Source organism: Pseudomonas brassicacearum subsp. brassicacearum (assembly GCF_008801605.1).
In the GTDB taxonomy this organism is placed as follows: Bacteria; Pseudomonadota; Gammaproteobacteria; order Pseudomonadales; family Pseudomonadaceae; genus Aquipseudomonas; species Aquipseudomonas brassicacearum.
On the sequence record NZ_VZPJ01000006.1, the window covers coordinates 1 to 230,686 of the forward strand.

Sequence of the window (230,686 nt, forward strand, 5' to 3'; positions counted from 1 at the left end):
CCGGGCTTCGATGAACTGAAGCCCAGCACCTTCGAAACCTACTTAACTCATTGAATCTCAAGGAGTTTTCCGTTTCGACTGCGCCGGAAGTGGGGCGAATTATAGACTTCCAGAATCTGCCGTCAACACCTATTTTCATAATTCTGTCACATCAGTCAAAAAGCCCCGTAAACACAGAGGCCGGCGCCCAAGGGCGCCGGCCTCTGTGTTTACCGGTTACAAGCTGGGGAAAGCGAACTGCGAAGCCTCATGGCTGGCACGCTGCGGCCAGCGCTGGGTAATGGCCTTGCGACGGGTATAGAAACGCACGCCGTCCGGGCCGTAGGCGTGCAGGTCACCGAACAGCGAGCGCTTCCAGCCACCAAAGCTGTGATAGGCAACCGGCACCGGCAATGGAACGTTGACGCCCACCATGCCGACTTCGATCTCATCGCAGAACAACCGCGCCGCCTCGCCATCACGAGTGAAGATGCAGGTGCCGTTGCCATACTCGTGATCGTTGATCAACTGCATCGCCTCTTCCAGGCTATTGACCCGGACGATGCACAGCACCGGCCCGAAGATCTCTTCCTTATAGATGCGCATCTCAGGTGTCACGCGATCAAACAGGCAGCCACCCAGGAAGAAACCTTCCTCATGCCCGGTCACACTCAAGCCACGGCCATCGACCACCAGCGAAGCACCCGCCGCCACACCGTCTTCTATATAGCCGCTGACCTTGTCGCGATGCTGCCCCGTCACCAACGGCCCCATGTCCAGCCCACAGGACGTACCTGCGCCAATCTTCAGCGCCTTGATCTGCGGCACCAGCTTGGCCACCAGCGCATCCGCCACCTGGTCGCCGACACACACCGCTACCGAAATCGCCATGCAGCGTTCACCGCACGAACCGTACGCCGCACCCATCAGTGCGCTGACGGCATTGTCCAGGTCCGCGTCCGGCATCAGCACCGCATGGTTCTTCGCCCCACCCAGTGCCTGGACGCGTTTGCCACGCCGCGTGCCCTCGGCATAGATGTATTCGGCAATCGGCGTCGAACCGACAAAACTCAGCGCCTTCACTTCCGGCGCCTCGATCAGCGCGTCCACCGCAGCCTTGTCGCCGTGCACCACGCTCAATACGCCCTTGGGCAAACCGGCTTCCAACAACAGCTGTGCGATCAGCAGCGTCGAACTCGGGTCACGCTCGGACGGCTTGAGGATGAAGCAGTTACCGCAGACGATCGCCAACGGATACATCCACAACGGCACCATCGCCGGAAAGTTGAACGGTGTGATACCGGCCACCACACCCAGAGGCTGGAAGTCTGACCATGCGTCGATGTTCGGTCCTACGTTACGGCTGTATTCGCCTTTCAGAATTTCTGGTGCCGCGCAGGCGAACTCGACGTTTTCGATGCCGCGCTTGAGCTCACCGGCCGCATCTTCCAACGTCTTGCCATGTTCTTCACTGATCAACTGCGCGATGCGCGACTCGTTCTGCTCCAGCAATTGCTTGAAACGAAACATCACCTGCGCGCGCTTGGCCGCCGGTGTATTGCGCCAGGCCGGGAAAGCCGCCTTCGCGGCGTCGATGGCCTGCTGGATGGTCGCGCGATCAGCCAACGGCACTTTATGGATGGCCTGGCCAGTAGACGGGTTGAACACATCGGCGGTGCGAGCGCTGTCGCTCAGCAGTTCGCCATTGATCAAATGCGGGATGAGGCTCATGGGGACTCCAGAATTTATCCACAGGCGCCCGTGACCGGACGCCCGTTATCGAAAGCTATATAGAAGGACGTATCAGTCGAGCTTGTTCAGCACTTCACCGACCGCATCGAACAGGCGATCCAGATCCTGCGGCTTGCTGTTGAACGTTGGACCGAACTGCAGGGTGTCGCCGCCAAACCGCACATAGAACCCGGCTTTCCACAACGCCATGCCGGCCTCGAATGGACGCACGATTGCGTCGCCGTCGCGCCCGGCGATCTGGATCGCGCCGGCCAGGCCATAGTTGCGAATGTCGATGACGTTTTTCGCGCCCTTCAAGCCGTGCAGTGCATTCTCGAAATGCGGGGCGATCTCGGCCACGCTCTGTACCAGGTTTTCCTTCTGCAGCAGGTCCAGCGCAGCCAGGCCAGCCGCGCAGGCTACCGGGTGCGCCGAGTAGGTGTAGCCGTGGGGAAACTCCACCGCGTACTCGGGCGTCGGCTGGTTCATGAACGTCTGGTAGATCTCGGAGCTGGCAATCACCGCACCCATGGGGATCGCGCCATTGGTGACTTGTTTGGCGATGCACATCAGGTCCGGCGTCACGCCAAAGCTGTCGGCACCGAACATCGAACCGGTGCGGCCGAAACCGGTGATCACTTCGTCGAACACCAGGAGAATGCTGTGCTGGTCGCAGATTTCCCGCAGGCGCTTGAGGTAACCCTCTGGCGGCACCAGCACGCCAGCCGACCCCGCCATCGGTTCGACGAATACCGCAGCGATGTTGGAAGCATCGTGCAGCTCGATCAACTTCAGCAGCTCATCGGCCAAGGCGATGCCACCCTCTTTCGGCATGCCACGGGAATAGGCATTGCTGGCCAGCAAGGTGTGAGGCAAGTGGTCGACGTCCATCATGGCTTGGCCGAACAGCTTGCGGTTGCCGTTGACACCGCCGAGGCTGGTGCCGGCGATGTTCACGCCGTGATAGCCACGGGCACGACCAATCATCTTGGTCTTGGTCGCCTGGCCCTTGAGACGCCAGTAGGCGCGGACCATCTTCACCGCGGTATCGGCGCACTCGGAGCCGGAGTCGGTAAAGAACACATGATTGAGATTGCCCGGGGTCAGACTGGTGATTTTTTCCGCCAGTTGGAACGACAGCGGATGGCCGTACTGGAACCCCGGCGAGTAATCGAGGGTGCCCAGTTGCTTGGCGACCGCTTCCTGGATTTCCTTGCGGGTGTGCCCGGCGCCACATGTCCACAGGCCCGACAGCGAGTCGTACACCTTGCGCCCCTTGTCATCCACCAGCCAACTGCCTTCGGCAGCGACGATCAGGCGCGGATCGCGCTGGAAATTGCGGTTGGCGGTGTAAGGCATCCAGTGGGCATCCAGCTTGAGCTGGCTGGCCAGGGAACCGGCAGCGTGTTCGGGCATGTTCATCGACAAAACCTCGCAGATCATAAGCGACAGGGAATCGAAAGCGTTCTTGCAGCTAAGTTGCCACGGCGATAAAGTCGGTGAAATCCAACTTTTGTAACCTTCAGTCTGTAGATCACTAAACTATGAGCGCTCGTCGTCCCGATCCACTGGCCCAGGTCAGCGACTTTGATATTCGCCTGCTGCGCATTTTCCGCAGCGTAGTGGAATGTGGTGGATTTTCCGCCGCAGAAACCGTGCTTGGCATCGGCCGCTCGGCCATCAGCCAGCAGATGAGCGATCTAGAGCAACGCCTCGGCCTGCGCCTGTGCCAGCGTGGGCGCGCGGGCTTTTCCCTGACCGAGGAAGGTCGCGAGGTGTATCAATCGGCGTTGCAGCTATTGAGCGCACTGGAAAGCTTTCGCACCGAGGTCAACGGCCTGCACCAGCATTTGCGCGGTGAATTGACCATCGGCCTGACCGACAACCTGGTCACCCTGCCCCACATGCGCATCACCCACGCCTTGGCGCAATTGAAAGAACGCGGGCCCGACGTGCAGATCCAGATCCGCATGATCGCCCCCAACGAAGTCGAGCAAGGCGTGCTCGACGGGCGCCTGCACGTCGGCGTAGTTCCCCAGGCCAGTGCCCTGTCCGGGCTGGAATATCAACCGCTGTACAGTGAACGATCACTGCTGTACTGCGCGGTCGGGCATCCGCTGTTTTATGTCGATGACCAGCAACTTGAGGACGCTCGCCTCAACAGCCAGGACGCCATCGCGCCAACCTTCCGCCTGCCTGCCGAAATACAGGCCCATTACCAGGCGCTCAATTGCACCGCGAGCGCATCGGACCGCGAAGGCATGGCGTTCCTGATCCTCACCGGACGCTACATCGGTTACCTGCCCGATCACTACGCCAGCCTCTGGGTCCAGCAAGGTCGGCTGCGGGCCCTGAAGCCCTCCGCACGTTTCTATGACCTGAGCCTGGCGTCGGTCACGCGCAAGGGGCGTCGGCCTCACCTGGTGCTGGAGAGTTTTCTCGAAAGCCTCGCAGCCACCCGTTAACCCTTTGCTCTTTGTGGGAGCGAGCTTGCTCGCTCCCACAGGTGTTTAGTCAGGCTTTTAGTGTGATGGCACTTGTCGGATCGATGCCGGTGCGCTATCAACGCACTTGCTTGCCCACAGACCCAGCCCGGAAACGCCCATGACCTTTGAAGTCCCTGCCCACGGTGGCAAGCCCACCAGTCGCATTCGTCAAAAGAACGAAGAGACGATTCTCAAGGCTGCCGAAGATGAATTCGCCCGTCACGGGTTCAAAGGCACCAGCATGAATGCCATCGCCCTGAAGGCCGGGCTGCCCAAGGCAAATCTGCATTATTACTTCACCAATAAACTCGGCTTGTACGTGGCGGTGCTGAGCAACATCATCGAATTGTGGGACAGCACCTTCAATACCCTCACAGCCGAGGATGATCCGGCCGAAGCCCTGACCCGCTATATCCGCGCCAAGATGGAGTTCTCTCGTCGCCAACCCCAGGCATCGCGATTGTTTGCCATGGAAGTGATCAGCGGCGGCGAATGCCTGACCGAGTATTTCAACCAGGATTATCGCGCCTGGTTCAATGGTCGGGCGGCCGTATTCCAGGCCTGGATCGATGCCGGCAAGATGGACCCGATCGACCCGGTTCACCTCATTTTCCTGTTATGGGGCAGCACCCAGCATTACGCCGACTTCGCCACCCAGATCTGTCGCGTGACCGGGCGCAGCAAGTTGACCAAGCAGGACATGGTCGAGGCTGGCGACAACCTGATCCGCATCATTCTCAAAGGCTGCGGCCTGACACCTGCCCTCTAAGATCGCCATGCCCTTTACCCTTGCCGGCTTTTGCGAACACCGCGAAGAAATTCGCAAAAGCCGCTTCATCACGTTCGCCGCGCCCATCACCAGCCCCGCCGACGCCCAGGCCTTTATCGACCAGCACAGCGACCTGAATGCCTCGCACAATTGCTGGGCCTGGAAACTCGGCGACCAATACCGCAGCTACGACGATGGCGAACCGGGAGGCACCGCCGGGCGGCCAATCCTGGCCGCGATCGAAGCACAAGCCTGCGATCAGGTCGCGGTGCTGGTGATTCGCTGGTACGGCGGGATTCAACTGGGCACGGGCGGGCTGGCCCGGGCTTATGGCGGCGGCGCGAACAAATGCCTGCAAAACGCCGAGAAAATCGAATTGATCAGTCGCGTGGCGCTGCGCTGTTCCTGCGGATTCGCCGAGCTGGCCCTGGTGAAACTGCGTGTCGCCGAATGCGCCGGGTTGGTCAATGAAGAGCGCTTTACAGCCAACGGCGTAGACCTTCAACTGGCCGTGGGCGAAGCGCAGATCGAAACATTGCAAACGCATCTGGCGGACCTGAGCCGTGGCCGGATTCTGCTGGCACGTTGAGATCAGCCTGCGACCTTTCAGGGCGCCTCGCAATCGTTCAACTTGCCCACATCCACTGTGTACCCGACTGTGGATAACCTGAGCACATCCCTCTGTAACCCTTCTGTCATGCGGGTTTCAGAGAGTTGCTCATTTTTCAGCCAAAGTCCCGTGGAACCGACAAATCCATCCATAAAACAAACGCTTGCGGCGGTTTATCACCTTTAGAAGAAAGCCCCGCAGTGCTTATGCCCGAGTTTCCCGCTTGCACACAATAACTGTGGAGCAACCTGTGGATAACCCGTTCATGGCTCCTGCCACCCCAAGAAGGGCATGGCTCGCAGCCGCTTGCTCAATTCTTAACCACCCATTTCAGGGCAAACCGATGCCTGCGCAAAACTTGCACGCTCCAAGCCGGTGCAGAATTTTCCTGCGGCAGATGCCCTGGCTACATGCAGAGAGCCTTGGCGACGCGGGCCGAGGCAATTTCCTGACCTGATGGCCAGGAAATTGCTTTATCCACAGGCATTCCTGTCCATCGGCCCGAGCCTGTCATGTCCAACCCCGATTCCATCGCGCGCCTGCAATTGCGCAACATCAGCAAACGCTACCCCGGTTGCCTGGCCAACGACGCCATCGACCTGAGCATCCAACCCGGGGAGATCCACGCCCTGCTCGGGGAAAACGGTGCGGGTAAAAGCACCCTGATGAAGATTATCTACGGCGTCACCCCTGCCGATTCGGGCGAGGTGATCTGGCAAGGCCAGCGCATCAACCTGCGCAACCCGGCCCAGGCCCGCGGCCTGGGAATCGGCATGGTGTTCCAGCATTTCTCGCTGTTCGAAACCCTCACCGTTGCGCAGAACATTGCCCTGGCAATGGGCGCGGCAGCCGGTACGCCGGCGCAGCTGGAACCCCGGATCCGCGAGGTTTCCCGGCGTTACGGCATGGCGCTGGAGCCGCAGCGGCTGGTCCACAGCCTGTCGATTGGCGAGCGGCAGCGGGTGGAGATCATTCGCTGCCTGATGCAGGACATTCGCCTGCTGATTCTCGACGAACCGACCTCGGTGCTCACGCCCGTGGAAGCCGAAGAACTGTTCGTGACCCTGCGCCGACTGGCGAGCGAGGGCTGCAGCATCCTGTTTATCAGCCACAAGCTCGGGGAAGTGCGAGCGTTGTGCCACAGCGCCACGGTGCTGCGCGGCGGACGGGTGTCGGGGCATTGCACGCCGGCGCAATGCTCGGACCGGGAGCTGGCGCAACTGATGGTTGGCGAAGCGGCCGGACTGATCACGGACTACACCAAGGTCAGCGCAGACAAAGTCTTCCTGCAAATCAACAAGCTGTCCTGGCACAACCCGGACCCGTTCGGCTGCTCGTTGCGGGAGATCGACCTGGAGGTGCGCAGCGGCGAAATCGTCGGCATCGCCGGGGTGGCGGGCAACGGTCAGGACGAATGGCTGGCGTTGCTCAGCGGAGAAACGCCGCTTGCCCGCCAGCAAGGCGAAACGATCCGATTCGACGGGCAACCCGTGGCTCATCTACGCCCCGACGCCCGTCGCCGGCTCGGGCTGGCCTTTGTCCCCGCCGAGCGCCTGGGCCACGGCGCCGTGCCGCAATTGAGCCTGGCGGATAACGCCTTGCTCAGTGCGTTCCAACAGGGCCTGGTCAGCCACGGACTGATTCGCCGCAGCAAGGTCGAACACCTGGCCGAGGAGATCATCCGCCGCTTTGGCGTGAAGACCCCCGACACCAGAACCCCGGCGCGCAGCCTCTCGGGAGGCAACCTGCAGAAATTCATTCTCGGCCGGGAAATCCTGCAACAGCCGAAGCTGCTGGTGGCCGCTCACCCGACCTGGGGCGTGGACGTCGGCGCGGCCGCGACCATCCATCGCGCACTGATTGCCCTGCGCGATGCAGGCGCGGCGATTCTGGTGATCTCCGAAGACCTCGACGAACTGTTCCAGATCAGCGACCGCCTCGGCGCCTTGTGCGGCGGGCGTCTGTCGGCCTTGAGACCCACCGTCGAGACCCGGCTCAGTGACGTCGGTGGCTGGATGGCCGGCCAGTTCGACGCCCCTCAATCCCCTGCCCCCGCACCGGTTTAAACGGAGTTCTACATGCTGCTTTCTCTCGAACCTCGCGGCCAGCAATCGCGCCTGATGCTCTGGTGCTCACCGCTACTGGCCGCCGTGTTGACCCTGGCCTGTGGCTCGCTGCTGTTCATCGCCCTGGGGCACGATCCGCTGCAAACGCTGTACACCCTGTTGATCGCCCCGATCAGCGATCTGTACGGCGTGTCCGAGTGGCTGGTCAAGACCCTGCCGATCCTGCTGTGTGCCCTCGGCCTGGCCGTGGCCTATCAGGCGCGAATCTGGAACATCGGCGCTGAAGGCCAACTGCTGCTCGGCGCCCTGGCCGGCAGCGCCTTGGCGGTGAACATCATCGACATGCAAAGCCGCTGGGCACTGGTGCTGATCCTGCTGACCGGCACCCTGGCCGGTGCCGCCTGGGCCGGGCTCACGGCGTGGCTGCGCACGCGCTTCAATGCCAATGAAATCCTCACCAGCATCATGCTCAATTACATCGCCCTGAACCTGTTGCTGTTTTGCGTTCACGGACCGTTGAAAGACCCGGCGGGTTTCAACTTCCCCGAGTCGGCGATGTTCGGCGAGGCCAGTCGCCTGCCGTTGCTGCTGGAGGACGGCCGGGTCCACGCCGGGCTGTATTTCGCCCTGCTGGCACTGGTGGCGGTGTGGGTTTTGCTGCAGAAAAGCTTCGTTGGCTTTCAGATCAAGGTACTGGGCCTCGATGCCCGCGCCGCCGGTTTCGCCGGTTTTCGCCAGAAACCGTTGGTGTGGCTGGCGTTGTTGATCAGCGGGGCACTGGCCGGGCTGGCCGGCGTCTGCGAAGTGACCGGGCCGATCGGTCAACTGGTGCCGCAGGTGTCGCCGGGCTACGGCTATGCGGCAATTACCGTGGCGTTCCTGGGGAGGCTCAATCCCATTGGCATTCTGTTTTCCAGCCTGTTGATGGCGTTGCTGTACATCGGCGGCGAGAGCGCGCAGATGTCGCTGAACCTTCCCCAGGCAATCACCCAACTGTTCCAGGGAATGATGCTGTTTTTCCTGTTGGCCTGCGACGTGCTGATTCTGTACCGGCCACGCCTCAACCTGCGCTGGGCCCGCCGCACCCGAACCACCGCCGTACAGGCAGGAGCGCTGTGATGGATATCGACCTGTTGAGCAATATTTTCTACGCCATGGTCCGCTGCGGTACGCCGTTGCTGCTGGTGGCCCTGGGTGAATTGGTCTGCGAAAAAAGCGGCGTCCTCAACCTGGGCCAGGAAGGCATGATGCAGTTCGGTGCGGTGATCGGTTTTATCGTCGCATTCAACAGCGGCAACCTGTGGCTCGGCGTGCTGCTGGCGATGGCTGCCGGCATGCTGTTGTCGGCGTTGTTCGCGCTGGTGGCGCTGGTATTCAACGCCAATCAGGTGGCCACCGGGCTGGCGCTGACGATTTTCGGTGTGGGCCTGTCGAGCTTTGTCGGAGCGGCCTGGGTCGGCAAACCGCTGGCGGGATTCGAGCCGCTGGCGATTCCTTACTTGAGTGACATTCCACTGATCGGGCGGATGCTGTTTGCCCAGGATCTGCTGGTTTACCTGTCCTTCGCCCTGTTTGCCCTGGTGGCGTGGATGATAGTGAAAAGCCGCGTCGGGTTGATCATCCAGGCCGTCGGGGAAAATCCCGATACCGCCAGTGCCATGGGCCTGCCGGTGTTGCGGGTGAGGACCCTGGCGGTACTGTTTGGCGGCGCCATGGCCGGGTTGGCCGGCGCCTATCTGTCGCTGGCCTACACGCCGATGTGGGCCGAGAACATGAGCGCCGGACGCGGCTGGATCGCCCTGGCGCTGGTGGTGTTCGCCAGTTGGCGGGTGTGGCGCCTGCTGCTGGGCGCCTACCTGTTCGGCCTCGCCAGCATCCTGCACCTGGTGGCCCAGGGGCTGGGCCTGGCGATTCCATCGAGTCTGCTGGCGATGCTGCCGTATGCCGCGACCATTGTGGTGCTGGTGCTGTTGTCCCGGGACGCCGTGCGCACCCGGCTGTATGCGCCGGTGTCCCTGGGGCAGCCTTGGCAGGCGGGGCACTGAGATAGACTGCGGCGCGCCTATCGCGGGCAAGCCTTGCTCCTACAGATTTTCAAGAGTCCCACAGATTTTCAGCGATCTGTGGGAGCAAAGGCTTGCCCGCGATGAGTCCCGAACAGGCAACACCTGAACCAAGCCCCACACCACCTCGAAAAACAGGAAAACCCACAACACCGCACTGGCCCCATGAAGCAGCGCATACAGCATCCAGGCCGAAAACAGAAACCGCCCCGTCGCGTCATAACGCCCGTACAGCGCCTGCGGATCCCGAATCCGCAGCACCGCCCACACGCAGACAATCGAGCCCATCAAATTCACCATCAACACATGCGCCGGCGCAAATGGCGGCAGGTCCCCAGGCAGGTCAAATAGCTGAGTCATGCTCACCAACACGCCATGCAGTGCCGCAAAGCTCCACGGCGTGACCAGCGCGGCCGACACGATCAGGTCGTACCAGGCGCTGCCAAGCACCACCCGGCGGTATTGCATCGAAGTCCACATACACTTTGCTCCAGATAATTGGGGAGCGAAAAGGCTAAAGCCTGGGGTATGCTCCAAGGTCAAGTCCTCTGGAGTTCCACAATGCGCATCGGTGAATTAGCCCAGGCCTGCGCCGTCAGTCGAGACACACTGCGCTTCTACGAGCAGCGGGGCCTGATCGCGGCGACGCGCAGCGCCAATGGCTATCGCGACTACCCCGCCGACGTGGTCCAACTGGTGCTCTATATCAAGACAGCCCAGCGCCTGGGCTTTACCCTGGGCGAGATCGGCGCCAGCGTCGCCGCCCTGTGGAACGCCCCCGACCCGGACTGCGCCGTGACGCAATTGCTGCAAGACAAACTGAACCTGATCGAAACCCGCATCACCGAACTCGACGCGTTGCGTCACGAGCTGAAACAACGGCTCGGACAACGCTGTCCATTAAATCCATGACCTTTTTCTTTCAAGGATGCCTCTCATGAATTCGGCAAGAAACGCATTGATCATCGGCGCCTCCCGGGGCCTGGGCCTCGGTCTGGTGAAGACGCTGCTCAGCGATGGCTGGAACGTGACCGCCACCGTGCGCAACCCGCAGAACGCAGAGGCTTTGAAGGCGCTGGGCCCGGTGCGGATCGAAAAACTCGACATGGACGATCAACAAGCGGTCATCGCCCTGAGCCAACAGCTCAAGGGCGAGACCTTCGATCTGTTGTTCGTCAATGCCGGCGTCAAGGGCCCGGACAACCAGAGCCCGGGCGGTGCGACGCTGGCCGAAGTCGGCCAGTTGTTCTTCACCAACGCGGTGGCGCCGATCAACCTGGCCCAACGCTTCGTTGGCCAGATCCGCGACGGCAGCGGCGTGCTCGCCTTCATGAGTTCGGTGCTGGGCAGCGTGACCATGCCCGACGCGCCGGAACTGGCGCTGTACAAGGCCAGCAAGGCGGCGCTCAACTCCATGACCAATAGCTTTGTCAGCCAACTGGGCGAGCAGTCACTGACCGTGCTGTCGCTGCACCCGGGCTGGGTGAAGACCGACATGGGCGGCGAAGGAGCGGACATCGATGTCGAGACCAGCACTCGCGGGCTGATCGACCAGGTCGATGCCTTTTCCGGCAAGGGTGGGCATCATTTCGTCAACTACCGGGGCGAAACAATCCCTTGGTAACTCCGCTAATCCCATGTGGGAGCGAGCTTGCTCGCGATGGCGGCAGGTCAGTCGACATCGATGTTGGATGTGAGGCTGCCATCGCGAGCAAGCTCACTCCCACCAAGCCCTCTCCTAATAGGAACCTGAGTTGGGCACTGGAAATGTGTCCGGCAACCTGAGTAAACTCCGACCCTCGCCCCCCACGGCGACCCTGGATCAGCAGACAGGGCATCACTGAGCTGGCTAACCTGAACCCACTTTCAGAGGAGCCGGCCACCATGCCTGCGACCCGTACCTGGTTAAAAAATCCCCTCGCCATTTTCACGGCCAACGACCTCGATGCCCGTGGCGGCCTCGTCCTGCAGGACGGTGTGATCGTCGAACTGCTAAGCGCCGGCCAGCAACCCGCCCAGCCCTGTGACGACATCTTCGATGCGCGCGAGCATGTGATCCTGCCGGGGTTGATCAATACCCACCATCATTTCTACCAGACCCTGACCCGTGCCTGGGCGCCAGTGGTGAACCAGCCGTTGTTTCCCTGGTTGACGACCCTCTACCCGGTGTGGGCGCGGCTGACCCCGGAAAAACTTGCCCTGGCCAGCAAAGTGGCCTTGGCCGAGTTGCTGCTGTCGGGCTGCACCACCGCGGCCGACCACCATTACCTGTTTCCCGAAGGCCTGGAAAACGCCATCGACGTGCAAGTGCAGAGTGTTCGTGAACTGGGCATGCGCGCGATGCTGACCCGCGGTTCCATGAGCCTGGGCGAGGCCGACGGTGGCTTGCCGCCGCAGCAGACCGTGCAGCAGGGCCAAGTGATTCTCGACGACAGCCAGCGCTTGATCGCCGAGTACCACGAGCGCGGCGACGGCGCGCAGATCCAGATTGCCCTGGCGCCCTGCTCACCGTTTTCGGTCACGCCGCAGATCATGAGCGCCAGCGCCGAGCTGGCGGAAAAACTCGACGTACGCCTGCACACGCACCTGGCCGAAACCCTCGATGAAGAAGCGTTTTGCCTGCAACGCTTCGGCCTGCGCACCGTGGATTACCTGGACAGCGTCGGCTGGCTTGGCCCGCGTACCTGGCTGGCCCACGGCATTCATTTCAACCCGGATGAAATCGCCCGTCTCGGCGCCGCCGGCACCGGCATCTGTCACTGCCCGAGTTCCAACATGCGCCTGGCCTCGGGCATTTGCCCGACCCTGGACCTGACCGCCGCCGGCGCTCCCGTGGGCCTGGGGGTAGACGGTTCGGCATCCAACGATGCCTCGAACATGATCCTCGAAACCCGCCAGGCGCTGTACATCCAGCGCCTGCGCTACGGCGCGCAAGCGATCACGCCGGAACGCGTGCTGGGCTGGGCGACCCGGGGCTCGGCGCAACTGCTCGGGCGCAGCGATATCGGTGAATTGGCGGAGGGCAAGCAGGCCGACCTGGCGCTGTTCAAGCTCGATGAACTGCGTTTCTCCGGCAGCCACGATCCGATTTCCGCACTGCTGCTGTGCGGCGCGGATCGGGCGGATCGGGTGATGATCGGTGGGCAATGGCGGGTCATCGACGGGCAAGTCGAGGGGTTGGACTTGAAGGGCTTGATTGCTGACCACAGCCAGGCGGCACGGGAGTTGATCGCCGGCATCTGATCGGACGCCATCGCGGGCAAGTCTCGCGGCAAGGCTGCCCTCATAAACACCCACCATTTACTGTGGGAGCAAGGCTTGCCCGCGATGCTCTTCTAGAGACCCAGCAAGGACAACATGATGAACGTCGCAAACAACACAAAATGGGTCATGCCTTCGATGGCATTGGTTTCGCCATCGTTGAGGTTGATCGCGCTGACGATCAGGGTGATGAAGATCATCACCGTCTGCACCGGGGTCATTGCCATCTGGAACGGCTGGCCGGTGTAGAGGGCCATGGCCTCCATCACCGGCACGGTCAGGATCACGGTGGACAGCGAAGCGCCCAGCGCGATGTTCACCACCGACTGCATGCGATTGGCGAGGGCCGCGCGCAGGGCGGTGAGGATTTCCGGTGCGGCGGAGATGGCGGCCACCAGGATTGCCGTGACCACCGGCGGCGCACCCGAGCCTTCCAATCCCAGGTCGAGGGCCTTGGACATGACTTCGGCCAGGGCGCCGATCACCACCACGCCAAACACCAGCGCGCCGATGGAAAGCGTCAGGCTGATGGGTTCCGGCTCGTTTTCCACCGGCTCTTTCTTGCGGCGTTTTTCCGGATAGCTGTAGCTGAAGAAGTAACTGTGAGGCCCGACCTGCATGCGCAGGAACAAGGTGTAAAGCACGATCATCGCGCCGATGGTAAAGGCCGAATACATTTTCCAGCTCTCGCGGGGAATGAACTCCGGCACCACCATCGATACCCCCATGGCGGTGAGAATCATCACGCTGTAAGTGCGCGCCGAATCGTCGTTGTAAGCCTGCTCGCCATGCTTGATCCCGCCCATCAGCGCCGCGAGCCCGAGGATGCCGTTGATGTCGAGCATCACCGCCGAGTAGATCGTGTCCCGCACCAACGTCGACGAAGCCTCGTTGCTCATCATGATCGCCAGGATCACCACCTCCACCAGTACCGCCGACAGCGTCAGGATCATGGTGCCGTAAGGATCACCGACCTTTTCCGCCAGCAGTTCGGCGTGATGGGCCACGCGCATGGACGCCGCGACGATGAAACCGATCAGGACCAGGCCGCCAGCCAACGCCACCACTTGCCCGCTGCCCAGCAGCCAGTGCTCCAGCGGATAGGCGATACACGCGGCGATCAGCGCCAGCAACAGCAGTTTTTCTTGCTTGAGCAAAGTGAGCATCGCGGGCCTGTCACCGTGGGCGGGGTCATGAGTTACTGACTATAGGAGGCGGTGAACGTTTCGTTCGGTGTGATGCACCAGGGGGTGGCGTCTGCAGGCAGGGTGCACCTTTATTGTTCTCATGAGCCTCATCGCGGGCAAGCCTTGCTCCCACAGGTATTGCGTCGCACTTGTGAAGCGAGCTTGCCCTCCCATGAGGTTGGGCTGCCCATCTGCTGGGGCAAGGCCTTATTCCACATTGTTTGACCTTGCACTTGTGGGAGCAAGGCTTGCCCGCGATGACGGCATCAAGGTGTCGCATATTTTGTTGTCTTGTTGGTCAGCATTTTGCATTGGTGCTGCACAGCCAACCTCACAACAAAATGGAGTTCGAGTTCATGCACAAACGCCCCTTGAAGAAGTTGCTTTGCGCCGTCGTCGCCGCCGTCGGCCTGGGCGCAGGCCTGAATGCCAGTGCCGCCGACCCGCTGAAGGTCGGCTTCGTCTACATCGGCCCGATCGGCGACCACGGCTGGACCTATCAGCATGAGCAAGGGCGCAAGGAGCTGGCGGCGAAATTCGGTGAGCAGATCACCACCAACTACGTGGAAAACGTGCCGGAGGGTGCCGACGCCGAGCGGGTGATCCGCAACATGGCCAAGGACAAGTACGACCTGATCTTCACCACCTCCTTCGGCTACATGAACCCGACGCTCAAGGTCGCCAAGCAATTTCCCAAGGTGATCTTCGAACACGCCACCGGCTACAAGCAGGACAAGAACCTGGGCACGTACCTGGCTCGCACCTACGAAGGTCGCTACGTCGGTGGTTTCCTCGCGGCCAAGATGACCAAGACCAAGAAGATCGGCTACGTCGCCTCCTTCCCGATCCCGGAAGTCATCCGCGACATCAACGCCATCCAATTGGCCCTGAACAAGTACAACCCCGGCAGCGAGATCAAAGTGGTGTGGGTCAACTCCTGGTTCGACCCGGGCAAGGAAGCCGACGCCGCCAACGCGCTGATCGACCAGGGCGTGGACGTGGTGTTCCAGCACACCGACAGCCCGGCGCCGATCCAGGCCGCCGAGCGACGCGGCGTCTATGCGGTGGGCTACGCTTCGGACATGGCCCACTTCGGCCCCAAGGCGGTGCTGACGTCCATCGTCAATGACTGGGGCCCGCATTACATCCAGGCGACCCAAAGCGTGCTCGACCACAGCTGGAAATCCCAGGACTACTGGGGTGGACTGAAGGAAGGCACGGTGAAACTGCCGATCAGCGACCTGGTGCCGGCAGCGGTCAAGGGCGAAGCCGAGCAGATCATCGCCGACATCGAGAGCGGCGCCTTCCACCCGTTCACCGGCCCGATCAAGGACCAGGCCGGCGTCGAGAAAATCCCGGCGGGCGTGAGCGCCACCAACGCGGAACTTGCGTCGATGAATTATTACGTCGAAGGCATGAAGGCTGAGATTCCCAAATAACCCAAGACCAACCCAAACCCCTGTGGGAGCGAGCTTGCTCGCGATTGCGGACTGACCTTCAATATCTATATTGGCTGACCCACCGCGATCGCGAGCAAGCTCGCTCCCACATGGGGTTCCTATCTCAAGTCAGGAAAGCAGTATGAACAGCCTTCCCATCATCGACATCAGCCCACTCTACGGCGATGACCCCGGCGCCTGGCAAACCGTCGCCAAGCAGATCGACCGCGCCTGCCGTCAATGGGGCTTTTTCTACATCAAGGGTCATCCCATCAGCCCGGCGCGCATCGCCGAGGTGCTGGACAGCGCCCACTGCTTCTTCGCCCTGCCCGTCGAAGAAAAACTCAAGATCGACATCACCCAGACCCGCCATCACCGCGGCTATGGCGCCGTCGCCACCGAACAATTGGACCCGACCAAGCCCAGCGACCTGAAAGAAACCTTCGACATGGGCCTGCACTTGCCGGCCGATCACCCCGACGTGCTGGCGGAAAAACCCCTGCGTGGCCCCAACCGCCACCCGGACCTGATTGGCTGGGAAAGCTTGATGGAGCAGCATTACCGAGACATGCAAGCGCTTGCGCAAACCCTGCTGCGGGCCATGACCCTTGCCCTGGGTATCGAACGGGACTTTTTCGACACGCGCTTCAACGAGCCGGTCAGCGTACTGCGCCTGATCCACTACCCGCCCCGCGACACCGCCAGTAGCGCCGAGCAGCAAGGTGCTGGCGCCCATACCGATTATGGTTGCATCACCCTGCTCTATCAGGACGCCGCCGGCGGCCTGCAAGTGCGCAACGTCGACGGCCAGTGGGTCGACGCGCCGCCCATCGACGGCACCTTCGTGGTCAACCTCGGTGACATGATGGCGCGCTGGAGCAACGACCGTTACCTGTCCACGCCGCATCGGGTGATCAGCCCGCTGGGAGTGGACCGGTACTCGATGCCGTTCTTTGCCGAGCCGCACCCCGACACGCTGATCCAATGCCTGCCCGGTTGCCAGGATGACGCCCACCCGCCAAAGTACCCAACGACTACCTGCGCCGAATTCCTGCTGTCGCGCTTCGCCGACACCTATGCTTACCGGCGTGAGTCGCTCGCCGTGTAGTGGATCAGCCGGTCAGGTTTTACCCGACAAGGCGGCCAGCGCCTGTAGAATGCCCGCCATCGATTCGCTGATGAGAAAAGACCATGTACGACTGGCTGAACGCCCTGCCCAAGGCTGAACTGCACCTGCACCTGGAAGGCTCGCTGGAGCCCGAGCTGCTGTTCGCCCTGGCCGAACGCAACAAAATTGCCCTGCCGTGGAGCGACGTCGACACCCTGCGCAAGGCCTATGCCTTCAACAACCTGCAGGAATTCCTCGACCTGTATTACCAGGGCGCCGATGTGCTGCGCACCTCCCAGGATTTCTACGACCTGACCTGGGCCTACCTGTTGCGTTGCAAGGCGCAGAACGTGATCCATACCGAACCGTTCTTCGACCCGCAGACCCACACCGACCGTGGCATCCCGTTCGAAGTGGTACTCAACGGCATCGCCGCCGCCCTCAAGGACGGTGAGCAGCAACTGGGCATCACCAGCGGCCTGATCCTGAGTTTCCTGCGCCACCTGAGCGAAGAACAAGCCGAGAAAACCCTCGACCAGGCGCTGCCGTTCCGCGAGGCCTTCGTGGCCGTGGGCCTGGACAGTTCGGAAATGGGCCATCCACCGAGCAAGTTCCAGCGCGTATTCGACCGTGCGCGCAACGAAGGCTTCCTGACCGTCGCCCACGCCGGTGAAGAAGGCCCGCCCGAGTACATCTGGGAAGCCCTGGACCTGCTGAAGATCCAGCGCATCGACCATGGTGTGCGAGCCATTGAAGATGAGCGCCTGATGCAGCGGATCATCGACGAGCAGATTCCGTTGACCGTGTGCCCGTTGTCCAACACCAAGCTGTGCGTGTTCGACGACATGTCGCAGCACAACATCCTCGACATGCTCGAGCGCGGCGTGAAAGTGACGGTGAACTCCGATGACCCGGCGTACTTCGGCGGCTACGTCACCGAGAACTTCCACGCGCTGTATACCCATCTGGGCATGACCCAGGACCAGGCCAAGCGCCTGGCCCAGAACAGCCTGGATGCGCGCCTGGTAAAACCTTAAGCCTCACCGAAATCCCTGTGGGAGCGAGCTTGCTCGCGAAGGCGGAGTGTCAGTCAACATCGATGTTGAATGTCGGACCGCTATCGCGAGCAAGCTCGCTCCCACAAGGGAGATGGTGTTAATCGGTGACGGTCGCTTCGCTCAACTCCTCCAACGTCTTGCCCCGCGTCTCCATCCCGAACAACCAGACCACCCCTGCCGCCACGGCGAAGCACAGCGCGCCCAGGGCGAACACGCCACCCTGGCCGGTGATGGGGAATACCAGCCCGGTTACCAGCGGGCCGAGCAACGAACCGACGCGTCCCACCGCCGAAGCAAAGCCCGAGCCCGTAGCCCGGGCCGAGGTGGGGTACAGCTCCGGCGTGTAGGTGTAGAGCACCGCCCACATGCCGAACAGGAAAAACTGCATCAGCAACCCGGTGCCGATCAACAGGCCGACGTTGCCGCCAAACACCGCGCTCTGCCCATACAGAAATGCCATCGCCCCGCCACCCAGCAGCGTGATGACGCACACCGGTTTACGCCCCCAGCGCTCCACCAGCCAGGCCGCCATCAAGAAGCCGGGAATCCCGCCCAGGGAAATCAGCACGGTGTAATACACCGACTGGGTCACCGCGAACCCCGACTGCTGCAACAACGCGCTGAGCCAGGAGGTCAGGCCGTAGAAACCGAGCAAGGCAAAGAACCAGACGCTCCAGATCATCATCGTGCGCTGGCGATACAGCGGTGACCAGATCTGCGCCAAGGCGGAAAAGAAACTGCCCGGCGTACTCTCAACCCTTGGCAAACGGATCGGCTCCGGCAGGTTCTGATGCCCCAGCGAGGTCCGGACCTTGTCTTCGATTCGCTTGAGCACCGCGTCCGCTTCGTCACCCCGACCGGCCTGTTCCAGCCAGCGCGGTGACTCGGGAATGAAGAAACGAATCGCCAGGACAAACACTGCCGGCACCGCCAGCACCAAAAAGATGTCGCGCCAGCCGACCACCGGCAGCAGGAAATACGACAGCCCCCCCGCCGCCACGAAACCCAGCGGCCAGAAGCCGTCCATCAAGGCGATGTAGCGGCCCCGACGTTTGGCCGGGATCAGTTCCGAAAGCATCGACTGGGCAATCGGAAACTCCATGCCCATGCCGATGCCCAGCAGGATGCGAAACAGCGTCAAGGTCTCGATGTCCTGGGCCGTGGAGCACAAGTAACTGGCAATGCCCCACAACACGATGCTCCACTGGAACACCGGCTTGCGCCCGAAACGATCGGCCAGCATGCCCGACAGCGACGCCCCCACCACCATGCCGAAGAAACTCGAGCTGGCGAGCAAACCGGCCTGGGCGGTGCTCAGGCCAAACTCGGCTTTGATCGACCCCAACAGGAACGTCATCATCGCCAGGTCCATGGAGTCAAAGAAAAACGCCAGGGCGATGATGATGAAGATGACCCGGTGGTAACCGCTGATGGGTAACCGTTCCAATCGTTCCGCCGCGCTGTAGCCGTGAGTGTCCATGCTGCCTCCCCCAATCCGATAATTCCCCGGACCGAGTGTGCGCGAACCTTGCAGGTGGCTATTGCTGAATACGACCTGCCGACAGCCCAGAGCGACGCGCCAGGAGCGTTTCCTAGATTGCCATCTCCACCGCGTCCTGCCGGGCGAACCGGTGGATTTCCTGCTGGCCGAGCATCGTCACCTGCAGGGCTCGCGAATCGTTGGGCAAGCTCAGCCAACCCGACTGCATGAACAGTTGCAGCAGGGCCGCCCCCAGCGCGCCCCCCAGGTGTGGACGACGCTCGCTCCAGTCCGGGCAGGCACAGGCAATGCGGGCGTTGCGATGGGCCAGGGCCTGGATGAACAGGCCACGTTCGGCCAACTGATTGGCGCCTTTGTGGGTGACGATCACCCGCGGCTCGAACTGCTCGATCCACCCGGCGTCCAGCAGGCGCTGATACAGGTCCGCCGCCAGGGTGCCCCCCAGGTGATCGTCGCAAAGCCTGGCCCGCATCAACGACGCGGGAGCCGACGGCGCTTTGGTCGGCATGACTCGGCGCTTGAAGATGTCCGGGATCTGCCGCGGCGTACTGACCAGCGTCGCGCTGGCCAGCGCTTCGACGGCAGCACCGATTTCAGGTGCTGCCAGGCGGAAAAACCGCTTGCGGCCCCGGGCTTCGACTTTCAACAGGCCTCCGGCGGACAGGCGTCCCAGATGCGCGTTGGCCGAGGACGGCGACAACCCGGCGAGCAACGCCAACTCCTCGGCCTGGCGGGCCGTGCCGTCCATCAAGGCCCACATCATTGCGCTGCGCTTGGGGTCAGCCAGCAGCGCGGCGATCTGGCTGATGCAAGGTGCATGTTCCATGTATTCACTCCCTGTTGAATCATTCGTCTACTGCTCTGGCGCAGGCGGTCGCTAGTATAAGCGGGGCGGTCGAGCTTTCCTGTCCTCCGGAAACCTTTGGAGGCGATTGTTCCTGAGGGAAAATTCTCTATTTGCCCGCGACTAATGGCCGGCCCCCGTCGAGAGTGGAAAACGAGCCGTCAACTCACCGCAGCGGGCCTGGAGCATGTCCCGCAAAAGGTTGATGGGTTTGCTCAATTGCATCCGATGGGCACACAGCAGATTGAGGGGCGCGCGTTCGCATTGCAGGTGCGGCAAGAGAATTTTCAAGCGCCCGGCCAGCACGTCGGTGGACACATCCAGCCACGATTTGTAGGCAATCCCGGCACCTGCCACCACCCAGCGTCGCACCACATCGGCGTCGTCACTGAAACGGTCGCCGCTGACGGTAAGGCTCACTTCCCGTTTACCGTCATGAAAACCCCATCGGTCATGGACCCGACTGCCAAGCATGTACAACAGGCAGTTGTGCTGGGCCAGTTGTTCCAACTGCTGGGGTTCACCCTGGCGAGCCAGATAGTCTGGCGATGCGCACAACACCCGGCGGTTATCCGCGGCAATGGGCAGGGCGACCAGGCTCGAATCTTCCGGCTCGCCATAACGCAAGGCGATGTCCACCGGCTGCTTGAACAGATCGGCCATGCGATCGCCCAGCAACAGCCGCACCGTCAGCCCGGGGTGCTCGCGCTGGAACGCATCCAGCCAGGGCAGCAGCAGGTTGCGTCCCAGGTCCGACGGCGCGGACAACTGCAACACCCCACTGACCTGATCCTGGCCGCTGGTCAACAACCGTCGGCCTTCGTCAAGGCTGCTCAATGCGGCACGGGCATATTCGAGAAAGCCCTCGCCTTCGGCTGTCAGGCGCAAGCTACGGGTGGAACGGGCCAACAGCCGCGCGCCGAGGTGCAGCTCGATCCGTTTCAACGCGGCACTGGCCACCGCCGCCGACAGGTCCATGCCCCTGGCCGCAGCCGAAAGACTGCCCAGGTCCGCCGCCCGGACAAACAACTGCAAGTCATCGAAGCGAAGCATGGCGACTCCATTATCAAAGAATTATTGAAAGAGCCTGTTCTTTTAGCCGGTTTTATCTCGACGATAAATAGCTAACCATGGCCGTCATCGAACTCACTTCACGGAGCCGCTTCATGAAAGCCATCGCCTACTACCACTCGTTGCCCATCACCGACCCGCAATCGCTCCAGGACATCGAGCTACCGGAACCGGTCGCCGGCCCCAGGGACCTGCTGGTGGAGGTCAAGGCCATCTCGGTCAACCCGGTGGACACCAAGGTCCGCCAGAACGTCCAGCCTGAAGACGGCGTAGCCAAGGTGCTGGGCTGGGACGTGGCCGGCGTGGTCAAGGCAGTGGGCAGCGAGGTCACGCTATTCAAGGCCGGGGACAAGGTGTTTTATGCCGGCTCCATTGCCCGGGCCGGCGGTAACAGCGAGCTGCACGTGGTGGATGAGCGCATCGTCGGCCACATGCCCAAGACCCTCGGTTTCGCCGAAGCGGCGGCGCTGCCGCTGACGGCCATTACCGCCTGGGAATTGTTGTTCGAGCGCCTGCAAATCCAGGAAGGCCAAAGCGACCTGGGCCAGAGCCTGTTGATCGTCGGCGCTGCGGGCGGCGTGGGTTCGATCCTGACGCAACTGGCCAGCCAGCTCACCGGGCTGAAGGTGATTGGCACCGCGTCCCGTGCGCAGACCCAGGACTGGGTGCGCAACCTGGGAGCCGACCAGGTGATCGACCACAGCCAGCCATTGAGCGAAGTGTTGAAAGAAGCAGGCCAGCCCCAAGTGACTCACGTCGCCAGCCTGACCCAGACCGACCAGCATCTGGACCAGTTGGTCGAAGCGCTCGCGCCCCAAGGCAAACTGGCGCTGATCGACGATCCCAAGGCGCTGGACGTGACCAAGCTCAAGCGCAAGAGCCTGTCGTTGCATTGGGAATTCATGTACACCCGCTCGCTGTTCGAGACGGCCGACATGCTTGAACAGCACAAACTGCTCAACCGCGTGGCCGCCCTGATCGACGCCGGCACCCTGAAGACCACGGTTGGCGAGCATTTCGGCACCATCAATGCCGAGAACCTGCGCCGGGCGCATGCTTTGCTGGAAAGCGGCAAGTCCAAGGGCAAGATTGTGCTCGAGGGTTTCTGACAGCACTGGGCAGTCGCCCTGCAAACAATCCTGTGGGAGCGAGCTTGCTCGCGATGGGGCCAGTTCAGGCAACATTGATGTCGGCGGGTCTACTGCTATCGCGAGCAAGCTCGCTCCCACAGGTGTTGCATCAATCTGGAACTGCACCGTCAGTCCGAGAATTGATCCTTGTCACAATTGCGATCGCATTCGGGTCTACACTCGAGGCCTTTGCAACGCAATCTTTTCGTGAGGAGGTCAGCAATGAAGATCCTGATAAAAGAAGTGGCAAAATCCCAATGGCAAGTGCGCCTTGACCAGCACGTCGTCACCTTCCGTACCGAGGCCGAAGCCCAGACCTTCGCCAACACCCTGCAAGCGCGGATCCTCGCGCCCCATCATTTCCCCGAACAACAGCAGCGCGCGGCCGGCTGAGTCAACCCTCGCGACTGGCCTGGGCCAGCGCCCGGGCATTTTGCAGGCGACGGGTCAGCATCGCTGCGCTCACCACCAACAGCCCGCAAAGGCTGATGACCAGCGCCATTGGCACGGCGGTGCCGTCATGCAGCGCCGCCACCAACGAGGCTGCCCCGGCGGCCACGGAAAACTGCAGGCATCCCAGCATCGCCGAAGCACTGCCGGCCCGGGCACCCTGCCCATTCATGGCGCAAGCCGAGGCGTTGGGAAGGATGCACCCCAGGCTGGCGATGCAGACAAACAGCGGAACCAACAGCGGCCACAACTGCGCAGGTTGCAATGAACTGACGGCCAGCAGGCTCAGCCCAGCGCCCAGGTAGACCCATACCGCGCGGCTCAGCAGGAACGCCGGGCCGCGCTTGGACAGCAGCCGGGCGTTGACCTGGGCAACCAGGATGAAGCCCGCCGCGTTGGTGCCGAACAGCCAACCGAAATGTTCGGCCGGTACCCCGTAGAGCTTGATGAAGACAAAAGGCGAACCGGCGATGTAGGCAAACATCCCAGCGATAGCGATGCCCCCCGTCAGCGCATGGCCGAGGAAGACAGCGTCGGTCAACAACCGGCCATATTGGCGCAACGCCCCCGACAACGGTTGCCGAGGCACATAGTCCGGCAAGCTTTCCGGCAGCCACAAGGCCACAGCCGTTGACGCCAATGCACTGAACACGGTCAGGGCAATGAAGATCGATTGCCAGCCATGCAGGTTCACCAGCAACCCGCCCAGCATCGGCGCGAGAATCGGCGCCAGGCCCATCACCAGCATCAACTGTGAAAACACCTTGGCCGAACCCACCGCGTCGCATTTGTCGCTGACCACCGCCCGCGAGATCACCATCCCGGCGCATCCACCCAGGGCCTGGACGAAGCGGGCGCCGATCAGCCATTCGAGGTTCGGCGCGTAGGCGCAGGCCAGGGACGCCAACGTGAACAAACCGACGCCGGTCAGCAATGGAATGCGCCGTCCGAAGCGATCCGCCACCGGCCCATAGGCCAGTTGCCCGATGGACAAGCCGAGGAAATAGGCCGCCAGGGTCAGCTGGATGTGTTTTTCGTCGGTGCCGAAGGCCGTGGCCATCGCCGGAAAGGCAGGCAGGTAGAAGTCGATCGCCAAGGGACCGAAAGCGCTCAAGGCGCCAAGAATCAGAATCGTACGGAGGTTCATCGGGCGTCCAGCTCAGGCGTCGTTCGACAGCCCGACAGTCTAGCCGTGCCGGACGCTCTTGAACATTCCGGTAGGTCGCTAACGATTAAAAAACTTCAAGCAGGGCTGGCCTCATAGCCCTCCTCCTTGATGGCCGCGAGCACGGCATCGGCCGGCAACGAACTCTGGACCTGGACAGTCTTGGCACCCAGGTCGACTTGCACGTCCGCCGCCGGGTCCTTGGCCTGGACAGCCTGGGTGATGGCCTTGACGCAGTGACCGCAGGACATGCCCTGTACATTGAAAGTTTGCATGAGATGACTCCTTGGGATTGAGGTTGCCAGCAGTCTCAAGCTTGCCATCATGGCAAGGTCAAGTTCTGACGAAAACTGCCGGGCTGGCAATCGGCATCGCGCTCAGCCAAGCTGCACACATCAAGGATTTAACACCGGAGGTTCAGCCATGCGCTGGTCAGCGTTCAGCCTGTTTTGCATGCTCGGTATTTCAGCGGTGGCGCCCCAGGCATCGGCCGCCGGCGAAGACTACGGCGTGTTGATCATTTCTCGCGAGCGCCTGGAAGTGGCGACCAGTTGCGAAATCGGCATCTACATCCAGGATCAGCTCTCGGCCAGGCTGTTCCAGGAGCAAAGCACCTCGTTCAACCTGCCGCCGGGCCAGTTTTCCTTGCGCCTGAAGTTGCTGCCAGGCCAGGCACCGGGGTGCAACCCGGGCATGCTCGCGCCAGGGTCGCAGAACATCACGCTCAGGGCTGGTGACATTCTGAAGTTCCGCATCGCCATGAATGAACAAGGCATGTACCTCAAGCAGGCCGGGCTCGGTTACTGACACACCTCTTGCCCCTGTGGGCAAGCTTTGTGGGAGCAAAGCTTGCTCGCGATCCAGGCGCCGCGGTCATTCAGAAAGCTGCGGTGCTTTCATCGCGGGCAAGCCTTGCTCCCACAGAGCCAGATCCCATATTAGGAGTCGACATCGCTTTTTGGATTGGCGCTTGACCTTGCCAACATGGCAAGGTTGATCCTGTAGTCATTCACTACAGGGAGCCTGACCGATGTCTGAATCCACCACGTTCGATCTACCGATTGCCGGCATGACCTGCGCCAGCTGCGCCGGGCGGGTTGAGCGGGCCTTGAGCAAAGTCACCGGCACCCGCGCCGTCAGTGTGAACCTGGCGACTGAACTGGCGCGCGTGCAGGCCCCCGAAGGCAGCCTGCCGGCCTTGATGCAGGCCGTCGAACAGGCCGGCTATAGCGTCCCCGTGCAAACCCTGGAGCTGAACATTGAAGGGATGACCTGCGCCTCCTGTGTCGGCCGGGTCGAACGCGCCCTGGGCAAGGTCGACGGTGTGAACAGCGTCAGCGTCAACCTTGCCAATGAGCGGGCCCACCTCGAACTGCTCGGCCAGGTGGATCCGCAATCCCTGATCGATGCGGTCAAGCGCGCCGGCTACGACGCCACAGTCTGGCAGACCGAACAACCCACTGACACGCAGGCCAACCGTCTGAACCGTGAACGCCTGATATTGGTGCTGGCGATTGCGCTGTCCGTGCCGCTGGTGCTGCCGATGCTGCTGCAGCCGTTCGGCGTGCACTGGATGCTCCCGGCCTGGGTGCAGTTCGCCCTGGCCACGCCGGTGCAATTCATCTTCGGTGCGCGGTTCTACGTCGCCGCCTTCAAGGCCGTGCGTGCCGGTGCCGGGAACATGGACCTGCTGGTGGCCCTGGGCACCAGCGCCGGCTACGGCTTGAGCCTTTATGAATGGGTGATCGCCCGCCCTGGCGGCATGCCGCACCTGTATTTCGAAGCCTCGGCCGTAGTGATTGCCCTGGTACTGCTCGGCAAATACCTGGAAAGCCGCGCCAAGCGACAAACCGCCAGCGCCATCCGCGCCCTCGAAGCCTTGCGCCCGGAACGGGCGATCCAGGTGATCGATGGCCAGGAGCGGGACGTCGCCATCAGCGCCTTGCGCTTGAATGACCTGGTGCTGGTCAAGCCCGGCGAACGCTTCCCGGTGGATGGCGAAGTACTGGAAGGCCAGAGCCATGCCGACGAAGCGCTGATCAGCGGCGAAAGCCTGCCGGTGCCCAAGCAGCCCGGCGACAAAGTCACTGGCGGCGCCATCAACGGCGAAGGCCGGCTGCTGGTACGCACGCTGGCCCTGGGTACCGAAACCGTCCTGGCGCGCATCATCCGCCTGGTAGAAGACGCCCAGGCCGCCAAGGCCCCGATCCAGAAACTGGTGGATAAAGTCAGCCAGGTCTTCGTACCGGTGGTGCTGGTGCTGGCCCTGGCGACGTTGATCGGCTGGTGGTTGTACGGCGCGCCGTTGGAAACCGCGCTGATCAACGCCGTCGCCGTGCTGGTGATTGCCTGTCCCTGCGCCCTGGGCCTGGCGACGCCCACGGCGATCATGGCCGGCACCGGCGTGGCCGCGCGCCATGGGATTCTGATCAAGGACGCCGAGGCCCTGGAGCGCGCCCATGAAGTCGACACCGTGGTGTTCGACAAGACTGGCACCCTGACCTCCGGCACGCCGCGTATCGCCCACTTGACGGCTCTGGAGGGAGATGAAGACGCGCTGCTGAAAATGGCCGGCGCCCTGCAACGCGGCAGTGAGCACCCTCTTGCCAAAGCCGTGTTGGACACCTGCGCCGAGCGCGGCCTGGACGTGGCGGATGTCAGCGACAGCCAGTCCCTGGCTGGACGCGGTATCGCCGGCAGCCTCGACGGGCGCCGCCTGGCCCTGGGCAATCGACGCCTGCTGGACGAACTGGGCCTGGAGCCCGGTTCGCTGGCCGAGTCGGCACTGGCTTGGGAAACCGAAGGCCGCACGTTGTCCTGGCTGATCGAACAAGGCGCGACGCCTCGGGTGCTGGGCCTGTTCGCCTTCGGTGACACGCTCAAGCCCGGCGCCCTCGCCGCCGTACAGGCCTTGAATGAACAGCACATCGCCAGCCACTTACTCACCGGCGACAACCAAGGCAGCGCCCGAGTGGTGGCCCAGGCGCTGGGGATCTCCAATGTCCATGCCGAGGTATTGCCAGCGGATAAATCCGCCATCGTCCAACAGTTGAAGCGCCATTCGGTGGTGGCGATGGTGGGCGACGGCATCAACGACGCCCCCGCCCTGGCCGCCGCCGATATCGGCATTGCCATGGGCGGCGGCACCGACGTGGCGATGCATGCCGCGGGCATCACCCTCATGCGCGGCGATCCGCGACTGGTGCCGGCGGCACTGGACATCAGCCGCAAGACCTACGCCAAGATCCGCCAGAACCTGTTCTGGGCGTTCGTCTATAACTTGATCGGCATCCCCCTGGCGGCGTTCGGTTTTCTCAACCCGGTGCTGGCCGGCGCGGCCATGGCACTATCGAGCGTCAGCGTGGTGAGCAATGCGTTACTGTTGAAGTTCTGGACACCCAAGCAGCTGGAGGACAAGCGATGAACATCGGCCAAGCGGCCCGCCAGAGCGGCCTGAGCGCGAAGATGATCCGCTATTACGAGTCCATCGGCCTGCTCAAGGCCGCCCATCGTACTGACAGCGGCTACCGGATCTACGGCGCCGATGACCTGCATACCCTGGCCTTTATCAAGCGCTCCCGCGACTTGGGGTTTTCCCTGGAAGAGGTCGGCAAACTGCTGACCCTCTGGCAAGACCGCCAACGCGCCAGCGCCGACGTCAAGGCCCTGGCCCGCCAGCACATCGAAGAACTGAACCAGAAAATCCGCGAACTGGCCGAGCTTCGCGACACCCTCCAGGATCTGGTGGAACACTGCCACGGCGACCACCGCCCGGACTGCCCGATCCTCAAGGAACTGGCGTCGGGGTGTTGCCAGCCGAAGTAAAACTGTGGGAGCGAGCCTGCTCGCGATGACGGCCGTACATTCAGCATCGATGCAAGCTGACCCACCGCTATCGCGAGCAGGCTCGCTCCCACAAGGGGTCAGCGATGGATATGGGATTTTGGAGTGCCCACAAAAAACCCGGCCTTGGCCGGGTTTCTGTTCAACCGATCATTGCATCCATGGCGGTGGTGGTTCTTCGGTCTTGCCGGGCGGGGCATCGTCGGCGGCGCGTACGGCCTGGCGGCGCTCCTCGTCCAGGCGCGCGGCTTCGATCTCGCGCATGATCCCGCCGACATCCGCCAGTTCTTCCGGCTCGTCGAACTCGCCGGTCAGCACGCTGGCCGGGTGCAAGGTGCCGGCTTCATACAGCGCCCACATTTCCTTCGCGTACTTGGTGCGCTTGAGCTCCGGAGCGAACCGGCCGAAGTAGGACGCCATGTTGCCCACGTCCCGCTCCAGCATGCTGAAGGCATGGTTGTTACCCGCAGCATCCACGGCCTGCGGCAGGTCGATGATCACCGGCCCGGTTGGCGTGAGCAGGACGTTGAACTCCGACAGGTCGCCGTGCACCAGACCGGTACACAGCATCAGCACGATCTGGGAAATCAGATAGGCGTGATATTCACGGGCCTGGTCCGGCTCCAGCACCACGTCGTTCAGACGCGGCGCTGCATCGCCATACTCGTCGGCCACCAGTTCCATCAGCAGCACGCCTTCAAGGAAGTCGTACGGCTTGGGCACGCGCACACCCGCGCCAGCCAAGCGGAACAACGCCGCCACTTCGGCATTCTGCCAGGCGTCCTCGGTTTCCTTGCGCCCGAACTTCGAGCCCTTGGCCATGGCCCGGGCCTGACGGCTGTTGCGGACCTTGCGGCCTTCCTGATATTCGGCCGCCTGACGAAAACTTCGCTTGTTCGCCTCCTTGTAGACCTTCGCGCAACGTAGCTCGTTACCGCAGCGCACCACATAAACAGCTGCTTCTTTACCACTCATGAGTGGGCGCAGCACCTCGTCGACCAGACCGTCCTCGATCAGGGGTTCAATGCGTTTTGGAGTCTTCATCAGCTTTTATTGTGGGTCCTTTATTACCAAACACGCGAATGACAGTCGTTATACGGCAATCCTTCCTCTACGGGGAGGGGTTGCCGACCTATGAACCTGTGATGCACACAATGTGCCGGATCAATCGACCGAGCCGAATCATAGCCGAGACCGAACCTGGCATTGGTAACTGAATGCCCGGGCATTTGCGACAAGAGCTGACAGTCATGTCTACCGTCGGCTGTAGGAGAGTGCGACGACTCAATGCTTGAACAGTTCCCCCGGCGTAAACCCGAACATCCCCTTGAACGCCGCAATGAACGCGGACGTTGAATCATATCCGCAGGACAACGCAGCGCTGGTGACGCTGTCGCCCTGCTCCAGCGAGCCCAGGGACGACAACAAGCGCATGCGCTGGCGCCAGGCGCGAAAGCTCAGGCCGGTCTCGCGCTGGAACAGGCGCATCAGGGTTTTTTCCGACGTGCCCAGGCGCTCAGCCCAGGCGTGCAAGGTAACGCTCTGCTCAGGCTGTTCGATCAACTCGTTACACAGCCCCAGCAGACGGGCATGTTGCGGCAGCGGCAGGGAGAATCCCACCTCCGGCAAAGTCGCCAACTGGTCCAGCAACACCTGCACCAACCGTTGCTCCTGAGTGTCGCCTTGCGGGTAATCGACCGGAAGTTGACAGAACACCTTGATCAACTCGCGGGCCAGTGGCGTGACTTCCAGCACCCGACAGCGTTCATCGGCCCAGGGGCAGGCGTGACGATGCACATACAAGCTGCGCATTTCCGCTCGGGTGGAGGTCACCACATGGTGTTCCAGATCGGCCGGGATCCAGATGCCCCGTTGTGGCGGGGCAAAGAAGCTACCCGCTGCGGTGTGTACGCCGAGAACGCCGCTGATGGCGTAGGAAAACTGCACCCAGTCATGACGATGGGCTTGCGTCCAGGAACCGGCGCTCAAACTTTCGACACGGGCGTACAGCGGCCTCGGCAATTGCGCCAGGTCGGGGATGCGGCGTTCGAGCTGTTGGTGTCCGTTAGGCGGCATTGATTGGCCTTATGTCGCAAGACGACTGGTAGGGACGACGTTAGGCTAAGTCGACTTTTCTTACAACTTGCGGTGCCCTATGCATATCCTCAGACACCTCAAACGCATGGTGACCGACTGGTTCCTGTGCGGCATGTTGCTCGCCACGCTGCTGGCGTACTTCTTTCCAACCTTTGGTGCCACGGGCGGTGCCATGCATGCCGAATGGGTGGTCAACATCGGCATCTTCGTGGTGTTCTTCCTGCACGGGGTCAACCTGTCCGGCGAACAGATCCGCCACGGTTTGAAGAACATCCGCCTGCACGTGATGGTGCAGGGTTTCACCTTTGGCGTGTTTCCGTTGCTCTGGCTGATCAGCCACTGGCTAGTCGGCAGCCACGTGCCGGCGCTGTTGATGCTGGGGTTCTTCTACCTGTGCGCCCTGCCCTCGACCATTTCTTCCTCGGTGGCGCTGACCGGCAGTGCCGGCGGTAACGTGCCGGCGGCGATTCTCAACGCGAGCCTGTCCAGCGTACTGGGGATTTTCCTGACACCGTTGCTGGTCAGTTTCGTGGTCGGCAGCGGCGCCGGTGGCATCGACCTGGGGTCCACCTTGCTCGACCTGTGCATGATGTTGCTGCTGCCACTGGTGCTGGGGCAGTTCCTGCGGCGTTGGTTGGCTGGCTTTTTCGGCAGGTACAAGCGCTACACCAGCATCATCGACAAACTGGTGATCCTGCTGCTGGTCTACGCCGCGTTCTGCAACTCGATGGTGTCCGGCATCTGGCAACAGCAAGGCCACGGCGTGCTATTGAGCGCAGTGCTTGGTAGTGCCGTGCTGCTGGCGATCATCTTGTGGGCGACCACCCGTACCGCCCGCGCCCTGCAATTGCGCAGCGCCGATGAAGTTGCCGCGGTGTTCTGTGCCAGCAAGAAATCCCTCGCCGCCGGGGTGCCCATGGCGGCGTTGATTTTTGGCAACCATCCCGGCCTGGGGCTGATCCTGCTGCCGATCATGATCTATCACCCGCTGCAGTTGATCGTCTGCTCGATCCTCGCCGAGCGCTACGCCAGCCATCACCGGGAACTGGCGTCCCGCCAGGACGGCGCCGTCCTCAGCGCTCGATAATCGCCGTCACCCCCTGGCCCGCTGCGGCGCAGATGGAAATCAAGCCGCGACCTCGCCCGGCGGCATCGAGCAACTTGGCGAGGTTGGCGACAATACGCCCGCCCGTGGCGGCAAACGGGTGCCCGGCGGCCAGGGAACTGCCCTTGACGTTCAACCGGCTGCGGTCGATGGACCCTAGCGGTGCGTCGAGCCCCAGGCGGGTCTTGCAGTAGTCCGGGTCTTCCCAGGCCTTCAATGTGCACAACACCTGGGCGGCGAACGCTTCATGGATCTCGTAGTAATCAAAGTCCTGCAAGGTCAAACCGTTGCGCGCCAGCAATCGCGGCACGGCGTAGACCGGGGCCATCAACAGCCCTTCGGCGCCATTGACGAAATCCACCGCCGCCGTTTCACCGTCGCGCAGGTACGCCAGAATCGGCAGGCCTCGGGCCTTGGCCCACTCTTCGCTGCCCAGCAGCACCAACGAAGCACCATCGGTCAGTGGCGTGGAATTACCCGCGGTCATCGTGCCCTTGGCGCTTTTTTCGAAGGCCGGCTTGAGGGAGGCGAGTTTTTCCGGGGTCAGGTCCGGGCGCAGGTTGTTGTCCCGGGTCAGGCCAAGGAACGGTGTCATCAAGTCGTTCTGCCAACCTTCGGCATAGGACGCGGCCATTTTCTGATGGCTTTCCAGGGCCAGTTGGTCTTGCGCCTCCCGGGGGATCTGCCAGGTCTGGGCCATCAACTCGCAATGCTCACCCATGTTCAGGCCGGTGCGCGGTTCGTTGATGCGCGGCAGGTCGGGGACCAGGTGCTGGGGGCGCAGCTGCAGGAAGGTCTTGATCTTGTCCGCGGTGGTCTTGGCGCGATTGGCTTGCAGCAGGATCCTGCGCAGCCCTTCATTGACCGCGATCGGCGCATCCGAGGTGGTGTCGACGCCGCCGGCAATGCCGCTGTCGATCTGCCCCAGGGCAATCTTGTTGGCCACCAGCAGCACTGTCTCCAATCCGGTGCCACAGGCCTGTTGTACGTCATAGGCCGGCGTCATCGGTGACAGCCGCGAGCCAAGCACGCATTCGCGGGTCATGTTCATATCGCGGGAGTGCTTGAGCACCGCACCGGCAGCCACTTCACCGATGTGCAAGCCATGCAGGTTGTAGCGTTCGATCAGCCCCTCGAGGGCTGCCGTCAACATCGCCTGGTTGCTGGCGGTGGCATAGGCCCCGTTGGAGCGGGCGAACGGAATGCGGTTACCACCGATGATCGCGACGCGGCGTAGTTGTGTCATGAAGAACTCCCCTGTAGGTCTAATGCACTAAGAACACTCAACCGCACCCTGTGGGAGCAAAGCTTGCTCGCGATGAACGATGACGCGACGTACCTGAAAAACGCGGTGTCTGCATCGCGAGCAAACTTTGCTCCCACAGGGGGGCGGTGCCCTGGAAAAAGCGCTCCCGCTCAAGCTTAGGCTTTATCTCGCCAATCGAACGACTGATTGCCAATCATGGTCCACACTTGGAACCTCATCAGCCGGAGTGTGTTCCATGTCTGACCGTTATATCGACTTTGCCAACTCGCCCATTGGCCGGCGCATGGTCGGGTCCCTCGGCCTGCCATCGCCGGTACGCCTGGAACGCTGGCAGGCCGGGCGCCTGCGGCCGATCGAAGGCGCATTGCTACTGGGCGGCGGGCCGTTGACCGAGCAGATCGGTACGTTTGCCAAGCGCCTGACCGATACCATCTTCATCTACGGCGGCGAGCCGACCCTGGCCACCGAGTGGATCCCTGGCCACGGCCCGAAAATCAAGGCGGTGGTGTACGACGCCAGCCATTTGGTGCAGGCCGACCAGTTCAAGCAGCTGCGGGAATTTTTCCAGCCGCTGATGAAAAACCTCGACCACAGCGCCCATGTCGTCATCCTCGGTCGCGCGCCGGAAAAACTTGCCGACCCGTTCGCCGCCAGTGCCCAGCGAGCGCTGGAGGGTTTCAGCCGTTCCCTGGCCAAAGAGCTGCGCCACGGCGGGACGCTGCAACTGCTGTACGTCGGCGACGGCGCCGAAGCCCAGCTGGAAGGTGCGCTGCGGTTTTTCCTGTCGCCCAAGAGCGCCTTCATCTCCGGGCAGGTCATTCGTCTCAACGCCTGTGACACCCAGGTCCAGGACTGGACCCGACCGCTCACGGGGCTCAAGGCGCTGGTCACTGGCGCAGCCCGCGGGATCGGCGCCTCCATCGCCGAAACCCTGGCCCGCGATGGCGCCGACGTGATCCTCCTGGACGTCCCGCAAGCCAAGACCGACCTCGACGCCCTGGCGGCACGCCTGAGCGGACGCAGCGTCACGCTGGATATCTGCGCCGAAGACGCCGCCGCACAGTTGATCGGGCACCTGCCCGACGGCGTCGACATCGTGGTGCATAACGCCGGCATCACCCGGGACAAGACCCTCGCCAACATGACCCCGGAGTTCTGGGACGCGGTACTGGCCGTCAACCTCAACGCCCCGCAAGTGCTGACCAAGGCCCTGCTCGACAGCGGCACCCTGCGCGACAATGGCCGGGTGATTCTGCTGGCGTCCATCAGCGGCATTGCCGGCAACCGTGGGCAGACCAACTATGCGGCGAGCAAGGCCGGACTGATCGGCCTGGCTCAGGCCTGGGCGCCGGTGCTGCAGCCACGCGGTATCAGCATCAACGCCGTGGCGCCGGGCTTCATTGAAACCCGCATGACCGCCGACATCCCCTTCGCCTTGCGCGAAGCCGGGCGGCGCATGAGCTCCCTGGGCCAGGGCGGCCTGCCCCAGGATGTCGCCGAAGCCGTGGCCTGGCTCGCGCAACCGGGCACGGGCGCCGTGACCGGGCAGGCGCTGCGGGTATGCGGGCAAAGCCTTCTGGGAGCGTGACCATGACGATCCAATGGCAGGAAGTCAGCAGCCCGTCCTCCATGTCCGGGCTTTACTGGAAAGCGGTGACACGACGCAAGGTCACCGGAACGACCCTGCCCGAGGAAGGACTGCGTCAAGTGCTTCAAGTCGACCCGCAACGCCTGGCGGCCTATCGCAAAGTCTGCGGTTTCGTCGATAACGGACTGCTGCCGTCGACCTATCCCCACGTCTTGGCGTTTGCCCTGCAAATGCAATTGCTCACCGCACGGAATTTTCCATTCCCACTGCTGGGGCTGATCCACTTGAGCAACCGCATTCGTGTATTGCGGCCCATGGGCGGGGTTGGCCAGGTGCGGGCCAGCGTCAATGTCGAGAATCTTCAAGCCCACCCCAAGGGCGCGGTATTCGACCTGGTGACCCGCCTCGATGATCAGTTGGGGCCGCTATGGGAGGCCCAGAGCCAGATGCTGTGCAAAGGCGTCCAGCTCGAAGGGGCACTCGTGGAGGACTCGCCGCAGGCCAGCCTGTCCTTGATTGAAGTCGCACGCTGGACCGCACCAACGGACATCGGCCGGCAATACGCCAAGGTGTCCGGCGACTACAACCCGATTCACCTGAGCGGCATCAGCGCCCGGTTGTTCGGCTTCCCCACCGCCATCGCCCATGGCCTGTGGAACAAGGCCCGGACCTTGGCGGCGCTGGATGACCACCTGCCCGAGGCCAACATCGAGATCGATGTGACCTTCAAGAAACCGGTGCGCCTGCCCAGTGAGGTGATACTGCTGTCGAGCGCGGCGGGGTCCAGTGGGCAACTGCAACTGGTAGGGGCTGGGGGTTTGGAGCATATGGTAGGAGAGTGGCGGCCGGTTGCCTGAGCAAGTCGATGGTGTTCACCGTAAATCCCTGTGGGAGCGGGCTTGCTCGCGAAAGCGGTGGGTCAGTCTGCATCAATGTTGACTGTTCGGCCGTCTTCGCGAGCAAGCTCGCTCCCACAGTTTGTTCCGGGGTGTTCACAGAACAGGTGTCCGCCACAAAATCCCTGTGGGAGCGAGCTTGCTCGCGATGGCGGTGGGTCAGCTCACATCCATCTTGAATACGTCGTGGTCAACGCGGCGGGTAGTTGGACAGGATCCGTCCCACCGTCTCGCGCACGGCCGTGTTGCGGTCAGTCGGGTTGGGGGAGTTGCTGAGCAGTTGTTCGTCACTGCCACGCCACACCAGCTTGCCGTCCTTGCCATCGAGCAGGTCGATCTGCACGGTGGCGACCTTGTAGCTGATGTTGCGGGTTTCGTTGTACATCGGTCCGCCCCAATAGCCATTCCAAGGGCCGCCCCAACCGCCGCCGCCGTAGTTGGTGGTGATCTGCTGCTGGCGGTCCTCGACGATCAAATAGGCCTGGACCAGTACATCGCCATGCCCGCCAGCCGCCGGACGCAGGCCGCGCTGGTCGAGTTGATCGGCAACCGCCTGGCGGATCCGCTGTTCGGTCAGGTCGCTCTTGATGCGAGGGTCATCGGGGCGATATTGCAGCGCCGGCTCTTTCCAGCTCCAACTGCGATACGCCGCGAAATCGCGGCTGGTGTCGAAGTCATGGTTGACCTGGTTAGAGGCACAAGCGCCCAGCAACAGGGTGAAGGCCAGTAGAGCAAGACGGCGAAACATGGTTTTTCTCCGTTGCGTAATCAACTTGGAGGATACGCCGACATGGCTTTTTCCACCGCCGCACGAATGGCATCGGTGCGCTCGCTCTGACTGCCCCGCTGGCCGGTCTCGGCGCTGGCGCTCCACACCGGTTGCCCCGTACGGGCATCGAACAGGTCTACCCGCACCACCACGACCTGCTCCTGATACGTGCGCACCATCGGCACCGGATGGTACATGCCATAACCCGGACCATAGCGGTCATAACGGTTATAGCCGCCGTAGTAGCCGGCATCGTAGTCATCCCGGACCTGGCGCACGCGGGTTTCCAGACGCAGGTCGGCGCTGACGAACAGGTCGGCGGGACGGTTGTCATGCAGCGGGCGCAGGCCACGCTGGTCCAGGGCATTGCTCACCGCTTCGGCCACCTGGGCCGAATCCGCCCAGGCGGTACCCGACGGCAGGCGCCCGTCGCGCCAGGCCCAACTGCGGTAGCGCCCGTAGTCACGGGGCGGCGCAGGATAAGCACTGCGGTCAAACACCGTGGTGGCCTCGGGCGGCGCCGGCGGCAGCGGATTGGACGTGGCGACATAGGGGTTGCTGCCCTGGCAAGCCGCCAGTCCCAGACACAGCATCAACAACCCTGAACGACCTTTCATTTCGCTCTCCGGTCACACTGGACGGCAGATCCAGTGCAGATAACGTCCCAACCCGGCAAACGCCGGATGGCGACGGTGGGCCAGTTCCATTTCCAGCAACTGCGCAAGCTCCACGCGGCCCTGGAACTCCACCGGCATGTAGTCATGGAAAACCCGCACACCACTCTGGTTTTCGACCTGCCACAGGCCTTCAAGTTGCGCCGCCAATTCTCGCGGATCAAGGGGTTGTTGCGGCGTCAGGCTCTGTTTTTCGCCGGCCATGTCGTTTTTGCGCAACTTGCGAAAATGCCCCTTGAGCAGGTTGCGATAGACCAGCGCGTCGCGGTTGTAGAACGCCAGGGACAGCCAGCCGCCCGGGACTGTGAGTTGATGCAGCACCGGCAGGATCGCATAGGGCTCAGCCAGCCATTCCAGCACCGCGTGACACAACACCAGGTCGTAAGGCTCGGTGAGCTGGCCGAGCAGGTCCTGCCACGGTGCCTGGATGAACGTGGCGCTCTGGCCCGCCTCGGCAAAGCGCTGGCGGGCGCCTTCGAGCATGGGCTCGGCCGGCTCGGCCAGGGTCACCTGGTGACCGCGCTCGGCCAGCCACAACGACATGTGGCCCAGGCCCGCGCCGATGTCCAGCACGCGCAACGGACGCTGTGGCAAGCTTTCCAGCAGATCGGCCTGAAGCACCGCCAGGCGGATCGCCCCCTTGGCCCCGCCGTAGATTTTTTCCGCAAAGCGCGTGGCGAGCTGATCGAAATGACGGTCGCTCATTGGCCGAACCGCCGTTCGCTGTCGGCGAGCTTGCTGCGCACCACGGCGTCCATGTCCAGGCCCAGTTCGCTGCAAAGCAGCAACAGGTACAACACGATGTCACCGACCTCCTGCCCGGCGTGGGCCAGTTTGTCCGCCGGCAACTGGCGCGACTGGTCCTCGGTCAGCCACTGGAAAATCTCCACCAGTTCGGCCATTTCCACACTGGCGGCCATGGCGAGGTTTTTCGGGCTGTGGAATTGCCGCCAATCGTTACGGTCACGAATGGCATGCAGGCGTTCGGTCAGTTCAACAAGGTTCATCGGGTTCTCCTGAATGCGCATAGCTTCAGGGGGATGACCAGCGAAGGCAAGAGTCTCGGTACGAAGCGACGGTTTGCCCCATAATCGAACCAACTCGGCCGCCACAGCTCCTACAATCAGGAGCCAACGGCTCAGCTCGGATCCCCTCCCATCAGGATGCACATATGCAGGTAGAAAGCTTTTTCGAATGGCTCGGCCAGGCGCTCGGTTCGGTGATCCGTTTCATCGTCGACCTGCTCAGCGGCTTGTTCAACACCCTGGCCAATGCTGGCGGCAACTTCGTCGATGGGCTATCACGCACCCTGGGCATGGACACCTCGATCATCAGCATCATCGCGCTGATCCTCGGGCTGATGCTGCTCTACTCGGCGATCCGCGCGTTCATGCGGGCCTCGATCGTCATGGGCATCATCTGGCTGGTGCTGGGGTTGTGGTTGTTGAGTTGGATCATTCACTAGGGCCCAGAGCACTGGGTGGGAGCAAAGCTTGCTCGCGATACAGGCGCCTCGGTTCCCTGAAAGACCGCGTCATCTTCATCGCGGGCAAGCCTTGTTCCCACAGATTTTCTTGAGATCGAACGCAGAGCGTCCCTAGGGGCATTCACACGCGGAGCGTGGGAAAGATCAATGCGAGAACCCGCTACAATCGCGCTCCATCAAGGAGCCCGCATGTCCAACCTGACCACCGACTGGCGCGACCGCCTTACCCATCGCCGGGTCTGGGCGCTGGCTGCGCCGATGATTCTCTCGAACATTTCCGTACCGCTGGTGGCCTTGGTGGACAGCACCGTCATCGGCCATTTGCCCCATGCTCATCAGTTGGGCGCCGTGGCGGTCGGGGCGAGTTTGTATACGGTACTGGCGTGGGCCATGGGCTTCTTGCGCATGGGCACCACCGGGTTCGCCGCCCAGGCCGCCGGACGTGGTGACGGGGCGGCGTTGCGACAAGTGTTGTTGCAAGGACTGCTGTTGGCGATGGGGTTGGCGGTACTGCTCGGTGCCGTCGGCGTGCCATTGAGCGACGTGGCGTTGCACTTCATGCAGCCGTCCGCCGAGCTCAACCAGTTGACCCGTGACTTCTTCCACACCCGACTCTTCGGCTTGCCGGCGGCGCTGGCCAGCTATGCGCTGGTAGGCTGGTTCCTCGGCGCCCAGAATGCCCGGGCCCCGCTGGCGATCCTGCTGGTAACCAACCTGGTCAACATCGCCCTGAACCTGTGGTTCGTGATCGGCCTGGACTGGGGCGTGACCGGCTCGGCCCGGGCGTCGGTAATCGCCGAGTGGACCGGCGCGCTGGTCGGCCTGGCCCTGGCCCGCAACACACTGCGCGCCTGGCCCGGGCAAATCGCCTGGGCCGCCCTGGGACTGTGGCACAGCTGGCGCCCGTTGCTGGCGGTGAACCGGGACATTTTCATCCGCAGCCTGGCGCTGCAAGCGGTGTTTTTCCTGATCACCGTGCAAGGCGCACGCCTGGGGGATGCGACCGTCGCGGCCAATGCCCTGCTGCTCAACGGCCTGTTGCTGACAGCCCATGCCCTGGACGGCCTGGCCCATGCCGTCGAAGCGCTGTGCGGCCATGCCATTGGCGCCCGCGACCGCCTGGCCCTGCGTCGCTCGCTGGTGGTGGCGTGCGGCTGGTCGTTGATTGCCAGCCTGGGCTTTGCACTGCTGTTCCTGCTCGCCGGCCACCTGTTCATCGACATGCAGACCAACATCCCCGACGTGCGCGCCACCGCTTATCACTACCTGCCATACCTGGCGGCCCTGCCACTGATTGCGGTCTGGAGTTACTTGCTCGACGGGCTGTTCATCGGCGCCACCCGTGCCCGGGAAATGCGCAACGGCATGCTACTGACCCTGCTGCTGGTGCTGCCCATCGCCTGGGCGCTGCAAGGGTTGGGCAACCATGGGCTGTGGATCACCTTCCTGCTGTTCATGGCCCTGCGCAGCCTGACCCTCGGTGCTTTCGCCTGGCACTTGCAGCGACACGATCGCTGGCTCGGTGCATCTGCCCACTAACGCTCAATCCTGGCGGCCCTGCCAGCGCCGACGCAGATGCTCGAACCGCTCGCGCTGCGAACCGCCCACCAGGCCAGATACTGGCCGCGCATCGGGGTATTGCAGGCGCAGCCACAGCCAGTCATCGAGCACCGCCCGCTCGGTAAACCCCAGCGCCAGGCCCTGCTGCAAATTCCCCCAGAGCCGCTGGTAATCACATCCGGTAGCACGGGACCATTGCCAGGCGTGACGCTCCAGCAGGCATCGTTGCAACTGGCCCTGTTGTCGGTCGCTGAGGCCGTGCTCCTTCTCCAGCGCCGCCACCGACAGCCCCGGGTTGGACAGTTGTTGCCAACCCTGGCTGCCGATCGCCCGGTCGGCCCAGGTGCCGCCAAACCAGCGCAACAAACTGATCGGCCCCAGCCAACAACTGAGCTCCCGAGGGTCGCAACCGTCGAAGAAGTAGCTGGCGATGTGCGGGTTGTAATAGCTCAACAACGCTTTGTGATGCAGGCCCAGGGTCACCGTCAGCATGCGCCGCAGATGCGCCAGCAATTGCGCAGCGGGCGATGGGCTGACCAACAACAGCCCCGGCCAGGAACGTGGGTCCAGATGACAGAGGCTGGCCAGCGCAGGCGAATGGCGCAAATCCACCAACAGCGGACCGTGCTCTCGCAGCCCATGCAGCTCGGTGTTTTCAAACAAGGCAAAGCACCCGGCCTTGGCGAACTGCGCGCGCACAAGCCGCCCAGCGCCAGGCGCACTCGGTACGTCGAGCAGCAACCATTGCGGCGTTGATCCAGGCAGGGCCGCGGCGTTCATCGAGCAATGCCCGCACCGCGCCGCATGAGCATACGGCAGGTGCACAGTGGCTGGGCGCAGGGGCTGAAAGGCCCGCCTTCGGGCAACAAGCACAACAAGACCAGCGGCTCGGCGTCCCGGATTGCAGACAACAGGCGCGGATCGGCAACCGACGGCCCATATGTTTCGCCTGTGGATGATTCATCCACAACCTCTACTGGGGCAGGCGCATTCAGAAATGCACTGATCAATGGCCGATCCGGATCGCCTTCGATAAAGCTCACCAGCACCTCGGTGCCATCACTCAAGGCGCCCGCCCCGCCCATGGCCAGTTCGGGCGCCAAAGGCAGCCAGCAATGACTGGGGCTGGAACCTTCGCCCTGGTAGACCCAGTCAAACTGCACCGCCACGCGCCCCGCTCCCAGCTCCGGCGGTTCATTCACCGCCACGACCCAGCCACGTTGCCGGCTCACCATGCGTGGTTTTGCAGGGACCTCGTCCGGCACGAACAGCACGCCCCGGGGAATCGCCTTGAAATGATTGCCGTACACCCCCGCCTGTGCGCGGTGCTCGACCTTCGTCAGCAGCCAGCGCCGGTTCCAGCCGGCAAACGGATGGGCCGTCAGCGTCAGCACCTGACCACTCTGCAGGTTCATCAAATCGCTGCGGCCCTGGGCGACCTGCTCCCCCGACACATCGGTTTGCACGCTGAAGGAGCGCACCGCGGCAATCGGATCGTCGTCCGCATAACCCGTCTTACCGGCAGGGGGAAAACTGTGCGGATTATCAGCGAACACCAGGCAATGCCCGTCCCGAGTGTGTTCGAAATGAAAGTGGATACCCGCCTGGGCGCATAGGCGCTGCAGGAACTGCAGGTCCGACTCTCGATACTGGGTACAGAAATCCTGCAGCGGATAATCGCCACTCAAGTCCAGGCACAGGCTGCGGCCACTGATGCCATGGGCCTTGAGCACCTGGCGAATGATCTGCGGCACCGAACGGGCGCTGAAGACCCGCTGGCTGAAACGCTGCGCCAGACAGGCCAGCTTCGGCCCGATACGCACCCGGCAGCCGGCGCCATGACGGTGTTGGACCAACTCATGAAGCTGCCCATGAATGCCTCGGCCTGGGGTCCCGAAACTCAACCAGACGCTGCGGTACAACAGGCCCGCCAGGTCCAGGTTCGCGTCGCGCAACAACAGTTGTGCTTCATAGACGAAGGGTTCGCTGATCGCTTCGCTACCCGTGAAGGCCACGACGTCAACAGGCTCGGGCAGACCGGCTATCTCCAGACGAAAGGCTGGTTCGCTGGCTGGATCGGACATCGGCGTTTCTCTACAGGAGGGGCGGTCGGGGATTCTCGCCGAGAGCCATGGCCGAGTAGAGGGGCCAAGTACAAGTTAGGAAAGGGACTACACGAAATAAGGACATCGCCGGTTAAATGCACCGACGTTCAGAAATAACGACGGCACAAATTAAAACGCCCTCCGGGACTGTCCGAAAAAACCCGCAGCGTGCGGTGCATTTTCTGACAGCCCGGGAGGGCATTGCCGATCAGTTAAATAAACCTGTGGCGAGGGAGCTTGCTCCCGCCACAGGGTTCTATCAGGAAGACAGGTAGGACGAACGCGTCAGCCCCAGGCGCAAGGCATCGAGGAACTGGGTACGTTCAGCGGCGCTGATGCGGGCGCTGGCGCACTTGTCGCGGTAGTGAGTCATCAACTCCTCCGGCGACAGGTGCACGTAGCGCAGCATGTCCTCGATGGTGTCGTGGGTTTCGATACCGGCGTGGTACACGCTGCCATCGGCGTTCTGGTAGATGTTCACCGAGTCGGTGTCACCGAACAGGTTGTGCATGTCACCGAGGATTTCCTGGTAGGCGCCCACCAGGAAGATGCCCAGCAGATAGTCTTCATCCGGCTTGAGTGCGTGAACCGGCAGGCTGGTCTCGATGCTCTGCTCGTCGACGTACTGCTTGATCTTGCCGTCGGAGTCACAGGTCAAGTCTTGCAGCACGGCGCGGCGCAGCGGCTCTTCGTCCAGGCGATGCAGCGGCAGGATCGGCAACACCTGGCCGATGGCCCAGGTGTCCGGCAGACTCTGGAACACCGAGAAGTTGCAGATGTATTTGTCGGCCAACTTGTCGTTGAGCTCATCCAGCACCTGGCGGTGCGAGCGCTGGCGCGCCTTCAACGAGTTGTGCAGGCGACGGCAGACCGCAAAGTAGCACTGCTCGGCCAAGGCTTTTTCGGCCAGGGTCAGCTTGCCGTCGGCATATTGGGTCGCCACGTCGCTCATGTAGTGGGTGGCGCGCCAGTAAGTCTCGGTGACCATCTCGATATCGGTCGGGCCCAGCAGGTCGACCAGCCATTGCACGGTTTCCGGCAGTTCCTGCTTGTTGTCGATCGCCGGCACGTCGTCGTTGTGTTTCTCGACGTCGGTCACCTGCACCACCAGCATGGCGTGGTGAGCGGTCAGCGAGCGGCCGCTTTCGGAGAAGATGTTCGGATGCGGCAGGCTCTGGGCATCGCAGAACTCCTTGAGCATGCCGACCACGACACCGGCGTAATCGTCCATGTCGTAGTTGATCGAACTGGCATTGCGCGAGTGCGTGCCGTCGTAGTCCACACCCAAGCCACCGCCGACGTCGATGTGATCCACCGGCAGACCGAGGTTGCGCAGCTCACCGTAGTAACGGATCGCTTCCTTGAAGCCGTGCTGGTAGTCCGCCAGGTTGGCGATCTGCGAGCCCATGTGGAAGTGCAGCAGGCGAATGCCCTGGTCCAGGCCGGCAGCGCGGAAGCGCTCGACCACCGACAGCAGTTGCGCGGCCGACAAGCCGAACTTGGACTTCTCGCCACCGGTATCGGCCCACTTGCTCGACGCCAGGGACGACAGGCGCACACGCAAGCCGACCTGCGGCTTGACCTTGAGCGTTGCCGCCTCTTCGATCACCAGGCCGACTTCGGACTCTTTCTCGATGACGATGAAGACGTTGTGACCGAGCTTCTGGCCCATCAGCGCCAGGCGGATGAATTCGCGGTCCTTGTAGCCGTTGCAGACGATGGTGCCGCCCTTCGGCGCCAGGGCCAGGACCGCCAGCAGCTCCGGCTTGGAACCGGCTTCCAGGCCGATGGAGACGTTCTGGGTGGCGATGATGTTCTCGATCACCGCTTCCTGCTGGTTGACCTTGATCGGATAGAGCGCGGTGTACTTGCTCTGGTATTCCAGGCGCGCGATGTTGCTGTCGAAGGCGCCGGTGAGCTGGCGCACACGGTCTTGCAGGATATCGGGGAAGCGCACCAGCAAGGGCAGCGACAGGCCGCTCTGGCGCAACTGGTCGACTTGCTCGAACAGGTCGATGGGCGAGCTGTCGGGACCGTTCGGACGGACTTCGACGCGACCGGCTTCATTGATCGCGAAATACCCGGCCCCCCAATGGCGAATCCCGTAAACACTGCGGCTGTCCGCAACTGTCCATTGGCTGCCATCGTCTTTGCGTGTGCGTCGTACGGACATCGAAGTCCCCTATAAAGAAGTCAAAATGCACCATCCGGTCGGAGGCTGGGGCAGTCTAGAGAGTGAAAATGACGAATTGCCTGTTAGCAAGGTAGACCCTGCTCCCAGCGATGAGTTTAGAAACCCGTTCAGAACAGGCTCTGTGAAAACCATGCGGGCGACCTCGAACGTTGAGTTCGGGTCAAGCCGAGGGTGGTTTTCACAGAGGCTGCTAGCCGCCGGATTTCTTTGCCTTGAAGCCGTGCTTGACCAGTTCCGCCAGCAGCAGCTCGACGTGATCGCCCTGGATCTCGATGATGCCGTCTTTCAACGCACCACCGGTGCCACAGCGCTTCTTCAACGTGGTGGCCAGCTCCTTGAGCGCGTCTTCGGCCAACGGCACGCCAGTGATCGTGGTCACCGTCTTGCCGCCGCGACCTTTGCTTTCACGGCGCACGCGCGCAATGCCGTCACCGGCAGGGATGGCGGTCTGTTTGCAGATGCAGGCATCCACCGGCTGACGGCAATCAGGACAATGACGACCGGCGTCGGTAGAAAATACCAGGCCGCCCAGGGCGGCGAAGGATGCGGCTTTTTTGGCCACCGGCAATCCTCTCGGGAGGACAAAGACTGGTCGAGGGGGAACATGCCTCGACCGCGAAACCCCACTCAGGCAGGGGCAGCGCTACTGGACCGCAGACACGGTTCAGCTTGAAAAGTCGCGCAGTGTAACGGCAAAAAGCCGACTTGCTAAGGGCCAATCAGCGCCAATTTATAGCTTCTTTGCGACGCCGCTGCCATGGACGCGCAAATAGCGTTCAAGCGCCGCCAGGGAGTCCGGGCAGTAAGGCTTGCGCTGGATTTCATCGAGCACCTGCTCGAGGGGCAGGAAACGCGCCTCGAGGACTTCTTCGGGCTGCAGGACCAACGGGCCGTCCCATACCGCCGAGAACGCCGAGCACCACAGGCGACTGCCAGGGTCTTCGAAATAGAAATGGTCGTGGGCGGTCAGTTCCACGCCGCTCACGCCCAGCTCTTCCGCCAACTCACGGGCAGCCGATTCGGCGTAGGTCTCATCGGCCTGCACCATGCCCCCCGCCGCCACGTCCCAGAAACCTGGGTAGATGGCCTTGCTCAGGGTGCGCCGATGTACACACAGCTCACCGGACGAATTGAACAGCATGATGTAGGTGCCGCGTCCGATCAGGCCACGCTCACGCAGCTCTGAGCGCACCACGCTGCCGAGCAGATTGTCGTGCTCATCGACCCACGCAATCAGCTCGGCATCCGAGGCCACTCGATGAGCGACCTCCCGGGGGCTTTCGCTCATGAATCAACCCTGGTTCAGCAGTTGCCGCAAGTCGATGACCGCTGCGTTGGCTCGGGAAATGTAGTTGGCCATGACCAGCGAGTGGTTCGCCAATACACCGAAGCCGCTGCCGTTGAGGATCATCGGGCTCCAGACCGGTTCCTGGGACGCTTCCAGCTCACGGATGATCTGCCGCACGCTGACCGTGGCGTTCTTTTTCGCCAGGACATCGGCGAAGTCCACTTCGATGGCGCGCAGCAGGTGCGACAACGCCCACGCCTGGCCACGAGCTTCATAGAACACGTTATCGATTTGCAGCCACGGGGTCTCGACTACCTCTTCATCCACCTGTGGTACCTGGCCCGGGGCCGGGACTTCGGTTTTCAGCGAGGTGTTGAGCTTGACCCGGCCAACGCTGGCCGACAGGCGCTGGGACAACGAACCCAGGCGAGTGCCGACATCCCCCAGCCAGTTGTTCAGGTTGTCGGCGCGGGCGTAGAACAGTGCGCTTTTCTGGCTCGGGTCGGACAGGCGCGCCTGGTAGCGACTCAGGGAATTGATGCCCTCCTGGTATTCAGACTCGCTGGAGGGCAGCACCCAACTGCGGTTGTCGAAGTTGAAGCGCGGCTCGGCCTTGGCCAGGTCGGCGTCCTCGGCGGACTGCGACTGGGAACGGGCGAAGTCCTTGCGCAGGGCGCGGCTCAGGTCGCGGACCTGCACCAGCACGCCGTATTCCCAGCTCGGCATGTTGTCCATCCACAGGCCAGGCGGGAAGCGGTCGTTGGAGATGTAGCCACCCGGCTTGCTCAGCAGGGTTCCGGCCACCGTCTTGAGCGTCTCGACCGTGGTGTAGCCCACCACCATCTGCCGGCCATCTTTCTCCGCTGCGGCCTGGGCGTTCTGCTGCACAGGGAACAGCGCGGGCTCCTGGCTCCAATACCAGCCGACGGCAATGGTCACCAGCAGGTAAAGGCCGATCAGCGTCGCCAGTGCGCGGCTGAAAAAAAGCCCACCCAGGTAGCTGCGGGTGTCCGATTTCGGCTCGGCGGCACGTTCAGGCGCGCTGCCCGCGCGATTTTTCCAGTCCAGCATGGTGATATCCCTTCAATCACTTGAGTTCTCGGTTCGACCACAACCCTACGCCATCGTGCCTGATTTGAAACGCGATAATGCGGCACCAATCATGCCGGGCGCGACAGGGTAATTGAACAGCACTATAAAGGAAGCGTTGCCATCGGCCTACGAGACTGGTCAGTCACAAACTGAATTTCGCGACTGGACAGAATATTGACGTATGACACTCATGCGAAGGAAAAGAGGTGCTAGCATAGAGCCACCAGTCGATCTCAGCATGCACCCTAACTAGTAGTCAGGATATGACCGAGCCAGAAGACCCCAGCCGTGAGCGCCTCAAGCACCACTTTGCCCAGCGGGTAATTCATCAGGCTCGTCAGATCCTGGAGATTTGGCAGCGCCTGCAACGCAGTGAGTGGACAAGCACCGACCTGTCGGAACTCAGCGAAGCCAATATGCGCCTGCTGCGCTTTGCCGAGCGCTTCGAACAGCCCGAGCACTCCCAACTGGCCCAAGGCATCAGCCAGTCGCTGCAAGCGGTGGACGCCAATCGCGGGCGCCTGAGCAGCCACCTGATCACCGAAATCAACCGCCTGATGCAGCGCTTGTCTCGTACTGGCCTGCGCCATGGCGACCAGCTCGAACAAACCTTCCTGCCGCCGCTGCGCAAACCCATCTACGTGTTGCTGCAGGACCATGACCGCGCCGAGCGCCTGGCCAAGCAGTTGGAGTTCTTCGGCCTCAGCGCCCAGGCGCTGAACAGTGTCGTGGCGTTCCGCGCCTCGATGGTCGAGCGCCTGCCGGCGGCGATCGTCATGGATGTGGATTTCAGCGGCCCCGGCGCCGGCCTGAAACTGGCCGCCGAAGCCCAGGAAGGCCTGGAGCAACCGCTGCCACTGTTGTTCTTCAGTTTGATGGAAACCGACACGCCGACACGCCTGGCCGCGGTGCGCGCCGGTGGGCAGGAATTTCTCACCGGCACCCTCGAAGCCTCGAGCCTGCTGGAAAAGATCGAAGTGCTGACCTGCGTTGCCCAGTACGATCCGTACAAAGTGCTGATCATCGATGACTCCCGTGCCCAGGCCATGCACACCGAACGCCTGCTCAACAGCGCCGGCATCATCACCCGCACACTGATTGAGCCGATCCAGGCCATGGCCGAACTGGCGGACTTCCAGCCCGACCTGATCATCCTCGACATGTATATGCCCGCCTGCACCGGCACGGAACTGGCCAAGGTGATACGCCACAACGACCGCTACGTCAGCGTGCCGATCATCTACCTGTCCGCCGAAGACGACCTGGACAAGCAACTCGACGCCATGAGCGAAGGTGGCGACGACTTCCTGACCAAACCGATCAAGCCCCGGCACCTGATCACCACGGTGCGCAACCGTGCCGCCCGGGCGCGCAACCTCAAGGCGCGGATGGTGCGCGACAGCCTCACCGGACTCTACAACCACACCCATATCCTGCAACTGCTCGAGGATTGCAGCTTCCGTGCTCGTCGCGAAGGCAAGCCCCTGAGCTTCGCCATGCTCGACATCGACCATTTCAAACGGGTCAATGACAGCCACGGCCACCCCATGGGGGACCGGGTGATCAAGAGCCTGGCGCTGTTTCTCAAGCAGCGCCTGCGCAAGACCGACTTCATCGGCCGTTACGGCGGCGAAGAGTTCGCCATCGTCATGCCCGACACCGACATCGACGCAGCCTGCAAAGTGCTGGATGAAATTCGCCAGCGCTTTGCCGAAATCCACTACCCGGCCCAGCCCCATGACTTGTGGTGCACCTTCAGCGCCGGCGTGGTGGAGATGAGCGATGACTCCGACAGCCTGATGATGGCCAGCCAGGCGGATGAAGCGCTGTACCGCGCCAAGCACGCCGGGCGCAACCGGGTACAGAGCGCCCGCCAATCAAAGCAAAGTGCCACCTTTTCATCGGAATCGACCGATTCGGTCATAAACCTGTAACGCAAACGCAATAACTTCAGGCACTTACGATTCTGCCCCTGGTAGACCTTTAATGCGCCTGAAGCTGCTGACCAATCTCAACACCCTTCTTTTAGTTGCCGTGTGCCTGGGCCTTGGAGCCACGCTGTGGTGGTCGCAGATCGCCCTGGAGCGACCCTATCTGCTGATGGAGCGCTACCTGGGATTGTCGCGGCAGTTCCAGGGCGAAGTAGCGCGCAATATCGAGGATTACCTGGCCAGCGGCGACGCCTTGCGCCTGAGTGCTGCCACCCAGGCCCTGGAGACCCTGCAAAAAGACCTCGATCAATTTCCCCCGGCACTGGCCAAGCCCCTGCGCCCGAGCCTGTCGAACCTCGATGGCTTCAGCAAGACCGATCTGCTGGCCGCCGGCAAACTGGCCGGCGATCCGCAGGCCTTGCTGCTGCAGGCCGAGCGTGAACTGAGTGCCAGCCTCGACCAACTGGCCCAATACGCCAATGGCGCCCCGGCCTACTTGCCCGCGCTGTTTGCCGCGTCACAGCACCTGGGCCGCCTATCCCTCACCCGGGACAAACTGGTCAGCAGTGGCCGTAGCGAATTGGCCGCCGACGTCGAGCGGGAACTGGCGAGCATCCGTGTGGAGGCCGAACGCCTCGACAGCCTGCCCCTGCTGGGCGTCACCGCCAGCAGCGAATCAGGCAGCGACGATTTCGCCGCGCTGATGGGTTTGGAAACCCAAGAAAAAACCGCCGCCGAAGATGCTGGCATCGCCCTCAAGCGCGAACTCAACAGCCTGCTCGGCCGCTACCCGGCAGAATTGGCCCGCACCCGTGAACTTATCCAGAAACGCACTGAACTGAGCAGCGCCACGCACCTGAAAATCGCCGACGTGCAACAGGCGATCGATGCCATGGAGCCGGCGGTACGTGCCCAGCATGGGCAGATCCAGGGAGAGGTTCGCTTGATCCAGGGGGTGATGATTGGCTTGATCCTGCTGATTGCGCTGCTCATCGACACCTTGCAGCGGCGCCTGGCCCGCACCTTGACGCACCTGGCTCCAGCCCTGTCGACCTGGGCCGAGGGCGACTTCAGCCGTGATATCCACGTGGGCGCCAGCAACCGCGAATTGCAAGACATCGAGGCTTCGCTCAATCGCCTGCGCGCTTACCTGGTGGACCTGGTGGGCACCATTCGAGTAAACGCCGAACAGGTCGCGGGTAGCAGCCGAACCCTGGCCGAACTGAGCGGCGAGCTGCACAGTGGCGCCGAGCATCAGGCTGGCGACACGGCGCTGATCCGCGACTCCCTCAGCGAACTGGAAGCGACAATCCAGCAAGTGGCCGGCGATGCCAGCCAGGCCGCAGACGCCAGCCGCAGCGCCGGGCAGGCGGTGGAGCAAGGACAGAAAGTCATCGGCCTGAGCCTTACAGGCTTGCATGCGTTAGTGGGAGAAGTACAAGGCAACGCGCAGATGATCGAACAACTGGCCGAGGAGTCCGCCACCATCGGCGGCGTGTTGACGGTGATTCGCTCGATTGCCGACCAGACCAACCTGCTGGCCCTCAACGCTGCCATCGAAGCCGCCCGCGCCGGGGAAATGGGCCGGGGCTTCGCGGTGGTGGCCGAGGAAGTCCGCTCCCTGGCCCAACGCACGGCCGGCGCCACCGCCGAAATCCAGACGCTGATCGCCCGCTTGCAACAGGCCGCGCGCCAATCGGTGGACGGCATGCGCGCCCAGGTCGAACACGCCGAAGCCACCGCCAACCAGGCGCAAGCGGCTGATGGCGCGCTGGATGAGATCGTCGGTGCCATCCAGACCATCTCCGATACGGCGGTACGCATCGCCGACGTCACCGCCCAACAAAGCGGCGCCGTCAGCGAAATCCGCGATCACAGCGAGCGGATTCACCAACTGGGCGGCGACAACCTGCTGCGCATCGGCCAGGGGCGCGAACAAGGCGACAACCTGTTGGTACTGGGCGGGCGGTTGCATACGGCAGTACAGGCGTTTCGGGTTTAGACCTCAGATCCAGTGTGGGAGCGAGCCTGCTCGCGATAGCGCTGGGTCAGCTTGCATTGATGTTGAATGGGCCGCCGTCATCGCGAGCAGGCTCGCTCCCACAGGGGTTCGGCTCCAACCGTATGACCGGATCAGGGACCTGGGTCACAAATTTCGCGCAAACATCGGTCATCGTGCTGGCTATTGCAGAGAACTGGACAGTCACAAAGGCTTTGCGGCATAGTCGCCAGGTTCTGATACCTGCTCACAGATAACAAGGAACAGCAGATGGCGACCCTATTGGTCCTGCACGGACCCAACCTGAACCTGCTGGGCACCCGCGAGCCGGGCGTCTACGGCGCCGTGACACTGGCGCAGATCAACCAGGACCTGGAGCAGCGGGCCCGCACCGCCGGCCATCATTTGCTCTATCTGCAAAGCAACGCCGAATATGAATTGATCGACCGTATCCATGCCGCACGTGGCGAAGGCGTGGATTTCATTTTGATCAATCCAGCAGCTTTTACACACACAAGCGTCGCATTACGTGACGCGCTGCTGGCGGTGAGCATCCCATTCATCGAAGTGCATTTGTCCAACGTGCACAAACGCGAACCTTTCCGCCATCACTCCTACTTCTCGGATGTAGCGGTGGGAGTGATCTGCGGCCTTGGCGCCAGCGGTTACCGGCTGGCCCTGGAGGCCGCCCTAGAGCAGCTTGAAAAACAGGCAACAGCTTGAACAACAAGCGTTAAACGCCCCTGACCGACCCTTGGGAGTTGATGATTCATGGATATCCGTAAAGTTAAGAAATTGATCGAATTGCTGGAAGAGTCCGGCATCGACGAGCTTGAGATCAAGGAAGGCGAAGAGTCCGTACGCATCAGCCGCCACAGCAAGACCCCGGCCCAGCAGTTCTATGCGCCGGCACCGATGCACGCTCCAGCCGCCGCGCCTGCTCCAGCAGCAGCCCCGGTTGCCGCAGCAGCGCCAGCCGCACCGGCTGCGCCAGCGCTCAACGGCACTGTCGCCCGTTCGCCAATGGTGGGCACGTTCTATCGCAAGTCTTCGCCATCCTCGCCGTCCTTCGTTGAAGTCGGCCAGACCGTGAAGAAAGGCGACACCCTGTGCATCGTCGAAGCCATGAAGATGATGAACCACATCGAAGCTGAAACCAGCGGTGTGATCGAGTCCATCCTCGTCGAAGACGGCCAGCCGGTTGAGTACGACCAACCGCTGTTCACCATCGTTTGAACCGCGGAGAGCCTTTGATGACTGCGAAGTTGGAAAAAGTTCTGATCGCTAACCGCGGTGAGATCGCCCTGCGGATTCTGCGTGCCTGCAAAGAGATGGGCATCAAGACCGTCGCCGTTTACTCCAAGGCCGACAAAGAACTGATGCACCTGGGCCTGGCGGACGAATCCGTCTGCATCGGTCCGGCGTCGGCTGCGCACTCCTACCTGCACATCCCGGCGATCATCGCCGCTGCCGAAGTGACCGGCGCTACCGCCATTCACCCTGGCTACGGCTTCCTGGCGGAAAACGCCGACTTCGCCGAACAGGTCGAAAATTCCGGTTTTGCCTTCATTGGCCCGAAAGCCGACACCATCCGCCTGATGGGCGACAAGGTCTCGGCCAAGCACGCCATGATCGCGGCGGGTGTGCCGACCGTTCCGGGTTCCGACGGCCCACTGCCTGAAGACGAAGAAACCGCTTTGCGCATCGGTCGCGAAGTCGGTTATCCGGTGATCATCAAGGCCGCTGGCGGCGGCGGTGGTCGCGGCATGCGCGTGGTACACAAGGAAGAAGACCTGATCTCCTCGGCGAAACTGACCCGCTCCGAAGCTGGCGCGGCGTTCGGCAACCCGATGGTCTACCTGGAAAAATTCCTGACCAACCCACGTCACGTCGAAGTCCAGGTACTGTCCGACGGCCAGGGCCACGCGATCCATCTGGGCGACCGCGATTGCTCGCTGCAACGTCGTCACCAGAAGGTCCTCGAAGAAGCGCCGGCACCGGGCATCGACGAGCAGGCTCGCGAGGAAGTCCTGGCGCGTTGCGTCAAGGCCTGCATCGACATCGGCTATCGCGGCGCCGGTACCTTCGAGTTCCTGTACGAGAACGGTCGTTTCTACTTCATCGAAATGAACACCCGTGTTCAGGTGGAGCACCCGGTTTCGGAAATGGTCACCGGTATCGACATCGTCAAGGAGATGCTCAGCATCGCCGCAGGCAACAAGCTGTCGTTCACCCAGGATGACGTGGTCATCCGCGGTCACGCGCTGGAATGCCGGATCAACGCCGAAGACCCGAAAACCTTCATGCCAAGCCCAGGCACGGTCAAGCATTTCCATGCCCCGGGCGGCAATGGCGTTCGTGTCGATTCGCACCTGTACAGCGGTTATGCCGTTCCACCGAACTACGATTCGTTGATCGGCAAGCTGATCACCTACGGGGCGACCCGTGACGAAGCCATGGCGCGCATGCGCAATGCGCTGGACGAAATCGTGGTCGACGGGATCAAGACCAACATCCCGCTGCACCGCGACCTCGTACGTGACGAAGGCTTCTGCAAAGGTGGCGTCAACATCCATTACCTGGAACACAAGCTGGGCAACCAGCACTGATGCTTCAAGTGATGTAAAAAGACCCCGGTCCATTGGCCGGGGTCTTTTTTTGCCTGTCGCTCACGATGCGGGCAACGGCATCAGCCCAGCATCACCGTAGAGAATTCCTGCAAGGCAAGTTGCGCCGCAGTCGCCGACCGGCCCTGATGGGTGCGAACGGCACCGTTGGCATTGGCCACCAACGGTTCGCTGCGCAAGCGCGTCATGAACCCGCGCGCACGTACCGATACCGGATCAGAACCCCGCTTCGCCCTCGCCAGCACGGGTACGTAGTAGCGTTCGACCTGACTCTGCGAGGTCTTGAACACAGAGGTGATACCACTGCGCAGATCCAGCGCAACACCATAGTTATTCCCGAAGCAGGAAGAATACGACCAGTGATCCCAGGTGGGTTGCAGACCCTGGCGCCTCATTACCAACCGGACCGGCTCGCCAATGTCAGCCCCCGTCAGCCAATCCCCACCCACCAGCGTGGCACGAATATCCTTGGGCGATCCCCCCAGGCGCCGCGTCACATCCCGGATGCTGCGCTCGATCAGCGCACGGATGTTGTGATCGAAATGAATGACCGCCCCCATCTTGGTGGCAGAGTTGTACAACGAAGCGATCACGCACGTTTGCGCATTCAGCGAGAACAGATAGTTGTCCGCCGCCTCGCTGAACCTTGCCACCACAGCCTCGCCCTGCAACGCGCCCCTGGTCGCGTCCGGGAAGACATGCCCGGGAAACGCCTCCCGCAGATCCCCTACTCTCCCAAGGTTGCGCACATGGTCATTGCCGCCTCTCAAGCCGACCTTGTTATGGGTCCACTTGCCATTCGCCAGCCTGCGGATGGGTAGTTTGTACAACGCGCCGGGACGCCTGGCATCCACCAGGCACAACCCGCCGAAGTAGGGATCCTCCATCACCTGGTAGTACCGCCCCCTGCTCCGTATGTAGTGGGCGCTTCGCGGTTGCGTTGCGCTGGGTGGGCTGCGATAGGTGCCAAAAAAAATCCCCTCTTCGGTCACCGGCTGCAAGTGCTCCGGTACTCTGCTGACCGCCTGCTGCGGCTTCAGGCGTATGGGCGGGATCACCGGCCCGGCTTCTTTGACGATGCCCGATGTCGCGCGCCTCAAGCGTTGAGCGGACAATGACAGGGGTTTCACCGCGAGCTTCAGGTTCCTGGCCGCACGCCCTAGCAGCCTGGCCATGCTTGCGGCACCGAGCGTGGCGAACAGCGTCCCCCAGGTCGCGGCCAGCCAGTGGCCAAGCGCGCCTTCCGTGTCGCCCTGCCCATGCGCCTCGACTGCCTGCCCGGCGCTGACAGCCACCAAGCCAATGTCCAGCAACAAGGCAAACGGGGGGTAGACCATGCACACAGGAGCCGCCGCGAAGATCAACCCTTTGAACACCTGATCCCTGATCATTTCGGCACGACTTGTGGTGATGTCCTCCACATCGGTGACAGCGCGCTCGATGCAGGCATCGAATTCAGCGCTGACGTCCATGACCCGATTGAATTCGCGCACTGTATCGACCCGCGCGCTCCCGCTCGCCAAAGCCACCAGCGAACGTCCTGCAGAGGCTCGCGCGCTCAGTGCGATCCGCTCCAGTACGTAATGATGCAGTTGCGCCGCAATGCTTCCGGAGAAGTCCAGGTACTTGCGAAACAGGATCCCGTCCGGAGCGTCGGGTGTATACAACCAGTAAAAAACCTTAGGGTCGAAGTAGGTGAAAACGTAGACCCCTTGCACGACATGACCGCCGACGGTCAACTTGATCACGCCTTCGCGCGTCACGGCGGCGCTGGGGTGCGTGGCGCTGCTCACCGGCCTCCCATCGCTTAGCAGCGTGACTTGCCGGGTGAGCCACTGGAATTCGTCGGTGTTCAACATCGACTTGCCATGGGCCACACGCAGGTCGCGATCCATCCGGGCCAACAGCATGTAGCGGCATGCCTCGCGGCGTTTCAGATACTCAGGGTCCTTGGCATCGAGAAAGGTGGCGCGGATGTGCTTGGCATATCGTTCCCCCAGGTAAGCCACGCGAATGTACGACGCCAATTCGGCGCTGCGAACCTGCTTCAAGTCCTGCCCGACAGAAGAACGCACGCCTTTTGCGGGGTCGTCGATATCCGAGCTGTGCTCGTATCCAAAAATGGCCAGGTCCAACAGGCTGGCGGTTTTTTTCTCGGTTGCCAGCCCGGTGCTGTAGTCGATGAGCACAGTGGCTGGATCGACCGCTTCAAGCACCCCCTTGCTGCGCAGGTACGGCGCAATCAAATGGGCGAAGGTGCGCTTGGCGAAGTCGATGAAGACTTCATAGTCGACCATCTGCTCATCGAACACCTGCCGCTGAACCAGAAACTCCTGGTTCAAGCCGCTGATGTTGCGCCGAGACTCAAGCGGCAGCGCCGAGTACCAGCGAGGCGACTCGTTCAGCTCCACCTGCATCAGGTTATTGGCCAGGCCGGTCAAGACCGCGTTGCGAAGACCAGCCCTGAAATCGCTGACCGCTCCCCTGAGGTCTCTGCCCAGGTCCCACGAGGCAGGTTTCTGCGCCACGCCGGCAAAGTATTCCCGGGCCCGCCCTTGATCGATCACAGAGAGTTGCTGCAGCAGATACTCGCGACCAGCTTCATGTTGGGTCCAGGCACCGACCTCCCCGCTCAACGCCCGAAGCGAGGTCAATTCGACCCACTCATGGCCATCGGGTTTGCCCGGGGCATACAGCAGCAGACCGCTGACGTCGTCGCCCACATCTTCGCGGTAGAACAGAAGAAGATCGGCACACTTCAAGCCATTGGGAAGCACAAGGTCGGCGACACGCCACACGCTGGCGGTTGGCGTCGCAACGTCGCTCTCCCATAGGGCACTGAGCGAGTCATGACCGGTCGCCGACAACTGGCCCGCGCAACGCGCGATAAATGCACTGTGCTGCAGCCGCGCCAAAAACCAATCGAACATGGCCTCTTTAAGGTCCGCTCGTTCATATCGGTCGGCCAGTGCTTGCAGGTACCCGGCAGGCGCATCGACGTCTGCCAACAATCGACCGATGAAGGCTGGCGAAAGGGACTGGTTACGCAGCATGCCGCCATTTTCCACCAGGAACACCGACACCGCGTCCGGTCGTACCGGGCCTACCGCCACCAGCTCACTCAGGCTGTAGGTGTGCACCGGCTGGCCCATCACCGTTCGCCACTGTAACTGCACGCGAATGCTGTCAGGCTCGACCAGCATGTCCAATTCATCCCTGACATAGTCCCTGGCCAATTGCAGAGCGAAGGCCCGCAGCGAACCCAGGCCATCGATCAGTTCATCGACTTGTGCCTGCGCCAGCACGGTCTGGTTTTCAAAAGCCCGCAGCCGTTCACGATCTGGATTGCTCAACCCCCGCAGCCAATGCGGCAACTGCAATCGCGCGACCGCTCCAAGATCCCGCCGCTCACGGGTTGTTGCCAACGCCGTCAAGCGACTCGTCTGGCGCCAGGCGTCCTGGAGTTCTTCGATCTGCTCTCGCAACTGATCGACGTCCAGGCCGGCCAGATGGTCAGGCTGAAAAAGCCCGTCGACCGCGACCCGATGCTCGTCAAGCTTTTGCCTGACCAGTGCTTCGAGCGAGACATCCTGCGACACCATTCGCCAATGCCGCCGCAGATAATCCTCGTAGTGACTGACAAACCTCGACGCCGCGCTTTCCACCGCCTGGGCAACGCACTCCCGGCGCTCGGGAGCAAACCCCAGGTCTACCCCCTCGGGCCAACGGTAGGGCACGTCCTGCGCTTCGTCATAAACCACAGGCGCCTGGTCGATCATGCGCTGCAACACCGTGTCGAGCAGGGTGTCGATGAAGTGCGGATCGATGTTGCCTTGGTGATAGTGGGTGCGCAGCTCGACCAGCAGGTACTCTTCCAGCACCTCCAGCAAACTCATCTGGGTTTGCAGTCGCGCGTCGATAGCCGCCTGCCAACGCGTCAATTTCTCCAGGGTCATTTGTGCAGTCGCCGCCTGCGGGGAAGAGACCGGCCCCGTGCGCGCCATGTTGCTTTGCCGTTCGGCAGTGATGTCCATTCACATTCCTCCCTGCTGTGTGGACCGGCACCTTATCCGCCCGGCGATACGCCCATGGCATACATATATATATCGAAACACCCACCCGGACGGCGCGAGACTCGCTTATCCACTTTGCCCGCGACCTGGCGTACACTGCGCGCCTTTGCAGCCCTGCGCTGCCCCCTGTAGATTTTTTTCCAAAGGTGCCCGCCATGCCTTGGCTGCAAGTACGTCTGGCCATCAGCCCGGAACAAGCCGAAACCTACGAAGACGCGTTTCTTGAAGTAGGCGCCGTATCGGTAACCTTCATGGACGCCGAAGACCAGCCGATCTTCGAGCCGGAGCTCAACACCACCCCGCTGTGGTCCCATACCCACCTGCTGGCCCTGTTCGAAGGCGGCACCGAGGCGGCCAGCGTACTGGCCCATCTCGAGCTGCTGACCGGCAGCCCGCTGCCCGAGCATCACAGCGAAGTGATCGAGGACCAGGACTGGGAACGCAGCTGGATGGACAATTTCCAGCCGATGCGTTTCGGCCAGCGCCTGTGGATTGTCCCGAGCTGGCACGCCGCGCCAGAGCCGGACGCGGTCAACCTGCTGCTGGACCCGGGCCTGGCGTTCGGCACCGGCACCCACCCGACCACCGCACTGTGCCTGGAATGGCTCGACGCCCAGGACCTGAAGGGCTGCAACGTACTCGACTTCGGCTGCGGCTCGGGGATCCTGGCGATTGCCGCGCTCCTGCTGGGCGCCCGGGAAGCCGTCGGCACCGACATCGACGTCCAGGCCCTGGAAGCTTCCCGCGACAACGCCGGGCGCAACAACATTGCCGAAGCCCTGTTCCCGCTGTACTTGCCGCAGGACTTGCCACAGGTCCAGGCCGACGTGCTGGTGGCCAACATCCTCGCCGGCCCGCTGGTGTCCCTGGCGCCGCAACTGTCGAGCCTGGTCAAGCCGGGCGGACGCCTGGCGCTGTCGGGCATCTTGGCCGAACAGGGTGAAGAAGTCGCCGCCGCTTATGCCGCGGATTTTGACCTGGACCCGATCGCCAATCGCGATGGCTGGGTGCGCATCACCGGACGTCGGCGCTAGAATGAGCGCCTGTATCCACCGGATTGCCGCATGACTGACAGTTTCGTCACCCAGTGCCCGCATTGCCATACCCGTTTTCGCGTCAGCCATGCTCAATTGAGCGTGGCCCGCGGGGTGGTTCGTTGCGGCTCGTGCCTGCAAGTGTTCAATGCCGCACGACAGTTGCTGGAACAACGCACTGCCAAGCAACCGGCGCCTGCCGTCGCGCCGACCGCCAAACCTGCGGTCGAAGCCCCGCCCCGGGCGATCAGCCAGAAACAATGGAGCGCGGCCGAGCTGGATCTGGATGACCTGGACAAGGAGCTGGCGCGCCTGGAGCGACGCGACAATCGCGCGCCAGGCAATACCGGCCGGCGCCGGGAAGACAACCTCAGCGCGCAACGCGACTCGCTCTCCAGCGAACAGCAAGCCTGGCCCGACAGCCTGTACAGCGAATCTTCCAGCGAGCGCGTCGAAGCCGTCCTCCAGGACCCCATCGAACCGTTCGAACCCCACGAACCGGCCCGGCCACCGCGCACCGAGCCGTCCCTGTCCCTGGCCCTTGAACCACTGGAACCGGACGACGAACCGGTCGCCCCGCTCCACCTGGCGCCGGACGACGAGCCCGACGAACACCTCGAGCGCCTGTCTGCCACCGACGACCACGACGACGAACCCGAGCAACTGGCGCCGTTGCGCAAGTCACGGGAACGCCAGGAGCCGGGGATACGCGCCGAAGCCCTCCACGACCTGGACGACGACCCGCTGCAACTGGACTGGCGCAAACGCCGCTCGCCCTGGGGCCGACGCTTGTTGTGGGGCCTGTTGATACTGCTCGCCAGCGCGGCCCTGGGCGGCCAGTACATCGCCTACCATTTCGAAGAACTGGCCCGCCAGGACCAGTACCGGCCGTGGTTCCTGCAAATCTGTCCGACCATCGGCTGCGAAGTACCGTCCAAGGTCGACATCGCCAAGATCAAGAGCAGCAACCTGGTGGTGCGCAGCCATCCGGAGTTCAGCGGAGCCCTGGTGGTGGACGCGATCATCTACAACCGTGCGCCCTTCTCCCAACCTTTTCCGTTGCTGGAGTTGCGCTTTGCCGACCTCAACGGACACCTGATCGCCAGCCGTCGCTTCAAGCCCGGCGAGTACCTGGGTGGCGACCTCGAGGACCGCGGCGAAATGCCGCCCCAGACGCCCATTCACATCGCGCTGGATATCCTGGACCCTGGCCCCAAAGCGGTAAACTACAGTCTGAGCTTCCATTCCCCCGAATGAAGCCGGCCAGGGTCGGCCAATTGACGGCAGCTTTCTGACTGACCCCACCCAGACCAAACCGCTGGCGATAACAAAATAGCTGTTCAGATTTTATCCAATTCGATCTTTATCCAGTCATCGAGAGCGGGTATCATGCCAACCCTTTTTCGAAGTCTCATGATCCGGCCCCACTTCAGGGAAGTCCTATGTCGGCGGTACGCATCGGCCCATATACATTGCAGAACGGCCTGATTCTCGCCCCTATGGCGGGGGTCACCGACCAGCCCTTTCGTCAGTTGTGCAAGCGACTGGGTGCAGGATTGGTGGTTTCGGAAATGGTCACCAGCGACATGAGTTTGTGGAACACCCGCAAATCGCGTCTGCGCATGATCCACGAAGGTGATCCCGAGCCCCGCTCGGTACAGATCGCCGGTGGCGACGCACAGATGCTGGCGGAGGCGGCCCGGGCGAATGTCGAGCTGGGGGCGCAGATCATCGACATCAACATGGGCTGCCCGGCGAAGAAGGTCTGCAACAAGGCCGCAGGCTCGGCGCTGTTGAAAGATGAAGCGCTGGTCACCGAGATCCTGCAGGCGGTCGTCGCCGCAGTGGATGTGCCGGTGACCCTGAAGATACGCACCGGCTGGGACCGGGAGAACAAGAATGGCCTGGTGGTGGCGAAGATCGCCGAACAGGCGGGCATCACGGCGCTGGCGGTCCATGGCCGCACCCGTGCCGACCTGTACACCGGCGAAGCCGAGTACGACACCATCGCCGCGATCAAGCAGGCGGTGTCGATTCCGGTGTTTGCCAATGGCGACGTCGATTCGCCCGAGAAGGCCCGGTACGTGCTGGACGCGACCGGGGCCGATGGCCTGTTGATTGGCCGGGCCGCACAGGGGCGGCCATGGATTTTTCGTGAGATCGAACACTTCCTGCGCACGGGCGAAAAGCTCGCGCCGCCGCAGTTGTCCGAGGTGGAACGTATTCTGCTAGAGCATCTGGCCGCGCTACATGCCTTCTACGGAGAAGTCATGGGTGTACGCATTGCTCGCAAGCATGTGGGCTGGTATCTCGCAACCCTGCCGGGCGCCAGGGAGTTTCGCGCCCGTTTCAATCGTTTGGATGGTACGCAAGCACAATGCGCCGACGTTCAGGCGTTCTTCGCTGAGCGTTACAAGAGCCTGACAGGGGACGAAGGGGTGGCCGCATGACGATGATGACCGAGACTTTAGTGAGTGGAACAACACCCGTGAGCGACAACGTGAATTTGAAACAGCACCTCAATACGCCCAGCGAAGAAGGCCAGACCCTTCGCGGGAGTGTCGAGAAGGCGCTGCACAATTATTTCGCCCACCTTGAGGGCGCTGCCGTCACGGATGTGTACAACCTGGTGCTTTCCGAAGTCGAGGCGCCTCTGCTCGAAAGCGTGATGAACTACGTCAAGGGCAACCAGACCAAAGCCAGTGAGCTGCTGGGCCTGAACCGCGGCACCCTGCGCAAGAAACTCAAGCAGTACGATCTGCTGTAAGCATTCAATCAAACCAGAAAGGCGCCCGCGTAAAAAACGGTCGCCTTTTTTGCTGACTTCCCTTGCTTTTGATGGAAATTGAAATGACCGACCAGACCACCCGCCTGCCGATCCGCCGCGCCTTGATCAGCGTCTCCGACAAGACCGGGATCCTCGAATTCGCCCGCGAGCTGCAACAGCTGGGTGTCGAGATTCTCTCCACCGGCGGGACCTTCAAGCTGCTGCAGGACAACGGCGTCGCCGCAGTGGAAGTCGCGGACTACACCGGTTTTGCAGAAATGATGGACGGTCGGGTCAAGACCCTGCACCCGAAAATCCACGGCGGGATCCTGGGCCGTCGCGGCATCGACGACGCCATCATGAACGAACACGGCATCAAGCCGATCGACCTGGTAGCGGTCAACCTCTACCCGTTCGAAGCCACCATCAACAAGCCCGGCTGCGACCTGCCGACCGCCATCGAGAACATCGACATCGGCGGCCCGACCATGGTCCGCTCGGCGGCCAAGAACCACAAGGACGTGACCATCGTGGTCAACGCCAGCGACTACGCCAGCGTATTGGAAAACCTCAAGGCCGGTGGCCTGACCTACGCCCAGCGTTTCGACCTGATGCTCAAGGCCTTCGAACACACCGCCGCCTACGACGGCATGATCGCCAACTACATGGGCACCGTGAACCAGGCCGCTGAAACCCTGTCGACCGAAGGCCGCAGCGAATTCCCGCGCACCTTCAACACCCAGTTCGTCAAGGCCCAGGAAATGCGCTACGGCGAGAACCCGCACCAGAGCGCGGCGTTCTACGTGGAAGCCAAGCCCGCCGAAGTCGGCATTGCCACCGCCACCCAGCTGCAAGGCAAGGAACTGTCGTTCAACAACGTGGCCGACACCGACGCCGCGCTGGAATGCGTGAAGAGCTTCGTCAAGCCCGCCTGCGTGATCGTCAAGCACGCCAACCCGTGTGGCGTGGCCGTGAGCCCGGACGCCGAGGGCGGTATCCGCCAGGCCTACGAACTGGCCTACGCCACCGATACCGAATCGGCTTTCGGCGGCATCATCGCCTTCAACCGTGAACTGGACGCCGAGACCGCCAAGGCCATCGTCGAGCGCCAGTTCGTCGAAGTGATCATCGCCCCTTCGGTCACCGAAGAAGCCCGCGCCATCGTTGCCGCCAAGGCCAACGTCCGCCTGCTGGCCTGCGGCCAATGGTCGGCCGACCGTGCGCCGGCCTGGGACTACAAGCGTGTCAACGGTGGCCTGCTGGTCCAGAGCCGCGACATTGGCATGATCGGCAGCGAAGACCTGAAAGTGGTGACCAAGCGCGCCCCGAGCGAGCAGGAAATCAACGACCTGATCTTCGCCTGGAAAGTCGCCAAGTACGTAAAATCCAACGCCATCGTCTACGCCAAGAACCGTCAGACCATCGGTGTCGGCGCCGGCCAGATGAGCCGTGTGAACTCGGCCCGCATCGCCGCCATCAAGGCTGAACACGCCGGTTTGCAGGTACAAGGCGCGGTCATGGCCTCCGATGCGTTCTTCCCGTTCCGCGACGGCATCGACAACGCAGCGAAGGTCGGCATCACCGCCGTGATCCAGCCGGGTGGTTCGATGCGTGACAATGAAGTGATTGCGGCTGCCGATGAGGCCGGCATCGCAATGGTCTTTACGGGCATGCGTCACTTCCGTCACTGATACACCGACCCACTGTGGGAGCTGGGTTGGTGTGGGAGCAAGGCTCTGTGGGAGCAAGGCTTGCCCGCGATGCAGGCAACTCGGTCCATCAGGCAAACCGAGGTGATGCTATCGCGGGCAAGCCTTGCTCCCACACAAGCCCAGCTCCCACACAAGCTCGCTCCCACAGAAAGGCAGCTTTAGCGCTGCATCCAGAATCAGCGTCATCCGAGGTTTTTGAAATGAATGTTTTGATCATTGGCAGCGGTGGCCGCGAACACGCCCTGGCCTGGAAAGTAGCCCAGGATCCACGTGTGCAGAAGGTTTTCGTGGCACCGGGCAATGCCGGCACCGCCATCGAAGCCAAATGCGAAAACGTCGCCATCGACGTGCTGGCCCTGGAGCAACTGGCCGACTTCGCCGAGAAGAACGTCTCGCTGACCATCGTCGGCCCGGAAGTGCCGCTGGTCGCCGGCGTGGTCGATCTGTTCCGCGCCCGTGGCCTGGACTGCTTCGGCCCGACTGCCGGTGCCGCGCAGCTGGAAGGCTCGAAAGCGTTCACCAAGGATTTCCTGGCGCGTCACAAGATCCCGACCGCCGACTACCAGAACTTCACCGAAATCGAACCGGCCCTGGCGTACCTGCGCGAGAAAGGCGCACCGATCGTGATCAAGGCCGACGGCCTCGCGGCCGGTAAAGGCGTGATCGTTGCCATGACCCTGGCCGAAGCCGAAGACGCCGTGCGCGACATGCTCGCCGGCAATGCCTTCGGTGACGCCGGTTCCCGCGTGGTGATCGAAGAGTTCCTCGACGGCGAGGAAGCCAGCTTCATCGTCATGGTCGATGGCAAGAACGTCCTGCCAATGGCCACCAGCCAGGACCACAAGCGTGTCGGCGACGGCGACAGCGGCCCGAACACCGGCGGCATGGGCGCCTACTCCCCGGCCCCGGTGGTGACTGCCCAAGTGCACCAGCGCGTCATGGACCTGGTGATCTGGCCGACCGTGCGTGGCATGGCCGAAGAAGGCAACGTCTACACCGGTTTCCTCTATGCCGGCCTGATGATCGACAAGGCTGGTAACCCAAAAGTCATCGAATTCAACTGCCGTTTCGGCGATCCTGAGACTCAGCCGGTAATGCTGCGCCTGCAATCGAGCCTGGTCCTGCTGGTCGAGGCCGCACTGGCCCAGGCACTGGACAAGGTCGAAGCCCAGTGGGATCCGCGCCCAAGCGTCGGTGTCGTATTGGCGGCTGGCGGTTACCCAGGCGACTACGCCAAAGGTAGCGCGATCCAGGGCCTGGACGCCGCAGCCCGCCTGGAAGGCAAGGTCTTCCATGCAGGCACGGCGTTGAAGGATGGGCAAGTGGTCACCGCCGGTGGTCGTGTGCTGTGCGCCACCGCCATGGGCGCCAGTGTCGACGAAGCTCAGCAGCAGGCCTACAAGCTTGCCGCCGAGATCGACTGGGAAGGTTGCTTCTACCGCAAGGACATTGGCTACCGCGCCATTGCCCGCGAGCGTGGCGAAAATCTGGAATAACCCAGCCATTCAGCCAGGCAAGGGTCTACGGCCCTTGCCTGACTGTTCCGGCGCCGCGCATAGTTATAATCTGGCATCAACCTACGAAGGGATTTCGCCGTGCGCTGGCTCAGGATTGCCATAGGCCTTACCGTCACCCTGCTGACGATGCTCTGCATGCTCCCGGCCCAGGCCGCGCCAGGCAGTGGCTGGGCGGTATTGCTCGACGAACAGGGCGACCTCACGCTGAGCGACATCCGTTCTGCCCGCTACACCAATCAATTCAGCCCCATCGACCTGGACCGCCTCAAGGCCGCCGAGCCCGGCGGGGCATTGTGGTTGCGTTTCCGCCTGGCCCCCGACCGGCATGAACAGATCCTGCGCATCTTCGCCCCCGACCTGTCACGCCTGAACCTCTATGTGCTGGACGGCGATGCCCTGGTTGACCAACAAATCAGCGGCAATGCCACGCCGCATACCGAACCGGTGGTACCCAGCAGCGATTTCATGCTGCCCCTTCCACGCAGCGACAAATCGCTGGACGTCTACCTGCGACTGTCCTCGCGCCATGAACTGCGCCCCTACATCACCTTGCAATCGGCAGTCGTGGCTGCGGCCGATCAGAACCAGACGCTGATCTACGGGTTGCTGTTCGGCTGCATCGCCATGCTGGTCCTGCACAACCTCACCCGCTATGCCTACACCCGTTCACGCAGTTGCCTGTGGCTGGCAGCCTGTGAAGGGTTGCTGATGCTCAGCCTGGCGCTGTTGCTGAACCTGGCCGGGCCCTGGCTGCCCGACTGGCCAGCCGTCCAGACGCCCGGGGCCTACCTGGCCTTGCTGCTGACGGCGCCCTGCGGCCTGATGTTCGCCTACCGTTTCTTTGCGCCCCTGGGGCCGCACCCGTTGAATCGGCTGCTGCTGGGGGACATCGTGCTCGTCATGCTGTGCAGCCTGTTGCTGTTGTTCGTCAACACGCTGCCGCTCAATATCATGACCTACGCCCTCGTGGCCCTGGCCGGCCTGAGCATGCTGCTCGTCAGCGCCTGGCACTGGCAAAAGGGCTACCGCCCGGCCCGGCTGTTCGTCGCGGCCATGGTGGTCTTCAACCTGGGCACGTTGATCATCCTTCCGGCACTGCAAGGGCTCACGGAGGTTCCTCCCCAAGGCCTGATCATCACCCTGCTGATCTTCATCTGCATCAGCGGCCTGTTGATGAGTGTCGCCCTGGGCGAGCGCCAGCGCTCGATCAACGAAAGCCGGTTCAGCATCAGCCGCGACCTGGCGGCGAGCAATGCCGAGATCAATGCCAAGGCCGAGTTCCTGGCCAAGATCAGCCACGAGATCCGCACCCCGATGAACGGCGTGCTGGGCATGACCGAGCTGCTGCTGGGTACGCCGCTGTCGGTCAAGCAACGCGACTACGTGCAGACGATCCACAGCGCCGGCAATGAGCTGCTGACCCTGATCAACGAGATCCTCGACATCTCCCGGCTCGAATCCGGGCAGATCGAACTGGACGACGTGCAGTTCGACCTCAATGCCCTGATCGAGGATTGCCTGAGTATCTTCCGTGCCAAGGCCGAACAGCAGAATGTCGAGCTGATCAGCTTCATCCAGCCCCAGGTGCCGCGCGTGATCAGCGGTGACCCTACGCGGCTGCGCCAGGCGCTGCTGAGCCTGCTGGAAAACGCCCTGAAGAAAACCGACGAGGGCGAAGTGCTGATCGTCGTCGCCCTCGACGAGCGCAGCAATCAGCCGCGCCTGCGCATCGCCGTGCAGGACAGCGGGACGCCGATGGACGCCGAAGAGCGCGACACGCTGATGCACGCCGAACTGCACAGCAAGAATTTCCTGTCGGCCACGCGCCTGGGGGGCAACCTGGGCCTGGTCATCGCCCGTCAGTTGATCATCCTGATGCACGGAGAATTCGGTATCAAAAGCGGTAGCAACCAGGGTAGTACCTTGTGGCTGACCTTGCCGCTGGACCCGGATCGCCTCGAACATCCAACTTCCGACCTCGATGGCCCGCTGCAAGGGGCGCGGGTATTGATCGTCGACGACAACGACACCTGCCGCAAAGTACTGGTGCAACAGTGCAGCGCCTGGGGCCTGAACGTCAGTGCGGTGCCATCGGGCAAGGAAGCCCTGGCGCTGCTGCGCACCAAGGCGCACCTGCGCGATTATTTCGACGTGGTGTTGCTGGACCAGAACATGCCGGGCATGACCGGCATGCAACTGGCGGCCAAGATCAAGGAAGACCCGAGCCTGAACCACGACATCCTGTTGATCATGCTCACCGGTATCAGCAACGCGCCGAGCAAGATCGTGGCGCGCAACAGCGGGGTCAAGCGCATCCTCGCCAAACCGGTGGCCGGTTATACCCTCAAGACCACCCTGGCGGACGAGCTGAACCAGCGCAACCGGGGCCAGGCAACGAATGTGCAGGTAAACGCCGGCCCTCCCATTCCGGTGAAGGTGCCGAGCGATTTCCGCATCCTGGTGGCCGAGGACAACAGCATCTCCACCAAGGTCATCCGCGGCATGCTCGGCAAGCTCAACCTGCAACCCGACACCGCCAGCAACGGCGAAGAAGCCCTCAAGGCCATGAAGGAGCAGCGTTACGACCTGGTCCTGATGGACTGCGAAATGCCGATCCTCGATGGGTTTTCCGCCACCCAGCAATTGCGTGCCTGGGAAATGGGTAACCAGCGCACCCGCACCCCCGTGGTGGCGCTCACCGCGCACATCCTGGCCGAGCACAAGGAACGCGCCCGCCAGGCCGGGATGGACGGTCACATGGCCAAGCCGGTGGAGCTGTCGCAGCTGCGTGAGCTGATCGAACACTGGGTGGCCCAGCGCGATCAGCAAAAACCGACTGCATCGACTTATTGAACCGATCCAAGCCTGCGAGCAAACACGCTTCAGAGTTCCAGGGCACTGAGGTAGGTGGACGCTTGGGACAGCACTGAACGTTTTACCTTTTCCCTGAAGGTGGCGTAGTACAGCGTATTGAAGTTGATGACGGTCATTTGCTCGACGCTGTTGCGCACCCAGTCGCCTCGCTCGATGAACAAGAATCGAGACGCCTGTCGACGCAGCTGGAACTGGCAGTGATAAACGCCCATTTCAATTCGATGGGTGCCGTTCGGCACACAGGGCATCATCTGGAAAATGCCTGTGTCGCGCGACAGGCTGGTTGATTCGAACAGCTCTAGCGCTTTGGGATTGCTCTCCAATGCCACCAACGCACCACTGGCCGGGGCGTGAAAAGCTTCGCCAAGACGAGCCTCGATATGTTGTGTCGCTCCCACCCCCATCGGACCTTCAATGGTCGACAGCGTCTGCGGGCGCGGTACGTCCCAGCCCAGGAATCTGAGCTGGCTGCAGAAATAGTCGAACCAGTGACCGGACAACCCGTCGCGATAGGCTGACCAGGTGGCCCGTTGCGCATACATCGTGCTCAAGTACACATCTTCCCGATGGGACGCAGGTAGACCGGCGGCGAACGAAACGACACTGCCGCCAACGACTGCGGCAGATGGAATCGGCCCCCTCATCTGCAGACCTCTTCGGCAGGAAGAACACCTGAATCATCGATAGCCTTGGTGATATCGACAATGTTGTCACCCACGGCAGCCGCGACCTTACGGGCGATAACCTCACGGGCAGGCGCGAACAATGTTTCGCTCAGTTGCGTGCGGAAATAACGTGCCGTCACACAACCGTCGATGTCTTTGCCATCAAAGCACTGCCTCCAAGGATTGGCCTCGATCACTTTCGCTGTGTTGAATTGCAAATAGACACCAGCCATCGAAACAGGGCTTTGCGCCACGATCACCAGCAAGCGCACGGGGCTGGAAGATGACGGGCTCTGTGCCGCGTCAGGCTCGTATTGTTTTTGCACATGCTTGCGCACAATCCCCATCGCAGGCAGCGAGCCGGGTAACGCTGCGATACGCTCCATCACCGCCATGATCCGCTGTTGCTGATCCACCTGATCATCCAAGGGGATGGCCGCCACCCACTCCAATGGCGAATGGGTATCTTCTTTTTGCGGCTGCAGATCCTTTCGCCTTTTGGCAGCTGATATCCAGGCGACACTCAAGACCTCCAAATAAGTGGCGTACCAATCAACCGCTGGTGCACGCAGCAGACTCTTATCAGCAACCAGTTGTGCGAGCAAGACCGAATTCATCAGGTCGTCAACTTCCGTGCGCCGTAGTGTGCAGGGCGCTAAAACAATCGCCGCAGCGTTAACAAAAACCGAATATTCCTTATCCATACCTGACTCCTTCTAAAAAAAGGCAACCGATAGTCGATTGCCTCATTGAAACAGAACTTAGATTTCGTACTCTTCGATCTTGCTTACGGCATGATTACCCAGCCGCCCAATAATGATATCTCGAGTTCGCTCGACAACACTTGGAACTTTTCGAAAAACCGACTCGCCTTTATATAACTTCACTTCGCGGCTATTCCAATCCGCAAACAAGACCTGGGTTGCGCTGTTGCGCCGGATAAAGCGCACGGTGCCAAGCATCATGCTGACTTCACCGTCAATTTCGACACAGGTACCCGCTGCCATTCCGCCTACCCCATGCTCCAGCAGGTTTCGCTCAAAAAGGGTCAGGGTCTCTTCCTTCTTCTGCAAGGCAGTGATTGCACTGTCGACGACCCTCAACAGCAACGCCGAAGTCGCGCTTCCGAGGGCAATACCCGACACTACGGAGGCGAGGATGTCCAACACCAGCTTGTCCATCCGCACGGTGTTACCGCCGACGCTCAGGTCATCATAGAAGCGCTGCGTAGCGACCCAACCGGCGTTCGTCATGACTTCAACAAACTTGTAGTACCACTCTCGTCCTTGGGATTCGAGAGGGTATTGCCTGTTGGCGACCAGGGAAGCAAAGAGAAAAGCATGCTGCGCATCCTCTTGATGCTGGGGAGAAAGACCACCGGCGAACGCCAGGATGCCTTCACCGACAACCGATCCCTTCGCCGGTGGCTCAACATCGCCCACATACAACGAACGAGGACTGACATCAGGGTAAATATCATAACTTTCCAACCGCGCCACACAGGCGGCTACAGCGCTATCACACATTTCAAAACTCATCACTTACTCCTTAAATTATTAAGCAAGCCACTCCATGACTTGCAGCCCCACATTAATCAACCGAACCAGACCCAACAACTCTCTACTTGTAACTTCAAAATAAAACCGCCCATTAACAGCCATCAAATAAAGTCAAAAAAACGCTCGAATAAAACACCACCCTTTCCACTTCAACCAATCAAATGCCGACAGTCGATTCAGAGGCTGATAGACTCCGGCGATGTCTTTCGCAATGAGTCTGAACCATGCTCCACGTGCTATTCAGCGTGTACCTCAAGATGCTGGTGCTCTATAGCCCCTTCTTCGTGCTGTCGTGTTTTATCGGGCTGACTCGCGGCTATTCGCGCAAGGAACAACGCCGCCTGGCCTGGAAAGTCGCGACCGCGACGCTGGTCTCCAGCGTGTTGCTCTATTTGTTCGGGCGGGTGATTTTCAGCGTGTTCGGCATCACCGTGGACGCCTTCCGTATCGGCGCCGGCAGTGTGCTGTTCATTTCGGCACTGGGCATGGCCCAGGGCAAGTCGGCCGTACAGACCGACAACGTGCAGCAGGACGTGACCATCGTCCCGCTGACCATTCCATTGACCGTCGGCCCCGGCACCATCGGTGCCCTGCTGGTGATGGGCGTGAGCCAGCCGCACTGGGACGACAAACTCATGGCCATCATCAGCATCGCCCTGGCGAGCTTCACCGTCGGCGTCGTGCTCTACCTGTCCAGCCGTATCGAACGGATCCTGGGCGACCAGGGCTTGCAGATCGTCAGCCGCCTGATGGGGTTGTTTGTCTGCGCCTTGGCGGCGCAGATCATTTTTACCGGGGTGAAGGGCTACCTGGTGCCCTGAAGGGGGACCACCTGGCCTTCGACCGGCGCCGGCGCCAGCAGCTCTTTCAGGGTTGCACTGCCAACCCCACCCAGGTCCCGTAGCCGTGCCACGAATGTCGACACCGGGCGGGCATGCGCAGCGTTGAAGCCCAGGCATATTTCACCGCGCAAGAGCGGGTCGGCGGAACACACATCACGCAGGATCAGGCAGTGTTCACTGTCCGGATCGACAATGACCAGATGCGCCTGGACGATCTCGAACACGAGTTTTCCAGGCTCATCGAATGCCCAGATCAATGTGCTTGCCATGGCGGGTGGTTCATCCAGGGCATGTCGACAGTCGACAATGACCGAGTCCAGTTTCAGCCACTCCTTCTTCGTCAAATGACACGTCACCGCGCCCTGGCCCAAGCGCAGAATCAACGTATTGACCTCATCGGGGATCAGCGGCAGGAGATCGCGGCCGACCTTCGCCCCTTCGACGACCAGCACCTGGGCGTTGCGCTGGACATAATCGAACGGCCCGATGCTGCGCTTGTCGGGATAGATGAGCACCCGCCCATCCTGATGCTTGTGCAGCAGCACGTTGACCTGAGCCTGAGTGCCGAGCAGGGTAAAGTTCCTGGGCAGGTTCTTGCCGGTCACCCGCAGCAGCCGGGCACTTTGCACGTCATACCATTGCAGGCTCCCAGGCTCGGATTCCACCGACACGAACTCGGTATGCTGCGCTTGCTCCAGCAACCGCTGGAGAGCTTCGATCAGGTGTTCGCCCTGGGCGCTCACCCAGTCGTGATTGACCCCAGTGATGGTCCCCGCTTCCTGATGACGCAGCGCCAGCGACAGGCCGTCCACGCTTATCCCGCGCAAGCCGCTGCCTTCGAGCGTGACATCGGCGAAGCGCCAGCTCGCCCACTCCCGCTGATACGTCGGCAGGCTGTCGCCCGCCAGCAATTGCGAGCCGGCGCCGAAAGCCTGGTCAAGCCGCTGCGGGTCGAAGAATGCCTGGCTCAATACTTCACCACTCGACCGATCGAACAGCCAGACCGACTGATTATCGGGCGTCATGCCGAGCAAGCGAACTTCCTTGTCGAGTCCCGGATCGCACAACAGCAAGCGGTTATTCACGTACCAGGCACACAGGTTGCCGTCACCAGCGACATTGCGCAGACCGGCAATGGCAAAATCCCTGCCCGGGTAACGCTTGGCCAACGGCTCAAGCGCCTGCCACCACCGACTACGCCCCTTGAGCCACTGTTCGCTCACGCCGGCAAACTGCAACGTTTCTTGCGCGCCCAGGTTGAAAAACAGCCCGTTTTCATCGAGCGCCACATACCCCCCGTCGACGGCCAGGATCTGCTTGAGCCCCTCCGGCTGCACCCATTGCCGGGTCCATTGCGCCTTGCCGTCGTTCACGTTGCGTTGCAGTCGGCAGAGCGTCTGGTTGGCGGTGACTCGCTGGTAAACGAAGAACACCTCGCTGTCGTCGGCCATGGGCAATAGCATCAGCCCGTCCAGGTTCTTGATCGAGTCATCCCAGCCACGGAAATGATGCCTGGCGGGTGGCGCCAGGATCAGACGTCGATCGCTGCGGCGTACCCATGCCAGGTCTCGGGAATCGGGCGCAATCGTCCAGCAGATCGAAACGTACGAAGCCGGCTGCCAATCGACGGTCGTCGCCCCGTTATGCGAAGGCCCGAGGGGCAGCCGCAGAAAGTCGCCCAGTACGGACGACCACCCGGCCAGGGTATCGCTGCTCAACAGCAGCGCCTGCAGTTGCGGCGCCGTGTCGTAGGTGACGGAACTCAACAGCAATTGGCTGTCATGAATCAGGTAGCGATATTGCCGGACGGTTTGGTTGTCGAGGACGTATTCCTGCACGACATGAATCACCCCTTGCGCATCCGCTTCCAGGCTGCGAATCGTGCTTTGCCCCTCTTGAAGCAGTAACAGGTAGCGACACTTGAGCAAACCCGTGGCGCAATCCGTCTGCCAGATCTGGAACCCGTCGGGATCGTAGAAATAGGCGGACTCACCCATGACGACCGACAGCTGCGGCTCACCGAGCACGGCCAGGTCGTCACGAATGTAGAGAAAGCGGTCCTCGCCCGCGTCATACCAGGCCGTGGTGTAGCGCGGTTGCCGGGGATCCTCGAACGGGATCAGATAGTGATGGACCGGCGTATACGGCAGCGCCAATCGATGCTCGCGCGCCAGGCCCTTGTAGTGGTCAAGCAGCGCCTGTTCATCGAGCCCTTCCGGCGCCGTCTGTTCGAGGATATCCAGCTGGCGTTTACCCTGGGGGACTCTGAACAGCTGGTCGGCCGTGCGAATCAGCACCTCCTGCTGGCCGACACGGCTCACATGAACGGTGCCGATGTACAGCTCGCCGGAAGGCTCGATCCGGATATCCCGGTCATTGGCCCAGGAGGCCTGCAACACCCAGCGGCAATACATGAGGTTCGGTGAGACAAGGCTGATATCGACCCCGGGATTGAGCGTCACGGTACAACGCGAGTCGGCCCCTCGGAGCCAATAGGACAACTTGCCTTGCCAGGCTTCCGGCATCACGGGAACCACCAGTGTCCGCTCTACTGCATCCAGGTACACCCGGATGACCGTTTCGCCGTACACCGGACTCAGGCGATTGAGAATGTAGTCGGACGGAAACGAATAGAACGAGAACAAAAACAGCCAGGTCCCGTCCGCTTGCCTTTTCTCCAGCCGCCGGGCCGTGTCGAAGCCGCGATCATGGCGCCAGCGGGCAAAGGGCAGCGCCTTGTATTCATAGCCGTAAGTGGTTTGCGGCGTGCAGGGCAGCACGATGGGTTGTCCTGCCGGCGGGACGAATCCGATCCGTCCAGGCAGCCCCAGTTCTCGACGGATGTCGATCGCCCGCGCCTCATCGGGATCGAAGCCCGGCACACCGAAATGATCATGCAGGGGATACAGCTTTGGACTGTCGAGCTGCAACGTCCCCTCCTCCAGGTCAATGCTTCTGACGATCAGTGAAGGCCGTGCCACCCACGCGGCCAGCGTGTGATCGTAGCAGTAGCCGTCACCACGATAGGCCTGCTCCAGCTCATCGAAAAACTGACCGACGTCCCGCGCCTGCTGCGCGATGCTGGCGAATCCCTGGGCCAGGGCGGCCACCCCGACCGCCACCCCACCAAGAATCACACCCGCACCGCCGAGCACCGCCGCGGCGGTCGACGCCCCGGCCAACCCCGCGCCAACACCGCCCGCCGTCAAGGCCAGGCTGGCAGAGTCGAATGTCAGCTGGGTACCGAACTGCGCTTTCTCGATGCCGGTTTGCGCCGTCTTCAGTTGATAGATATCAAAGCCGACATTGGCCAGCCCCAACACCGCGCCGACGCCCTCGTTAGCCGCATGCCCCAGCGCCTGGCCAACGACCGGCGCACACGTGCGGGCAATGAGCCGTTCTTCCGCCAGGGCGGTGCGGGCCAACTGCACCAACCCCGTCACGTCCATGACATTGCCGTGCACCAACTGCGCATAGTTGACGTAGGCATGCAGGCGCACGGCGGTGGTCAACGTTCGGTCATCCCCTTCGCGCCCGCGCAAGGCGTTCATCAAGGCCTGGATGGTGAAGCCAGCGTTTAGGGTATGGACGCTGCCGGCCTCGGTCGGATCCACGACACCACCGCTCTGCACAGGTTGGCGCGCCAGGGTCGAAAACTGTTCCGACAGCCAGTTCTTGATGCGTAACAGGCGATGATCGTCACTGAGCACCCAGACCTGCTGTTGCGGTTGCGCGGGATCGATCAGGCTCACTCGGTATTGGCCTTCGGGCGTGATCTCCAGCGTATCGAACAAGGGCACCAGCGGCGTCGGCGAGTCATTCAGCGCCTGCAAATCGACCGTTGCCTGGGCGATCTGCTGTCCCCACCAATGGCTGTCCAGCGCCAGCAAGCTACTGCCCAGGTGCGAATTGTCGACCAGGGACCTTCCGTAGGCACGGTTCAGGCGCTGGCGAATCGCAAGTGCCGGTTTTCCTGGCAAAGGATCGGGCTTGAGCAGGTGCTCCACCGTGAATCCGTCAGAAAGCTCCAAGGCCGAGATCTTGGCGCTGTGCAGGTCGATCAGATCGAATTGCGGTCGCGCTTCAGAACCATAGGCAGCGTAATAGCGGGCCATGCCCTCGGTCTGGAAAAAGTGCTCCAGCGCACGTTGCAGCCCGTCCGGATGGTCGAATTTGCACAGGCCAAAGTTCGGGTCGAAAAAATGATAGGTGGCGCGTTCCCCGCTGACGGTCTTGGCCACCAGCATCGAATGGTTGTCCGAGTTGAGCATCAGCGTACGGGGGGCGGCGTGTCTTTCGAGTGCGGCCGTGACCTGATCCAGGTCGGCCTGGCCAAGCCGCGTGCCAACGTCACCCAGCGACACGTCTCGCAGGGCTTCCAGGGTTTGCAGAAAGGCCTGGGAGTCGGCTTGCCCGGGTTCGAGCACCGTCAGGAAGAAACGCTCGCGCAACTGCCCGGAGGCTACATCGCCCTGGGCCAGCGCCGCGCTCATCGCCAGCGCCAACGGATAGCAACGCCCACCAATCGTCTCGCCATCGCTGCCGAGCAGCAAATCCTGGGGGACCATCTGGACGCCGTTGTGACCGAAGCCATCCAGCACCTGCGCGGAGCGTTCAACGATCTGGACACGATGTTCAAGGGTCGCCGCTTTCTGGATCCGTGCAACATGGCGGCCCCACTGGAACAGCGTTCGCGCCTCTTTCAAGGCCGCTTTCTTCAGGTCCAGCGTGCTGTCGGACGGCATCGGCGCATACGCCGGATCGCTCGACAGGCCGTCCATGAATCCGGCCGCCTTGCGCTTGAACAATTGCCGCTCGATGACTGCATAACGGCCGGACACGCCCTGCTCGGCAACGCTGTTGGCCAGGTTCTCCAGCTCACTGGTGGCCGCGTTGAAACGCTGGTTATCCAGCGCATCCAAGCCTAGCAGCAGGCCCAGCGACACCCTTTGCAAAGGGCTGGCTTCGATGAGACGGCGGGCGCCACTGGCGATATCGATCAGCACTTCATCGATCCCCAGGTTTTGCATCCTTGCATCGCTCAGGAATACCGGAACCAGCGCATCGGCAGCCTGATGCCGGATACGCTGGCGATCATCGAAACTCAGCGGCAGTGGTTTCTCGAAGCGGATTTCACCGTCATGCCCCTGGCTCATCGCCTCGATGAACGGCTCGCCGAGCCCCTCGACCAATTGCTCCAGCACATCGGTCAGCAGCACCGCTCGCCCTTCGATCAGCGGCCAGCCCTGTTGGAACTCGATGGTCGAGTGCTTGAGCAACTGCGCCATATCACCGCTGTAGCGCGTGGAGTACAGCCCCTCACGCCAACTCGTCTGTTCGTTGCTGACCCATTTCTCGTGATCGGTCTCATTTTCTTTCCAGGAGTGATCCTGCTCCTCTTCGGTGGCACCGTTCACCGTCCCATTGGGCGCAATGGCCGCCTCTTTGCTCAGGCTCTCGGCAATGGCGGCGCCCAAGTGCGCTTTCGCATAGTCGACCATGCCATCGCGCATGGCGCCGGGCCCCGTCAGGTAGATGGTGCCCTCGCTTTCGAACCGAATACCATCGCCAAAGTGGGTCGCGATGGCCGTAATCAGCGCTATCGCTCTCGGCACGTCTTCCATCGACAGTCCAGTCAGCGGTCCATTGGTTTTTTCGAACACTTCCTCCACCAGCCTCAACATGCCAGCAACATCACTCAACGCAATATCGCGCTGAGCGGCCAACCGGGTCGAAGCATCGATCAACGCGTAGTTGGCGCGCAAACGCTCGATCACACTGTTGAGAACCGCACAGCCCGGATGGGCCATCAGAAACGCATTGGATAACGATTGCTGCATGGCCAAGGCCCGCAGCGCGAAGGGACGCGCAAGCCGATCCGCCGGTTGCGCGAAGACCTCGCTCAGGCTTGGCCGGCTTTGCGCGAAGGCTTGCAGCGCTGGAAAATACTCGGCGCCAATGTGTGTGTAATGGCTGGAAGAGGCTTGGCGACCCGGCATCCATTCGGGGTTGTTGTTCAGCAGCAGTTGCAGGACTCCAAGGCGGGCATTACGGTCAAAACCGCTGATATCAACAGCGCCGAGGGTTTGCGACAACGGCGGAAGGTGGTCGACATCGGTATAGCTACCGCCTTCGGCATACAGGACCTCGGCGCGCACAACATCAGACGCCGCCGCCATATTGCCGCGCAAACACATCTCCCGCTCATAGACATCCTGCAACTGCAACGAAACGTCCCCTGTCGCGATGTCACGCAACTTGAAACCGTCCATATCCAAGACACTGCGACGATTGTCTTCCAACTGTTTGCGCAGTACTTGCACATCCTGGCCGTAGGCGCGGGACAATAAATCCATTCGGGCCTCGTCGGCTGACCCTCCGCCCACCACTGCCGCACTGATATGTGCATGCATCTGTTGTTTCAGAACAATGGTCCGCTCGTTGTATAAGCCGCCCAATTCAACTTCGGAGATACGCTCATCAACCCCTTGTAGAAAAACATCGGTCTTGGCGGCTTCGACAATCAACCTGTTGGTTTGCCAGGCCAGTAGCGCATCGCTGTCATACCAGAGATTCAGGCTATAACCCTGCCTGGCCAACACTTCTTTCCACACATTTAGATAGTCGCGCTGAATGTTGCCAAGCCCGCCGCCGAGCCAGACAAAGTGCAACGTCTTGGGCACCTCCGTTGGCACTCGCTTCATCTGTTCGGTGCTGAACTGAAGGCGTGCTTCATGACGTTCGACTTTGTCATAGATTCGCGGCAGATCCATCGCTGTCTCGCCAGGGCCGGACGTACGCCCCTCCAGGCTGCGCTTCACCCTGCGGCTGCCCAGGACCTGGGCGAGCGTCTGTTTCAAGAGCCCCAGCGGCTCGAGCAGCCTGTGGGAATCCGGCATACCGATACAGGCAAAGTAATAACGGATGACCGCGTCATATTGTTCATTGTTTTTGTAGGGCAGCAATGCCCTTTCGAGGTCGGCCAGTTTGAAAAGGCTGATGAATCCGAGCGCACCATCACGCGTCTGGACGTTTGCTTCCTGCATAAAAAAGACACTCCCGGCCTGTCCGCTAGAAAAAGAACAGGCATATAAAAGCATTGTCGCCAGAAGGTGCTCTGGCGAACGTTCATTCCATTGATATTTTTTAACTTGGCGACAACTAAAGCCTATGCCAAGCACTGACAAGCGCACACCGGAAACTTATCAGGCGCGCAAACTAACGCTTAGCACCCGGCAGTTCAAACGGGAAGGCTTTCAATGCATTACAAAGGAGGATCAAGACAACAAATTGCTCTTTCATTTAACAGGCGAAAAACAAGACGAAAGAAACGAAAACGGGGCCAGAGATTGCTCTCGCTGGGCTGCGAGCAGGAGCTGTGCAGGAGCTGTCGAGTGCAACGAGGCTGCGATCTTTCCCCAGCCACTTGAGTCTCAAGCGAAAGATCAAAAGATCGCAGCCTTCGGCAGCTCCTACGCCCAGCGGGAGCAAGCTCCCTCGCCACAATGGAACTGTGTTGCGACTCAGGCCGGCTTGAGCCCATACCAGCGTGGCGTATACACCCAGTTTCCACCCGATGCGCGCGGGAACACACAGGTCGTGGAGGAGCCGATCAGGACCATGGTGCGCATATCCACCTGCTCGGCCGTGAGTTGCCCCAACGTGGTGACACGCAGGGTCTGGCCCGGACGACCGATGTCACGCCCCAACACCACCGGCGTCTCCGGCGTGCGGTGCTGGCCGACGATCTCCAGCGCACGCCCCAATTGCCACGGCCGCGCACGGGAAATCGGGTTGTAGAAAGCCAACGCCAGGTCGGCTTCGGCCGCCAGATCCAGGCGCTTCTCGATGATCGACCATGGTTTGAGATTGTCCGACAGCGACATCACGCAGAAGTCATGCCCCAACGGCGCACCGGCCTGGGCGGCGGTGGCGAGGGAGGCGGACACACCGGGCAGGATCTCCAGGTCAACCTGATGCCAGGCCGGATCGCTGGACTCGTGCAACGCTTCAAGCACCGCCGCCGCCATGGCGAATACACCCGGGTCGCCGGACGATACCACGATCACCGAACGGCCTTGCGCAGCCAATTCAAAGGCGTGTCGCGCACGCTGCATTTCTTCGCGGTTGTCGGTGCAGTGCAGCACTTGATCGTCGCGAAACGGGCCGGCCATGCGCACATAGGTTTCGTAGCCGAGCACATCGGTGGCCCGCGCCAGTTCGGCTTTCACCGCCGGCACCATCAGTTCGGCCGCGCCCGGCCCCAGGCCGATCACCGCCAGGCGTCCGCGCGAGCGACCGATTTGGGCCACCTCCAAGGGTTGCGCGGCAACGGCGATGGCCAGGTTGTCAGTCGCCGAAAGGATGTTCACCGCCGGCACCGAACTGCGCGCCAAGGTGGCGGCATCGCCGGTCATCACCACAAAGCGCAGCGCCACCCCGAGTTCCAGCGCCGCTTCACGCAAGGCCACACTGGCCATCAGCGTATCCGCCGCCACCAGGCACGCCAGGCTCTGAAGCGCTACTTTCGCTTGCTGCAAAGCGGCACGAATGGCACCCGGCAGATCAGCCACCTCGGCGCTCACCACCACCGCGACACTGCGCGGATAAATCAACAGTTCGTGAGTGCTCGCGTCACGCTCCGCATGGCCGACGTGGATCGTGCGCCGCGCCTGCGGGTCTTGCGGCAACTGCGCCTGATCCAGCCACGGCGCCGCGCCTTCGATGCGCACCGGTTCACCGGCCAACAGGTCGGAGACGAAGCGCTTGCCCTGCTCCAGGTCGCCGAGGCTGTAGCCGCTTGGCGGATTGAGCAGGCAGGTGCCGAAACGCAATTCGCCGCTGGTGGTGATCGCCGGCGCCACTTGCAGCGTTACCGCGATGTCCCGGGCCATGACGTTGACCCCGCCCAGACCGCCCAGCAGCGGCACCACGGCGCTGCCATCCTCGGCCACCGCCAGTACCGGCGGCTCGGCGCCTTTTTCCAGCAACAGCGGCGCCAGGGTGCGGATGACGATGCCGGCCGCGCACAGGGCGATGATCGGTGTGTTCAGTTGGTAGAGCTCGCGCAACGTCGCGCCGAACTCGAGGTATTGGCGATCCACGCCCTCGACCCTTGCGGCCAGGCCGTGGATCAAGGCATCGGGATAGCGTTGCTGGATCCGCCGGGCCGTGGCGAGGCTGCCCGGGCCGAGGATGACGATGGCCGGCGCGGTAGAAGTCATCAACCCTGCCACCGTTCGCCCGGGACGATGATCAGCGAAAAGTACGGCGAAGACATCGGCTCGACTTCATCCAATGGCACGATTTTCTGGTTGGCCATGGTCGCCCGCTCGACGTACAGCGCCCGTGCGTCCATGCCCAATTCCTGCAGCACTTGGCGAACCTTGGGGAAATTGCGCCCCAGCTTCATGATCACCGCCGCATCGGCGTCGGCCAGGCGACGCTTGAGATCGTCGTGGGGCAAGACGCCGGAGAGCACCGACAGGCTCTGGTTGCGATAGACCAGCGGCGCACCGAGCACCGAGGCCCCGCCCAGCATCGAGCACACCCCGGGAATGACCTCGGCCTCATAGCGCTCGGCCAGGCGATCGTGCAGGTACATGTAGGAGCCGTAGAAAAACGGATCGCCCTCGCAGATCACCGCCACATCACGACCGGCATCCAGGTGCACGGCCAACTGTCCGGCGGCGGTGTCGTAGAAGTCGGCGATCACCTGTTCATAGGAAAGCGGCGCCGGCAGCGCTTCGGTGGTGACCGGGTAGACCAGCGGCAGTAAGGTTTGCGCATCCTGCAAATGGGCCTCGATGATGCCGAAGGCGTTGCCCTTCTTGCCCTTGGCCACGAAGTACGCCACCACCGGCGATTCGCGCAGCAGGCGCAGGGCCTTGACCGTAATCAGTTCCGGGTCACCGGGGCCCACGCCGAGGCCGATCAGACGTCCAGGCTGCTGCATCATTCAATCTCCGTAGCGAGGGCGTTGACGGCGGCGGCGGCCATGGCGCTACCGCCCAGGCGGCCTTGCATGATCACGAACGGCACGCCGCGGCTGTTGGCCGCCAGCATCGCCTTGGACTCGGCAGCACCGACGAAGCCCACCGGGAAACCGAGGATCAGTGCCGGTTTCGGCGCGCCGGCATCGAGCATCTCCAGCAGGTAGAACAGCGCGGTCGGCGCGTTGCCGATGACCACGACGCTGCCTTCCAGGTGCGGGCGCCACAGCTCCAGCGCCGCCGCCGAACGGGTGTTGCCCAGCTCCAGGGCCAACGCCGGCACGCTTTCGTCGCGCAAGGTGCAAATCACCGGATTGTTGGCTGGCAGGCGAGCCCGGGTCACGCCTTCGGAGACCATCCGCGCATCGCACAGGATCGGCGCCCCGGCGGCCAGCGCCTGGCGCCCGGCCGTGCCCGCGCCCTCGGAAAACTGCAAGCCATCGATGGCCTCGACCATGCCGCAGGCGTGGATCACCCGCACCGCGAGTTTTTCCAGGTCGGCCGGAATGCGCGCCAGGTTGGCTTCGGCGCGGATGATCGCGAAGGAGTTGCGATAGATCTCCTGACCGTCGCGGATGTAATCAAGCATCAAGGGGGCTCCGGGGGCGAGCGTCGAGCCAGTGGCCGAGCGCTTCAATAGTCAGATTGTGTGCCTGCAACGCGCCGAAACCCGGCAGCGTGGCATCGCGGAAATACAGGTCGTAACGACCGGGGGCGACCGCCAGCAGGGTGGCGGGCGCGATATGGGCTGCCGCGCAGGAACGCGGGCAGCCCGACAGATGGACTTTCAGGGTCTGGCCCTGGCGTTGCAGCAGCTCGGCCAGTTGGTGGGCGTCGGCCTTGGTGTCGGCCAGGGCTTTACCGCAGCCACTGGAGCCGGTGCAGGCAATGAGTTGTGCCAGGGGCTGATCGACAGAGCACAACAGGCCCAACCCCTCAAGCCGCGCCAGCACTTCGTCGGCGTCCTCGCTGCGCACGTTGGGCAGCAGCAGGCTTTGCCAAGGGGTGAAACGAAGGCTTGCGTCGCCCTTCTCCCGCGCCAATTGCGCCGCCCCCCGCAGCATGCGGGCGTCGAGTCGACCAAGAGGCGCCGCCGCGCCGACGTAGACGCGGTCGTCGTGCTGGGGATGAACGCCGATGTGCAGTCCGTCGATGGAGCCGTCCCGCTGCCAATCCAGGCAAGCTTGCAGCGGCACGCGGCGGGCCAATCGGCTCATGAATTCATCGGTGGGAATTTCAGCCAGCAAGTGGCGCATGCGGATCTGGTCCGGGCGCGCCAGGTCGAGGAACAGCTCCAGCACCGCCACCACCAAGGCATGCCCCTGGGCCAGGGGCACCCTGCCCGCCGGTTTATCCAATGGGGAACCGGCCAAGCCGAAGGCCAGCCAAGGCTCGCCATCACGGACCAGGGCCGACAGCCACAGGTCGTGGTGATGTTCGAGCATCGCCAACGCTTCGCCACCGTCCAGTTGCACGGCGAACTTGGCCGACAACTCAGGGAAGCGTTCGTGGGTTTGCAGGGTGAAGAGGATCTGCGCCGCCAACGGCCGGGTGTCGAACAACATCTGCCGATCGATCCCGGCCGCGGGGCTGAGCATCAGGTTGCGCACGTCATCGCCGGCCGGCTTGCGCGGGCCAAGCCCGGCGGCCAGCAATGGCTGGATCAGCGCGTCGTGCCCGGGACCGATCCCACGGATTTGCAGGTTGGCCCGGTTGGTCGCCTCGATCACGCCCCCGGCGAACCGCTCGGCCACCGACGCCACGACTTCGGCCTGATCCGCCTGGATGGCACCGCCATCGAGCTTGATCCGACAGATCCCACCGTCCAGCGCCTGGACGACACGCAGCAACCCCGGGCAACCGGAGGGGCGTACGACGCTGGAGGATGGACGTTCGTTCAAGGGAAAACCGACAAATAAGAAACGCCACATCGGCGAAGGACCGCCATTATGCCTGCTTTGCCGGGGGTCATGAAAAGCTTGCCGGTCGGATTGCTGACGGCGGACACACAATTTCCGAACGCCCCCATTCCAAACTGTGGGAGCGAGCTTGCTCGCGATAGCGGTCTGGCTGTGAAGATGATGTTGCGCCAGGCGCCTGATCCGCCGGGGCACGGTATGATGGCGACCCGGTTCGCGGGGAAACAGGCCCGCCGATCAAACAGATCTATTCGAGGAACAGAGATGACACCCTGGCTGACCGTAGTGGGCATCGGCGAAGAGGGCTTCAAGGGCCTGGGCAAGGTTGCTCGCCGCGCGCTGCTCGGTGCCTCGCGGATCGTTGGCGCGCAGCGTCAGTTGGATCTGCTGCCGCTGTGCATCCGCGGCCAACGGGAGCTGTGGCCCAGCCCGTTCTCCCTGGAACCGCTGCTTGCTCGGCAGGGTGAGCCGGTGTGCGTGCTGGCCAGCGGCGATCCGATGTTCTACGGCGTGGGTGCCAGCCTGGCGAAACAGGTGCCGAGTGATCAGATGCTGGTCATCCCCGCGCCCTCCTCCTGTTCGCTGGCGGCGGCACGCATGGGCTGGCCGTTGCAAGATGTGGTCACGCTGTCGTTGGTGGCCCGGCCCCTGGCGGCGCTCAATGTCCACCTATCCACCGGTGTCAGGCTGTTGCTGCTGAGCAACGATCGCCACAGTCCCGCCGCCGTGGCGACGTTATTGCGCGAGCGGGGATTCGGCCCGAGCACCATGACCGTGCTGGAGCATTTGGGCGGTGCGGCAGAACGTCGGATCGACGGTTGCGCCGCGCAATGGTCCGATGACACCGTCGCCGACCTGAACCTGATCGCCATCGAATGCCGGGCCGAACCGTCGACACCGCGCTTGTCACGCCTGGCCGGTTTGCCGGACACCGCTTTCGAGCATGACGGCCAGTTGACCAAACGCGACGTGCGCGCCATCACCCTCGCACGCCTCGCCCCGATGCCCGGCGAACTGCTCTGGGATGTCGGCGCCGGCAGCGGCTCCATCGGCATCGAATGGATGCGCGCCCACCCCAGTTGCCGGGCCCTGGCCATCGAAGCCGACGAAGGCCGCCAAGGCTTGATCGAGCGCAACCGCGACACCCTCGGCGTGCCCGGCCTGCAACTGATTCGCGGCAAAGCCCCCCAGGCGCTGGAGAACCTGGAGCGGCCGGACGCGGTGTTCATCGGCGGCGGCGTCACCCGCGAAGGCGTGCTCGAGGCCTGCTGGGCCCAACTCAAGCCCGGCGGCCGGCTCGTCGCCAACGCCGTGACCCTGCAAAGCGAAACGGCCCTGATGCACTGGCGCGAACGTCACGGCGGTGAACTGACCCGCATCCACATCGCCCAGGCCCAGCCCTTGGGCGAGTTCGACACCTGGCGCCAGGCCTTGCCGATCACCTTGCTCGACCTGGTCAAGCCTCTCGATGCGTGACGAAACCGCCGAACAACCCGCCCCCCTGCGCAGCGGCCTGACCACCGGCAGTTGCGCCACGGCCACCAGCCTGGCGGCCGCTCGATTACTGCTGCGCGGCACCGAAGCCGATGCCGTGGAAATCGTACTGCCCAAGGGCAAGCAAGTGCAGATGCGCCTGGAGTTCTGCCGGCTGACCGAACAAGGCGCCGAAGCCGGGACAATCAAGGACGCGGGCGATGACCCGGACGTAACCCACGGTGCCCTGTTGTTTTCCCAGGTGCGCTTGATCGCCGAGCCCGGTGTACGTTTCGTCGCGGGTCGCGGCGTCGGCACGGTGACGCGACCGGGGTTGGTGCTGAACGTCGGTGAACCGGCGATCAACCCGGTGCCGCGCAAAATGATCAACGACCACCTGGGTCGGCTTGCCGAGGAAAGCGGTTACGCCGGTGGTTTCGAAGTCACGGTCAACGTCGAGGGCGGCGAAGCCCTGGCGCTGAAAACCATGAATCCACGCCTGGGAATTCTTGGCGGCCTGTCGATCCTCGGCACCAGCGGTATCGTCCGGCCGTTCTCCTGCGCGGCCTACATTGCCTCGATCCACCAGGGTATCGACGTGGCAAAAACCAACGGTTACCTGCACATCGCCGCCTGCACCGGCAACGCCAGTGAAGACACCATGCGCCGGGTCTACAACCTGCCGGAAATCGCCCTGATCGAAATGGGCGACTTCGTCGGCGCCGTGCTCAAACATGTGCGCAAGGTCCCCGTGGAAAAGCTCAGCCTTTGCGGCGGCTTTGGCAAAATCAGCAAACTCGCCGCCGGCCACATGGACCTGCACAGCCGTCACTCGAGCATCGACCTGCCACAACTGGCCGAGTGGGCCGCTGCCATCGGTGCCGATGAGGCGTTGCAGCAAGGCATCCGCGCGGCCAACACCAGCCAGCAAGCCCTGGCAATGGCCAGCGCCGCCGGCATCGCCCTCGGCGACGCGGTGTGCGAGCACGCGTTGGCCTTCGCCCGCAGCGTGGTGCCGGCCCAGGTCCAGGTCGAAGTCTTCGCCATCGACCGCCAAGGCGGGATTGTCGGCCACGCGGGAGCCTTGTCATGAAGAGCCTTGAAATGAAACGCATCCTGCTGCTCGGCGGCGTCACCGAAGCCCTGGCCATCGCCCGCACCCTCGGGCCCCAGCACATCTACAGCCTGGCCGGCATCGGTCGCATTCCCATCGACCTGACCTGCCAGGTGCGCGTCGGCGGCTACGGCGGCGCCGAAGGGTTGGCGCAATTCATCCGCGCCGAGGGCATCGACCTGCTGCTGGACGCCACCCACCCCTACGCAGCACAAATCAGCCACAACGCCGCCCAGGCAGCCCGCGCCTGCGCTATCCCCTGCTGGGCCCTGCGCCGCCCGGCATGGCAGCCCCAGGCCGGCGATGACTGGCGCGAAGTGGCCGACTGGGCCGAACTGATCCAGGCCCTGCAACCCTTTCACCGCCCCCTCTTCACCCTAGGTCGCGAACCCCTGCAACATCTGCATGAAATTCCGCCCGAGCAATTCTGGACCTTGCGTGCCCTGGACGCTTACCCCGGTAATGAGCGCTGCGAAGTCATTGGAGCTCGTGGGCCGTTTCACATCGAGGGCGAGCGCGAGCTGTTCGAACGGCGACAGATCGATGTGCTGGTGAGCAAGAACAGCGGCAGCACGGCCACCGAGCCGAAACTGGAGGCGGCGCGGGAGCGGGGGGTGCCGGTGTTGGTGTTGAAGCGGCCGGTGTTGGCGGGGGTGGATCGGGAGTTTGGGACGGTGGATGAGGTGTTGCAGGGGCTGCGGCAGTTGATCTGACAGAAAACTGCACCGTCCTACAAGCCTGTCCTGTCAGAACTACGTCAGCAGGCTACATCACCTTGCGTCGCTGCCTACAACTACGCCAGAATCCGCCGGCTTGTGCGCCTTGGAGGCCCTCGGTAACTTGATTCCCGTCACTGCCCTTCAGTGATCGGGTTTAGTCGCCCGAGGTTTTCAGCGGGTTCACAAGCTTCGTCAGTCAGGTATTTCATCCCTGCACTTGATGGTGGTTGTGCGCAGGGCGCCTTCGGGCGCGCCGGTAATGCTGGACTCCCCGGTCGACTAACCTGCGCACAGCCGCCGCTCTGTGGCGAGGGAGCTTGCTCCCGCTGGGCTCTGTAGGAGCTGGCGAAGCCTGCGATCTTTTGATCTTTCCACTTGGGACTCAAGCGCCTGTGGAAAGATCGCAGCCTCGCTTCGCTCGACAGCTCCTACGCGCCCCAACGGGAGCAAGCTCCCTCACCACAAAAGCACTCACTTGAAGATCTGTTGCTACTGTTAACACCAGCCCTGCGACCCTATACCGCACGTGGCCTTTTTACTTCTCAACCCCGATCAGGCTAAATACCGCCACCTGATCGCCCATCGAGCGGATTGCCCCATGTCCCGACAACGGCTTGCATTTGCCTGGATCGCCTGCTTCGCAGTGCTGTTCAACATGCTTGCCATGCCGCTTTCCGGCAGCGGTGGCACGATGGCGAATGCGCAGGCCAATTCGCCAGCCGAGCAACTGCTGTGGGGCAGTTTCTGCTCCTCCAGCGGCACGAAGATGCTGGCGATTTCCCTGGGCAAACTCGAACAAAGCACGCAACAGAAAGACAATCACTCAACGATGCAGCATTGCTGGTGCTGCTCAGGCTCAGCGCCTTTGGTGGCGCTCGCCGGGCATGTTCCGCAGTTGTATCTGGATGCACAGCTGGCCCATCGCAGTGCAGTCCATTCGAAGCTCGACAGCCCCACGCCACGCCAGCAGTGGCCCAGCCTCAATCCCCGCGCCTCGCCTCTGGTCTGATTCTTCCCGCATAAAACTGCGCCCTGAATCGTTCCGGAGAATTGCCATGTTGAACAGACTTATCCTGCTGGCTGCCCTATTGCTTCCCGTCGGCTTCGCCCAGGCTCACCAGTACAAGGTGGGCGAGCTTGAGATCGCCCATCCGTGGTCCCAGGAGTTGCCGCCCAACGCACCGACCGTGGCCGCGTATTTCGTGATCCACAACGGCGGCACGACCGCCGACAAGCTGCTCAGCGTCGACTCGCCGATTGCCGGCAAGGCCGAGCTCCATGAGCATGTGATGCAAAACGACCTGATGAAGATGCAACCGGTGCCCGTCGTGGATATCGCCCCCGGTGCGACCGTCACCTTCGCGCCGATGGCGTATCACGTGATGCTGCTGGACCTGAAGGACCGCAGCCTGCTCAGCGATGGCAAACGCTTTGCCATGACCCTGCATTTCGAAAAAGCCGGGAATGTCACGGTCGACGTTGCGGTGCAGAAAAAAGCCCCCGACGGCACCAAGACACACATGCACGCCCAGTAGACGTAGCCGCCCGTGCAACCACTTCGCGCCAGGCCGTCCATGCCCCGCCGTCAGCCCATGAGCCTGACCCGCGGCAGTTGGATCAGCCTGTTCGCCATGCTGATGATCTTTATCGGCCCGCTGATTTCCCAGTCGATGCCGATGGGTCAGGGCATGTCCATGCCTGTGTCCATGGACATGAACATGGAGATGAGCATGGACATGTCGGCGCACGAAGCGCCGGCAGCCGAACACTGCCCGCCCCAGAGCGAGCACCATGCGTTGTGGGAAAAATGCGGCTATTGCAGCCTGCTGTTCAATTGCCCCGCACTGCCTGGCGGTCACACCTTCGCGGTCTTCGACACACCCCAGACCAACACCTACACCAGCCTTTCCCCACGCCTGGGCCATGCCCGGCCAGCGTCCTTCCCGGGTGCCCGCACCCGCGCACCGCCCCTCGACGCGTAAACCCGACACTTACCTCACCCCGGTCGTACAAGACAGCTTCATGCTGCCCGACCGTGTCGTCTACGTCTGTTCGATGGAATCATCATGTCCAGGTTTTCTGCTGACATCGCTTTGGGCGCTGCCCAGGTACGCTGCTCCCTGAACGAACCACGGGTTCGTTTACGCCAAACCATTGCCGCCCTGTGCGGCCTGCTGCTCACGCCCTACGTACTCGCTGATGAGCACGAGCATCACGACAATCAGGTTGAAGAACTGAGCCCGACGGTCATCACCGCCATCGCCCCCAGCTCACCCCTGACCGTCGTCACCAACCCCAAGGACCCGCGCCAACCGGTGCCGGCCAGTGACGGCGGCGACTACCTCAAGACCATTCCGGGCTTCGCCCTGGTACGCAACGGCGGCACCAATGGCGACCCGGTGTTGCGCGGCATGTTCGGCTCGCGGCTGAACATCCTCACCAACGGCAGCATGCTATTGGGTGCTTGCCCGGGTCGGATGGACGCACCGACGTCGTACATATCGCCAGAAACCTACGACAAGCTCACGGTTATCAAAGGCCCACAAACAGTGCTCTGGGGCCCCGGCGCATCGGCCGGGACCGTGCTGTTCGAGCGCGAGCCGGAACAGTTCGGCGAACTCGGCACCCGGGTCAACGCCAGTGTGCTGGCCGGCTCCAACGGCCGTTTCGACAAAGTGGTGGATGCTGCCGCCGGTGGGCCGCTGGGGTATGTACGGGTAATCGGCAACACCGCGCATTCGGACGATTACCGCGACGGCAATAACGACACTGTGCCGTCGCGCTATGACAAGTGGAATGGCGACGTCACCCTCGGCTGGACGCCGGACGCCGATACCCTGCTGGAGCTGACCGCCGGCAAGGGCGACGGTGAAGCACGCTACGCCGGGCGCGGCATGGACGGCTCGCAGTTCAAGCGTGAAAGCCTCGGGCTGCGTTTCGAGCGCTCGAACATCGGCGAGGTGCTGGACAAGGTCGAGGCCCAGGTCTACTACAACTACGCCGACCACGTGATGGACAACTACACGCTGCGCACGCCGTCCGGCACCGGGATGATGGCCGGGCCCATGGCCTCCAACGTCGACCGCCGCACCCTCGGCGCCCGCATCAAGGCCACCTGGCGCTGGGCCGATGTGCAGTTGATCAGCGGCCTGGACGCGCAGACCAACGAGCATCGCCAACGCAGCAGCATGGGCGTGGATACCTACAAGGACCTGCCGTACAGCAAGGACGCCGATTTCCACAATTACGGGGTGTTCGGCGAACTGACCTGGTACGCCGCCGACCGCGACAGGGTGATCACCGGCGCCCGGCTCGACCGTGCCTCGGCCAAGGACTACCGCCAGAGCATCGGTTCCGGCATGTCGGCCCGGCCCAACCCCACCGCCGATGACACCCGTGCCGACACGCTGCCCAGCGGTTTCGTCCGCTACGAACACGACCTGGACGACAGCCCCACCACCCTCTATGCAGGCGTGGGTCACGCACAACGCTTCCCGGACTACTGGGAGCTGTTCTCGGCGAACGTCGGCCCCAGCGGTTCACTGAATGCCTTCGACGCGATCAAGCCGGAGAAAACCACCCAGCTCGACTTCGGCCTGCAGTACAAGACCGAAACCCTCGAAGCCTGGGCATCGGGTTATGTCGGGCAGGTGCGCGACTACATCCTGTTCGATTACACCCCTGGGATGATGGGCACCACCTCGCGGGCCGAGAACATCGATGCACGGATCATGGGTGGTGAATTGGGTGCGGCCTACAAGCTGAGCGAGCGCTGGAAAGCCGACGCCACCCTGGCCTATGCCTGGGGCAAGAACAGCAGCGACGGCAGCGCCCTGGCGCAAATGCCGCCGCTGGACGCACGCTTGGGCCTGACCTACAGCGAAGATCGCTGGAGCGCCGGCGCCCTGTGGCGGGTGGTGGCGGCGCAGCACCGGGTCGACGAGAACAAGGGCAACGTGGTCGGCAAGGACTACGGCAAAAGCTCCGGCTTCGGCGTGTTCTCGCTCAACGGTGCCTACCGCATCAACAAGCACTGGAAGGTCAGCAGCGGCGTCGACAACCTGTTCGGCAAAGCCTACGCCGAGCACTTGAACCTGGCCGGCAACGCCGGGTTCGGCTACCCGGCGAGCGACCCGCAGGCCATCAACGAACCGGGGCGCACGCTCTGGACCAAGGTGGATATGAGTTTCTAAAAGCATCGCGGGCAAGCCTTGCTCCCACAGTATTTGTCATGGCTGCGGGACAAATTGTGCTCCCTCAGCAATGGGAATACCTGTGGGAGCAAGGCTTGCCCGCGATCGGTTGCGCAGCAACCGCCAAAAACATAACAACCCAATTTGCCCTGCGGAGCGCTTTCCGATGAGCCAACCGAAACCCAATTTCTACAACCTGGCCTGGCGCTGGCATTTTTATGCCGGGCTGTTCGTGGCGCCGTTCATGGTGATGCTGGCCCTGACCGGGATCATTTACCTGTTCAAGCCGCAACTCGATCCACTGATGTATGGCAGCCTGCTGAACGTGCCGGCCGGGCATCACACCCTGGCGGCGGACGACCTGCTCAAGCAAGTCCGCCAGGCCTACCCCCAAGGCCAGGTCAAACAGTACCTGCCACCGGTCAATGCCGAGCGCAGCGCGCAATTCGTGGTGATCGACCAGGGCCGGGAACTGAATGTGTTCATCGACCCGTACCACGGCGATGTCCTCGGCGAGCAGGATGCGAAGAACAACCTGCAAGCCATGGCCCGGGCCATTCACGGCGAACTGCTGATCGGCACCGTTGGTGACCGGTTGGTGGAAATGGCCGCTGGTTGGGGCGTGGTGCTGGTGGTGTCCGGGCTGTACCTGTGGTGGCCGCGCGGGCAATCATCAGCCGGAGTGCTGTGGCCGCGCTGGAGCGCGCGCGGTCGGCTGTTCTGGCGTGACTTGCATGTCGTCGTCGGTTTCTGGGGCGCGGCATTGCTGCTGGTAATGCTGCTCAGCGGCATGACCTGGACCGGCTTCTGGGGCAAACAATACGCCAACCTCTGGAACCGCTTCCCGGCGGCGATGTGGAATGACGTGCCCAAGTCCGACGTCGAGGCCGGCAGCCTCAACAACGCCCATCGTCAAACCGTGCCCTGGGCCGTGGAAAATACCCCGATGCCGATGTCCGGCGACCATGCCGAGCACATGGGCCACGGCGGCATGCACGAAGGCCCCGCCGCCCCGACCGTCAGCCTGCAAGCGGTGCAGGATATCGCCACCGAACGCCAGGTCACGCCCGGCTACAGCATCACCCTGCCGACCACGTCCACCGGCGTGTTCACCGTCGCCGTGTTTGCCGACGACCCGCGCAACGACGCCACCCTGCACGTGGACCAATACACCGGCAAGGTCCTGGCCGATGTGCGCTGGGAGCACTACGGCGTCGTGGCCCGCGCCACCGAAACCGGGGTAATGCTGCACGAAGGCAAGATGTTCGGCCCGCTGAACCAGATCATCGTGCTGCTGATTTGCCTGATGATCCTGCTCAGCGCCGTGAGTGGCATGGTGATTTGGTGGAAGCGCCGGCCAGCGGGCAAGTTCGGCGTACCGCCGCTGCGTCACGACCTGCCGACCTGGAAGGCCGGGGTGTTCATCATGCTGGCCCTGGCGGTGGTGTTTCCGTTGGTGGGGGCTTCGCTGGTGGTGGTGTGGTTGCTGGATCGCCTCGTCACCCGTTTCAATCGCCAGCCTGAGATTGCTTCATCTTCAAGCTGAAGACAGTGCGTTAACGGAAGGCGGTGCGAAACCTCTACAATCGCGACCGCTTTCCAAACCACGAACACAGTTCAAACTGTGGGAGCGGGCTTTGTGGGAGCAAAGCTTGCTCGCGATCCAGGCGCTGCGGTCCTCAAGAGACCGCGTCGTTTTCATCGCGGGCAAGCCTTGCTCCCACAAAGCCCGCTCCCACAATGAGACTGTGTTTCACACCAAATGCCGAGTAGCTGCATGACCTCCCTAACCCTCTCCCACCTCGCCTGGACGCCCCTGGGCCATGGCCACTGTCATCACCAGTTCCAGCTGCGTGACGTGACGTTGCAGGTGGCGGCCGGGGAGTTTGTCGGGTTGATCGGGCCCAACGGCAGTGGCAAGACCAGCCTGTTGCGCTGCGCCTATCGCTTCAGCCGGCCGGAACATGGCGAGGTGAAACTCGAGCATCACAACGTCTGGAAACAGTCCTCGCGCTGGTGCGCCCAACGCATCGCCGTGGTCCTGCAGGAGTTTCCCGACGCCTTCGGCCTGACGGTCGAGGAAGTGGTCGCCATGGGCCGCACGCCCCACAAAGGTCTGTTCGACGGCGACAATCACGACGACCGCCGGCTGGTGCGCCAGGCACTGGAATCGGCCGGGCTCGCAGGCTTTGGCGACCATGCATTCGCCACCCTCTCGGGCGGTGAGAAGCAACGGGTGATCCTCGCCCGGGCCCTGGCCCAGCAACCGCAGTTGCTGATCCTCGACGAGCCGACTAATCACCTCGACCCCCACTATCAATTGCAATTGCTGCAACTGATCAAGGGCCTGGGCATCGGCACCCTCGCCAGCCTCCACGACCTGAACCTGGCCGCCGCCTTCTGCGACCGCCTGTACGTGATCGAACACGGGCGCATCGTCGCCAGCGGCACGCCCAAGGACGTCCTCAGCGTCGAGCTGTTGCGCGAGGTGTTCGGCATCGAAGCCCTGGTGGATGAACACCCGCTGTCCGGCTACCCACGAATCACCTGGATAACCCAACCATGACCTTGCGTTCCCTGCTGTTGCTACCCCTGCTGCTGGGCAGTGCCCACGCCTTGGCCGAAGCCACCCACTACCCGTTGACGATCCAGAGCTGCAACCGCCAGGTGGTGTTCAACGAGGCACCTCGGCACGCTGTCAGCCATGACATCAACATGACCCAGATGATGCTTGCCCTGGGGCTCAAACCGCGCATGGTCGGCTACAGCGGCATCAGCGGCTGGAAATCGGTGACGCCCGAGATGGCCAGGATCCTTGATGGCCTGCCGGAACTGGCCGCCAAATATCCCTCGGTGGAAAACCTGCTCAATGCCAACGTCGATTTCTTCTTCGCCGGTTGGGACTACGGCATGCGGGTGGGCGGCGACCTGACCCCGCAGACTCTGGAACCGCTGAGCATCAATGTCTACGAACTGACCGAATCCTGCGCGTTCGTGATGAAGCGTCCGGCGGCCTCGCTTGAGGACACCTACAACGACCTGCGCAACCTCGGGAAGATCTTCGACGTGCAGGATCGCGCCAACGCGCTGATCGCCACGATGCAGGCCCAGGTGGCCGAAGTGCGCAAGCACCTGCCCACCCAGCAACCGCGGGTGTTCCTGTACGACAGCGGCGAAGACCGCGCCATGACCTCCGGGCGCCTGGGCATGCCCCAGGCCCTGATCGACGCAGCCGGTGGGCGCAACATCCTCGATGACGTGGAAACCAGTTGGACCCGGGTGAACTGGGAGAACGTGGTCGAGCGCAACCCGCAGGTCATCGTGATCGTCGACTACGGCGAAGTCAGCGCCGAGCAGAAACAGCAATTCCTGTTGAACAACCCGGCCCTGCAATCGGTGGAGGCGATCCAGCAACGGCGCTTCATTGTGATTCCCTACGTGCAGGCCACGCCGGGCATCGATAACGTGCTGGCGGTGCAAACCCTGGCGCGGGGTTTTCACGGCCAATGAACGGTCGTCGCTATGGCGCCCTGCTGATGGTCCTCGGCGCACTGCTGCTGGTGTCGTGTGTGGTGTCCCTGGGTTTCGGGCCGGCGCGGGTGCCGGTGGCCGTGGTCTGGGACATCCTGCTGAACAAGGCCTTCAGGGTGGGTGACGTCCATTGGACGCCCGGCCAGGAGCATATCGTCTGGCTGATCCGCGTCCCGCGGTTGCTGCTCGGTGCCTTGGTCGGCGCCGGGCTGGCGTTGATCGGTGCGGTGCTGCAAGCAGTCACGCGCAACCCGCTGGCTGACCCGCACCTGCTGGGCGTCACCTCTGGCGCGACTCTGGGAGCGGTCATCGTGGTGCTGCATGTCGGCGAGATTGTCGGCCTGCTGACCCTGCCGCTGGCGGCGTTCATCGGTGCGCTGCTGAGCATGCTGCTGGTGCTGACCATCGCTGCCCGCCAGGGCCGCCTGGAAAGTGATCGGCTGTTGTTGTGCGGCGTGGCGGTGTCCTTCGTGATGATGGCGGCGGCCAATCTGTTGTTGTTCCTCGGTGACCATCGCGCCAGTTCGGCAGTGATGTTCTGGATGCTCGGCGGCCTGGGCCTGGCCCGCTGGGAACTGCTGGCGGTGCCGGCGGCCAGTGTGGTGCTGGGACTGGTGTTGCTGCTGGGCATGGCCCGGCCGCTGAACGCGCTGATGGCCGGCGAACAGACCGCCGTGACCCTGGGCCTGAACGCGGCGAAGGTGCGATTGTGGATCTTCTTGATCGCCTCGCTGATGACCGGCGTGCTGGTGTCCATCAGCGGTTCGATTGGTTTTGTCGGGCTGATGGTCCCGCACATTGCCCGGCGCCTGGTGGGCGCCGAGCATCGTCGGTTGCTGCCGGCCTGCGTGCTGCTCGGCAGCCTGTTCCTGGTGTGGGTGGACGTGGCGGCGCGGACGTTGATCGCGCCGGAAGACTTGCCGATTGGGGTCGCGACAGCCGCTATCGGCGGATTGTTTTTCATCGGACTCATGCGGCGTCGCTGAGCGGCGTCTTTTCCTGATCACAAAAATCACCTGTGGGAGCGAGCTTGCTCGCGATGGCGATGGATCAGTCAAATTAGCGGTGACTGACACTCCCCTATCGCGAGCAAGCTCGCTCCCACAGGGGCATCGCAATTCTCTCGCCCCAATGTGGCGCACCTCTTCGCACCAGCCCCCGCAACGCGCTCACTCATGGTGCAACCGCTCGTGCACCTCCCACGCCAACCCCGCATTTCAAAGCCTTCCCCCGACCGGGCACACCCCTTGCAAAAGCGCTTGCAGCGTTTGCATCTGCCCTCAAAAAAATTCATAAGTCCATGGAGATCGCACAATGAAGCGTCGTAGCTTGATCAAGGTTTTTACACTCTCGGCAAGCATTGCCGCGATGGGCATGGCCTGGACCGTCCAGGCCGCCGAGACCATCAAGGTCGGCATCCTGCATTCGCTGTCCGGCACCATGGCGATCTCCGAGACGTCCCTCAAGGACATGGCGCTGATGACCATTGATGAGATCAACGCCAAGGGTGGTGTGAACGGCAAGAAGCTTGAAGCGGTGGTCGTGGACCCGGCGTCGAACTGGCCGCTGTTCGCCGAAAAGGGTCGGCAGTTGCTGACCCAGGACAAGGTCGCCGTGGTGTTCGGCTGCTGGACGTCGGTGTCGCGTAAATCCGTGCTGCCGGTGTTCGAAGAGCTCAATGGGCTGCTGTTCTACCCGGTGCAGTACGAAGGCGAAGAGATGTCGCCAAACGTGTTCTACACCGGCGCAGCGCCGAACCAGCAGGCGATTCCGGCGGTGGAATACCTGATGAGCGAAGAAGGCGGCAGTGCCAAGCGTTATTTCCTGCTGGGCACCGACTACGTCTACCCGCGCACCACCAACAAGATCCTGCGCTCGTTCCTGCATTCCAAAGGTGTGGCGGACAAGGACATCGAAGAGGTCTACACCCCGTTCGGCCACAGCGATTACCAGACCATCGTGGCCAACATCAAGAAGTTCTCGGCCGGTGGCAAGACCGCAGTCATTTCCACGGTCAACGGCGACTCCAACGTGCCGTTCTATAAAGAACTGGCGAACCAGGGCCTGAAAGCCACCGACGTACCGGTCGTGGCGTTCTCGGTGGGCGAAGAGGAACTGCGCGGCATCGACACCAAGCCACTGGTAGGCAACCTGGCGGCGTGGAACTACTTCGAATCCGTGGATAACCCGGCGAACAAGAAATTCGTTGATTCATGGAAAGCCTACGCCAAGGCCAAGAACCTGCCAGGCGCCGACAAAGCAGTGACCAACGACCCGATGGAAGCCACCTACGTCGGCATCCACATGTGGGCGCAAGCCGTGGAAAAAGCCAAGTCCACCGACGTCGACAAAGTCCGCGAAGCCCTGGCCGGCCAGACCTTCGCCGCACCGTCGGGCTACACCCTGACCATGGACAAGACCAACCATCACCTGCACAAGCCAGTGATGATCGGCGAGATCCAGGCCGACGGTCAGTTCAACGTGGTCTGGCAGACCGAAGGCCCGATCCGCGCGCAACCGTGGAGCCCGTTCATCGCCGGCAACGACAAGAAGCCTGACTATGCGGTGAAGAGCAACTGAGCCTGGGAGCAAGCCCCTAACTCTGTGGGAGCAAAGCTTGCTCGCGATCGCGGTCATCCAGACACACCGCCATCGCGAGCAAGCTTTGCTCCCACAGGGTCCGTCGTCGCCTTACAGGACGTAGCTATGTCCCTTTATCGTTTGTTCCTCCTAGCATGTTTGCTGCTACCAATGGCCGCCCACGCCGGGGAAGCCGAAGACTTCGTCGCCGCCAACCCGACCCAGCAGGCCAAACTCCTGGAAAGCTGGGCCGCGCAGCCGGAGCCTGAGCGCGTCGAACTGATCAATGCCCTGCAACAGGGCCAGTTGACCGTCGACGGCCAACCCAAGACCCTGCGCCTGAACAACCGCTTGCGCGGGCTGATCGAAACCGCCCTCGCCAGTCATCAACTGCTCGCCGTCGATGCCCGCGTACGCCTGGGCGCGGCGCAGCAACTGCAAAAAAGCGCGCGCCCGGCGCAACTGGCGTTTCTCGATCGGCAACTGGCCGGCGAGCAGGACGAAGATGTGCATGCTGCTCTGAGTCTGGCCCTGGCGAACCTGCAACTGGTGGATGCCAACCCGAGTGTGCGCCTGGCCGCCGTCCGGCTGCTGGGGGAAACCGGCGATCCGCTGGCCCGCACGCGCCTGGAAGGTTTGCTCGAACCCGGCGTCGAAACCGATGCCGCTGTGCGCACCGCGGCTGAAACCAGCCTCAGCCAGGTCAAACGCAAACTCCTGGTGGGCGAATTGCTGGGCCAAGCCTTCAGCGGCATGTCCCTGGGCTCGATCCTGCTGCTCGCCGCCCTCGGCCTGGCCATCACCTTCGGCCTGCTGGGGGTGATCAACATGGCCCACGGCGAGATGCTGATGCTGGGTGCCTACTCCACTTATGTGGTGCAGATGCTGTTCCAGCGCTTCGCCCCGAACGCCATCGAGTTCTATCCGCTGATCGCCCTGCCGGTGGCTTTTTTCATTACCGCCGCCATCGGCATGGCCCTGGAGCGCACGGTGATTCGCCACCTCTACGGGCGGCCGCTGGAAACCCTGCTCGCCACCTGGGGCATCAGCCTGATGCTGATCCAACTGGTGCGCCTGGTGTTCGGCGCGCAGAACGTCGAAGTTGCCAACCCAGCCTGGCTCTCTGGCGGAATTCAGGTATTGCCGAACCTGGTGCTGCCGTACAACCGCATCGTGATCATCGCCTTCGCACTGTTCGTGGTGGTGCTGACCTGGCTGCTGCTGAACAAGACACGCCTGGGCCTGAACGTGCGCGCGGTGACCCAGAACCGCAACATGGCCGCCTGCTGTGGCGTGCCCACCGGGCGGGTGGACATGCTCGCCTTCGGCCTCGGCTCGGGCATCGCCGGGCTCGGTGGCGTGGCCCTGAGCCAGATCGGCAACGTCGGTCCGGACCTGGGCCAGAGCTACATCATCGACTCGTTCCTGGTGGTGGTGCTCGGCGGCGTCGGCCAGTTGGCCGGTAGCGTGTTCGCTGCGTTCGGCCTCGGCATCGCCAACAAGATCCTCGAACCGCAGATCGGCGCCGTGCTCGGCAAGATCCTGATCCTCGCGCTGATCATTCTGTTCATCCAGAAGCGTCCGCAAGGCCTCTTCGCGCTCAAAGGACGGGTAATCGACTGATGAACCAGCCCCTGATGCTCACGGCCACGCAAAAGGCCGGTCCCAAAGTCACCCTCGTCGTCGGCATGCTGATCCTGGCCGTGCTGCTGAGCCTGCCGCTACTGTCGCTGCTGGCGGCTGACAATCCGCTGCACGTCTCGGCGTATACCCTGACCCTGGTGGGCAAGATTCTCTGCTACGCCATCGTCGCCCTGGCCCTGGACCTGGTCTGGGGCTACGCCGGCTTGCTCTCCCTGGGCCACGGCCTGTTCTTCGCCCTGGGCGGCTACGCCATGGGCATGTACCTGATGCGCCAGGCCGCCGGCGATGGCTTGCCGGCGTTCATGACCTTCTTGTCGTGGACCGAGTTGCCCTGGTACTGGGCCGGCACCGACAGTTTCCTCTGGGCGATGTGCCTGGTGGTGCTGGCGCCGGGTTTGCTGGCGCTGGTGTTCGGCTTTTTTGCCTTCCGCTCGCGGATCAAGGGCGTGTATTTCTCGATCATGACCCAGGCCCTGACCTTCGCCGGGATGCTGCTGTTTTTCCGCAACGAAACCGGGTTTGGCGGCAACAACGGCTTCACCAATTTCCGCTCGATCCTGGGCTTTGGCATCACCGAGCCGGGGACCCGGGCGGTGCTGTTTTTCGCCACGGTGTTGTTGCTGGTGGCAAGCCTGTTCATCGGCTGGCGCCTGGCCCGCAGCAAGTTTGGCCGGGTGCTGACCGCCCTGCGTGACGCGGAAAACCGCCTGATGTTCTGCGGCTACGATCCCCGTGGTTTCAAGCTGTTCGTCTGGGTGTTGAGCGCGGTGTTGTGCGGCCTGGCCGGGGCGTTGTACGTGCCGCAGGTGGGCATCATCAACCCCAGCGAAATGTCGCCGACCAACTCCATTGAGGCCGCCGTGTGGGTCGCCCTCGGCGGGCGTGGCACGCTGATCGGGCCGCTGCTGGGCGCCGGGGTGGTCAACGGCATGAAGAGCTGGTTCACCGTGGCGTTTCCTGAGTACTGGCTGTTTTTCCTCGGTGCGCTGTTCATCGTCGTGACCCTGTATCTGCCCAAGGGCGTGATCGGTCTGCTGAAGAAAAGAGGTGAACAATGAGAATCACAGCGAGTGCCGAATTCATGCTCGAACCCGCCTTCTTTCCACCGCAACCCAGCCAGGACGCCGGCAGCAGCCGCGACGCCATCGGCCTCGGCCAAGCAGCCGGCCAGGGCCTGAACACCCGCCACGGCACCATCCTGACCCTGGAAGACATCAGCGTCAGTTTCGACGGCTTCAAGGCCTTGAACGATTTGAACCTGTACATCGGCGTCGGCGAATTGCGCTGCATCATCGGCCCCAACGGCGCCGGCAAGACCACGCTGATGGACGTGATCACCGGCAAGACCCGTCCCAGCCATGGCAAGGCCTGGTTCGGCGAAACCCTGGACCTGACCAGCATGAGCGAAGTGGCGATCGCCCAGGCCGGCATCGGTCGCAAGTTCCAGAAGCCCACGGTGTTCGAAGCGTTGAGCGTGTTCGAGAACCTGGAGCTGGCGCTCAAGACCGACAAATCGGTGTGGGCCAGCCTGCGGGCGAAACTGAGCGGCGAGCAGCACGATCGCATCGGCGAAGTACTCGAGACCATTCGTCTCACGACCTCGGTCAACCGCGCTGCCGGGCTGCTGTCCCACGGGCAGAAGCAGTTCCTGGAGATCGGCATGCTGCTGGTACAAGACCCGCAATTGCTGCTGCTCGACGAGCCGGTGGCGGGCATGACCGACGCCGAGACCGAGTTCACCGCCGAGCTGTTCAAGTCCTTGGCGGGCAAGCATTCGCTGATGGTGGTGGAACACGACATGGGCTTCGTCGGCGCGATTGCCGACCACGTCACCGTGTTGCACCAGGGCAGCGTGCTGGCCGAAGGGTCGCTGGAACAGGTGCAGGAAAATGAGCGGGTGATCGAGGTGTATCTCGGTCGGTAGACCTGCAAACACTGTTCCCTGTGGGAGCAAGCTTTGCTCCCACAGAGGACTTGAGGGGAATTCAAGACATGCTGCAAGTCGACAAACTGCACCAGTACTACGGCGGTAGCCACATCCTGCGCGGCCTGTCGTTCGACGCCAAGGTCGGCGAGGTGACTTGCCTGTTGGGGCGTAACGGCGTGGGCAAGACCACCCTGCTCAAATGCCTGATGGGCCTGTTGCCGGCCAAGGAAGGCGCGGTGAATTGGGAAGGCAAAGCCATCACCACGTTCAAGCCACACCAACGAGTGCATGCCGGCATCGCCTACGTGCCCCAGGGCCGGGAGATTTTCGGGCGGCTGACGGTGGAAGAAAACCTGCTGATGGGCCTGTCGCGCTTTCCCGGCTCCGAAGCCAAGGAAGTGCCGGCATTCATCTACGAATTGTTCCCGGTGCTGCTGCAGATGAAACAACGCCGTGGCGGTGATTTGTCCGGCGGCCAGCAACAGCAGCTCGCCATTGGCCGGGCCCTGGCCAGCCGTCCACGCCTGCTGATTCTCGACGAGCCCACCGAAGGCATCCAGCCCTCGGTGATCAAGGAGATCGGAGCGGTGATCAAGAAACTGGCGGCCCGGGGCGACATGGCGATTTTGCTGGTGGAGCAGTTCTACGACTTCGCCGCCGAGCTGGCCGATCAGTACCTGGTGATGTCCCGGGGCGAGATCGTGCAGCAGGGGCGCGGAGAAAATATGGAAGCCGAGGGTGTGCGCGGGCTGGTTACGATCTAGTCTGTAGCGTCCTGAAGATAATCAGAAATCATGAATCTACCTGTCTGTTCATTGGCGCCTTCGGCCATCTTCACCCCCAGCTGGCATGCCGAGCTGGAACTGGGTTACGCCCGATTCGGCGATTGCACGCGTCCGGTACAGCGCCGTCATAAAGGCCCGCTGCGGGTGCAGAAGCACTTGTATGCCGAAGGCCCTGAGGTGTGCCAGCACATCATTGTCCACCCGCCCGGCGGGATTGCCGGCGGTGACCGACTGGACATCTCGGCCCACGTCGGCCCGGGCGCCTGGGCGCAGTTGACCAGCCCCGGCGCGGCCAAGTGGTATCGCGCCGCGGGTCCTGCGTATCAGCAATTGACCCTGAGCGTGGCTCCCGGCGCGACCCTGGAATGGCTGCCCCAGGAAACCATCGTCTTCAGCGCGGCCCAGGCCGAACTCAACACCTGCATCGACCTGCAGGGCGACGGGCGCCTGTTCTACTGGGACATGGTTGCCCTCGGCCGACCGGCCAGCGGCGAGCGGTTCGACCTGGGGCATTTCCAGTCACGGTTGGACATTCGCCGCGACGGCCAGTTGCTGTGGCACGAGCGCCAGCGCATTGTGGGCGGTGATGGGTTGCTCGACTCACCCATCGGGCTGGGCGGCGATCCAGTGTTTGCCACGTTATTGGTGACCGGCGAGATCGACAGCGAGCTGTTGGAGCAGTGCCGATCCCTGGGCCATGACGTACGTGGCGACCTGACCCAATTGCCCGGCCTGGTCGTGGCCCGCTGCCTGGCGAGCGAGGCGTTGCTGGCGCGCGGGTGGTTGATTGAGTTGTGGCGCTTGCTCAGGCCTGCATTGCTTGGAAGAGAGGCCGTGCCACCCCGGATCTGGAGCACATGAATCTGCTTTTCTGTGGAAGCAATGGAGTGGAAGCAATGAAACTCTGTGGGAGCAAAGCTTGCTCGCGATGAACGATAACGCGGTCCTTCTGATCGACCGAGGCGCTGCTATCGCGAGCAAGTTTTGCTCCCACAGAGTTTGCTCCCACAGGCTCGCTCCCACAGTGGAATGGGTTTACCGCGAAAATTTTTTATCTGCCTTTATGGATTGCACATGGACCTGACCCCACGCGAAAAAGACAAGCTGTTGATCTTCACCGCCGGCCTCGTCGCCGAACGACGGTTGGCCCGTGGCCTGAAGCTCAACTACCCGGAGGCCATGGCCTATATTTCCGCGGCCCTGCTCGAAGGCGCCCGTGACGGCCAGACCGTCGCCGAGCTGATGCACTACGGCACCACGCTGCTGAGTCGCGAACAGGTGATGGAAGGCATCCCGGAAATGATCCCCGAGATCCAGGTCGAGGCGACGTTTCCCGACGGCACCAAACTGGTCACCGTCCACCAGCCCATCGCCTGAGGCCACGCAATGACTCACCACGTTCGTGACGCCCAACACCCGGACCTGCCAGCGATCCGCGATATCTACAACGACGCGGTACTGAACACCACCGCGATCTGGAACGAACAGTCAGTGGACCTGGGCAATCGCCAGGCGTGGTTCAGTACACGACAATCCCAAGGCTATCCGGTGCTGGTGGTGGTCGACGCCGAGGAGAACGTGCTCGGCTACGCTTCATTCGGCGACTGGCGGCCTTTCGACGGTTTCCGGCACACCGTGGAGCATTCGGTCTACGTACGTAGCGACCAGCGCGGCAATGGCCTCGGCCCGTTGTTGATGAGCGCACTGATCGAGCGCGCCAGGGCCTGCGGCAAACACGTGATGGTCGCCGCCATCGAGAGCGGCAACGTTGCCTCGATTCGCCTGCACGAGCGCGCCGGTTTCGTCACCACCGGGCAGATGCCCCAGGTGGGTACCAAGTTCGGCCGCTGGCTGGATCTGACTTTCATGCAGTTGGTCCTCAATCCCGGGGCGCAACCGCCCGTCTTCGACAAGGAGTGATGCCTATGAACCCCGCCCAGTTACGTCGAGTCCACGCTGAAAGCTTTGCGCATTATCGTCAGGGCCTGATCGATCTGTTGCTCGACGCCGTCGGGTACGGCGCCAGCGTGGGGTTCATGGCCGATCTCGATGCCGTCCAGGCCCGCGCCTATTTCGACGAGGTCCAGGCCAGCCTCAACCAGGGCCACCTGCTGCTGTGGGTGGTGGTCAAGGATGAACAGGTGCAGGCCAGCGTCCAGCTTGCCCTGTGCCAGAAGCCCAACGGACTCAATCGCGCCGAAGTGCAGAAGCTGCTGGTCCGCGGCGAGGCCCGCCGTCGTGGCCTGGGCCAGCAATTGATGAGTGCCCTGGAACTCGGCGCCCGTCAGCACAAGCGCGGCCTGCTGTACCTCGACACCGAGGCCGGCTCCGAGGCCGAGGCGTTCTACCGGGCCATGGGCTACACCCGCGTCGGCGAACTGCCCGACTACTGCCAGAGCCCGGACGGGACCTACACACCGACCGCCATTTACTACAAGACTTTGGGGCAACCGCAATGATTCCAGGGCAATACCAGGTCCAGCCTGGCGACATCGAACTCAACGTCGGCCGCCGCACGCTCACGCTGAACGTCGCCAACAGCGGCGACCGGCCGATCCAGGTCGGTTCGCACTATCACTTTTTCGAAACCAACGACGCCCTGACCTTCGACCGCGCCGCCAGCCGTGGCATGCGCCTGAACATCCCGGCCGGCACCGCGGTGCGCTTCGAACCGGGCCAGAGCCGCGAGGTGGAACTGGTGGACCTGGCCGGGCATCGCCGGGTGTTCGGGTTTGCCGGGCGGGTCATGGGCAACCTTTAGGTCACGGCATTTGCGTTGGCCCCTTCGCGAGCAGGCTCGCTCCCACAGGGGAATGCGGTCAACTGTGGGAGCGAGCCTGCTCGCGAAAAGTGAGCGCAGCGAACGGCCTTACTATCAATTGAGTTTCAAGGCGAGCACATGAAGATTTCGAGACAAGCCTACGCCGACATGTTCGGCCCCACCGTCGGTGACAAGGTCCGCCTGGCCGACACCGAGTTGTGGATCGAAGTGGAAAAAGACTTCACCACCTACGGCGAAGAAGTGAAATTCGGCGGCGGCAAGGTGATTCGCGACGGCATGGGCCAAAGCCAGCTGCTGGCCGCCGAGGTCGTCGACACCTTGATCACCAACGCGCTGATCATCGACCACTGGGGCATAGTCAAGGCCGATGTCGGCCTCAAGGACGGACGCATCGCGGCCATCGGCAAGGCCGGCAACCCGGACATCCAGCCCGACGTGACCATCGCCATCGGCGCCAGCACCGAAGTGATCGCCGGCGAAGGCATGATCCTCACTGCCGGCGGCATCGACACCCACATCCATTTCATCTGCCCCCAGCAGATCGAAGAAGCGCTGATGAGCGGCGTCACCACCATGATCGGCGGCGGCACCGGTCCCGCCACCGGGACCAACGCCACCACCTGCACCTCCGGCCCATGGCACCTGGCGCGCATGCTCCAGGCCGCCGACGCCTTCCCGATGAACATCGGCTTCACCGGCAAGGGCAACGCCAGCCTGCCGGAGCCGTTGATCGAGCAGGTCAAGGCCGGCGCCATCGGCCTGAAGCTGCACGAAGACTGGGGCACCACACCAGCAGCCATCGACAACTGCTTGAGCGTGGCCGACCAGTACGACGTGCAGGTGGCGATCCACACCGACACCCTCAACGAATCGGGCTTCGTCGAAACCACCCTCGCCGCCTTCAAGGGCCGCACCATCCACACCTACCACACCGAAGGCGCCGGTGGTGGTCACGCGCCGGACATCATCAAGGCCTGTGGCTTCGCCAACGTGCTGCCCAGTTCCACCAACCCGACCCGGCCGTTCACCCGCAACACCATCGACGAACACCTGGACATGCTGATGGTCTGCCATCACCTGGACCCGAGCATTGCCGAAGACGTGGCCTTCGCCGAAAGCCGCATCCGCCGCGAGACCATCGCCGCCGAAGACATTCTCCACGACCTCGGCGCGTTCTCGATGATCAGCTCCGACAGCCAGGCCATGGGCCGCGTCGGCGAAGTCATCACGCGCACCTGGCAGACCGCCGACAAGATGAAGAAGCAACGCGGCGCCCTGCCCGGCGACGGCGAAGGCAACGACAACTTCCGCATCAAGCGCTACATCGCCAAGTACACCATCAACCCGGCGATCACCCACGGCATCAGCCATGAAGTGGGTTCCATCGAAGTGGGCAAGTGGGCCGACCTGGTGCTGTGGCGCCCGGCGTTCTTCGGCGTCAAGCCGACGTTGATCCTCAAGGGCGGGGCGATTGCCGCCAGCCTGATGGGTGACGCCAACGCCTCGATCCCGACGCCACAACCGGTGCACTACCGGCCGATGTTCGCAAGCTACGGCGGCTCACGGCATGCCACCAGCCTGACCTTCATCAGCCAGGCCGCCGCCGAGGCCGGGTTGCCGGAACAGCTTGGGCTGAAGAAGAAAATCGCCGTGGTCAAAGGCTGCCGCGACGTGCAGAAGACCGACCTGATCCACAACGACTACCTGCCGAGCATCGACGTTGACCCACAGACCTACCAGGTCAAGGCCGACGGCGTGTTGCTGTGGTGCGAACCGGCTGAAGTGCTGCCGATGGCGCAGCGCTATTTCCTGTTTTGATCCTGTGGGAGCGAGCTTGCTCGCGATGGCGGCGGCACATTCAACACGTATGCAAGCTGAACCACCGCTATCGCGAGCAAGCTCGCTCCCACATTTTTTCGGGGTCGTCTTACAGGTCCGTGCTTTCCACCAGGGCGTCCAGCTCCTCTTCGGTCAATAACTGGATGAGTTCCGCTTCCTTGACCTTGTGTTGCAAGCCCAGTGTCTCGGATTGGCTGACATAGTCAGGCTCCTCCAGGGTTCCGGCCGCTTTCGCCTCATCCAGCGCAAGCTGATTGGCGATGAGGGCATCATTCATCGCCTGGAAAAGGCTCGCGCGTTTTTGCTTCACGTAATCGATCCAGAAGTCCCGGCCAACCAGCGACTGCAATTGCTTCGGTGAATCATCCAGCGCCAGGATCTCGGCCGCCGCCGCATTGAGCATCTCTGCCGTAACGCCGGCCATCTGGATAAAGCGCCCACCCTTGGGCTGTCCCGGCAGTTCCAGTCGACTCTTGAGACCGACACGGTAGGCCAGGCGCACCTCCACCTCTTCGATCTGCCTGATGAGCCGATTCTTTTGCGCGGCGGTGAGATCCTCACGAGCATTGATCGTGTCACGCCGCTGCTGGATATCCTGCAGGGCAATACGCTCCACCTCATCGAGGCGAAACAGCCCCTTGGCCAGCCGGATCAGCGCCACAGCCTCCTGTTCTCCCACCATCAGGGCCTTGGCGTTGTGGATCATCAATTTGATTTCCAGGTAGCTGAAGGACAACGCGGCGCGATCCTCACACGCCGGCGCGCCAGCCAGGTCGAACAGCTCACGGCGCAAGTCGGTGGAGTCCCTGATCGCTTCAAGCATCTGCCAGACACGCGCCTGGAGGTCCGGATAATTTTCCACGTCCTGGTAAGAGCCGGCCAATCGGTTCAACAGCTGAAAAAACTCCCTGGACTGCGTTTCAGCCTCCAGGCTCCGCCACAGTGTATTTTTGTCCTGCTGTTGCTCCCTGGGCAGGTCTAGCAGCCATCGATCCACATCCGATAGCCTTCCCCCTGGGACATGTTCAAACGCGCCAGGCGAACGAAAGGTCACCCATTCGGGATGCGACGTTGCGAGGTTCGCCCAATAATCACGCAAGCGCTGCTGGGTCGCCTCGTTCAGTGGATTGTTCTGCACGAAGGTCACGCCATTGACCCGTGCCGTGGCGTGAGCACGCTCGGCCGGTGGATCCGTCAGTTCGGTCGGTACTTCGGTCAGCTCGTTGTTGCGCAAATCGAGTTCTTCCAGCGGCAGGTCGCGCAGGCCAGTCGGCCAAGTGCTGATATCGGTACCGTTCAGATTCAGCCCACGCAGGTCGGGCAACCGGCTGAAATCCGGTAATTGGCCCAGGGGGTTCCATTTCAGGTCGAGGATTTTCAGCTGGGTACGCCCTTCAAGGATCTGAATGCTGCGCGCGGACAGGGTGATTTCATTCATCGCCAAGTGCAGCCGGGTCAACCCCTCCATCAACTCCACCGAAGGGGGAAGATCGTTCAGGCGGTTGAACGACATGTCCAGCCAACGGAGCGCGGAGAAGCTCTTGAGGAACTTGTCGCATGAGGGTTCCGCCAAGCGCATGCTACGCAGCTTCAGCGAGACCACATGGCTGAAGTCGGCCGACAGACCTGGCAGCGTCCCTAACGCCACCCCGCTCAGATTAAGCTCATAGCCAACCCTGCTGCCATCCACCGCCGCAACGATCGGGCCTTGGCGCCGCCAGCACCATTGAATTCGATTAGCCACACCCCGCTTGATCGCGGGTAGCAGTTGCTCGAGACGATCATTACCCGCATCAAGCCATACGGGGGTGGTGGCCCAGCGGTCCAGATCGCGGATCAGCGTATCCAGCTCGACTTTGCGCCGCTTGAGTTCGGGAACGGCTTGATCCCCCAGGGACCGCAACAGGGCCTGGACTTGCTCACTCGTATAGTCCGGGTACAAATCCAGCACCCGACGCTCGGGGGACCGCCCCAGGCCCAACAACCCCCGCACGCCACTCATGGGGTAACCAACCTTGCCCGAGGCCAGGCGCATCGGTGATTTGAAGGATGACTTGCGCGGTTGCATCTGCAGGTGCTTCGCCAGCGAAGCTCGGCTCAATGGTGTTGCACCGACAGCCTTCTGCAAGAGGGCGCCGTGATGAACCGAAGGGCGGCCCATGGCCCGCCGCTCCGCATCGGGGAGCGCATGCTGCACGGCCTCGTAGAGGCTATCCCAGTGGCTCAGTTCATTGCCGTTGTCGTCGAAGGCCTTGTAGCGCTCACCGTCCTTGACCACGACCTTGGTCTGCATTGCGTCCTGGGCGCCGACGCTGTCGATCAAGGCGCCTGAAAACACCTCGTCGCGCAGCTCGATGCGCACCGCGTCGTTCCATCCGGGCAAGCTCTTCAAGGTCGCCAACACCAGTCGGGGGGTGTCGGCCGCAACCAACGCCTCGCGATAGAGCCCTTCGTAGGCCCGGTTCAAACGCAGCGCTCGCTGGTAGTCCCGCAGCTCTTCGGCGATACGCAGTGGAATGGGTTTGGTCTGGGTCGTATCCGCGAAGTCCCAAGCGGCCATTTGCTGTTGCTCGGCCGGGTTGGCAAACGCCACCACCTGTTCGATGGCCGCCGCTGGAACCGAGGGAAACCGCGACTTGATCAGTGCTGCACGCGGCTCGCTCGACACGTCTTCCTTGGCGTAGTAATCGTTGAACACGTGCATTTTTTCCCGCACCACCACGGCGGCGAGTGTCTTGCGCAGCTGCTGGATCCGAGCGTCCATATTGGTTTTCGCAATTGCCGGGCTCGTGCCCGCCAACAGATCGCCCCCCGCAGCGTCCACCGTCTCGATCAGATTCTTCAACACCCAGGGTGTGCGGACTTTCCTCTCGGGGATGATGACGTCGCGAACCCGGTCCCCTTCTTCCGATGGGCGAACGTACTCCCAAAGCGTCCTGCCCCCGCCGTCGACCACTTTGAGCTTGAGCCCTTTTGGCCACGGACCGTAGCCCGTGAGTAGATGCAACTGGGTCATCGGATCGGCGTGTTCATACTGCAGCGGATCTTCGCTTTGCAGTTGCCCGATGAAATCGTCGACTTGCCGGCACAGGTCGAAGCGCTTGATCGTGTCGGCCAGCAAGGCCGGCATCGGTTCACCCTCGACATGCAGCCGCCGCAACACCTGCTCGCTGGTGCCACTGGCCGTACGGATCTGCTCCAGCTCTGCGTCGCTGAACCTCTTGACGCGATGGCCGAGCCGGCGCATCAGCGTAGCCCCTTCCCAGCTGCGCGGCCGTTCCAGTTCATGGCTCCAGGCACCGCTACCGTTGTCCGTCAGCCCAGGCTGATAGGCGTCCGGCCCGCGGGAAGGATGACGAATGCGATAGCGCTGGGTCGTCGGGTCCTGTTGCACCTGGTAATTCTGGTCGTCCAACGACACAACGTCTCGACCCTCGACCCGGTACAGCCCTAGAGTATCCGGGACCAAGGTCGCCGGCGGCTCCAGCGTACTCCGGTAAGGCACCATGTCGGGGCGCCAGAGGCGTGACTCGCCATTGGCCAATTGGACCGGTTCCAACTGCTCCACCGTGCTCGACCACTGAATGTGCGGCAGCACCGCCGCACCGGTGGCGACGAATGCCGTGTTGAGGGCCACGCTGGAGAAATGCGCCCACATTTCCCTGGTCTCGCCGCGCTCGAACGCTTCGATGCCCTCGAACGCTTCGTTGAACATCTGCACAGCGCCCACCGTCAGCATCAGCGGCCCAAGCCCTGGCACCACGAACGCTGCCAGGTTGAAGACATCGATCACGGCATCCAGGTAACTGTCCAGCCGCGCCAGACGGGCTTTTTTGTCTTCATCGCCGGTGGGCACCGCCACCGCCCGGGCATCGGCCTGGATCTTCTGGATCTGCCTGCGACGCAGCGATTCCCACAAGGGGTCGGGCAGGGAGGACGTCTCCATGGGCAGTGCCGGCAATTTCGACTTGAGCGGGTAATCGGCCTGATCATCCGCTGGCGCGCCAGGCTGATAGAGGCGGTTGAAACGCTGGAAAAATCCGCCCAATTGACGCAACGGTACAAAGCGACTGAAGAAGCGCCGGTAGGCGACGCGATGCAAACGCCGGCGCAGATCGACCATGAATTCGCCGCTGGACGCATATTCCTTGAGGGGTTGCTCAGGATCGCCCGGCAGGTAGGCCACCACCCGTTCCACCCGCCGACTGCTCTCCCGGTCGGGCCCGATCAGTACCGGGCCAACCAAGCCGATGCCGAAAATGTTCAATGAGGTGAACGTCACCGCCCGCCCATCGAGCATGACCTCGCGCTGATCGCTGACCACCTGCTGCAACATTCGGTAAGCGGCCAGGCTGATGTCGCCCTTGGCCCAGGCGACCTCGACACAAAGCGCCAATCCCTCTTGGTGATGCGCGCGCAGTTGGCGATCCAACTGGTGGTCGATCGGCCGTACGATGGCGTTGATGTGTTCCTGATAGCGGCGCCCCAGGTCCAGCTTGCGGCACAGCCTGGCAAAAGCCTCGGGCGTGATCGGCAACGCCCCGGCGCGAAAGGCGTTGATGGCCGGAACAACCTCGCCCGTATAAAACGGCCGCACCGTAGTAATGAGGCTGCAGTCGTCACAGCCAGGCTTGCGCTCTTCGTCGGCGTCGAAATTGGCCAGCGCGGCCTCCAGCAACGAAGTGCCGTGGTATTCGTAGCGATCGAAATGGCTGCCCTCGCTGTCGAGCACCAACGCGCCAAAAAAATCACCGCGCGCCTGGCGCCCGTACTTGCGGACGAAATAAACCTGATTGACGTTCTGCGTGCGCTTGAACTCATCCTGGATCGCCTGGTTGAGCAACGGCTCGGCAAAGGCGCGAATGTCCTGGACATTGCCCAGCACATTGTCGATCTGGTTCAGGGTTTCGCGGTAGCGGGCGTGACTGTGCTTGAGGCGGGCCCTGGTTTCGTGGGAGGCCTTCACGTACCAATCTGGAAGGTCCAGCACATGGTCGCTCAGTTCCTGCTGGCGTTGCACGATAGCGCCGCTGTACCAGCCGGGAATTCGGGTCTTGAGCAGGTCCAAGTGCATGCCGCGGCTTTCCGGGCGCACAGGGCCAAGAATCGGTTCTGGCATATCGGGTCATCCTTGTTGTTGGAAAACCCGAGCCTACTCAGTGCCACAGCGCTGGATGCGGTAACTATTTATGGTTATCGCTATCTATCTATTTTCGACGGGATATGACCCGCCGCCGTTATCCCACCCAGCGTTTCAATTGCTGTCGCAGCCGGCGATTCTCGGTGCGCAACTGTTGGACCTCTTCCAGCAAATCCAGGGCCAGGGCGACGCCTTCCCACTCCAGGTCCAGGTCGTGATGCAGCTTGGCGGCACGCTTGGCCAGGAGCAGTTCGTAATCGGTGAAACGCCAGTCTGTCGGCACCGTGCCTTCGGGCTCGAGGATCCCATGCTCGACGATTTCGATGACATGGATGTCCGCCAACGAAGCGGCCTCGCAGAACTCCCTCAGGTTCAGTTCAATGATCGGGTTGCTCATGGTCTGCTTCTCCCAATGCTTTAACTGTCGAGTCTAGCCCCGTCTACCCTTGTGAACACCCAATCTGTGGGAGCAAAGCTTGCTCGCGACAGAGGCGCCTCAACTCCTGGAGATCGAGTTGCATTCATCGCGGGCAAGCCTTGCTCCCACATGCGATGTATTCAGAAGTTCTCCCGCGGATCGAACGCGGCTTTCTTCGCCAGTTCCGCCCACAACGCCTTGACCGCCTCATCGCCAGTCTTTGGCATCACGGCCTTGAGCTGCACGAACAGGTAGCCGCGCTCGCCGGCCTTGTTGCGCAGGCCGTGGCCCTTGGCGCGCATGCGCTGGCCGTTCTGGCTGCCGGCCGGGACCTTGAGGTTGATCTTGCCGGTGAGGGTCGGCACCGCCACTTCCGTGCCCAGCGCCAGTTCCCACGGCGCCAGGGGCAAGGTGATGATCAGGTCCTGGCCTTCGACGTCGAACTTGGGGTGCGGCGCGAAACGAATGGTCAGGTACAAATCGCCATTGGCACCGCCACCGATACCCGGCGCCCCCTGGCCCTTGAGGCGGATGCGTTCGCCGTCGGTCACCCCCAGCGGAATCTTCACGTTCAGGCTTTTACTGGTGTTGCTCACATGCTGGCCGGCCGCGTTGTACTGCGGCACCTGGAAGCTGACCTTTTTCGACTCGCTCGACAGGGTCTCTTCCAGGAAGATCGGTAATTCCATTTCCACGTCTTGTCCTCGACGGCCGGCACTGCGACCTGACTGCCCACCACCGAAACCCGGCCCGCGATTGCCGAAGATCGAACTGAAGAAGTCCGAGAAGTCCCCGGTGTCCTGGCCGCCAAAACCACCACGGCTCTGCCAGCCCGGTGGTCCCTGGAACGGCTGGCCGTGCTGGCCGTAGCGGCGCAGTTCGTCGTATTCGGCGCGCTTGTCGGCGCTTTTCAGCGCTTCATAGGCTTCGGAGACGTCCTTGAATTTGGTCTCGGCGTCCTTTTCCTTGCTCACATCCGGGTGGTACTTGCGCGCCAGTTTGCGATAGGCGGCCTTGATCGTGGCGTCGTCGGCCGTCGGCTCGACACCCAGGATCTTGTAATAGTCTTTGAAGTCCATTGAAGGATCACCATCCGTTATCGATATAGCACCGCCATGCACAGCATGCTCGTGGTACAAGCCCCGGAGTTTGACCAATCTCAAGGTTTGTGACCGGGCGGCGCGTCAGAAGTTTATCGGCAGCCGGTGGCGGTTCTTGTACCGCCGTGTGCTACCAGGCCCATGCCAGCAAGTTTGGGGGTATAAGCCAGTCTTTCAAGGCCGGTGTTTGCGAATTAGCAGATAACCGGCCTTCGAATCCGCGCCACACTGACATACACTGCGCGGCCGTTTTTTCAACTGGAACCCGAAAGACATGAAAAACGCATCCCCGGCCCGTGCCTGCGGCATCGACTTTGGCACGTCCAACTCCACTGTCGGCTGGCTGCGCCCCGGCATGGAAACGTTGATCGCGCTGGAGGACGACAAGATCACCCTGCCTTCGGTGGTCTTTTTCAATCTCGAGGAACGTCGCCCGGTGTATGGCCGCCTGGCCCTGCACGAATACCTGGAAGGCTACGAAGGCCGGCTGATGCGCTCGCTCAAGAGCCTGCTGGGCTCCAAGCTGATCAAGCACGACACCAGCGTGTTGGGCACGGCCATGCCGTTCAAGGATCTGCTGGGGCTGTTCATCGGCCAGTTGAAGAAACGCGCCGAAGCCACCGCCGGTCGGGAATTCGAAGAAGTGGTACTGGGGCGCCCGGTGTTTTTCGTCGACGACGATGAAATGGCCGACCAGGAAGCGGAAAACACTTTGGTCGACGTCGCCCGCGCCATCGGTTTCAAGGAGGTTTCGTTCCAGTACGAACCTATCGCGGCGGCATTCGACTATGAATCGACCATCGAGAAGGAAGAGCTGGTGCTGATCGTCGACATCGGCGGCGGTACTTCGGACTTCTCCCTGGTGCGCCTGTCCCCCGAGCGCCGCACCCACGACAATCGCCACGACGACATCCTCGCCACCGGTGGCGTGCACATCGGCGGGACCGATTTCGACAAGCAGCTCTCGCTGGCCGGCCTGATGCCGCTGTTCGGCTACGGCAGCCGCATGAAGAGTGGCGCCTACATGCCCACCAGTCACCACATGAACCTGGCGACCTGGCACACCATCAACGCGGTGTACTCGCAAAAATCCACCCTCGCCCTGGGCAGCATGCGCTACGACATCGAAGACACTGGCGGCATCGACCGGCTGTTCAAACTGATCGAACAGCGCGCCGGGCACTGGCTGGCGATGGAAGTGGAAGAAACCAAGATCGAGCTGACCCACGCCGACCAGCGCCATTTGCTCCTGGACCGGATCGAGCCGGGCCTGAGCGTGGACCTGAGCCGGGCACTGTTCGAATCGGCCATCGACGGCTTGCTGGAGCGGGTGCGCGGCAGCGTCACGCAGTTGCTCAACGATGCCAACGTGCGGGTCGATCAGGTGGACACGGTGTTCTTTACCGGCGGTTCCAGCGGCATCCCGGCGCTGCGCAACAGCGTCTCGGCGATGCTGCCCCAGGCGCAGCATGTGGAAGGCAATATCTTCGGCAGTATCGGCAGCGGGTTGGCGATCGAGGCGATGAAGCGGTACGGCACACAGGTCTGATCCAGTTCTGCGGCGCGTTCATCGCGAGCAGGCTCGCGATGACGTCAGAACAGGCGACGCCTACCGGATCAGACCATCCCCACCTGCTTCAACTCACTCTTGAGATACGCATAATAAATCGGCCCCGCCACCACCCCCGGCAGGCCGAATGCGGCTTCGAACACCAGCATCGCCATGAGCAATTCCCAGGACTTGGCGCTGATCTGCCCGCCGACGATGCGGGCGTTGAGGAAGTATTCGAGCTTGTGGATCACGATCAGGTAACCCAGCGCCGCCACCGCCACCCAGATCGACAGCGACAGGCCGACAATGGTGATCAGTGTGTTGGACATCAGGTTGCCGATGACCGGTAGCAGCCCCAGCAGGAAGGTCATCACGATCAGGGTCTTGGTCAGCGGTAGCTTGATGCCGAACAGCGGCAGCACCACCGCCAGGAAAATCCCGGTGAAAAAGGTGTTGAGCAGGGAAATCTTGATCTGGGCGAAGACGATGTTGCGAAACGCCTTGACCAGCAGGTTCAGGCGATCGAACAGCGCGGCGGCCAGGGGCTTGCGCTTGGTCAGGTCGGGGATGCGCTGCAGGGCAACGATAGCCCCCAGCACCATGCCGATCAGCAGCGTCACGAACATATGGGCCGCGTCCTTGCCCACCAGTTGCAGGTCGCTCAGGTGCTTGCTCACCCAATCACCGATCGCCACCCGGAACTCGGCAGCGCTGGCCGGCAGGTAAGCGTCGATGAACGGCGGCAATTGCCCACGGGCACGGTCGACCACGGTCATGAACTTGTCCAGGGACGCGCCCGGGTTTTCCGCTTCATGCAGCAGGAAACTGAAAGCGCCGGCGAAGATCAACGTCAGCACACTGACCACCAGCGTGCCCAGCAACGCTACCGCCAACCAGCGAGCGCGGCGGCCTTCGATCAGTCGCTGCAGCTGCGGGGTGAGCATGTTGACCAGTTCGAACACCAGCAGCCCGGCCAGCAGGCTCGGCAACAGGCGCAGCGGCAGCACCAGCAACAGCCCACCAAAAATGATCACCCAACTGATCACCAACAATACATGACGCTGAGAAAACGTTGGCATACAGCCTCAGGACAAAACGGCGTGAAAGGATCGGCAGTCTGCCAGCCTTCCACTAGCAGCACTAGGATTGTATCGGCCGACCTTGGTCGCAGTTCAGGGTTTTTTTTCGGTGGCTGTGCCGACCCTATCGTCGGCACAGGCTTCAGAAAATCCTCTGCTTATTTTTTCTTCAGGCACTCACTCATGAACGCCTTGCGAGCATCGCCCTTCAACGCCTGGGTGGTGGCCGTGGCATTGCAGGTTTTCATACGCTCCTGCGGGGTGCTCGGTGCGGCGGTAGCCTTGAGACAGGTGCTCATGAAGGCCTTGCGCTCGTCGCCCTTGAGCGCCTTGGCGGTGGCGTCGGCGTTGCAGGTGGTCATCTTGGTCTGCTGCGCCGTCGCGGCGAAGCCCTGGGAACACAGTAGCAAACCGATCATCAACAAAGGGACACGCAGCATCTTCATGATGTTTCTCCTGGCTGCCACACGAGGGTGTGGCGATGAGGTGCAGTGTAGACAAAGCCTGTTACACCTTCACCAGGTTGCTCCTCTGTGCCTGAGCTACCGCCATCGCGAGCAAGCTCGCTCCCACAGGGGAGTGTGTACACCATCAATGTGGGAGCGAGCTTGCTCGCGATGAACGATAACGCGGTCCAGCGGGTTACACCCCGGCAGCCTTCAACCGCTCGGCATGCTCGACAAACAACCGGATCGGCTCGGCCCCCTTGCCCACCAACCCCAGCGATTGGTTGACGATATCGAAGTGGTCCAGCGGATAGTCATCGCCGATGACGGTGCCCAGGTGCGAGCTGTAGCGTCCGACCATGCCGTCGCATTGCCCCGCTTCCCTCACAAACGTACGCGCAAATAAACGGCAGCTGCGGTTGGTGCCGTCGAACAGGTTGCGCCCCTTGTCGGTCTTGCCCGGCTGCAAGGTGCCGGACCACGAGTAATAACGCACGCCATTGACCTCTTCCGGTCCATTCCCGCCCCAGGTTTGCGGCAAGCCCTGTGGATAACGTTGGTTGAACAGCGCTACCCCGGCGGTGGTCAGGGAGGCATGGGACGCATGAATGTCCACCGGCAGCTTGGGCCCGCGATAACCGGTTTCCAGCAGGCTCATCAGGGCGTTGATCAGGCGCAGCACGGCACTGAGCACGCGCCCCTTGGCACTGTCGGCGGGGTAATGGGCTTGCAGGTAATCCGCCAGCTCGGAGCCGTGGTTGGTGCCGGCCACCGACGTGACCGACGCCACCAGGTCCGGGCGTTTGGCGGCTGCATAGCGGGCGGTGAGGCTGCCCTGGCTGTGGCCGATCAGGTTGACTTTCTGCGCACCGGTTTGCCGCAGGACCTCCTCGATCCGCGCCAGCAATTGCTCGCCGCGCACCTCGGAAGAATGCAGCGGCGAAACCTTCACCGCCACGACCACGGCCCCGCCGCGACGCAACGCCGAGACGATCCCATACCAGTACGGATACAACACCAGGCGTATGAACCCGAGCATGCCCGGGACCAGTACCAGCGGATAACGAGTGGCGCAGCGTTGCGACATGGCGACATCCTTGTGATCAAGAGGGCTCAGCATCGGTACCGATGATGACCAGTCTATGACACCCAGATGAATCCGTGGCGAGGGAGCTTGCTCCCGTTAGGCTGTGCAGCAGCCCTTTTTCAAAAAGTCCGCGCCAGCGCCAGCAAACGCTCCTCGGCCTCGGCGTAGGACAACGCAAAGCTGCGCTCGGCCGACTCCTCGCCTTCGGCCGCCACCACCGTCACATCGGTGATGCCGATAAACCCCAGGACGGTGCGCAACAGCGTGTCGGCGTGGTTCATGCTTTCCAGCTGGCCGCCGGGGCCGAAACCGAAATCGCCGCGACTGGTCACGATCAGCGCCTTCTTGCCCAGCAACAGCGGCTCGTAGTGCGACACGCCGTTATCCAGGCTGTGGTTGAACGTCAGCCCGATGCGCACGATCTGGTCGATCCAGGCCTTCACGCCGCTGGGCACGCTGAAGTTGTGCATCGGCGCGGAGATCACCAATCGGTCATGGGCTTGCAACTCCTCGACCAAGGCATCGCTCAGGGCCAGGTCCGCTTGCATGATCAACGGTCGAGCCTGAGGCTCGGGGTAGAACGCCGCAGCGATGAACGCTTCGTTGACCGGCGCAATCACTGCCCGCCCGACTTCGCGGCGGGTCAATTGGGATTGCGGATGGTCAGCCTGCCACGCCGAAACGAAGGCCTCGGCCAAGCGCCGGGAATGAGAGCGCTCGCCACGGGGACTGCCATGTACCACAAGAATCTTACTCATCTGAATCTCCTTTTATGCGGCTACAATCAACACTGCTTGTGCCTTGCAGCTTGAAGCTCGTCGCCGCTGGCGGACAAATGAGCGTTAGTTCATCTGGATGAGTTAATTTCATCCATCGCATTTCAGGAGAATTAGAATGTTCGCCAACCTGCCGCTCAACGCCCTGCGTGCCTTCGAGGCAGCCGCGCGGCTGCTCAGTTTCAAGGCGGCTGCGGCGGAGCTGTCGGTGACGCCTACGGCGGTCTCCCATCAGATTCGATCCCTGGAGACCTGGCTGGGGCTGGTGCTGTTCGAGCGCCTGCCACGCCAGGTACGCCTCACCGACGGCGGGCAACGCTTGTTCCACAGCCTGCACGGGGCATTGCTGGAGGTGGCGCAAAGCGTCGACACCCTGCGCCCGCAACGCAGCAACAGCCACCTGACACTGTCCACCACCGCAGCGTTTGCCGCCCTGTGGCTGGTGCCTCGCCTGGGACGTTTTTATGCGCGTCACCCGAACATCAACGTGCGCCTGGACACCCACTGCGAAGTGATCGACCTGCACCAGGACGCCAGCGTCGACCTGGTGGTGCGCTACAGCCTGGACGCCTACCCGAACCTGTACGGCATGTGCCTGTTCGATGAAAGCTTCGGGGTCTATGGCTCGCCTGAACAGGTGGCCCTGGCGGCACGGCAGGTGCCGACGCTGATCAGCGTGCATTGGCACAACTCCAAGCTGTACGCCCACGGCTGGGATGCCTGGTGCGCCCAGGCCGGGGAGAACTGGCTCAACCGGCAGCCATGCATGCGCGAGTACGACGAGGAGCATTATGCCTTGCAAGCGGCGATTGCCGGGCAGGGCCTGGTGCTGGCGAGCAATATCCTGGCCTCTGAAAGCATCGCCAGCGGCTTGCTGGTGGGCTATCGCCCGGACGTCCAGGTCAATGGCGCCGGCTACAGCGCCCTGTGCGTCCCGGGCCGCGAACGCCATCCGCCGGTACGGGCGTTCTTCCAGTGGCTAGGGGAGGAAGCCCGGCTGTCCGGCTATGCGCTGAAAAACTCGGTAAAACTTTTTCAGGACCGTGTCACTCAGACTTAGAGTGATCGCGCCATCAGAGCGTGACGCTCCCACCGGATCAGCCTCCAGGAGAACGAGATGAGCGACATGCACTTATCCGATGTAACCACCCTGCGCGAACGTGCACGGCAGAACGTGCAGAACGGCGCAGTGACCGAAGGCTACGGCGCCGATCGGCAGGAAGTTGTCCGCCTGCTCAACGAAGCGCTGGCCACCGAACTGGTCTGCGTGCTGCGCTACAAGCGCCACTACTTCATGGCCACCGGCCTCAAGGCCAGCGTGGCGGCCAGTGAATTCCTCGAGCACGCGAACCAGGAAGCCGAACACGCCGACAAACTCGCCGAACGCATCGTGCAATTGGGCGGCGAGCCGGAGTTCAACCCCGACCTGTTGACCCGCAATTCCCACGCCCAGTACGTGGCGGGCAACACCCTCAAGGAAATGGTGTACGAGGACCTGGTGGCCGAACGGATCGCCATCGACAGCTATCGGGAAATCATCCAGTACATCGGCGAAAAAGACCCAACCACCCGGCGCATCTTCGAAGACATCCTGGCCCAGGAAGAAGAGCATGCCGATGACATGGCCGATATCCTGGCTGATCTCTAGTACCGCCATCGCGAGCAGGCTCGCTCCCACAGGGGACCGCACTCTTCCTGAAGAAACTCGGTCGAATGTGGGAGCGAGCCTGCTCGCGATGGGGCCGGCAGTATCATTGCAAGGCTCGGCTACCGGGTCGGCTTGACCGTCACCGGCGCCTTGCCCGCCTTCATCTGCTCCAGCAGCGGCGCGCACTGGTTCGGCTCACCGCCGCTTGGCGCTACCAGCGCGAGCAGGCCGGCGGCCGGTGCAGCGATCACACCCAACGCCACCATCCCGGCGCCGCGCAGCATCAGCGGCACCGCCTTGACCCCGGCGGCGGGCTTGGCGAACGGGCCGCGGACGTACAACGGCGAGCGCAGGGAAATCAGGCGCCAGCCCTTGGACTCGGGGGTGATGGTCAGGTCCAGCTGTTCATTTGCCATGTTCGCCGTGCCGTCGATGTAGATGATCGCGTTCTCGGTATCGAACACGAACAGGCGCGTGGTCGCCAGGCCCGTCTTGATGTCGAAGTCCGCCGCCGCGCAGTTGATCTTCACTTCCTTGTCGCCAAAGATTTTTCCCACCACGTAGTTGCCGACGTTCAGCCCCGCCAGCTCCATCAGCTCACGACTGATGGCGCCATCGTTGATGAGCATTTTCAACGTGCCATTGGAGGTGCCCAGCAACGCCGCCACCGAATTGCCGCGCCCGGTGATATCGGCATCGCCGTTCAATTCGCCGAAGCTGGTTTTCATCGGCTCAAAACCGGGGAACAGCTGCTTGAGCTTGAAACCGCGCGCCGTCAGCTTGGCCTGGCCCTCAAGGGGCTGGGTATGGCCGTTGAGGCGGATCTGCGCATCGAGGCGGCCACCGGCTACGCCGAAGCGCAGGGGCTCGAGGCTCAACTGCCCATCGTTGAGCACCAGATGGGTGTAAAGGTCGGTGAACGGCAACTGCTCGCTATGGACGATGCGCTTGCCGGTGAACTCCACATCGGCGTCCATCACGCTCCAGCGCTCGGTGCGAAACTCTTCCACGGGCAAGACCTTGCCGGTCGGCTGCTTGCTGGCGCCGCCCCGGGCTTTTTGCTCGGTATTGGAGTCAGCACCGATCAGCGGCGCCAGATCACTGAACAGCAGTTGATTGGAGACCAGCGCGCCACTGAGTTTCGGCCGGGGCTGGCTGGCGACATAGGCCAGGTCGCCATGGATATCGCTGTCGCCGATCTTGCCGTTGAACGCCTCATAGCGAAACAGCGCCCCACCCGGCTCATGCAGCTTGGCAATCAAGCGGCCATCGGTGGCATAAGGCGGCGAATCCGGCAGGGTCACGCCTGTCAGCGGGTAGAGATGGGCCAGGCTGTTGCCAGCCAGTTTCAAGCGCAAGTCCAGGGCCCCGAGGTTCATCGGGTCGGTGAGGGTGCCGGCCAGTTCGACGCGGGTCTCGGCGATCTTCGCCTGGGCCTGGAGCGGAAAGGGTCGTGACGCATCCTGCAATGCCAGCAAACCACCAACCTTGCCGGAGCCGGCCAGGGCTTGCCCATGATACTGCCCGTCGACCTTGAAGGCGAACGCGTAGTCCTGCGGTGTCGCGCCCTGGTCCTGGGCTTTTTTGGCAGCCTTGTCACCGACGATATCGCTGAACGGGATGGGTTTGCCCAACGGGTCGATCAACAGGTCGAGCCGGGTCTTGAGCGTCTGGTCGTCAAGGGTGACGTGGCCTTTGTCGAAGCCGATGGCACCGATGTCCACCACCCAGCTGGACGGCTCGGCGTCCGGGTCTTTCGGATCGAACTGGAAGGTCCAGTTGGCGCGCCCATCAGCCAGACGTTGCAGGTTGGCGTCGGGCTCCGTCAGGTCGATGCGCGGAATCGCTACCCGCCGGGCCAGCAAGGCCAAGGGCGACACGCGCAACTCAACACGTTTTAGCGTGACCATTTGCGGAGTTTTCGACCACTCCGGGTTGCCCAGGCTCAAGTCCTCGGCCACCACATGGGGCCACGGCAACCAGGCTCGCCAGCCCCCTTCCTCCGGCTCACGCTGCCAGGCCACCGCCAGGTTGCCGTTAATGGCAAAGGGGCGATGCAACTCCTCGGAAACCTTGGCATTGAGCGTGGGCTTGATGCGGTTCCAGTCGAAGAAGGCGATGACCAGGACCAGCACGGCCAGCAGGACAACAAGGCTGGCAAAGCTCCAGGCGAGGATTTTCGAGGTGCGCGTCATGCACAAGGCTCCTGATGACAAGTCAGCGTCCGCAACCGCGACGCCACTGGGAACACGACCCTGCAGTCGGTTCGTTATGAAGGGTTGGACTGGCAAAGCGGCCCACAGGTGCCGATGAACGGCACAAAAAAAGCAACAATCCTGACCGATCAGCCAACAAACCGTTACCGCGCCCGCACATTTGCGAGGCGGAGATGGGTACAAAATACCCACCTCGGTGCAAAACCACACCTCGGAAACGCCCGTTCTAGAGCCTTCGCCCAGAACAATCAATTCCGTTGATTATTACCATTGCGTTTATGAACTTTTATATCGACTTATCGAGAGTAGCATTGCCCTCGTACCCACTTTATCGCCCTCCCAAGGAGCAACGATCATGAAACGCCAATTACTGATGAGCCTGTCCCTTTCACTGCTGGCCTCGACTGCCTTTGCATTGCCAGCTTCCGAACAAGCCACGCCACAGGTCAAGGACAGCCATTCTGTCTACAGCCAGACTGTTGCCGAAGGCGGCCGTGATCGCCTGGAAGAAAAAGGTCTCGCTGAGGACGGTTATGACCGCACCAAACAAAGCGATACCGTTGCAGCTGATGGTTCCGACCGCACTCCAGGCCAGACCTTGGCAGCCGACGGTTCCGACCGCACTCCAGGCCAGACCTTGGCAGCTGACGGTTCCGACCGCACTCCAGGCCAGACCTTGGCAGCTGACGGTTCCGACCGCACTCCAGGCCAAACCTTGGCAGCTGACGGTTCCGACCGCACTCCAGGCCAGACCTTGGCAGCTGACGGTTCCGACCGCACTCCAGGCCAGACCTTGGCAGCTGACGGTTCCGACCGCACTCCAGGCCAGACCCTCGCCGAAGACGGTTCTTCCCGCACTAAAATGGGCGATACCGTGGCCGAAGGCGGTGGTGACCGTGTGATCGAACGCAACGGCGCAGTGAGCTGAGCCCATGGCGGCCCTGAAAAAAGCCCGATTCCTGCAATCGGGCTTTTGACTTTTCAAGCACTTCGTTTTCCCCGCCTGATCCCTCTCTACCGTTCGACGTCGGCAAAGCCGATTTGCTAGAGTGCGTCGCTCCCGTGAATCAGAAGCCAGCCTTGCGATGCTGCCCCGCGCCGAACAGAAACAACAGACCCGAATTGCCCTGATGGACGCAGCCCGCCATTTGATGGAGTGCGGCCGGGGGTTCGGCAGCCTGAGCCTGCGGGAAGTCGCCAAGACGGCAGGCATCGTGCCCACCGGGTTCTACCGGCACTTCGACGACATGGACCAACTGGGCCTGGCACTGGTCAGTGAAGTCGGCCAGACCTTCCGCGAAACCATCCGCCTGGTACGCCACAACGAATTCGTCATGGGCGGTATTATCGACGCGTCAGTGCGGATCTTTCTCGATGTGGTGCAGGCCAACCGATCGCAGTTCCTGTTCCTGGCCCGCGAGCAATACGGCGGCTCCCTGCCGGTGCGCCAGGCCATCGCCCAACTGCGCGAATACATCAGTTCGGACCTGGCAGCCGACCTGGCCTTGATGCCCAAGTTGCAGCACCTGGACCTGGCCGCCCTGGGCGTGATGGCCGATCTCATCGTCAAGAGCGTGTTCGCCACCCTGCCGGACATCATCGACCCACCCGCCCAAGCCCTCCCCGAACACCTCACGCCCCAGGCGAAGATTACCCAGCAACTGCGGTTCATCTTTATTGGCCTCAAGCATTGGCAAGGGCTGGGCAGTACCGAATAACCCCGATGTACCCACTGTGGGAGCGAGCCTGCTCGCGATAGCGGTGGGTCAGCCACCATCAATGCCGCTGAAAGACCGCTATCGCTCCCACAGGTTTTTTGTGCAAGACGCAAAATGGTGCGCGGCAGCCCGTCACGCACCAACATGGCACGCAATCCGCCCCATCCTGAAACGCAATCCCAGCTATTTCCTACATATCATTCGGTTGGCAAGCCCCTTGCTCTAAACACAGCACTGTTCATTGCTGGAAGCACTCCGATGCTGGTGATTCATCGCAGAATCGACACTCAACCGCGCTGGGACGCCGAGCTGCACCTGACCTTTGACGCCCGCAGCAAAAGCCGCCTGCGCTGTTTCAGTGCCGAGGGTGAAGATGTGGGGTTGTTCCTGGAACGAGGCCAACCGCCGCTGTACGACGGCGAATGCCTGCAAGCTGAAGATGGGCGCGTCGTACGCGTTTGCGCCCGCGCCGAACAACTGCTGCATGTCACCTGCGCCAACGCCTTCGAACTGACCCGCGCCGCCTATCACCTGGGCAATCGCCATGTCGCCTTACAAGTGGGCGATGGCTGGTTGCGCCTGCTGGACGACTACGTGCTCAAGGCGATGCTCGAACAATTGGGCGCCCGCGCCGAATCCATCGAAGCCCCGTTCCAGCCGGAACACGGCGCCTATGGCGGCGGTCACCATCACTCCCGGCACGGCGACGAAGATTTCAACTACGCGCCGCGCCTGCATCAGTTTGGCGTGCGCACATGAACCCGGCCTGGGCGCTGCTGCGTCTGGCCAGCCCGCAGCTGCCGATTGGCGGCTACAGCTATTCCCAGGGACTGGAGATGGCGGTGGACAACGGCCAGGTCAAGAATCCCGACGACGCCCGTCGCTGGATCAGCGATCAACTGCTGCTGAACCTGGCGCGTTTCGAAGCGCCCTTGTTGCTGGCGCACTGCAGCGCAGCCGCCGCTGACGATTGGGACGCCCTGCTGCTGCATTGCGAAGAACATCGCGCCAGCCGGGAAACCCGTGAGCTGTATCAGGAGAGCCGGCAGATGGGCTACTCGTTGCAGCAACTGCTTGCCGGCCTGCCGGAACTCGACGGTGCCGCGCGCGGTTTTCTTGAACAGCTCAGTCTCCAACAACGCAGCGAGCCGCACCTGGCGCTGTGCTGGGCCCTGGCGGCGCGCGCCTGGCACATCGCTCCCCAGGACGCCCTCGCCGCCTGGCTGTGGAGCTGGCTGGAAAACCAACTGGCGGTGCTGATGAAAACCCTGCCTCTGGGCCAGCAAGCCGCCCAACGCCTGACCAGCGAGCTGCTGCCGCTGCTGCAACAGGCCCAGCACAACGCCTCGAACATCGACCCCGACCATTACGGCAGCGCCGCATTTGGCCTGTCCCTGGCGTGCATGGCCCATGAGCGCCAGTACAGCCGTCTGTTCCGTTCCTAGGAGACACTCATGAATACACAACCTCTGCGCGTCGGTATCGGCGGCCCGGTAGGTTCCGGCAAGACCGCCCTGACCCTGGCCCTGTGCCTGGCGCTACGTGAACGCTACAACCTGGCAGTGGTCACCAACGACATCTATACCCGCGAAGACGCCGACTTCCTGGTGCGCAACGAGGCCCTGGCGCCGGAGCGGATCATCGGCGTGGAAACCGGCGGCTGCCCGCACACGGCGATTCGCGAAGATGCGTCGATCAACCTGGAGGCGGTGGACCAGTTGAACCGGCGCTTCCCGGGCTTGGACCTGATTCTGGTGGAGTCGGGCGGCGACAACCTGTCGGCGACCTTCAGCCCGGAGCTGTCGGACCTGACCATCTATGTGATCGACGTCTCGGCCGGTGACAAGCTGCCGCGCAAGGGCGGGCCGGGCATCTGCAAATCCGACTTGCTGGTGATCAATAAAATCGACCTGGCACCGCTGGTGGGGGCGTCCCTGGAAATGATGGACAGCGACACCCGGCGGATGCGCAACGGCAAGCCCTTCGTGTTCAGCAACCAGAAGACCGGCCAGGGCCTGGACGACATCATTGCGTTCATCGAGCGCCAGGGCCTGCTGACCGCCGCCTGATTTTTTCCGACTGACCACAAGGAAGCTTATCCATGACCTTCAAACGCATTCTCGGCGCCCTCGCCCTGCTGCTGACCCCAGCCCTGGCCTTCGCCCATCCCGGCCATGGCGACAATGGCCTGATCGCCGGCCTCGGCCACCCCATCGGCGGGCTCGACCACTTGCTGGCGATGCTGGCGGTCGGTTTGTGGGCCGCACAACAACAAGGTGCCGCGCGCTGGGCGCTGCCATGCACCTTCGTCGGTACGATGCTGCTCGGCGGCCTGCTGGGCTTTGAAGGCCTGGACCTGCCAGCGTTGGAAAGCGGGATCGCCGCCTCGGTACTCGCCCTGGGCCTGGCGGTGGCACTGGCGGTGCGTCCGCCGTTGAGCCTGGCAGTCGGTGCGACGGCACTGTTTGCGCTGTTCCATGGCGTGGCCCATGGCTTGGAACTGCCGGACATGTCGAGCCCGTGGGCCTATGCGGCAGGGTTCGTCGCGGCGACAGCGGCGCTGCATGGCGCCGGGTTTGCCCTGGTGCGGGTGCTGCCACGAGCGGCGGCTCCATTGGTTCGATTGGCCGGGGCAGCTTCGGCGGCGGCTGGGGTCTGGTTGCTGGCGGGCTGATTCTTTAGCGCCTGCCAGGCCGCTATCGCGAGCAAGCTCGCTCCCACAGTTGATCGGGTACACCAGCCCCTGTGGGAGCCAGCCTGCTTCCACACTTTAATCGGTGTACACCGCACCCTGTGGGAGCGAGCTTGCTCGCGATGACGGACTTGCAGGCGCCATCTCTCTGAAGTCGGTCACTCTGCTACCATGTCGCGCAATCGCCCCCAGCCGTGACGACGTCCGCCAATGCCTCATGCTTCCCGCCCCACTCCCCAGCCTGAATTGACCGCCCTGTTCGCAACGGTGCGTCAGCATTTTCACGACGTGATCGTGCCGATGTGGCAAGGCCCGGGCTGGAATGCCGAACTGGCGTTGCCCTATGAATCCCTGGATGCAGAACATGTGCCGCTGCCACCCCAGCGTTACCGCGCCATGGCCTGTGCGCGGCAGTTGTATGTGTTCGCCAGCCTGATCGGCGAAGTGCCCCAGGCCGAGGAGCGAGCCAGTGCACTGTTCCGCTCGCTGCAGCGTCATTTCCACGATGCCGAACACGGCGGCTGGTTCTACAGCATCGACCCGCAAGGCGCGCCGCTGGACACCGGCAAAGACCTCTACACCCACGCCTTTATCCTGTTCGCCTGCGCCCATTACTGGGGCAAGGTCCGCGAACCGCTGGTGGAGTCAGTGCTCAACGCGAGCCTGGAGGTCATTGCCCAGCGCTTTGCCAGCGCAGACGGGCTCTACGAAGCCAGCCTCAAGCGCGACTGGTCGACGACCGGATCCGGCCCGTTGCAAAACCCCTTGATGCACCTGGCCGAAGCGTTCCTCGCCACCCTGTCGGTTCGCGAAGACGCCAACGTCCGCCAGGCGTTGCTGAGCCTTTGCGACGGGATGTCCAAGCAGTTCATCGAGCCGCAGCAACGCGTGATGATGGAGAAGCCGCTCAAGGCTGTGGATAACTGGTTCGAACCGGGACACCAGTTCGAATGGTATTACTTGCTGGCCTCATCGCCCCTGTTGCGCAACGGCAAGTTGCACACAGCCCTGGAGCACAGCTTCGGCCATACCGAACAGCGCGGCGTAGCCCCGGACTCCGGCGCTGTGTGTGCAATGCTGGCCTTGGGGTCCCAGGCAGGCCCACGCGATGCCACCCAACGCATCTGGGCCCAGGCGGAATACTTGCGGGCACTCACCTTGCGCCCGGGCAGCCAAGGATTGCTGCTGCGTCAATTGCAGGCGCTGCAGCAGCATTTCCTGCATGCCAAGGGCTGGAACGAATGCCTGGACGCCGACGGCATCGTCAGCCGCCGGGACATGCCGTCCACCACGCCGTATCACCTGCTGACCTGCTATCGCGGGCTAGCCGATTATCTAGGCTGATTGGCAAACCGCTATCGCGGGCAAGCCTTGCTCCCACAGGGATTTGAGCAGCCCTGCTCTCAGAGATGAATCAAACCTGTGGGAGCAAGGCTTGCCCGCGATGAACGATAACGCGCTCTTATGTTTTGTTGCGTTCAATGGCAAACCCGGCCCAGGTCTGGCTCACCGGCATCAGCTCCAGGCTGTTGATGTTGATGTGCGCTGGCGCATTGAGCACCCAGAAAATCGTATCGGCGATGTCCTGTGGCTGGATCGGCTCGGCGCCGGCGTAGGTCGCGTTGTAGCGCTCCTGGTCGCCACCGAAGCGCACCAGGGAGAACTCGCTCTCGCACAGGCCCGGCTCAATATTGCTCACCCGCACGCCCGTGCCTTGCAGGTCGCAACGCAGGTTCAGGGAGAACTGTTTGACGAACGCCTTGCTCGCGCCATACACGTGGCTGCCCGGGTACGGGTAGTTGCCGGCGATGGAGCCCAGGTTGACGATCCCGGCCCCACGGCCGTGGGCGATCAGGCGCGGCAACAGCAGGCGAGTGCTGTAGATCAGCCCTTTTACATTGGTGTCGACCATGGTGTCCCAGTCATCGAGGTCGCACTTGGGTGCCGGGTCGACGCCCAGGGCCAGGCCGGCGTTGTTGATCAGCCCGCGCAATTTGGCGAAGGATGGCGGCAGGTTGGCGATTGCCTCTTCCATGGCCTTGCGATCACGCACGTCCAAAACCAAGCCATGGACTTCAGTCTGCTTCGACAGCTCGGCACAGAGGGCATTGAGGCGTTCTTCACGACGACCGGTCAGCACCAGTTTCCAACCGGCCTCGGCAAAACGACGGGCACAGGCTTCACCAAAACCGGACGTCGCGCCGGTAATAAACAGGGTGTCAGACATCGTGTTCTCCTTGTTTGAACTTCAACAGCCATTGAATGGAAATCGGCCCACAGCATGCCCGCCCTGGCACGGTAGGAGCAAGACTTGCACACGGCTTTTGCCCCACGACTGCTCATAAAACAACCAATCAACGCCAGGCCTTGCCAAACAAGGGCCGCAGCCGGTTGCCCGCACCTTATCCACAGGCACGTCCACAGTAATCGGGGGCAAGTGCAAAACCTGCAAGCCGCTGTGCATAAGGCTTTGCGGGGTATTTGGAAAATTTTTTCGCTTGACCCTGCAAGTGAGGTTGTGCAGCGCAAGTTATCTGCTATAAGCCAACGCGAGATGGGCGATGGCTCCAAGCCAGTAACGACGGTGCTCAGCGCGGTCTTTCCAGAGTTTAATCACAGACTTATCCACAGGCTTGCCCACCGATTTTCGAGTCCATTGCGGCGCTCATAAAAGTGTTGACAACCGTCACTCCCGCTTGAGCAAAAACGCCTGATCAAAAAACAACCACAGCCCTGGAAGCCACGTATTCAAAGGCTCGCAGCCAGCTACTCCCACGTTACCCACAGCCAGCTCCACAGCAAACGGGGACAAGTCAAAACCGTGACAAAACAACTGTTTGCGGCGACTTTATGTCGCGGTTTCGCAAGGGTTCAGGATTGTTGTCCACAATTGCAAAAACGCATAAAAACCCTGTGGGAGCGAGCTTGCTCGCGATGGCTGTCTGTCAGTGCCATGGAGAGTGGCTGACACGCCGCTATCGCGAGCAAGCTCGCTCCCACAGGGGTTGGTGGTGTTCTGGGGATATAAAAAAACCGGCGATCACTCGCCGGTTATTTTCATTGCAACAACCGCCTCAATGCCCGCCCAGGTACGCGTTGCGCACTTCCTCGTTGGCGAGCAGCTCCTTGCCCGTGCCGGTCAGGCGGATTTCGCCGTTGACCATCACATAGGCCCGGTCCGACAGCTTGAGGGCATGGTTGGCGTTCTGCTCCACCAGGAAGATGGTCATCCCGGTGGACGCCAGCTCACGCAGGGTGGCGAAGATCTGCTTCACCACGATTGGCGCCAGCCCCAGGCTCGGCTCATCGAGCAGCAACAACTTTGGCCGGCTCATCAATGCCCGGGCAATGGCGAGCATCTGCTGCTCGCCGCCGGACATGGTCATGGCCCGCTGGTTGCGGCGCTCCTTGAGCCGTGGAAACAGCTCGAACATGCGCTGCATGTCTTCACTGGCATGCTTGTCACCGATGGGGATGGTGCCCATCAGCAGGTTTTCCTCGACGGTCATGTCCGGGAATACCCGCCGCCCTTCCGGCGACTGCGCGATGCCATGGGAGGCGATGTAATGGGACGACTTGTGGGTGATGTCCACACCCTGGTAGATGATCTGCCCGCCTGCTGCACGCGGCTGGCCGAAGATCGACATGAGCAACGTGGACTTGCCGGCACCGTTGGAGCCGATCAGGCTCACGGTTTCACCTTCGCCAATGTGCATCGAGACTTTTTTCAGGGCCTGGATCGGCCCGTAGAACACGTCCAGCTCCTTGAGCTCGAGGATAGGTCCACTCATACCAGTTCCTCTTCATCGGCACCCAGGTAGGCCGCGATCACCTTCGGATCGTTGCGAATCGCCTCCGGACCGCCCTCGGCGATCACGTTGCCGTGGTCCAGCACCACGATGTGGTCGGAAATGCTCATTACCATGCCCATGTCGTGTTCGATCAGCACCACGGTCAGATCATGCTCGTCGCGCAGCAGCCGGATCATCGCGCTCAGCGCTTCGGTTTCCTGAGGGTTGAGGCCGGCGGCCGGTTCGTCGAGGCAGATGATCTGCGGGCGGGTACACATGGCCCGGGCGATCTCCAGACGCCGTTGCTGACCGTAGGAAAGCTCGCCCGCCAGGCGGTTGGCGCAATCCACCAGGTCCACCACTTCCAGCCAGTAGAAGGCATGGTCCAGGGCGTCGCTTTCGGCCTTGCGGTAGCCCTTGGTGTTGAGGATACCCGCCACCATGCTGCGGTTGACCCACATGTGCTGGGCCACCAACAGGTTTTCCAGCACCGACATTTCCTTGAACAGGCGAATGTTCTGGAAGGTGCGCGCCAGGCCGGCGCGGTTCACCAGGTGGGTGCCGCCAAACATCTTGTAGTACAGCCGGCTGGCGAAGGACTTCGGCGACACGAAATCAGTCGGGCGAAACGCCTCGCCCAACAGCTTGATGACGTTGGTTTGCTCGCCACGCACGTTGAGTTCGATCTTCCCGCCCGTGGCCTTGTAGAAACCGGTCAGGCAGTTGAACACCGTGGTCTTGCCCGCACCATTGGGGCCGATCAGGGCAAAGATCGAGTTGCGTTTGACTTGCAGGCTGACGTCGCTGAGGGCCCTGATGCCACCGAACTGCATCATCAGGTTTTCAACTTTGAGTACGACTTCGCTCATGGCGCTACCCCCTTGCGCGGCGTCACCCCGGTACGGCTGATACGGATCAGGCCGCGCGGACGCCAGATCATCATCAACACCATCAATACGCCGAACAGCAGCACCCGGTATTCGGAGAAACTGCGCAGCAGCTCCGGCGCCACAGTGAGTACGAAGGCGGCAATCACCACGCCGACCGTCGAGCCCATGCCGCCCAGCACCACGATGGCCAGGATCAGCGCCGACTCGAAGAAGGTGAACGAAGACGGGTTGACGAAGCCCTGGTAACTGGCAAAGAACACCCCTGCCAGGCCCGCCGTGGAGGCGCCAATGGTGAAGGCCGAGAGCTTGACCAGCACATGGTTCAGGCCCATGGAGCGGCAGGCGATTTCATCCTCGCGCAGGGCTTCCCAGGCACGCCCGACTGGCATGCGGGTCAGGCGATGCTTGATATAGAGCACCAGCAGTACCGTGATGAACAGCACGATGTAGATGAACAGGAATTTGATATTGGGGTTGTAGTCGATGCCGAAGAACTCATGGAACGGCACCCCACCATCCTTGGCCCTTCGACCAAACTCCAGGCCGAAAAAGGTTGGCGACGGCACGGGCATGCCATTCGGCCCGCCGGTGAACGACAGCCAGTTGTTGAGTATCAGGCGAATGATCTCGCCAAAACCCAGGGTCACGATGGCCAGGTAGTCACCGTGCATTCGCAACACCGGGAAGCCCAATATGCACCCCGCCATCGCCGCCGCGATGGCCGCCAGTGGCAGTACCGTCCAGAACCCCAGCCCCAGGTATTGATAGCCCAGCGCCAGGCCATAGGCACCGATGGCGTAGAACGCCACGTAACCCAGGTCGAGCAGCCCCGCCAGGCCGACAACGATGTTCAGGCCCAGGCCCAACAGCACATAGATCAGCCCGAGGATGACCACAGTGAGTACGTATTTGTTGGCGAAGAACGGAAACACGATGGCAATCACGATCAACGCCGGGATGACCCAGCGCAGGCGCGACTTGTAGTCCGGTGGCAGCACATGCACGCCGGAGCCGGTACTCTCGAAACCCTGGAGAATCTTCAGTCCCTTGGGAGTTTGCAGGAACAGGCTCAAGGCAAAGCGCCCGATCATCACGATCGCCACCAGCCAGCCGACGCGGGCCGGTTGCAGGTTGAAGCTGTAGCCGTCGAGCACCACGCCGACGATCGGCCCGAACACGATCAGCGAGATCAGGCCGGCCAGGATCGCGTCGATGACGCTCTTTTTGATATCAATCGATTTATTGGCAGCAGACATACTTATACCTTCGCCACGAGTGGGCGACCCAGCAGGCCTTGGGGACGGAAAATCAGAATCAGCACCAGCAGCGAGAAACTGAACACGTCTTTGTAGTCAGAGTTGATCAGACCGGAGAACAGCGACTCGGAAATGCCGAGGATGATCCCGCCGAGCATCGCCCCAGGCAGGGAGCCGATGCCGCCGAGTACCGCCGCGGTGAACGCCTTGATGCCGATGATGAAGCCGGCATAGAAGTCGAACGTGCCGTAGTTCATGGTGATCAGCACGCCGGCCAGGGCCGCCATCGCCGCACCGATGATGAACACGTAGGAAATCACCCGGTCGGTGTTGATCCCCAGGATCGAGGCCATCTTGCGGTCTTGCTGGGTGGCGCGGCACATGCGTCCGAGCTTGGTGTACTTGATGATGTAGGTCAGCAAGCCCATCCCGGCGAACGCGGCAATCAGGATGAAAATCTTGGTGTAGGTGAGCTGGACGAAACCGCTGCCGATATCGACGCGCATGGCGCCTTCGAGCAGTGTCGGGACACCCTGTTGGCGGGCGCCCTGGCTGATCTGCGCGTAGTTCTGCAGGATCAGCGAGATGCCGATGGCACTGATCAGCGGTGCCAGCCGGGTCGAGTTGCGCAGGGGTTTATAGGCGACGCGTTCGATGACCCAGCCATATACCCCGGTGACCACGACCGTGAACACGAGGGTGCCGAGGATCATAAGCGGAAAGGATTCAATACCGAAGTAAGCCAGCAGAGCCAGACTGATTGCCGCGAGGTAAGCGGAAATCATGTAAACCTCGCCGTGAGCGAAGTTGATCATGCCGATGATGCCGTAGACCATTGTGTAGCCGATGGCGATCAGACCATAGACCGACCCGAGGGTCAGGCCATTGATCAGTTGCTGCAGGAAAATACCATCCATAACGCAATCTCACGCAGTGAGAACCTGCACACCCTGGGGTGTGCGGTTCTTCTAAGGAAAATACAGATTTACGTCGGAGCAATGTCAGCCACGACCGACGCGCGGCCCTTGTAAACCGGGGCGTGCCCGGTTCCAAAGAAGGCGTGGACGGTCGCTTCGGCCCTTACTTCTGTTTTTCCAGCTGGTGATACTTGCCGTCCTTGTCCCACTGGTAAACCACGTAGTCGGAGACTTTCAAGTCGCCCTTGGTGTCCCATTCCTTCTTGCCCATCACGGTCTGGACCGAGTTGGCCTTGAGCCACTTGGCCGCGTCTTCGCCCTTATTGGACTTGGCGCCATTGAAGCCGGCGGCCAGGGCCTGGACCGAAGCGTAGGCGTACAGGGTGTAGCCTTCAGGCTCGGTGCCGTTCTTGCGGAACTCTTCAACCACGGCCTTGCTGTCTGGCAGCAGGCGCGGGTCGGCACCAAAGGTCATGTACACGCCATCGACGTATTGCGCGCCGCCGGCGGTGGTGACCAGTTCGTCGGTGACGATGCCATCGTCAGACATGAACTTCACGTCCTTGAGGCCTTGCTCGCGCAACTGGCGAACCAGCGGGCCGGCTTCCGGGTGCAGGCCACCGAAGTAGACCACGTCGGCACCCGCCGCACGGATCTTGGTCACCACGGCGCTGAAGTCTTTCTCGCCGCGGGTCAGGCCTTCGTACAGCACCTCCTTCACGCCACGCTTGGCCAGTTGTGCCTTGGTGGCATCCGCCAGGCCTTGGCCGTAGGTGTCCTTGTCGTGCAGCACGGCCACTTTCTTGCCCTTGAGCACGTCGACGATGTAGTCGCCCGCCACGATGCCCTGCTGGTCGTCACGACCGCACATGCGGAACATGGCGTTCAGGCCGCGCTCGGTGACTGCAGGGTTGGTGGAGCCCGGGGTAATGGCGATGATGCCGGCTTCGTCGTAGACCTCCGAGGCCGGGATGGTGTTGGACGAGCAGAAGTGCCCGACCACGCCGATCACCTTGTCCTGGTCAACCAGGCGGTTGGCCACGGCCACGGCCTGCTTGGGTTCGCAGGCGTCGTCGCCAGCGACCAGTACGATCTTCTCACCGTTGACGCCACCTGCCTTGTTGATGGCATCGGCTGCCGCCTGGGCACCCTTCATGTACTGCTCGCCAAATGCAGCATTGGCGCCGGTCATCGGCCCCGCCACACCAAATTTCACATCAGCTTGAGCAAACGCAGAAACACCCAACGCAGTTGCCACTGCGAGGGCCAGGAAACCTTTCTTGTAAAACGTCTGGGACATGAGGTGGTGCTCCAAGGTTTTTTTAGTTGGCACTGCGACTTCATTTCACTGAAAAGCTCAGAGCAAGGGCCGTGCCATCGGTTTTTTATTCTGAAAAAAGTCGCTGCTTTATTGTTATTTCGACTGTTTCGAGCCCTTTTTCATAGGGCGTGCAACCGTCTAAACCGCACGAGGTGCAACCTTTTATTTAAATGGGTGAAACCCTCCGTGAGCCATCATTGCAACCATCGCACGAAACGGCGTGCAACCACTGTGTAACAACCCACGTCACCGAACTGCACACTGTCGGTGCGCGATTGCTACAACCCGCACCATAACAGGCTAGACGCTACGCCGGAAAACGCGGCTTCCAGCAACAATTTTCAACACTCAAATGACGATCCGCAGGCACTGGCCCGCGTGATACAGGGAAAAGCCCGCCTCATACAGGCAACTGCGCAATCCCACCCCGGCCAATGGCTGCATGGGTGCGAACGGGATCGGCAGGGCCTGGGCATTACCGTGACACAGGTAATCGGCGAACGCCTTGCCGACCACCGTGCCGGTGGTCACGCCCCGACCGTTGTAGCCGGTAACGGCCACCAGCCCGGGAGCGGGCTCGAACAGACGCATCAGGTGATCGGGGGTGAAGGCAATGCAACCGGTCCAGGTGCACTCCCACTCCACCGACTTGAGGTAAGGAAAGTAATGCTGCTGCACCCGGTCGGCCCAGGCCTTGAGGAACCAGGTCGGCTTGCGGTTGCCGTTGCCCAGGCTGCCCAGCAGCAAACGGCCGTCCTTGTCCCGGCGGATGCTGCTCAACACCTGGCGGGTATCCCACGAGCCCTGCCCGCCCGGCAGAATGCGTCGGGCGGCCTCGTCGGTCAGCGGGACCGAGGCGACCTGATAGTAATAACCGGGGAAGAAATTGCGCCGCAGTTCGGTCCAGTCGCCCTCGGTATAGGCGTTGGAGGCGATCACCACCTGCTCGGCCAGCACCGAACCCTGGGCAGTCTGCACCGACCAGCGCTGGCCTTGGCGTTCCAGGCGCGTCACCGGCGAGTGGTCGAACAATTGGCCGCCAAGGTCCGTGGCCGCCTTGGCCAACCCGCTGGTGTAGGCCATCGGGTTGAGCGTGCCGGCGCGGCGGTCGAGCAGTGCCGCGGCGATTTTCGACGTGCCGGTGGCATCGACACAGGCCTGGCCGGTGAGCAATTCCACCGGCGCACCACGGCGCTTCCATTGCTCTTCGCGACTGCGCAGGTCGGCCTCGCCCCGGGCGTTATGAGCCATGTGCAGGGTGCCTTCGCGGCGCAGTTGGCAATCGATGTTGTATTTATCGATGAGGCTGAACACCAGGGCCGGCGCCGCCCCCAGCATGCGATTGAGCTGGCTGCCCACCGCCTCGCCGAACCCGGCCTCGATGTCATCCGGCGGGATCCACAGGCCGGCGTTGACTAACCCGACGTTACGCCCCGATCCGCCGTGCCCGGCCCGATGAGCTTCCAGCACAACCACGCGTTTGCCTTGCTCGAGCAAATGCACCGCCGCCGACAGCCCGGTAAAACCCGCGCCGATCACACAGACGTCAGCCGTGACTTCGCCGGTGAGCGCGCTGTTTTCAGGCCTTTGCGGCGTCAGTTTTTCCCACAGACATTCTTCGCGTAACGGCATTGCCAGACTCCGAAAAAGAAACCTAACCACTACACACAAATTCATTGTGGGAGCGAGCTTGCTCGCGATGGCGGCGGCACATTCAATAACTATGTGACTGACAGACCGCTATCGCGAGCAAGCTCGCTCCCACAGGGGACTTTGTTGACTCGACCTCAGTCGAAGGTAATCCCCTGCGCCAATGGCAACTCCAGCGAGTAGTTCACGGTGTTGGTCTGGCGGCGCATGTAGCCGCGCCAGGCGTCGGAGCCGGATTCGCGACCGCCACCGGTTTCTTTTTCGCCCCCGAATGCGCCGCCGATCTCCGCGCCGCTCGGGCCGATGTTGACGTTGGCGATGCCGCAGTCGCTGCCCACGGCCGACATGAATTGCTCGGCTTCACGCACGTCGGTGGTGAAGATGCAAGACGACAGGCCCTGGGGCACGGAGTTGTTCAGGTGCAAGGCCTCGGCAAAGTCCTTGTAGCCGACCACGTACAGGATCGGTGCAAAGGTTTCGTGGCGCACCACATCGCTCTGCTCGGGCATCTCGACGATGGCTGGCGAGACGTAATAGGCATTCGGAAACTGGTCTTCAAGCTGGCGCTTGCCACCGAAGACTCGCCCGCCTTCGCTCAAGGCCTGCTCCAGCGCATCCTGCATGCTGTCGAAGCTGTGCTTGTCGATCAGCGGCCCGACCAGGTTGCCTTCCAGCGGATGGCCGATGCGCACTTTCGAATAGGCGGCCTTGAGGCGGGTGACGATTTCATCCTTCACCGATTCATGGGCAATCAGCCGGCGCAGGGTGGTGCAACGCTGGCCGGCGGTGCCGACGGCGCTGAACAGGATGGCGCGCACGGCCATGTCCAGATCGGCGCTCGGGGCCAGGATCATGGCGTTGTTGCCGCCCAGTTCCAGAATGCTGCGGGCGAAACGCGCGGCGACTTTCGGCGCCACTTCGCGGCCCATGCGGGTGCTGCCGGTGGCGCTGATCAAGGCCACGCGCGGGTCATCCACCAGCGCTTCACCGGCATCGCGACCGCCGATGATCGCCTGGCTCAGGTACGGCGGTGCATCGCTGAAGTTCTTCAGCACGCGCTCGAACAGCGCCTGGCACGCCAGGGCGGTGAGCGGGGTCTTTTCCGACGGTTTCCAGATCACCGCGTTGCCGCACACCAGGGCCAGCGTGGTGTTCCAGGCCCAGACCGCCACGGGGAAGTTGAAGGCACTGATCACCCCGACCACGCCCAGCGGATGCCAGGACTCACGCATGTGGTGGCCCGGACGCTCGGAGGCGATGGTCAGGCCGTACAGCTGGCGAGACAGGCCGACGGCGAAGTCGCAGATGTCGATCATCTCTTGCACTTCACCCAGGCCTTCCTGGGTGATCTTGCCGGCTTCCCACGACACCAGTTCGCCAAGGTCGGCCTTGTATTCACGCAACAGGTCGCCAAATTGACGCACCAGCTCGCCGCGACGCGGGGCCGGCACCTGGCGCCACAGGTCGAAGGCGTGTTCGGCACGGCTGACCTGCTGCTCGACTTCAGCCGCGCCTTCCCAGTTCACGGCGCCGATACGGCTGCCATCGATGGGCGAATGCACCGGTTGTGTGCCGTTCTGGTACAGGGCCGAGTCAACGCCCAAGCGATCAAGCAATGCAGCAACCATGGAAAATTTCCTCACACGAAAGACAAAGGATTGGCAGCCGGACGAATGCGACTGATCAGACCTGTAGTTGTAGCTGGCTCGAGACTTGCCAACAAACGACCTTTAAGCGAGATATCATTCCGTTTATTCATGCTGGCCATGACCGGATAAGCAGAGCCACAAGAAATAAGGCCTCATCATGCTCAATAAACGCTATTTGCCGTCGATCACGGCGCTGCAATGCTTCGAAGCGGTGACCCGCCACCTGAGCTTTACCCGTGCCGCCGAAGAGCTGAACCTGACCCAGAGCGCCGTCAGCAAACAGGTCGCGCAACTGGAGGAGTTGCTGCAGCACTTGCTGTTCCGACGCGTGCGCCGACGCTTGCAACTGACGCCAGCCGGTGATTTGTACCTGGGGGAAGTGCGAAAAATCCTCACGCAGGTGGAGATGTCTACCCATTACCTGCGCTCCTACGGCGGCGACACCGAAGTCCTGCGCGTTTCCACGCCCCCGACCTTCGGCGCCCGCTGGTTGGTCCCACGCTTGAAGGGCTGGCGATTGCGGCATCCGAAGATTCATCTGGATCTGTGCAGCGAGCAGGAGGCCGACGATTTGCTGCAAGGGCGCAGCGACCTGGCGTTCTATTTCGGCCAAGGCTCGCGCCCCGGCACCGAATCCCTGAAGCTGTTTGGCGAAGAACTGGTGCCGGTCTGTGCGCCCGGCAGCCTGCCTGACCAGCCCTTCACCGACCCGACCCAACTGGCCGAGCTGGTGCTGCTGCAAAACGCCTCGCGGCCCCAGGCCTGGCACGATTGGTTCGACAATCAGGGCTATCACACCGAACACAGCTACCACGGGCCGCGTTTCGAAACCTTCTACATGTGCATCCGCGCCGCCCAGGTCGGCTGCGGCGTCGCCCTGCTGCCGCGGTTTCTGGTGGAGGAAGAACTGGCCGACGGCAAACTGGTCATCCCCTGGCAACACGCGATGCCCAGCACCAACGCCTATTACCTGGCCTATCCGGAACATTCGGCGGAAGTACCCAAGGTGCGGCTTTTTGTGGAGTGGATGCTGGAGCAGATCGACACCCCGGATATACCGGCATAACCCGACGCGAACCTGTGGGAGCAAGGCTTGCCCGCGAAGAACGCGCCACAGCCTCCCGGAAACCGAGTCGCCTGTATCGCGGGCAAGCCTTGCTCCCACAGCGGGGCGGTGCGACGTTTCGCTAAATCCCCTCGCCAAAGATAACGCTCTTTGCCGAAAAAGACCCAGTGACCAAAAAAAACTGGCAATCATCATGAGTGATATGCGCCACTAGCCCTTTCACTACAAACCGCCGAACCTCGCTGCCCACGGCTGCGGCCTGTCTGGAGAACCCTATGAGCGAGAGCGTATTTGCCGATCGTATCGTGCAGAACCTGCTCGACACCGACTTCTACAAACTGACGATGATGCAGGCGGTGTTGCACAACTACCCCAACGTCGAAGTCGAATGGGAATTTCGCTGCCGCAACAGCGAAGACCTGCGCCCGTACCTGGCGGAGATCCGCTTTCAGATCGAGCGCCTGGCCGAGTTGAGCCTGAGCGCCGACCAGTTGGGTTTCCTGGAGCGCATCAGCTTTATGAAGCCGGACTTCCTGCGTTTCCTGGGCCTGTTTCGTTTCAACCTGCGCTACGTGCACACCGGTATCGAAAACGGCGAGTTGTTCATCCGCCTGCGCGGGCCGTGGCTGCACGTCATTCTGTTCGAAGTGCCGCTGCTGGCCATCGTCAGCGAGGTACGCAATCGTTATCGCTATCGTGAAATCGTCCTGGAACAGGCGCGGGAACAGCTTTATCGCAAGTTCGACTGGCTGAGCGCCAACGCCAGCGCCGAAGAACTGTCCGAACTGCAAGTCGCGGACTTCGGCACCCGTCGTCGTTTTTCCTTCCGCGTCCAGGAAGAAGTGGTCAACGTGCTCAAGCACGATTTCCCCGGGCGTTTCGTCGGCACCAGTAACGTGCACCTGTCCCGGGAACTGGACATGAAGCCCCTGGGCACCATGGCCCATGAGTGGATCATGGCCCACCAGCAACTGGGCCCGCGACTGATCGACAGCCAGATCGCCGCCCTCGATTGCTGGGTGCGCGAGTACCGGGGCCTGCTGGGGATCGCCCTGACCGATTGCATCACCATGGACGCCTTCCTCAAGGATTTCGATCTGTTCTTCGCCAAGCTGTTCGACGGTTTGCGCCATGACTCGGGCGACCCGGTGATCTGGGCCGAAAAAGCCATTGCCCACTATCACAAGCTCGGCATCGACCCGATGAGCAAGACCCTGGTGTTCTCCGATAGCCTGACATTGCCCAAATGCCTGGAGATTTTTCGGGCATTGCGTGGTCGCATTAATGTCAGCTTCGGTATTGGCACCAACCTGACGTGTGACATTCCAGGTGTAGAGCCGATGAGCATCGTGCTTAAAATGATCAGCTGTGACGGGCAACCCGTGGCCAAAATTTCAGACGAGCCCGGCAAGACCCACTGCAAAGACCCGAATTTCGTCGCCTACATGCGACATGTTTTCCAAGTACCTGCCGCCCTTTCTGACACATCAAGCAAGGAGTGAATTCATGCAAGCCGTACAGCGTGAGATTGCTGAACAGCTCAAGGTCCAGCCGCCGTTCACCGATGACGCGGCCCTCAAGGCCGAAATCGCCCGTCGGGTGAGCTTTATTCAGGATTGCCTGGTCAACTCCGGACTCAAGTCCCTCGTGCTGGGCATCAGCGGTGGCGTTGACTCGTTGACCGCCGGGCTGCTGGCCCAACGTGCCATGCGCGAACTGCGGGAGAAAACCGGTAACGCCGCCTACAAGTTCATCGCCGTGCGCCTGCCGTACGAAACCCAGTTCGACGAGCATGAAGCCCAAGCCTGTGTGGACTTCATCGACCCGGACGAGCGCCATACCGTCAACATCGGCCCGGCGGTCAAGGCCTTGGCCGATCAAGTCGCGGCGTTCGAAGGCAAGGCAGCGGTCTCGCGGGATTTCGTGCTGGGCAATACCAAGGCGAGGATGCGCATGGTGGCGCAATACACCATCGCGGGCACCGAGCACGGCCTGGTGATCGGCACCGACCATGCCGCCGAAGCGGTGATGGGTTTCTTCACCAAGTTCGGTGATGGCGCCTGCGACCTGGCGCCGTTGAGTGGCTTGGTGAAAAACCAGGTCCGGGCCATTGCCCGTGACTTTGGTGCGCCGGAGTCGCTGGTGGAAAAAATCCCCACGGCCGACCTTGAGGACCTGTCCCCAGGCAAGCCGGACGAAGCCTCCCACGGTGTGACCTATGCCGAGATCGATGCGTTCCTGCACGGCGAGCCTGTGCGGGACGAGGCGTTCAGGATCATTTGCGAGACTTATCGCAAGACTGAGCACAAGCGGGTGATGCCTTACGCTCCGTAACGGGTAATCACTGTGGGAGCGGGCTTGCTCGCGATGGCTGAGGGGCGTGGGTTGGTGTGTATATCCGTTACGCAAAAAACGGATATACACCCCAAAACAACCAGACACCCACCGAAAAAAACCCAAAAAAACGGCGCTTCCCATTTCTGAAAGAAGCGCCGCTTTTTTGTGCCTGAAGCTGATTATTTCAGGGTAACGGTGCCTTTCATCATCGAGATGTGGCCCGGGAACGAGCAGAAGAAACCGTATGCCTCACCGGCAGCCAGTTTAGACACGTCGAAGGTCACCGAGTCTTTTTCCCCGGCTCCGATGACCTTGGTGTGGGCGATGATGCGAGTATCACCTTCTTTCAGGTAATTCTTGTCGATGCCAGCGCCCAGGCCATCGGTGGCGATCGGCTGCATGTCAGCCTCTTTGCTCAGCACCCAGTTATGGCCCATGACGTTTTTCGGCAAGCTGCCCGAATGCGTCAGCTCAACGGTGAACGTCTTGCAGCTCTTGTCGATCTCGATGGCCTTGGTGTTGAAGGACATCTGGTCGGTCGAGTCGATGGTGGTCTTGCACTCCGCTGCCATCAGTTGGCTGCTGGCCAGCGTCAACAGGGATACTGCAACAAGTTTGGCAAACATCGTGAATCTCCAAGGCATGGTTAACAAAAATCCGTCAAAGGGGAAGACTGCCTGAATTTCAGACAAGTTCCTATGACCTGAATCAAAGATTGTATACAACTTAAGGCTATCAGCCTGATGGACACAATCAACCAGCCAGAGGGATGACGCCGCTCTATGATCAGCCTCACCACCTCTCGGGAGCGCCCATCATGAACGTCAACAGCCTGTTATGCAGCTTGCTCGCCGCCTACGCCTGCGGCGCCAGTGGCACCTACGAAAAGCCTCAACGCGAGGTTTAAACGCTTTGCGCGATCAAGGCCAGGCTTTACTCTGGGTCGGTTACTGATCATGGAGTAAAGCATGTCCATCGCGTCTGTTTGTGTATTTTGCGGCGCCAGCACCGGCACCGATCCAGCGTATCGTGAAGCGGCGCAGGCCCTGGGCCGGGCATTGGCGGAACGAAAATTGACCCTGGTCTACGGCGGCGGTGCCGTCGGCCTGATGGGGATCGTCGCTGACGCAGCCCTGGCGGCCGGCGGCGAGGTCATCGGCATCATCCCGCAAAGCCTCAAGGACAAGGAAATCGGCCACAGCGGCCTGACCCGCCTGGAAGTGGTGGACGGCATGCACGCCCGCAAGGCACGCATGGCCGAACTCAGCGATGCCTTCATCGCCCTGCCCGGCGGCCTCGGCACGCTGGAGGAGCTGTTCGAAGTCTGGACCTGGGGCCAGCTCGGCTACCACGGCAAACCGCTGGGGTTGCTGGAAGTGAACGGTTTCTACAGCAAGCTCACCGGTTTTCTCGATCATATCGTCGGCGAAGGCTTCGTCCGCGCGCCCCATCGTGACATGCTGCAAGTGAGCGAATCAGCGCAGAACCTGCTCGATGCGCTGGACGAATGGCAACCGTCAGTGCAGCCAAAGTGGGCCGAACAAAAACCCAGCTAACGGCTCGGCCCCGATACAGGGCAGAATATGCGCCGCTCAACCTCACCTTCGACCCCAGAGGATCGCCCATGGCCAAACCCAATTATTCCTTCGCCAAACGTCAGAGAGACTTGGCCAAGGAGCAGAAGAAAGAGGAAAAGCTGCAGCGCAAGAAAGCCACAGCTGAAGAAGAAGCCGCACTGACCCCGGATGCCGAAGGCGAAGTGGCGGCAGAAGATGATGTTGATGCACCGAAAGATCAGGCTCCCGACGCCTGATACCCCCAGGGCCCGATGATTCGATCCGGCCCCCCGGTTCTGTGTCCAGGGCCGGCAGTCCCACTGCCGGCCCTCACAATCCCAGCGCCTTGATAATCGACAGGCGATAGCCTGCAGGTAGATTGGCCGGCAATTGGCCAGGCTCGAACAACCCGATCTGCTTGTGCTCATGGCTGATCATCGGCACGAAACCGCCCAGCAACTGGCAGCGGTACGTGGAGATGAAGACGTGCTTGCCGGGAATGACCTCGAACAAGTACGAATCCAGCGGCTCCCCCACGCTTACCTCAACCGCCAGCTCCTCATCGATCTCCCGTGCCAGGCACTGCGGCGCCGTTTCGCCCAGCTCGATCCGTCCACCGGGCAGCTCCCATTCGTCCCGTTCGTTGAGCATCAGCACGACCAGGCCTTCGGGAGATTGCAGCACGCCTTTGATGGAAACCGGGAACATGGTGAAACCTCATCATCCACAGGACACACAACCTGTGGGAGCCTAACCCTGTGGGAGCCGAGCTTGCTCCCACATTTTCCACACAGCGATCATGACTCCAGCGGCATCACCGTCACCCGTACCTCGGGGTCATGATTGCCGCCGCCCAGGATCACTCCCCGCAACGGCGACACATCGGAAAAATCCCGGCCCCAGGCCAGGGTGATGTGTTCCAAGGCCGGCTGGACGTTGTTGGTCGGGTCGAAGTCCACCCAACCCAATACCGGGCAATACACCGAGACCCAGGCATGGGACGCATCGGCGCCAATCAGCCTTGGTTGGCCGGGTGGCGGCTGGGTCAGCAGGTAGCCACTGACGTAACGCGCCGCCAGCCCGCGAGAACGTACGCAGGCCAGCATCAAGTGGGCGAAGTCCTGGCACACGCCCCGCCGCCGCTCCAGCACCTCCACCAGCGGCGTGGCCACCTGGGTGGCTTCGGCATCGAAGGTGAACTCATCGAAAATCTTTTCCATCAGCGCCCGCACGCCAACCATCAACGGTCGCCCCGGCGGGAAGCAACTTTCGGAAAACTCGACGAAGCTGCGCTTGAGGTGCACATACGGTGACTCGAAACGAAAACGGCACGCCTCCAGCAATGGCGCCGCCAGTGGCCGGCCGCTGTAAGTCAGCGCGTTGCAGGTCGACTCCCAGGCCGGGGACAGGTTGAAGTCCAGCGCGGGGCGAGACAGCACCTCGACGCCCAGGCGAGCATTGACCAGCAGCTCGTCGTGGGGGCGTTCGAAGGCCAGGCGCGTCAGCGGATTGCCGAACACATCCTGCTCATCGCGACGGGTCGTCGGCTCCGGGCTGATCAGCAACTGCTGTTCGGTGCAACGCTGCCAGTCACAGGCGCGCGGCCACAGATGGGCAAGCTGCTGGGCCAGGGACACCGGGCTGTCGTAGTGGTAATGGGTGTCGTGGAGTATCTGGTAACGAGCGCTCATCAGACGGACACCGTACGTTGGCTGACGTCATCGACGTGGGCGAAATGACGCAAGGCCAGGCGATCGGATACCTGGCCACCGACATCGGCCACTTCCTGCAACAGGTCGGCCAGCCCATCAAGTGCTGCGCGCAGGCTGGCCTCACCAAACAGGGGGTTTTCCAGGCAACGCAAGTCAAAGCGAGAAAGACGCGTCACCAACTCTGGCAAGGCCGTTTCCTTCGGTGCGCCAAAATCGTCGTTCAGGCGTTTGAGCGTGCGGGCCACCAGCTTTAACTGGAAAAGCACCGCGTGGGGGTTCTGTTCGTCCAGCAACAACAGGTCCAGCACCGGGATCAGTTGCGCCACAGCCAGGTAGCGCGAACGGTAGGTGATGCTGCTGTTGCCCAGTTCCAGCAGCCACTCAAGCCCAGCCTGGTCGAACACTGCATCGCTGCGCAAAAACGCCGCCAGGCTGCTGCTGAGGAACTGCAAGCGTTCCAGGCGCCGGCCAATCATCAAGAAGCGCCAGCCCTCGTCGCGGGTCATGTCGTCCAAGGCAAATCCGGACAACGCCGCCAGGGACATCACTAGCCGATTGAGGAAATCCAGCAACTCACCGAAATCCGGCTCCTCGGTTTCCAGCTCCATCGCTTCGCGCTGCAACTCCACCAGCGCCTGCCAGTTCTCCCGGGACAGCTTGCCGCGAACCTGCGAGGCCGCCCACTGCAAGCGCTGCAGGTTGGAGCGCAGGCTGAACGACCAATCGTCCCCCAACAGCGCCGCCAGCAAACGCTCGTGCAGCTCGCCCTCCTCAGGCAGCAGCATCAGGCTTTCGCCCAGGGACACCGCCGACTGCAGGGCCTGCGGGTCGTCGCCATCGACGTAACGCCCCAACATGATCCGCAGCAGCCGCGCGCTGTCGTCGCAGCGTTCGCAGTAACGGCCGAACCAGAACAGGTTTTCCACCACCCGCGACGGCAGGTACGGATCGCGTCGAACCAGGTCGTGGACGCCTACGGTTCGCTGGGCCGTCCATTGTTCACCACCGGGGGCCTGCTCGCCCAACACCCAAGTATCCTTGCTGGCGCCGCCGCGCTGCATCGACACCACTTCGGCGTCGGCCTCGGCGGCCACGCGGGTCAGGCCCCCCGACAGCACCCGATAATCATCCTTCCCGGACACGGCATACACGCGCATGCCAATGGCCCGAGGCTGGATGTGCCCGTCTTCGGCCTGCCAGACCGGGGCCTGGGACAGTTGCGCCAGCTCCTGGGCGACATAGGCATAGGGCCGAGCCTGCATGCGCGCCGCCAGTTGGCCGCGCTGCGCCTCGTTCAGGTCCCGGCCGAACACCGGGGTGAAGCTTTGGGAAGGAAACGCCGGCTTGATCAACAGTTGCGGCAGCTTTTCCAGGGCCTGGGCCAGCACCGGCGGCTCACCGCACCACCAGGTGGCGATGGACGGCAGTATCAATTCCTCGCCGAACAGATACTGGTTGATCTTCGGCAGGAACCCCAACAGGCCCGGTGACTCCAGCACGCCGCTGCCCAGGGCATTGGCCACCAGCACACGGCCCTGGCGCACCGCTTCCAGCAGTCCCGGCACGCCGAGGGCTGAATCGGTACGCAGCTCCAGGGGGTCGCAGAAATCGTCGTCGAGCCGGCGCATGATGGCGTGGACCCGGCGCAGGCCACTGAGGGTCTTGAGGTAGACCGTGGCGTCCCGCACGGTCAGGTCGCCCCCCTCCACCAGCGGATAGCCAAGCTGGCGTGCCAGATAAAGATGCTCGAAATAACTTTCGTTGAACCGCCCCGGCGTCAACAGCACCACCAGTGGCGACTCACCGTCGCTGGGTGCCTGTCGTGCCAGGGTTTCCTGCAAGGTGCGGAAGAACCCGGACAGGTGGCGCACCCTCAGGTCGCGATACAGCTCGGGGAACGCGCGGGAAACGATCATGCGATTTTCCAGCGCATAACCGGCCCCCGAAGGCGCCTGGGTCCGATCCGCCGTGACCCACCATCGGCCATCGGGCGTGCGCGCCAGATCCACCGCATACAAGTGCAGGAAGCTGCCATCCGGTGGGGTAATGCCCTGGCAGGGCCAAAGGAAATTGTTGTGCCCGAATACCAGCTCTGCCGGCAGCAGCCCTTCGCTGATCAGCCGCTGTGGCCCATACAGGTCGGCCAGAACCGCATTGAGCAGCCGCGCACGCTGGGCGATCCCGGCCGACAGATGTTTCCATTCCTGCGGGTCGATCACGTGGGGCAGCAGGTCCAGCTCCCACGGCCGGTCGGCGCCCTTCGGATCGGCGTAGACGTTATAGGTGACACCGTTTTCCTGGATCTGCCGAGCCAGCAGCGCCTGACGCTGGATCAGGTGAGCCGGCGTGCTGCGCTGCAACTGATCGAACAACCGCCGCCAGTGCGGACGCACCGCACCGTTGTCGTCCAACAGTTCGTGATAGGTGCCCGTCGTCAGCGGGTAACGGTCAAGCAGGTCAGGCATGGAAAGCTCGGCAGACGGCAATAAAAGGTGAGACTAGCGCAAGCGCATGACGCCCGGATAGGTGGAAGAGTGTGACCAGACGCTGGGTCGTGCCCTGTAGGAGCTGCCGGAGGCTGCGATCTTTTGATCTTTCGCTTGGGACTCAAGTGTCTGGGGAAAGATCGCAGCCTCGTTGCACTCGACAGCTCCTACACAGCTCCTACATTGAAGCCCCTGGAAAGCGTCGCAGATCGAGTGTGAGCGGAAACTCGTCATCCATGGCCAGGCTGGGTATCGGAAGTTTCCCTGGCGTGTGTCCGATACGGAAGAAACGCGCCATCCGCCGGCTTTCGGCCTCGTTGGCATTCACCGGCAGGCTGTCGTAGTTACGCCCGCCCGGATGGGCCACGTGATACTGGCAGCCGCCCACGGAACGTTGCATCCAAGTGTCGAGCAAATCGAAGACCAGTGGCGCATGCACCGGGATGGTCGGTTGCAGGCAGTTGGCCGGTTGCCAGGCGCGGAAACGCACCCCGGCGACGAACTCGCCGACCCGGCCGGTGGGTTGCAACGGCACCGGCACACCATTGCAGGTCAGCAGGTAGCGTTGCGGCGCCAGGCCGCTGAGCTTGACCTGCAAGCGCTCCAAGGAGGAATCCACATAACGCACGGTACCGCCCACCGCGCCCTCTTCCCCCAGCACATGCCAAGGCTCGAGGGCCTGGCGCAATTGCAGCTCGATACCGCTGACCGCGTAATCGCCCACCTTGGGGAAGCGGAACTCCAGGTGCGCAGCGAACCACTCGGCCCGCAGCGGGTAGCCGGCGGCGTTCAGCTCATGGATGACGTCGGCAAAATCCTGCTCGATAAAGTGCGGCAACAGGAACCGGTCATGCAGCTCGGTGCCCCAGCGCGCCAGTTTCGCCGGCGCATAAGGCTCGCGCCAGAACCGCGCCACCAGCGCCCGCAGCAGTAATTGCTGGGCCAGGCTCATGCGGGCGTGGGGTGGCATCTCGAAAGCACGCAACTCCAACAGGCCGAGACGTCCGGTGGCGCCGTCCGGCGAATAGAGCTTGTCGATGCAGAATTCGGCACGGTGGGTATTGCCGGTCACGTCGATCAACAGGTTGCGCAACAGGCGATCGACCAACCACGGCGGGCATTCCTCGCCGGGCTGTGGCATTTGCGCGAAAGCGATTTCCAGCTCGTACAACGCGTCGTTGCGCGCCTCATCCACGCGAGGTGCCTGGGAGGTCGGGCCGATGAACAATCCGGAAAACAGGTAGGACAACGACGGATGGTTATGCCAGTAACTGATCAGGCTGCGCAGCAGGTCGGGACGCCGCAGAAACGGAGAGTCAGCCGGTGTCGCGCCACCCAGTACGAAATGGTTACCGCCGCCGGTGCCTGTGTGCCGGCCATCGATCATGAATTTCTCGGTGGTCAGTCGGGTCTGTCGCGCTTCTTCGTATAAAAATTCAGTGCGCTCGACCAACTCATCCCAGGTCGCCGAAGGCTGCACGTTGACCTCGATCACACCGGGGTCGGGGGTGATGCGGAAATTGCCCAGGCGCGGGTCGCTCGGCGGCTCGTAGCCCTCCAACAGCACCGGACAGTGCAGCTCCTCAGCCGTCGCCTCGATGGCGCTGACCAGTTCCAGGTAATCCTCGACCCGCTCCAGTGGCGGCATGAACAGGTACAGCCGACCTTCGCGGGCCTCGGCACAGAAAGCCGTGCGGGTCAGCCAGTCGGCGGATTTGTCGATCTCCGGGACACGCTCCTGCTCGGTCGCCGGCTCGCCGTGACGCGCCAGTTGCTCGGTGCCGGGCAGCTCGGGCAAGTCCTGGTTCGGGTCGGTGGGGTGGATGAACGGGTACTCGGCCGCCGTCACCCAAGGCTGGGACGCCAGTGGCAAGCGATAGCCCAGGGGCGAATCCCCCGGCACCAGGCGGCAGTGACTGTCACGCAGGTACCAGCGACCGCTTTGCCATTGATCGCCCTTGGCGGTGCGGGCCAGCGGCAGGACCTGGCCGATGACCTTGTCCAGGCCTTGGTTGAAGACCTTGCGCAACCGTGCACGCTCCAGGGCGTCCTCCAGGCGTGGGTCCTCGGCCGTGACATTCGAAGGCAATGCACCTTCGCGCCAGAGGTAATAGAAGTTGTCTTCGTAGGCCGGAAACACGAACCGCGCAGGAATTTTCAAACGCTCGGCAACGCTCGCCAGGAAACGTCCGGCCAGTTCGCCATCGGCGCCGTAGTCCTCCTGCTCATCGGCGATCAACGCGCTGTTGTGCCAGATCGGCACCCCGTCGCGCCGCCAATAGCAATTGAGCGACCAGCGCGGCAATTGCTCGCCGGGGTACCACTTGCCCTGGCCGAAATGCACCAGCCCCTTGGGCGCATAGTGCTTGCGCATGCGCTGGAACAGCTCGGCGGAGAGCCGGCGCTTGTCCGGCCCGAGTGCCGCGGTGTTCCACTCGGCGCCATCCGGGTCATCGATGGAGACAAAGGTCGGTTCGCCCCCCATGGTCAGGCGCACGTCGCCTTCCAACAGGTCGGCATCAATCTGGCGCCCCAGTGCCTGGATCGCCAGCCACTGTGCGTCGGTGTAAGGCTTGGTCACCCGCGGTGCTTCCCAGACCCGCTCGACGGACATTTCGTGGCTGAACTCACACTCGCAAGGCTCCACCAAGCCACTGATCGGGGCCGCCGAGGACGGATCGGGACTACAGGCCAACGGGATGTGGCCTTCACCGGCGAACAACCCGGATGTCGCATCCAGGCCGATCCAGCCAGCACCGGGCAGGTAGACCTCGCACCAGGCATGCAGGTCGGTGAAGTCCACGTCGGTGCCGGACGGGCCATCAAGGCTTTTCACATCGGCAGTCAACTGGATCAGGTAACCGGAAACGAAACGCGCGGCCAAGCCAAGGTTGCGCAACAGCTGCACCAACAGCCAGGCCGAGTCGCGGCAAGAGCCGGATGCGTGCTCAAGGGTGTGCTCCGGGGTCTGCACGCCCGGCTCCATGCGAATCAGGTAGTTGATGTCTTCGCTCAGGCGCTGGTTGAGCGCCACCAAAAAATCCACCGCAGGCAACGGCGTGCGGTCGATGCCGTCCAGATAGGCCTGGAATTTCGGCGTCAGCGGCAGGGTTTCCAGGTAAGGCGCCAACTCCTTGCGCTCGTCGGCCGCGTAGGCGAACGGAATCTTTTCGGCGTAGGGCTCGAGAAAGAAGTCAAACGGATTGAACACCGCCATTTCCGCCAGCAGATCGACTTCGATGCGCATCTCCCGGGTTTTCTCGGGAAACACCAGCCGCGCCAGGTAGTTGCCCTGGGGGTCCTGCTGCCAGTTGATGAAATGCTGCTCGGGTGAAACCTTCAGCGAATAGGAAAGAATCCGCGTGCGGCTGTGGGCCGCCGGGCGCAGGCGAACGATCTGCGGGCCGAGCTCGACGGCGCGGTCGTAGCGGTAATGCGTGACGTGATGCAATGCGACATGAATCGACACGACGTGCCTCCTGCGAGCCTGGGCGTTATCGAAAGCGGCGCAAGACTTATGCCATGCAGGCAGGCCGGACACTTTCTTTGTCTACTCAAGGCAGTAGAGCACTAAAAACGCGCGCTGCCCGAATTCATCTGCAAAGCAATGCACATAAATGCGGCGCCGGCAGCGCAAATCGACTCAGCGACGCGGGCGTGATGCCTTGGCGGCCTGGATGATCAGCGCGCGTTGGCGGCGGATGTCGACGAGTTTGCTGCGCATCTCCCGATGGCGCTTGCTGTTGAGCAGCAAGAGCCCCAGCAGTGGCAACAACACCGCGAATAGGTACACGCCCTGATGCGGTCGATAAGCGAACGTCGGCAGCACCGCCGCCAGACAGGCCAGGAAATACCCCGCCACCCACCAGACCGCCCAGGCGCGCCCGCGAGCGATCAAGAGGTTGCCCGAGACCAGAACGATCACCAGGGCCAAAGTACCGAGCCCGACATAGTCGGTCCTGGCTGACGGCTCCAGGGCACGCCAATAAGTGGTCCCGGCCAACACAAGCAGCGTGGACCCGGAAAAGCAGCCCAGCAGGATCGTCCCCATGAAAACCGGAAAATAGCGGGCGAGGAATGGCTTCAGCGATCCGCCACCGATCATTCCGTGAACTCCTCGTACAAGCCGACGGCAACCGTTTTCACGGCGCCCTCGCCGGTATAACTGCCAATGATCCCCAGCGCGCCTCCGAGGGAGTCCTTTATCTGAGTCAGCGTCGCGTGCCTGATTTCAGCTGAAGAATAACGTTTGGGCATGGCCCCCGCGCGTTGCTGCAACTTGAGTAACTTCGCCGTCAGGCTCGGGTCCTTGAGCGTCAACAGTTCCTTGGTCAGCTTGCTTCGCTCTTGCCGATTCAGGCCCTTGAGCAACTGATACCAACTCTTTCCAGTGCCGGCCGCTTTGTTGGCCTTGAGTAGCCGGACAGTCGTCAGCGCCGAGCCACCAACACCCACCAGGGAAACCCCGTCAAGGATCGGCGACACGATGTTGTACCAGTCAGCGTCATTCATCTCATCGTTGCCGGTCGGATTGGTCAGCTCATTGGCCACCCGCATCCCACCAATGACGCATTGCGCGGTGCTGGCCGTCGCGGCAGCGGCGCCCAGGGCAACGACAAAGGCACTTGCCCCCGCCGTAAAGGGCACGGCGACGCTTCCACTGAACACCACCACCCAACCAATCACAGCGGCGACACAGGACAAGCCGGCATTGGTTGCTTCAAGCCCAAGCTTGGACTCGCGCGGGCTGCTTTTTACCTGATCGATGAATTGCTGCGGTGCGATGTATTTTTTCGCCTCGCGCAGAATGATGCGCTTGGGCGCGATGCTGCAAATCGGCTTGAATTCGCGCAGGGTCACGACGTTGTATTCGGAATCGATATACACCACACCCGCACCGGCGATGCCAGGATCGGCGTCGATGGCAGCAAACAGGCGTGGCAGGTTGATCTGGCTTTCGATGCGTTTGCGGGCCATGAACTGGGAGAAACTCAGGTCCATGCCGATGCCCGTTGAAGCGCTGCTCATATGAATCGTCCTTGAGAATCGGAGGGTGAATCTTTGTCCACACTGAACCTTGTGGCGAGGGGATTTATCCCCTCGCCACAAAGGCTATGCATCCGCCATCGTGCCGTAAGGCGGGCGCCACGATAACAAACGGCCAGCACCCTCGCTAGAAAGCAAAACGCCAGCACTTAGGCTGGCGTTTTACGAGGTGGCTAGGCGATCAGCGCGGCACGACAGGCTTGCGCGCCGGTTTCGGTCCTTTGCCCTTGGCGGCGTCCTTGCGTTCCTTGGCGGCCTGCTGGTTGCGGGCGAATGCCGCGGCCTTGGCCTGCTCGCGCTTGTCCCACGGGTTGCCGCCGTCGCTGGCGCGCGGTGGCAGGCCGGTGTGCTGGGTCAGGATCTTGGTGGTTTCCTTGCCCACCTTGTGGCTGCCGGCTGGCGTCGAGTTCTTGCGACGGGCGCTCTGGTAGCTGTCGGTGGCCGGCTGGTGCAACGGAATCAGTTGGTTCTTGCCCGGCCCGATCAGGTCGGCGCGGCCCATGCGGGTCAGCGCTTCGCGCAGCATCGGCCAGCCCTTGGGGTCGTGATAGCGCAGGAAGGCCTTGTGCAGGCGGCGCTGTTCCTCGCTCTTGACGATGGTCACCGCGTCGCTCTTGTAGGTGACCTTGCGCAGCGGGTTCTTGCCCGAGTGGTACATGGCCGTGGCCGTGGCCATCGGCGACGGATAGAACGCCTGCACCTGGTCGGCCCGGAAACCATTGCCCTTGAGCCAGAGCGCCAGGTTCATCATGTCTTCGTCGGTGGTGCCCGGGTGGGCGGCGATGAAGTACGGAATCAGGTACTGCTCTTTTCCGGCTTCCTTGGTGTACTTCTCGAACATCCGCTTGAATTTGTCATAGCTGCCGATGCCCGGCTTCATCATCTGGTTGAGCGGGCCTTCCTCGGTGTGCTCCGGAGCGATCTTCAGGTAACCGCCGACGTGGTGGGTCACCAGTTCCTTGACGTATTCCGGCGACTCGACCGCCAGGTCGTAACGCAGGCCGGAGGCAATCAGGATCTTCTTCACGCCAGGCAAGGCCCGGGCGCTGCGGTACAGCTGGATCAGCGAAGAATGGTCAGTGTTCAGGTTCGGGCAGATGCCGGGGAACACGCACGACGGCTTGCGGCACGCGGATTCGATTTCCGGGCTCTTGCAGGCGATGCGGTACATGTTCGCGGTCGGGCCGCCGAGGTCGGAAATGACCCCGGTGAAACCCGGGACCTTGTCGCGGATCTCTTCAATCTCGCGAATGATCGACTCTTCGGAGCGGTTCTGGATGATCCGGCCTTCGTGCTCGGTGATCGAGCAGAACGTGCAGCCGCCAAAGCAGCCACGCATGATGTTCACCGAGAAACGGATCATCTCGTAGGCCGGGATCTTCTCCTTGCCGTACGCCGGATGGGGAACACGTGCGTAAGGCATGCCAAACACGTAGTCCATTTCTTCGGTGGTCATCGGAATGGGCGGCGGGTTGAACCAGACATCGACTTCGCCGTGCTTCTGCACCAGGGCGCGGGCATTGCCTGGGTTGGTTTCCAGGTGAAGCACGCGGTTGGCGTGAGCGTAGAGCACCGCGTCGCCACGAACCTTTTCCACCGATGGCAGACGGATCACGGTCTTGTCGCGGGTCATTTTCGGGCTCGCCAGGATCTGTACGACCTTGGCTTCGCTCGGGTCCTCGACCGGCCCCTTCTCCTGCTCGATGGCACAAGCTTGAGTGTCCTGGGTGTTGACGTACGGGTTGATGATCTTGTCGATCTTGCCCGGACGGTCGATGCGCGTGGAGTCGACTTCGTACCAGCCTTGCGGCGTGTCACGACGGATGAAGGCCGTGCCGCGCACGTCGGTGATGTCTTCGATCTTGTGGCCGTAGGACAGGCGCTGGGCGACTTCGACAATCGCCCGCTCGGCGTTGCCGTAGAGCAGGATGTCGGCGCAGGCGTCGATCAGGATCGAGTTGCGCACCCGGTCCTGCCAGTAATCGTAGTGAGCGATACGGCGCAGCGACGCTTCGATACCACCCAGCACGATCGGCACATGCTTGTAGGCTTCCTTGCAGCGCTGGCTGTAGACCAGGCTCGCACGGTCCGGCCGTTTGCCCGCCATGCCGCCCGGGGTGTAGGCGTCATCGGAGCGGATTTTCTTGTCGGCGGTGTAGCGGTTGATCATCGAATCCATGTTGCCGGCCGCGACACCGAAAAACAGGTTGGGCTCGCCAAGCTTCATGAAGTCGTCTTTGGACTGCCAGTTCGGCTGGGCAATGATCCCGACGCGAAAGCCCTGGGCTTCCAGCAAACGGCCAATGATCGCCATGCCGAACGACGGGTGATCGACGTAGGCATCACCGGTTACGATGATGATGTCGCACGAATCCCAGCCGAGCTGATCCATCTCCTCCCTGCTCATGGGCAGGAATGGCGCCGGACCGAAACATTCGGCCCAGTACTTGGGATAGTCAAATAACGGCTTGGCTGCTTGCATGTCGATAACCGGTATAAAAGATGAAAAATCGCGGGCGCGGAATATAGCACAAAAAATAACCAATTCCGACGGCTATGGTCGGAAATTGGTGGCGCACCTTTCGCGAGCAGGCTCGCTCCCACAGAGGAATGTATTCCAAGGTGGGAGCGAGCCTGCTCCGGGCGGCGTTCCGACGATGAGGCCGGATCAGACGATGAAGAGCTTACTCATCGTCGTCAAAATTGTAGCTACCCGGCGCCAGGTTCTCGAACCGAGTGTATTTACCGATGAACGCCAGGCGGATGAAGCCGATCGGGCCGTTCCGCTGCTTGCCGATGATGATTTCGGCGATGCCCTTGTGCTCCGTCTCGGGGTGATACACCTCGTCGCGGTACACGAACATGATGACGTCGGCGTCCTGCTCGATCGCTCCGGATTCCCGCAAGTCGGAGTTCACGGGGCGCTTGTTGGGGCGCTGTTCCAGGGAACGGTTCAACTGGGAAAGTGCCACCACCGGGCAGTTGAATTCCTTGGCCAGGGCCTTGAGGGAACGGGAGATTTCGGAAATCTCGTTGGTCCGGTTGTCGCCGCTGGAACCAGGGATCTGCATCAACTGCAGGTAGTCGATCATGATCAGCGCGATGTCACCGTGCTCACGCACCAGGCGACGGGTCCGGGCGCGCATTTCCGACGGGCTGATACCGGCCGTATCGTCGATGAACAGCTTGCGGTCGTTGAGCAGGTTGACCGCCGACGTCAGGCGCGGCCAGTCGTCGTCTTCCAGCTGGCCGGAACGGACCTTGGTCTGGTCGATACGCCCCAGGGACGAAAGCATACGCATGATCAGCGATTCGCCTGGCATCTCGAGGGAGTACACCAGGACCGCCTTGTCGCTGCGCAGCACGGCGTTTTCCACCAGGTTCATCGCAAAGGTGGTCTTACCCATGGACGGACGGCCGGCGACGATGACCAGGTCGGACGGTTGCAGGCCGCTGGTCTTCTCGTCGAGGTCGGTGTAACCGGTGGACAGGCCGGTGATGGCGTTGTCGGTGTTGAACAAGGTGTCGATGCGATCGATGGCCTTGGTCAGCAGGTCGTTGACGCTGACCGGGCCGCCGGTTTTCGGGCGGGCCTCGGCGATCTGGAAGATCTGCCGTTCGGCTTCGTCAAGGATCTCGGCGGCGGTGCGGCCTTCCGGGTTGAAGGCGCTGTCGGCGATTTCGGTGCTGATGCCGATCAATTGGCGCAAGGTCGCCCGCTCGCGCACGATCTGGGCATAGGCCTTGATGTTGGCGACCGACGGCGTGTTTTTCGCCAGTTCACCCAGGTAACCGAGGCCGCCGACCTGAGACGTCTGCCCTTCCTTGTCCAATTGCTCGGCCAGGGTCACGACGTCGATCGGCATGTTCTGATCGGCCAGACGGGCGATCGCACGGAAAATCAGACGGTGGTCATGCCGGTAGAAATCGCCGTCGGAGACTTGATCGAGCACACGCTCCCAGGCGTTGTTGTCCAGCATCAGGCCACCGAGCACGGCCTGTTCGGCCTCGATGGAATGCGGAGGCACCTTCAGGGCAGCGGTTTGCAGATCGTATTGCTCGGGAGCGGTGATTTCGTTCATGGCCACTTCTGGTTATGAAAATCAGGAATTGCAGAAAGACAAAGGGCACGACCTGTAAACAGGATCGTGCCCGATGTTACCGGCAAGCACCCGAGGGTGCCAACCGACAGGTGTTGCTTAGGCTGCTACCACGACAACGCGTACGGTGGCTTCAACTTCGGCGTGCAGGTGCACGGCTACGTCGAATTCGCCTACGTTGCGGATGGTGCCGTTCGGCAGACGAACTTCACTTTTCGCAACTTCAACGCCGGAGGCGGTCAGTGCGTCAGCGATGTCGTGAGTACCGATCGAACCGAACAGCTTGCCTTCGTCGCCAGCGGTGGCAGTGATGGTCACTTCCAGCTCAGCCAGTTGGGCAGCACGGCTTTCAGCCGAGGTTTTACGGTCTGCGGCAGCTTTTTCCAGCTCAGCACGACGCTCTTCGAACGCAGCCAGGTTGGCAGCGGTCGCAGCGGTGGCTTTGCCGTAAGGCAGCAGGTAGTTACGACCGTAACCGGCCTTAACGTTTACTTTGTCACCCAGGTTGCCCAGGTTGGTGACTTTTTCCAGAAGGATCAGTTGCATGTGAAAATCCTCTAACTTTTAACCTTCACCGTTCGCGTTGTCGGCGTCTTTCGACGCCATACGACCGCGAAAATCAATCAGGCTGTCAACGATGGCCATGACCACGAGCAACGGACCGAGCAAGTGCATGAAAGGCAACAACGTCACGTACAACCCCACCAGCCAGAAAGTGGCCAGTCGTTTCTGCGCCACCAGCCCGTGAATCAGGGCCAGGCCGGCGAAGACCAGCGGTACACTGCACAACGGCAACAGGATCAGTGCATGCAGTCCGAAAAACGGAGCAACACACATGACGGCCAGCAGTGACAGCGCCACGCTCTTGGGGAATCGGATGGCGCGAAATTCGCGACCGAAACCACCGGGGTTATACAACAACGCCTGCCAATAGCGCCCAAGGATCAGGCACAGCACGCTAAAGATCTGCGACGATAACGCTATCGAGATGATCATCAGCGGAGCGCTAAGGGCGATGAAAAACGCCTTCTGGTCTGCCGAGAATGTCTCGTAGACCCCACCCATCGCCAGCGGCAGGACGTCTTCGAACGTCTGCGCCAGTGACTCGATGAAGGAACTGAAGACAGTTCCCAGGCTCACCGCACACAACAACCCCACGGCCACGCTGCACAGCAGCACGCGATTCCAGGTATGTCCGGCGCGCAGAACCAACGCCAGGCCACAAGCCCCGAGCAACACCAAAAGTGTTGTCGGGTCCTTCAGGAAGTACCAGCTCACCAACGCTGACAACATCCCGATACCCAGGACGCTCAAGGCGTCCGAACCGCGCCGCAGGAGCACAAGGCACCCAGCGGCGGCACTCAACCAGAACAACAGCGGCAATGCCGCGGATCCGGCCACAACCAACGTGGCCTGCACACGTCCCCGCATGATGAAGTCAGCTAAGGCGCGCATGCATTCAATCCCTTACTACTCGTCGACTGCCCGGTCTCAGCGGCCGTGGCTGTCGGTGTAGGCCAGCAGGGCCAGGAAGCGGGCGCGCTTGATAGCGGTGGCCAGCTGACGCTGATAACGAGCTTTGGTACCGGTGATACGGCTTGGAACGATTTTGCCGGTCTCGGATACGTAGGCTTTCAGAGTGTTGAGATCTTTGTAATCGATCTCTTTCACGTCTTCAGCGGTGAAGCGGCAGAATTTACGACGACGGAAGAAACGTGCCATGTGATTGGCTCCTTAAAAGGTCCGTGGATTACTCGTCAGCGTTATCGCTGTTGTCGCTGTCGCTATCGCTGTCATCGCCATCGGCGCTGTCAGAGTGCTCAGGACGGTCGCGACGCTCACGGCGCTCACTGCGGTTTTCTTCAGCCTTGAGCATCTCGGATTGGCCGGTGACGGCTTCTTCGCGACGGATGACCAGGTTACGGATCACTGCATCGTTGTAGCGGAAGTTGTCTTCCAGCTCGGCCAGGGCCTTGCCAGTGCACTCAACGTTCAGCATCACGTAGTGAGCCTTGTGAACATTGTTGATTGCGTAGGCCAGTTGACGACGGCCCCAATCTTCCAGACGGTGGATTTTGCCGCCGTCTTCTTCGATCAGCTTGGTGTAACGCTCAACCATGCCGCCGACTTGCTCGCTTTGATCCGGGTGGACCAAAAAGATGATTTCGTAATGACGCATGAATGCTCCTTACGGGTTGTAGCCTGCCGCTCAAAAACGGTCAGACAAGGAGTGAATGACACTTATGGACTTGTGGACGCTAGACACATAAGTGCCTGCCATCACAGCAAGGGGCGCAATTGTAGAGAAGGGCCGAGGGAGGTGCAAGGCAATTGGCGATTATTTGAACAACCGCCGATCTTCATCCAGACACAAACCCAATGTGGGAGCGAGCCTGCTCGCGATAGCGGTATCTCATTCAACATAGATGCCGAATGTCAGACCGCTATCGCGAGCAGGCTCGCTCCCACAGGGGTTACAACAAGATCAAGGCTTTTTGGCGGAAGCCTTGACGCTGCGCTGGCGCAGCGCTTCGAACAGGCACACACCGGTCGCGACCGAAACGTTAAGGCTGCTGACGCTACCGGCCATCGGCAGCTTGACCAGGTAATCGCAGTGCTCGCGGGTCAGGCGGCGCATGCCCTTGCCTTCGGCGCCCATGATCAGGATCGTCGGGCCCGTCAGGTCCTGGTCATAAATGCTGACCTCGGCCTCACCCGCCGTGCCAACCACCCACAAGCCGCGCTGCTGGAGTTTTTCCAGGGTACGCGCCAGGTTGGTCACCGCCACCAGTGGAATCACTTCCGCCGCGCCGCAGGCGACCTTACGCACAGCCGGCGTCAGGGTTGCCGACTTGTCTTTAGGCACGATCACCGCCAACGCACCCGCCGCATCCGCCGAACGCAGGCAGGCGCCGAGGTTATGCGGGTCGGTCACGCCGTCCAGCACCAGCAGCAGGGGCGCGCCTTCGGTGCGATCGAGCAGTTCGTCGAGCATCGCCTCGCCCCAGACCTGGCTCGGGCTTACGTCCGCAACCACACCCTGGTGAACGCCTTCGACCCACACGTCCATTTCACGACGCTCGGCCTGGCCGATGGCAACCTTGTTTTGGGTGGCCAGTTCGACCAGCGCCTGCACACGCGGCTCGCTGCGACCTTCCGCCAACCATACTTGCTTGACACGTTTAGGGTGGTGACGCAGCAGTGCTTCTACGGCGTGCACGCCGTAGATTTTTTCCAGACTCATGACTTGGCCTTAGGTTTGCGCGACCCGCCGCTTTTCGCGGGGGCCGAACCCGCTTTTGGCGGGCCTTTACGGTGTTTACTTGGCTTGCTCGACGGTTTTTCCGCCCCGTGGGACTTTCCCCCAGACGCCGCTTTACCACCGCTTTTGGCTTCGTTGAGCAACTGCTGCTTCAACTCGCGGCTCTTGCGCAGTTCGGCGTTTTTCGCCGCAGCGTCGCTGGGGCGGTAGGCCTCGGGAGCCTTGTCCTTGACAGACGAACGGCGACCGGCCCTGGCTGGCTCAGGCTCCGCGGTTTTTGCAGGAGCACCTTTACCCTTACCTTTGGTCGCAGGCGCTGCGGTCTCGTTGCCACGCTTTTTACGGCCAGTCGGTGCTTCGGCGGGCTTGTCAGACATTCCGAAGTCGATCTTGCGCTCATCGAGGTCGACGCGCATGACCTGCACTTCCACGGTGTCGCCCAGACGGAAGCTGCGACCGGTGCGCTCGCCCGCCAGGCGGTGGTGCACAGGATCGAAGTGGTAGTAATCACCCGGCAAGGCGGTGACGTGCACCAAGCCCTCGACGTAGATGTCGGTCAGCTCGACAAACAAACCAAAGCCTGTCACTGCAGTGATCACGCCTGGGAACGACTCGCCCACGCGGTCTTTCATGAACTCGCACTTGAGCCAGTTCACCACGTCGCGAGTGGCTTCGTCGGCGCGGCGCTCGCTCATGGAGCACTGCTCGCCCAACTGTTCCAGGGCCGCTTCGTCGTACGGATAGATCCGTGCCTTCGGAATGGTCATGGCACCGGCGCGCTTGACGTGCGGGGTGTTCTGCTTGGAATGGATCACGCTGCGGATCGCGCGGTGCGTGAGCAGGTCCGGGTAACGGCGGATCGGCGAGGTGAAGTGGGTGTACGCTTCGTAATTCAGGCCAAAGTGGCCCTGATTGTCGGCGCTGTAAACCGCCTGGCTCAGGGAGCGCAGCATCACGGTCTGGATCACATGGTAATCCGGACGGTCCTTGATGCTGGCCAGCAGTGCCTGGTAGTCCTTCGGCGTCGGGCCGTCCTTGCCTTTGTGCAGGGACAGGCCGAGCTCGCCGAGGAAGGCGCGCAGCTTTTCCAGACGCTCCGGCGGCGGGCCGTCGTGCACGCGGTACAACGCAGGAATCTCGTGCTTCTTGAGGAATTCCGCGGTGGCTACGTTGGCCGCCAGCATGCACTCTTCGATCAGCTTGTGCGCATCGTTACGGGTCGTCGGGGTGATTGCGGCGATCTTGCGCTCGGAACCGAAGACAATCCGGGTTTCCTGGGTCTCGAAATCGATTGCGCCACGCACGTGACGGGCACCCAGCAATACCTTGTACAGCGAGTACAGCTGCTTGAGATGCGGCACCACGCCAGCGTATTCGGTACGCAGGGTCTTGGCTTCACTGGTCTTCGGTGTTTCCAGGATGGTGCTGACCTTGTTGTAGGTCAGGCGCGCCTGGGAGTGGATCACCGCTTCGTAGAACTGGTAGTCGGTCATTTCGCCGGTCTTGGAGATGGTCATCTCGCACACCATGGCCAAACGGTCGACTTTCGGATTCAGCGAGCACAGCCCGTTGGACAGCTGCTCAGGCAGCATCGGGATCACGCGCTCAGGGAAATACACGGAGTTGCCGCGCACCTGGGCTTCGTTATCCAGGGCCGAACCGATCTTCACGTAGCTGGACACGTCGGCAATCGCGACGAACAACTTCCAGCCGCCGGAGAACAGGCGCAGCTTGCCAGGCTTGGCTTCGCAGTAGACCGCATCGTCGAAGTCGCGGGCATCTTCGCCGTCGATGGTGACGAACGGCAGATGGCGCAGGTCGATGCGTTTTTCTTTATCTTTCTCTTCAACTTCCGGCTTGAGCTTGGCGGCTTCCTTGAGCACAGCCTCGGGCCAGACGTGAGGGATGTCGTAGGTGCGCAGCGCGACGTCGATCTCCATGCCCGGCGCCATGTAGTTGCCGACCACTTCAACGATATCGCCCTGTGGCTGGAAGCGCGCAGTTGGCCAGTGGGTGATTTTCACCTCGACGAACTGACCCACCTTGGCGGCGCCATTACGGCCCGGGGTAATCAGCACTTCCTGCTGGACCTTCGGGTTATCCGGCACAACAAAACCGATACCGCCTTCTTCGAAGTAACGGCCGACGATGGACTCGTGGGCACGGGACACCACTTCGACGATCACGCCTTCACGGCGACCACGACGGTCCAGGCCGGAAACACGGGCCAGGGCCCGGTCACCGTCGAACACCAGGCGCATTTGCGCCGGGCTCATGAACAGGTCGTCGCTGCCGTCGTCCGGGATCAGGAAACCGAAGCCGTCACGGTGACCGGCGATGCGGCCCAGGATCAGGTCGAGCTTGTCCACCGGCGCATAGGTGCCGCGCCGGGTGTAGATCAGTTGAGCGTCGCGCTCCATGGCGCGCAGACGGCGGCGCAGGGCTTCGAGTTGGTCCTCGGTGGTCAGACCGAACTCTTCGACCAACTGCTCGCGGCTAGCAGGCGACCCCCGATCGGCGAGATGCGCCAGGATCAGTTCGCGGCTAGGAATAGGGTTTTCATATTTTTCCGCTTCACGAGCGGCCTCGGGATCGAGGGACTGCCAATCGGCCATTAGAGAGTTTTCACCTTGTCTATATGCGGGTTAGTTTGGCATAGGCTTAATGAAACGGGAAATTTCAAGCATCCGATCGCTTTTCTAAAGTCATTTGGCCCGCCTTGGAAGCCCGGAAAAGCACCGCTCGTGAAATTTAGCGGTTTTTTTCTCAGGAGGGGTTTACAGTTAAAAAGACGCTCCGTATAGTGCGCGCCATCGACGACGTACACACGATGTCGATATTGCCCAGATGGTGAAATTGGTAGACACGCCAGCTTCAGGTGCTGGTGACCGCAAGGTCGTGGAAGTTCGAGTCTTCTTCTGGGCACCAATTTCGAGCAACAGGTCAATGACCTGCATGCTCAACAAAAACCCGCGAAAGCGGGTTTTTGCATTTTTGCCCCCTGCAATTGCGTTTGGCAATTACTAAAACAAAAACAGGGGTTTACAGATCAAAATGCGCTCCGTATAGTGCGCGACATCAACAGCGGCAACGCTGAAGATGCTGCCCAGATGGTGAAATTGGTAGACACGCCAGCTTCAGGTGCTGGTGACCGCAAGGTCGTGGAAGTTCGAGTCTTCTTCTGGGCACCAATTCAAGCTTCAAGGTTACGGCCTTGAACCTCACAAAAACCCGCGAAAGCGGGTTTTTGCGTTTCTGGCCTCTGGGAATATATCTGAGCCGCTGACATCGCTATCGCGAGCAAGCTCGCTCCCACAAGGGATTCATGCCGGACACAAAATCTGTATCCACTAAAAATCACCTGTGGGAGCGAGCTTGCTCGCGATGAGGCCAGCCTAGCAGCCTGATCAAGCCCGGAACTGCCCCAGGCTTGCCTTCAACTGCGCCGCCAGGTTGTCGAGCACCTTGCCGCTGGCGGTGGTCTCGACCACGGCCTGGGCCGCCTTCTCGGCCTGGGCATGAATGGTTTCCACCCGCCCGCGCACCGCTTGCGCACCCTGGGCCTGATGAGCCGCTGCCTGAGTCGCCAGGCCGATGGCCGCATGCACCTGCTCCACGGATGCCTGCACCGACTGCTGCAACCGCGCGCTGTCTCGCAGCACCAACAAGCCTTCGCTGGCCTGGCGCCCGGCCTGGCCGATAGCGGCCACCGCTTCGCGAGCCCCCTGCTGCAAGGCCACGATATGCGCCTGGATATCGCCCGTTGAGCTTTGGGTCTTGCTCGCCAGGGCCCGCACCTCATCCGCCACCACGGCAAACCCGCGCCCGGTCTCCCCGGCCCGCGCCGCCTCGATGGCCGCGTTCAAGGCCAACAAGTTAGTCTGCTCGGCGATGCCGTGAATCACCGTCAGCACCACTTCGATCTGTTCGCTCTGCTGCGCCAGCCGCTCGATCACTTTCGCCCCGGTGTCTACCTGCCCGGCCAACGCCTCGATCAAGCTACTGACCTTGGCCGAAGTGCGAGTGTTTTCATCGGTGGCCTGGCGGATCTCCACCACCTGCTGCAAAGCCGCCTGCATCGCCTGGCTTTCCGATTGAGCCTCATCCGCCATTTGCGACAGCGCACGCAGGCTCTCGGCCACCTCATCACGCTGCATCCCGGCCGCCGCATCGGCACCGGAGTTGCGCAAGGTCATCGCACCGATTTCCACACCGGTACGCTGGGCCACATCGCCCGCCTCGCGCACGATGGGTTGCAACTTATCCACAAAGCGGTTGACCGCTGAGGCCATGTCGCCGATTTCGTCCTTGCTGTTGATTTGCACACGCTTGGTCAGGTCACCCTCGCCCGCCGCCAAGTCGTTCATGGCCGCGATCAGCAACTTCAAGCGATTGACCACCCGACGCCCCAGCACCACGGCCAGCAGCACCAGCACGCCGAAGCCCACCAGCGCCAGGCCCAGGCCGATGCGCCAGCGCAAGGTGCCTGCGGCTTCCTGCACAGTGCTAGAGGTATTGGTCTGCATCTGTGTGGCGGTGGCCTGGGCCGACTCCAGACGACCGCGCATGGCGGTGGCGCTGTCGGCCGCCGCCCCCTTGAGGCTGTCACCGACCAACTGGTCGCTGCTGGCGATCAAGGCCAAGAAGCGTTGGTCCAGCGCCTTCAGGTCAGCTTCAACGGAAGCCGTGGAAACGCCCATCAATACTTTGCCAATCTCTACGCCGTTGGGGCTGATCGAGGCTTCGAGGTAATACACCGAGGGGTCGCTCTTCGCCGCATCCAGCACTTTATCCAACGCTCGCTCGCCCTTGCCTTTCTCCAGCAGCGCCTTGTTGATCGGGTTTTCCCGGTTCAGGTAACGAGTCAGGTGCTCACCACTGGCGTCGTCATAAATAACGAACAACACATTAGGGTTGCGCTGGGCCCGGCGGGCGAATTCGGAAAGGGTCGGTATGTCGCTGTCCCACATGGCGCGTGGCGCGACCGAGGCCAGGAGTTGCGCCATATCATTGGCGGAATCCTTGAGCGATTTCTCGAGTGTCGTGCGCAACTGCGCCTGCTCGTCCTTCAGCCGCGTCGACAAACCGGCGGTGAGGCGCTGACGAGTGCTGGCAGACAAACTGTCCAGGCTTGAGGTGACCTCGCGTCCGGCCTGCTCCAGTTCGCCAGACAATTTCTGACTATCCACCCCCAGCCGGACCCCTAGCTCGGCCTCCAGCGCGGTGACCGTGCTTCGGGTCAGCGCGACGGCCACGAGCACTTGCACCAAAAGGGCGATACCCAGGGTAACGAACACAGGCCGCAATAGACGGCTTTGTAACAGTGAGAGAACGGCCGACACAGGGGAATCCCTCTACTAAACGCCATTAAATTGATGGCACTTCAAAGAAGTACTTATTGTTAACGATGCATAGCAAAGGTCGTGCCGTTCGACAGGCAGATACGACAAAGGCCCCAAACGAGGGGCCTTTGTTTTTTACATCAACGACTTATCAGGCAAACGGGTGACGCAGAACGATGGTTTCGTTGCGGTCCGGCCCCGTCGAAATAATGTCGATCGGCGCACCGACCAACTCTTCGACGCGCTTGATGTAGTTGCGGGCCGCCAATGGCAGCTCTTCCAGGGTCTTGGCGCCCACGGTCGATTCGGTCCAGCCCGGCATCTGCTCGTACACCGGCTCCAGGCCGATGTAGCTGTCGGCGTCGGTCGGTGCGTCGATGACGGCGCCGTCCTGGTTCTTGTAGCCCACGCAGATGTTGATGGTTTCCAGGCCGTCCAGCACGTCCAGCTTGGTCAGGCACAGGCCCGAGATGCTGTTGACGTCGATGGCGCGACGCAGGATGACGGCATCGAACCAGCCACAACGACGGGCACGGCCGGTGGTAGCACCGAACTCATGGCCACGCTTGGCCAGGAAGGCGCCGACGTCGTCGAACAGCTCAGTCGGGAACGGACCCGAACCCACGCGAGTGGTGTAGGCCTTGGTGATACCCAGGATGTAGTCCAGGTACATCGGACCGAAACCCGAACCGGTGGCGATGCCGCCGGCGGTGGTGTTGGAGCTGGTGACGTACGGGTAGGTACCGTGGTCGATGTCCAGCAACGAACCCTGGGCACCTTCGAACATGATGTCCTTGCCTGCGCGACGCAGCTCGTGCAGCTCGGCAGTGACGTCGAGCATCATCGGCTTGAGCAGCTCGGCGTACTCCATGCACTCGTCCAGGGTTTTCTGGAAGTCGATGGCTGGTTCTTTGTAGTAATTGACCAGGACAAAGTTGTGGTAGTCCAGCAACTCGCCCAGCTTGGCGGCGAAACGCTCACGGTGGAACAGGTCACCGATGCGCAGGCCACGACGGGCTACTTTATCTTCATAGGCCGGGCCGATGCCGCGACCGGTGGTGCCGATCTTCAGCTCGCCACGGGCCTTTTCACGGGCCTGGTCCAGCGCGACGTGATAGGACAGGATCAGCGGGCAGGACGGGCTGATACGCAGGCGCTCGCGCACCGGTACGCCTTTTTCTTCCAGCTTGATGATTTCCCGCAGCAAGGCGTCGGGAGCAACCACCACACCGTTGCCGATCAGGCACTGAACGCCTTCGCGCAGTACGCCCGACGGAATCAGGTGCAGAACGGTTTTTTCACCGTCGATCACCAAGGTGTGACCTGCGTTGTGGCCACCCTGGTAGCGCACTACGGCGGCAGCATGTTCGGTCAGCAGATCAACGATCTTGCCTTTGCCCTCATCACCCCACTGGGTGCCCAGGACTACGACATTCTTACCCATAACACTTGTCCTCATTCGCGCAAACTTGGTGCCGGCCGCGGCCGGCAGGAAAACTCAAGAAGCCAGCGGCAATACTTGCCAAAGCCCGTTCTGCTGAATCAATTGCCGGTCGCAGTCCGCTTCACGGGCGGCGGCCAAAGGTTGCCCAGGCAAGGCCTGGACGACACGCTGACCCTCACTGCGCAACTGGCAGACTGCTTGCCAGAGTGCCGCATCCGTACTGTCAGGCATCCAGATACCGCCAGACGGTAGCTCGACTTCAGCACGCCCCAGGGTCACCAGGGTTTTCAAATCGGTAGAGAAACCGGTCGCCGGACGGGCACGACCAAAGTCGGCACCGATGTCGTCATAACGGCCGCCCTGGGCGATGGACTGGCCCACGCCCGGGACGAACACGGCGAACACGACACCCGTGTGGTAGTGATAACCGCGCAACTCACCCAGGTCGAAATACAACGGCAACTCGGGGAAACGCACCGACAGACGCTCGGCAATCGCCAGCAAGTCGTCCAGCGCCGCCAACACAGGCGCCGGCGCATGGGCCAGGCGTTCACGGGCAGCGGCCAATACTTCACGTCCGCCACACAGGCCCACCAGCGCCCGCAGCATGTCCGACAGATCGGCCGGCAGGCCCTCGGTCAGGCTGATGACTTCGTCGATGGCCTTGCGCTGCAGGGCATCGAACAGCTGTTGCTCCACTTCGCCGGACAAACCGGCCGCACGGGCCAGGCCGCGATAGATGCCGACATGCCCCAGGTCCATGTGGACATCCGGCACGTCAGCCAGTTGCAGCATGGCCAACATCAGGCTGATGACTTCTACGTCGCTGCTCGGGCTGGCGTCGCCATACAACTCGGCGCCCAACTGGATCGGGCTGCGCGAAGACGACAAGGCACGCGGCTGGGCATGCAGCACACTGCCGGCGTAGCACAGGCGGCTCGGACCTTCGCGGCGCAGGGTGTGTGCATCGATGCGCGCCACCTGCGGCGTGATATCGGCACGAAAGCCCATCTGCCGGCCCGACTGCGGGTCGATAACCTTGAAGGTGCGCAGGTCCAGGTCCTGGCCCGCGCCGGTGAGCAGGGATTCCAGGTACTCGATATGCGGGGTGACGACAAACTCGTAACCCCAACTCTGGAACAGATCCAACACCTGCCGACGCGCTACTTCGATACGCGCAGCTTCCGGTGGCAGTACTTCTTCGATGCCATCTGGCAGCAGCCAGCGGTCTACCGTTGCCATTACGCCATTCCCCTATGGTCCGGGCGGCCAGCTTTCGGGCTGGCCTTGAGTGAAGCAGAAAATGCCTGCGCCAGGCGCGCATCATGGGCAAAAAACGCGCAAGAGCGACGTGACGAATGGCCCGCAATCGGCCTCGCCCAGCACTTCCCTCGAAAAACCTGTCGAGTCGTTCAACCCGACGCCTGCACCTGTGAACCGCAATCGAACGTGCAGACGCAAAAAAGCCGGGAATTTCCCGGCTGCCGCATCATACACACGTTTTCCCAAAGGATCACCCCGCCCGACGCTTTAGCCGCCGGGCGGAGTGCCTCAGGTCAACGTCGCATCAAGGCTTGGCCTTTTCCAGGTAGCGGAAGAAGTCACTGCTTGGGTCCAGGACCATGACGTCGGATTTGTTCGCAAAGCTTTCGCGGTAGGCACGCAGGCTACGATAGAACCCGTAGAACTCCTGATCCTGGCCATAAGCCTTGGAGTAGATCGCAGCGGCCTGGGCATCACCATCACCACGGACCTCTTCCGATTCACGATAGGCTTCGGCCAGCAGCACACGGCGCTGACGATCGGCGTCGGCGCGGATGCCTTCGGCCAGCTCGTTACCCTTGGCGCGGTGCTCGCGGGCTTCACGCTCACGCTCCGTGCTCATCCGCTCGAACACGCTGCGGTTCACTTCCTTCGGCAGGTCGATGGCCTTGACCCGGACATCGACCACTTCGATACCCAGCTCTTTTTCCGCCATCGTGTTCAGCGAACGGGTGATGTCGGCCATGAGCGCATCACGCTCACCGGACACCACTTCATGCAGCGTGCGCTTACCGAACTGGTCACGCAGGCCCGACTCCAGACGACGGGACAGGCGCTCGTCGGCGATCTGCTTCAGGCCCGAGGTCGCGGTGTAGAAGCGCTCGGCATCCTTCACGCGCCACTTGGCATAGGCATCCACCATCACGGCTTTCTTTTCCAGCGTCAGGAAGCGTTGCGTCGGCGCATCCAGCGTCATCAGGCGGCCGTCGAACTTGCGCACCTTGTTGACGTACGGCACCTTCACATGCAGCCCCGGCTGGACATCAGCCTGGACCACGCGACCGAATTGCAGCAACACCGCACGCTCGGTCTGAGCCACGATGTAGAAGCAGTTCCAGGCAGCGATCGCCACGACGACACCGACAATAAGGGCGATCAGCGATTTATTGCTCATCAGCGACTCTCCCTGGTACGTGCTTGCTGTTGCTGCAGGTCCGCCGCCGCACGAGCGTTGGCTTCATTGCTGGCGGCCGCCGAACTGGTCGCCGGCGCGCTGGTGTTGCGCCCGCTCTCGACCATCTTGTCCAGCGGCAGGTACAGCAGATTGCTCTGGCCGTTCTTGTTGCCGGTCACGAGGACCTTGCTGGTGTTGCTGAAGACTTCCTGCATGGTGTCCAGGTACAGACGCTCGCGGGTGACTTCTGGAGCCTTGCGATATTCGGCCACCAGCTTGGTGAAGCGATCAGCCTCACCCTTGGCACGGGAGACCACTTCGTCACGGTAACCGTTGGCATCCTCGATGATGCGCTGGGCCTGACCACGGGCTTCCGGCACGACGCCGTTGGCATAGGTTTCGGCCTGGTTGCGCGAACGCTGCTCGTCTTCACGGGCACGGATCACGTCGTCGAAGGCTTCCTGGACCTCACGCGGGGCTGCCGCGCTCTGGACGTTGACCTGGGTAACGGTGATACCGGTGCGATAGGTATCGAGGAACCGCTGCAGGCGCTCCTTGATTTCGCTGGCCATCAGTTCACGACCTTCGGTCAGCACCTGGTCCATGGCGGTGGAACCCACCACATGGCGCAAGGCACTTTCGGTCGCGTGCTGCAGGCTGGTTTCCGGCTGGTCGACGTTCAGCACGAAGTCCTGCAGGTTGGTGATCTTGTATTGCACGGTCAGCGGCACTTCGACGATGTTCTCGTCTTCGGTCAGCATCTGGCCCTGCTTGGTGTACGCCCGCTCACGCGTGACGTTTTCCAGGTACTTCTGGTCGATCGGCGGGAAATAGATATTCAGGCCCGGCCCAACCGTCTCGTAGTACTTGCCGAAGCGCAGCACCACGGCCTGCTCCTGCTCGTCCACGACATAGACCGCGCTGTACAGCCAGACAGCCGCCAGCACGACCAGACCGATGCCGAGCAGGCCGAAACCGCCGCCCTTGCCCGGACGACCGCCACCCTCGTCACCGCGTTTTTTACCACCACCGAACAAACCGTTCAGGCTTTCCTGCAGCTTTCGGAAGGCCTCGTCGAGATCCGGCGGCCCCTTGCGGTCGCCGTTGTTACGACGCTTGCCACCCCAAGGATCCTGATTATTCGAGTTGCCACCCGGCTCATTCCAAGCCATAGCGCTCTCCATCTGATAAAGCAAAGACGCACCCACGGCGCGCCGACCAATGCTACAGAATGCCTGACACAGCTTTCTCAGGCTTTTATTGCAAAGTGTGTTGCTCGATGAATTCCATCGGTTGCAGCCCTTCGCGGCTGACCAGCCGATTGAGCTCCGCCCGAGGCAGGCGAACAGCCAGCAGGCAGACGCCTTCGTCGTCGTGTTCTTCTTTTTGCACGGCCCCCAGCTCAAAGAACTGAGCTCGCAGCCGGGCGAAACGTTGCGGCAACTTCAGGGTGCCAACAAACAGATCGTTGCCCAACAGCTCGGCCACCGCCTGCTTGAGCAGGTCCAGGCCGGTGCCATCGCGGGCCGACAGCCAGACCCGTTGCGGCTTGCCGTCGGCATCGCGCTGGATCTGCGGCTCCACGCCTTCGAGCAAATCGAGTTTGTTGTATACCTCGAGGATCGGCAAGTCCTGGGCCCCGATCTCGCCCAGCACCACCATCACCTGCTCGATCTGCAGCATCCGGTCCGGTTCGGCGGCATCGATCACGTGCAGCAGCAGGTCGGAGTTGCTCGACTCTTCGAGCGTAGCCCGGAAAGCCTCGACCAGCTTGTGCGGCAGGTGACGGATGAAGCCCACGGTGTCGGCCAGCACGATCGGCCCCAGGTCGTCCAGGTCGAGCCGGCGCAGGGTCGGGTCGAGCGTGGCGAACAATTGGTCGGCGGCGTAGACGTCGGATTGGGTGACATTATTGAACAGGGTCGATTTGCCGGCGTTGGTATAACCCACCAGTGAAACCGTCGGGATATCCGCGCGCTTGCGGCCGCGTCGCGACTGCTCGCGCTGGCTACGGACCTTTTCCAGCCGCCCCTTGATCTGGCGCAGGCGCACCCGCAACAGGCGTCGGTCGGTTTCCAGCTGGGTTTCACCCGGGCCGCGCAGGCCGATACCGCCCTTCTGCCGCTCAAGGTGAGTCCAGCCGCGAACCAGCCGCGTACTCATGTGCTCAAGCTGGGCCAGTTCGACCTGGAGCTTGCCTTCATGGGTGCGGGCGCGTTGGGCGAAAATATCGAGAATCAGCCCCGTACGGTCGATCACGCGACACTCGAAGACACGTTCGAGGTTACGTTCCTGACTGGGCGTGAGGATGTGATTGAAAATCACCAGATCGACCTGTTCGGCCTTGACCAGGTCGCGCAACTCCTCGACCTTGCCACTGCCGATCAGGAACTTGGCGGTTGGCCGATGACGCGGCACGTTGAAAAACGCGACGGTCTCGGCGCCGGCCGAAAGTGCCAATTCCTGAAACTCCTGCGGATCTTCGCGCGCCTCAGGGTCCTGTCCATCCAAGTGAACGAGAATGGCCCGTTCACCACCACCGTGGCGCTCAAAGAACAAAGGAGGCTCCTATCAGGCGTTACCCGGTTCAGCGTCACCGCCTTCGGATTCGGTTGCGCTAGGCAGACGAATTGGACGAACTGGCACGACTGTCGAGATCGCGTGTTTGTAGACCATTTGGCTGACGGTGTTTTTCAGAAGGATGACGAACTGGTCGAAAGACTCGATCGTGCCTTGCAGTTTGATCCCGTTGACCAGATAGATGGACACCCCAACTTTCTCTTTACGTAAAGTGTTCAAGTAAGGGTCTTGTAGCGAATGCCCTTTTGACATGTGCCGCACTCCTTTAAGGATCAATAATAAAAATCGGAATCAGATGGCTTGGGCCGTCACACCCCCAAGGATAGACGGCAATTGCAAGGACTCAGCTCAATATGGAGATGGTCCCAAGGTATTTCAAGGCGCGTGGCAGATTGTCGCAATCGAGACTGTCGAGCCAATGCAAGTCAGTCCAGCTGCGCAGCCAGGTGAACTGGCGTTTCGCCAATTGGCGCGTGGCAATGATCCCACGCTCCTGCATCTCGGCTGACGTCAGCTTGCCGTCCAGGTAATCCCAGACTTGTCGATAACCTACCGCACGTATAGACGGCAACCCGGCATGCAGGTCACTTCGCTCACGCAGGGCTACGACCTCGTCTATGAACCCCTGTTCCAACATTAATGTGAATCTTTGTTCAATTCGCCGATGCAGCACTTGCCGGTTCGCCGGAGCGATGGCCAGATTCGCGACAGTATAGGGCAATTGTTGCAGTCCCGAAGCGGCTGCTTCAGTACTTTGCGCAGATTGTCGCTGGCGCAGGGCCGTCATGCTCTGGCCGCTGACCCGATAAACCTCCAGGGCCCGACTGAGCCGCTGTGGGTCATTGGGGTGGATACGCGCCGCCGATTCCGGGTCGATGATCGCCAATTGCTCGTGCAGGGCTTGCCAGCCAAGGCGCGCGGCCTCTTCTTCAATCTGCGCACGCACCTCGGGATCGGCTGCCGGCATGTCCGCCAACCCGTCGACCAAGGCCTTGTAATACAGCATCGTGCCACCCACCAGCAGCGGAATCCTGCCCCGCGCGGTGATCTCGGCCATGGCCTGGAGTGCGTCACGGCGGAAATCGGCCGCCGAATAAGCCTCGGCCGGGTCGAGGATGTCGATCAAGCGATGGGGAAATTCGGCCAGCAGTTCTTTCGACGGCTTGGCGGTGCCGATGTCCATGCCCCGGTAGACCAGGGCCGAATCGACACTGATCAACTCGCAGGGCAGGACCTTGGTCAATTCGATGGCCAGGTCGGTCTTGCCGGCGGCGGTCGGTCCCATCAGGAAAATCGCGGGTGGCAACTGGCTCATCAACGACCGCGCAGGAACAGTTTGTCCAGGTCGTCCAGGCCCAGTTGGGTCCAGGTCGGCCGGCCATGATTGCATTGACCACTGCGCTCGGTGTTTTCCATGTCCCGCAGCAGGCCGTTCATTTCCGGCAGGGCCAGGCGCCGGTTGGCGCGGATCGCGCCGTGGCAGGCCATGGTGCCGAGCAGTTCGTTCAGGTGCGCCTGGATCCGGTCGCTGGTGCCGTATTCCATCAAGTCCGCCAGCACGTCGCTGACCAGACGATTGGCCTCGGCCTGCTTCAACAAGGCCGGGATCTGACGGATCGCCAGGGTTTCCGGGCCCAGGCGCTGCAATTCGAAGCCCAGGCGCTGGAACCAGGCCACATGTTCTTCGGCGCAATCGGCTTCGCGCTGGCTGACCGCCAGGGACTCGGGCACCAATAGCGGCTGGCCACTCAAGCCTTCGCTGGCCATGGCGATTTTCAGCCGCTCGTACATGATCCGCTCATGGGCGGCGTGCATGTCCACCAGGACCAGGCCCTGGGCATTTTCCGAGAGGATATAAATGCCTTTGAGTTGCGCCAGGGCATAGCCCAGCGGCGGGATATCGCCCTGGCCGTCGGGCATCGCCGCAGCTCCGGCTTCCGGCAAGGGTTTGAAGAACTCGCGATAGGCCGCCTGGGCCTCGGCTGCCGGTACGTTGGATTGCGGGCGCGGCGTGTATTGATACTGATAGCCGCTGCCGGCACCGCTCCCGGCCGTGTTGTAGCTCGGCTGAGGCTGGGGCTGCTCCAGCAGTGCATTGGCCGCCAGGCGCATTTCGCCTTGAGGCCCGAATTCGCCAGCTTCCAACCCCGTTGGCCGGACCATGCCGCCCACCGCCGCCGGCGCCGCCAGTTGATCTTCCGGGCGCACATCGCCCAAGGCGCGGTGCAAGGTGCCGTAGAGAAAATCGTGGACCATGCGCCCGTCACGGAAACGCACCTCATGCTTGGTCGGGTGCACGTTGACGTCGACCACGGCCGGATCGACTTCGAAAAACAGCACGAATGTCGGATGCCGGCCATTGAACAGCACATCGCGATACGCCTGGCGCACCGCGTGGGCCACCAGCTTGTCGCGTACCGCCCGACCGTTCACGTAGAAATACTGCAAGTCCGCCTGGCTGCGCGAGAAGGTCGGCAAGCCGACCCAACCCCACAGGTGCAGGCCATTGCGCTCCACCTCGATGGGCAATGCCTGCTCCAGGAAACCTGCGCCGCACACCGCGCCGACACGGCGGGCGCGGGCCGCATCATCGTGGGCCTCGTGCAGACTGAGGATGGTCTTGCCGTTGTGGCGCAAATGGAACGCTACGTCAAAACGCGCCAGGGCCAGGCGCTTGATGACTTCTTGCAGATGATCGAATTCAGTCTTCTCGGCCTTGAGGAATTTGCGTCGGGCCGGGGTGTTGAAGAACAGGTCGCGCACTTCCACCGAGGTGCCGACCGGATGAGCCGCAGGCTGCACACGGGAGGCCATGTCCCGGCCCTCGGTCTCGACCTGCCAGGCCTGCTCGGCGTCGCGGGTGCGGGAGGTGAGGGTCAGGCGCGACACCGAACTGATGGATGCCAGCGCCTCGCCCCGAAACCCCAGGCTCATGACCCGCTCGAGGTCTTCCAGGTCGCGGATCTTGCTGGTGGCGTGACGCGCCAGGGCCAGCGGCAGGTCGTCGGAAGAAATACCGCCACCGTCATCGCGGACCCGCAGCAGCTTGACGCCGCCCTGCTCGACATCCACGTCGATGCGCTTGGCTCCGGAGTCGAGGCTGTTTTCCAGCAGTTCCTTGATGACCGACGCCGGGCGCTCGACCACTTCACCGGCGGCGATCTGGTTCGCCAGCCGGGGGCTGAGCAGTTCGATGCGAGCGTTGCTGCCGATCACTTCATCACTCATTGCTGGACCGCCACGTCATTGCCGGGAATGGTCAGGGTCTGGCCGATCTTGAGCTCGTCGCTCTTGAGGTTGTTGGCGCTGCGCAAGGTCGCGGGCGACACCTGGTAACGCACGGCGATCATCGCCAGGGTTTCGCCGGGGCTGACCCTATGGTCCCGCGGGCCCTGGGCGATCTTGCCGGAGTCGCGCAGCCAGGCAATGTAAGTGCCTGGCGGTGGGTTCTGCTGGAAGAACTGCCGCACGCCGCTGCTGATGGAACGGGCCAGCGCCTGCTGGTGGTTGGAAGACGACAGCTTGGACGCTTCGTTGGCGTTGGAGATGAAGCCGGTTTCCACCAGGATCGACGGGATATCCGGCGACTTGAGCACCATGAACCCGGCCTGCTCGACGCGCTGCTTGTGCAGCGGCGTGACGCGACCGATGTTGCTCAGGACTTTCTGGCCGACGTTCAGGCTGGAGGTCAACGAGGCTGTCATCGACAAATCGAGCAATACACCGGCGAGCATCCGGTCCTTGTCGTCGAGACTGACGTTGCCGGCACCGCCGATCAGGTCGGAACGGTTTTCGCTGTCGGCCAGCCAACGGGCGGTCTCGGACGTGGCACCGCGGTCGGACAGGGCAAACACCGAGGCCCCGAACGCCGCCGCCGAAGGTGCGGCGTCGGCGTGAATGGAGACGAACAGATCGGCGCCTTTCTTGCGAGCGATTTCGGTACGTCCGCGCAAGGGGATGAAGTAGTCGCCAGTACGGGTCAGTTCGGCGCGGAAGCCTTTCATGCCGTTGACCTGGCGCTGCAATTCGCGGGCGATGGACAGCACCACGTCTTTTTCCCGCTGCCCGCGCGAGCCCGAGGCGCCCGGGTCTTCGCCGCCGTGACCGGCGTCGATCACCACGATGATGTCGCGCTTGCCGGCCGGCGCCGGTGGCAGCTTGAGCGCAGGTTCGGTCGGGGTCACCGGCACTGCCGGTACCGTGGCGACATTGGTCGGCGGCGGCGGAGGTGGCGCCGCATCGGCCGGGTTGTCGAACAGGTCCACCACCAGCCGGTTGCCGTATTGGGCATTGGGGGCCAGGGTGAAGCTTTTCGGGGTCACGGCTTTTTTCAGGTCGATGACCACCCGCAGGTCGGTCGGCGTACGCTGGGCCGAGCGCATCGCGGTAATTGGCGTGTTGGCGGTCGCCACGTTCAATGGCGCGCCCAGGGACGCACCGTTGATGTCGATCACCAGGCGATCCGGGGCGGTCAGGGTGAATACGCTGTGCTGCACCGGGCCCGTCAGGTCGAACACCAGCCGTGTGTTGTCCGGCGCCCGCCAGAGGCGAACGCTGTTGACCTTTGTCTCGGCCACAGCATCGACGGCCAGTGCCGTAAGCAACAGTCCTACGACAGCAACCACCGCGCGAAAGCGCATACCAAACCCCATCATCAATTAGTTTTCCAATGCCAAAGCGGCACACCACGACTCGCCACGCGAGCCTTGCGGCGTCAGTTTCAGCGAACGCCCGCCGTTCTGCGCGCCAATGGTAATGGTCAGGTCGGGCTTTGGCAAAAAGCCTGCACCCTTCTGGGGCCATTCGATCAGGCACAAGGCGTCATCTTCGAAATAATCGCGGATACCGAGGAATTCCAGCTCTTCAGGATCCACCAGTCGATACAGGTCGAAATGGAAGGCGCGAATGTCGCCGATCTCGTAGGGCTCGACCAGGGTGAACGTAGGGCTCTTGACGGAGCCGACGTGCCCGAGGCCGCGAATGATGCCACGGGACAGGGTGGTTTTTCCCGCGCCGAGGTCGCCTTCGAGAAAAATCAGGCCGTGGCCGGCGGTGATCTGCGCGATGCGGGCGCCAAATTGTGTCATGGCTTGTTCGTCCGCCACGTACAGGGTTACTTCAGACACGGTGAATGCTCCTCCAACAACTGACGAATGGCCGGAATCAGATCGGTGGCCGCCACACCCCGCCCCGAGCGACCGGCCTGGGCACCTGCGTTGGCATGCAGCCAGACCGCCAGGCACGCGGCCTCGAACCCCTCCATGCCCTGGGCCAGCAAGGCGCCGACCACGCCAGCCAGCACATCCCCCAGGCCTGCCGTGGCCATGGCCGGATGGCCCTGGCTGCAAACCGCCAGGCGACCGTCCGGGCTGGCAATCAGGCTGCCGGCGCCCTTGAGGATCACCGTGGCGGTGTATTTCTGGCTCAATGCATGGGCCGCCGCCGGACGGTCGGCCTGCACCTGGGCTGTGGATAACTCCAACAATCGCGCCGCCTCGCCCGGGTGCGGGGTGATGACACACTGTTCAGGCAAGCGAACCTCGCCGCTGCTCAACACGTTCAGCGCATCGGCATCCCATACTTGCGGCAGCGGCGCATTGGCCGCCGCCGACAACAGGCTGCGCCCCCACGCGGCTTGGCCCAGGCCCGGCCCGACCACCAGCACGCTGGCCTGCTGGAGCAAGCCCATCAATTGGTTCGCCGAATGGGTGCCTTGCACCATCACTTCCGGCAAACGCGTCAGCGCGGCGGATACATGCTCGCAGCGGGTCGCCATCGAAACCATCCCCGCACCGCAGCGCAGGGCGCTTTCGGCGCTCATCTGGATCGCGCCGCCAAAGCCCCGGTCGCCACCGATCAACAGCACGTGACCGAACTTGCCTTTGTGGGACGTGGCGGCACGAGGCGTCAGACGTGGCAGATTATGGGGTGAGAGCAATCGGGCACTGGCCGGTGCCGTGTCAACAATATCTGGATCGGCGTGCAGGTCGTTGAACACCAGTTCACCGACCCGGTCCGCCGCTTCGCCGGTAAACAGACCAAGCTTCAAGCCAATAAAGGTCACGGTGAGGTCGGCCACCACCGCCGTGCCCAGTACCCGACCGGTATCGGCGCACAACCCCGAGGGGATATCCACCGCTGCGACCGGCAGACCGCTGACATTGATCGTATCGATAGCCCGCACATAAGGCTCGCGCACATCACCACTCAAGCCCGTACCGAGCAGCGCATCCAGCAACACACCGCGCAATTCAGCCTCATCCGACCACGGTTCCATCGGCACGCCCACCGCCACCGCCTCGGCGTGGGCATTGGCGGCGTCACCCTGCAAGCGCCGGGGTTCGCCCACCGTCAGCACCCGCACCGACCAGCCGGCGCGCCGGGCCAGGGTCGCGACCAGGTAGCCATCGCCAGCGTTGTTGCCATGCCCGGCCAGCACCGTCAGCTCCTGGGCGTCAGGCCAGCGCCGGACGATCGCTCGCCAGGTGGCGCGGGCGGCGCGCTGCATCAATTCGAAACCGGTGGTGCCGGCCGCGATCAGTTGTGCGTCGAGGGCCCGGACCTGCGCGGCGCTGTACAGCGCGTCGGGAAAATCATCTTTAGTGTGCGGCATGCGTCTTCGGGCTCCGATGTCTGGCAGAATTATACGCATCTCAGCTCTGGTTTCTCTCGCCTCATGCCTGCCATTCCCACAGACCTCCCCGCCCTCGCCCAATCCATCAAGGAGTGGGGCCGCGAGCTGGGCTTCCAGCAGGTCGGCATCAGCGGCCTGGACCTTGCCGAGCATGAGCAACACCTGCAACGCTGGCTCGATGCCGGCTACCACGGCGAAATGGACTACATGGGCGCCCACGGCAGCAAACGCTCGCATCCCGAGGAACTGGTGCCGGGTACGCTACGGGTGGTTTCCCTGCGCATGGACTACCTGTCGGGCGACACGCACATGGCGCAGATGCTCGGCCAACCGGAGAAAGCCTACGTCTCGCGTTATGCATTGGGCCGCGATTACCACAAATTGATCCGTAAACGTGTACAGCAACTGGCAGAAAAAATTCAGGCGGTGATCGGTCCCTTTGGTTATCGCGCCTTCGTCGACAGCGCGCCGGTCCTGGAAAAAGCCATCGCCGAACAGGCCGGCCTGGGCTGGATCGGTAAAAATACCCTGGTGTTGAACCGCAAGGCCGGCAGCTATTTCTTCCTGAGCGAGCTGTTTGTCGACCTGCCGCTACCGGTGGATCCACCCCATGCCAGCGAACATTGCGGAAAATGCACCGCGTGCCTGGACATCTGTCCTACGAATGCCTTCGTCGGGCCCTACGTACTCGATGCCCGCCGCTGCATTTCCTACCTGACCATCGAGCTGAAAAGCGCCATCCCCGAAGAACTGCGGCCGTTGATCGGCAACCGGGTGTTCGGCTGCGATGACTGCCAGATCGTCTGCCCATGGAACCGCTTCGCCCGGCCGTCCGGGGAAAGCGACTTCAAGCCACGGCACAACCTGGACAATGCCGGGCTGGCCGAGCTGTTCATGTGGGACGAAACGACGTTCCTGAGCAGCACCGAAGGCTCGCCGCTGCGCCGCGCCGGTTACGAGCGCTGGCTGCGCAACCTGGCAGTGGGCCTGGGTAATGCGCCGTCAACGATTCCCGTGCTGCAAGCGCTGGAGGCGCGGCGCGACTACCCGTCGGAGCTGGTGCGCGAGCACGTGGAGTGGGCGTTGCGGCAACATGCCGAGCGTCAAGCCTCGTCGTTGTAGACGAACTTCGGCATTTCCCAGTGAAAACGGATCGCCAGGAGCCGCAACAGGAAACCGCCGAACAAAGTGATGAGGATCGCCTGTTCGCTTGGCAGTTGCAGGAAGACGCACAGCAGATAACACCACGCAGCGGCAAACGAAACGCTGGCGTAGAGCTCCCGACGGAAGATCAACGGAATATCGTTGCAGAAGATGTCCCGCAGAATGCCGCCGAACACCCCAGTGATCACTCCGCTGACCGACGCCACCAGCATGCCATGGCCCATTTCCAGGGCCGTCATGCAGCCGATCAGGGTGAACGCCACCAGCCCCGCGGCGTCGAGCACCAGGAACAATGAACGCAGATGGCGCATCCAGCGCGCCAGGAACACCGTCAACATCGCTGCGGCAGTGGTCAGCACCAGGTATTCGGGGTGCTTGACCCACGTGAGCGGGTAATGCCCGAGCAGCACGTCACGCACCGAACCGCCACCCAGCGCCGTGACACAGGCGATCAGCACCACGCCGAACCAGTCCATACCCCGACGCCCGGCAGACAAGGCGCCAGTCATGGCTTCAGCGGTGATGGCGATCAGATAAAGCATCAGCAACATGATGGCGGTCCTTACGAGAAGGCGCGCAGTCTAGCCATTTCGGGCAGGCACCAAAAGAGGGCAGCCATCGACCAAGCCAAACAAGGAATCTGTGGTCAGGATATCCGTGGGAGCAAGGCTTGCCCGCGATGAAGGCTATGCGGTCTTCCAGGGACCCAGTCGCCTGTTTCGCGAGCAAGCTTTGCTCCCACAAATCCCCGCGCCACAAGAGCGCCGTGCGCTTCAATCAGAACTTGATGAAGTGCTTACGGTAATGCTGCAACTCGGCAATGGACTCGCGGATGTCGTCCAGGGCCAGGTGGCTGCCGCCCTTCTGGAAACTGTCGCGTACTTGCGGTGCCCAGCGGGCGGCCAGTTCCTTGAGGGTGGAGACGTCCAGGTTGCGGTAGTGGAAGTAGCTTTCCAGGGATTTCATGTGGGTGTACAGGAAGCGACGATCCTGGCAGATGCTGTTGCCGCAGATCGGCGACTTGCCCTTGGGCACCCACTGCTCCAGGAAGGCGATGGTCTGGGCTTCGGCCTCGGCCATGCTGATCTTGCTCTCGCGCACCCGCTGGGTCAGGCCCGAGCCGCCGTGCTGGCGAGTGTTCCATTCGTCCATGCCGGCCAGGATCTCGTCGCTGTGATGGATCGCAATGACCGGGCCTTCGGCCAAGGTGTTGAGGTCGCTGTCGGTGACGATGGTGGCCATTTCGATGATGACGTCGGTGTCCGGGTTCAGACCGGTCATTTCCAGGTCGATCCAGATCAGGTTCTGCGGGTTTTGCATAGGGAAGCTCCTCGGCGTAGCCACGCAGTTTAGCCTAGGCCGCCCCTTGGGCGTGCTAAACTCGCGACCGTTTTACCCTATTCGCTGCATTTCTTCATACGGAACACCCATGGCCAAACGCCAACTCAATCGTCGTCAAAACTGGCGCATCGAAAAGATCCAGGGCGAGCGCGCCGCCCGCGCCGCCAAACGCGAATCCAGTGCTGTCGAAGCCCTGGAGGGTGGCGACCTGGGCCCTGAACAGACCGGCCTGGTGATCGCCCACTTCGGCGTGCAGGTCGAGGTCGAAGCCCGGGAAGGCGAGCTGGCCGGCCAAGTGTTCCGCTGCCACTTGCGCGCCAACCTGCCGGCGCTGGTGACGGGCGATCAGGTCGTCTGGCGTGCCGGCAACCAGGGCATCGGCGTGATCGTCGCACAATTGCCGCGCCACACCGAACTGTGCCGTCCGGACAGCCGGGGCCAGCTCAAGCCCGTGGCCGCCAACGTCGACATGATCGTCATCGTGTTCGCCCCGCTGCCCGAACCCCACGCCAACCTGATCGACCGTTATCTGGTGGCCGCCGAACACGCCGGCATCCGTCCGTTGTTGCTGCTCAACAAATTCGACCTGATCGACGAGCACAACGCCCCGGCGCTGAACGCCCTGCTGTCGGTCTATCGGGATCTGGGTTACCCGGTACTGGAAGTCTCGGCCCACCACGGCAACGGCATGGAGCAATTGCAACAGCAACTGGACGGGCACATCAGTGTGTTCGTCGGCCAGTCCGGCGTCGGCAAGTCATCGCTGGTCAACAGCCTGCTGCCGGACGTCGAGACGCGCGTCGGGCCGTTGTCCGAGCTGTCCGGCCAGGGCACCCACACCACCACCACCGCGCGGCTGTTCCACTTCCCCGGCGGCGGTGAATTGATCGACTCACCGGGCATCCGCGAGTTCGGCCTGGGCCACGTCAGCCGGGCCGATGTGGAAGCCGGGTTCATCGAGTTCAATGAGCTGATCGGCACCTGCCGCTTCCGCGACTGCAAGCACGACCGCGAGCCCGGGTGTGCCCTGCTCAAGGCGCTGGAAGAAGGTCGCGTGCATCAGCAGCGGATGAACAGCTACCGCTCGATCATCGCCAGCTTGCCGGAAAGCAGTTACTGACCCGGATGTGAGCCGGACACAATTGTGGCGAGGGGATTTATCCCCGCTGGGGCGCGAAGCGCCCCCCTTTGTATTCCATCTCGAGTATCAGATGAAAAGAGGGGCTGCTGCGCAACCCAGCGGGGATAAATCCCCTCGCCACAGGTTTGCTATCGCCAGTCAGATCACTGTACCGGCGGCTCGGCCGGCTTGGGCGCCGCGTCGAACAGGTTCAGGCGTTCGCGCAGCTCATGGGCCGGCACGGGTTGCTGATCCGCTGGCAAGGCGTTCGGATCAACCGCAGCCCCAGGCGTGGCCGGCACTTCACCCGGCGCGCCCTGGCCCTGGGCCGGATCCGGTGCAGGGTCATCGGTTTGCGAACCTTCGATGGCTTGCTGGGCCTTCTTGGTCAACACCACGATATCGATACGCCGGTTGACCGGGTTGAACGGGTCCTTGCGGTCGAACAACGCCGAGGATGCGTAACCCACCACCCGCGCCACCTGCTCGTCCGGATAACTGCCAGCCACCAGGGCGCGACGTGCCGCGTTGGCACGGTTGGCGGACAGCTCCCAGTTGCCGAAATCACCTTTGCCGACGTAGGGCTTGGCATCGGTATGACCGCTGATGCTGATCTTGTTCGGCACCGCCTTGATGGTGTCGGCCATGGCCAGCAGGATGTCTTCAAAATAAGGTTTCAGGCGCGCACTACCCGAGTCGAACATCGGCCGGTTCTCGGCGTCCATGATCTGGATGCGCAAGCCGTTCGGCGTGATCTCGAACAGGATCTGGTCCTTGAATTTCTGCAGTTGCGGGTTCTCTTCGACCTTGTTCTGCAATTCCTGCAGCAACAATTCCAGGCGTTCGCGCTCGATCTGCTCGGCCATGCCTTCGACCTGCTCGGTGTCCGTCGTCACCTTGTCGGGCTGGGGCTGGGATTTGACTTCGGGGTTGAGGGTCGTATCCGGTGCCAGGGTCGGTGATCCGCCCAGGTCGATGATGTACGGCGTGCCGCTTTCAGTAAAACCGACCGGGTCCTTGAAGTAACCGGCGATGGCGATCTTCTGTTCCGGGGTTGCCGTGGACAGCAGCCACAGCACCAGGAAGAACGCCATCATCGCCGTCGCGAAGTCGGCGAAGGCGATTTTCCAGGCGCCCCCGTGATGCCCCGCGGCGATGCGCTTGACGCGCTTGATTATAATCGGCTGGTTATTTTCCATGACCTAGGTGCTCTGCTTCACAAATACTGTTCCATTTTGACGGTGCCTGTTGCTGCCATACGGCGTTGCCGCTCCTCGCCATAGCGGGCTATGACTCGTCGCGGCGCCTTGTCTGGCAGCAACAGCCACTCGCCAAAAAAGGAACGTATTTGCAAAGCAAAGCACTAACGACCGCGAACCGCTTGTTCCAGCTCGGCGAAGCTTGGACGGTGCGCCGGGTACAGGACCTTGCGACCGAACTCCACCGCCAGCGATGGCGGCATGCCGGAGGCCGAGGCCACCAGGGAAGCCTTGATGGCTTCGTAGACGTTGAGTTCTTCCTTGGCGTCGTGGGCCAGGGAGTGGGCCAGCGGGCCGAAGAAACCGTATGCGGCCAAAATACCGAAGAAGGTACCCACCAGTGCCGCACCAACGTGCAAGCCGATGGACTTCTGGTCGCCGTCGCCCAGGGACGCCATGGTCACCACGATACCCAATACCGCCGCGACGATACCGAAGCCAGGCATGGCGTCGGCGATACCGGTGACCGCGTGGGATGGATGCTCCAGGTCTTCCTTGAGGCTGTACAACTCCATGTCGAAGAGGCCTTCGAGTTCATGGGGCGCCATGTTACCGGACGACATGATGCGCAGGTAATCACAGATGAACGCCGTCATGCGAGCGTCCTTGAGTACCGCAGGGTACTTGGCGAAAATCGGGCTGGCGGCAGCGTCTTCGATATCGCCTTCGATCGCCATCATGCCTTCACGGCGGCTTTTGTTGAGGATCTCGTAGATCAGGCCCAGCACTTCGAGGTAGAAGGTGTGGCTGAAACGCGAACTGAACATGCCCAGGGATTTCTTGAGCACGTGCATCGTCATGTAGCCGGGGTTGGCCTGCAGGAATGCACCGAGGGCCGCGCCACCGATGATCATCACCTCGAAAGGTTGGATCAGGGCGGCAATCTTGCCATGGGAAAGCACGTATCCGCCGAGCACGCTCGCGAACACGACGATGATGCCGATAATTTTAGCCATAGATAGAAAGTACTTATTTAAGTCGGGTTCAAGGTCATATTCGGAAGCTGAAAAATCTCTTCTTCTACTTATCGGCAAAACTGCGCCAGACTATAGGCTGTTCTGGCGAAAAGCCAATTTGCCCCGTTCCGGGCGTAGAGAATTCATACGATGATCACGTCCAGCCATGACTAACGAAACGAAGGTTCCAACGCCACGACCGACCACCCTCGAAGGCTGGGTGAAGCTGCTCGATGGCGTGCACCTGCCGGTGCCCCAGGCCAGCCATGACCTGGTCTGCAAGGCCATTGCCGACAGCCGCCGCTCGTTGCGTGACATCGCCGAACTGATGCAGGACAGCCCCGCCCTGGCCCTGAGCGTCATCCGCGAGGCCAACCATCACACCCATGGCAGCCTTGCTGAACCTGCGGAAAATCTCGAAGTGGCCATCAACCGCCTCGGTCTCAAACGTACCGAGGAACTGCTCGCTCGCCTGCCGTCGTTGCCAGGGCACGAAATCCCCATCGCCTTGCGCCAGCTGCAATTGATCAGCCAACACGCCACGCAACAGGCCAATGGCTTTTTTGCCAGCCGCCTGGCGCGACTGTGGCAGGACATTCACTGGGGCAGCCTGTTGTTTCTCTCGCCGCTCTGGCCACTGGCCCTGACTCACCCGCGGTTGCTGGGGGAGTGGGAATTGCGGGTCGTCCACAAAGGCGAGCCCGCGCGCAAGGTTGAGCGCGAATTGTTCGGCGTCAGCCTGATGAAAATCTGCCTGGCGCTGGCAGAGACCTGGCGCCTGCCGATCTGGGTGACGCAAGGTTATCGCCTGCTGCTCAATGAACGCCGCGAGCTGGTGCAGGTTCTGCGCATCGCCCGGGACAGCGAGCACCCGCTGCGCCAGCAGAATCGCCTGGACGACGACCCAACCCTGCGGCGCTGGCTCAATCAACCGGCCAATACCGTGTTGCTGGCCAACGGCCTGGCACTCTCAGCGCAACAGGCCTGGGACGGCCCCCACAGTGCCCGCTGGCAATACCTCACCAGTTTGTACCTGCAGATGCCGATGGATGAGGTTCAGCAACAGCTGCACCAACAAGCCGTCACCAGCGCCCGTCATGACGCCATGCCAGACCTCTGGCATCCGGCCGTGGCGTTGCTCTGGCCCTGGGGCAGCCGTCGCATCCACCCCGGCTTGCTACCTGCTCCCCCACCCAGCGCCGAGGACCTGAGCCAGTGGCGCAAGCAATGTTCCGCACTGCTGGTGGAACCGAGCCCCTTCAGCAATGCCATGCACCTGACCACCTCGGCACGGGACGTGTTGGTGGCTTGCGGCATGCGCCGGGTGATGATCCTGATGGCCGACCGCAACCAGACCAGCGTGCGCGTACACCAGACCGCCGGCCTGCCCAAAGAAGCCGCGGCCATGAGCTTTACCATCAGCCAGAGCAAAATAGTGCAGCGGTTGCTGGCCCAGCAGGCCCAGGTTCGCCTGAACCCGGACAACAACGCGCAGTTTTCGGCGCTGCTGCCACCGGGCCTGCGCAGCCTGTTTCGCGGGGAGCACCTGCTGCTGCGCTCGCTGACCTGCAATGGCCGGGTGATCATGCTGGTGGTGGTGGACCAGGGCGGCGGACCGTTCTCGGACGTGACCGTGCAAGCCTTCGGCAAAACCGTGCAATGCATCGAACGGGCCCTGCATACCTTTACCAACCGCGGCCGCTGAACTTGCTACAATCTTTTCCCTTTGCGCCCCTGGAGACCTCACATGCCTGACTTCTCTGGCTTGCCGCTGGTGATCGAGCCAAGCGAGCTGCTGCCGCGCCTCGACACCCGCGAACTGATTCTGGTGGACCTGACCAGCGCCGCCCGCTACAGCACCGGCCATATCCCTGGCGCACGCTTCGTCGACCCCAAGCGTACCCAGCTCGGTCAACCGCCGGCGCCGGGCCTGCTGCCGGCCAAAGCCGACCTCGAAGCCCTGTTCGGCGAGCTCGGACACAACCCCGATGCGGTCTACGTGGTCTATGACGATGAAGGCGGCGGCTGGGCCGGGCGGTTTATCTGGCTGCTGGACGTGATCGGCCATTCAAACTACCACTACCTCGACGGCGGCTTGCTGTCGTGGCTGGACGAAGGCCTGCCGGTGTCCGTCGAAGTGCCTGCGCCCGTCGCAGGCCCGGTCAGCCTGACGCTGCACGAAACACCCACCGCCACCCGCGAGTACCTGCAAAGCCGCCTCGGTGCTGCCGACCTGGCGATCTGGGACGCTCGCGGCCCGCTGGAATATTCCGGAGAGAAAGTCGTCGCAGCCCGAGGCGGACACATTCCCGGCGCGGTCAATTTCGAATGGACTGCCGGCATGGACCAAGCGCGCAACCTGCGCATCCGCAAGGACATGCCGCAAATCCTCGAACAATTGGGCATCACGCCTGACAAAGAAATCATCACCCACTGCCAGACTCACCACCGCTCCGGCTTCACCTACCTGGTGGCCAAGGCGCTCGGTTATCCACGAGTCAAAGGCTATGCCGGTTCCTGGGGTGAATGGGGCAACCACCCCGACACACCCATCGAGCTTTGAAGGTTCTTAAGGACAGTTAATGAAAAACCGTTTGTTCATCCTCACTCAATACCTGCTGCCCCACCACCTGCTGTCGCGGTTGGCCGGCTGCATTGCCGAATGCCGCGTGCGCTGGTTCAAGAACGCCTTCACCGCATGGTTTGCCAAGCGCTACCAAGTGGACATGTCCCAGGCACTGGTGGAAGACCTGACTGCCTACGAGCACTTCAACGCCTTCTTCACCCGCGCCCTGAAAGACGGCGCACGCCCGCTGGACGATACCCCGGGCGCGATCCTCAGCCCCGCCGACGGTGCCGTCAGCCAGCTCGGCCCGATCGAGCATGGCCGGGTGTTCCAGGCCAAGGGCCACAGCTTCAGCGTGCTGGAGCTGCTGGGCGGTGATGCGGCCAACGCGGCGCCGTTCATGGGCGGCGATTTCGCCACCATCTACCTCTCCCCCAAGGACTATCACCGCGTGCACATGCCACTGGCCGGCACCCTGCGGGAGATGGTCTACATCCCTGGACGGATTTTCTCGGTCAACCAGACCACCGCCGAAAACGTTCCTGAGCTGTTCGCCCGCAACGAGCGCGTGGCGTGCATTTTCGACACCGAACGCGGGCCGATGGCCGTTGTACTGGTGGGCGCGATGATCGTAGCGTCCATCGAAACCGTCTGGGCCGGACTGGTGACACCTCCCAAGCGCCAGCTGAAAACCTTCCGTTATGACGAAGCCGCCCGCGCGCCGATTCATCTGGAAAAAGGCGCCGAACTGGGTCGCTTCAAGCTGGGTTCGACAGCCATCGTGCTGTTCGGTCCGGACCAGGTGAAATGGGCCGAAGGCCTGGTAGCCGGTTCGCCCGTGCAGATGGGCCAGGGCCTGGCACTGCCAAAGGCCTGATTCACGCCCGTCCTTTGAAGCAGGGTTGTGGGAGCAAGGCTTGCCCGCGATGAACGATGACGCGGTCCAAAAGAAACTGCGGCGCCTGCATCGCGAGCAAGCTTTGCTCACACAGCACACTCAGGCCAACACGCCGGCCTGTCAGCTGCTAGAGTTGGAAACATCACGTTTATTTCCCGCCGGAGCCCGTACACGGCATGAATGAGACCAGCCCTCTCCAGCTATTGCGCGTCATGACCCCGACGCAAGCACGCTTGTCGTTCTGCGACGCCACGCCACGGGACCTCAAGCGCTGGATCGCCAACCTGCCCAAGGCCAACATCGGCGAAACAGCTCGCCTTTTGTACCAAGCCCTTGGCGAACTCAACCAACTGCTCACGCCCAGCGACAATCGCCTGCAACTGCTCGAGCTGCTGCGGCCCGAGGTGTATTACGTCTGCAAGCACCTGGAGCGGCACTTCCTGCAACAGGCCATCGTGCTGGATGAACGCTCGCGCAAGATCGTCAACCTGTGCCAGGCGCTGCAAACCCAGCTGGCGATGGGCTACAAACAGATCGTGGCGCGTATGGCATCGAAATACACCAAGGACCGGGCCCGTCTGCTGAGCACCGCGCTGCAACGGGCGATGCATGCCCTCAATGGCCCGCTGCTGCGCGCCAGTCAGTTGTACAGCCCAGTGCCTGAAGGGCTGTGGCTCGATTTACATCAGTTGTACCGGATCGCCTGCCTGCACCGGTTGCAGCACCTGAGCGTGAGTGACGAACTGGCGAGCCAGGTTCATCAATTGAACCCCGAACAGACCTATGTCGTTGCCTTGTTGCTGGGAGCGTCACGCAGCAATCAACTGCGCCAGAGCCAAATCGGGTGGCTGACCCAGGCGCTCGAATCCTGGAGCCAGTGGGTCAAGCTCGATCCCACCTCCAGCGCTGCCAGCCTGTTCGCGGTCGCTCCGGAGCTGGATGTCGGGCCACGCTACCGCTCCAAGTTCCGCGCCGAACAGCAGCCAACCTTGCAGGGCTTCGATCCACAACCCCTGGTGCGCGCAATCGCCACGCACCTGGAACAACCTGCCGAGCATAGCCTGCCAATACCGGGCGGCATGAGCGTCGACACCTTGCATCACCTGCAAGCCGCCTGGGGCGAAGCGGCCGAACGCAGCTTCCAGCGCACCGAGGGCAACGGCACGCTGACCCTGTGCGTGGGCATGAGCGCGCTGCACTACTACCTCGGCGGCGAGCGCTCTTTCACCGAGATACTGAAAAGCCCCGGCACCCGCAAGGCCCGCTTCGAAGCCTCGCCAAGCAAGACAAGCGACACTTGGAAGCAAGCGTTCGACGCCGCCCCCGCCGGCGACAGCGACCTGCTGCCCTATGAAGAAATCGAGTACCCGGTCAACCCGGCCGATGACGATGGCACCAGCTCCGACAACCAGCATCACTTCCCCACCTACGACTTGCCAATCATCAACCACAGCCCCGGCGGCTACTGCCTCGGCTGGCCCAAGGAAGTGCCGGAACAACTGCAAGCCGGGGAAATGATCGGCATCCGGGACACCAGCGACCAAGCCTGGAGCGTTGCCGTGGTGCGCTGGATCCGACAAGTGCGCAACGGCGCCATGCAAATGGGCATCGAGCTGGTCGCACCGCATGCCCAGCCTTGTGGGCTGCAACTGGTCCGCGAAGAAAATGAGCACGGTCACTACCTGCGCGGGCTGTTACTCCCCGAGATCAGCGCCATTGATCTCCCCCCCACCATGATCGCCCCGCGCCTGCCGTTCCAGGAGGGCCAGCGGGTGTTGATCAACACCAACGGCCAGGAACGCCGCGCCGGCCTGGACCGCCGGGTCACCAGCACCCACAGTTTCAATCAGTTTGCTTATCACCCGGAAGACTCAACCGCCAACGGGGATGGCGGCGAGCAAGAAGGGAATTTTGATTCGTTGTGGAAGTCGCTGTAGGCAGCCAACGCGTAACCCTTTGTGAAGAGAGAATTCTCTGTGGGAGCAAAGCTTGCTCGCGATGCTGGCACCGCGGTTCTTTTATAGACCGCGTTATCGTTTATCGCGGGCAAGCCTTGCTCCCACAGCTAGATCTCCTCGCCACAAAGATTGCGACAGACTCAGAGCTGCCCGTCACGATCCCTGAAGCCCAACAGGTACAACACCCCATCCAGCCCCAGGGTGGAAATCGCCTGTCTGGCCGACTGCTTGACCAGCGGCTTGGCGCGGAACGCCACGCCCAGGCCCGCTATCGCCAGCATCGGCAAGTCGTTGGCACCGTCGCCCACGGCGATGGTCTGTTCCAGGCGCAGGCCTTCTTTTTCAGCCAGTTCACGCAGCAGGTCCGCCTTGCGCTGGGCATCGACGATCGGCTCGACGGCCACGCCGGTCACCTTGCCATCCACCACTTCCAGTTCGTTGGCGAACACGTAGTCGATGCCGAGCTTGGCCTGCAGCTGCTTGGCGAAGTAGGTGAAGCCGCCGGACAGGATGGCGGTCTTGTAGCCCAGGCGCTTGAGTTCGGCGAACAGCGTCTCGGCGCCTTCGGTCAGGCGCAGCGAAGCACCAATGGAATCCAGCACGCTGACGTCCAGCCCCTTGAGCAGCGCCAGGCGCTCCTTGAAGCTGGCCCGGAAATCCAACTCGCCAGCCATGGCTCGCTCGGTGATGGCCGAGACCTTGTCGCCCACGCCGGCCGCCTTGGCCAGTTCGTCGATGACTTCGGCTTCGATCAGCGTCGAGTCCATGTCGAACACCGCCAGGCGGCGGTTACGGCGGAACAGCGAATCTTCCTGGAAGGCGATGTCGACGTTCAGTTCCTGGGCCACGCTGAGGAACTCGGCACGCAACGCCTGGGGATCCGCCGGCTCGCCGCGCACCGAAAACTCGATGCAACCCTTGCCCTTGTCGTCCGGGGTGTCCAGCGGCATGCGCCCGGACAATCGGTCGATATGGTCGATGTTCAGGTCATATTTGGCGGTGATCGAACTGACACGCTGCAACTGCTCGGCGGTAACCTTGCGGGTCAACAGGGTAACGATGTGGCGCTTCTTGCCCTGGCCGGCCACCCAATGTCGGTAATCGTCCTCGGACACCGGGGTGAAGCGCACCTGTTGGTCGAGCTTGTAGGCGGTGAACAGGATGTCCTTGAGCACCGACTTGCCTTGTTCGGCGTCCGGGATTTCAACCAGGATGCCGAACGACAACGTGTCGTGGATCACCGCCTGACCGATGTCGAGAATGTTCACACCACCCTGGGCCAGAACGCCGGTAATGGCCGCAGTCAGACCCGGACGGTCGCTGCCAGTGATGTTTATCAGGACGATTTCGCGCAAGGCGCACCCCCGCAGGTGGAAAAAAACCGCATTCTACCCACATTCAGTGACCATCGGGCACCGCCAGTGCTTTGCCGGTCATGGGGCTGTCGCTATACTGCGCGTCAATTTCACGGACAAAGAGCCGAGCTCAGTGAACCGGCCCACGCCAGTCAAAACCGACAACTTCTTCCTGCTGATCTTCCGTGCACTGCGTCACCGTCGTGTGCCGATAGCATTGCGCATTGCCAGCCATAACGTGATCCTGGTCGCCCTGGCCCTGGTCATCTACGCCTGCGTGATGGGCTTGCAGTTCAAGCAGGCGATGCACGAGCAGGCCGACGCCCTGGGTGAAAGCCTGACCACCCAGACCGCCACGTCCGCCACCGAGCTGCTGGTGTCCAACGACATCCTCAGCCTCAACGTGCTGCTCAACAACCTGACCAAGAACAAACTGGTGGCCCACGCCGCCATCTACAGCGTGGACAACCGCATCCTCGCCGAGGCCGGCCAGCGTCCCAAGCCAGGCCTGCTGGGCGAGTCCGGCGGCATGTACCAGAGCAAGATCACCTTCCAGGACGTGACCGCCGGGCAGCTGCGCATCAGCCTGGACATGGACCAGTTCCAGCAACCGATGACCATCAGCCTGCAAAGCATGGGTATCCTCAGCGCGATCCTGCTGGCACTGGCACTGGCCTTGAGCCTGCGCCTGGGGCGGCACATCTCCACGCCGCTGTTGCAATTGCGCGTCTGGCTGCGGGACATCGACGAACACACGCCAGCCACCCAGCGCCAGGACGAAATCGGCGATCTGGCCCGGCAACTGCACGCCAGCTTCGCGCCGGAACCTGAGCCCGTGCCGGAACCTGAAGACATCGACTACGTGGACGACGACGATGCCGAGCCGGGCTTCGAAGTGCGTAACCTGCGCGACCCGGGCTTCGATGAAAGCCAGCCAATGCCTGCTTCCAAACCGGCTCCACGCCACGTGGTACGCACGGTTGAAGACGATGAAGACGACGACGCGTTTGCCGACCTGCGGGACGAGTCAGTCGATGGAACACCTCAACCGGTCGCCAGGCCAGTCGCCTCGAACCTGCCCCAGCACAGTGCCGTACTGGCCGTGCAACTGGGCGCCCAGGACCAACTGCGCCGCCTGCCCCAGGCGCGCCTGAAGGAATTGCTCGAGCGCTACCGCGACTGCCTCGACCAGGCCGCATCGCTCTATCAGGGCGAACTGCACACCCTGAACGATGGCAGCACGCTAATGCTGTTTCACACCGAAGACAGCGGTGACGACTACCTGACCAACGCCATTTGCTGCGGTGAGTTGCTGCGCGCCTTGGGCCACCAGTTGCAGATCGAAGTCGCCGACAGCGGCATCACCCTGCAACTACAATTGGGCCTGACCCTGGGCGATGGCTTGTTTGGCCTGAGCCAGATCGACCTGCTGCTGACCGAAACCGCCCAGGACGCCCTGGCACTGTCGCAACACAGCCGCAACCTGCTGCTGGTGGAGCGCAAGATCAACGACGACGCCCTGATCCGCCAACGCGCTCGCATCCGCCCCATCGCCAGCCCCGAAGGCGCGTGCTGCGTGGAACGCTTGATGGAACCTTATCCATCAATGCTGGAGCGGCAGTTGGCGCGGATGCATGAGCGCCAGGCCTGAGCCTCAGGACTTGAAATGACGAAGCCCGCAGATGAGTGATTGTCTGCGGGCTTTTTTGTTGCCTTTAGCGCCGCCATCGCGAGCAAGCTCGCTCCCACATTGGATATGTGGCTGCAGGATCCTCCTGTGGGAGCGAGCTTGCTCGCGATGAGGCCGGTACAGGCACCGGAAAACCCAACCGGCAGAAACAACAAAGCCCGCTTCAACGCGGGCTTTGTTTTGCATCCAGTCCTGGCGTCAGAACCTGAACACTTCCATGTCCGTACGAATCGGCAAGGCCATGGGGATCTTGTCCTTATCCTTTTCTACCGGCTTGGCCGGGGCGGGAGCGGCCTTGCGTGGGACTTCTGCGACAGGTGGCTGGTTGGCCAGGGGCTTGAGCGACACGGACAGCTGTTCGGCCAGGCGTTGCAGGAGCACGCCCTGGGCCTGGACCTGTGCCGCCGTGGTGCCGGCATGTTGCTCTTGCAGATGAACGATGCGGTTCTCACGCACCTTGCCACGACGGTCGATCAACCGCCATTGGGCATCGAGCACTGCCGGCTGGGCTTTACCCGAGTCCAGGCGGGTAATCGACAGCAGCACCTGTACATCCGGGGTGAAGCCTTGGGTCGCGGGTGCCAGCACTACACGCTGGCTGTCCAGATGCCCGGCGACCTGGCGCAGCAGCAACTGATCGATGTCGGAAGACAGGCTGCCAGCCCAACGACCGTCAGTGGCGGCCTGCAGGCTGCCGTCCGGTTGGCGTTGCAATAAGGTTTCGCGTTGCAGGTAGTCGGCGATCAGGACCGGCCCCAGCAATACAGCCATGCCTGTGCTTTGCGCAGGCTGGGCCGGGGTTCCGCTGTCCAGTTGGTACAGCGACACCGGCTGGTTCATGCTGCAGCCCGCCAGGCCAAGCAGGCCGGCGAGCCACAAAATAGGGAGGCGCAGAGCAGTCATCGTTCCGTCCAGGTGGCAGCCACAAGGCTTACCACAGTGAAAAAATACTCGGTCATTATGAAGAACGCTCGGCCACGCCGGCGCTTGAAAGGGCCTATCATCCGTGAATATGCGCGCCGACTCCAGCGCGAAAGTATCGATCTGCGGCATTTAATCGCAGACCGAGCCCTCTAGTACGCCTAATTGAGGTTTTCGACGAGCAGCGCATCGACTCGCTGAAACCCCCTTGGAAGCTTGTTGCCCCGCCGACCACGTTCACCCTTGTAATGCTCAAGATCGTCCGCCTTTAACGAAAGCGTGCGCTTGCCTGCCTGTAGCACAAGCGTGGCGCCTTCCGGCAACACTGCAATATCCGTGACATATTCCTCACGACTGGCAACCCGTTCGCCGGAAATACCAATAATCTTGTTGCCCTTGCCTTTACCCAGCTGTGGCAGGTCGCTGATCTTGAACACCAGCAACCGGCCTTCGGTGGTGACCGAAGCCAGCCAGTTGCTCTCCCGATCGGCCACCGGCCGCGGCGCAATCACCTTGGCGTTGTTCGGCAGGCTCAACAACGCCTTGCCCGCCTTGTTCTTGGCTTGCAGATCCTCGCCCTTGACCACGAACCCGTAGCCCGCGTCCGATGCAATTACGTACAGTCCATCATCATCAGGCATCAGCACGCATTCAAAAGTTGCACCCGGCGGCGGCGTCAAACGACCGGTCAGCGGTTCGCCCTGGCCACGAGCCGACGGCAGGGTGTGGGCCGGCACCGAATAGCTGCGCCCGGTGGAGTCAACGAACACCGCAAACTGGTTGGAACGCCCGGCCGCCAAGGCCTTGAAGCCGTCCCCGGCCTTGTAGGAAAGCCCCGTCGCGTCAATATCATGACCTTTGGCGGAACGCACCCAACCTTTTTCTGACAGTACGACGGTCACTTTCTCGTTCGGCAGCAGATCGTGCTCGCTCAGCGCCTTGGCTTCGGCACGCTCGACGATTGGCGAGCGACGGTCGTCGCCGTAGGTTTCGGCGTCCTTGAGCAGTTCGGTGCGCACCAGTTTCTTGAGCTTGGCTTCGCTGCCCAGCAAGGCTTGCAGCTTGGCCTGTTCCTTGAGGAGTTCATCCTGTTCGGCACGCAGCTTCATCTCTTCCAACCGCGCCAACTGCCGCAGGCGGGTGTCGAGGATGTAGTCGGCCTGGATTTCACTCAGGGCAAAACGGGCGATCAGGCTGGCCTTGGGGTGCTCCTCGGTACGGATGATGTGGATCACTTCATCCAGGTTGAGGTAGGCGATCAGCAAACCGTCCAACAGGTGCAGGCGACGCTCGACCTTGTCCAGGCGGAATTGCAGGCGCCGACGCACGGTCTTGACCCGGAACTCCAGCCACTCCACCAGCAATGCCCGCAGGTTTTTCAACTGCGGCTTGCCGTCCAGGCCGATGATGTTGATGTTGACCCGGTAGCTGGACTCCAGGTCGGTGCTGGCGAACAGGTGCTGCATCAGCGCGTCGTGGTCGACTCGGCTGTTGACCGGGATGATCACGATGCGGCACGGGTTTTCGTGGTCGGATTCGTCGCGCAAGTCAGCCACTTGTGGTGCTTTCGACGGTTTTGCCTGCATCATCGCGGCAATTTGCTCCAAGACCTTGGCCCCGGAAACCTGGTGCGGCAGCGCCGTGACAATGATGTCGCCGTCTTCAACGTGATACACGGCGCGCATGCGCACCGAACCACGGCCGGTCTCATAGATTTTCAGCAGGTCGGCACGCGGGGTGATGATTTCCGCTTCGGTCGGATAGTCCGGGCCCTGGATGTGCTCGCAGAGTTGTTCCACCGTGGCTTTGGGCTCGTCCAGCAGACGCACGCACGCCGTGGCCACTTCCCGCAGGTTGTGAGGCGGCACGTCGGTGGCCATGCCCACGGCAATGCCGGTGGTGCCATTGAGGAGAATATTCGGCAAACGCGCTGGCAAAACCAGGGGTTCATCGAGGGTGCCGTCGAAGTTCGGCCCCCAGTCCGCAGTGCCCTGGCCCAGCTCGCTGAGCAGCACTTCGGAATAGCGCGACAACCGCGCCTCGGTGTAACGCATGGCCGCGAAAGACTTGGGATCATCCGGCGCACCCCAGTTGCCCTGCCCGTCCACCAGCGTGTAGCGATAGCTGAATGGCTGGGCCATCAGCACCATGGCTTCATAGCAGGCCGAGTCGCCGTGGGGGTGGAACTTACCGAGCACGTCACCGACGGTACGCGCCGATTTCTTGTGCTTGGAATCCGCATCCAGCCCCAGCTCACTCATGGCATAGATGATCCGCCGCTGAACCGGCTTCAAACCATCGCCGATGTGCGGCAAGGCACGGTCCATGATCACGTACATGGAGTAATTGAGGTAGGCATTTTCGGTGAAGTCAGCCAGCGATCGGCGTTCTACGCCGTCTAAGCTGTCTGCAAGAATGTCGCTCATGCGGGCCTCATCAGTTCGTTGTCTGGCGCAGCAGCATGGTGCCGTCGCGCTGGGTAAATTCAAGTTTGTTCAGGGCGCTCATGCCCAGCAGCACTTGCGTGCCACCCAGGCCTGGCGCCACCAGGGCACGGACATCGCGCAACACGATGTCACCCAATTGCAACCGGTCGATGCGGGTGCGATAGCCCTCGCTCAAACCGTTGGCGGTACTCAACGTCACGCCGAAACCCTTTTCCAGCTTGAGGCGCTCGGCCAACTCCACCGGAATCGCCACATCGGTGGCGCCCGTGTCGAGCATGAAATCTACCGGCTGACCGTTGATCTGGCCGCTGGCGACGAAATGGCCCTGTCTATTGCCGACCAACTTCACCTCGATAAACCCTTCGCCTCTTTGCGAATACACCTGGGCATTGGGGTTTTGCTGGCGCTGCTCCCATTGGGCAAAAAACCGCGTTGCCAGGAACAGCGCCGCGCACCAGGCCAATATCATCAACACCCTGCCAGCACGCCTGCCCGGCGGCGACTGACTCATGGCGAGGCGCCCCAGCCCCCGTCCGGCGCGGCGAAGCGCCAGATGATCGGCCGCGTTTCGCCGTCGGCGCGAGCACCGTCGTTGTTGTCCAGGCCGATCCAGGCGCCCTCGGTGTCCACCACCAGCGCTTCGGCCAGCCCATAATCCTGGGAATAACGCCGACCGTCCTGCAACGCCTCGGCGGCGAACGACCAGCACCGCTCCACTTGGGCGGTCTGCGGGTCACGCCGGCAGATCTGAAAGGCGTTGCGCTCCAGGGTAAACAGCTTGCCATTGAACAATGACAAATCAGCAAAATCCCGCGAAACCGCCTTGGCCTTGGGGAACTGCGCCGGCTGCATCTCCAGCCCCGCTTCACTCAGCAACACACAGTTGCCATCGCAGTCCCACACCGTTTGCTGACGCTTGATCAACAAAAGCCCGCGACGCTCACGCTCGGCCGCCAACCACAGTTGGTCACCGGCCGGGTTGACCGCCAAGCCTTCGAATAGCGCATTGAAATGCAACAACATGCCGCTGGCGCGGGCCTGGCGGATCATTGTTGGTGCAATTTTCAACCACGACGCCGGCCCCGCAGGCGGTACCTGCAACACGGCGGCTTGGGACTCGCTGACCACATAGCGATTGCCAGCGCTGTCGCAACTGATGCCTTCGAAATCCAGCTCGCCACCGCGCAGGAACGACGCTGCCCAGGTTCGGGACTTCAAACCCCAGGGCAAACCGCTGTCGGGAACCGCCGGCACCTCGATTTCAACCACCTCGGCCTGCCAGAGCGAAGACTCGGAGGGCGCGAGGCGATAGATCCGATCATCGTCGCGATCGGATACCGTCCACATTTCGCTGCCACACAGCGCCAACCCGGACAGATTACCGCCGCGCATGCCATCGACGGCATGCTCGGACAGCAACTTCAGCTCCGGTGCAGGCCCTGCGACCACAACCCCCGCCCACAGCAACAACGCCAGGGCGAAACCGTTGCGCATCAGGCCAGCACCTCGGCCAGGTCCCCTTTGGATTCGAGCCAGGACTTGCGATCGCCGGCGCGTTTCTTCGCCAGTAGCATGTCCATCATCTCCGAGGTCGCTTCGAAATCATCCAGGGTCAACTGCACCAGACGGCGGGTGTTCGGATCCATGGTGGTTTCACGCAGTTGCGGCGGGTTCATCTCGCCCAGGCCTTTGAATCGAGTGACCTGCGGCTTGCCGCGTTTCTTCTCGGCCACCAGGCGATCGAGAATGCCGTCGCGCTCGGCCTCGTCCAGGGCGTAGTAGATTTCCTTGCCCAGGTCGATGCGGTACAGCGGCGGCATCGCCACATAAACGTGGCCGGCGTCCACCAGCGGGCGGAAATGCTGGACGAACAAAGCGCAGAGCAACGTGGCGATGTGCAGGCCGTCGGAGTCGGCGTCGGCGAGGATGCAGATCTTGCCGTAGCGCAGCTGGCTCATGTCCGCGGCGCCCGGGTCGACACCGATGGCCACCGCGATGTTATGCACTTCCTGGCTGGCCAGCACTTCGCTGCCGTCCACTTCCCAGGTGTTGAGGATCTTGCCTCGCAGCGGCAGGATCGCCTGGAACTCCTTGTCCCGCGCCTGCTTGGCCGAGCCGCCGGCGGAGTCACCTTCCACCAGGAACAGCTCGGAACGCATCGGGTCCTGCCCGGCGCAATCGGCGAGCTTGCCCGGCAATGCCGGGCCCTGGGTGATGCGCTTGCGCTCGACCTTCTTGCTGGCCTTGAGGCGGCGGCCGGCGTTATTGATTGCCAACTCTGCCAGGGCCAGGCCGGTTTCCGGGTTGGCGTTGAGCCACAGGCTGAACGCATCCTTGACCACCCCGGAGACAAACGCCGCCGCCTCACGGGACGACAGGCGCTCCTTGGTCTGGCCGGAGAATTGCGGTTCCTGCATCTTCATAGACAGCACGAAGGCGATGCGCTCCCAGACGTCTTCCGGCGCCAGCTTCACGCCACGGGGCAGCAGATTGCGGAACTCGCAGAACTCGCGCATGGCATCGAGCAAACCCTGGCGCAACCCGTTGACGTGGGTGCCGCCCTGGGCCGTGGGGATCAGGTTGACGTAGCTTTCCTGAACGCTTTCGCCGCCTTCGGGCAGCCATAACAGCGCCCAGTCCACGGCTTCCTTGTTACCGGCCAGGCTGCCGCAAAACGGCTCGTTGGGCAGGCGCTCGAAATCGTTGACCGCGTCCACCAGGTAAGAACGCAGGCCGTCTTCGTAATGCCACTCGACTTTCTCGCCAGTGGCCTTGTCCTCGAAACTGACCAGCAACCCCGGGCACAGCACGGCCTTGGCCTTGAGCACATGCTTGAGGCGGCTGACGGAAAACTTCGGCGAATCGAAATACTTCGGGTCCGGAGCGAAATACACGCTGGTCCCGGTGTTGCGTTTGCCGACGGTGCCGACCACTTCCAGCTCGGTGGCCTTGTAGCCGTCGGCGAAGGTCATCTGGTATTCGTTGCCGTCACGCTTGACCCGCACCCGCACCTGGGTCGACAAGGCGTTGACCACGGAAATACCCACCCCGTGCAGACCGCCGGAGAACTGGTAGTTCTTGTTGGAAAACTTGCCGCCGGCGTGGAGCTTGGTGAGGATCAGCTCGACGCCCGACACACCCTCTTCGGGGTGAATGTCCACCGGCATGCCGCGGCCATCATCGCTGACTTCCAGCGAGTGATCGGCGTGCAGGATGACCTGCACCGAACGAGCGTGCCCGGCCAAGGCTTCGTCGACACTGTTGTCGATGACTTCCTGGGCGAGATGGTTCGGCCGACTGGTGTCGGTGTACATGCCGGGGCGCTTGCGCACCGGGTCGAGGCCCGAGAGGACTTCGATGGCGTCTGCGTTATAAGAGCTAGCGCTGGGAGTGGCCATGGGGTCTCGTCGTCAGTGTTCAATGAAAAAGGGGCGATGGGCTCACAGCGACGTGAAGTCGATCGCCTGGTACAAATCGGCGCCAATGCCGGCAAAACTCAACAGCGCCGGCAACTGCTGGGCAAACCCTTGGAAACTGTGGTCGCCGCCGGCCTGGATGCGCAAGGCACAGGCGCGGTAATACTGTTGGGCGTGGCGATAATCCAGCGTTTCGTCACCGGTTTGCAACCATACCTGAAACCGCTGCGGATCCCGGGGCGCCGGCACTTGCAGTTCGGCCAGGGCCGTGACGTGGTCGTGGGTCAATTCCCAGGTTTCATCTGTGTACAAATTCTTCTGCGTGCCCAGGTAACCGTCGAACATCCGATGCGGGCTGACGGCAGGGTTCACCAACAGGGCCTTGAGGCCGTGGCGCTCGGCCAAGTGAGTCGCATAGTAGCCGCCGAGCGAGCTGCCGACCAGCAGCGGGCGCCCCAGTTCTGTAATCGCCTGCTCCAACTGACCGATGGCCTGGCGGGGGTGGTGATGCAAGGCGGGCACCTGCAACTGGTCGCTCAGGCCCAGGCGTGCCATCACCTCGGTCAATTGACAGGCCTTGGTCGACGCCGGGGCGCTGTTGAAGCCATGGATATAAAGGATCGAACCCGACATTGCCGACTCCCTGGGTGTTGGGCAAAAGCCGGAGTTTACAGGGAGATTGCGGTGATTGGGGGGGATTTGACCGTGTTGTTGCCTCCCATGAATCGTCGATCACAGCACCTGTGGGAGCAAAGCTTGCTCGCGATGGCGGCTTAACTGAGTACATATCCATTTCTGCGGTAACGGCCACTTAGGGTTCCGCCCTGACGGCGGCTCACTTTTTTTCAAACGCCAAAAAAAGTAAGCAAAAAAGGCTTGCCCCACCACTTGGCACCTCGCCTAGGCTCGGTGTGCCTGAACGAAGGCATTTGCTCCGTGGGCCCGCCGCGAAGGGCCATCCATGGCCCAGCGCGGCTAACCCGGCATCCATGCCGGGTTGCCCACTCCACAATGCCTGCGCTCGGCCAGCGTGGTTAACGGGGCGCCGAGATCAACGTCCACCACGAGGCGGCCTAACAGCCGACCTGGCTCTCCCGGTTGTACACCCGTCAGATCTGTGGGAGCAAAGCTTGCTCGCGAGGGGGCCTGACAGCCGACCTGGTTCTCCCGGTCGTACTCCGGTCCAATTGTGGGAGCGATCTTGCTCGCCTCTGCGCGCGGTGTGGTCAGGATTGTGTATTGACGTTGTCCAGCATCCGATTCGCCAATAAAGCGCCCAGCTCGATCAGTTGCTGAATGCCAAGGGCAACATGGCGTCGCGAGCCTTTCAGGTCGAAGGCAAGGTCGCTGACCATGGCATCGGCTGAGGCCAGGGTTTCGCTGAGGTTGGCCAGCAGGCTTTCGGTGTCGACGCCTTCCACGACGGTGAACAGTTGACCTGAGGGCTTTTTCTTTTTGGCTTGAGGTTTGGGGTCAAGATAATGGTCGATGGCGCGCTTGGCGGCTTCATCGAGTATCGGGGGAATCTGGCTGGCTTCGGGAGAAATGGAATCTTTTTTTGTTGGCCCAGAATTATCTTCAGACATGTTGGCGCTCCACTAGGATTGAAATAACGCCCTCCTACTTTCGGGTTTCCAGGCCCGGCCGCTGAACTTTCAGCGACGGGAAAAGGTTAGCGACAGCCCTTCCCACCCAGCAACCGCCAGAGCTCGTCGGAAAAATCTGCTTGAACCAGGAAGGATGTCCGACCATTCCCACAAACCCTGGTCGGCTGTCAGCCGCCATCGCGAGCAAGCTCGCTCCCACACAGGTTTTTGGCTGTTTATAAGATCAGTGTCCACCGCCGATCCCTGTGGGAGCAAAGCTTGCTCGCGATGGCGGTGGGTCTGCTTGCATCCATGCTGAATGTACCGCCGTCTTCGCGAGCAAGCCCACACAATTGGATCGGGGTATGACCGGAGAATCAGGTCGGCTATCAGGCCGCCTCGCGAGCAAGCTTTGCTCCCACAGGTCCTGCTCAAACAGATCTGAAGGATGTACGACCGGGAGAGACGGGCCGGCTGTCAGGCCGCCTCGTCCTCAGTAACCGTTGGAGCCATAGTCAGGGGTAAACGCAAACCCAACCACCCGCTCAACCCCCGTCTCCAACCGCCCATCCGGCAACAATCGCAACCACCGATACCCCGGCGCCTGCGAGCCCACCGCAAAATCCTCACTCCCCGGCTCAAACTGAATACAGGTCGAAGGCGAAGCCAACAAACGAACCCCCTCGCGCATCCGGTCAACCTCCTGGTGCACATGCCCCCACAACACCGCCCGCACCTGAGGAAACCGATCCAACACCGCAAACAGCGCCTCAGGATTACGCAACCCAATCGGCTCCATCCACGCACACCCAATCGAAACAGGATGATGATGCAGGCACACCAAGTGATGCCGCTCCGGCGCCTCGCTCAAGGCATTGGCCAACAGAATCAACTGCTCCTCGGCCAAAAAACCCGGCACCGAACCAGGCACGGCGGAATCCAGCATCGTCACCCGCCAGTTGCCAATGTCCACCACCGGATTGAGCAACGTGCTCTTGACCGCCGCCTCAAGCATCACCTGCGGCTCATCATGGTTGCCGGGAATCCACCGCGCCGGCGCATCGATTCGCGCAGTCAATTGCCGAAACGCCGCGTAGGACTCCAGCGTGCCGTCCTGGGACAGATCCCCGGTGGCGAGCATCAGGTCAATGTCCGGCTGCTGCTTGAGCACCAAATCAATGACCGCCCACAAACTGTCACGGGTATTCATGCCCAGCAACGAGGCATCGGCCTCGGCGAACAAATGGCTGTCAGACAGTTGGACCAGCAACGCCGCATCGGCAGTGGTCAAGCTGGATACGCTCGGCAAATCGCTCTCTCCCAGGCGCAGTCACGCCGTTGCATGAAGCCGCAATTATGCTGGGGGATGATCGAAAGGGGAAACCCGCGAACCGGAACCGGTTCACAACTACCGAACGACTTCGAACTCGTGGCCCAGCGCCAGGCAATGACTCAGCCACTCGCCCAGGAACAGGTTCAACTGGGCTTTTTCATCCGGCTGGTGCATTGACGCATTGGGGTAAGGATAGATGCCGCGAAAGCGTCGTGCATGTTCGGCGCTGACGACTTCGGCCATGCGCGCATCGTGATAGACCTGGACCTCCAGCTGCGGCACCGGCAGCCAGGGCAGGCTGTGCTCCTGGCGCACTTGCAGCGTGGTGGTGTAGGGGCAAGTCTGCAACACTTCCAGAGCCAGCACGCCCAGCATCTGGTCGCCGTGGGTCACGGCGATACGCCGCGGCGCCGGATCGTTGCGCATGTCCGGCAACAAGCGCATCAGGCGGGCGTAGTTGGCCTCGCAGGCGGCCTGCAACCCCACCAGATCGACGCGATAGCGATCGCGCAGCTTGTTCAGGACCATAGCCCCCTCACTTCCTCGCGGTTCAAGGCCAGCCATTGCAGGGCGATGATGCTCGGTGCATTGCAGATTTGTCCGTCGCGCACAGCTTGCAGGGCATCTTCGAAAGACCAGACCTTGACGCGGATATCTTCCGCCTCTTCCACCAGGCCATGCAGCCCGCCCGCCCCCGTGCTGTCGCAACGCCCCAGGTACAAATGGACGAATTCATCGCTGCCGCCCGGGGATGGAAAATACTTGGTCATCGGCCAAAGCGCAGCGAAGGCAAGCCCAGCTTCCTCCTGCGCTTCACGATGAGCAACTTCTTCCGGTTGTTCGTCCTTGTCGATCAGGCCGGCCACCAATTCCACCAGCCAAGGGTTGGCGATCTTGTCCATGGCGCCGACGCGAAACTGCTCGATCAACACCACTTCATCGCGCTGCGGGTCGTAGGGCAACACGCACACCGCGTCATGGCGCACGAACAATTCACGGCTGATTTCGCGGCTCATGCCACCGGCAAACAATTCGTGACGCAAGTGCACACGGTCGAGTTTGTAGAAACCCTGGAAGCAGCTCTCGCGCTTGACGATGTCCACGGTGCTCGGTGCGGCGTTGGCGAAATCGGTCATGACAATCCTCGTGTGCAATGGATCAATACGAGGTTCCAACCTCGGCTTCGCGCCATCCTAACGCGCCCGTACCCTTTGATGCAGCCCCTTTCCACTCATCGGGATGGACGGCAGAAGGTGAAAGAACTCTAATGAGCTTAGTGGCGAACTGATTGTCCTGCTGGCAGTCGAAGCGGGTAACTTTTCGCCTTTCCCTGTTCCATGAAGGACGCCCATGTCGCTTTTCAAAACTGCCTCCGTGGCCGCCATTGCCCTGACCCTGGGCGCTTGCCAAAGCCTGTTCCAACCCAATTACCGCGCACCGCTGGAAACCACCCGCGATGCGTCGGAACAACTGCAACAAGGTTGCGCCAGTGCCGACTGCCCGTTGGTGAACATCGATACCCTGCACTTCCCCACCGAGCCGGCCCTGGACGGCATCGTCGAAAAACGCCTGCTGCAAATGACCCGCACCACCCCGGACGCACCGGTTGCGCCGACGCTTGCCGCCTATCGCGAGCAGTTCCTGCGCAACGCCACGCCCCGCAACAGCAGCTATTTGCAGGCCAAGGTACGTGAGCAACATGACGGCCTGGTGATCATCGAATTGTCCAGCTACCTGGACACCGGCGGCGCCCACGGTACGCCGGGCCGTGGCTTCATCAACTATTCGCGCCAGCAACACAAGGTGCTGACACTGTCGGACATGCTCCTGCCGGGCCAGGAAGAAGCGTTCTGGAAAGCCGCCCAGGTCGCCCACAACAGTTGGCTGATCAGCACCAAGCTGGATCAGGAACCCGAGTTCCTGAAACAGTGGTCCTTCCAGAAAACCCCACACGTGGCGCTGACCTACGGCGGGGTGATCCTCAAGTACGAAGTGAGCACCATCGCGCCATACGCCCTGGGCCACATCGAATTGAAGATCGCTTACCCACGCCTCAATGGCATCCTCAAGCCCGAGCTGTTCCCCGGCCGTAGCTGAAAGCCCGGCCCAGCAACAGTTGCAGCAACCCTGCCAGGATCAGCGACGGCAGGGTTGCGCCGATGTCCGGATAGAAGTTGGCCAGCAAGTGATAAGTGCTCACCCCACCCAACCAGGCCAACAGGGCCGGCCAGCGCAACGCGGCTGACACCACTTGGCTGCTGCGTTTGCGCAGGATGAAGTGGTCCACCAGCACCACGCCGAACAGCGGTGCGAACACCGAGCCGATCAGCAACAGGAAGTTCTGGTATTGCGCCAACGGCGCGAAGCAGGCGATCAAGGTGCAGAGTACGCCGATCGCCAAGGCCAGGTGCTCGACCTTCAGCCCCGACAACATGCCACTGGAGACCGCCGCCGAGTGAATGTCGGCGAAGGCGTTTTCCGACTCATCCAGCAGAATCAGCAGCAACGGAATGCCCAACCCGGCGCCCGCCAGGGCCAGCAGCAGCGCATTGACTTCACCGCTTGGCGCGAACGCCAGGGTGTAGGCCACGCCCAGGCTCATCAGCCAGAAGTTACCGATGAAGAACCCCAACGCGGTGCCGCCAAACACATTTTTGGCGCGTTTGCCGAAACGCGAGTAGTCGGCGATCAGCGGCAACCACGACAGCGGCATCGCAATGGCGATATCAAACCCCACCGCCAACGGCATCGAGCCGTCGCCCGCCTGGGCCCACAGCGCTGCCAGGTCGGCCTTGGCAAACAGATTCCAGGTCAACCAGATACACGCCGCCAGCAGCAGCCAGATGCCCCACTTGCGCAGGACCTTGCGCACGAACGTCAACGGCCCGCTGACCGCGAGCAGGGTCGCCAGGGCGCCGAAGAACAGCGTCCACAGCAGTGGGTTGGAGCCCAGGCTGCCTTCGCTGAAGGCTCGGGCACCGAGCAGGCTGGCGGCGTCACGCATGACGATGATTTCGAACGAGCCCCAGCCGATCAGCTGCAGCAGGTTCAACACCGCCGGCACGCTCGCGCCCTTGCCGCCAAGGCTGAGCTTGAGCGTGGCCATGGCCGACAGGCCGGTGTCGCTGCCGATCACGCCGACGGCCGCCAGCAGCAGGACGCCCACCAGCGTACCGAGGAAAATCGCCAGCAACGAACCACTCAAGCCCAGGCCCGGCGCGAGCAAGGCGCCGACCTGCAAGACCATCAGGCCGATGCCCAGGGAGAACCACAGGGAAAACAGATCGCGGGCGCCGAAGACGCGCTTGTCCAGGGGCACGGCGGTGTCTGGGGAGTAGGTGCTGGGTTGGATGTTCAAGGGTTGTTGTCTCAGAGGGATATTTGTTGTTTTGGGGGCCGCTATCGCGAGCAAGCTCGCTCCCACAGGGGGCCTGCTGCGAACACAAATCTTGTGAACAACAGAAACCCACTGTGGGAGCGAGCTTGCTCGCGATGGGGGCGGTGAAAACACCGCCCCCATCAGCTCAAATCAGACTTTCTTGTAAAGCTGACTACCTTCCTTCTTGAACCGCTCTGCCTGCTCCGCCAAGCCCTGGGCAACGTCCACGTCCACAGCCTCGATGCGTTGGTTGGCCGCGTACTCGCGCACTTCCTGGGTGATTTTCATCGAGCAGAACTTCGGCCCGCACATCGAGCAGAAATGCGCGACCTTGGCCGAGTCCTTGGGCAGGGTTTCGTCGTGGTACGAGCGGGCGGTGTCCGGGTCCAGGCCGAGGTTGAACTGGTCCTCCCAACGGAACTCGAAACGCGCCTTGCTCAAGGCGTTGTCACGGATCTGCGCGCCCGGGTGGCCCTTGGCAAGGTCGGCGGCGTGGGCGGCGATCTTGTAGGTGATGATCCCGGTCTTCACGTCATCCTTGTTCGGCAAGCCGAGGTGTTCCTTCGGCGTGACGTAGCAGAGCATCGCGCAACCGAACCAGCCGATCATCGCCGCACCGATGCCGGAGGTGATGTGGTCGTAGCCCGGCGCAATGTCGGTGGTCAGCGGGCCGAGGGTGTAGAACGGCGCCTCGTCGCAGCACTCGAGCTGCTTGTCCATGTTCTCTTTGATCAGTTGCATCGGCACGTGGCCGGGGCCTTCGATCATGCATTGCACGTCGTGCTTCCAGGCGATCTTGGTCAGCTCGCCGAGGGTTTCCAGCTCACCGAACTGCGCTTCGTCGTTGGCGTCGGCAATCGAGCCCGGACGCAGGCCATCGCCCAGCGAGAAGCTGACGTCGTAGGCCTTCATGATTTCGCAGATGTCTTCGAAGTGGGTGTAGAGGAAGTTCTCTTTGTGGTGCGCCAGGCACCACTTGGCCATGATCGAACCACCACGGCTGACGATACCGGTGACGCGCTTGGCGGTCATCGGCACATAGCGCAGCAACACGCCGGCGTGGATGGTGAAGTAATCGACGCCCTGCTCGGCCTGTTCGATCAGCGTGTCGCGAAACAGCTCCCAAGTCAGGTCTTCGGCCGCGCCGCCGACTTTTTCCAGGGCCTGGTAGATTGGCACAGTGCCGATCGGTACCGGCGAGTTGCGGATGATCCACTCGCGGGTTTCATGGATGTGCTTGCCGGTGGACAGGTCCATGACCGTGTCCGAACCCCAACGGATGCCCCAGGTCAGCTTCGCCACTTCTTCTTCGATGGACGAACCCAACGCGCTGTTGCCGATGTTGCCGTTGATCTTCACCAGGAAGTTACGGCCGATGATCATCGGTTCCAGTTCGGTGTGGTTGATGTTGGCCGGGATGATCGCGCGACCACGGGCGATTTCGTCACGCACGAATTCCGGGGTAATGACTTTCGGCACGCTGGCGCCGAAGCTGTGGCCGGCGTGTTGCTGGTCCAGCAGGCCAGCGGCGCGGGCGACTTCCAGCTTCATGTTTTCGCGGATGGCGACGTATTCCATCTCGGCGGTGATGATGCCTTTGCGCGCGTAGTGCATCTGGCTGACGTTGGCACCCGGCTTGGCGCGACGCGGGTTGTTCACGTGGGCGAAGCGCAGCTTGGTCAGCTCAGGATCGGCCAGGCGTTCCTGGCCGAAGCTGGAGCTCAGGCCCGCCAGGCGCTCGGTGTCGCCACGGGCTTCGATCCACGAAGAGCGCACATCGGCCAGGCCTTTGCGCACGTCGATGATCACGTTCGGGTCGGTGTAGGGGCCCGAGGTGTCGTACACCACGACCGGCGCGTTGATTTCGCCGCCGAAGTCGGTGGGGGTCACGTCGAGGCTGATTTCGCGCATGGGCACACGGATATCCGGGCGGCTGCCCTGGACATAGATTTTTTGCGAGCGGGTAAAGGGCTGAACCGATTGCTGATCGACCTGGGCCGATTCACTCAGGTTGGTCGCGTTTTTTGATTTTGTCGTCATCACGGGCTCTCCAGACACACATCCAGGCAGTGGATTTTTGTCGGAGCGAACCTGTAACGAATGGACGCGTCCCAGCACGAAAGTGCGGACGCTGTGCTTGCTGCTCGAGCATGTTCGAAGATCGAAAGTCGATGGTCGAACAACATCCCGGACGAAGCACAAGAGGACTCGCCGGGTGACGAGAAATCTTGTTCCCTACGCAGGCGCTAACCTGATCAGGTTCAACGGGATCCGAAATTATTCGATCTCAGCCTCATAGCAAGGCACCCCGACAAGAACCCGGCCAGTCTAGACACAACCACGAGAGAACGCCATCACCAGGGCAAAAGGCGTGATGAATGGCGCATATACAGGATTGTTGCCGCGCGCAGGCGCAACTACACTCGCTACGCCGCGCACATCGATATGCGCACTCTCATTCGTGAACTCTCATTTTATAAAGCAGGGATAGCCTCATGCTGCGCAAACTTTCACTGGCCCTTGCCGTGTCTTGTGCGTCCAACGCAATGGCATGGGCTGCCGAAGCGCCCCTGACCACCAAAACCGATCTGGTGAGCGTGTATCAGGAAGCGGTGGACAACAACGCCGACCTGGCCGCGGCCCGCGCCCAGTATGGCGCCCAGAAGGAAGTGGTACCCCAGGCTCGCGCCGGGTTGTTGCCCAACCTTTCGGCCGGCGCCGACCTGAACAACACGCGTACCGAGCTTGACCAGCCGGCGATGACCGCCACCCGCAGCTCCACGGTTTACCAGGCGACGCTGTCCCAGCCGATTTTCCGCGCCGACCGCTGGTTCCAGCTCCAGGCGGCAAAGTCCGTCGACGAACAAGCGTCGCTGCAACTGTCGGCCACTGAACAGAACATGATCCTGCAAAGCGCCGAGAGCTACTTCAACGTGCTGCGCAGCCAGGACAACCTGGCCTCGACCAAGGCCGAGGAGGCCGCGTTCAAGCGCCAGCTCGACCAATCCAACGAACGCTTCGACGTAGGCCTGTCGGACAAAACCGACGTGCTGCAATCCCAGGCCAGCTACGACACAGCACGGGCCAACCGGATCCTCGCCCAGCGCCAGGTCGACGATGCCTTCGAAGCCTTGATCACCCTGACCAACCGCCAGTACAACTCGCTCCAGGGCATCGTCCACACCCTGCCGATCCTGCCGCCGACGCCGAACGATGCCAAAGCCTGGGTCGACACGGCGGCCAAGCAGAACCTGAACCTGCTGGCCAGCAACTACGCCGTCGATGCCGCCGAGGACACCCTGCGCCAACGCAAGGCTGGCCATGCGCCGACCCTCGATGCGATAGCCCAGTACAAAAAAGGCGACAACGACGGCCTCGGTTTCACCAACCCGAACCCCACAGGCCAGCGTTATGGCGGCGATGCCGAGCAACGCACCATCGGCCTGCAACTGAGCATCCCGATCTACAGCGGCGGACTGACCAGCTCCCAAGTGCGTGAGTCCTACTCGCAGCTCACCCAGACCGAGCAGCAACGCGAAGGCCTGCGCCGGCAGGTGGTGGAAAACACCCGCAACCTGCACCGCGCGGTAAACACCGACGTGGAACAGGTCCAGGCCCGGCGCCAGTCGATCATCTCCAACCAGAGCGCGGTGGAAGCCACGGAAATCGGCTACCAGGTGGGCACCCGCAACATCGTTGATGTGCTCGACGCCCAGCGTCAGCTGTACACCTCGGTGCGCAACTACAACAACGCCCGCTACGACTACATCCTCGACAACCTGCGTCTCAAGCAGGCGGCCGGAACGTTGAGCCCAGCGGACCTGCAGGACCTGTCGCGCTACCTCAAGCCCGACTACAACCCGGACCGCGACTTCCTGCCGCCGGACCTGGCGCAAGCGGCAGCGGCGCAATTGCGCTCACGGCCGACGCAGTAATTAAGTGCCGATCATTCCCGCGCTTTGCGTGGGAATGATCACTGTCTGGCGAGCAACCGCCCCAACCCCTCCAGCAATCGCTGCAATGCGCCCTGGTTGCTGCGCATCACCTTCAACCCCGCCTCGGCCATACGCTGGGCATCGCGGGGCAGTTCGAACAGGCGCTGTACCGCCAGGGCCAGGCTTTCGGCATCGTCCACTTCCGCCAGCGCACCGGCAGCGTGCAGTTGCGCGGCTATTTCAAGGAAGTTGAACAAGTGCGGCCCGCTGAGCACCGGTTTCGCCAGCGCCGCCGGCTCGAGCAGGTTGTGCCCACCGTTGGGCACCAGGCTGCCGCCGACAAACGCGCTGTCGGCCAACGCATAGAGAAACAGCAATTCACCCATGGTGTCACCGAGCAACACCGAAGCCTGCGCGGTCACGGACTGGCCGCTGGAGCGCCGCACCGTGGCCAACCCTTCGCTTACACACAGTTGGTGCACTGCGTCGAAGCGCTCGGGATGACGCGGCACCAGGATCAGCAACGCATCGGGATAACTCTCGAGCAACCGACGGTGGGCGGCCAGCACCACTTCGTCCTCGCCTTCATGGGTACTGGCGGCGATCCACACCGGGCGCTCGGTTGCCTGCCACTGGCGGCGCAAGGCGCTGGCGTCTTCGAGCAGTTGCGGGTCGATGGTCAGGTCGAACTTGATGGAACCGGTGACTTCGACGGTTTCCGCCCGCGCGCCCAATTGGCGAAAACGCTCGGCTTCGGCTTCGGTCTGTACGGCGAACAGGCTCATCTCGGCGAGCATGGGCCGGGTGAGCTTGGGAAAGCGCCCATAGCCCCGCGCCGAGCGCTCCGACAACCGCGCGTTGGCCAGGGCCACGGGAATGCCGCGCCTGGCGCATTGGTGAATGTGGTTGGGCCACAGCTCGGTTTCCATGATCACCGCCAGGGACGGCCGGACCCGGTCGAGAAAACGCTTGGCGGCGCAGGGCAAGTCGTAAGGCAAATAGCAATGCTGGATGCGCGGCTCGTTGGCGAACAACGCCTGGATCCGCTCCGAACCGGTGGGCGTCATGCACGTGACCGTGATCGGCAGCTGTGGATAACGTTGCAGCAAGGCGCGGATCATTGGCGCGGCGGCGATGCTCTCGCCCACCGACACCGCGTGGACCCAGATGCCCCCAGGCACCATGACCGGCAGCCCCCAGGAGAACCGCTCGCCAATGCGCCGGGCATAAGCCGGCGCCTTGCGGGCCCGCAACCACAGCCGAATCGCTACCAGTGGCAGCCCCAGGTAAAACAACGCGCTATAGAGAGTTCTGTTCATGGCGGCGGAGTTTATCGGTTTTTCAGCCAATCGCCTGCAACTGCACGGCAAAACGTTCCGCCAGCCAACGCGCGGCCGGGCCCAGGGGTTCGTCGCGGCGCCAGACCAGTTCCACCACCAGGGCCGGCGGGGTCCATTCGCTGCTGAGTTCGACCATGTCGCCCAGGTACGCCGGGTATTGCACCACATGCCGAGGCAACCAGGCCCAGCCCAGGCCACTCCTCAGCCATTCGGCCAGCACATAGAAACTGTCGGCCCGCCAGACCTGCGGGCTGGCCTGCTCACTGCCGGGATAGACACTGGACTGGGTCGCCATCAACAACTGGCGATGCCGGGCCATTTCCCGGCAGGTCACATAAGCATGGTTCGCCAGTGGGTGGCCCCTGCCGCACACCGTCACCATCTCGACGCTGCCCAGCACCCGGCGCTCCAGCGCCTCGGGGATCTGGTCGTGATAGAACAGCAAGCCGAGGTCGGCGCGGCGCTCCACCAGTTTGCGCGCCACATCGCCTTGGGCGGCGCTGGCCAGTTGCACTTCGAGGGTGGGGAATTGCTCGGCCAGGGCCGCCAGGCTGTCGATGACCGGCTGATAGGGCATGGCTTCGTCCTGGGCCAGGCGCAGCGACGCTTCCTGCCCGCGCATCAGGGCCAGGGCCCGGCCATTGAGACGCTCGCACTGACGCAGCACTTCCCTGGCCTCTTCAAGCAAGGCTTCGCCAGCGTCGGTGAGCCTGGGCTGACGACCGCTGCTGCGCTCGAACAGGCTCACGCCCAAATCCGTCTCCAGCAACGCAATCGCACTGCTGATGGCCGATTGGGCCTTGCGCTGATCCCGGGCCACGGCTGAAAACGAACGTTTCTCGGCGACCCCGACAAATAGCCGCAATTGCTCCAGGTTCCACTGTACGTTCATGGCTCAACCTATCTCCATTACAGATAGGTAATGACTTTACCGCATCTGCCCCATCTCTAGAATGGCCCCATCGAAAGACGCAACCGTCGAAGAGGAACCGCTCATGAACGCCTACTACTACCTGGCCATCGCCATCTGCGCCGAAGTCATCGCCACCGTTTCAATGAAAGCGATCAAGGGCCTGAGCACACCTCTGCCTTTGCTGCTGGTCATCGTCGGCTACGGCACCGCATTCTGGATGCTGACGCTGGTGGTGCGCACCGTACCGGTGGGCGTGGCCTATGCGGTCTGGGCCGGGCTGGGGATCGTCATGGTCAGTGTGGCGGCGCTGTTCATCTACGGGCAGAAACTGGACGTGCCGGCGATGCTGGGGATGGCGTTGATTGTTCTCGGGGTTGTCGTGATCCAACTCTTTTCCAAGACTGCCGGGCACTAACAAGAGTCAGAAACTATGGGAACAAGGCTCGTGTGGGAGCAAGGCTTGCCCGCGATGACGGCTCTGCGGTCTTAAAGAAATCGAGTTGCCTGTATCGCGAGCAAGCTTTGCTCCCACAGGTTGATCGCCAACAAATTCCCTCTGCATCGAGTCTGTATACTGCGCCCTCGTCTTGAACATTGAGGTCGCTCATGCCATCCGTTATTTCCACCGACATTCTGATTGTCGGCGCAGGCGTCGCCGGCCTCTGGCTGAATGCACGCCTGCGTCGCCAGGGTTTTTCGACCGTGCTGGTGGAAAGCGCCAGCCTCGGCGGCGGGCAGAGTGTCAAATCCCAGGGCATCATCCATGGCGGCGCCAAGTACGCCCTGCACGGCGCCCTGACCGGTGCCTCGGAAGCCATCGCCGACATGCCGCGTCGCTGGCGTGAGGCCCTGAAAGGTGAAGGTGAGCTGGACCTGTCCGGCGTGCGCATGCTGTCCGATGCCCATTACCTCTGGTCCCCCGGCACCCTGGCCGGCAACCTCACCAGTTTCTTTGCCAGCAAGGCCGTGCGCGGGCGGGTCGATCAGGTCAAGGGCGATCAGTTGCCACCGGCCCTGCAAGACAAGCGCTTCAAGGGCAAGGTCTATCGCCTGGCCGAGCTGGTGGTGGACGTGCCGAGTGTGATCGCGCGCCTGGCGGAACTGGCCGGCGACAGCTTGCTGGCCGGGCAGCACATCGAACCGCTGCGCGAAGGTGGCGAGCTGATCGGACTCAAGGTCGATGGCCGCGAGATTCGTGCCCAGCGCATTGTCCTCAGCGCCGGGGGCGGCACCGCCGACCTGCTCAGCGCCCTGGGCCTGGACCAGCCAGCCATGCAGCGCCGACCGTTGCACATGGTCCTGGTCAAGGGCCCCAGCCTCAAGCCCCTCTACGCCCATTGTCTGGGCGGCGGACCGAAGCCGCGCGTCACCGTGACCACCCACCCGGCGGCCGATGGCCAATGGGTCTGGTACGTGGGTGGCGATCTGGCCGAAGGTGATGGCGTGACCCGCGAGCCTGCCGCGCAGATCGCCGCCGCCCAGAAAGAACTCGGCCAATTGTTGCCTTGGATTGACCTGAGCACCGCGCAATGGGCCACGCTGCGGGTTGACCGCGCCGAACCGTTGCAGTCAGGCCTGACCCGCCCGGACAACGCCTTCCTCGCCGAACAGGATCGCCTGCTGGTGGGCTGGCCGACTAAATTGGCCCTGGCGCCGGACTTCGCCGATCGGGTGGTCAATGCCCTGCAACGCGATGGTATCCAGCCAAGCCACCCGGCCCCACTGCCGGACCTGCCGAAGCCGCCCATGGGCGTCCCTGCCTGGGAGCAACTGCTGCCATGAGCCAACCGACCCTGCATGACCTCTATCGCCCCCTGGGCCATGACGGCCCGCGGGTCTCCCCCCTGGGCCTGGGCACCGTCAAGCTCGGTCGCGACCAAGGCGTCAAATACCCCAACGGCTTTCAGATCCCCGATGACGACGAAGCGCGCATGTTGCTCAAACTGGCGCGCGACCTGGGTATCAACCTGATCGACACCGCGCCGGCCTATGGCCGCAGCGAAGAGCGCCTCGGCCCGCTGCTGCGCGGCCAACGCCAGGACTGGGTGATTGTCAGCAAGGTCGGCGAAGAATTCAGCGACGGCCAATCGCGCCACGACTTCAGTGCCGCCCATACCCGATTTTCGGTGGAACGCAGCCTCAAGCGCCTGGAAACCGACTATATCGACCTGGTCCTGGTACATTCGGATGGCAACGACCTGGCGATCCTCAACGACAGCGAGGTCTACCCGACCCTGGCGGCGCTCAAGCGCGAGGGCAAGATCGGCGGCTTCGGTTTTTCCGGCAAGACCGTCGACGGTGGCTTGAAAGCCCTGGAGCAAGGCGATTGTGCGATGGTCACCTACAATCTGAACGAACGAAACGAAAAGGCTGTCATTGACTACGCCAGCGAACACGGCAAAGCGATCCTGGTGAAGAAAGCCCTGGCCAGTGGTCACGTCTGCCTGAGCCCCGGGGTAGACCCGGTTCGCGCCAGCTTCGAACTGTTGTTTGAGCATCCTGGTGTCGCCAGTGCTATTGTCGGCACCATCAATCCGCTGCACCTCGCCCATAACGTCGCGACCGTAGCCAAGGTCCTGCGTAAAAACTGACGCCGCCCTACGCGGCCTTAAGGAAGGAGCCGACATGCCGCGTACGCTCATCAGAAAGAATCCCAGCAACTTCAAGACCCTACCCCTGTTCGTCGAAGCGACACCCGAAGGCCTGACTTACCAGAGCGTCGGGATGCCGCTGAATTTCGCCCAGACCTTGCAGCGCCGCCGCCCGGTAGCCGTGGCCGATACCGAGCGTTTTTCCCTGGAGTTGGCAAACCTGGGCGTTTCCGTGCGCCTGACCCTGCATTGGCAGAACCGCGACTATTGGGTACTGGTGCGCCAGCGCCGGCAGGATCGCGGCGATGTGGTGCTCAAGCTGATTTCCGGCTACGTCCCGGCCCACGAGCTGAACCTGCCGCTGCTCACCGCCATCAGCGAAATTGCCGAAGAATGCCTGCTGGAAACCCCGGAAGGCTGGCTCGGAGGGCGTTTCAACGACACCTGGCTGCCGGCCCCCTACGCCACGGCCCTGCATTACCGCGAAGCCTTGCCGTTTCGGCTGACGCCACTCTCGGGATCGGCCCGCCCGGTGCGCAGCGCCAACCTGCAACTGATCGAGCGACCACGGGCCTACGTGCACCTGCCGACGGCATCGCTGCAACTGATTTATGACTTGCGCCTGGATGTGCCCAAGGAAGCCAAGTCCCTGAGCCTGTTTCACGTCGATGAGCGTCTGGAAGGCGACCAGTTGGTCGCGCGCCTGGATCGCAAACGGCCCGATCTGTACCTGATGCCGCTTGAAGATGGCAAGCCGATTGGTGAGCTCTATACGCTTAAACGTGATCAACTGATTGCGGCCAGCACCCGAGGCCTGCACCTGGCCGAAAGCTTCGCCAGCCAAGAGGGCTGGGTGGTCCGCGACGAACGCATCCGCTGGAAGGATTGGCTGGTGAAACAAGGCTTGGAAGTGCACACGCCTCGTCGCCAAGGCCTGACCACCTTGCACAAGAAAGCCATGGGCCTGATGCGCATGGTTCGCGGGACGCTACACAAATAGCGTCAACTGGAACGCCGCTTATCCAGATAGGTTCGCCACCGTGCAAACAGATGGAAATAGCGATTCTCGCGCTTACCCATGCCACGCTTGGGTGAGAAAGACTCTTCGGCGAAGGCGCCATCGATTCGCACCCGTGACGCCGTGGTCGGCAGGGTGCAAACCTTCACCTGTGCTTGTTGCAATGCGTATTTGAGCAGCCGCTCGGAATGCAGTTGCCTACCCGTTGCCTCGCAAAAATCGAAAATACGTTCGATACGCTTGCCATAGGCTCGGTAGGCATCACGCCCGCAAATAGCGAAACGGTCGTTCAAGCCCCCCCACCATTGCCAGTCCGGGATGTAGGCATTCAATCTGCGTGCATCAGGATGAGCGAACACATATGCCGGAAGCGCTGTGTGGTAGAAATTGTCAGGGCGCACAAATACGACGAAATCCGGATCAAACGGTTCCATCATGGCCGTCACGGCATTCAGGGAATTGAGCTGGTAGATCAGATTTCTGAGCGAAGCATGCTCATCTCCCCAGGTATCGCCCAAGGACTTGACCCGCTCGAAGTCCCAGCGTTCCAGGACTCCCTCGGTAGAGTCGAGGCGACCGGTCATGGTGCTGAACGGCGCATAGTTGTCCGCTTTCAGTTCACCTTGCTCCCCCGAGCGCGGATTGCGGATTTCATCGATTTTGTACAGATGATAAAAACACTGTACTTCGCTCCCGGCAGGAATCTGTGCCAGGACGTTCTCTTGAATAGAGGGAAAACAGATTTCCGAGTTTCTCGGAATACCAAAAAAAGCCAGCGCAACTTTCAACACGCGTCCTGCCCTTGTCGTAAAAAAGAATTGCCCGGCGGCATCGCATCAAATGGCTCAACTTGCCAATGCGACTCAAGGGCGACGAAACCACCTTTGCCACCAACGGCAGCGTTGCAACGGCACAACACTCACATCGGCCTCGAGCAGCCATTGCCGCTCATATTCCCAAGCGTGCCCGCTCCAGAACTTTCCCGCCTCGTTGGAAAAACCCAGGGTCATGATTTGATAGGTATAACCGGCATGGCCGCGCAACCAATCGAACAGCACCAGTGCATTGAAGCCCGTCGAAGGACCGACATAGCGCTTGCCACCCTCCCTGTTGACCGGATAGTTCCACAAAGGCGGTAATGGAATGCGTTCCCAAAACAAGGCCACGCCCGGCAGTGGCGACATATCCCCGGTGCACCCCACCAACATTGTGAAGCAGCGTGCGTCGGGCTGGTCGAACAATCGCTGGACCTCGGCGTTGTAAGGCAGGCCGAAGAAATAAGCGTCGGGGGCATTAAAGCCATGGACGAACACATTAACGCTGCGCGGGCTGAGCAGTGCCGACTTCACGCAGGTATTGAAGGTCACGACCACGTCGTCACTGCCGATATCGAGCGCCTGGAAATCGGCCGCAGTGATCGCTGGATTATTCGCCACCAGCACCACCCGTGACGCTCTTCCCAAACAGTCCTTCAACGCCTGGGGCAACGCCTCCGCCAGCGATTGATGACCGCCCGGCAATCTATCGAGCGCCATCTCATCATTGATTTGAGGTACACGATCCGCCATGTCGTTTACCCCGGCACATTCATGCCATAACGCAGCTTGACCCATCCGCGAGTGAATACCGAAGGGGCTTGCCAGGGGCGCATTTCACGCTGGATTTCCTCGGCCAGGGCCCGCCCGACACGCGCAAAAGAATAGCGGCTCTCGGCGAAGGCTTGGCCATTGCGGGCGATCCGCGCGGCCAGTTCCGGATCACGCTGCAGCAGCTCGAGCTTCTGCACCGCCTCGTCCTCGGAACGATAGAAAACGGTGTTTTCCATGTCCTCAAAGCCCAGCAGTCGATCTTCCTCGCCCTGACTCCAGGCCAATAACACGCAACCGCAGGCCATGGCCTCGAAGTTTTTGATCATGAACTCCCCCATTCCCAGGTCGGCGCTGACAAAGATCTTGATGCGGTTGAGTGTCTCCAGATACTCGCGCCCCGATTGGGTGCGTGTCACGAGCATGCCGGTGCGTTGTACCAGGGATTCAAGCAGCGCTTTGCGTTGAGCATATTCAGTGCTCTTGAGACTGCCGAGAAAACCAATGGGGATATCGCGGACACTGTCGGTATTGCGCAGCATCTGTTCGTCATAACCTTTGGAGACGAACACCGCATCGATGTTCTCGGCTTGCATCCGGCGAGCCACCACAGCCCCTGACACCAAGGCGCGGCAACTGGGCAAACGACGGTACAGACGCGAGTAAACGCCCTGATATTTACTTTCAGGCATGTAGTTCTGATAAGCGTCGTGCTCCAGGAAGATCAGCCCCGGAATACACTTCAATACGCTCAATTGCGGTGCCAGGCGCTTGACCCGCGAAAAAATCACCACCCGATCGAAATCTTCATAATTGACCGAGGCCAGGAACTTGCCAAGTTTCATTTGCTGCGGCTTACTCAAGCGATAGATTGTGCAGTCGTCGCAATTCTCTCGCACGACTGCATACAATCGATCAAGGATCACACGCTGTTCATCCATAACCAGAAGCATGATTTTCATAAGTTAACTAACCACGAAACGAAACGAGCTGGCCCCATGAGCAAGCTCAGGCCGCAAAGGCAACGCTTGCCATATAAGGCCTTCTCTGGAATACAAAATGATCCCTTCAACGGCTGCGAATCTTCTCGACAATCGCCGTCGTCGAACTATTTGCCACCAGCCCCAACACCTTCACTGTACCGCCGTAGGCCGTGACGATGTCCGCACCCACGACCTGATCAATCCCGTAGTCACCGCCCTTGACCAGCACATCCGGCTTGACCTGGCGCAGCAGGTTTTCCGGCGTTCCCTCGCTGAAGCTGATTACCCAGTCCACCGCACCCAGGCCGGCCAGGACCGCCATGCGCCGGTCGACGCTGTTGATCGGACGCCCTGGCCCTTTGAGACGGCTCACGGATGCATCGTCATTGACCGCGACGATCAGGCGATCGCCTTGGGCCCTGGCCTGCTCGAGGTAGGTCACGTGGCCCGCGTGCAGAATGTCGAAGCAACCGTTGGTGAAGACGATTCTTTCGTTGTGGGCACGGGCGTCGTCAACGGCCAGCAGCAGTTGCTCCAGGCCCAGCACGCCTCGCTCGGAGCCTTCCTCGCGCTGGATGGCGCGACGCAGCTCGGGGGCGCTGATAGCTGCCGTGCCGAGCTTGCCGACGACAATGCCTGCCGCCAGGTTCGCCAGGGCGACCGCATGGGGCAATTCCTCGCCTGCAGCAATCGCCGCGGCCAAGGTGGAAATCACGGTGTCGCCAGCACCCGTCACGTCGAACACTTCACGGGCACGGGCCGGCAGGTGTAACGCAGGGTGATCGGGGCGCAACAGGGTCATGCCATGCTCGCCACGGGTTACCAGCAAGGCGCCAAGGTCGAGGTCTTGCATCAGTTGCGCGCCTTTGCTCACCAGTTCGTGCTCATCGGCACAACCACCAACGATGGTTTCGAATTCACTGAGATTCGGCGTGATCAGGCTGGCACCACGGTAGATGGAGAAATCCTTGCCCTTGGGATCGGCCAGGACCGGAATGCCACGGGCACGAGCGGCCTGGATCAGCGACTGGTGGTTTTTCAACGCGCCTTTGCCATAGTCCGACAACACCAGCACCTTGATGCCTTCAAGCAGGTTGTCGACCTCGGCACCGAGGGCCAGGGGATCGGTGGCGAAAGGTTCTTCGAAGTCGATGCGCAGCAGTTGCTGGTGACGGCTCATGACCCGCAGCTTGACGATAGTCGGCTGGTGCGCGATGCGCTGGAATATCGCACGCACGCCGGCGCCCTTGAGACTGTTGGTCAGGCTGTCGGCAGCCTCGTCGTCGCCAGTTACGCCCACCAGGGAAGCCGGCGCGCCGAGGGCGGCGATGTTCAGGGCAACGTTGGCGGCACCACCGGGGCGATCCTCGATGTGTTCGACCTTGACTACCGGTACCGGCGCCTCAGGGGAAATCCGTGAGGTACCGCCATGCCAATAGCGGTCGAGCATGACATCGCCGACCACCAATACAGGGGCTTGATCGAATCGCGGCATGGACAACTTCATGGAGCATCCCACATACAAAATGAACAGGGCGGGGATATTAGCACAGGGCGAACGAAGGCTTGTCCATGGCTGCAACGCGAAGCCAGGATGTGTGCTCGATCAGATTTGCAGCAACGCCGTTAGTCGCGCACAAGCCTGGGCCAGATCCACCTCGCTGGTGTTGATCTCACAGTCCGGCGCAAGCGGCGCCTCGTAGGGACTGTCGAGCCCGGTGAAGTTCTTGATCCGCCCGGCAAGGGCTTCGCGGTACAGCCCCTTCGGGTCACGCTGGGCACAGACACCGAAAGGGGTACTCACATAAACCTCCACGAAGGTGCCCTCGGGGAACAGCTGTCGGGCCGCTTCCCGGTCAGCGCGAAACGGTGAGATGGCGGCAACGATGACGATCAGGCCGGCGTCGATCATCAAGCGCGCCACTTCGGCAATGCGACGGATATTTTCCTTGCGGGCCTCGGCATCCATGCCCAGGCCCCGGCACAACCCCTGGCGCAGGTTGTCGCCATCGAGCAGGGCCGTGTGCAGGCCCATCTGGTTGAGCTGGACTTCCAGGGCATTGGCCAGTGTCGACTTGCCCGCCCCCGACAGCCCGGTCAGCCAGATACAGCGGGGGCGCTGGGCTTTGATGGTGGCCCGATCCTCGGGCGTGAGCGCCTGCGCACAAGGACGAATCTGCACCTGTTGCATCGATACCTTTGACGTTTCATTCATAACCAAGCATCTCGTAGTCACGTTGGTACACCCGCCGCACCAGCCGACGGGTCCGTACCGAGCAGATTTCCCTTACCGGCACCGCAGCGCGCTGCCGGGTGCGGTTCACATGAGGCAACGTCGCGGCCAGCCCCAGATGCTCGCATATTCGCTGAAAGTCCCGACCGAGGTATTCCTGATAACCGATGAAGTCCATCGCCAGGTGGCCGAGGGAGTCGGTAAGGAAGTCCGTCTGGGCAGCGAAATGCATTTGCCGGGTGATGTTCTCCGGATGCAGCCAACGCGCGACGAAATCATCGAAGTCGCGGTATTGGCCAACCAGTCTCTGGGCCGCAAGATCCCGCGGCCCCAAGGTGTTGCCACGCAGGAAAGCATAGGCCGAATATGCACGTTCCAGCGGATCACGAACAAAGGCAAACTTGAAACTGGCGGCGTACTGCTTTGCGAACTGCTCTTCGTACCAATACAACGGCAGGTGACCCGGGCTGTAGCCATCGAAAAGCCCCACGCAAATACTGCTGCCGGCGCATTTGGGCACATGGATGAACAGGCAGCCGCGCTGGGCGAAAGCTTCGGGGAAACGGCAATTGGCCGACATCGATTTGTTCACGACCTGTCGGTCGACAACCGACAGGCGCCCCAATAGAAAGGAGCGCTGCGACTTGGGCAGTAGCTTCCAGAGATAACGTTGCAGCATTCAAGTACTCGCGCGAGAGGGTGCCCCCTCGATGACAGAGGTGAGTCCAGGAAAGTCCTGTGGCCAGAACCTTACCAAGCGCGAGTCGTAGATTTATGGTGGATTGGTCAATATGGGTATCGACCTTGTTACAAATGCCTTTGGGGGCTGAGCCGGCCCAGCCCCGCAGGTTCCACTTGTATTCAGGCGATATCCTGGGCCGGAGCGTCCAGCCCCATGGCATTCAGGCGTGCGTAATAACCATTCTGCGCCAGGAGTTCGCCATGGGTCCCGCGCTCGACAATGCGCCCCTGATCCATCACCAGGATCAGATCGGCTTTTTCGATGGTCGAAAGACGGTGGGCTATCACCAGGGTCGTACGGCCTTTCATCACCTGGTCCAGCGCAGCCTGGATGTGTCGTTCGGACTCGGTGTCCAGTGCGGAAGTCGCCTCGTCCAGAATCAACAGCGGGGCGTTTTTCAACAAGGCCCTGGCAATGGCCAGGCGCTGGCGTTGGCCGCCGGAGAGCAACACGCCGTTTTCCCCGACCTGAGTGTCCAGGCCTTGAGGCAGCTGCCTGATGAAGTCCATGGCATAGGCGTCTTGAGCCGCTTTCTCGATATCGACTCGCGGCGCACCGGCCAGGTCGCCATAAGCGATATTGTTGGCCACCGTGTCGCTGAACAACGTTACATGCTGGGTCACCTGGGCAATATGACGGCGCAGATTCAATAGCTTGTACTGTTCGATCTCAACACCATCGAGCAGTATCTCGCCTTCGTCATGGTGGTAGAAACGCGGAATCAGATTAGCCAGGGTCGATTTACCACTGCCCGAACGCCCCACCAATGCAACCATCTGCCCAGGCTCGACAGAGAAGCTGATGTCGTTCAGTACCTGCCGGTCGGTATCCGGGTAGGTGAAGCTCAGATGGCGCACGTCCAACCGCCCGCTGACAGCATCACGCTCGATAGTACCGGTATCGGTTTCCGGCTTGACATCCAACTGCTCAAAGATGCTTTCGGCCCCCGCCACGCCTTTCTGGATGGTGGAACTGACTTCCGACAGCTGGCGAATCGGCTTGGGCAGCAAACCGGCCAAGGTAATGTAGGCCACCATGTCGCCCGCCGAAGCATCTCCACGCAAATACAAGACGAGGAACATCAGCACCGCCATGGCGCTGTAAATCACCAGTTGCAACACCGGCGTGTAGATCGCACCGGTACGAGTCATGCGCAACTGCTTGTCGGTATTGCCCTGGCTGGCCTGGAGGAAGCGTTTCTGCTCGTAGACCTCGCCACCGAAACTGCGCACGACGCGATAACTCTGGATGGTCTCGGAGGCGACATGCGTCACGTCGCCCATCGCAACCTGGATTTTCTTGCTTTGCTTGCGGAATTTCTTGCTCGCGGTACGGACCATGAGCGCGATCAATGGCAGGATCGCCACCATCACCAGGGTCAGGCGCCAGTTCATGAACAACAGTGACGCGAACAGGAAGATCACGGTCATGCCTTCACGGATAACGACCTTGATCGCATCCGTTGCCGCCCCCGTCACCATGGTCACGTTAAACGTGATACGGGAAATCAGGTGACCCGAGTTATGTTTGTCGAAATAGCGGTTGGGCAGGGTCAGCAGGTTGTTGAACAACTGCACCCGTAAGTCATGTACCAACCCTAGCGAAACCCTGGCCAGGAAATAATTGCCCAGGTACGAACCCAATCCCTGCCAGGCAGCAATGACGATGATCAGCAGCGGCACGGCCTGTAGCAACTGCAGGTCACGCAGGTAAGGGACCGTCGGAAACAGCACCGCGTTCGGATTGGAGAGGCCGTCGACGAAATACTTGAGGATGTAGCCGAGCATCGGCTGGGTGGAAGCGAAAATCAGGAACCCGATGATACTCAGCCCGAACAAGCCGATATAGGGCTTCACGTAGCCAAGCAGGCGGAAATAGATTTTCAAGCTCGAAGGGCTTGCGGGAAGACTGGAGTCGGCCATATCACGCGAATATCGATAAAAAGGAGGCTGACTTTAACACAGCTTCTTCGGTGTTCTGGCAAACCGCTAAGGCTGTTATTGTTACGCGTCTGCAAAACACCAAAAAGCCATCACCTTGAATGGCCAACCGATTTCAGGAATGAATTCCTAAGCATGTTATCCAAGCACCTCGCCACGTCCAATAGAGTTTTCGACTTCATCTGCCAATGGATTCTTCCGCTTGGCTTCTTGCTGCTGCTGTGCGCCTTGTTCTTTCTGCCGGGGCGCAGCCAGCACCATAAATTGTTCTACGGTTTGTTCAGCATCCCCGCCCTCATAGCCGTGTGCCTGAGGCCGAGCGCGTTGAAGGAACTGATCCGCGAGCCGGTTTTCGTCGCCCTCTTGATATTCGCGGGCTGGGCGCTGATCAGCCTGTCGTGGGCACCCGAGGCCGAAAAAATCGCACGCCCGATCAAAACCGCATTGCATACCGTGTTCTTGTTCGTCGGCTGTTACCTGTTGGTGCGCTATCGTAGCGACCTGCTGCATCCTCTACTGTTTTGCGCGGCAACGGTCGCCCTGATCGCCACGCTCTACAACTTATATGCGTTTGCCCAGATATATCAGCCGGAAATGCGCCTGATTGGCGGCGGCGCCTTCGACAATCCACTGCTCGCCTCACACCTGTACGGCTTTTTCTGCGTCTACTGGTTAAGCCTGAGCATGCTCTGGAAAAATCGCCATATTTTCTGGCTGACCGTCCCTGCGGCCCTGGTCATGTTCACCGCAGTCGTCGCTACCGGCTCACGGACCCCCTTGGTCGCATTGTGCGCCGCCGCCATCTGGATAGGCGTCCTTTGCTGGAATCGTCGTTCGCTTGCCTTGTTCAGTCTCCTGATCATTGGCGGCGGCGTCACAGGCGTATTGTTTTACGAGATGATCTTCGCCCGCGGGGACTCGTACCGCTTCGAGATCTGGCAGATCATCTTGCAGGCGATAGCCGAGCATCCCTGGATCGGTCACGGCTACGGCGCCGACCTGGAGGTGGATCCAGGCATCGGCTACATGCTGGCGGAGCCTCATAACTTTGCCCTCGGCGTCCTGTACTACGTCGGGATTATTGGCTTTGTTCCATGGATCTTTTTCCAGGCCTGGAGCTTGCTGAGCAGCTGGCGTTATCGGGTCCAGCCCTTGTTGGTGGTCGCTTCCACCTGGCTGGTATACGGCATGGCAGCGGGGCTGACTGAAGGTGGCGGCATTCTTTCCCGGCCGAAGGAGCATTGGTTCCTGCTGTGGATCCCCCTGGCCCTGATCGCCGCCTTGAGCATCAATTATCGCGCCAGGCGCTTGCTGGTCACGCCTGTGCAACGGCTGACACCGCAAGCCCTGGACAGCCTTGCCTCAGGCGCCCAAGTGATCGAATCCGACGGTCTGGGACCAAAAGTCCTGCGCCTGGAGGGGGGAGATTTTCTCAAGCTGTTTCGCGCACGCCGCTGGTACACCTCGGGCGGCTTCAATCCTTATTCCGAGCGCTTTGCGGTGCACAGCCAACAATTGCAAAACCTGGGAATACCGAGCCCGACAATCCGCCACGTGTACCATCTGAACGACGGCAGCAGCGCGGTGCACTACGTTCCCCTCCCAGGGATAACCTTGCGCCAGGCGCTGCAAGATACTTCTACGCCCGCGCAGCGCCACGCCCTGGTCGAAGGCTTTGGTAAGTTCATGGCGCAACTGCACGAGCGAGGTGTTTACTTTCGCTCACTGCATCTGGGCAATGTGCTGGTGCTGGAAAACGGTGAATTCGGCCTGATCGATGTCGCCGACCTGCATCTCTATCCGTCGTCCCTCAGGATCGCGCTTCGCCAGCGCAATCTGCGCCACATGCAGCGTTATAAGGAAGATTACGGCTGGCTTTTCGAACAACATCTTGAGGCGCTGCTTGACGGTTACGCCAAGGTTGCCTCAAAACCGGCCGTCGATAACCTGCAAAAGCGTATTTTGTCGGGAAGCAACCCAGCCCGGGCATGATGCCCCCTCGAATCCCAGACTTTTAGCGCAGGCCGCTCTTCGATACCGAATGTAGCGGCCTGGATTTTTCCGCCAAAGGTGGTCGGGCTTCAGTGTTTTTCCAGCGGGCAGAAAAACAGCCGACCCAAGCCCCGCCAGGTTTTTTTATTCCAGGCCCTGAAGGGAATCTGCGCCAATAATTCACGGGCGAACGTGTGGTCGCGGTTGGACGTTTTCAGGAACATGGAATTGAGAAACTTATAGCGTACCTGGTCATAAAGCGGATGATCGCTGAACAAGGCATAGGTGCGCAGAATACTGTCGGTCATGAACCGATGGTTCTTGTAGGAGTTGGTTGCGTGCTTGCGATAGCGCGCCATCAAGACGCTCAGGCCATCGATAAAATAACCGGCCCGGGTCACTTTCAGCTCGATCAACAGGTCTTCCAGGCGAATCTGCGGATCGAACCCACCTACCTTCTCCAGCGCCTCGCGACGAATCATCAGGGTCGGTGCCGGCGGGTAGGGTTTGCGCTCCATGAACATGTCTTCGAAATCCAGTCGCCGGAAGGGTACCTCGCGGTTCTGACGACTCTCGGGAAAAAGATTCCCGTCGGCATCGATCAGTTCGATATTACCCGCACAGATACCGACCTCGGGCTTGCCGTCCATGTAGGCCACCTGAACGGCAATCCGCTCGGGCAGCATAATGTCGTCGGAACCAAACGGCACAATCAAGCTGCCACTGCAGCGGGCGACTGCTTCGTTAAGCGTATTGGTCAGCCCCTGGTTCTGCTGGACCCGAAAGTCGAAGCCATGCACCGCCTGCAAGCGCTGGATACGTTCGACACTGTCATCAGTGGAGCCATCATCGATGACCAGCAGCTCTATGTTCGGATAGGTCTGCCCCAGGACACTGAGGATGCATTCCTCAATGTATCGGCCATGGTTATAAGACGCGATGATCACGCTTACAACAGGTTGCGCGGCACTCATGACTGCTCCTTTTTGGCTTCATTCAGGCCGGTCTCGATCAGCTCAAGGTATTGCCGACGGAATACTTCGATATCGTGCTGCTCGACAAGGTATCGATAGGCTCGCTCGCCACAGGCCTTGAGCTCGGAGTCCGAAAGCCCCAGGTAGGTGTCGAGTGCCGTTATCAGGCTCGGCACATCGGCGGGCGTTACCGCCAGGCCTCCGGCCCCCTCAATCAATGGCAACATGGCCGGTACGTCCGAAGCGATCACCGGCAGATGTCCACTCATGCCTTCCAGCAGCGCCAGGCCCAAGCCTTCGGCCAGGGAGGGCATGGTCCAGATATCGAATGCCCTCACGTATTGCAGAGCGTTCTCCTTGAAGCCCAACAGGTGGGCGCGATCCCTCAGCCCCAACTGATCGATCTGCGCCGCCAGCCGGGACTCTTCCCGTCCGGCGCCAATGATCGCCAGTTGGGCCGTAGGGTATTTGTCCTTGAGCGCGGCAAAGGCTTGCAGCAGGTATGTGTGCCCCTTGACCGGAACCAACCGACCCAAGGCACCAATCAGCCTCACCGAAGGGCTGATACCCAACAGTTCACGGGCGCGCTCTCGCGGGTGCTGCAAGGCTTCAGCCTGTTGGATATCAATGGCGTTGGTGATGGCGTAGGTATTGGAATCGGTAAAACCGCAACGACAGTCCAGCAGATACTGCTTGACGGCCGGCGACACGCCGACAAACCGCCAGTGGCGATCCACCAGCCGCTGCGTCTGGCGGCGACGATAAAACCGGTCATATTCCCCGAACCCGTGGGAAATGCCGATGCACAGCGGGATTTTCAGCCATCGATTGAGCTGCAACATCATGTTGACGGGCTTGAAACGATTGCACACGACAACATCGAATTTTTCCCGGCGACAGAACTGGTACAACTGCCACATCGCTCGAAGGCGCATTCCCTTGAGCGCCTTGTCGGAAAACTCGAAATAAACCGAACGGTCTGCCCGACTGACGGCTTCGCCAGGCCCCGGGCGACCACGCAAAAAAGCCGCTGTCACCTCGTAGCGCTCACTGGGCAGGGCCTTGACGATCTGTTCCGCAAGATCGGCGAAATCATGCTGCTTAACGTTGTAATCCGGCTGCAGCTGCAGCACCTTCAACCGCTGACTCATAATTCTCCTTGGTGCAAACCCGCCGCATCAATCATCCAGGCAGGCGATGTCGCCAGCCGTTGTATCCCGGCAGGATCTGGCTCGGGCAGGGCCGACCACTCGTTGCGCTTCCAGCAGACGAAATGAAAATAAGGGAAAAGGCGGTCCCCATCCCGATCATTCGTCAGACGACCATTACGCCAGTACCAGCGAAGGGGGAAATTCTCCGAACCGTCATGCCACTTTATGCAACCACCCGGCGTGCTGAACGCTTCTGTGAACTCACTGCGTCGACGCCATGGATTGAATTTACCCACCAGGGTAAACAGCGGCTCGGGAAAATTCTTGCGCCACAGGAAAATACGGCTGAACGCCCCTTCGTCCAACGCGTGGTGCCGATCATCGGTAAAACGTTCTTTCCAGTGTTTGATCAGCTTGAACACTTCACGCGCACGGGCGCTGTTGCGTATCAAGCACAAATGGCCAGCGACACGTCGCTCATGGGTGGAAAACACGTCATGGCTGGCCAGGCGTTCAGCGGTGAAATACTGCCGAAGATCACCGTACACCAGGTCGATATCGCCAAAAGCCCAAAAGTCATAGCCGTCGAGACGATCGACATGAATGTACCCGAGGGCAGGCTTGATATCACACAGCTTGTAGGGCTGTTTCGGCCTGAATTCGATCTCCAATCGCCGGGAAACCAGCTGGCAATACGCCTCGAACGTGGTGCTTTCGACCGTCACGTTCGGTGGAAGATTTTCCGGAACACCGCAGTCACTGAACAACAGCCAATCAATATCAGCATTACGCCGGCAACTTTCGAGAAACAATGGCATCCAGAACGGCCAGCGTCCGAAATACGGAATGATAAAAAGAATACGCGGGCATGGATTGATCACAGCAAGCTCACATTCACCAAGGACGAAGGACGCTGGAGGTGGTTATGCGTCATTTATGTGTTACCTGTGCTTCGCAGGTGTCAGCAGCCAGAGGAGCTCGTGACGCCTGACCGCTTTGCGGAAAAAATCGTTCTCGCCATAAACAGACCCCACTCTACGGGTCAGGACATACTGTATCCACCGCCTCAACCGGCGCTTCAAAGGCGCAGGCGGTTGCAGGTCATGCATCATTCCCAAGGCCATGGCCTTGTCCCGCTGGGCTGCCAATGACAAAGGCAAGCTCAGGGGTTGCATCAACTGACCTGGATCGAAGACCGGCGGCAATGCCACGCCTTCTCCGGTATTGCCCATGGGCCAACGATCGTTGTCGTGCAAGTGATTGGCGTAGCCCAACAGCGTGGTCGGCTGCCATTCCAGGCCTTCGAGGGCTTGCAGGACGGCATGATGGGCGCAGAGATGGTCGGGGTGCGGATCAAGGGTCGGATGCGGCAACACAATGACCTCCGGGCGCGCCTTGAGCAGCAGTTCGCGCAGGTCCGCCAACAGGTTGTCCCAGGTCGGCGCGCCGTCGGCATCGCCGGGCAGGAGGAACGGGTTCAACTGACGGAACAGCCGGGTATCGCTCAGGTCAGCCTCGCGAGAACCTTGGGGTTGGCTCGGCGCCGCTTGCATGGCGGCCAGTTGCAGGCAGAAGTAACCCAACTGCACACAGTGCGCTTCAGGCACTCCCGCCCAACGCGGTACGGCAATGCTGTCCCAGGCGCGCAAACGGCCCTTGAGCCGCGCAGCTTCAACGCGGTCCAAGCCCATCTGTCGATAATGTTCGGCTTCGATTTCACCGGCGGTCAGCGTGACGATCCAGGCTTCGTCAGCCTGGCTGTACAAGCCGTAGGCGGCCAGCTCCGCATCGTCGGCATGGGGAGCGATGACCATCACCCGCTGGCGCTGCACTTGCGGCGACGTGAAGGACCATAGCGTCGGCTCGCCCAGCAAACGGCAATGGCGCCCGCGCAGGCGCAGCTCACCTCGGGACAACGCCGGGCCCTGCTCGCTGAGATTGAGATAGCGCAGGCCGTTGACCCCGCGCTCGAAAGTTTGCAGGTCCCTTTCACCGCCCAACATTTCGACAACCGGGTCGATGAAGCACCCCAGCCAGGTGCTCTTGACCCGCAACGCGAGAATCAACGTCGCGCCATCGTCCAGAATCACGCCTTCGTCCAGCCGCAGCCGCCCGGCATTGAGGTGCACCTTGGGTTGCTGGGTGAACGGCGGGAAGCTGTACTGGTAATCATCCCTGGGCGAATAGAACAGATGATCGGCGAACCACGCCTCATGGGCGATCCAGCCCAGCACCGCCAACACCAGGGGCAACCACCAGGCCACTGCCACCCCCAGCAAGACCAGTGCGATGAGGGCGAGCAGCAGCCCCGCGCGCTTGTTGCGACGGTGGCGCTTGAGCAACTGTTGCTTGCGACTGATCGGTGGATTCATACGGTAAACACCGGCACGGGGTTGCACCAACGGTCCTTGTACTCCCGGTCCGCCCGACCGAACGAAAAACGTAACGGTTTGCCGGCGGCACGGGCATGTTCCCAGGCGCTCTGGGTGTTGAGGAAGCTCAACACGCTACCGGGGCTGAATTCGCGAGTCTGTGGGTCGACACCACCGTTGATGTACTCGACGCTGATCCACTCGGGCGCTTCGACGCGATACACCAATTGGATGGCAATCGGCGCATCGTTGAGGAAGATCACCGAACCGATCAGCCATTCGCGCAGCAACTCGATCACCTCGCCCATGCGCTCGGCACCGGTGGCCGCAAAGCCCCAGCGACGCAGGAACAGGTCGCAGTAGATCGAAGCCAGCTCGGCACTGGAAAACTCGTCGACCGGCCGCACCACCCCGCCCGCCTCTTCCAGCAAGCGCAGCTCACGGCGCTGGTTGTAGCGAAACTTCTTGGACAGCTCTTCCGGCGTGCGGGCCATGGCCAATTGTTCCTGCTGCAACTTCAAGCCACTGAAACGCCCCTCGTTGAGGGCCGACAGGTAACGTCCACGATGACGCAACGGTGCTTGCGCATCGGGCGCCGCCGGCAGGATCAGCTCGGCATTACCCAGATCGAACAAGCCCTTCTTGCCGCTGCGCTTGAGCACGTCCTTGGACAACGCCAGGTCGCGGCCCCAGGTCGGTATGGCCGCCTTGAGTTCACCGTTCTGCTCGAACGCCAGATAACGCACGGGAATCCCGGCCAGGGCCGCCAGGCGCTCGACCACCAGGGGATGGGTGGCCACACTGCCGCCAAAACGCTGCCAGGCCTGGGCATAAATCGACGCGTCTACGGCTGTCCAGCCGCGCTCACGCCAGCCTTGGAATCGATTGAACATTCAGGCCCTCGGCGCCAGTTCGTTGACTTGGGGCAAACGCCAGAATGCCTCGCGTACGGCGCGATCAGAGAAGCGCTCGCGCAAGCGGTCGAGCATCAGCTCGGCGCATTGGCGACGCTGCAGATCGTCCATGGCCGCCAGGTGTTGCAGCCCCTGAGCCATGTGCTCGGCGTCACCGAGCGGAAACAGGATGCCGACGCCTTCGACCACTTCCTTGGCACCACCGCAAGCAGTAGCCAGCAACGGTACACCGGCGGCCATGGCTTCGAGCAGCACCATGCCAAACGGCTCATGGTCGGAACTCAGGGCGAACACATCGAACGCGCGGAAATAACGACGCGCCTCGGGCACCTGGCCGAGCAACAGCACGCGGTCGGCGATGCCTAGCTTCAGCGCCAACGCCCGCAGCTCCGGCTCCCGACGCCCCTCACCGAGAATCGCCAACTGGCTGTTGGCCGGCAGATATGCCAACGCCGTAGCAAAACCACGCAACAAGGTGGCCTGGTCCTTGTCCGGGTGCAGGCGGCCGACATTGCCGACAATCCAGGCATGTGCGTCCAGCCCCAGGGTGTGCCGCGCCTCCTCCCGAGAAACCAGGCTGGCCTGCGTGACATCGAGGTCGATGCGGTTGTAGAGAGTCTGGATCCGGGCCGCCGGCCATTTCGGCAGGCAGCGGCGCATGTCGTCACGCACCGCATCGGAAACCCCGAGCAGGCTCAGGCGTTTACGAAAAACATGGGCGAACAGCCGGCGGGTACGCCGCTTGTAGTCACCGAAGGCATGATGAACGCCGATCACCGGCAGGCGAGTGCCGAGCAGGGCGATGTAGATCGGCTTGAAGCGATGGGCAATGCAGAAACTGAAATTGCGCGAGGCGGCAATCTTGCGCAGGTCGCTGATGGCGCCCAGCTTCAGGCCACGAATGGCGCTGGAGCGGTACTCCATGAACAGCACCTCGTCCGAGGCACAAGCGGCGGCAACTTGCGCGTCCGCCGCCCCGGTGAGAAACACCGTGGTCACGCGATAGCCAGTGCCCGCGAACAGGCTGGCGTACTGACGGGCGCAGTCCAGGAACGGCCCGTCATAACCGTGGCAGAACTGCAGCACATGTCGCTCAGCCGAGCGTGTCATAAGCGTCCACGCCGTCTTTGACCACCAGGATGTCTTCCATGATCAAGTATTGCAGATCGGAACCGAAGAACATGTTCAGCGCATCGGTCGGCGAGCAGATCATCGGTTCGCCACGACGGTTGAGCGAGGTGTTCAGCGACACGCCGTTGCCGGTCAGCACTTCCAGGGCCTTCATCATGTCGTAGTAGCGCGGGTTGTATTCGCGCTTGAGCACCTGGGCCCGGGAAGTACCGTCTTCATGGACGACTTCCGGCACGCGTGTTTTCCATTCTTCGGCCACTTCGAAGGTGAAGGTCATGAATGGCGCCGGGTGGTCGACCTTGATCATCTGCGGCGCAACGGTGTCGAGCATCGACGGGCAGAAAGGCCTCCAGCGTTCGCGGAACTTGATCTGTTCGTTGATCCGATCTGCCACGCCGCTGGCGCTTGGGCAACCGATGATCGAACGACCGCCCAAGGCTCGCGGGCCAAACTCCATGCGCCCCTGGAACCAGGCCACCGGGTTGCCGTCGACCATGATCTTGGCGATGCGCTCAGGGGTGTTGTCGATCTTGCGCCACGCAGGCTTGCTCGGATGACGGGCGCACGCAGCGATCACGTCTTCGTTGCTGTAGGCCGGGCCGAGGTAGACGTGCTCCATCTTCTCTACTGGCACGCCACGGGCGTGGGACACATAAGCCGCCGCACCCACGGCAGTACCGGCGTCGCCGGAAGCCGGTTGCACGAACAGCTCCTTGACGTCGTCACGGGCGATGATTTTCTGGTTCAACTTGACGTTCAACGCACAGCCGCCGGCGAAGGCCAGCTTGCCGGTTTCCTTGAGCACGTCGCCCAGGTAATGATCGATCATTTGCAGCGCGAGCTTCTCGAACAGCGCTTGCATGCTCGCCGCGTAGTGAATGTACGGCTCATCGGCGATGTCGCCTTCACGTTTCGGGCCGAGCCATTCGATCAGCTTCGGCGAGAAGTAGAAACCCTTGCCCTTCTCTTTATAGCGACGCAGGCCGATCACGTTGGCGTAGTCGGTGTTGATCACCAGTTCGCCATTTTCAAAAGAGGCCAGGCGCGAGAAATCGTACTTGGTGGCATCGCCGTAGGGCGCCATGCCCATGACCTTGAACTCACCATCGAGCATTTCAAAGCCCAGGAACTCGGTGATCGCGCCGTACAGGCCGCCCAGGGAGTCCGGGTCGAAGAACTCCTTGATCTTGTGGATCTTGCCGTTTTCGCCATAACCAAAGAAGGTCGTGGCGTATTCGCCCTTGCCGTCGATGCCCAGGATTGCGGTTTTCTCCTGGAAGCCCGAGCAGTGGTAGGCGCTGGAGGCGTGGGCCAGGTGATGCTCGACCGGCTCGATCTTGATCTTTTTCGGATCGAAGCCCAGTTGCTCCAGGCACCAGACGATCTTGCGGCGATAGCGCTTGTAGCGACGGTTGCCCATCAGGATCGCGTCGAGGGCCCGGTCCGGGGCATACCAGTAGCGCTTGGCGTAGTGCCAGCGCGCCTCGCCGAACAGGCTGATCGGGGCGAAGGGGATCGCCACCACATCGACGTCGGAAGGCTTGATGCCGGCCTGCTCCAGGCAGAACTTCGCCGACTCGTAAGGCATGCGGTTCTTTGCATGTTTATCGCGTACGAAGCGCTCTTCCTCGGCCGCCGCGATCAGCTTGCCGTCAATGTACAGCGCTGCGGAAGGATCATGGCTAAGGGCGCCGGACAGGCCAAGAATCGTCAATGCCACAGGGGTCTAGCCTCTTATGTCTGCATACGGGCGACAAGCGCCTCGAAAAATTGATGTGCCGCGTATCTGGGGCACGGGGCAGCTAAAGGGCGGGATTATAGCTTAAAAGCGCCCTTAAACCTCTAGCAGTGAGTGGGAGCTTGTTGAGCACTGTCGCTCGGGCACTCATTGACGCTCACGGCGCTAAAGATTTTTAACCTTGAACACATCGACCGGTCGTGTTTTGTGGGCACGTAAACGCTTGTACACACTTTCGACAACGAGCGATGCCTGCCCCCATGCAGTATCTGAACATCCGCAAAAGACAAATAAAAGACAGCCTATACGGCCATATGATCCATTCCGACAGCTAGCGCTGGGCACACAAAAAAACAGAGCCCAACGGAATAATCAATAACTCTGTATAACTCAAGCAACTGCTTGTCGCCACTGTC

Annotated in this window: 193 protein-coding genes, 2 tRNA genes, 1 pseudogene and 1 riboswitch; of the genes and pseudogenes, 88 read left to right on the plus strand and 108 right to left on the minus strand. The window is 61.9% G+C overall.

Annotated features, from left to right (window positions below; translation table 11 throughout):
• Nucleotides 1–216: 216 nt before the first annotated feature.
• Both F7R20_RS15225 and F7R20_RS15230 read right to left on the minus strand, forming a co-directional pair.
• A complete protein-coding gene (locus F7R20_RS15225) occupies nucleotides 217–1,710 on the minus strand; it encodes a CoA-acylating methylmalonate-semialdehyde dehydrogenase (protein WP_003197520.1) in 1,494 nt (497 codons plus the stop codon).
• A gap of 72 nt (nucleotides 1,711–1,782) precedes the next feature.
• Nucleotides 1,783–3,132 carry an aspartate aminotransferase family protein gene (locus F7R20_RS15230; protein ID WP_003197518.1) on the minus strand — a complete coding sequence of 450 codons (1,350 nt, stop codon included), beginning with the start codon at nucleotides 3,130–3,132 and terminating at the stop codon, nucleotides 1,783–1,785.
• A 122-nt stretch (nucleotides 3,133–3,254) separates the two neighbouring features.
• Here F7R20_RS15230 and F7R20_RS15235 point away from each other — a divergent pair, with 122 nt between their 5' ends.
• From F7R20_RS15235 to F7R20_RS15260, 6 genes are all read left to right on the plus strand, one after another.
• Nucleotides 3,255–4,175 (plus strand): LysR family transcriptional regulator, encoded by a 921-nt coding sequence (locus F7R20_RS15235; RefSeq protein WP_003197516.1) that lies wholly within the window; start codon nucleotides 3,255–3,257, stop codon nucleotides 4,173–4,175.
• Nucleotides 4,176–4,314: 139 nt separating this feature from the next.
• Entirely contained in the window at nucleotides 4,315–4,965 is a 651-nt protein-coding gene (locus tag F7R20_RS15240; protein WP_003197514.1) for a TetR/AcrR family transcriptional regulator, read from the plus strand.
• A gap of 7 nt (nucleotides 4,966–4,972) precedes the next feature.
• Nucleotides 4,973–5,554: an IMPACT family protein gene (locus F7R20_RS15245; RefSeq protein WP_003197508.1), complete on the plus strand. Its 582-nt coding sequence runs from the start codon at nucleotides 4,973–4,975 to the stop codon at nucleotides 5,552–5,554.
• Nucleotides 5,555–6,087: 533 nt separating this feature from the next.
• Nucleotides 6,088–7,641: an ABC transporter ATP-binding protein gene (locus F7R20_RS15250; RefSeq protein WP_003197506.1), complete on the plus strand. Its 1,554-nt coding sequence runs from the start codon at nucleotides 6,088–6,090 to the stop codon at nucleotides 7,639–7,641.
• Between the two features lie 12 nt (nucleotides 7,642–7,653).
• Entirely contained in the window at nucleotides 7,654–8,760 is a 1,107-nt protein-coding gene (locus F7R20_RS15255) for an ABC transporter permease (RefSeq protein ID WP_003197504.1), read from the plus strand.
• The gene (locus F7R20_RS15260; RefSeq protein ID WP_003197502.1) at nucleotides 8,760–9,686 is read left to right on the plus strand and encodes an ABC transporter permease; all 927 of its coding nucleotides are present in this window, start codon (nucleotides 8,760–8,762) and stop codon (nucleotides 9,684–9,686) included. The genes F7R20_RS15255 and F7R20_RS15260 overlap by 1 nt, the downstream gene beginning before the upstream one ends.
• Nucleotides 9,687–9,725: 39 nt before the next feature.
• Here the strand turns inward: F7R20_RS15260 and F7R20_RS15265 are convergent, their stop codons facing one another.
• A complete protein-coding gene (locus tag F7R20_RS15265; RefSeq protein ID WP_003197500.1) occupies nucleotides 9,726–10,184 on the minus strand; it encodes a hypothetical protein in 459 nt (152 codons plus the stop codon).
• Nucleotides 10,185–10,265: 81 nt separating this feature from the next.
• Between F7R20_RS15265 and F7R20_RS15270 the strand changes: the two genes are divergently transcribed.
• The 3 genes from F7R20_RS15270 (at nucleotide 10,266) to F7R20_RS15280 (ending at nucleotide 12,947) form a co-directional block, all read left to right on the plus strand.
• Complete coding sequence (locus F7R20_RS15270) at nucleotides 10,266–10,616, plus strand: MerR family transcriptional regulator (RefSeq protein ID WP_003197497.1); 351 nt, start codon at nucleotides 10,266–10,268, stop codon at nucleotides 10,614–10,616.
• Nucleotides 10,617–10,641: 25 nt separating this feature from the next.
• Nucleotides 10,642–11,328 carry an SDR family oxidoreductase gene (locus tag F7R20_RS15275; protein WP_003197496.1) on the plus strand — a complete coding sequence of 229 codons (687 nt, stop codon included), beginning with the start codon at nucleotides 10,642–10,644 and terminating at the stop codon, nucleotides 11,326–11,328.
• A gap of 260 nt (nucleotides 11,329–11,588) precedes the next feature.
• A complete protein-coding gene (locus tag F7R20_RS15280; protein WP_003197493.1) occupies nucleotides 11,589–12,947 on the plus strand; it encodes an 8-oxoguanine deaminase in 1,359 nt (452 codons plus the stop codon).
• Nucleotides 12,948–13,039: 92 nt separating this feature from the next.
• Here F7R20_RS15280 and F7R20_RS15285 read toward each other — a convergent pair whose 3' ends face one another.
• On the minus strand, nucleotides 13,040–14,131 hold the full coding sequence (locus tag F7R20_RS15285) for a calcium:proton antiporter (protein ID WP_003197491.1): 1,092 nt from the start codon (nucleotides 14,129–14,131) through the stop codon (nucleotides 13,040–13,042).
• A gap of 377 nt (nucleotides 14,132–14,508) precedes the next feature.
• On the opposite strand from F7R20_RS15285, the gene F7R20_RS15290 reads away from it, so the two are divergent.
• The 3 genes from F7R20_RS15290 to F7R20_RS15300 all read left to right on the plus strand — a co-directional run bounded on the left by F7R20_RS15290 (nucleotide 14,509) and on the right by F7R20_RS15300 (nucleotide 17,736).
• Complete coding sequence (locus tag F7R20_RS15290) at nucleotides 14,509–15,591, plus strand: BMP family ABC transporter substrate-binding protein (protein WP_003197490.1); 1,083 nt, start codon at nucleotides 14,509–14,511, stop codon at nucleotides 15,589–15,591.
• A 142-nt stretch (nucleotides 15,592–15,733) separates the two neighbouring features.
• Nucleotides 15,734–16,699: a 2-oxoglutarate and iron-dependent oxygenase domain-containing protein gene (locus F7R20_RS15295; RefSeq protein ID WP_003197488.1), complete on the plus strand. Its 966-nt coding sequence runs from the start codon at nucleotides 15,734–15,736 to the stop codon at nucleotides 16,697–16,699.
• 83 nt (nucleotides 16,700–16,782) lie between these two features.
• Nucleotides 16,783–17,736, plus strand: a complete 954-nt coding sequence (locus F7R20_RS15300; protein ID WP_003197486.1) for an adenosine deaminase — start codon at nucleotides 16,783–16,785, stop codon at nucleotides 17,734–17,736.
• Nucleotides 17,737–17,854: 118 nt separating this feature from the next.
• On the opposite strand, the gene F7R20_RS15305 is transcribed toward F7R20_RS15300, so the two are convergent.
• The 3 genes from F7R20_RS15305 to F7R20_RS15315 all read right to left on the minus strand — a co-directional run bounded on the left by F7R20_RS15305 (nucleotide 17,855) and on the right by F7R20_RS15315 (nucleotide 21,155).
• Nucleotides 17,855–19,237: an MFS transporter gene (locus F7R20_RS15305; RefSeq protein WP_003197484.1), complete on the minus strand. Its 1,383-nt coding sequence runs from the start codon at nucleotides 19,235–19,237 to the stop codon at nucleotides 17,855–17,857.
• A 112-nt stretch (nucleotides 19,238–19,349) separates the two neighbouring features.
• Complete coding sequence (locus F7R20_RS15310; RefSeq protein ID WP_003197481.1) at nucleotides 19,350–20,084, minus strand: ArsR/SmtB family transcription factor; 735 nt, start codon at nucleotides 20,082–20,084, stop codon at nucleotides 19,350–19,352.
• Between the two features lie 141 nt (nucleotides 20,085–20,225).
• Entirely contained in the window at nucleotides 20,226–21,155 is a 930-nt protein-coding gene (locus tag F7R20_RS15315) for a LysR family transcriptional regulator (RefSeq protein WP_003197480.1), read from the minus strand.
• A gap of 113 nt (nucleotides 21,156–21,268) precedes the next feature.
• Here F7R20_RS15315 and F7R20_RS15320 point away from each other — a divergent pair, with 113 nt between their 5' ends.
• Together F7R20_RS15320 and F7R20_RS31650 are read left to right on the plus strand one after the other, a co-directional pair.
• A complete protein-coding gene (locus F7R20_RS15320; RefSeq protein WP_003197477.1) occupies nucleotides 21,269–22,282 on the plus strand; it encodes a zinc-binding alcohol dehydrogenase family protein in 1,014 nt (337 codons plus the stop codon).
• A 243-nt stretch (nucleotides 22,283–22,525) separates the two neighbouring features.
• Nucleotides 22,526–22,696, plus strand: a complete 171-nt coding sequence (locus tag F7R20_RS31650) for a hypothetical protein (protein WP_003197476.1) — start codon at nucleotides 22,526–22,528, stop codon at nucleotides 22,694–22,696.
• Between the two features lies 1 nt (nucleotide 22,697).
• On the opposite strand, the gene F7R20_RS15325 is transcribed toward F7R20_RS31650, so the two are convergent.
• Together F7R20_RS15325 and F7R20_RS15330 are read right to left on the minus strand one after the other, a co-directional pair.
• Entirely contained in the window at nucleotides 22,698–23,900 is a 1,203-nt protein-coding gene (locus tag F7R20_RS15325; RefSeq protein WP_003197474.1) for a multidrug effflux MFS transporter, read from the minus strand.
• Between the two features lie 95 nt (nucleotides 23,901–23,995).
• A complete protein-coding gene (locus F7R20_RS15330) occupies nucleotides 23,996–24,193 on the minus strand; it encodes a heavy-metal-associated domain-containing protein (RefSeq protein WP_003197472.1) in 198 nt (65 codons plus the stop codon).
• Nucleotides 24,194–24,341: 148 nt separating this feature from the next.
• Here F7R20_RS15330 and F7R20_RS15335 point away from each other — a divergent pair, with 148 nt between their 5' ends.
• From F7R20_RS15335 to cueR, 3 genes are all read left to right on the plus strand, one after another.
• Nucleotides 24,342–24,725, plus strand: coding sequence for a hypothetical protein (locus F7R20_RS15335; RefSeq protein WP_003197470.1), 384 nt, complete (start codon nucleotides 24,342–24,344; stop codon nucleotides 24,723–24,725).
• A gap of 223 nt (nucleotides 24,726–24,948) precedes the next feature.
• A complete protein-coding gene (locus F7R20_RS15340; protein WP_003197468.1) occupies nucleotides 24,949–27,342 on the plus strand; it encodes a heavy metal translocating P-type ATPase in 2,394 nt (797 codons plus the stop codon).
• Nucleotides 27,339–27,743 (plus strand): Cu(I)-responsive transcriptional regulator, encoded by a 405-nt coding sequence (cueR, locus tag F7R20_RS15345; RefSeq protein WP_003197466.1) that lies wholly within the window; start codon nucleotides 27,339–27,341, stop codon nucleotides 27,741–27,743. Before F7R20_RS15340 ends, cueR begins: the two co-directional genes overlap by 4 nt.
• 168 nt (nucleotides 27,744–27,911) lie before the next feature.
• Here the strand turns inward: cueR and F7R20_RS15350 are convergent, their stop codons facing one another.
• A complete protein-coding gene (locus F7R20_RS15350; protein WP_003197464.1) occupies nucleotides 27,912–28,805 on the minus strand; it encodes a PA4780 family RIO1-like protein kinase in 894 nt (297 codons plus the stop codon).
• A gap of 240 nt (nucleotides 28,806–29,045) precedes the next feature.
• Nucleotides 29,046–29,837 carry an AraC family transcriptional regulator gene (locus F7R20_RS15355; RefSeq protein ID WP_003197462.1) on the minus strand — a complete coding sequence of 264 codons (792 nt, stop codon included), beginning with the start codon at nucleotides 29,835–29,837 and terminating at the stop codon, nucleotides 29,046–29,048.
• Between the two features lie 79 nt (nucleotides 29,838–29,916).
• Between F7R20_RS15355 and F7R20_RS15360 the strand changes: the two genes are divergently transcribed.
• Complete coding sequence (locus F7R20_RS15360) at nucleotides 29,917–30,945, plus strand: bile acid:sodium symporter family protein (RefSeq protein WP_003197460.1); 1,029 nt, start codon at nucleotides 29,917–29,919, stop codon at nucleotides 30,943–30,945.
• Here F7R20_RS15360 and F7R20_RS15365 read toward each other — a convergent pair.
• Nucleotides 30,932–32,209, minus strand: a complete 1,278-nt coding sequence (locus F7R20_RS15365) for an acetyl-CoA C-acetyltransferase (RefSeq protein WP_003197458.1) — start codon at nucleotides 32,207–32,209, stop codon at nucleotides 30,932–30,934. The two genes, F7R20_RS15360 and F7R20_RS15365, sit on opposite strands and share 14 nt — an antisense overlap.
• 256 nt (nucleotides 32,210–32,465) lie before the next feature.
• Between F7R20_RS15365 and F7R20_RS15370 the strand changes: the two genes are divergently transcribed.
• Both F7R20_RS15370 and F7R20_RS15375 read left to right on the plus strand, forming a co-directional pair.
• On the plus strand, nucleotides 32,466–33,818 hold the full coding sequence (locus tag F7R20_RS15370) for a 3-oxoacyl-ACP reductase (RefSeq protein WP_003197457.1): 1,353 nt from the start codon (nucleotides 32,466–32,468) through the stop codon (nucleotides 33,816–33,818).
• Nucleotides 33,819–33,820: 2 nt separating this feature from the next.
• Nucleotides 33,821–34,675, plus strand: coding sequence for a MaoC family dehydratase (locus tag F7R20_RS15375; protein ID WP_003197455.1), 855 nt, complete (start codon nucleotides 33,821–33,823; stop codon nucleotides 34,673–34,675).
• 229 nt (nucleotides 34,676–34,904) lie between these two features.
• Here the strand turns inward: F7R20_RS15375 and F7R20_RS15385 are convergent, their stop codons facing one another.
• The 4 genes from F7R20_RS15385 to F7R20_RS15400 are packed head-to-tail and all read right to left on the minus strand — an operon-like array spanning nucleotide 34,905 to nucleotide 37,164.
• Nucleotides 34,905–35,462, minus strand: coding sequence for a DUF4136 domain-containing protein (locus tag F7R20_RS15385; protein ID WP_003197453.1), 558 nt, complete (start codon nucleotides 35,460–35,462; stop codon nucleotides 34,905–34,907).
• 20 nt (nucleotides 35,463–35,482) lie between these two features.
• A complete protein-coding gene (locus F7R20_RS15390) occupies nucleotides 35,483–36,100 on the minus strand; it encodes a DUF4136 domain-containing protein (protein WP_003197451.1) in 618 nt (205 codons plus the stop codon).
• A gap of 12 nt (nucleotides 36,101–36,112) precedes the next feature.
• The gene (locus F7R20_RS15395; RefSeq protein ID WP_003197449.1) at nucleotides 36,113–36,862 is read right to left on the minus strand and encodes a methyltransferase domain-containing protein; all 750 of its coding nucleotides are present in this window, start codon (nucleotides 36,860–36,862) and stop codon (nucleotides 36,113–36,115) included.
• Nucleotides 36,859–37,164, minus strand: a complete 306-nt coding sequence (locus F7R20_RS15400) for a MazG-like family protein (protein ID WP_003186192.1) — start codon at nucleotides 37,162–37,164, stop codon at nucleotides 36,859–36,861. The genes F7R20_RS15395 and F7R20_RS15400 overlap by 4 nt, the downstream gene beginning before the upstream one ends.
• 164 nt (nucleotides 37,165–37,328) lie before the next feature.
• Here F7R20_RS15400 and F7R20_RS15405 point away from each other — a divergent pair, with 164 nt between their 5' ends.
• Together F7R20_RS15405 and F7R20_RS15410 are read left to right on the plus strand one after the other, a co-directional pair.
• Entirely contained in the window at nucleotides 37,329–37,622 is a 294-nt protein-coding gene (locus F7R20_RS15405) for a hypothetical protein (protein ID WP_003197447.1), read from the plus strand.
• A gap of 210 nt (nucleotides 37,623–37,832) precedes the next feature.
• Nucleotides 37,833–39,182, plus strand: coding sequence for an MATE family efflux transporter (locus tag F7R20_RS15410; RefSeq protein ID WP_003197445.1), 1,350 nt, complete (start codon nucleotides 37,833–37,835; stop codon nucleotides 39,180–39,182).
• Nucleotides 39,183–39,185: 3 nt separating this feature from the next.
• Here F7R20_RS15410 and F7R20_RS15415 read toward each other — a convergent pair whose 3' ends face one another.
• The 6 genes from F7R20_RS15415 to F7R20_RS15440 form a co-directional block, all read right to left on the minus strand.
• Nucleotides 39,186–39,983 (minus strand): DUF4123 domain-containing protein, encoded by a 798-nt coding sequence (locus F7R20_RS15415; protein WP_003197443.1) that lies wholly within the window; start codon nucleotides 39,981–39,983, stop codon nucleotides 39,186–39,188.
• Nucleotides 39,980–41,287 (minus strand): type VI secretion system Vgr family protein, encoded by a 1,308-nt coding sequence (locus tag F7R20_RS15420; protein ID WP_003197439.1) that lies wholly within the window; start codon nucleotides 41,285–41,287, stop codon nucleotides 39,980–39,982. Before F7R20_RS15420 ends, F7R20_RS15415 begins: the two co-directional genes overlap by 4 nt.
• Nucleotides 41,288–41,567: 280 nt before the next feature.
• Complete coding sequence (speA, locus tag F7R20_RS15425) at nucleotides 41,568–43,481, minus strand: arginine decarboxylase (RefSeq protein ID WP_003197437.1); 1,914 nt, start codon at nucleotides 43,479–43,481, stop codon at nucleotides 41,568–41,570.
• A 211-nt stretch (nucleotides 43,482–43,692) separates the two neighbouring features.
• Nucleotides 43,693–44,064 (minus strand): translation initiation factor Sui1, encoded by a 372-nt coding sequence (locus F7R20_RS15430; protein ID WP_003197435.1) that lies wholly within the window; start codon nucleotides 44,062–44,064, stop codon nucleotides 43,693–43,695.
• Between the two features lie 168 nt (nucleotides 44,065–44,232).
• The gene (locus F7R20_RS15435; RefSeq protein WP_003197433.1) at nucleotides 44,233–44,790 is read right to left on the minus strand and encodes an NUDIX hydrolase; all 558 of its coding nucleotides are present in this window, start codon (nucleotides 44,788–44,790) and stop codon (nucleotides 44,233–44,235) included.
• 3 nt (nucleotides 44,791–44,793) lie between these two features.
• Entirely contained in the window at nucleotides 44,794–45,861 is a 1,068-nt protein-coding gene (locus F7R20_RS15440) for a DUF2333 family protein (protein WP_003197431.1), read from the minus strand.
• Nucleotides 45,862–46,145: 284 nt separating this feature from the next.
• Here F7R20_RS15440 and F7R20_RS15445 point away from each other — a divergent pair, with 284 nt between their 5' ends.
• The 5 genes from F7R20_RS15445 (at nucleotide 46,146) to accC (ending at nucleotide 52,421) form a co-directional block, all read left to right on the plus strand.
• Nucleotides 46,146–47,816, plus strand: a complete 1,671-nt coding sequence (locus F7R20_RS15445) for a GGDEF domain-containing response regulator (protein ID WP_003197429.1) — start codon at nucleotides 46,146–46,148, stop codon at nucleotides 47,814–47,816.
• A gap of 955 nt (nucleotides 47,817–48,771) precedes the next feature.
• Nucleotides 48,772–49,815: a methyl-accepting chemotaxis protein gene (locus F7R20_RS32315; RefSeq protein ID WP_394351212.1), complete on the plus strand. Its 1,044-nt coding sequence runs from the start codon at nucleotides 48,772–48,774 to the stop codon at nucleotides 49,813–49,815.
• Nucleotides 49,816–50,082: 267 nt separating this feature from the next.
• Nucleotides 50,083–50,535, plus strand: coding sequence for a type II 3-dehydroquinate dehydratase (gene aroQ / locus F7R20_RS15460; protein ID WP_003197425.1), 453 nt, complete (start codon nucleotides 50,083–50,085; stop codon nucleotides 50,533–50,535).
• Between the two features lie 48 nt (nucleotides 50,536–50,583).
• Nucleotides 50,584–51,048 (plus strand): acetyl-CoA carboxylase biotin carboxyl carrier protein, encoded by a 465-nt coding sequence (gene accB, locus F7R20_RS15465; protein ID WP_003197423.1) that lies wholly within the window; start codon nucleotides 50,584–50,586, stop codon nucleotides 51,046–51,048.
• 17 nt (nucleotides 51,049–51,065) lie between these two features.
• Entirely contained in the window at nucleotides 51,066–52,421 is a 1,356-nt protein-coding gene (gene accC / locus F7R20_RS15470; protein WP_003197421.1) for an acetyl-CoA carboxylase biotin carboxylase subunit, read from the plus strand.
• Between the two features lie 80 nt (nucleotides 52,422–52,501).
• On the opposite strand, the gene F7R20_RS31655 is transcribed toward accC, so the two are convergent.
• On the minus strand, nucleotides 52,502–56,473 hold the full coding sequence (locus tag F7R20_RS31655) for a hypothetical protein (protein ID WP_003197418.1): 3,972 nt from the start codon (nucleotides 56,471–56,473) through the stop codon (nucleotides 52,502–52,504).
• A 194-nt stretch (nucleotides 56,474–56,667) separates the two neighbouring features.
• On the opposite strand from F7R20_RS31655, the gene prmA reads away from it, so the two are divergent.
• The 7 genes from prmA (at nucleotide 56,668) to F7R20_RS15510 (ending at nucleotide 66,395) form a co-directional block, all read left to right on the plus strand.
• The gene (gene prmA / locus F7R20_RS15480) at nucleotides 56,668–57,546 is read left to right on the plus strand and encodes a 50S ribosomal protein L11 methyltransferase (protein ID WP_003197416.1); all 879 of its coding nucleotides are present in this window, start codon (nucleotides 56,668–56,670) and stop codon (nucleotides 57,544–57,546) included.
• 30 nt (nucleotides 57,547–57,576) lie between these two features.
• On the plus strand, nucleotides 57,577–58,803 hold the full coding sequence (locus tag F7R20_RS15485) for a DUF3426 domain-containing protein (protein ID WP_003197414.1): 1,227 nt from the start codon (nucleotides 57,577–57,579) through the stop codon (nucleotides 58,801–58,803).
• 185 nt (nucleotides 58,804–58,988) lie between these two features.
• On the plus strand, nucleotides 58,989–59,996 hold the full coding sequence (dusB, locus tag F7R20_RS15490; protein ID WP_003197413.1) for a tRNA dihydrouridine synthase DusB: 1,008 nt from the start codon (nucleotides 58,989–58,991) through the stop codon (nucleotides 59,994–59,996).
• Nucleotides 59,993–60,313 carry a DNA-binding transcriptional regulator Fis gene (gene fis / locus F7R20_RS15495; protein ID WP_003186237.1) on the plus strand — a complete coding sequence of 107 codons (321 nt, stop codon included), beginning with the start codon at nucleotides 59,993–59,995 and terminating at the stop codon, nucleotides 60,311–60,313. Before dusB ends, fis begins: the two co-directional genes overlap by 4 nt.
• 83 nt (nucleotides 60,314–60,396) lie before the next feature.
• A complete protein-coding gene (gene purH, locus F7R20_RS15500) occupies nucleotides 60,397–62,004 on the plus strand; it encodes a bifunctional phosphoribosylaminoimidazolecarboxamide formyltransferase/IMP cyclohydrolase (protein ID WP_003197408.1) in 1,608 nt (535 codons plus the stop codon).
• 221 nt (nucleotides 62,005–62,225) lie between these two features.
• Nucleotides 62,226–63,521: a phosphoribosylamine--glycine ligase gene (gene purD / locus F7R20_RS15505; protein WP_003197406.1), complete on the plus strand. Its 1,296-nt coding sequence runs from the start codon at nucleotides 62,226–62,228 to the stop codon at nucleotides 63,519–63,521.
• 99 nt (nucleotides 63,522–63,620) lie between these two features.
• Nucleotides 63,621–66,395: a hybrid sensor histidine kinase/response regulator gene (locus F7R20_RS15510; protein WP_003197403.1), complete on the plus strand. Its 2,775-nt coding sequence runs from the start codon at nucleotides 63,621–63,623 to the stop codon at nucleotides 66,393–66,395.
• Between the two features lie 29 nt (nucleotides 66,396–66,424).
• Here F7R20_RS15510 and F7R20_RS15515 read toward each other — a convergent pair whose 3' ends face one another.
• The 3 genes from F7R20_RS15515 to F7R20_RS15525 are packed head-to-tail and all read right to left on the minus strand — an operon-like array spanning nucleotide 66,425 to nucleotide 68,619.
• Nucleotides 66,425–67,060: a hypothetical protein gene (locus F7R20_RS15515; RefSeq protein WP_013692159.1), complete on the minus strand. Its 636-nt coding sequence runs from the start codon at nucleotides 67,058–67,060 to the stop codon at nucleotides 66,425–66,427.
• The gene (locus F7R20_RS15520) at nucleotides 67,057–67,785 is read right to left on the minus strand and encodes a hypothetical protein (RefSeq protein ID WP_003197398.1); all 729 of its coding nucleotides are present in this window, start codon (nucleotides 67,783–67,785) and stop codon (nucleotides 67,057–67,059) included. Before F7R20_RS15520 ends, F7R20_RS15515 begins: the two co-directional genes overlap by 4 nt.
• Before the next feature lie 57 nt (nucleotides 67,786–67,842).
• Nucleotides 67,843–68,619, minus strand: coding sequence for a hypothetical protein (locus F7R20_RS15525; protein ID WP_003197396.1), 777 nt, complete (start codon nucleotides 68,617–68,619; stop codon nucleotides 67,843–67,845).
• Between the two features lie 245 nt (nucleotides 68,620–68,864).
• Here F7R20_RS15525 and F7R20_RS15530 point away from each other — a divergent pair, with 245 nt between their 5' ends.
• Entirely contained in the window at nucleotides 68,865–69,461 is a 597-nt protein-coding gene (locus F7R20_RS15530) for a MarC family protein (protein ID WP_003186248.1), read from the plus strand.
• On the opposite strand, the gene F7R20_RS15535 is transcribed toward F7R20_RS15530, so the two are convergent.
• The 5 genes from F7R20_RS15535 to cobG form a co-directional block, all read right to left on the minus strand.
• Nucleotides 69,446–76,528, minus strand: coding sequence for a TcdA/TcdB catalytic glycosyltransferase domain-containing protein (locus F7R20_RS15535; RefSeq protein WP_003197395.1), 7,083 nt, complete (start codon nucleotides 76,526–76,528; stop codon nucleotides 69,446–69,448). The genes F7R20_RS15530 and F7R20_RS15535 overlap by 16 nt on opposite strands.
• A gap of 477 nt (nucleotides 76,529–77,005) precedes the next feature.
• A complete protein-coding gene (gene cobJ, locus F7R20_RS15540) occupies nucleotides 77,006–78,706 on the minus strand; it encodes a precorrin-3B C(17)-methyltransferase (RefSeq protein ID WP_003197393.1) in 1,701 nt (566 codons plus the stop codon).
• Entirely contained in the window at nucleotides 78,706–79,437 is a 732-nt protein-coding gene (locus F7R20_RS15545) for a precorrin-2 C(20)-methyltransferase (RefSeq protein WP_003197391.1), read from the minus strand. The genes cobJ and F7R20_RS15545 overlap by 1 nt, the downstream gene beginning before the upstream one ends.
• Nucleotides 79,437–80,063, minus strand: coding sequence for a precorrin-8X methylmutase (locus F7R20_RS15550; RefSeq protein ID WP_003197389.1), 627 nt, complete (start codon nucleotides 80,061–80,063; stop codon nucleotides 79,437–79,439). The genes F7R20_RS15545 and F7R20_RS15550 overlap by 1 nt, the downstream gene beginning before the upstream one ends.
• Entirely contained in the window at nucleotides 80,056–81,405 is a 1,350-nt protein-coding gene (gene cobG / locus F7R20_RS15555) for a precorrin-3B synthase (RefSeq protein WP_050516662.1), read from the minus strand. The genes F7R20_RS15550 and cobG overlap by 8 nt, the downstream gene beginning before the upstream one ends.
• A gap of 252 nt (nucleotides 81,406–81,657) precedes the next feature.
• Between cobG and F7R20_RS15560 the strand changes: the two genes are divergently transcribed.
• The 22 genes from F7R20_RS15560 to ureC all read left to right on the plus strand — a co-directional run bounded on the left by F7R20_RS15560 (nucleotide 81,658) and on the right by ureC (nucleotide 103,959).
• Complete coding sequence (locus F7R20_RS15560; RefSeq protein ID WP_003197386.1) at nucleotides 81,658–82,869, plus strand: bifunctional cobalt-precorrin-7 (C(5))-methyltransferase/cobalt-precorrin-6B (C(15))-methyltransferase; 1,212 nt, start codon at nucleotides 81,658–81,660, stop codon at nucleotides 82,867–82,869.
• On the plus strand, nucleotides 82,862–83,959 hold the full coding sequence (locus F7R20_RS15565; RefSeq protein WP_003197385.1) for a cobalt-precorrin-5B (C(1))-methyltransferase: 1,098 nt from the start codon (nucleotides 82,862–82,864) through the stop codon (nucleotides 83,957–83,959). The genes F7R20_RS15560 and F7R20_RS15565 overlap by 8 nt, the downstream gene beginning before the upstream one ends.
• An 11-nt stretch (nucleotides 83,960–83,970) precedes the next feature.
• Complete coding sequence (locus F7R20_RS15570; protein WP_003197383.1) at nucleotides 83,971–84,693, plus strand: cobalt-precorrin-6A reductase; 723 nt, start codon at nucleotides 83,971–83,973, stop codon at nucleotides 84,691–84,693.
• Nucleotides 84,694–85,297: 604 nt separating this feature from the next.
• The gene (locus F7R20_RS15575) at nucleotides 85,298–85,708 is read left to right on the plus strand and encodes a DUF2946 domain-containing protein (RefSeq protein WP_003197380.1); all 411 of its coding nucleotides are present in this window, start codon (nucleotides 85,298–85,300) and stop codon (nucleotides 85,706–85,708) included.
• 46 nt (nucleotides 85,709–85,754) lie between these two features.
• Entirely contained in the window at nucleotides 85,755–86,234 is a 480-nt protein-coding gene (locus tag F7R20_RS15580; protein WP_003197377.1) for a copper chaperone PCu(A)C, read from the plus strand.
• A gap of 57 nt (nucleotides 86,235–86,291) precedes the next feature.
• Nucleotides 86,292–86,681, plus strand: a complete 390-nt coding sequence (locus F7R20_RS15585) for a DUF2946 domain-containing protein (protein ID WP_003197375.1) — start codon at nucleotides 86,292–86,294, stop codon at nucleotides 86,679–86,681.
• 84 nt (nucleotides 86,682–86,765) lie between these two features.
• Nucleotides 86,766–88,892, plus strand: a complete 2,127-nt coding sequence (locus F7R20_RS15590) for a TonB-dependent copper receptor (RefSeq protein ID WP_003197373.1) — start codon at nucleotides 86,766–86,768, stop codon at nucleotides 88,890–88,892.
• A 166-nt stretch (nucleotides 88,893–89,058) separates the two neighbouring features.
• Nucleotides 89,059–90,438, plus strand: a complete 1,380-nt coding sequence (locus tag F7R20_RS15595) for a PepSY-associated TM helix domain-containing protein (protein WP_003197371.1) — start codon at nucleotides 89,059–89,061, stop codon at nucleotides 90,436–90,438.
• A 231-nt stretch (nucleotides 90,439–90,669) separates the two neighbouring features.
• Nucleotides 90,670–91,458 (plus strand): ABC transporter ATP-binding protein, encoded by a 789-nt coding sequence (locus tag F7R20_RS15605; protein ID WP_003197369.1) that lies wholly within the window; start codon nucleotides 90,670–90,672, stop codon nucleotides 91,456–91,458.
• The gene (locus tag F7R20_RS15610) at nucleotides 91,455–92,402 is read left to right on the plus strand and encodes an ABC transporter substrate-binding protein (protein WP_003197367.1); all 948 of its coding nucleotides are present in this window, start codon (nucleotides 91,455–91,457) and stop codon (nucleotides 92,400–92,402) included. The genes F7R20_RS15605 and F7R20_RS15610 overlap by 4 nt, the downstream gene beginning before the upstream one ends.
• On the plus strand, nucleotides 92,399–93,409 hold the full coding sequence (locus tag F7R20_RS15615) for a FecCD family ABC transporter permease (protein ID WP_027911808.1): 1,011 nt from the start codon (nucleotides 92,399–92,401) through the stop codon (nucleotides 93,407–93,409). The genes F7R20_RS15610 and F7R20_RS15615 overlap by 4 nt, the downstream gene beginning before the upstream one ends.
• A 328-nt stretch (nucleotides 93,410–93,737) precedes the next feature.
• Nucleotides 93,738–95,003 carry an urea ABC transporter substrate-binding protein gene (urtA, locus tag F7R20_RS15620; protein WP_003197362.1) on the plus strand — a complete coding sequence of 422 codons (1,266 nt, stop codon included), beginning with the start codon at nucleotides 93,738–93,740 and terminating at the stop codon, nucleotides 95,001–95,003.
• 126 nt (nucleotides 95,004–95,129) lie between these two features.
• Nucleotides 95,130–96,626, plus strand: a complete 1,497-nt coding sequence (gene urtB / locus F7R20_RS15625) for an urea ABC transporter permease subunit UrtB (protein WP_003197360.1) — start codon at nucleotides 95,130–95,132, stop codon at nucleotides 96,624–96,626.
• Nucleotides 96,626–97,705, plus strand: coding sequence for an urea ABC transporter permease subunit UrtC (urtC, locus tag F7R20_RS15630; protein WP_003197358.1), 1,080 nt, complete (start codon nucleotides 96,626–96,628; stop codon nucleotides 97,703–97,705). The genes urtB and urtC overlap by 1 nt, the downstream gene beginning before the upstream one ends.
• Nucleotides 97,702–98,571, plus strand: a complete 870-nt coding sequence (gene urtD, locus F7R20_RS15635; protein WP_003197356.1) for an urea ABC transporter ATP-binding protein UrtD — start codon at nucleotides 97,702–97,704, stop codon at nucleotides 98,569–98,571. The genes urtC and urtD overlap by 4 nt, the downstream gene beginning before the upstream one ends.
• A 68-nt stretch (nucleotides 98,572–98,639) precedes the next feature.
• Nucleotides 98,640–99,338 carry an urea ABC transporter ATP-binding subunit UrtE gene (gene urtE, locus F7R20_RS15640; RefSeq protein ID WP_003197354.1) on the plus strand — a complete coding sequence of 233 codons (699 nt, stop codon included), beginning with the start codon at nucleotides 98,640–98,642 and terminating at the stop codon, nucleotides 99,336–99,338.
• 30 nt (nucleotides 99,339–99,368) lie between these two features.
• Nucleotides 99,369–100,220 carry an urease accessory protein UreD gene (locus F7R20_RS15645; protein ID WP_003197352.1) on the plus strand — a complete coding sequence of 284 codons (852 nt, stop codon included), beginning with the start codon at nucleotides 99,369–99,371 and terminating at the stop codon, nucleotides 100,218–100,220.
• Between the two features lie 213 nt (nucleotides 100,221–100,433).
• Nucleotides 100,434–100,736 (plus strand): urease subunit gamma, encoded by a 303-nt coding sequence (gene ureA / locus F7R20_RS15655; RefSeq protein WP_003197350.1) that lies wholly within the window; start codon nucleotides 100,434–100,436, stop codon nucleotides 100,734–100,736.
• Between the two features lie 9 nt (nucleotides 100,737–100,745).
• Entirely contained in the window at nucleotides 100,746–101,279 is a 534-nt protein-coding gene (locus F7R20_RS15660; RefSeq protein WP_003197348.1) for a GNAT family N-acetyltransferase, read from the plus strand.
• 5 nt (nucleotides 101,280–101,284) lie between these two features.
• A complete protein-coding gene (locus F7R20_RS15665) occupies nucleotides 101,285–101,818 on the plus strand; it encodes a GNAT family N-acetyltransferase (RefSeq protein WP_003197345.1) in 534 nt (177 codons plus the stop codon).
• Complete coding sequence (locus tag F7R20_RS15670; protein WP_003197343.1) at nucleotides 101,815–102,120, plus strand: urease subunit beta; 306 nt, start codon at nucleotides 101,815–101,817, stop codon at nucleotides 102,118–102,120. Before F7R20_RS15665 ends, F7R20_RS15670 begins: the two co-directional genes overlap by 4 nt.
• Nucleotides 102,121–102,258: 138 nt before the next feature.
• Nucleotides 102,259–103,959 carry an urease subunit alpha gene (ureC, locus tag F7R20_RS15675; RefSeq protein ID WP_003197341.1) on the plus strand — a complete coding sequence of 567 codons (1,701 nt, stop codon included), beginning with the start codon at nucleotides 102,259–102,261 and terminating at the stop codon, nucleotides 103,957–103,959.
• 109 nt (nucleotides 103,960–104,068) lie between these two features.
• On the opposite strand, the gene F7R20_RS15680 is transcribed toward ureC, so the two are convergent.
• From F7R20_RS15680 to F7R20_RS15690, 3 genes are all read right to left on the minus strand, one after another.
• On the minus strand, nucleotides 104,069–109,099 hold the full coding sequence (locus F7R20_RS15680; RefSeq protein WP_003197339.1) for an NEL-type E3 ubiquitin ligase domain-containing protein: 5,031 nt from the start codon (nucleotides 109,097–109,099) through the stop codon (nucleotides 104,069–104,071).
• 118 nt (nucleotides 109,100–109,217) lie between these two features.
• The gene (locus tag F7R20_RS15685; protein ID WP_003197337.1) at nucleotides 109,218–109,517 is read right to left on the minus strand and encodes a chaperone modulator CbpM; all 300 of its coding nucleotides are present in this window, start codon (nucleotides 109,515–109,517) and stop codon (nucleotides 109,218–109,220) included.
• Nucleotides 109,518–109,678: 161 nt separating this feature from the next.
• Nucleotides 109,679–110,617: a DnaJ C-terminal domain-containing protein gene (locus tag F7R20_RS15690; RefSeq protein WP_003197335.1), complete on the minus strand. Its 939-nt coding sequence runs from the start codon at nucleotides 110,615–110,617 to the stop codon at nucleotides 109,679–109,681.
• A gap of 295 nt (nucleotides 110,618–110,912) precedes the next feature.
• Between F7R20_RS15690 and F7R20_RS15695 the strand changes: the two genes are divergently transcribed.
• Complete coding sequence (locus tag F7R20_RS15695; protein ID WP_003197332.1) at nucleotides 110,913–112,187, plus strand: Hsp70 family protein; 1,275 nt, start codon at nucleotides 110,913–110,915, stop codon at nucleotides 112,185–112,187.
• 68 nt (nucleotides 112,188–112,255) lie between these two features.
• Here the strand turns inward: F7R20_RS15695 and F7R20_RS15700 are convergent, their stop codons facing one another.
• The 4 genes from F7R20_RS15700 to F7R20_RS15715 all read right to left on the minus strand — a co-directional run bounded on the left by F7R20_RS15700 (nucleotide 112,256) and on the right by F7R20_RS15715 (nucleotide 115,560).
• Entirely contained in the window at nucleotides 112,256–113,269 is a 1,014-nt protein-coding gene (locus F7R20_RS15700; protein ID WP_003197331.1) for an AI-2E family transporter, read from the minus strand.
• A 158-nt stretch (nucleotides 113,270–113,427) separates the two neighbouring features.
• Nucleotides 113,428–113,715 carry a PsiF family protein gene (locus F7R20_RS15705; protein WP_003197329.1) on the minus strand — a complete coding sequence of 96 codons (288 nt, stop codon included), beginning with the start codon at nucleotides 113,713–113,715 and terminating at the stop codon, nucleotides 113,428–113,430.
• Between the two features lie 196 nt (nucleotides 113,716–113,911).
• Nucleotides 113,912–114,802 (minus strand): esterase/lipase family protein, encoded by an 891-nt coding sequence (locus F7R20_RS15710; protein WP_003197326.1) that lies wholly within the window; start codon nucleotides 114,800–114,802, stop codon nucleotides 113,912–113,914.
• A 119-nt stretch (nucleotides 114,803–114,921) separates the two neighbouring features.
• Nucleotides 114,922–115,560: an FMN-dependent NADH-azoreductase gene (locus F7R20_RS15715; protein WP_003197325.1), complete on the minus strand. Its 639-nt coding sequence runs from the start codon at nucleotides 115,558–115,560 to the stop codon at nucleotides 114,922–114,924.
• 136 nt (nucleotides 115,561–115,696) lie between these two features.
• On the opposite strand from F7R20_RS15715, the gene F7R20_RS15720 reads away from it, so the two are divergent.
• Together F7R20_RS15720 and F7R20_RS15725 are read left to right on the plus strand one after the other, a co-directional pair.
• Nucleotides 115,697–116,638 (plus strand): LysR substrate-binding domain-containing protein, encoded by a 942-nt coding sequence (locus F7R20_RS15720; protein ID WP_003197322.1) that lies wholly within the window; start codon nucleotides 115,697–115,699, stop codon nucleotides 116,636–116,638.
• 57 nt (nucleotides 116,639–116,695) lie between these two features.
• Entirely contained in the window at nucleotides 116,696–117,226 is a 531-nt protein-coding gene (locus F7R20_RS15725) for a ferritin-like domain-containing protein (protein WP_003197320.1), read from the plus strand.
• Between the two features lie 119 nt (nucleotides 117,227–117,345).
• On the opposite strand, the gene F7R20_RS15730 is transcribed toward F7R20_RS15725, so the two are convergent.
• A complete protein-coding gene (locus tag F7R20_RS15730) occupies nucleotides 117,346–119,421 on the minus strand; it encodes an AsmA family protein (RefSeq protein WP_003197318.1) in 2,076 nt (691 codons plus the stop codon).
• A gap of 376 nt (nucleotides 119,422–119,797) precedes the next feature.
• Between F7R20_RS15730 and F7R20_RS15735 the strand changes: the two genes are divergently transcribed.
• The 7 genes from F7R20_RS15735 to F7R20_RS15765 all read left to right on the plus strand — a co-directional run bounded on the left by F7R20_RS15735 (nucleotide 119,798) and on the right by F7R20_RS15765 (nucleotide 125,196).
• On the plus strand, nucleotides 119,798–120,370 hold the full coding sequence (locus F7R20_RS15735) for a hypothetical protein (RefSeq protein WP_003197317.1): 573 nt from the start codon (nucleotides 119,798–119,800) through the stop codon (nucleotides 120,368–120,370).
• A gap of 157 nt (nucleotides 120,371–120,527) precedes the next feature.
• Entirely contained in the window at nucleotides 120,528–121,160 is a 633-nt protein-coding gene (locus F7R20_RS15740; RefSeq protein ID WP_003197315.1) for a TetR family transcriptional regulator, read from the plus strand.
• A gap of 258 nt (nucleotides 121,161–121,418) precedes the next feature.
• On the plus strand, nucleotides 121,419–121,919 hold the full coding sequence (gene ureE / locus F7R20_RS15745) for an urease accessory protein UreE (protein ID WP_003197313.1): 501 nt from the start codon (nucleotides 121,419–121,421) through the stop codon (nucleotides 121,917–121,919).
• The gene (locus tag F7R20_RS15750) at nucleotides 121,916–122,605 is read left to right on the plus strand and encodes an urease accessory protein UreF (RefSeq protein ID WP_003197311.1); all 690 of its coding nucleotides are present in this window, start codon (nucleotides 121,916–121,918) and stop codon (nucleotides 122,603–122,605) included. The genes ureE and F7R20_RS15750 overlap by 4 nt, the downstream gene beginning before the upstream one ends.
• Nucleotides 122,606–122,614: 9 nt before the next feature.
• Nucleotides 122,615–123,229 carry an urease accessory protein UreG gene (ureG, locus tag F7R20_RS15755; protein ID WP_003197309.1) on the plus strand — a complete coding sequence of 205 codons (615 nt, stop codon included), beginning with the start codon at nucleotides 122,615–122,617 and terminating at the stop codon, nucleotides 123,227–123,229.
• 32 nt (nucleotides 123,230–123,261) lie between these two features.
• Complete coding sequence (locus F7R20_RS15760) at nucleotides 123,262–123,834, plus strand: HupE/UreJ family protein (protein WP_003197307.1); 573 nt, start codon at nucleotides 123,262–123,264, stop codon at nucleotides 123,832–123,834.
• A 228-nt stretch (nucleotides 123,835–124,062) separates the two neighbouring features.
• Nucleotides 124,063–125,196 (plus strand): AGE family epimerase/isomerase, encoded by a 1,134-nt coding sequence (locus F7R20_RS15765; RefSeq protein WP_003197305.1) that lies wholly within the window; start codon nucleotides 124,063–124,065, stop codon nucleotides 125,194–125,196.
• A gap of 118 nt (nucleotides 125,197–125,314) precedes the next feature.
• On the opposite strand, the gene F7R20_RS15770 is transcribed toward F7R20_RS15765, so the two are convergent.
• The 8 genes from F7R20_RS15770 to amaB all read right to left on the minus strand — a co-directional run bounded on the left by F7R20_RS15770 (nucleotide 125,315) and on the right by amaB (nucleotide 135,305).
• Nucleotides 125,315–126,079 (minus strand): SDR family oxidoreductase, encoded by a 765-nt coding sequence (locus F7R20_RS15770; RefSeq protein ID WP_003197302.1) that lies wholly within the window; start codon nucleotides 126,077–126,079, stop codon nucleotides 125,315–125,317.
• A gap of 847 nt (nucleotides 126,080–126,926) precedes the next feature.
• Entirely contained in the window at nucleotides 126,927–127,643 is a 717-nt protein-coding gene (locus tag F7R20_RS15780; protein ID WP_003197300.1) for an ABC transporter ATP-binding protein, read from the minus strand.
• Nucleotides 127,640–128,512 (minus strand): ABC transporter ATP-binding protein, encoded by an 873-nt coding sequence (locus F7R20_RS15785; protein WP_003197298.1) that lies wholly within the window; start codon nucleotides 128,510–128,512, stop codon nucleotides 127,640–127,642. Before F7R20_RS15785 ends, F7R20_RS15780 begins: the two co-directional genes overlap by 4 nt.
• Nucleotides 128,509–129,789 carry a high-affinity branched-chain amino acid ABC transporter permease LivM gene (gene livM / locus F7R20_RS15790; RefSeq protein WP_003197297.1) on the minus strand — a complete coding sequence of 427 codons (1,281 nt, stop codon included), beginning with the start codon at nucleotides 129,787–129,789 and terminating at the stop codon, nucleotides 128,509–128,511. The genes F7R20_RS15785 and livM overlap by 4 nt, the downstream gene beginning before the upstream one ends.
• Before the next feature lie 2 nt (nucleotides 129,790–129,791).
• On the minus strand, nucleotides 129,792–130,706 hold the full coding sequence (locus tag F7R20_RS15795; RefSeq protein WP_003197295.1) for an ABC transporter permease subunit: 915 nt from the start codon (nucleotides 130,704–130,706) through the stop codon (nucleotides 129,792–129,794).
• 163 nt (nucleotides 130,707–130,869) lie between these two features.
• Complete coding sequence (locus tag F7R20_RS15800; protein WP_003197293.1) at nucleotides 130,870–132,006, minus strand: ABC transporter substrate-binding protein; 1,137 nt, start codon at nucleotides 132,004–132,006, stop codon at nucleotides 130,870–130,872.
• 369 nt (nucleotides 132,007–132,375) lie between these two features.
• The gene (amaA, locus tag F7R20_RS15805) at nucleotides 132,376–133,659 is read right to left on the minus strand and encodes an L-pipecolate oxidase (protein ID WP_003197290.1); all 1,284 of its coding nucleotides are present in this window, start codon (nucleotides 133,657–133,659) and stop codon (nucleotides 132,376–132,378) included.
• 155 nt (nucleotides 133,660–133,814) lie between these two features.
• Entirely contained in the window at nucleotides 133,815–135,305 is a 1,491-nt protein-coding gene (amaB, locus tag F7R20_RS15810; RefSeq protein WP_003197288.1) for an L-piperidine-6-carboxylate dehydrogenase, read from the minus strand.
• A 178-nt stretch (nucleotides 135,306–135,483) separates the two neighbouring features.
• Here amaB and F7R20_RS15815 point away from each other — a divergent pair, with 178 nt between their 5' ends.
• The 3 genes from F7R20_RS15815 (at nucleotide 135,484) to nadE (ending at nucleotide 138,726) form a co-directional block, all read left to right on the plus strand.
• A complete protein-coding gene (locus F7R20_RS15815) occupies nucleotides 135,484–136,392 on the plus strand; it encodes a LysR family transcriptional regulator (protein WP_003197285.1) in 909 nt (302 codons plus the stop codon).
• Nucleotides 136,393–136,667: 275 nt separating this feature from the next.
• Nucleotides 136,668–137,894, plus strand: coding sequence for a nicotinate phosphoribosyltransferase (gene pncB, locus F7R20_RS15820; RefSeq protein WP_003197284.1), 1,227 nt, complete (start codon nucleotides 136,668–136,670; stop codon nucleotides 137,892–137,894).
• Nucleotides 137,895–137,898: 4 nt separating this feature from the next.
• Nucleotides 137,899–138,726: an ammonia-dependent NAD(+) synthetase gene (nadE, locus tag F7R20_RS15825; protein WP_003197282.1), complete on the plus strand. Its 828-nt coding sequence runs from the start codon at nucleotides 137,899–137,901 to the stop codon at nucleotides 138,724–138,726.
• Nucleotides 138,727–138,908: 182 nt separating this feature from the next.
• Here the strand turns inward: nadE and azu are convergent, their stop codons facing one another.
• Nucleotides 138,909–139,355 (minus strand): azurin, encoded by a 447-nt coding sequence (gene azu / locus F7R20_RS15830; protein ID WP_003197280.1) that lies wholly within the window; start codon nucleotides 139,353–139,355, stop codon nucleotides 138,909–138,911.
• Nucleotides 139,356–139,697: 342 nt separating this feature from the next.
• Here azu and F7R20_RS15835 point away from each other — a divergent pair, with 342 nt between their 5' ends.
• Together F7R20_RS15835 and F7R20_RS15840 are read left to right on the plus strand one after the other, a co-directional pair.
• Nucleotides 139,698–140,285, plus strand: coding sequence for an LOG family protein (locus F7R20_RS15835; RefSeq protein WP_003197276.1), 588 nt, complete (start codon nucleotides 139,698–139,700; stop codon nucleotides 140,283–140,285).
• 68 nt (nucleotides 140,286–140,353) lie between these two features.
• Nucleotides 140,354–140,542, plus strand: coding sequence for a hypothetical protein (locus F7R20_RS15840; RefSeq protein ID WP_003197274.1), 189 nt, complete (start codon nucleotides 140,354–140,356; stop codon nucleotides 140,540–140,542).
• Nucleotides 140,543–140,615: 73 nt separating this feature from the next.
• Here F7R20_RS15840 and F7R20_RS15845 read toward each other — a convergent pair whose 3' ends face one another.
• The 14 genes from F7R20_RS15845 to rnr all read right to left on the minus strand — a co-directional run bounded on the left by F7R20_RS15845 (nucleotide 140,616) and on the right by rnr (nucleotide 159,506).
• The gene (locus F7R20_RS15845; protein ID WP_003197272.1) at nucleotides 140,616–140,993 is read right to left on the minus strand and encodes an NUDIX hydrolase; all 378 of its coding nucleotides are present in this window, start codon (nucleotides 140,991–140,993) and stop codon (nucleotides 140,616–140,618) included.
• Nucleotides 140,994–141,082: 89 nt separating this feature from the next.
• On the minus strand, nucleotides 141,083–141,976 hold the full coding sequence (locus tag F7R20_RS15850; protein ID WP_003197271.1) for a transglutaminase family protein: 894 nt from the start codon (nucleotides 141,974–141,976) through the stop codon (nucleotides 141,083–141,085).
• The gene (locus tag F7R20_RS15855) at nucleotides 141,976–144,462 is read right to left on the minus strand and encodes a circularly permuted type 2 ATP-grasp protein (RefSeq protein ID WP_003197269.1); all 2,487 of its coding nucleotides are present in this window, start codon (nucleotides 144,460–144,462) and stop codon (nucleotides 141,976–141,978) included. Before F7R20_RS15855 ends, F7R20_RS15850 begins: the two co-directional genes overlap by 1 nt.
• 199 nt (nucleotides 144,463–144,661) lie before the next feature.
• Nucleotides 144,662–147,952 (minus strand): transglutaminase family protein, encoded by a 3,291-nt coding sequence (locus F7R20_RS15860; protein WP_013692136.1) that lies wholly within the window; start codon nucleotides 147,950–147,952, stop codon nucleotides 144,662–144,664.
• A 174-nt stretch (nucleotides 147,953–148,126) separates the two neighbouring features.
• Complete coding sequence (locus F7R20_RS15865; RefSeq protein ID WP_003197265.1) at nucleotides 148,127–148,588, minus strand: hypothetical protein; 462 nt, start codon at nucleotides 148,586–148,588, stop codon at nucleotides 148,127–148,129.
• On the minus strand, nucleotides 148,585–149,511 hold the full coding sequence (locus F7R20_RS15870; protein ID WP_003197263.1) for a hypothetical protein: 927 nt from the start codon (nucleotides 149,509–149,511) through the stop codon (nucleotides 148,585–148,587). The genes F7R20_RS15865 and F7R20_RS15870 overlap by 4 nt, the downstream gene beginning before the upstream one ends.
• Before the next feature lie 199 nt (nucleotides 149,512–149,710).
• Entirely contained in the window at nucleotides 149,711–152,011 is a 2,301-nt protein-coding gene (locus F7R20_RS15875) for a YgiQ family radical SAM protein (protein ID WP_013692135.1), read from the minus strand.
• Between the two features lie 202 nt (nucleotides 152,012–152,213).
• Entirely contained in the window at nucleotides 152,214–153,611 is a 1,398-nt protein-coding gene (dnaB, locus tag F7R20_RS15880) for a replicative DNA helicase (RefSeq protein ID WP_003197253.1), read from the minus strand.
• Nucleotides 153,612–153,728: 117 nt separating this feature from the next.
• A complete protein-coding gene (gene rplI / locus F7R20_RS15885; RefSeq protein WP_003197251.1) occupies nucleotides 153,729–154,175 on the minus strand; it encodes a 50S ribosomal protein L9 in 447 nt (148 codons plus the stop codon).
• 18 nt (nucleotides 154,176–154,193) lie between these two features.
• Nucleotides 154,194–155,084, minus strand: a complete 891-nt coding sequence (locus F7R20_RS15890) for a YybS family protein (RefSeq protein ID WP_003197248.1) — start codon at nucleotides 155,082–155,084, stop codon at nucleotides 154,194–154,196.
• A 36-nt stretch (nucleotides 155,085–155,120) separates the two neighbouring features.
• Nucleotides 155,121–155,351 (minus strand): 30S ribosomal protein S18, encoded by a 231-nt coding sequence (rpsR, locus tag F7R20_RS15895; RefSeq protein WP_002551829.1) that lies wholly within the window; start codon nucleotides 155,349–155,351, stop codon nucleotides 155,121–155,123.
• A 28-nt stretch (nucleotides 155,352–155,379) separates the two neighbouring features.
• Nucleotides 155,380–155,808: a 30S ribosomal protein S6 gene (rpsF, locus tag F7R20_RS15900; protein ID WP_003186395.1), complete on the minus strand. Its 429-nt coding sequence runs from the start codon at nucleotides 155,806–155,808 to the stop codon at nucleotides 155,380–155,382.
• A gap of 306 nt (nucleotides 155,809–156,114) precedes the next feature.
• Entirely contained in the window at nucleotides 156,115–156,873 is a 759-nt protein-coding gene (gene rlmB, locus F7R20_RS15905) for a 23S rRNA (guanosine(2251)-2'-O)-methyltransferase RlmB (RefSeq protein WP_003197246.1), read from the minus strand.
• Entirely contained in the window at nucleotides 156,870–159,506 is a 2,637-nt protein-coding gene (rnr, locus tag F7R20_RS15910) for a ribonuclease R (RefSeq protein ID WP_003197244.1), read from the minus strand. The genes rlmB and rnr overlap by 4 nt, the downstream gene beginning before the upstream one ends.
• A gap of 226 nt (nucleotides 159,507–159,732) precedes the next feature.
• On the opposite strand from rnr, the gene F7R20_RS15915 reads away from it, so the two are divergent.
• Nucleotides 159,733–159,819, plus strand: a tRNA-Leu gene (locus F7R20_RS15915).
• A gap of 176 nt (nucleotides 159,820–159,995) precedes the next feature.
• A tRNA-Leu gene (locus F7R20_RS15920) sits at nucleotides 159,996–160,082 on the plus strand.
• 216 nt (nucleotides 160,083–160,298) lie between these two features.
• Here the strand turns inward: F7R20_RS15920 and F7R20_RS32320 are convergent.
• From F7R20_RS32320 to F7R20_RS15980, 13 genes and pseudogenes are all read right to left on the minus strand, one after another.
• Nucleotides 160,299–161,183: a methyl-accepting chemotaxis protein gene (locus F7R20_RS32320; protein ID WP_394351213.1), complete on the minus strand. Its 885-nt coding sequence runs from the start codon at nucleotides 161,181–161,183 to the stop codon at nucleotides 160,299–160,301.
• Nucleotides 161,157–161,897 (minus strand): annotated as a pseudogene (locus tag F7R20_RS32325) (HAMP domain-containing protein); the annotation flags it as partial. The gene F7R20_RS32320 and the pseudogene F7R20_RS32325, both read right to left, overlap by 27 nt.
• Before the next feature lie 487 nt (nucleotides 161,898–162,384).
• The gene (locus F7R20_RS15930) at nucleotides 162,385–163,677 is read right to left on the minus strand and encodes an adenylosuccinate synthase (protein ID WP_003197240.1); all 1,293 of its coding nucleotides are present in this window, start codon (nucleotides 163,675–163,677) and stop codon (nucleotides 162,385–162,387) included.
• Nucleotides 163,678–163,731: 54 nt separating this feature from the next.
• Complete coding sequence (locus F7R20_RS15935; RefSeq protein WP_003197238.1) at nucleotides 163,732–164,919, minus strand: ATP phosphoribosyltransferase regulatory subunit; 1,188 nt, start codon at nucleotides 164,917–164,919, stop codon at nucleotides 163,732–163,734.
• Between the two features lie 325 nt (nucleotides 164,920–165,244).
• Entirely contained in the window at nucleotides 165,245–166,114 is an 870-nt protein-coding gene (hflC, locus tag F7R20_RS15940) for a protease modulator HflC (RefSeq protein WP_003197230.1), read from the minus strand.
• Nucleotides 166,114–167,286 (minus strand): FtsH protease activity modulator HflK, encoded by a 1,173-nt coding sequence (gene hflK, locus F7R20_RS15945; RefSeq protein WP_003197228.1) that lies wholly within the window; start codon nucleotides 167,284–167,286, stop codon nucleotides 166,114–166,116. The genes hflC and hflK overlap by 1 nt, the downstream gene beginning before the upstream one ends.
• Before the next feature lie 85 nt (nucleotides 167,287–167,371).
• Nucleotides 167,372–168,673 (minus strand): ribosome rescue GTPase HflX, encoded by a 1,302-nt coding sequence (gene hflX / locus F7R20_RS15950; RefSeq protein WP_003197227.1) that lies wholly within the window; start codon nucleotides 168,671–168,673, stop codon nucleotides 167,372–167,374.
• A gap of 12 nt (nucleotides 168,674–168,685) precedes the next feature.
• The gene (gene hfq, locus F7R20_RS15955; protein WP_003186419.1) at nucleotides 168,686–168,946 is read right to left on the minus strand and encodes an RNA chaperone Hfq; all 261 of its coding nucleotides are present in this window, start codon (nucleotides 168,944–168,946) and stop codon (nucleotides 168,686–168,688) included.
• A gap of 91 nt (nucleotides 168,947–169,037) precedes the next feature.
• Nucleotides 169,038–170,009 carry a tRNA (adenosine(37)-N6)-dimethylallyltransferase MiaA gene (gene miaA, locus F7R20_RS15960; protein ID WP_003197225.1) on the minus strand — a complete coding sequence of 324 codons (972 nt, stop codon included), beginning with the start codon at nucleotides 170,007–170,009 and terminating at the stop codon, nucleotides 169,038–169,040.
• Nucleotides 170,009–171,922 carry a DNA mismatch repair endonuclease MutL gene (gene mutL, locus F7R20_RS15965; protein WP_003197223.1) on the minus strand — a complete coding sequence of 638 codons (1,914 nt, stop codon included), beginning with the start codon at nucleotides 171,920–171,922 and terminating at the stop codon, nucleotides 170,009–170,011. The genes miaA and mutL overlap by 1 nt, the downstream gene beginning before the upstream one ends.
• Complete coding sequence (locus tag F7R20_RS15970; protein WP_013692130.1) at nucleotides 171,919–173,349, minus strand: N-acetylmuramoyl-L-alanine amidase; 1,431 nt, start codon at nucleotides 173,347–173,349, stop codon at nucleotides 171,919–171,921. The genes mutL and F7R20_RS15970 overlap by 4 nt, the downstream gene beginning before the upstream one ends.
• 3 nt (nucleotides 173,350–173,352) lie before the next feature.
• Nucleotides 173,353–173,820, minus strand: a complete 468-nt coding sequence (tsaE, locus tag F7R20_RS15975) for a tRNA (adenosine(37)-N6)-threonylcarbamoyltransferase complex ATPase subunit type 1 TsaE (protein WP_003197219.1) — start codon at nucleotides 173,818–173,820, stop codon at nucleotides 173,353–173,355.
• The gene (locus F7R20_RS15980) at nucleotides 173,808–175,307 is read right to left on the minus strand and encodes a bifunctional ADP-dependent NAD(P)H-hydrate dehydratase/NAD(P)H-hydrate epimerase (RefSeq protein WP_003197217.1); all 1,500 of its coding nucleotides are present in this window, start codon (nucleotides 175,305–175,307) and stop codon (nucleotides 173,808–173,810) included. Before F7R20_RS15980 ends, tsaE begins: the two co-directional genes overlap by 13 nt.
• A gap of 63 nt (nucleotides 175,308–175,370) precedes the next feature.
• Here F7R20_RS15980 and queG point away from each other — a divergent pair, with 63 nt between their 5' ends.
• Entirely contained in the window at nucleotides 175,371–176,450 is a 1,080-nt protein-coding gene (gene queG / locus F7R20_RS15985) for a tRNA epoxyqueuosine(34) reductase QueG (protein ID WP_003197215.1), read from the plus strand.
• Here the strand turns inward: queG and F7R20_RS15990 are convergent.
• Entirely contained in the window at nucleotides 176,432–177,046 is a 615-nt protein-coding gene (locus F7R20_RS15990; RefSeq protein WP_172681391.1) for a trimeric intracellular cation channel family protein, read from the minus strand. The genes queG and F7R20_RS15990 overlap by 19 nt on opposite strands.
• Nucleotides 177,047–177,269: 223 nt before the next feature.
• Nucleotides 177,270–177,812, minus strand: coding sequence for an oligoribonuclease (gene orn / locus F7R20_RS16000; protein ID WP_003197208.1), 543 nt, complete (start codon nucleotides 177,810–177,812; stop codon nucleotides 177,270–177,272).
• Between the two features lie 109 nt (nucleotides 177,813–177,921).
• Between orn and rsgA the strand changes: the two genes are divergently transcribed.
• Nucleotides 177,922–178,953, plus strand: coding sequence for a small ribosomal subunit biogenesis GTPase RsgA (gene rsgA, locus F7R20_RS16005; RefSeq protein ID WP_003197201.1), 1,032 nt, complete (start codon nucleotides 177,922–177,924; stop codon nucleotides 178,951–178,953).
• A gap of 164 nt (nucleotides 178,954–179,117) precedes the next feature.
• Here rsgA and motB read toward each other — a convergent pair whose 3' ends face one another.
• On the minus strand, nucleotides 179,118–180,152 hold the full coding sequence (motB, locus tag F7R20_RS16010; RefSeq protein ID WP_003197199.1) for a flagellar motor protein MotB: 1,035 nt from the start codon (nucleotides 180,150–180,152) through the stop codon (nucleotides 179,118–179,120).
• Nucleotides 180,153–180,316: 164 nt separating this feature from the next.
• A complete protein-coding gene (gene motA, locus F7R20_RS16020) occupies nucleotides 180,317–181,168 on the minus strand; it encodes a flagellar motor stator protein MotA (protein WP_003197198.1) in 852 nt (283 codons plus the stop codon).
• A 166-nt stretch (nucleotides 181,169–181,334) separates the two neighbouring features.
• Between motA and F7R20_RS16025 the strand changes: the two genes are divergently transcribed.
• The 4 genes from F7R20_RS16025 to F7R20_RS16040 all read left to right on the plus strand — a co-directional run bounded on the left by F7R20_RS16025 (nucleotide 181,335) and on the right by F7R20_RS16040 (nucleotide 186,569).
• Nucleotides 181,335–182,873: an HDOD domain-containing protein gene (locus tag F7R20_RS16025; RefSeq protein ID WP_003197196.1), complete on the plus strand. Its 1,539-nt coding sequence runs from the start codon at nucleotides 181,335–181,337 to the stop codon at nucleotides 182,871–182,873.
• Nucleotides 182,874–182,915: 42 nt separating this feature from the next.
• Nucleotides 182,916–183,731, plus strand: a complete 816-nt coding sequence (locus F7R20_RS16030; RefSeq protein ID WP_003197194.1) for a rhodanese-like domain-containing protein — start codon at nucleotides 182,916–182,918, stop codon at nucleotides 183,729–183,731.
• Between the two features lie 19 nt (nucleotides 183,732–183,750).
• Nucleotides 183,751–184,611, plus strand: a complete 861-nt coding sequence (gene asd, locus F7R20_RS16035) for an archaetidylserine decarboxylase (RefSeq protein WP_003197192.1) — start codon at nucleotides 183,751–183,753, stop codon at nucleotides 184,609–184,611.
• A 197-nt stretch (nucleotides 184,612–184,808) separates the two neighbouring features.
• Nucleotides 184,809–186,569, plus strand: coding sequence for a hypothetical protein (locus F7R20_RS16040; protein WP_033028051.1), 1,761 nt, complete (start codon nucleotides 184,809–184,811; stop codon nucleotides 186,567–186,569).
• A gap of 161 nt (nucleotides 186,570–186,730) precedes the next feature.
• Here the strand turns inward: F7R20_RS16040 and serB are convergent, their stop codons facing one another.
• The gene (gene serB / locus F7R20_RS16045) at nucleotides 186,731–187,945 is read right to left on the minus strand and encodes a phosphoserine phosphatase SerB (RefSeq protein ID WP_003197189.1); all 1,215 of its coding nucleotides are present in this window, start codon (nucleotides 187,943–187,945) and stop codon (nucleotides 186,731–186,733) included.
• 133 nt (nucleotides 187,946–188,078) lie between these two features.
• On the opposite strand from serB, the gene F7R20_RS16050 reads away from it, so the two are divergent.
• Nucleotides 188,079–189,596 (plus strand): AhpA/YtjB family protein, encoded by a 1,518-nt coding sequence (locus F7R20_RS16050; RefSeq protein WP_003197187.1) that lies wholly within the window; start codon nucleotides 188,079–188,081, stop codon nucleotides 189,594–189,596.
• Between the two features lie 237 nt (nucleotides 189,597–189,833).
• Here the strand turns inward: F7R20_RS16050 and F7R20_RS16055 are convergent, their stop codons facing one another.
• The 10 genes from F7R20_RS16055 to F7R20_RS16110 form a co-directional block, all read right to left on the minus strand.
• Complete coding sequence (locus F7R20_RS16055; protein ID WP_003197185.1) at nucleotides 189,834–190,538, minus strand: PqiC family protein; 705 nt, start codon at nucleotides 190,536–190,538, stop codon at nucleotides 189,834–189,836.
• 179 nt (nucleotides 190,539–190,717) lie between these two features.
• The gene (gene parC, locus F7R20_RS16060) at nucleotides 190,718–192,982 is read right to left on the minus strand and encodes a DNA topoisomerase IV subunit A (protein ID WP_003197182.1); all 2,265 of its coding nucleotides are present in this window, start codon (nucleotides 192,980–192,982) and stop codon (nucleotides 190,718–190,720) included.
• 10 nt (nucleotides 192,983–192,992) lie between these two features.
• The gene (locus F7R20_RS16065; RefSeq protein WP_003197180.1) at nucleotides 192,993–193,514 is read right to left on the minus strand and encodes a retropepsin-like aspartic protease family protein; all 522 of its coding nucleotides are present in this window, start codon (nucleotides 193,512–193,514) and stop codon (nucleotides 192,993–192,995) included.
• The gene (locus tag F7R20_RS16070) at nucleotides 193,511–194,497 is read right to left on the minus strand and encodes an esterase-like activity of phytase family protein (RefSeq protein ID WP_003197179.1); all 987 of its coding nucleotides are present in this window, start codon (nucleotides 194,495–194,497) and stop codon (nucleotides 193,511–193,513) included. The genes F7R20_RS16065 and F7R20_RS16070 overlap by 4 nt, the downstream gene beginning before the upstream one ends.
• Nucleotides 194,497–196,401 carry a DNA topoisomerase IV subunit B gene (gene parE / locus F7R20_RS16075; protein ID WP_003197177.1) on the minus strand — a complete coding sequence of 635 codons (1,905 nt, stop codon included), beginning with the start codon at nucleotides 196,399–196,401 and terminating at the stop codon, nucleotides 194,497–194,499. The genes F7R20_RS16070 and parE overlap by 1 nt, the downstream gene beginning before the upstream one ends.
• A gap of 42 nt (nucleotides 196,402–196,443) precedes the next feature.
• The gene (locus F7R20_RS16080) at nucleotides 196,444–197,052 is read right to left on the minus strand and encodes a YqiA/YcfP family alpha/beta fold hydrolase (protein ID WP_003197175.1); all 609 of its coding nucleotides are present in this window, start codon (nucleotides 197,050–197,052) and stop codon (nucleotides 196,444–196,446) included.
• 593 nt (nucleotides 197,053–197,645) lie between these two features.
• Nucleotides 197,646–198,005, minus strand: a complete 360-nt coding sequence (locus F7R20_RS16090) for a DUF6124 family protein (protein ID WP_003197174.1) — start codon at nucleotides 198,003–198,005, stop codon at nucleotides 197,646–197,648.
• 493 nt (nucleotides 198,006–198,498) lie between these two features.
• Nucleotides 198,499–199,314 (minus strand): 3',5'-cyclic-AMP phosphodiesterase, encoded by an 816-nt coding sequence (gene cpdA / locus F7R20_RS16100; protein WP_003197172.1) that lies wholly within the window; start codon nucleotides 199,312–199,314, stop codon nucleotides 198,499–198,501.
• Nucleotides 199,315–199,413: 99 nt separating this feature from the next.
• Entirely contained in the window at nucleotides 199,414–199,866 is a 453-nt protein-coding gene (locus F7R20_RS16105; RefSeq protein WP_003186471.1) for a DUF1249 domain-containing protein, read from the minus strand.
• The gene (locus tag F7R20_RS16110) at nucleotides 199,857–200,474 is read right to left on the minus strand and encodes an NUDIX domain-containing protein (protein ID WP_003197169.1); all 618 of its coding nucleotides are present in this window, start codon (nucleotides 200,472–200,474) and stop codon (nucleotides 199,857–199,859) included. Before F7R20_RS16110 ends, F7R20_RS16105 begins: the two co-directional genes overlap by 10 nt.
• Before the next feature lie 214 nt (nucleotides 200,475–200,688).
• On the opposite strand from F7R20_RS16110, the gene F7R20_RS16115 reads away from it, so the two are divergent.
• On the plus strand, nucleotides 200,689–201,435 hold the full coding sequence (locus F7R20_RS16115; protein ID WP_003197166.1) for a DUF3298 domain-containing protein: 747 nt from the start codon (nucleotides 200,689–200,691) through the stop codon (nucleotides 201,433–201,435).
• Here F7R20_RS16115 and cytX read toward each other — a convergent pair.
• Both cytX and thiC read right to left on the minus strand, forming a co-directional pair.
• On the minus strand, nucleotides 201,404–202,696 hold the full coding sequence (gene cytX, locus F7R20_RS16120; RefSeq protein ID WP_003197164.1) for a putative hydroxymethylpyrimidine transporter CytX: 1,293 nt from the start codon (nucleotides 202,694–202,696) through the stop codon (nucleotides 201,404–201,406). The genes F7R20_RS16115 and cytX overlap by 32 nt on opposite strands.
• Before the next feature lie 171 nt (nucleotides 202,697–202,867).
• Nucleotides 202,868–204,757 carry a phosphomethylpyrimidine synthase ThiC gene (thiC, locus tag F7R20_RS16125; protein ID WP_003197160.1) on the minus strand — a complete coding sequence of 630 codons (1,890 nt, stop codon included), beginning with the start codon at nucleotides 204,755–204,757 and terminating at the stop codon, nucleotides 202,868–202,870.
• 175 nt (nucleotides 204,758–204,932) lie between these two features.
• Nucleotides 204,933–205,038, minus strand: a riboswitch (TPP riboswitch).
• Between the two features lie 174 nt (nucleotides 205,039–205,212).
• Here thiC and F7R20_RS16130 point away from each other — a divergent pair.
• Nucleotides 205,213–206,652, plus strand: coding sequence for a TolC family outer membrane protein (locus F7R20_RS16130; RefSeq protein ID WP_003197157.1), 1,440 nt, complete (start codon nucleotides 205,213–205,215; stop codon nucleotides 206,650–206,652).
• A 38-nt stretch (nucleotides 206,653–206,690) separates the two neighbouring features.
• Here the strand turns inward: F7R20_RS16130 and waaA are convergent, their stop codons facing one another.
• Entirely contained in the window at nucleotides 206,691–207,971 is a 1,281-nt protein-coding gene (gene waaA, locus F7R20_RS16135) for a lipid IV(A) 3-deoxy-D-manno-octulosonic acid transferase (protein ID WP_003197156.1), read from the minus strand.
• Nucleotides 207,972–207,993: 22 nt separating this feature from the next.
• The gene (locus F7R20_RS16140) at nucleotides 207,994–208,884 is read right to left on the minus strand and encodes a LysR family transcriptional regulator (protein WP_003197154.1); all 891 of its coding nucleotides are present in this window, start codon (nucleotides 208,882–208,884) and stop codon (nucleotides 207,994–207,996) included.
• A 103-nt stretch (nucleotides 208,885–208,987) separates the two neighbouring features.
• Here F7R20_RS16140 and F7R20_RS16145 point away from each other — a divergent pair, with 103 nt between their 5' ends.
• The 4 genes from F7R20_RS16145 (at nucleotide 208,988) to F7R20_RS16160 (ending at nucleotide 212,496) form a co-directional block, all read left to right on the plus strand.
• A complete protein-coding gene (locus tag F7R20_RS16145) occupies nucleotides 208,988–209,320 on the plus strand; it encodes a DMT family transporter (protein ID WP_003197153.1) in 333 nt (110 codons plus the stop codon).
• 191 nt (nucleotides 209,321–209,511) lie between these two features.
• Nucleotides 209,512–210,687 carry an NAD(P)/FAD-dependent oxidoreductase gene (locus F7R20_RS16150; RefSeq protein ID WP_003197151.1) on the plus strand — a complete coding sequence of 392 codons (1,176 nt, stop codon included), beginning with the start codon at nucleotides 209,512–209,514 and terminating at the stop codon, nucleotides 210,685–210,687.
• Nucleotides 210,684–211,496 carry an aldo/keto reductase gene (locus F7R20_RS16155; RefSeq protein WP_003197149.1) on the plus strand — a complete coding sequence of 271 codons (813 nt, stop codon included), beginning with the start codon at nucleotides 210,684–210,686 and terminating at the stop codon, nucleotides 211,494–211,496. The genes F7R20_RS16150 and F7R20_RS16155 overlap by 4 nt, the downstream gene beginning before the upstream one ends.
• Nucleotides 211,497–211,530: 34 nt before the next feature.
• Nucleotides 211,531–212,496, plus strand: coding sequence for a hypothetical protein (locus F7R20_RS16160; RefSeq protein WP_003197147.1), 966 nt, complete (start codon nucleotides 211,531–211,533; stop codon nucleotides 212,494–212,496).
• A 2-nt stretch (nucleotides 212,497–212,498) separates the two neighbouring features.
• On the opposite strand, the gene F7R20_RS16165 is transcribed toward F7R20_RS16160, so the two are convergent.
• The 7 genes from F7R20_RS16165 to msbA form a co-directional block, all read right to left on the minus strand.
• Nucleotides 212,499–213,305, minus strand: coding sequence for a hypothetical protein (locus F7R20_RS16165; RefSeq protein WP_003197145.1), 807 nt, complete (start codon nucleotides 213,303–213,305; stop codon nucleotides 212,499–212,501).
• A 72-nt stretch (nucleotides 213,306–213,377) separates the two neighbouring features.
• The gene (locus tag F7R20_RS16170; RefSeq protein WP_013692123.1) at nucleotides 213,378–214,082 is read right to left on the minus strand and encodes a hypothetical protein; all 705 of its coding nucleotides are present in this window, start codon (nucleotides 214,080–214,082) and stop codon (nucleotides 213,378–213,380) included.
• Nucleotides 214,083–214,087: 5 nt separating this feature from the next.
• Nucleotides 214,088–215,062, minus strand: a complete 975-nt coding sequence (locus F7R20_RS16175) for a glycosyltransferase (protein ID WP_003197141.1) — start codon at nucleotides 215,060–215,062, stop codon at nucleotides 214,088–214,090.
• Between the two features lie 106 nt (nucleotides 215,063–215,168).
• Nucleotides 215,169–216,590, minus strand: coding sequence for a bifunctional D-glycero-beta-D-manno-heptose-7-phosphate kinase/D-glycero-beta-D-manno-heptose 1-phosphate adenylyltransferase HldE (hldE, locus tag F7R20_RS16180; RefSeq protein ID WP_003197139.1), 1,422 nt, complete (start codon nucleotides 216,588–216,590; stop codon nucleotides 215,169–215,171).
• Between the two features lie 99 nt (nucleotides 216,591–216,689).
• Entirely contained in the window at nucleotides 216,690–217,298 is a 609-nt protein-coding gene (gene cysC, locus F7R20_RS16190; protein WP_003197137.1) for an adenylyl-sulfate kinase, read from the minus strand.
• On the minus strand, nucleotides 217,291–217,995 hold the full coding sequence (locus tag F7R20_RS16195; RefSeq protein WP_003197133.1) for a sulfotransferase family 2 domain-containing protein: 705 nt from the start codon (nucleotides 217,993–217,995) through the stop codon (nucleotides 217,291–217,293). Before F7R20_RS16195 ends, cysC begins: the two co-directional genes overlap by 8 nt.
• 182 nt (nucleotides 217,996–218,177) lie before the next feature.
• Nucleotides 218,178–219,980: a lipid A export permease/ATP-binding protein MsbA gene (msbA, locus tag F7R20_RS16200; protein WP_003197131.1), complete on the minus strand. Its 1,803-nt coding sequence runs from the start codon at nucleotides 219,978–219,980 to the stop codon at nucleotides 218,178–218,180.
• Between the two features lie 153 nt (nucleotides 219,981–220,133).
• Here msbA and F7R20_RS16205 point away from each other — a divergent pair, with 153 nt between their 5' ends.
• The gene (locus tag F7R20_RS16205; RefSeq protein WP_003197129.1) at nucleotides 220,134–221,990 is read left to right on the plus strand and encodes a bifunctional O-antigen ligase/aminoglycoside phosphotransferase family protein; all 1,857 of its coding nucleotides are present in this window, start codon (nucleotides 220,134–220,136) and stop codon (nucleotides 221,988–221,990) included.
• An 89-nt stretch (nucleotides 221,991–222,079) separates the two neighbouring features.
• Here F7R20_RS16205 and F7R20_RS16210 read toward each other — a convergent pair whose 3' ends face one another.
• From F7R20_RS16210 to F7R20_RS16240, 7 genes are read right to left on the minus strand one after another with little or no spacing between them, the layout of a single operon-like run.
• Nucleotides 222,080–222,964 carry a glycosyltransferase gene (locus F7R20_RS16210; protein ID WP_003197127.1) on the minus strand — a complete coding sequence of 295 codons (885 nt, stop codon included), beginning with the start codon at nucleotides 222,962–222,964 and terminating at the stop codon, nucleotides 222,080–222,082.
• Nucleotides 222,961–224,115, minus strand: a complete 1,155-nt coding sequence (locus F7R20_RS16215; RefSeq protein WP_003197124.1) for a glycosyltransferase family 4 protein — start codon at nucleotides 224,113–224,115, stop codon at nucleotides 222,961–222,963. Before F7R20_RS16215 ends, F7R20_RS16210 begins: the two co-directional genes overlap by 4 nt.
• Nucleotides 224,112–224,996 carry a DUF6625 family protein gene (locus tag F7R20_RS16220; protein ID WP_003197122.1) on the minus strand — a complete coding sequence of 295 codons (885 nt, stop codon included), beginning with the start codon at nucleotides 224,994–224,996 and terminating at the stop codon, nucleotides 224,112–224,114. Before F7R20_RS16220 ends, F7R20_RS16215 begins: the two co-directional genes overlap by 4 nt.
• Nucleotides 224,997–225,056: 60 nt before the next feature.
• A complete protein-coding gene (locus tag F7R20_RS16225; protein ID WP_027911957.1) occupies nucleotides 225,057–226,475 on the minus strand; it encodes a PIG-L deacetylase family protein in 1,419 nt (472 codons plus the stop codon).
• Between the two features lie 8 nt (nucleotides 226,476–226,483).
• Complete coding sequence (locus tag F7R20_RS16230; RefSeq protein ID WP_003197118.1) at nucleotides 226,484–227,380, minus strand: antimicrobial resistance protein Mig-14; 897 nt, start codon at nucleotides 227,378–227,380, stop codon at nucleotides 226,484–226,486.
• Nucleotides 227,381–228,511, minus strand: coding sequence for a glycosyltransferase (locus F7R20_RS16235; RefSeq protein ID WP_003197117.1), 1,131 nt, complete (start codon nucleotides 228,509–228,511; stop codon nucleotides 227,381–227,383).
• Nucleotides 228,495–230,252: a carbamoyltransferase family protein gene (locus tag F7R20_RS16240; protein ID WP_003197115.1), complete on the minus strand. Its 1,758-nt coding sequence runs from the start codon at nucleotides 230,250–230,252 to the stop codon at nucleotides 228,495–228,497. Before F7R20_RS16240 ends, F7R20_RS16235 begins: the two co-directional genes overlap by 17 nt.
• Nucleotides 230,253–230,686: the final 434 nt, after the last annotated feature.

What these genes read in the sequence shown, in the direction of transcription:
- F7R20_RS15225 (WP_003197520.1), bottom strand. Translation starts at nt 1,710, where the DNA reads ATGAGCCTCATCCCGCATTTGATCAATGGCGAACTGCTGAGCGACAGC.
- F7R20_RS15230 (WP_003197518.1), bottom strand. Translation starts at nt 3,132, where the DNA reads ATGAACATGCCCGAACACGCTGCCGGTTCCCTGGCCAGCCAGCTCAAG.
- F7R20_RS15235 (WP_003197516.1), top strand. Translation starts at nt 3,255, where the DNA reads ATGAGCGCTCGTCGTCCCGATCCACTGGCCCAGGTCAGCGACTTTGAT.
- F7R20_RS15240 (WP_003197514.1), top strand. Translation starts at nt 4,315, where the DNA reads ATGACCTTTGAAGTCCCTGCCCACGGTGGCAAGCCCACCAGTCGCATT.
- F7R20_RS15245 (WP_003197508.1), top strand. Translation starts at nt 4,973, where the DNA reads ATGCCCTTTACCCTTGCCGGCTTTTGCGAACACCGCGAAGAAATTCGC.
- F7R20_RS15250 (WP_003197506.1), top strand. Translation starts at nt 6,088, where the DNA reads ATGTCCAACCCCGATTCCATCGCGCGCCTGCAATTGCGCAACATCAGC.
- F7R20_RS15255 (WP_003197504.1), top strand. Translation starts at nt 7,654, where the DNA reads ATGCTGCTTTCTCTCGAACCTCGCGGCCAGCAATCGCGCCTGATGCTC.
- F7R20_RS15260 (WP_003197502.1), top strand. Translation starts at nt 8,760, where the DNA reads ATGGATATCGACCTGTTGAGCAATATTTTCTACGCCATGGTCCGCTGC.
- F7R20_RS15265 (WP_003197500.1), bottom strand. Translation starts at nt 10,184, where the DNA reads ATGTGGACTTCGATGCAATACCGCCGGGTGGTGCTTGGCAGCGCCTGG.
- F7R20_RS15270 (WP_003197497.1), top strand. Translation starts at nt 10,266, where the DNA reads ATGCGCATCGGTGAATTAGCCCAGGCCTGCGCCGTCAGTCGAGACACA.
- F7R20_RS15275 (WP_003197496.1), top strand. Translation starts at nt 10,642, where the DNA reads ATGAATTCGGCAAGAAACGCATTGATCATCGGCGCCTCCCGGGGCCTG.
- F7R20_RS15280 (WP_003197493.1), top strand. Translation starts at nt 11,589, where the DNA reads ATGCCTGCGACCCGTACCTGGTTAAAAAATCCCCTCGCCATTTTCACG.
- F7R20_RS15285 (WP_003197491.1), bottom strand. Translation starts at nt 14,131, where the DNA reads ATGCTCACTTTGCTCAAGCAAGAAAAACTGCTGTTGCTGGCGCTGATC.
- F7R20_RS15290 (WP_003197490.1), top strand. Translation starts at nt 14,509, where the DNA reads ATGCACAAACGCCCCTTGAAGAAGTTGCTTTGCGCCGTCGTCGCCGCC.
- F7R20_RS15295 (WP_003197488.1), top strand. Translation starts at nt 15,734, where the DNA reads ATGAACAGCCTTCCCATCATCGACATCAGCCCACTCTACGGCGATGAC.
- F7R20_RS15300 (WP_003197486.1), top strand. Translation starts at nt 16,783, where the DNA reads ATGTACGACTGGCTGAACGCCCTGCCCAAGGCTGAACTGCACCTGCAC.
- F7R20_RS15305 (WP_003197484.1), bottom strand. Translation starts at nt 19,237, where the DNA reads ATGGACACTCACGGCTACAGCGCGGCGGAACGATTGGAACGGTTACCC.
- F7R20_RS15310 (WP_003197481.1), bottom strand. Translation starts at nt 20,084, where the DNA reads ATGGAACATGCACCTTGCATCAGCCAGATCGCCGCGCTGCTGGCTGAC.
- F7R20_RS15315 (WP_003197480.1), bottom strand. Translation starts at nt 21,155, where the DNA reads ATGCTTCGCTTCGATGACTTGCAGTTGTTTGTCCGGGCGGCGGACCTG.
- F7R20_RS15320 (WP_003197477.1), top strand. Translation starts at nt 21,269, where the DNA reads ATGAAAGCCATCGCCTACTACCACTCGTTGCCCATCACCGACCCGCAA.
- F7R20_RS31650 (WP_003197476.1), top strand. Translation starts at nt 22,526, where the DNA reads ATGAAGATCCTGATAAAAGAAGTGGCAAAATCCCAATGGCAAGTGCGC.
- F7R20_RS15325 (WP_003197474.1), bottom strand. Translation starts at nt 23,900, where the DNA reads ATGAACCTCCGTACGATTCTGATTCTTGGCGCCTTGAGCGCTTTCGGT.
- F7R20_RS15330 (WP_003197472.1), bottom strand. Translation starts at nt 24,193, where the DNA reads ATGCAAACTTTCAATGTACAGGGCATGTCCTGCGGTCACTGCGTCAAG.
- F7R20_RS15335 (WP_003197470.1), top strand. Translation starts at nt 24,342, where the DNA reads ATGCGCTGGTCAGCGTTCAGCCTGTTTTGCATGCTCGGTATTTCAGCG.
- F7R20_RS15340 (WP_003197468.1), top strand. Translation starts at nt 24,949, where the DNA reads ATGTCTGAATCCACCACGTTCGATCTACCGATTGCCGGCATGACCTGC.
- cueR (WP_003197466.1), top strand. Translation starts at nt 27,339, where the DNA reads ATGAACATCGGCCAAGCGGCCCGCCAGAGCGGCCTGAGCGCGAAGATG.
- F7R20_RS15350 (WP_003197464.1), bottom strand. Translation starts at nt 28,805, where the DNA reads ATGAAGACTCCAAAACGCATTGAACCCCTGATCGAGGACGGTCTGGTC.
- F7R20_RS15355 (WP_003197462.1), bottom strand. Translation starts at nt 29,837, where the DNA reads ATGCCGCCTAACGGACACCAACAGCTCGAACGCCGCATCCCCGACCTG.
- F7R20_RS15360 (WP_003197460.1), top strand. Translation starts at nt 29,917, where the DNA reads ATGCATATCCTCAGACACCTCAAACGCATGGTGACCGACTGGTTCCTG.
- F7R20_RS15365 (WP_003197458.1), bottom strand. Translation starts at nt 32,209, where the DNA reads ATGACACAACTACGCCGCGTCGCGATCATCGGTGGTAACCGCATTCCG.
- F7R20_RS15370 (WP_003197457.1), top strand. Translation starts at nt 32,466, where the DNA reads ATGTCTGACCGTTATATCGACTTTGCCAACTCGCCCATTGGCCGGCGC.
- F7R20_RS15375 (WP_003197455.1), top strand. Translation starts at nt 33,821, where the DNA reads ATGACGATCCAATGGCAGGAAGTCAGCAGCCCGTCCTCCATGTCCGGG.
- F7R20_RS15385 (WP_003197453.1), bottom strand. Translation starts at nt 35,462, where the DNA reads ATGTTTCGCCGTCTTGCTCTACTGGCCTTCACCCTGTTGCTGGGCGCT.
- F7R20_RS15390 (WP_003197451.1), bottom strand. Translation starts at nt 36,100, where the DNA reads ATGAAAGGTCGTTCAGGGTTGTTGATGCTGTGTCTGGGACTGGCGGCT.
- F7R20_RS15395 (WP_003197449.1), bottom strand. Translation starts at nt 36,862, where the DNA reads ATGAGCGACCGTCATTTCGATCAGCTCGCCACGCGCTTTGCGGAAAAA.
- F7R20_RS15400 (WP_003186192.1), bottom strand. Translation starts at nt 37,164, where the DNA reads ATGAACCTTGTTGAACTGACCGAACGCCTGCATGCCATTCGTGACCGT.
- F7R20_RS15405 (WP_003197447.1), top strand. Translation starts at nt 37,329, where the DNA reads ATGCAGGTAGAAAGCTTTTTCGAATGGCTCGGCCAGGCGCTCGGTTCG.
- F7R20_RS15410 (WP_003197445.1), top strand. Translation starts at nt 37,833, where the DNA reads ATGTCCAACCTGACCACCGACTGGCGCGACCGCCTTACCCATCGCCGG.
- F7R20_RS15415 (WP_003197443.1), bottom strand. Translation starts at nt 39,983, where the DNA reads ATGAACGCCGCGGCCCTGCCTGGATCAACGCCGCAATGGTTGCTGCTC.
- F7R20_RS15420 (WP_003197439.1), bottom strand. Translation starts at nt 41,287, where the DNA reads ATGTCCGATCCAGCCAGCGAACCAGCCTTTCGTCTGGAGATAGCCGGT.
- speA (WP_003197437.1), bottom strand. Translation starts at nt 43,481, where the DNA reads ATGTCCGTACGACGCACACGCAAAGACGATGGCAGCCAATGGACAGTT.
- F7R20_RS15435 (WP_003197433.1), bottom strand. Translation starts at nt 44,790, where the DNA reads ATGAGCGAAAGCCCCCGGGAGGTCGCTCATCGAGTGGCCTCGGATGCC.
- F7R20_RS15440 (WP_003197431.1), bottom strand. Translation starts at nt 45,861, where the DNA reads ATGCTGGACTGGAAAAATCGCGCGGGCAGCGCGCCTGAACGTGCCGCC.
- F7R20_RS15445 (WP_003197429.1), top strand. Translation starts at nt 46,146, where the DNA reads ATGACCGAGCCAGAAGACCCCAGCCGTGAGCGCCTCAAGCACCACTTT.
- F7R20_RS32315 (WP_394351212.1), top strand. Translation starts at nt 48,772, where the DNA reads ATGATTGGCTTGATCCTGCTGATTGCGCTGCTCATCGACACCTTGCAG.
- aroQ (WP_003197425.1), top strand. Translation starts at nt 50,083, where the DNA reads ATGGCGACCCTATTGGTCCTGCACGGACCCAACCTGAACCTGCTGGGC.
- accB (WP_003197423.1), top strand. Translation starts at nt 50,584, where the DNA reads ATGGATATCCGTAAAGTTAAGAAATTGATCGAATTGCTGGAAGAGTCC.
- accC (WP_003197421.1), top strand. Translation starts at nt 51,066, where the DNA reads ATGACTGCGAAGTTGGAAAAAGTTCTGATCGCTAACCGCGGTGAGATC.
- F7R20_RS31655 (WP_003197418.1), bottom strand. Translation starts at nt 56,473, where the DNA reads ATGGACATCACTGCCGAACGGCAAAGCAACATGGCGCGCACGGGGCCG.
- prmA (WP_003197416.1), top strand. Translation starts at nt 56,668, where the DNA reads ATGCCTTGGCTGCAAGTACGTCTGGCCATCAGCCCGGAACAAGCCGAA.
- F7R20_RS15485 (WP_003197414.1), top strand. Translation starts at nt 57,577, where the DNA reads ATGACTGACAGTTTCGTCACCCAGTGCCCGCATTGCCATACCCGTTTT.
- dusB (WP_003197413.1), top strand. Translation starts at nt 58,989, where the DNA reads ATGTCGGCGGTACGCATCGGCCCATATACATTGCAGAACGGCCTGATT.
- fis (WP_003186237.1), top strand. Translation starts at nt 59,993, where the DNA reads ATGACGATGATGACCGAGACTTTAGTGAGTGGAACAACACCCGTGAGC.
- purH (WP_003197408.1), top strand. Translation starts at nt 60,397, where the DNA reads ATGACCGACCAGACCACCCGCCTGCCGATCCGCCGCGCCTTGATCAGC.
- purD (WP_003197406.1), top strand. Translation starts at nt 62,226, where the DNA reads ATGAATGTTTTGATCATTGGCAGCGGTGGCCGCGAACACGCCCTGGCC.
- F7R20_RS15515 (WP_013692159.1), bottom strand. Translation starts at nt 67,060, where the DNA reads ATGAGGGGGCCGATTCCATCTGCCGCAGTCGTTGGCGGCAGTGTCGTT.
- F7R20_RS15520 (WP_003197398.1), bottom strand. Translation starts at nt 67,785, where the DNA reads ATGGATAAGGAATATTCGGTTTTTGTTAACGCTGCGGCGATTGTTTTA.
- F7R20_RS15525 (WP_003197396.1), bottom strand. Translation starts at nt 68,619, where the DNA reads ATGAGTTTTGAAATGTGTGATAGCGCTGTAGCCGCCTGTGTGGCGCGG.
- F7R20_RS15530 (WP_003186248.1), top strand. Translation starts at nt 68,865, where the DNA reads ATGCTCCACGTGCTATTCAGCGTGTACCTCAAGATGCTGGTGCTCTAT.
- F7R20_RS15535 (WP_003197395.1), bottom strand. Translation starts at nt 76,528, where the DNA reads ATGCAGGAAGCAAACGTCCAGACGCGTGATGGTGCGCTCGGATTCATC.
- cobJ (WP_003197393.1), bottom strand. Translation starts at nt 78,706, where the DNA reads ATGACTTCTACCGCGCCGGCCATCGTCATCCTCGGCCCGGGCAGCCTC.
- F7R20_RS15545 (WP_003197391.1), bottom strand. Translation starts at nt 79,437, where the DNA reads ATGCAGCAGCCTGGACGTCTGATCGGCCTCGGCGTGGGCCCCGGTGAC.
- F7R20_RS15550 (WP_003197389.1), bottom strand. Translation starts at nt 80,063, where the DNA reads ATGCTTGATTACATCCGCGACGGTCAGGAGATCTATCGCAACTCCTTC.
- cobG (WP_050516662.1), bottom strand. Translation starts at nt 81,405, where the DNA reads ATGTGGCGTTTCTTATTTGTCGGTTTTCCCTTGAACGAACGTCCATCC.
- F7R20_RS15560 (WP_003197386.1), top strand. Translation starts at nt 81,658, where the DNA reads ATGACACCCTGGCTGACCGTAGTGGGCATCGGCGAAGAGGGCTTCAAG.
- F7R20_RS15565 (WP_003197385.1), top strand. Translation starts at nt 82,862, where the DNA reads ATGCGTGACGAAACCGCCGAACAACCCGCCCCCCTGCGCAGCGGCCTG.
- F7R20_RS15570 (WP_003197383.1), top strand. Translation starts at nt 83,971, where the DNA reads ATGAAACGCATCCTGCTGCTCGGCGGCGTCACCGAAGCCCTGGCCATC.
- F7R20_RS15575 (WP_003197380.1), top strand. Translation starts at nt 85,298, where the DNA reads ATGTCCCGACAACGGCTTGCATTTGCCTGGATCGCCTGCTTCGCAGTG.
- F7R20_RS15580 (WP_003197377.1), top strand. Translation starts at nt 85,755, where the DNA reads ATGTTGAACAGACTTATCCTGCTGGCTGCCCTATTGCTTCCCGTCGGC.
- F7R20_RS15585 (WP_003197375.1), top strand. Translation starts at nt 86,292, where the DNA reads ATGAGCCTGACCCGCGGCAGTTGGATCAGCCTGTTCGCCATGCTGATG.
- F7R20_RS15590 (WP_003197373.1), top strand. Translation starts at nt 86,766, where the DNA reads ATGTCCAGGTTTTCTGCTGACATCGCTTTGGGCGCTGCCCAGGTACGC.
- F7R20_RS15595 (WP_003197371.1), top strand. Translation starts at nt 89,059, where the DNA reads ATGAGCCAACCGAAACCCAATTTCTACAACCTGGCCTGGCGCTGGCAT.
- F7R20_RS15605 (WP_003197369.1), top strand. Translation starts at nt 90,670, where the DNA reads ATGACCTCCCTAACCCTCTCCCACCTCGCCTGGACGCCCCTGGGCCAT.
- F7R20_RS15610 (WP_003197367.1), top strand. Translation starts at nt 91,455, where the DNA reads ATGACCTTGCGTTCCCTGCTGTTGCTACCCCTGCTGCTGGGCAGTGCC.
- F7R20_RS15615 (WP_027911808.1), top strand. Translation starts at nt 92,399, where the DNA reads ATGAACGGTCGTCGCTATGGCGCCCTGCTGATGGTCCTCGGCGCACTG.
- urtA (WP_003197362.1), top strand. Translation starts at nt 93,738, where the DNA reads ATGAAGCGTCGTAGCTTGATCAAGGTTTTTACACTCTCGGCAAGCATT.
- urtB (WP_003197360.1), top strand. Translation starts at nt 95,130, where the DNA reads ATGTCCCTTTATCGTTTGTTCCTCCTAGCATGTTTGCTGCTACCAATG.
- urtC (WP_003197358.1), top strand. Translation starts at nt 96,626, where the DNA reads ATGAACCAGCCCCTGATGCTCACGGCCACGCAAAAGGCCGGTCCCAAA.
- urtD (WP_003197356.1), top strand. Translation starts at nt 97,702, where the DNA reads ATGAGAATCACAGCGAGTGCCGAATTCATGCTCGAACCCGCCTTCTTT.
- urtE (WP_003197354.1), top strand. Translation starts at nt 98,640, where the DNA reads ATGCTGCAAGTCGACAAACTGCACCAGTACTACGGCGGTAGCCACATC.
- F7R20_RS15645 (WP_003197352.1), top strand. Translation starts at nt 99,369, where the DNA reads ATGAATCTACCTGTCTGTTCATTGGCGCCTTCGGCCATCTTCACCCCC.
- ureA (WP_003197350.1), top strand. Translation starts at nt 100,434, where the DNA reads ATGGACCTGACCCCACGCGAAAAAGACAAGCTGTTGATCTTCACCGCC.
- F7R20_RS15660 (WP_003197348.1), top strand. Translation starts at nt 100,746, where the DNA reads ATGACTCACCACGTTCGTGACGCCCAACACCCGGACCTGCCAGCGATC.
- F7R20_RS15665 (WP_003197345.1), top strand. Translation starts at nt 101,285, where the DNA reads ATGAACCCCGCCCAGTTACGTCGAGTCCACGCTGAAAGCTTTGCGCAT.
- F7R20_RS15670 (WP_003197343.1), top strand. Translation starts at nt 101,815, where the DNA reads ATGATTCCAGGGCAATACCAGGTCCAGCCTGGCGACATCGAACTCAAC.
- ureC (WP_003197341.1), top strand. Translation starts at nt 102,259, where the DNA reads ATGAAGATTTCGAGACAAGCCTACGCCGACATGTTCGGCCCCACCGTC.
- F7R20_RS15680 (WP_003197339.1), bottom strand. Translation starts at nt 109,099, where the DNA reads ATGCCAGAACCGATTCTTGGCCCTGTGCGCCCGGAAAGCCGCGGCATG.
- F7R20_RS15685 (WP_003197337.1), bottom strand. Translation starts at nt 109,517, where the DNA reads ATGAGCAACCCGATCATTGAACTGAACCTGAGGGAGTTCTGCGAGGCC.
- F7R20_RS15690 (WP_003197335.1), bottom strand. Translation starts at nt 110,617, where the DNA reads ATGGACTTCAAAGACTATTACAAGATCCTGGGTGTCGAGCCGACGGCC.
- F7R20_RS15695 (WP_003197332.1), top strand. Translation starts at nt 110,913, where the DNA reads ATGAAAAACGCATCCCCGGCCCGTGCCTGCGGCATCGACTTTGGCACG.
- F7R20_RS15700 (WP_003197331.1), bottom strand. Translation starts at nt 113,269, where the DNA reads ATGCCAACGTTTTCTCAGCGTCATGTATTGTTGGTGATCAGTTGGGTG.
- F7R20_RS15705 (WP_003197329.1), bottom strand. Translation starts at nt 113,715, where the DNA reads ATGAAGATGCTGCGTGTCCCTTTGTTGATGATCGGTTTGCTACTGTGT.
- F7R20_RS15710 (WP_003197326.1), bottom strand. Translation starts at nt 114,802, where the DNA reads ATGTCGCAACGCTGCGCCACTCGTTATCCGCTGGTACTGGTCCCGGGC.
- F7R20_RS15715 (WP_003197325.1), bottom strand. Translation starts at nt 115,560, where the DNA reads ATGAGTAAGATTCTTGTGGTACATGGCAGTCCCCGTGGCGAGCGCTCT.
- F7R20_RS15720 (WP_003197322.1), top strand. Translation starts at nt 115,697, where the DNA reads ATGTTCGCCAACCTGCCGCTCAACGCCCTGCGTGCCTTCGAGGCAGCC.
- F7R20_RS15725 (WP_003197320.1), top strand. Translation starts at nt 116,696, where the DNA reads ATGAGCGACATGCACTTATCCGATGTAACCACCCTGCGCGAACGTGCA.
- F7R20_RS15730 (WP_003197318.1), bottom strand. Translation starts at nt 119,421, where the DNA reads ATGACGCGCACCTCGAAAATCCTCGCCTGGAGCTTTGCCAGCCTTGTT.
- F7R20_RS15735 (WP_003197317.1), top strand. Translation starts at nt 119,798, where the DNA reads ATGAAACGCCAATTACTGATGAGCCTGTCCCTTTCACTGCTGGCCTCG.
- F7R20_RS15740 (WP_003197315.1), top strand. Translation starts at nt 120,528, where the DNA reads ATGCTGCCCCGCGCCGAACAGAAACAACAGACCCGAATTGCCCTGATG.
- ureE (WP_003197313.1), top strand. Translation starts at nt 121,419, where the DNA reads ATGCTGGTGATTCATCGCAGAATCGACACTCAACCGCGCTGGGACGCC.
- F7R20_RS15750 (WP_003197311.1), top strand. Translation starts at nt 121,916, where the DNA reads ATGAACCCGGCCTGGGCGCTGCTGCGTCTGGCCAGCCCGCAGCTGCCG.
- ureG (WP_003197309.1), top strand. Translation starts at nt 122,615, where the DNA reads ATGAATACACAACCTCTGCGCGTCGGTATCGGCGGCCCGGTAGGTTCC.
- F7R20_RS15760 (WP_003197307.1), top strand. Translation starts at nt 123,262, where the DNA reads ATGACCTTCAAACGCATTCTCGGCGCCCTCGCCCTGCTGCTGACCCCA.
- F7R20_RS15765 (WP_003197305.1), top strand. Translation starts at nt 124,063, where the DNA reads ATGCCTCATGCTTCCCGCCCCACTCCCCAGCCTGAATTGACCGCCCTG.
- F7R20_RS15770 (WP_003197302.1), bottom strand. Translation starts at nt 126,079, where the DNA reads ATGTCTGACACCCTGTTTATTACCGGCGCGACGTCCGGTTTTGGTGAA.
- F7R20_RS15780 (WP_003197300.1), bottom strand. Translation starts at nt 127,643, where the DNA reads ATGAGTGGACCTATCCTCGAGCTCAAGGAGCTGGACGTGTTCTACGGG.
- F7R20_RS15785 (WP_003197298.1), bottom strand. Translation starts at nt 128,512, where the DNA reads ATGAGCGAAGTCGTACTCAAAGTTGAAAACCTGATGATGCAGTTCGGT.
- livM (WP_003197297.1), bottom strand. Translation starts at nt 129,789, where the DNA reads ATGTCTGCTGCCAATAAATCGATTGATATCAAAAAGAGCGTCATCGAC.
- F7R20_RS15795 (WP_003197295.1), bottom strand. Translation starts at nt 130,706, where the DNA reads ATGGATGGTATTTTCCTGCAGCAACTGATCAATGGCCTGACCCTCGGG.
- F7R20_RS15800 (WP_003197293.1), bottom strand. Translation starts at nt 132,006, where the DNA reads ATGTCCCAGACGTTTTACAAGAAAGGTTTCCTGGCCCTCGCAGTGGCA.
- amaA (WP_003197290.1), bottom strand. Translation starts at nt 133,659, where the DNA reads ATGCCGTTACGCGAAGAATGTCTGTGGGAAAAACTGACGCCGCAAAGG.
- amaB (WP_003197288.1), bottom strand. Translation starts at nt 135,305, where the DNA reads ATGGTTGCTGCATTGCTTGATCGCTTGGGCGTTGACTCGGCCCTGTAC.
- F7R20_RS15815 (WP_003197285.1), top strand. Translation starts at nt 135,484, where the DNA reads ATGCTCAATAAACGCTATTTGCCGTCGATCACGGCGCTGCAATGCTTC.
- pncB (WP_003197284.1), top strand. Translation starts at nt 136,668, where the DNA reads ATGAGCGAGAGCGTATTTGCCGATCGTATCGTGCAGAACCTGCTCGAC.
- nadE (WP_003197282.1), top strand. Translation starts at nt 137,899, where the DNA reads ATGCAAGCCGTACAGCGTGAGATTGCTGAACAGCTCAAGGTCCAGCCG.
- azu (WP_003197280.1), bottom strand. Translation starts at nt 139,355, where the DNA reads ATGTTTGCCAAACTTGTTGCAGTATCCCTGTTGACGCTGGCCAGCAGC.
- F7R20_RS15835 (WP_003197276.1), top strand. Translation starts at nt 139,698, where the DNA reads ATGTCCATCGCGTCTGTTTGTGTATTTTGCGGCGCCAGCACCGGCACC.
- F7R20_RS15840 (WP_003197274.1), top strand. Translation starts at nt 140,354, where the DNA reads ATGGCCAAACCCAATTATTCCTTCGCCAAACGTCAGAGAGACTTGGCC.
- F7R20_RS15845 (WP_003197272.1), bottom strand. Translation starts at nt 140,993, where the DNA reads ATGTTCCCGGTTTCCATCAAAGGCGTGCTGCAATCTCCCGAAGGCCTG.
- F7R20_RS15850 (WP_003197271.1), bottom strand. Translation starts at nt 141,976, where the DNA reads ATGAGCGCTCGTTACCAGATACTCCACGACACCCATTACCACTACGAC.
- F7R20_RS15855 (WP_003197269.1), bottom strand. Translation starts at nt 144,462, where the DNA reads ATGCCTGACCTGCTTGACCGTTACCCGCTGACGACGGGCACCTATCAC.
- F7R20_RS15865 (WP_003197265.1), bottom strand. Translation starts at nt 148,588, where the DNA reads ATGATCGGTGGCGGATCGCTGAAGCCATTCCTCGCCCGCTATTTTCCG.
- F7R20_RS15870 (WP_003197263.1), bottom strand. Translation starts at nt 149,511, where the DNA reads ATGAGCAGCGCTTCAACGGGCATCGGCATGGACCTGAGTTTCTCCCAG.
- F7R20_RS15875 (WP_013692135.1), bottom strand. Translation starts at nt 152,011, where the DNA reads ATGCAAGCAGCCAAGCCGTTATTTGACTATCCCAAGTACTGGGCCGAA.
- dnaB (WP_003197253.1), bottom strand. Translation starts at nt 153,611, where the DNA reads ATGAACGAAATCACCGCTCCCGAGCAATACGATCTGCAAACCGCTGCC.
- rplI (WP_003197251.1), bottom strand. Translation starts at nt 154,175, where the DNA reads ATGCAACTGATCCTTCTGGAAAAAGTCACCAACCTGGGCAACCTGGGT.
- F7R20_RS15890 (WP_003197248.1), bottom strand. Translation starts at nt 155,084, where the DNA reads ATGCGCGCCTTAGCTGACTTCATCATGCGGGGACGTGTGCAGGCCACG.
- rpsR (WP_002551829.1), bottom strand. Translation starts at nt 155,351, where the DNA reads ATGGCACGTTTCTTCCGTCGTCGTAAATTCTGCCGCTTCACCGCTGAA.
- rpsF (WP_003186395.1), bottom strand. Translation starts at nt 155,808, where the DNA reads ATGCGTCATTACGAAATCATCTTTTTGGTCCACCCGGATCAAAGCGAG.
- rlmB (WP_003197246.1), bottom strand. Translation starts at nt 156,873, where the DNA reads ATGAGTCTGGAAAAAATCTACGGCGTGCACGCCGTAGAAGCACTGCTG.
- rnr (WP_003197244.1), bottom strand. Translation starts at nt 159,506, where the DNA reads ATGGCCGATTGGCAGTCCCTCGATCCCGAGGCCGCTCGTGAAGCGGAA.
- F7R20_RS32320 (WP_394351213.1), bottom strand. Translation starts at nt 161,183, where the DNA reads ATGGCCTCAGCGGTCAACCGCTTTGTGGATAAGTTGCAACCCATCGTG.
- F7R20_RS15930 (WP_003197240.1), bottom strand. Translation starts at nt 163,677, where the DNA reads ATGGGTAAGAATGTCGTAGTCCTGGGCACCCAGTGGGGTGATGAGGGC.
- F7R20_RS15935 (WP_003197238.1), bottom strand. Translation starts at nt 164,919, where the DNA reads ATGGCAACGGTAGACCGCTGGCTGCTGCCAGATGGCATCGAAGAAGTA.
- hflC (WP_003197230.1), bottom strand. Translation starts at nt 166,114, where the DNA reads ATGAGCAATAAATCGCTGATCGCCCTTATTGTCGGTGTCGTCGTGGCG.
- hflK (WP_003197228.1), bottom strand. Translation starts at nt 167,286, where the DNA reads ATGGCTTGGAATGAGCCGGGTGGCAACTCGAATAATCAGGATCCTTGG.
- hfq (WP_003186419.1), bottom strand. Translation starts at nt 168,946, where the DNA reads ATGTCAAAAGGGCATTCGCTACAAGACCCTTACTTGAACACTTTACGT.
- miaA (WP_003197225.1), bottom strand. Translation starts at nt 170,009, where the DNA reads ATGAGCCAGTTGCCACCCGCGATTTTCCTGATGGGACCGACCGCCGCC.
- mutL (WP_003197223.1), bottom strand. Translation starts at nt 171,922, where the DNA reads ATGAGTGATGAAGTGATCGGCAGCAACGCTCGCATCGAACTGCTCAGC.
- F7R20_RS15970 (WP_013692130.1), bottom strand. Translation starts at nt 173,349, where the DNA reads ATGATGGGGTTTGGTATGCGCTTTCGCGCGGTGGTTGCTGTCGTAGGA.
- F7R20_RS15980 (WP_003197217.1), bottom strand. Translation starts at nt 175,307, where the DNA reads ATGCCGCACACTAAAGATGATTTTCCCGACGCGCTGTACAGCGCCGCG.
- queG (WP_003197215.1), top strand. Translation starts at nt 175,371, where the DNA reads ATGCCTGCCATTCCCACAGACCTCCCCGCCCTCGCCCAATCCATCAAG.
- orn (WP_003197208.1), bottom strand. Translation starts at nt 177,812, where the DNA reads ATGCAAAACCCGCAGAACCTGATCTGGATCGACCTGGAAATGACCGGT.
- rsgA (WP_003197201.1), top strand. Translation starts at nt 177,922, where the DNA reads ATGGCCAAACGCCAACTCAATCGTCGTCAAAACTGGCGCATCGAAAAG.
- motB (WP_003197199.1), bottom strand. Translation starts at nt 180,152, where the DNA reads ATGGAAAATAACCAGCCGATTATAATCAAGCGCGTCAAGCGCATCGCC.
- motA (WP_003197198.1), bottom strand. Translation starts at nt 181,168, where the DNA reads ATGGCTAAAATTATCGGCATCATCGTCGTGTTCGCGAGCGTGCTCGGC.
- F7R20_RS16025 (WP_003197196.1), top strand. Translation starts at nt 181,335, where the DNA reads ATGACTAACGAAACGAAGGTTCCAACGCCACGACCGACCACCCTCGAA.
- F7R20_RS16030 (WP_003197194.1), top strand. Translation starts at nt 182,916, where the DNA reads ATGCCTGACTTCTCTGGCTTGCCGCTGGTGATCGAGCCAAGCGAGCTG.
- asd (WP_003197192.1), top strand. Translation starts at nt 183,751, where the DNA reads ATGAAAAACCGTTTGTTCATCCTCACTCAATACCTGCTGCCCCACCAC.
- F7R20_RS16040 (WP_033028051.1), top strand. Translation starts at nt 184,809, where the DNA reads ATGAATGAGACCAGCCCTCTCCAGCTATTGCGCGTCATGACCCCGACG.
- F7R20_RS16055 (WP_003197185.1), bottom strand. Translation starts at nt 190,538, where the DNA reads ATGACTGCTCTGCGCCTCCCTATTTTGTGGCTCGCCGGCCTGCTTGGC.
- parC (WP_003197182.1), bottom strand. Translation starts at nt 192,982, where the DNA reads ATGAGCGACATTCTTGCAGACAGCTTAGACGGCGTAGAACGCCGATCG.
- F7R20_RS16065 (WP_003197180.1), bottom strand. Translation starts at nt 193,514, where the DNA reads ATGAGTCAGTCGCCGCCGGGCAGGCGTGCTGGCAGGGTGTTGATGATA.
- F7R20_RS16070 (WP_003197179.1), bottom strand. Translation starts at nt 194,497, where the DNA reads ATGCGCAACGGTTTCGCCCTGGCGTTGTTGCTGTGGGCGGGGGTTGTG.
- parE (WP_003197177.1), bottom strand. Translation starts at nt 196,401, where the DNA reads ATGGCCACTCCCAGCGCTAGCTCTTATAACGCAGACGCCATCGAAGTC.
- F7R20_RS16080 (WP_003197175.1), bottom strand. Translation starts at nt 197,052, where the DNA reads ATGTCGGGTTCGATCCTTTATATCCATGGCTTCAACAGCGCCCCGGCG.
- F7R20_RS16090 (WP_003197174.1), bottom strand. Translation starts at nt 198,005, where the DNA reads ATGTCTGAAGATAATTCTGGGCCAACAAAAAAAGATTCCATTTCTCCC.
- F7R20_RS16105 (WP_003186471.1), bottom strand. Translation starts at nt 199,866, where the DNA reads ATGGTCCTGAACAAGCTGCGCGATCGCTATCGCGTCGATCTGGTGGGG.
- F7R20_RS16110 (WP_003197169.1), bottom strand. Translation starts at nt 200,474, where the DNA reads ATGACCGATTTCGCCAACGCCGCACCGAGCACCGTGGACATCGTCAAG.
- F7R20_RS16115 (WP_003197166.1), top strand. Translation starts at nt 200,689, where the DNA reads ATGTCGCTTTTCAAAACTGCCTCCGTGGCCGCCATTGCCCTGACCCTG.
- thiC (WP_003197160.1), bottom strand. Translation starts at nt 204,757, where the DNA reads ATGACGACAAAATCAAAAAACGCGACCAACCTGAGTGAATCGGCCCAG.
- F7R20_RS16130 (WP_003197157.1), top strand. Translation starts at nt 205,213, where the DNA reads ATGCTGCGCAAACTTTCACTGGCCCTTGCCGTGTCTTGTGCGTCCAAC.
- waaA (WP_003197156.1), bottom strand. Translation starts at nt 207,971, where the DNA reads ATGAACAGAACTCTCTATAGCGCGTTGTTTTACCTGGGGCTGCCACTG.
- F7R20_RS16140 (WP_003197154.1), bottom strand. Translation starts at nt 208,884, where the DNA reads ATGAACGTACAGTGGAACCTGGAGCAATTGCGGCTATTTGTCGGGGTC.
- F7R20_RS16145 (WP_003197153.1), top strand. Translation starts at nt 208,988, where the DNA reads ATGAACGCCTACTACTACCTGGCCATCGCCATCTGCGCCGAAGTCATC.
- F7R20_RS16150 (WP_003197151.1), top strand. Translation starts at nt 209,512, where the DNA reads ATGCCATCCGTTATTTCCACCGACATTCTGATTGTCGGCGCAGGCGTC.
- F7R20_RS16155 (WP_003197149.1), top strand. Translation starts at nt 210,684, where the DNA reads ATGAGCCAACCGACCCTGCATGACCTCTATCGCCCCCTGGGCCATGAC.
- F7R20_RS16160 (WP_003197147.1), top strand. Translation starts at nt 211,531, where the DNA reads ATGCCGCGTACGCTCATCAGAAAGAATCCCAGCAACTTCAAGACCCTA.
- F7R20_RS16170 (WP_013692123.1), bottom strand. Translation starts at nt 214,082, where the DNA reads ATGGCGGATCGTGTACCTCAAATCAATGATGAGATGGCGCTCGATAGA.
- F7R20_RS16175 (WP_003197141.1), bottom strand. Translation starts at nt 215,062, where the DNA reads ATGAAAATCATGCTTCTGGTTATGGATGAACAGCGTGTGATCCTTGAT.
- hldE (WP_003197139.1), bottom strand. Translation starts at nt 216,590, where the DNA reads ATGAAGTTGTCCATGCCGCGATTCGATCAAGCCCCTGTATTGGTGGTC.
- cysC (WP_003197137.1), bottom strand. Translation starts at nt 217,298, where the DNA reads ATGAATGAAACGTCAAAGGTATCGATGCAACAGGTGCAGATTCGTCCT.
- F7R20_RS16195 (WP_003197133.1), bottom strand. Translation starts at nt 217,995, where the DNA reads ATGCTGCAACGTTATCTCTGGAAGCTACTGCCCAAGTCGCAGCGCTCC.
- msbA (WP_003197131.1), bottom strand. Translation starts at nt 219,980, where the DNA reads ATGGCCGACTCCAGTCTTCCCGCAAGCCCTTCGAGCTTGAAAATCTAT.
- F7R20_RS16205 (WP_003197129.1), top strand. Translation starts at nt 220,134, where the DNA reads ATGTTATCCAAGCACCTCGCCACGTCCAATAGAGTTTTCGACTTCATC.
- F7R20_RS16210 (WP_003197127.1), bottom strand. Translation starts at nt 222,964, where the DNA reads ATGAGTGCCGCGCAACCTGTTGTAAGCGTGATCATCGCGTCTTATAAC.
- F7R20_RS16215 (WP_003197124.1), bottom strand. Translation starts at nt 224,115, where the DNA reads ATGAGTCAGCGGTTGAAGGTGCTGCAGCTGCAGCCGGATTACAACGTT.
- F7R20_RS16230 (WP_003197118.1), bottom strand. Translation starts at nt 227,380, where the DNA reads ATGTTCAATCGATTCCAAGGCTGGCGTGAGCGCGGCTGGACAGCCGTA.
- F7R20_RS16235 (WP_003197117.1), bottom strand. Translation starts at nt 228,511, where the DNA reads ATGACACGCTCGGCTGAGCGACATGTGCTGCAGTTCTGCCACGGTTAT.